Here is a 204,631-nt window from a genome sequence, read left to right on the forward strand (position 1 = left end):
CGCGAATCCGTCGTCCCCGACCGGATCCGTGTAGGTGACCGCGACCGTCTGGCCGTTCGCGGCCGCCGTGGCCAGCGTAAGCGTCACCGTCCTGGCAACAGCGTCGACTGCGACCTGGGTGATTCCAACACTGGTGCCATTGATCGTCGCCGAAAACATCGATGCCGGGGGCGGGTTGATCGCGTCGAGGCCGTTCGTATCGGTGAACGACAGGACCACCGTACTGCCGGAGGCAGTGCCCGAAACGTAGACCGGCGCAATCGTGTCGATGACCAGATTCTTGTTCGCCCCCAGCGAGCCTGCTGTGCCTGGAGAAGGAAGGGTCAGCACGGCGCTGTTGCCGGCTCCGTCCTTGATCGTTCCGCCGTTGAGCGTGAGCGCACCTGTGCCTGTATAATCCAGGTCTGATGCGGTATCACCCGCCTGCACCGTGTAAGAGAAGGTGAGCGTGTCGCCGCCGGCCCCCGAGACGTAGTTGATCGTGCGAGGAGCAGGAGTGGTGGCGAGGACGAGTTGCGGCGTCCCCGTAACCAATACCGGCTCGCTGAATTGAATTTGAATCGGGATCGTCGTCCCCGCTTCGTATTGGCCATCGAGCGTGGTCGAGGTGATATTCAGGACGGTCGGCGGTGTGGTATCCGCCGGGTTGGGGACCGTGACGGTGATGGTCTGCGTCGCGTAACTATTGACGTCCTTGATGGCGCCTCCGGGGCTTACGAGATCATTCACCTTCACCTGGACCGTGTAAGTCCCTGGACTCGGTGTGGAAGTAAATGAAAGGGCTCCGGTGGAAGGATTGATGGTAAAGGAACCCGCGTTGGCGCCGCCTGAGATGGAGTATCCGAGCGGATCGTTATCCGCATCCGTCGCGGTGACCGTGGTGACGAGCGTTCCGGAAGGAACGATCACCTGGGCAGTGGGGCCTCCGCCGTTGCTGGTGATTTGCGGGAATGAATTCGAGAAACTGAGGAAGGGGGAGAAGGCGCCTTGATTGATAAAGGTCACGCTGGACTTCACTCCACCGTTGTATCCGTTCAAGTCGCTGTTCAGGGAATTCGACTGGGTCGAACTCGCGAGGATATAGCGCAGGGGAGTGTTCTTGGTAACCGACAACCCCTTGGCCGCGAGGGCCTCTTTGAGGCTATCCGTGGCCGATGAGGAGTTGTTGAACGGAATCTTGAAGCTGAGGAAGTGATCGTTGATGTTGAGCGGCAACGGCGAGGTTCCAAGGGCCGCATCATTGAGGTTTACATCCGTGACCGTAGGGTCATTGACCGGCGTCACCGGGCTAAAGTCGACGAATGTGGGATTGGTGGCGAAACTCACCACGGGCAGTTCGCCGGTGATCGTGGTGGTGCTGGGCGACACGTTCAGGCCCGATCCGGGACTCCAAACGGAGATTCGCTGCTCCCCCGTGGTCCGTTTCGTGATGCTGATGAAGAAGTCAATCTTGCCGTCGCCATTCACATCGACCCCGAGGAAAATATAGCCCGAAGTAAATACCGAACTGCTGGAACTTTTCGATCCGCCGACGCGGACACGGAAGTACAGGAAGTCGTCCGTATCCGAGCCCGTGCCGTTGTCGTCATAGTAAGTGTAGAGGACCGGATGACCTGCATTTCCGACGAGATCCAGGTCGGCCGCATTCGCCTGCGTGTCATTGACAAAGTCCGAGGAAGGACCGTACAGGACCGTCTTCCACACGGAGGTAGGGGCGGTCAGCGACATGCTGACGGTGAACGGATTCGAAGTGGCGCTGGTGAGGCCGGCGCTGGAAGCCACCAAGGTTTTGTTGGCCCCTGAAGTCGAAGGCTTCAACGCGTTGAACGTCGCGAGGCCCCCGACGGCGGCAACGGACAGTGTGCTTCCGACAAAGGAAGTATTCGAGCTACTGATCGTCACCGTGCTCGTATTGCTGGTCACCAGATTTCCGAATTGATCCTGGACCTGCACCGTGACGGCCGGGCTGATGGCGCTTCCCACGCCCGTGCTGCCCGGCTGCGTTCCAAAGGCCAGCTTTTGCGGAGCACCGGCGGTTTCCGTGAGAGCGCCAAAGGTGGCAGGCGCCCCGTTTTTGAACGTGGCGGTTCCCGAGACCGTGATGTTGCCGGGATTGGTGGCCGGGAAGGCCGTGTTCGTGGGCCGAACGCGCAGATTCGAAAGGGCAATCTGGGAGATCGATTGGGTGGCACCGCCGGCTGCATCGAGGGCGGTGACATTCAGCGTGACCGCGGTGGAGGTAATCGTGGTCGTGCCCAGAGTGAGCAGCGACTGAGTGCCGCCGTCGAGTCGGTTTACGGCCACCGTAGGAGTCGTGCTGGCGTCAAACTCCCACCCGAGGGGAGCGCTGAGGATGATCGTGCCGATGGCTGAAATGTCCCGGTTCGCGGCCTCCTGGAAGACTGGGCCGGCCAGGGTCGTGTAGACACCGGTGCCGCCAGAACCGGCGGTGTCACAGGAGATCGAGGCAGACGCGAGAGTGGAGACGGTGACGTTGGCGTGCGCCGTGGCCGCAACGACTCCCACGATGCCCAGCACGAGAAGCGTTTGTTTGAGGAGGGAGCCGAGTCTCCGCAGATGGGTCTTGAATTCAGTCATAATCCTGAGCCGTATGAAAATTGGTTCGCTGGAGGGTCCTTATTTTTCTCCGACGCGATAGAAGCGGTGGACGTATTGCGGGGCGGCCGGATCATCGACTTGAATCTGGCCACTTTGGAGGGAGAGAGGCTGGTTGAAAGGCGTCCAGCTTTGCAGATCGGTCGAGACCTGTGCCTGATAGCGCCCGAGATTTGGCGCGGTAATCGGATCGCCGAACTCATCCTGAAGAAGAGCCGCATGGAGCCGCCCGGCAGCATTTGCGGACGGGCCGCCCTGAGGTGGCCGCGAACGACGACCACGGTATTCTGGCTGGTCGTGCTTCCATTCGAGCTCGTGACACGCACGGTGTAGATACCGGCGGTGGACCGGGTCACCTTGTTCAAGATCAAGGTCGAGCCCGTCGCTCCAACGATGTCCTGGCCATTGAGTTGCCACTGGTAAGTGAGCCCGCTGCCCGTGGCACCGACGGAGAGCGTGGTCGAGGAGCCGGCGAGAGAAGTTTGTCCGTGCGGCTGGGTCGTGATCAGCGGGCCGGTGCCATGGAGAGCGAGACTATGATACCCGCCGGCGGCGATCGCGCGAATATCGGAGCCGGTCACGTTCAACTGATTGCTGGAGTTGTCTCCCCAGCCCTGCACGGTCCCATCCGATTTCAGGGCGAGGCTGTGCTGTTCGCCCGCAGCGATGGCGACGACATTGGTCAGCCCGGTTGGGATGGTCGTTTGGCCGGCATCGTTCAAGCCCCACGCAGCGACCGTTCCGTCGGATTTCAAGGCCAGCGTATGATTGGCCCCGACCGAGATGGCCACCACGTTTGCCAGTCCGGTGGGCACGTCGGTTTGCCCCTGATCATCCAGGCCCCACGCGACTACGGTGCCGTCCGACTTCAGTGCCACGCTGAAATCCCGTCCCGCTCCGATGGCGACGACATCCCGAAGATCGGAGGGAGGAGTGGCTCTGCCGTTCCCCGCGTAACCCCACGCGACGACGGAGCCATCCCGCTGCAGCGCCAGGCTATGATAACTGCCAGCCGCGACCGAAACAACGGATTGCAAGTTGGCTGGTATATCGAGGAGACCGTTCGCGGCATAACCCCATCCGGAAATCGTGCCGTCTGCTTTTACGGCGAGGCTGTGATAACTTCCCGCAGAGATCGCAAGGGCGCTGGCGAGATCGGACGGCGGTGTCGAACGCCCTTCACCCGAATTCCCCCAGCCCACGACCGTGCCGTCGGAGTTCAGCGCAAGGTTGAATTCCCTTCCCGCGCTCAATCGGACGCCGGAAGCAAGGGTCGCAGGCGGAGTCGCCTGGTTAAAATTGTTCAGCCCTACGCCGGTAACCGTGCCTCCCATGGAATTTGCCGCGAAGAGCAGGACTCCTCCGCCGATTGCCAGAGCGACAAAAGCGCGGCTGATCATGCGGTGCGCGGATTCTCCTGGATTAATCGGACGCCGTTCGCGCCGCGTGGGCAAAAGGCGGGCACCGCCCGAGAGGGCTCTTATCTCGAGAAGCGGAAACTGATCACTCTGCGTCTGAGTCATGGGTGTAGGCAAGGGCGCTGCACGACGTCACGGGCGGGATGAATCCTCGCGGCGTATTGGACCTGCAGTCTGGGTGGGGTTTGAGATGGTTCCGCCTTGTAACCGTTTACGAATCCTCTTGCAGCGCTACCGCGCCGGTTCGAAATTTCGGGCAATTCGAAAGGCAACTAATCAGTGAATGGTGAACTTGAAATGGGTATAATTACGAAGTATTCTCACTGAAGGCCGCGAATCAAGCATAATTCGAACCTGAAATTGAGATTTTCGGATGTTCCTCACCCACCTGGGAAGAGGCAGTTCCTGAGACCCGCCGTTTTTTTGGGGTGCATCATGGCGCCACTTCGGTTTATTCGCTGCCCTCCAAAGCGATTTTTGCATCCCCCTTTTTCCAAATGTTTACGAGTATGATTCGGGCTGTCGTGTGGTTTTCCCTGGGCGCGCTCCTTGCGGGCATGTGTTTTTTTTATGGAAGACACGGGGCCGAACCGGAGAGCCATCCGCTCACGGTTGAGATTTTGAGAACCGCCTTGAAACGCGAGCCAGTCCGGGTTTCGACTGCAGCGGTGGGAACGAGCGAACGCGGCATCCCCGCAGACGAAGGTGCGGAAAAGGTCCTCCAGATCACGCTGGCCACGCCACCCGCACCGATGGTTTTCCTCTCCGTCCAGGTCGAATATGCGGTGGATGTCGATTCTGCTCCGGGACTGAGCGTCACGACGGATTCCCAGCGCAAAGTGGTCACGGTGAGCCTACCGCCTCCGCGGGTGGTGAATGTTTCCGAGCAGCCTGAATCCCTCACGCTGACCTTTGCGCCAAGCACCGAAGCCGAAATCAATCCGATCAAAAACCAAGCGTTGTCGCTGCTCCAACAACGGGCGGTGAGTGTCCGCTGCCTCGACGCCGCGAAGGCACTCTACGCGGCGCGGATCGACGCAATCGCCGGCGCATTCGGATACACGGCACAGGTGGTCTGGGGAACGGTCGGATCTGGCAGCGAGCGCCGTGGGCCGCTCTGAAAAACGCTCCTCCGTCGCGATTCATTTTGCGATGCGCCCCTTGGAGAACAAGACGCATTGCCGTGCGGTTCCAATGTCCGGTCTCGTACCCCACCGTCCACATCTTCCCGCCAGTGCCTTTTCGCCGGAGCGCGCGTCCCTGCCGCGATCAGTCTTTCAGCACCGCTCCGGCTCGGATCGTTTCGATTTCTGCATTCCTAAAACCGAAAATCTCAGCACCGAGATCATAATTGAGGTGGTGACGGCGACCAATCTCCCCGGCTCTTTTGACTACCTCGTCCCGCGACACGGTCTGCTTGAACGGTAAAGCGACGAACAGTTTGGAGCCGGGTTGTGGCACATCGAAAACGTAGACGTCGTCAAAAGCAGCCCGGTAGGTGGTCAACATGTGCCCGTAGAGAGGATTGGAAGATCGCCCCCAAATATTTGCGACCACGATTCCACAAGAATTCAGCGCGCCGCGAACCCTGTTTAAGAACTCCAGAGTGGCCAAATGTCGCGGTATCGACTCGGCATCAAAGCAGTCCAATATAATGACGTCGTAGCCTGCGCAGACGGAGTCAATGAAGTCTCTGCCGTCTTCCACATACACACGCATCCTCGGGTCCTCCACAAACCCACAATACGCTTTGGCCACATCGACGACATCCTGATCGAGTTCGACGACATCAATCGTGGTCTCCGGGAAATGGCGGTGAAAGAATCGGGGAAGCGACCCTCCACCCAGGCCAACGATCAAAACGCGCAGCGGGTTCTGAACAAAAGCGAGAGCCGCTGGCAGAACCCGGGCGTAAGCCAGCTCGAGATGTCCAGGATCTGTCGCCTTTACCACGCTCTGGGAAACTCCACCTGCGCCAAAGCGAAGAGTGCGTAGGCCAGACTCATTCTCGGTCAGAAGAATGGGCTGAAATGCGGGAATGCCGGGCTACCAATACTTTTTCACCATGGATCACGTCACGGCAGTATCGGGCGGGCGATGACTGGTTGCGAGGCCCAAAACCGCTTCGCTCAAAATCGCCCGCCAGCGCGTTTTTCTCGGCCAGGTGCGGTCACAACACGACGAAAACCGGGTGATTTTTCGCTCCTCTCGACATCGGTGACGTGGGTGGATGTCGGTGAACGCTCGAGCACTGAAAAATGGGCGTTTTTCGGATGTCGAGGATCGCGAATGTCGGCGCGGTTCGGCTCGCAGGCAGGCTTTTAACCTCCATAAACAGAGCTGCATTTCGCGGCGTCATTTATGACTTTTTTTTTGAAAGCGCGTATCCGGGATACGCGCCTTTCAGGCGCAACCCCTTGGAATCAAGGGGTTTGGAGCGGGTGAAGAGACTCGAACTCTCGACATCTTCCTTGGCAAGGAAGTGCTCTACCAACTGAGCTACACCCGCGGTGGAGGACGCGGAAGATAGGAAAGTCTGCGGGGGATGCAAGGGTTTTTTCGCATTTCCTTGCAGAATGGTTTTTGGGCACCCGTTTTTCGGTGGAAAATGGGCACGATTCAACGGCGAATGCACTACTCCAGACCGGTTGGACGCCCCGCAGACAGGGCGGGGTGGACTTTTTCAGGATCATCATCAATCTTGGCGCCCTGCGGTCGCCTTCCCATTCCCTGTTCCGCGGAGCAGCGGGCCCGGCTCCGCGCCTTTCAATTTTATGTCTCAACCTATTTGGATCCTCGGAGCCAGCGGCTACGTCGGCGGCGCTTATCAGCGCCTGCTGGAGTCGCAGGGCGTTCCGTTTCGTGCCCTGCCCCGCACCGACCTCGACTACTATAACGTCGACACGCTCACGGCTGCGCTGAAGGAGGCGAAGCCCGCTTTTCTCGTGAATTGCGCGGGTTACACCGGCAAGCCGAACGTCGATGCCTGCGAACTGCACAAGACCGAGTGTCTGCTGGGCAATGCCATCCTGCCGGGCGTGTTGCGCCAGGCCTGCGAAGCGACTGGCACGCCGTGGGGCCATGTATCCTCAGGTTGCATTTTCACCGGGCGCCGCCCGGATGGCGGCGGTTTGCGCGAGACCGATGCCCCGAACTTCAGCTTCCGCACGAACAACTGCTCCTTCTACAGCGGCAGCAAGGCGCTCGGCGAAGAAGTGCTCGCTGGGGCGGACAATTGCTTCATCTGGCGCCTGCGCATTCCGTTCAACGAAGTCGATTCGCCGCGCAATTACCTCACCAAGCTGATGCGCTACGACCGCCTGCTGGAAGCGGAAAATTCACTCTCGCAGCTCGAAGAATTCGTCCGTGCCACCTGGGAGTGCTGGGAAAAGCGCGTGCCTTTCGGCATCTACAACGTGACCAACCCTGGCGCGGTGACCACGCGGGAAGTCGTCGACCTCATCAAGAAGAGCGGCGTGTCGAACAAAGACTTCCAGTTCTTCAGCAGCGAGTCGGACTTTATGCAAAAAGCCGCGAAAACCCCGCGGTCGAATTGCGTGCTCGATAGCTCGAAGCTCCTGACTTGCAGCATCGTGATGAGCGAAGTGCACGACGCCATCGCCAAGGCGCTCAAGAACTGGAAGGCGGCCTGATCATTATGCGTTTGCTCGTTACCGGCGGCGCCGGCTTCATCGGTTCCAATTTCGTGCTTCAGCAATTGCTGGAGCGCCAGGACGTCGAACGCCTGGTCAATCTCGACAAGCTCACTTACGCGGGGAATCCGGCCAATCTCACGCCGGTGGAGAAAGACACACGGCATGTCTTCGTGCAGGGCGATATCGGGGATAGCGATCTCATCGCGAAGCTGCTCGCGGAGCATGCGATCGATGCGGTGCTGAATTTCGCCGCCGAGTCGCATGTGGATCGCTCGATTGATGGGCCTGAGGCTTTCGTGCAGACGAATGTCGTGGGTACGTTGCGCCTGCTCCAGACGACGCGCGCGTACTGGACCAAGCTTGCGCCGGAGAAGAAGAACGCGTTTCGTTTTCTCCACGTCTCGACGGATGAAGTCTACGGCTCGCTGCGTCCGCAGGATCCGGCTTTCACCGAAGAAACGCCTTTTGCGCCGAACAGCCCCTACGCCGCGAGCAAGGCAGGCAGCGACCATCTCGTGCGCGCGTTTCATCACACCTACGGTCTGCCGGTGCTGACCACCAATTGCTCGAACAACTACGGTCCGCTGCAATTTCCGGAAAAGCTCATCCCGCTGATGATCCAGAATGCACTCGAAGGCCGCGCGCTGCCGATCTACGGCGATGGCATGAATGTGCGCGACTGGCTCTATGTGCGCGATCATTGCACGGCGATTCGCCTCGTGCTCGACCGCGGCCGGGTGGGCGAGACCTACAATGTCGGCGGCTTGAATGAGCAGCCGAATCTTGCGGTGGTAGACACGCTCTGCGCGCTGCTCGATGAGTTGCATCCGCGGACCGATGGGAAGTCTTACACCACGCTGAAGACCTTCGTCGCCGACCGCCCCGGCCATGATCGCCGCTATGCTATCGATTGTGCGAAGATCACGCGCGAGCTCGGCTGGCAACCCGCGGAATCCTTTACCACCGGCCTGCGCAAAACGGTCGAATGGTACCTGGCCAATCGCGAATGGTGCGCGAACATCTCCAGCGGGAAATACCGCCAGGAGCGACTCGGAGTTCTCTCATGAAACGCAAAGGCATCATTCTCGCCGGCGGCTCCGGTACGCGGCTTTATCCCGTCACCCGTGCGGTGAGCAAGCAGCTCATGCCGGTCTACGACAAGCCGATGATCTACTATCCTCTGTCGGTGCTCATGATGGCCGACATCCAGGAGATCCTGATCATCTCCACACCGCACGATCTGCCGCAGTTTCGCCGGCTCTTCGGCGATGGAAAGCAATTCGGCCTCGAGATTTCCTACGCCGAACAGCCCAAGCCCGAAGGTCTCGCCCAGGCGTTCCTCATCGGCGCGGAATTCCTCGGCGACAGTCCCGCGTGCCTCGTCCTCGGCGACAATCTTTTCTACGGCCACGATTTTCAAAAGACCGTCCGCACGGCCTCGCAGCGCATGGATGGCGCAACGATCTTCGGCTATTACGTTTCGAATCCCGAAGCGTATGGCGTGGTGGAATTCGACGCCGCGGGCAAGGCCATCTCGCTCGAGGAAAAGCCGAAGATGCCGAAGTCGAAATACGCCGTGCCGGGGCTTTATTTCTACGATTCACAAGTCGTGGAACTGGCTCGTGGGCTCAAGCCCTCCGCGCGTGGCGAGTTGGAGATCACCGATCTCAACCGCGTGTATCTCGAGCGCCAGCAACTCCACGTCGAAACGCTCGGCCGCGGCCTGGCGTGGCTCGACACCGGCACGCACGATTCACTGCTCGAAGCCGCCGATTTCGTCCGCGCGATCCAAAACCGCCAGGGGCTGAAGATTGCCTGTATCGAGGAGATTTCGCTGCTCAAGGGCTGGATCACGAAGGATCAGCTGCGCACGCTGATTGAGGATCTGGGCAAGACGTCTTACGCGGATTATTTGCGGGCGCTGCTGGGAAGCTGATACGGCGTCCACGCCGCGCCATGAGGCCGCTGCTCCGTCAGCGCTCACTTCAAGTCACTGAATAGCAAAGGCGAGATTGGCAGAGAGCGCGGGGCGCAGATGCGCGAAGCGCTCCAAAAGCAATGTCATCCTGAGCGGAGCCGGGGAAGCATGGGGCGGAGTCGAAAGCCGAGTCTGCGAGACGCCTATGGGGACTGTGGGCAAACCTCCATCGTCCCCGGGTTTTCCGTGCGGAGCTGCTTGCGAGATTCGGGCACCCACGCTTCCCAATTATGGCGCAACGAGCGATAACGGGCGCGTGAATGCCCGCCAAGCCGTATGGCTCCGCTCGAAAACCCGCGAAAGTCAGAGGTCCTTCGACTCCGCCCATGCTTCCCCGCTCCGCTCAGGATGACTGTTTTTGGAGCGCTTCGCTCGTCACCGCACCGCGCTCGCGGAAAGCTAGCGCCGCCCTGCCGCTACTCTTGCGGCAATCGCTCGGCCAATGCACCAGCCACTTGCGTGAGCAGATCGGTCTCCGCTTGCGGCCAGTCGTAGGCGCTCGCTTTGGCAATCCCAATCACCCCACGCAATTTCCCCTGCGCGAGCATTGGGACGGCGAGCGAACCTTCCATCCCCGTGGCCTTCGCCCCCGGTTTCGCCTGGCCGGAATTATCGGTCTGCAGATTACAAATCGTCACTGCCTCCAAGCGTTGCGCGGCGAGGCCGGCGATGCCTTTGCCGATCGGCACGGTCTCGACGATTTGCACCACGGGCGGCGGGATGTTTTTGTGCGCGGCAATTTTCAGCACGCCATCGCGCAGCAGGTGAATAGTGCCAGCCTGGCAGTCAAAATGAATGAGCGCAGCGCCGAGCACGGTGGAGAGATCGCCCGTGGCGACGGCGGACTGGAGATCGGAAGGAAGGGGCATGGGAGAACATCCAACATCCAACGCCCAACATCCAACATCCAATTTTCGCTGCCACGGCGCCGCTACAGCACTCGCTCACTTCCCCGCACGATTCGGATACGGCGGCTTCGGCGGCGAGGGCGGGGTGGCGGCCATTTCTTTTTGCACCTCTTCGATGGCGCGTTCGAGTTGCGGGTCGTGGCCTTGGGCGAGTTCGGCGGGGTCGTCGAGCACGGGGATGTCGGGGTCGACGCCGTGACCTTCGATGATCCATTTGCCGGACGTGTCGTAGATGCTGAACGTCGGCACAGTGACGTGGCCGCCGTCGATCAAGCTCGGCGCGCCGGTCATGCCGATGAGGCCGCCCCAGGTGCGTGTACCGATGATCGGCCCGAGTTTGTTTTCGCGGAAGAGCCACGGGAAACAGTCGCCGCCTGAGCCGCTCCAGCCATTGGTCAGCATGACCTTCGGCCCGACCTGCGCGATGTACGGCGTCTGCCAATCGCGCCCGTCGCGCACGCCCCAATAGTTCGTCACCCGGCGACCGAGCAGCTCGATGAAACGGTCGGGAATTTGTCCGCCGGAATTCCAGCGTTCGTCGACGATGAGTCCCTTCTTGGCGACCTGCGCGCGGAATTGCTGGTAGAGCTCGCTCTGCCCGTCGGCGCCGGTGTTCTTCACATAAATATAGCCGATCGTGCCGCCGCTCGCCGCATCGACGCGCCGGCGGTTCGCCTCAACCCACGCTTTGTGGCGCAGCGCCGTTTCGCTGCCGAGCGTTTGCACGAGCACGTTGCGGCTGCCTTCCATGTTCGGCTTGTCGTTCACCGTGAGCATCACGGCCTTGTCGCCGAGCCCCTGGAAGGCGGCCCACGGATCCTGTTTCGTATCGAGCGGGCGACCGTCCACGGCGAGGAGCCAGTCGCCTTCGTGGACATTCACGCCGGGCTGCATCAACGGCGAACGCACATTGTCCCACGGCGCAGCGATGATGATGTGCGCGATGCGATATGCACCCTGCTCGAGCGCATAATCGCAACCGAGATAACCCACACTGCGCGTCGGGCCGTCGTCGAAGTCACCGCCGCCGCGATAGGTGTGCGAGCAATTCAGCTCGCCGAGCAATTCGCCGAGCAGATGGTTCACATCGCTGCGGGTTACGGCGCCTTCGAGTATCCTCCCGTAACGCGTGCGCATCTTCTGCCAATCCACGCCGTGCATGTGCGGGTCGTAGAAAAAGTCGCGCTCAATCCGCCAGGCGTCGTTGAAGATCTGGCGCCATTCCGCGGGCGGATCGATCTGTTCCTCGATGCTGCCCACGGCGAGCGGTTTGTCGATCCGCTGGCCTTCCAGCACATTGATGATGCCCCACTGATCCCCTTTCTTGACCAGCAGCTTCTTGCCATCGGCCGAAAGATCGGCGCCGCCGCAATCGTCGAGAATCATCTTCTCATCGCGCTTCTCGAGATCCCAGAAAGAGAGCGGCGCGTTGCCCTTGCGCGAGCCGACGCGCGGCGGCCAGCGGAAAATCACCTTGCCCGGCACGGCCATGAGATTGTCGAAATGTCCACCGCCCGCCGGCAGCACCACGCCGCGCGCTTCGATGTTATCGAAGTCGATGACCAGTGGTTTCGGCTTGAGCGGAAACTGGCGCGCGAGCCGCATCCCCTGGCGCCCGTCGCCGGCAGGCGCGTTCTCCGTCGACGGCTTCTGTTCCTCGATCGCGGTGTCGCTGGCCGGTTTTTCCGGTTTGTCTTTCTTCGGCTCGCTCTGCTTTGGTTGCGCCTCGTCCTTCTTATCCTTCGCAGGCTCGGGCTTTTTCTCCTCGGTCTTTTCCGGCACGGGCGGCTCGCGGCGCACCGGTTCTTCATCGTCGCGCGGGCCGAGCGGCGAGGGCACGTCCTTGCGCAATGGGAGAGCGACGAGGCTCTCGCCGTTGGTGTAGATCCACGTGTTATCCGACTCGCTGTAGATCGGCTCAAAGACGCGTTTCGAGCGGTAATAGAGATACCGGCCATCCGGATCGAAGACCGGCATGTCGTCGTCGTAGAAACCGCTCGTCGCCGCCAGCTCGCGCTTTTCATGCGTGTCGTAGACGACGATCGCCGATTGCCGATTCTCGCGATCCGCCGCGTAAGTGAACCAGCGGCTGTCCGAAGACCAGCTCACGCGGAAGCGCGCGAGATCGCCCTCGTAGGCCCAAAGCTGACGGCCCACTTCCGTCACCTGCTTCGTCTCCATGTCGTAGAGATGAATACGCATCGCCTGGTCGACGAAGACGATCTTCTTCGCATCGGGCGACCATTGCGGCTGGTAGCGGAAACCTCGCCCGAGATGCGTGAGCGTTTCCTCACCGCCGGCCTTGTCGGAAGGACGAATCGTCAGCTCATACTCGCCCGTCTTGTCGCTGAAATACGCGATCCAGCGGCCATCCGGCGACCAAGCGGGGTTGCGCTCGGCGACGCCGCTCGTGGACGTGATGTCGCGCACGATGCCGTGCTCCGCCGGCACGCTGAAGATATCGCCGCGGGCCTCGAAAAGCGCGCGCTTACCCGTCGGCGAGATCGCCGCGTTGCGCACGTAGCCGGCGACGTTTTGCACGCGCGGCCGCAGCGTGGCGCGATCCGTGGCGACCTTGATTTTCACTTCGTGCATCTGCTCCGTGCCGAGGTCGAGCACGTAGAGGCGGCCATCGTTTTCGAAGACGAGATCATCCGGCCCGACGCTCGGAAAATGCACATCGGACTCCGTGAAATGCGTGACCTCGCGCGTCTCCTTGGTGCGCGTGTTGTAAGCCCAGATGTTATCGCGCTCATGCTCGTCGCGATCGGAGATGAAATAGAGCGTCTCGCCGTGCCACATCGGCTGCGAATCATTTGCCTCGTTATGCGTCACGTTCTCCGCCGTCTTCTTTTCCAGGTCGAAGAGCCAGATATCCGGTGCCATGCCGCCGCGATAGCGCTTCCACGTCGCGAAATCGGTGGAGATGGGCGTGAACGCCAGCGTGTGGCCATCCGGCGAGATCGCGCCAAATTCGCCATAAGCCACCGGCAATTTCTCCGGCAACCCGCCCTGCGCGGGCACCTTGAAAAGCTGCCCCACACGATCGGTGAACGCCATCATGTGCGATTCGTAGAGCAGCGATTGCCCATCCGGATACCAGCCGAGCAGCCGCTCGCTGCCGCCGTGGTGCGTGATGCGCTGCGGCTCCCCGCCACCCACCGGCATCACGTAAATATCCACGTTGCCGTCGTAATTGCCCGTGAAGGCGAGCTTCGCGCCATCCGGCGAAAAGCGGGGAAATTGCTGCACCCCACGCGGTGTGCTCAGCCGCAGCGCAGTGCCGCCCGCCTTCGGCGCAATCCAGATGTTGCCGCCGTAGACGAAGGCGATTTCGGATTTCGACACCGCGGGCATTTGCAACATGCGCGCGTCGATTTGCGCGGGGGCTAATTCCTCATCGGCGTGAACGGCGGCCACGGCCAGGGCCGCGAAACCAAGGTAAAGCGGGAGTTTCATGGGGCGGGAACAAAAAGCCAGCATGCCGGGAGGGGCATGCTTTGGCGAGGCAGGAAACATCCATTCTTAATCTTACTCTTAATCATAATCTTACTCTCTCCGGGAGAGGCGGCACGGAATGGGATTGAGATTAAGATTAGGATTACGATTAAGATTGAGAAAAACACGCCCATCGTGAGTTCACCCGCCTCTTCCGATCCTTCTCCCGATCAACCGAAACGTGGCCGCGTCCTCCTCGCCCGCTTGCTCTTCCTCGTGTTCCTCGTCGTCGGATCGGGCATCCTGTATATCGCCACGATCCGCCCGCTGCAGAACGTGCTCGTCGCGCGCAGTTGGCTGGAAACGCCGTGCGTCATCAATTCCAGCCGCGTGGTCAAAGTCGGCGGTGCGAAGCACGGCACGCAAAGCTACCGCGCGGAAATTTTCTACGCTTACACGATCGGCAATACGCATTACACCACGAGCAACTATCAATTCGACAGCGGCGGCAGCGACGGCAAAGAAGCCAAACAACAGATCGTCGATCAATATCCGCCCGGGCGCCAGACGGTGTGCTACATCAACCCCACCAATCCGGGCCAGGCCGTTCTCAACCGCAAACCGAACGGTGAAATGTTCTATGGCCTCATCGGCCTGCTCTTCGCTCTCTTTGGCCTGGTCGGCTTCGTCTCTTCGTTCCGGCTGAAGAGCGTGCCGCCCGCGGTGTAGGGGGGAAACGCAGAGACGCGGAGGGAAGGCAATGGGGCAATCGGACAGTGGCATAACGTTTCGCGCCGATCGTCCGATTGTCTCCCTGTCTGATTGTCCGATTGTCTTCTTTCTCCTCTGCGTCTCTGCAGTGCTAACCATGAAAATGTCCGCACGACGCGTAGAATTTTTGGCCCGCGAATCACGCAAATAACACGAATGAGGGCAGATCATTCGCGTCATTCGGGTGATTCGCGGGTCACTTTCCCTTCCCTGTCTTTTCGCATGTTCGTGGCTCCCCTTTTGGTTGCGGCTCCGCCGCGCTGTGCCTCTGCGTTTTACCTTCTTCCCCTACGCCAGGATGACAGCGAAGCGCATTGCCAAACCCGCCCACTTTCGGCAAAGGAAACATCCGCCGTGAGCTCGCCCTACCGCTTTTCCAATGCCACCCGCAAGCCGAGCGCCGTCGGCACCGGCTGCCTCCGCCTTTTCTTCGGCATCTTTTTCCTCGCCGGCGCGGTCATGGTCTGGTCCCTCACGATTTTGCCGCTCCTCCGGGTCGCTGCCGCTTCGCGCTGGGAAGAAACGCCCTGCACCATCGATTCCAGCCGCGTCATCGAGCAGCAGGGCGGCAGCCATAACAGCACAAGCTACACCGTCGAAGTCACCTATCATTATGACTTCCACGGCCAGCGCTACTCCTCGCGCCGCTACGAATTCACCGCCGGCTCGAACCTCGGTTACAATGGCGCACATCGCATCGTGGACCAGTATCCGCCGGAGCGGCAGACCGCGTGTTACGTGAACCCCAGCCACCCGACGGAGGCCGTCATTCACCGCGGGACCACCGGCGAAATGCTCATGGGCCTCATCGGCCTGATCTTTGCCGCCATCGGCGCCGGCGGCATCGTCTTCGCCGGGCGCCTCACCGGGCCGCCGCGGGCCTCGCGCAAAAACGCCATGCCGACCTTCACGCCGGCCACCGGCGAGCTCATCGAGCTCAAGCCGCAGATGACCCCCATGGGCAAGTTCATTACCATGCTCATCCTCGGCCTCGTCTGGAATGGCTTCATGAGCATCTTCGTCTATTTCGTCTTCCTCGGACCAAATCACTCCAGCGCCCCGCTGTTTGCCAAGATCATCGTCGGCCTCTTTTCGTTGATCGGCGTGCTCATCATCCTCGGCGTCATCGGCAGTTTCCTCGCCTTGTTCAATCCGCGCATCGTCCTCCGCGCCCGCACCGATGCCGTGCCGCTCGGCGGCGATTTCCATTTTGAATGGAATACGCGCGGCCGCGTCGACAAGCTGCACAAATTGAGCATCGTCCTCGTCGGCCGCGAAGACGCGACCCACCAGGCCGGCAAAAGCTCGCAGACCTTCACCCAGGTCTTCGCCGAGATTCCCGTGGTGGAAACGCTCGACCAGCAAATCACCGGCGAGGGTCAGGCCCATGTCTCCATTCCCGCCGGCCTCATGCACTCGTTTCATGGCAGCAGCAATCGCATCTCGTGGCGCCTGCAAGTGAAGGGCGAAATTCCGAAATGGCCCGACATCGACCAGGAGCACACCATCCAGGTGTTACCGCAAGGGGCCACGACCTGAACCCAAACGACATGTCTCTCGTCATCCAAATCCACGAAAACCAGACCGCGTTTTCCCCGCGCGACCGCGTCACCGGCGAAGTCTCGTGGCAAGTCGAGACGCCGCCCCGGAGCGTCGAACTGCGCCTCGTGTGGGGTACCAGCGGCCGTGGCAACCGTGACTTCTGCATCGTCGAGACCATTCCCTTTTCCAATCCGCAGTCGACCGAGACACGCTCGTTCAGCTTCACCCTACCCGAGGGCCCATACAGCTTCACCGGCAAATTGATCACGCTCACCTGGGGGCTGGAGCTCGCCATCGAGCCGGGGGGGCAATTCATCGGCCAGGAGATCACCGTTGCGCCCGGTGGCCGGGAGGTGGTGCTCCCACAAATCGCAAAAAAGTAACTCCGTTTTCGAATCAGCTCCTGGAGGGAAGCGCGCTGCCGCTTCGGTATGAGCGCGTCGCCCCAATGCTCATGTTTTCAGACGATCGAGGGACGTGGCCACGGACCCCGGGAGGAGCGACTTCCTAAAAGCCGTGCTCCAGGCAGCGGTGCTCATGGAAGAGGGCGCTTCGCGCCGAGGGTTTTCGGTCGGCGACTGGGAAGTCGCCGCTCCCAGTGGGGCGTCCCGCTTCGCCTAACACCATGCACACATGCGATCCACGGGCGGACCACCTCAGCTAAAAGATTGACAGCACGCCTAACACTCGCGATCACAACCCCGGAGGTTCCCCATCTATGAAATGTGCCCTGTCTGGTTTCCTTTGGAAGTCGCTCGCCGTCATCGGCGTGAGCTATGGCCTTGTCGCCGCGGCCGTCGCCCAACAGACCGCACCCGATGATCCGATCCAAAAGCGTTTCTATTCATCGCTCGCCACGGCCGCGCAGAACGCGACCACGGAGCATACGCGAAAGATCGGCGGCGGTGGCGGCGGACGCTTTTTCGAAGTTCTGCCCGAGGGCGGGCTGCTCGTCGGCTTCGTGGTCTGGACTGGCGAGTGGGCCGGGCATCATATCATTCGCGGCGTGCGGCCGATTTTTCAAACATCTCATGGCCGCATCACCGGCCAGCGTCACGGCGTCGAAAATGGCGCCCCGATTCGCGTCGAAGCAAAGGAAGGCTATGCCGTGGCCGCCATCGAAGCGCGCGGCGGCGATCGCCTCGACGGATTTGAAGTCCTCTATTGGAAGATCCATCCGGCGGACATCAACCTCGACGCCGAAGGTTCTTACAAGAGCGAGTGGATCGGTGGCGGCGGCGGACACAAGGGCCGCCATCCGCTGACTTCCAATGGCAACCCAGTTATCGGCATCGCCGGCGCGAGCGGCGAGGATATGGATCGGTTGGGGCTCATTTATTACGACCGGCATTAGGCGAAAAGCGGGAATGGAAATGGCCACGAAAAGGCCCACGAGGCACAAAAGGAGAATGTTCCTCGGGCAAGTGGGTGGCGCTCGTCGCCTCCCTGCGGGTGAAACTGCCGTATCCTGTCCTTCTATTTCAGTTCCCCGCCGTTTTCCGCTTCTTCGCCGGGCTCGCCGGCGGCGTGGGGGTCGTCCCCCCGGGTTTGATCTTCTCCAGAAACGTCGTCACCACATCCGCGCCGGCGGTGTTCTTCTCCTTGATCAATTCGCGCCGCAGATTTCCCGCCGCGGTCGCGTAGAAGACGTAGACATTCTTCAAGTTATCCGCCCGGGCGAGGGCGTAATCGGCCTGGAGCACGGCCAAAGGATCGGCCTGCTTTTCCACCGCGCGCGCATCGACGATCTCGATATTTTGATCCGCCGCGCGCAATTGCCTGGCGAACGTGCGCGCGTTTTCCGCACCCTCGAGATTCGCCGCCCCCTGCAACCTCTTCGCCAATTCGTCCGCTCGCAACGCGTATGATTCATTCAATTTGCCGAGCACATCACTGCGCGCCTTGTGGTATTCCGCGAGCAGTGTTTCCAGCTTGGGCGCCTGCGCGGCCTGCAGCGGTACCGCGAAGCACAACAGGATCGCGAGGCAGAAAAGGAATCGGGAGATCTTCATGCGAGGAATCGAATTTTGGTGATGCTCCCAAAAAGCAAAAGGCATGCAAGCGATGTTCCCAAACCGGATGCCGGGCAACAGAAGGGCGGCGAAGATTGCCGTTCGACGAGCAAAGCCTGATGCCATCGACGCCGGAGACGGCGCCGCTACAGGCAGTTGCACCCCCCATCTACCCGGTCCATGGTCCCCCCTTCAGAGCAGGGTCGAAGTTTATTTAGAATAATTCTTGATAAGCTTAACGGGCAGTGCGAAGGGAAAGGTGCCCAATGAAACTGCGTGATAACCACAGCGGAGACGCTTCGCCGACTCCCGATGACCATATCCATGGCCGGGGTCTGCGAATGACCGACCAGCGGCGGGCGGTCTACGACGCGCTCATGGGGCAACGCGATCATCCCACCGCGGTGGAAGTGTTCATGCGGGTGAAGACGAAGATGCCGAACATCTCGCTGGCCACCGTTTACAACTGCCTGGAAACGCTGACCGATTGCGGGATCATCAAGGCGGTCAACCACGACCGCGAGCCTTCGCGCTATTGCCCAAATCTCGCCGAGCACGCCCACCTTTTCTGCCAGGGCTGCGGCAGCGTGATGGACATTCCGCTGCGCTCGAATCGCCGCCCGCAGGACATCTGGGATCTGCCGGAAGATGTTTCCGTCGTGCAACATGAAGTTTCCTTCCGCGGCCTGTGCCCGAAGTGCGCCACCGCGGACGCCGCAGATACGCCCCCTGACACGCAAAAGGCCCCCCGGACCCGAAGCAAATAAATGGCCTTTTTAATATCCAAATGAGTTCACTGAAAATCCAAGACCTGCACGTTCGCATCGGCGAAAAGGAAATCATTCGCGGCCTGACGCTCGAAATTCCCAAAGGCGAGGTGCACGCCATCATGGGGCCGAACGGCTCCGGCAAGAGCACCCTGAGCAAAGCGATCGGTGGGCACCCGGATTACACGATCACCAGCGGCGACGTGCTACTCGATGGCGTAAGCATCCTCGGGATGGAACCCGATGAGCGGGCACGCCAGGGCCTGTTCCTGGCCTTTCAATACCCGATGGAAATTCCCGGCGTGTCGAACGCCAACTTCCTGCGCGCGGCGCTGAATTCCCGCCAGTCGGAAGGCGAAGAAATCGAGGCCGTGGATTTTTACGAGCATCTCTACGAGGAGATGGACAAGCTGGAGATGCGCCGCGAGTTCACCTCGCGCGCGGTCAATGAAGGCTTCTCCGGCGGCGAAAAGAAGCGCAATGAAATCCTGCAGATGGCGATGTTGAAGCCGAAGTACGCGATCCTCGACGAGACGGATTCCGGCCTCGATATCGATGCGCTGAAGATTGTCAGCGCGGGCGTGAATGCCCAGCGCGGCCCGAACATCGGCTGCCTCGTCATTACGCACTACCAACGCCTGCTCGACTACATCGTGCCGGATGTGGTGCACGTGATGGTCGATGGGCGCATCGTTCGCAACGGCCCGAAAGAACTCGCCCTGGAACTCGAGGAAAAGGGCTACGATTTTATCAAGGACGCACTCGCGGAACCCGTTTCCGCCTAACCCTCGAAAAGAGGAGATACCATGCCTACTGAAGAACTTAACCAATTCGACATCGACCGCACGCGCGGCGATTTCCGGTACGACGTCCAGTACCAATACGATGCCGGCACCGGCCTCACGCACCAGACGATCGACTACATCGTGGACGCGAAGGGCGAGCCGGACTGGATCCGCGATTGGCGCCACAAGGCGCTGGACGTTTTTCTCTCGAAGCCGATGCCCACGCACTGGGCCTCCAAGGACCTCGAGAACATTGTTTTCGACAACATCCGCTATTATCTCGCGGGCGGACAGAAGCCGTCCCGTTCCTGGGAAGATGTGCCGGAGGATATGAAGCGCACATTCGAACGGCTCGGCATTCCGGAGCAGGAACGGAAGTTCCTTGCCGGTGTCGAGGCGCAGTTCGACTCGGAAGCGGTCTATTCGAACATCAAGAAGGCGGTGGGCGAGCAGGGCGTGATTTTCGTCGGCTCGACCGACGGCTTGAAGAATCACCCGGAGATTTTCCGCAAGTGGTTCGGCAAGGTCATCCCGACGGGTGACAACAAATTCAGCGCGCTGAACAGCGCGGTCTTCAGCGGTGGCTCGTTCATCTACGTGCCGCCGGGCGTGAAGGTGAAGCACCCGTTGCAGGCATATTTCCGCATCAATGCGGAGAACTTCGGGCAATTTGAGCGCACGCTCATCATCGCCGACGAAGGCTCCGAGGTGATGTACATGGAAGGCTGCACGGCGCCGAAATTTGAGACGGCGACACTGCACTCCGCGGTCGTGGAGCTCGTGGCGCTGAAGGGCGCGAAGATCCAATACGTGACGGTGCAGAACTGGTCGCCGAACGTCTTCAATCTCGTGACCAAGCGCGCTATCGCGCACGAGGAAGCGGAAGTGAAGTGGATCGATTGCAACATCGGCTCCCGCCTGACGATGAAGTATCCGGGCGTGGTCCTGAAGGGTCGCAAGGCCCGCGGCGAAGTGATCAGCATCGCGCTGGCCAACGACGGCCAGCACCAGGACACCGGCGCGAAGATGATTCACGCGGCGGATGAGACGACGTCGAACATCGTGTCGAAGTCGATCAGCATCGGCAAGGGACGCGCGACGTATCGCGGCCTGGTCCACGTGCCGAAGCATCTCAAGGGCTGCAAGAACAACACGGAGTGCGATGCGCTGCTCATCAATTCGACGGCGCGCACCGACACCTATCCGGCCATCACCGTGCGCGGCACGGGCAATGCCTGCCAGCACGAGGCGAGTGTCTCGCAGATTTCCGCGGAGCAGATTTTCTACATGCAACAGCGCGGTCTCACCGAAGCGCAGGCCATGAGCCTGAGCGTGAACGGTTTCGTCAACGATCTCGTGCGCCAATTCCCCATGGAATACAGCGTGGAGCTGAAACGCCTCATCGATCTCGAAATGGAAGGCTCGGTCGGTTGATCCGATCAACGACTGACATTCACTGAATTCATGAGCACCGTTTTGCTGGAAGAAGAAATGACCGATACGCCCGCCGCGCCCGCCCGACTCCTGAGCGCCGGCCCCGCCGCCCCCGGGCAGGAAGCCGCCTGGGAACAATTCACGAAAATCCCGCTGCCTACGCGCACCGATGAACGCTGGCGTTTCGCCAACGTCAAGGACCTGGATCTCAGCCCGTATCTGCAACCGCAGCCGGTCGATGAGACCACGCGCGAGGAGTTGCTCGCGCGCAGCCGTGGTCTGGAAAAGGCCGCCGGCCGGATGGTTTTCGCCAATGATCAACTGCTCTCGCGCGAGGTCCTGTCGGAGTCGCTGACGCGACTCGGCGTGGTCTGGCTGCCGCTGGAGCAGGCGCTGGTCGAGTATCCGGATTTGCTGCAGCAGTATTTCATGCGCGAGGAGGCAATTCTCGGCGGGCAGAAGTTTGCCGCGCTGCACGCCTCGCAGGTGCGCACAGGCATGCTGCTCTTTGTCCCGCGGGGCATTGAGATCGATCTGCCGGTCGAGGCGTTTCACTGGCTGCACGGCGCGAATAGCTCGTGCTTCCCGCACACGCTCATCATCGCCGAGGAACGCGCGAAGGTGACGGTGGTGGATTATTACGAGAGCGCCGACACGAATGCCCCGGGGCTCGCTTGCGCGGTGAACGATCTCTGGCTCGGCGCCGGGGCGCAGGTCACTTACGTCTGCGCGCAGAATTGGAGCAGGGAAGCGCTGGCCTTTCAGATCAATGCGACCGTGGTGGGTCGCGATGCACAGGCGCGTTCGCTCTTCGCGCAGCTCGGTGGACGCCATGTGCGCAGCGAGAGCGTAAGTCATCTCCGCGGGCCAGGCGGCCGCAGCGACATGCTCGCGCTGACCGTGGCAGATAATGCGCAGGAAGTCGACGCGCGCACCTTCCAGATTCACGAGGCTCCGAATACCTCGAGCGACTTGCTTTATAAGAATTCGCTCGATGACGCGGCGCGGACGATTTTCTCCGGGCTCATTCGAGTCGATCCCGGCGCGCAGATGACGGATGCCTACCAGAAGGTGCGCAATCTTCTGCTGAGCGATGATGCCGAGGCGAACAGTGCGCCTGGGTTGGAGATCGAAGCGGACAATGTGCGCTGCACCCACGGTGCGACCAGCGGGCAGATCGAGCAGGAAGAACTTTTCTATCTCATGTCGCGCGGCATCTCGAAGCGCGCGGCGCAGAAGCTCATCGTGAATGGCTTCCTCCAGGAGGTCATCGAGCGGCTCGACCAGCCGGAGATCGGCGCCCGACTCGCGGAGATGGTGCAGGCGAAGTTCGCCGCGCATCGTTGATCCGAACGGACTCGATCGAGCGCTGTCCAACGAGTAGCTGTCCCCTATGGCTCCCCCACTCCTCCGTCGCATCGCCTTCAGTCTCCTCTTCTGTGCCGTGACCGCACTGGCGGCGGCCGACGACGATCCGTTCTGGCGCGCGCCGCTCATCGAGAAACTCACCGGGGAGCTGAAAGAGATCGACCATAAGCTCACGGAGAAGCCGGATACGGTGGCGTATCTGTCGCGGCGCGGGGATTTGTATTTGTTCCTGGGCGCTTATCCGGAGTCGATCAAGGACTTCGAGCGGATGATCGCGCTCGATCCCAATCAGGACGCGCCGCATTGGCGCCTGGGCATCGCCTATTATTTCAACGGGCAATTCGAGAAGTCGGAGCGGCAGTTCGTGAAATATCACGGCTACGATCCGAAGGATCGCGAGAATGGGATTTGGAAGTTTCTCGCGCAGGAGAAGGTCGACGGCCTCAAGGTGGCGCGGGAGGAGATGCTCACCTACCCGGAGACCGATCGCGAGCCGTTCATCCCGCTCTACGAAATGTACGCCGGGAAACGCAGCCCGGAGGATGTGCTGGCCTATATCGCGGACAAGAAGTTCGCCGATGACAAACACGCGCAGTTCTTCGGTTACTATTACGTGGGGCTGTATGAGCTCATGCTCGATCATCGCGAACATGCGCTGCAATTGCTGCGCAAGGCGGTGGACGTACTGCCCGCGGATCCCGAAACAGTCTACATGTGGAATGTCGCCCGACTGCACTGGGAGCGGCTGCTCAAGGAAGAGAAGAAGCGGCAGTAGCGGCGCGTGACGGTTATCGCCCCAAAAACAGGATTGGGGATGGCCACAAAAAAGCACAAGCGGCACAAAAAGAAAGTTCCGTGGGCAAGCGCGCTATGCATCGTCATCCTTCGGATGGAACCGCAGTAATTTGGAGGAGCATCTCTTTGTGCCTTTTGCGCCTTTTTGTGGCCATCCCCTCCGTTATTCAGGGGTGCTACACGAAGCGCACGTCCTTGCTGAGCATCTTCTCGCCGTCGAATTCGAACCAGGCGATGAAGTGGGCGCCGGCGAGGACTTGCGGTAGCCAGTATTGGTCGTCCTCCCACATATCGTCGTAGGGGACGCCGTCGATATCGAACCACATCGGCGTAGCCTCGGGTGTCTCGATCGGCTCGCCGGTGAAGGCGCGCGCGATGAAGACGGTGCATTGCAGGCTGTAACCATCGGTAAATTGGAAATGCAGGAGGCCGCGCTCCTCGAGTTGCGAGGGCGTCACACCGATCTCCTCCTGGGCCTCGCGAATGGCCGATTGCAGCGGCGTCTCGCCCGGCTCGAGCTTGCCTCCCGGGCCGTTGATCTTGCCCGCGCCGAGCCCGCGCTTCTTGCGAATGAGCAGCACGCGCCGCTCCTGCACGATGAAGCACAGGTTGGCTCGTTCACGCGGCTGCCAGTTGGGCCACGGAGATTGGGAAATGGCGGAAGTCGGATTTTCGATTTCCGATGTTGGAGTTTTCGGCGTTGATTACGCCAGATGAATTCCACCACCGCTCTTCGCATCGCTGCCATCATGGGATTTCTCGCCGTCGCCCTCGGAGCCTTCGGCGCACACGGCCTGCAACGCGTCTTCCTCGAAAACGGGCAGAAGCCCATCTGGGAAACGGCCGCGCATTACCATCTCGTGCATGCGGTCGTGCTGTTGGTCCTCGCGCTCCGCGGCGGGATCTCGCGACTGACCTTCCAGCTCTTCACCGCCGGCATCATCATCTTCAGCGGGAGCCTCTACTTGCTGGCCGTGACGAACGTGAAATGGCTGGGCGCGATCACGCCGATCGGCGGTCTCTGCCTGCTCGGCGGCTGGCTGACGCTGGCCTTCGTGCGGCCTAACGCTGCGACGTGAACTTCGCGGCTTCCGTTCCGCGCCCTGACTTGCGGGCGGCGTCCAGCGCGGCGTGCGCTTCCTTCTGGTAGTTCTCGTCGTCCGCGTCCTGCGCCCGAATACCGAGGGTATTCTGCCACTCCTGCAGGGCTAAATCGGTCCGGCCCATTTGTGTGTAGACGTGGGCCAATTCCGCGTGATGGATGAGCCGCTGCGGGGCAATCTCGAGCGCCTTCTTGAAACACCGCACCGCCTCTTCGTTGCTGGCCTTCGGCATGCCGCCATAGACAATGGAGGCAAGCGCCCGGAGCACGCCGTTGATATTGGCCACCCCGGCTTCCCAACGCCCGAGCACGTGCCAGGCAAAGTCATCCTTCGGATCGAGCTCGAGGGATTTCACGGTCTCGTCGCGAATGATCTTCGAATACTCGAGCTTGGTCTTGTTTCCGACAAAATCGGTCATGTGCCCGTAGCTGATCGCGAGGTTGAGATGGGCCTTGGCATTCTTGCCGTCGGCTTGCACCGCGCGGTTGCCATAATCCAGCGCCAGCTCGGCCATGCGCTTCGCGTTGTCTTCGACTTTGGTCTGCTCGATCAGGTCGCCGTATTGCTTCGAAATACGCAGCAGCACGCCGACATTTTGCGGCTCAATGGCTTCCGCCGCTCGCAGGCTGCCCAGCGCCGCGCGCGCCTTCCCTTGCTTTTCCGCGAGGTCGCCCTGCTGGACGAGGGAAGTCACCCGTGGGTCCTCGGCGAGGACCTGCATCGCGAACAAAACTGGGAGCAGGATGAGTGCTTTCACGACAATAAGAATTCATAGCAGCTTTTGTGAGCGCTGCCCGGGTTCTTTTGTGAATTTTTCAGTCGCCCGTTGTCAGGCGGTCGTCAGGAGACCGGCACGCAACTGCAGAACAGATTGCGATCGCCCCAGACGTTGTCGATGCGGCCAACGGACGGCCAGAACTTGTGTTCCCGCAGCCAGGGCGCCGGATAGGCCGCCTGCTCGCGGGTGTAAGGGTGCGCCCACTCCCCGACGATCACCGAATGTGCGGTATGCGGGGCGTTCTTTAACACATTGTCCTTGGCGTCGGCGACGCCGCTCTCGACGGCAGTCATCTCGCCGTGGATGGCAATCATCGCGTCGCAGAAGCGGTCCAGTTCGTCCTTCGATTCGCTCTCGGTCGGCTCGACCATCAGCGTGCCGGGCACCGGCCAGCTCAACGTCGGCGCGTGGAAGCCGTAGTCCATGAGGCGCTTGGCCACGTCCTCGGCGGTGGTCTTGTGGAAGCCGCGCAGGTCGAGAATGCACTCGTGCGCGACCAGCCCGTTCGCGCCCTTGAAGAGCACCGGGAAATAGGCATCGAGCTGGCGGGCAATGTAGTTGGCATTGAGGATGGCGATCCTCGTGGCTTCGGTCAGACCTTCGCCGCCCATCATGCGGATATACATCCAGGAAATGGTCAGGATGCTCGCGCTGCCATAGGGCGCGGCGGTAATCGCCCCAGTCTTCGTATCCGGGCCTTTGCGTTCCGGCGTCGGCAGGAACGGCACGAGATGCGCCGCCACGCCGATCGGCCCCACACCGGGACCGCCACCGCCGTGCGGGATGCAGAAGGTCTTGTGCAAATTGAGATGGCAGACGTCCGCGCCGATGCGACCCGGCGAGGTAAACCCGACCTGCGCATTCATATTGGCGCCGTCCATATAGACCTGGCCGCCGTGCGCGTGAATGAGTTCACAAATCTCGACCACCGTCTCCTCGAAGACACCATGCGTGCTCGGATAGGTGATCATGAGCGCGGCCAATTGGTCTTTGTGCTCGGTGGCCTTGGCTTTGAGATCGGCGAGGTCGATATCGCCGTCATCGAGACAACGGACGCCGACGACTTTCATGCCGGCCATCACGGCACTGGCCGGATTCGTCCCGTGCGCACTCGCTGGGATGAGGCAGATATCCCGATGCCCTTCTCCCCGGGATTGGTGATACTTGCGAATGGCCAGCAGCCCCGCGTATTCGCCCTGCGAACCGGCGTTCGGCTCCAGCAGGACACCGGCGAAACCGGTGATCTCCGCAAGCCAGTTTTCGAGCTGACGGAACAGCTCCAAGTAGCCTGCCGTCTGGTTCGCCGGGGCGAAGGGATGCAGCGCGCCGAATTCCGGCCACGTGACCGGCAGCATTTCGCTGGTCGCATTCAGCTTCATCGTACACGAGCCGAGCGGGATCATCGACGTCGTCAGCGAAAGATCCTTCGCCTCGAGCCGGCGGATGTAGCGCAGCATCTCGTGCTCGGTGTGATGCGTGTTGAAGACCGGGTGCGTGAGGAAAGAGGACTTGCGCAGGAGAAACTCGCGGAGATCGAGCTCTTCCGTCTCCCAGCTTTGGCTGAAGCTCAATGGTTCGACCTGTGAATCTTTGAAGACCGCGATCAATTCAGCCAACGCGTCTTCGTCGATCGTCTCGTCGAAAGCGACGAGGATCAGGAACGGGGCATCGTGCAAGGCATAGGAGCGGAGGTTAATCCCGCGCTGTTCCGCCCGCTGGAGAATCGCCGCACGCTGGGCTTCCGATTCGCACTCCACACCGACGGTGTCGAAGAACTCCCCATGCAGCACGGTGAAGCCGTGGGCCGTCACCGCGGCGCCAAACCAGTTCGCCGCGACGTGCACGCGCCTGGCGATCTGCTTCAGCCCTTCCGGGCCGTGATAAACCGCGTACATCGAAGCCATCACCGCGAGGAGCACCTGCGCCGTGCAAATGTTGCTCGTCGCCTTGTCGCGGCGAATGTGCTGTTCGCGCGTTTGCAGCGAAAGGCGATACGCGGGGTGGCCGTGAGTGTCCTTGCTCACGCCGATCAGACGACCAGGAAGCAGGCGCTTGTGGGCATCGCGCGTGGCGATGTAAGCGGCGTGAGGTCCGCCGAAACCGAGCGGCACGCCGAAGCGTTGGGTCGAGCCCACGGCGATATCGGCGCCCATTTCGCCCGGCGGTTTCAGCAGCGTGAGGGAAAGGATGTCCGCGGCGACGATGGCCAGCGCTCCAGCGGCGTGCGCCTTTTCGATGATGGGCGTGCAATCGTAAACGCCGCCCGTCGTCGCAGGGTATTGCAGCAGAACGGCGAAGACCTTTTCCGTAAAATCAGACTTCGACTCGTCCCCCACAATCACCTTGATCCCCAGCGGTTCCGCGCGCGTCTGCACCAGCGCGATCGTCTGCGGATGGCACTGTTCGCTCACGAAAATGGTCTGCGCATCCGCGCTCTTGCTCAGCGCATATGCCATGTGCATCGCTTCCGCCGCCGCGGTGGCTTCATCGAGCAGCGAAGCGTTCGCGATGTCCATCGCGGTGAGGTCGACCACCATCTGCTGGAAGTTGACCAGCGCTTCCATGCGGCCCTGCGAAATCTCCGCCTGATACGGCGTGTAAGCGGTGTACCAGCCGGGATTCTCGAGAATGTTTCGCTGGATCACTGGCGGGACAATCGTCCCGCTATAACCCTGGCCGATGTAGTTCTTGCAGATGCGATTCTTCTTCGCCAAGGCGCGCAACTCCGCCAGCGCCTCGTGCTCACCTTCGCCCGCGGGCAGGTTCAGCGGTGCCTTCAGCCGAATCTGCGCGGGCACGGCCGCGTCCATCAAGGCATCGAGGCTCGCCAGCCCGAGCGTTTCCAGCAACGCCTCGACCTCCGCCTCGCTCGAGCCGAGATGCCGGCGCGGGAAGGTATCGCAGGGCGCGAGCGGGGAATCTCCACGCGGTGCGGTCATAGGCAAGGTCGAAAGGGTATCGTGCATCGCCGGAGGCTAGAAAGCGCGGACGTCGAATCAAGGGGAAATGCCGTCATAAGTTAAACTCCGTACGCACACGCTCGAAGTAGCAGTGGAAATAGCTTCCGGGCGCGAGCAATCAGACGCTCTTGAGCTGCATCACCCGCATCCATTCGCGGCCTTCACGGCCGGGATAGGTACGCTGGGGCAGCCATTCCCGGACGAGGGTGAAGTGCGGCGAAAAGAGGCGGTCGAGCTCGGCCACGGAAACCTCGAAGGGCGGACCTTCGTCTGGCGAATCGTTGCCCGGGTCGAGATAGAAGATCGCGAGATAACGTCCACCCGGTTTCAAGGCCGCCGCGACCGATGCCACGTAGGCCGGCCGCTGCGACGGATGGATCGCGCAAAAGCAGGTGTGCTCGAAGACCCAGTCGAAGGCGCCCCGCATCTCCGCGGGCAAATTGAAGAAGTCCCCGAGCGCGTAGCGTTCGTGGCCGACCTTGGGCAGGCGGTCCGCACCTTCCACGGCAAGCGGCGCGATATCCAGGCCGACCACTTCATCGGCGGTCGCCGCCAGCGCCCGCACGTCGTGACCAAAGCCGCAGCCCGGCACGAGCACTCGGCCTTGCACCGGTTCCGTGGCGAGAAAATCGACCAGGCCCGGGCTCGGCGAACCTTTGTCCCAAGGCGTGTCCTGCTTCTCGTATTGTTCGTTCCAATTCGTCGACATCGGTGAACGTATTCTAACGGCGGAGCCAGGTGGTGGTTTCGGCGACGCTCCATTGAAACTTCCGGCCGTGCTCGCGGATGAGGAACGGTTGATCGCTCGATTTGATCAATTCGAAATCCGGCTCGAGCAGCGACTGCAGCGCCTTGCGGGTGGTCCGCCGTTCACCCTCGTGCTCGAAGCCGCCCAGCCAGTTTTCCCGCGGCGTGAACTCCGGCAGCCAGGTGTACGGCGAGGCGATCACAAGTTGTCCTCCGCGATTGATCATCGAAGGCAACCGCGCAAAAAGGCGGCGCGGCTCTTGCAACCGGTCGATGAGATTGGCCATGAGCACCGCATTGAAAGCGCCGAGGTCCTCGCGCAGGCCCAGCGCATCGCCGCGCTCGAAATGCACGCGGTGGCACTCGATCCCCGCGGGCACCCGTGCCACCAGCGGCGTGGCCAGATCGCCTTCATCGCGCCGCAGGTACGGCAGCTCGCGCTTGTCGCGAAGCTCATTCGCGGCCGTGACAAAGCGCTGCGAGTAATCGATGCCAACTACCTCGTGGCAATGCCGCGCGAGCTCAAAGGTCGAGCGCCCCACGGCGCATCCCAGGTCGAGCGCACGAGCGATTGCGGGCAGGCGCTTCAGGTCGAAGCATTCCGTCACGCAACGCACCGGATAATGCAGCGCCGCTGCCGGGCCAAAGGGCCACGGGAGAATCTCATGATCCTCGCCGTAGTGAAACAGGAGGTACTCCGCGAGGAGCTGGTCGGTTTCGTAGATATTCATGGTTACCAAACAAATGAATCGGTCGTGTGGAACATCAGCGGAGATGCCGCTCATTTACGCCGCCGGACTATTCAGTCCAGCCATCGACAGCCTCCAGGGCCCATCCTCTCCCCCATTGTAATCAGCTCAAGCACGTCAGAATCGTCCCGGTGCCGTGCCTTCATTTCCGTGCAAATCTGCGGATCCAAATACGAGAAAAACAGCCACGCAGCCCCTCGATAGCCGACTAAAGTCGACGGATCTCGACTTCGCGCTTTTTTAATGGCTTCGAATTTAACCAGGATATCCTCGGCGCTTTTCTTAATGATTTCAGGGTCCCGGCCAATGACCGTCAGTGTGAAAGGTGCTGTGACTTTGACGCCCTCAAGATTAGTCACCATTTCGAAGTGAAGTGCTCCCGGCACCGAAGGGCGATACCACTGATCGAGAATGAGATAACGTGTCACGGTTTGATGCGGTGGCACGGCTTTTGGAAAAGAAAAATCCCCTCCTCCTCGGTGAACCAAATTCGGTAATTCGGTCGCTCCCGGAGTACCCGGCTTGAGGATAAAAACGACTTCCCTATCGTTGAAACCCAAGTCGATGTTGCGGGCTTTGTCCGACGTATTCGTAAAAGAACAATCCAGCACGATAGGTTCACCGACCGTGTAGCTTTCCTGCTCCGGGATCACTCGAAGACTTACGTCCTCGCCACGGGCCGATGCCATGGAAAGCCAAGCGAGCGCAGCGAAAAGGATGGAAAGAAAATTCATGCTGTAGCGTCCTCGGGGAACCACCGAACCGAAGGTTTTAGCGATGCGGGGCGGGTGGCTCCTCAAGCCGCACCCTCGATCCGAAGTCGACGAATCCGGATCGAGGGTCAGTGGCTGAAATCCTGCTGACTACGCCAGCAGACCTCGCATGTAGGCGGCCGGCACGTAATTCTCGATCAACACCACGGTCTCGCCATCGCGGTGCATGCGCACTTGCGGGACGTTGATCTCCGGCGTCTTGGTCGGCGAGAAGAGGATGTCGTCGTGGGTGGCATTCTTCTTGTTCGCGAAACGGTCGGGCGTGAGCTTGCCCCCGAGATGGTCGCTGCGGCCCGTGGCCACATGCATCGTCCCGAGGATCTTCTCGTCCTGAATGTCGCGCCCGGAAACCGGCAACTCCTGCGTGCCGAAGCCGAGTTCGCCGAGTTCACCCGTCACCGGATCACTCGTGAGCTTCTCGTTGTGGGCATCGACGGTCGCCTGGCTGCCGCGGAGCAGTGCCGCCTGCTTGATTCGCCCGCCTTCCACCGTCATGAGGCCGATCGTCCCGTCTTCGTACTTGTGCGGGAACTGGCCGGTCGCCCCCGCCGGCACATAGTAGATTTCGCCCGCCGGGAGATTTGCGATATCCGGGCCGCCGCGGCAGAGACCGTGGCTCTTTTGCGCCTCCTGCTGGCCGAGGTCGAGATGCAGGGTGAAGCGCTTCTGGTCGAAAACGTAGTCGATCTCCACCCAATCCGCCTTGGTCATGCCGAGCCGGAGCTTTTCCGCCTGCTTGCTGACCTCATTATAGTCGACCGCCAGACCGGAGCTGAGGATGATTTGGTTCATGCCGTGCATGGTCGCACCGCGAAAGCCGTACTTCTTGGCGAAGGCGGTGAGCGGCGCCGTGGCCGAATACGTCGAGACGCAAAGGATAAGGTCGTACTTCTGATAGACGTCCTCAATCAGGTCGATTTCCCGGCCATCGGTCGCATAACCCTTCGTGGGCAGGTCGAGATTGCTGCCACCGGTGATCTCATAGGCAAACATTTCGCCGCCTTTGAGACCGAGGTCATACATCGTGCCGTTGCGCAGGCCCTGGTAGACGACATCATGCGCGTGCCGCTGGATGGAAAGGTCCGGATTCTGCAGAAAGCGGAAACCTTCGACGTCCTGCGGATGTTCCAGGTCGATGAGCACGCACACGCGCTCACCCGCCTTGGGTTCAAACACCGTCCGCAAAAGCCGGGTCAGGCTGAACGGCGGGAATTGGCGGGAACGATCTACAGGAGTCTGTTCGATGGTAGCATTCATTGTGTGGTATTTCGTTTGGGCTTTTCGGCGCGCGTGTGGTGATTCCACGTCACGCCGCCAAACACGGTTGCACCATGCCGGGGATTTTGCAGCAAGGAATTTTATACTCATCGGTAAAGACGAGGTGTCACACAAGTGATATCGGTAAAGCGGCATCGCTCAATGGACTTGGCGAAACCGACATTCCAGTCCAACGCAAGGGGGGCCAGCAATTAATGCAAGTCTTTGGCGTTAGGCTGCCTGGGCGATCGTCGCAGATCGGGAAAATTTCCAACCTGGACGGGCTCGGACTCGCTTTGGCTGGGCTGGACAGGACTACGGCCTACTCTGGAGAGCCCCCCCGCTGGGCACTACCCCACGCGATGCCTGCCCGGGTGGACCGGTGCATCCTTGGCGCGGATCGAAGTGGCCACTTTATCCTTCCCCGCCTCGATCTTCGCGACCATCCCCGGCCGAAGATCCCGCGCCGCCACCTTGGCACCATTCAGCGTCACCTTCGTGTTGTCGGTGATCTTATAGGCGATGTGTTCATCCCCAACCCCGGCCTCGACGCTAATGCCCACAGCGTTCACTTCGAGGATCTTCATTTCCGGGGTGGTATCCTGGGGCGGCTGGTTCCCTTTCTTTCCGGCCATGGCGGGCATGACCAGGACGACGGCAAGGAGGGTGAGGATGGCGACGAGTGCTTTCATGGATGGGAAGGATTTCAGCGGAATGAAACCACGGAACGTGGGTAAAGTTACGCGCAAAGCCATTCTCACCTTGCGCAGACCGTAAACACGCGCGATGCCCCTGTGATGCTCTGGCAAACCCGCACCCTCACCTTCGATCTCGCCCACCGGGGACTCATCATGGGCGTGTTGAATGTGACCCACGATTCCTTTTCGGACGGCGGCCAGTTTTTCGACACCGCAGGAGCGGTGGCCCACGCCCGGCAATTGGCCGCGGAAGGCGCCGAGATCATCGACGTCGGCGGCGAATCGACCCGGCCCGGAGCCGAGCCGGTTCCCGAGGCGGAGGAGTTGCGGCGCGTCCTGCCGGTCATCGAACGCCTGGCCGGGACCGGCGACTTCGTCCTTTCCATCGATACGATGAAACCGGCCGTGGCGCAGGCCGCGGTCGAGGCCGGCGCCGGGATTGTCAATGACATCACCGGCTTGCGCGACCCGGCCATGCGCGAGGTGGTGCAAACGACTGGCGCAGGCGCCATTGCGATGCACATGCAGGGCACCCCGCGCGATATGCAGCAAGCGCCCCACTACGACGACGTTGTGGCGGAAATCACGAATTTTTTTCGACAAACTTTTTCGGCGTGCCTAGCGTGCGGCATCGACCCCATGCGTCTTGCTTTCGACCCCGGCATCGGCTTTGGAAAAACGGTGGAGCACAACCTGGCTCTGCTGCGGAATCTCGATGCCATGAGGGTCGGCGGGCGACCGATGGTTTTGGGCGTCTCGCGCAAATCTTTTCTCGGCAAGGTCGTGGGCAGCAGTGAATGGGCGGACCGTGCGTGGCCGACCGTCGCGCTCACCAGCTATGGTCGCGCACGCGGGGCAAATGTCTTTCGCGTCCACGATGCCCGGCCGAACTCCGAAGCGCTCCGCATGACGGAGGCCATCCTCGAACCGGAGGTCGTGACGTGAACGTCGTCGAGCTCGTCCACAACCATTGGCGCGATGCTGTGGAGATCGTCCTGCTCTCCGTGGCGATCTATTACACGTGGCGTTCCTTCCGGGGGACGCCCGGCGGCAACGTGCTCATCGGGCTGGTCGTCCTGTTCCTCGCGTTGAACATGCTCTCCCGCGCGCTCGACCTCATCGTCATCCGGACCATCGTCGAGAGCCTGTCCAACGTCGTCATCATCGCCCTGGTCATTCTCTTTCAGCCCGAACTGCGGCGCGGGCTGGCCGCGCTCGGCGGGCATCGCCTTTTCGGCGCCAGCAACCAGAGCCGGGCCACGCTCGACCTGGTGCGCGAGATCACCTTCGATCTCGCCAATCGCCAACTCGGCGCCCTCATCGCCATCGAGCGCGGACAGAACATCGAGGCCTTCGCCGAGAGCGGCGTGAAGACCGATTGCGCACTCTCCACCGAGCTGGCCGTGAGCATTTTCTTCCCGAAGACGCCCTTGCACGATGGCGGTATCATCATCCGCAACGACCGCATCATTTCCGCGGCCTGCATTTTTCCCATTACCCAGCGGGCCGATCTCGACCGCGCCCTGGGGTTGCGGCACCGCGCGGCACTGGGTCTCACCGAGGAAAGCGATGCCATCGTCATCGTCGTCTCGGAAGAAACAGGCATCGTTTCGATTTGTCATCGCGGCCTGATCGAAAGAAGCTTCGACCCGGAAAGTTTCGACCATCGCCTCGCCGAACTTTTCGCCCTGAAAGATGAAAGTGATTCTAAACAACTGGCTGGCAAAACTCCTGTCCCTGGTTCTCGCCGTCATTCTGTGGCTGGTCATTCATCGGAGAGTGGCACCGACCGCCTTGCCTTCTAGTTTTCAGTTTGAGTTAAGCAAGCCCACCGATGGGAAAAACAAAGTCGATTTCAGCATTAATGGCAGCCCCAAAAAATAAACCCACTCCGAAGGTCGAAAACGGTAACGGCGGACGCAAGATCTTCGGTACGGACGGTGTCCGCGGCACGGCCAACATCGAGCCCGTCACGGCCGAGACCGCGCTCAAGCTCGGCCGCGCCGCCGCGCATGTCTTCGCCCAGATGAGCGTGCTCGCCGGGCGTTCCGGCGGCCGCACCACCATCGTCATCGGCAAGGACACGCGCCTCTCCGGTTACATGCTGGAAAATGCGCTGGCCGCGGGCGTGATGTCGCTCGGGGCGGATGTGCTGCTCATCGGGCCGCTGCCCACGCCGGGCGTGGCCTACATCACGCGCTCCCTGCGCGCGGACGCCGGCATCGTGCTCAGCGCCTCACACAATCCTTACGAGGACAACGGCATCAAGTTCTTCCGTCCCGATGGTTACAAGCTGGATGACGAGATCGAGCAACGCATCGAGCACCTCGTTTTCAGCGGCGAGATCGAATCGATCCGGCCCACCGCCGGCAAGATCGGCCGCGCCACACGTATCGACGACGCGCTCGGACGCTACGTCGAGTTTGCCAAGCAGAGCTTTCCACGCGGCCGCACGCTCGATGGCATGCGCGTCGCCGTGGATGTGGCCAATGGCGCGGCTTACAAATCCACGCCGTGCATCCTGCGTGAATTGGGCGCCGATATCATCGTCGCCCACAACACGCCGAATGGCCGCAACATCAACCGCGAATGTGGCAGTACGCACCCGGAGGAGATCCAGCGCATCGTGAAGGAGACCAGGGCCCAGGTGGGCATCAGCCACGATGGCGATGCCGACCGCGTGCTGCTCTGCGACGAGCATGGCGAAGTGGTGGATGGCGACGAGATCATGGCCATTGCCGCGCTCGATTTCCTGAAGCGCGGCTGCCTCGCGCAGAATACCCTGGTGGCCACGGTAATGAGTAATTTCGGCCTCGATGAGACGCTGCAAAAGCATTCCGGCCGTGTGCTCCGCACCAAGGTCGGCGACCGTTACGTGATCGAGGCGATGATGAAGGAAGAGCTCAATGTCGGCGGCGAGCAAAGCGGCCACATGATCTTCCGCGACTTTTCCACCACCGGCGACGGCATTGTCAGCGCGCTGCAGATCTTGCGTATCATGGCCGAAACCGGAAAGCCCCTCAGCGAACTGAAGGCCTGCCTGGCGAAATACCCGCAAGCCCAGCGCAACCTGAAGGTGCGCGAAAAGAAACCGCTCGAGAGCCTGCCCACCGTGACGAAGCTCGTGGAGGAAACGGAAAAGGAACTCGCCGGCGCCGGCCGTGTGCTGCTCCGCTATTCCGGCACTGAACCGAAGATCCGCCTGCTCATCGAAGGCCGCGACGGCGACCGCATCAACCTGCAAGCCGACCGGATTGCGGGAGAGATCCAGGAGCTGATCGGGGTGTAAGGAAGAAGTTCTTAGTGCTTAGTAAGTAGTCCTCCGCGTCTGGTGCTTTGCTTCGCCGCATATTCTAAGAACTAAGCACTAACCACTAAGCACTTTCCGCAGCGTGAACCTTTTCCTCACTGGCACCGATACCAACGTTGGCAAGAGCTACATCGCCTCGTTGCTCGTCCGCGCGTTGCGCTCGGAGGGACACGATTGCGTGGGGCTCAAGCCCATTTGCTGTGGCGATCGCGATGATGCCACGCTGCTGCACGCCGCGGCGGAGGGGGCCATCGAGTTGAACGACGTGAACCCGGTGTGGCTGCGGACGCCGGCGGCGCCTTACACGGCGAGCCTCATCGAAAACCGCGCCATCGATCTCGCGCTCATTCGCGAGTCGTTTCAGCGCGCGCGGGCGGCTCATGAATCCGTCATCGTCGAAGGTGCCGGCGGTTGGCTCGTGCCCATCGAACGCGACTATTACATTGCCGATCTCGCGGTGGAATGCGGGCTGCCCGTGGCCATCGTCGTGGCCAATCGTCTCGGCGCGCTCAATCACGCCCTGCTCACCGTCGCCGCGGTCCGCGCGCGTGGACTCGAATGCGCCGGACTCATCCTCAATCACCCCTCCCCGGACGAAGACATCGCCACGACGACCAATCGCGGCGTGCTGGAGGAATTTGCCGGCGTGCCGATCCTCTTCGACGTGGCCTACGGCCAGCGCGGCATCAAGCTGAACCATCACTGAGTTTCCGGTTTCACTTTCAAAAGTTTATGTTTGGGTTTCTCAAGAAATTCAAAGCCCAGCGGGAGGCGGCGAACGCGAGAGCGCAGGAATTCAAGGAAGTCGTTTCCGCGCTCCAAGCCGGTCACGGCAACCCTCTCGAAGGAGCACTGGTGCTGCATTTGACCCAGGACACACAGGAGACATTCGTGCAATTTGTTCTCTTCCTCGGAAATTCGGATGTGTGGATGCTCAATAAGACCAGCGAGCGTTTGGGCGATCCGGCGATGACGCAAGCCTCCGACGGTAATCCTTATGTCGCAGTCTTCACCTCGCAGGAGCGCGCCTCCGCCGCACTGAGCGAATGGAAGCTGGCGAGTCGCCCCTCTCTCATCTCGGCTTCGGAACTGGTCTTCGGGCTCGCCCCGCAGATGGGCATCGTGATCAACGCCCACCATCCACATCTCCAGTGGAGCTTTCCTCCCGCGCGCATCGCCGACGTGCGCACGCTCTTTGAACGCAGTTATAGTTACGAAGTCGGCGGTATCTATTCGGTGTGGGGACGAGGGGGGTATCAGGCGATCAAGCTACTGAACATCGAGGAAGGCGGCGTGCACGTGCGCATGTATGCCAACACCTGGCCGGAGCGCCCGGCGAGCATTGATACTGCCGCGCTGATGCTGGCTGGAGCGGATGATCCGGCTTTCTCCATCGGACACATGCCCGTCGTCCGCAGCCATTTTCTCTCGATGGGCCCCCGGTTGGTGATGATCGAGCGCGTGAAGGATGACGAACTCGAAGGCTACCGTATGTGGCAGGAAGCCAAGGGCGGTTATTTCGGAACGCCCACGAGCTGAAGTTCTTCCTGCTTCAAGAGCCACCCGCAGGAAAACTTGCCTCCCGAAATGAGAACGGATTGCGCCCCTTTTTGAACCTGTATCTTCCAACCCGAGCCCGCTAGTAACGGAACAGTGAACGCCATTTGGCACTACGAAGAGAATGGAGAATCCAAAGGCCCGCTGAGCCGGGAGGAAATCCGTGACTTGGTACAAACTGGCGTCGTCACGCCGCAGACACGGGTGTGGACCCGCAGCCTGAAAAGGTGGGCGCCGGCACGGGAGACCACGTTGGACAATCTTTTCAAAACGTCCGCGCCCGCAGCGCAGACGCCTCCACTGCCGCCGGCGATGGGCCAACTCGTTCCTCCGCCGGTTCCCATCGCGGACACCCCCGAAGTCAGCACGGCTGAAACACGCTCCGCTCCGCCGGAAGGCTTTCGCTCTCCACAGCTGCTCGGCCATTGCGTCACGGCTTTGATCGTCATCCTAACGCTCCTGGCCGCGGTAAAGATCTGGTTCGAGGCTCAGCAGATCGAGCTGCTCGACCGCCTTCAACACGCCCCGGAAATCAAGGACCAAGTTCTCCTCAGCGAGAGCTGGCACCTTTTCCTCTCCGTCAGCTGGCCTGGCCACCTACGCCGTGACGATCGTTTTCTTTTGCTGCTGGATCTACCGGCTCGCCCCACAATGTGCGTGCCTTGGGGGCTCGCAGACTCTCGTTCTCGCCGGGTCTGGCCGTAGGCTTCTATTTCATCCCGATCCTCTCGCTCTGGAAACCGTACCAGGCGATGAAGGAAATCTGGAAGGCGAGCGCCAACCCGCAAGGCAGGCGCTCCAACCGGACCAGCCCGCTGGTCGGTTGGTGGTGGACGTTTTGGATTTTGACCAGCGCGTTCAACTACTTTGTCGCGCGTTTCACGCTGCATTTCGGCGCTCACCCCTCCGTGTTCCTTCGCCAGGTCGATATCATCTCCGATGTCTCCCGTCTCCCGCTGAACGTCGTCGCCATTCTGCTGGTGCAGCAGCTCTCCGCGCTGCAATGGAAGACCGCGACGCAACGGAGCCAGGCTCCCTCAAACCTGTAAAAAGCGCTACAGCCCCGCCAGTTGCTCGCGGAGACTCTCCACGCCGGGGACACGCGCCAGCACTTCGCGCAGCGAAGAGAGAGCGGCGGGGATGTGCTCGAGGAAATGCGGGCGCTCTTTCACGTGGCCGAGGAAGCCGTAGGCGCCGAGGGCCTGCATGAGGCGCTGCATGGCGCAGAGGTCGTAGATGGCGGTGAAATCCGGGCGCACCGGTTCGCCGAGGTCAGCGAGTTCTTCGAGATAGTGATTCAGCAACTCCTGGCGCTCGCTCTCGGGCAATTGCACGTACGGATCGTAGAGCAGCGACGCGAGATCGTACTGCGGCAGGCCGGGGCGCATGCCTTGGAAATCGATGAAGCACGCCGTGCCGTTCTTGATGACGATATTTTGCGATTGAAAATCGCGGTGCACGAAGCAGCGCGGGAGCGCGGCGAGTTGCTCAGCGATTTCGCCGAGACGCGCACGGTCGCATTTTTCCTCGATGACATCGGTGCTGAGACCGAAGTGACGGCCGAGGCAGTTTTCGAAAAAGTAATTCTGCTCCCAGCGATAGAGCTCGGCATTGAACTCGGCCTGGAGTTGCGGCGACTCAACAGGCGTGGCGAGATGCGCGCGGGTGTGCAGGATCAGAATCTGATCGAGCGTGTTGTGATAGAGCTCGCGGCGCACCGGCCACGGCTCGTTGCGATAGCTCCACAGGTCGCGATCGCCGAGGTCTTCCATCCAGATGAGGCCTTCTTCGTCGTCGTGAAAATAAATCTCCGGGACGCGCACCCCAACGCCGGCGAGGAAACGCGCGATGGCCACGTAATGCCGGTTCTCTTCCCGCTGGCGACCATATTTGGCGAGGATCATCGAGTGATCGTCGTCATTAAACGCCATGCGGTAGAATTTCCGGTCCGAGCCGCCTTTTTCCAGCGGATGGACGATGATCTCCTGCCGCGCGAAACGCGGAAAGCGGATGACGGTTTTTTCGATGAGTTGAGAAACAGGAGCCATCGGTTTGGTGGTGGGTGGTGTTTCGGTAAGGCGGGCCGGCTCTTAATCTTAATCGTAATCTTACTCTTAATCCCCTCTGACTCCGCTGAGATTAAGATTACGATTAAGAGTAAGAACGCCGATCATTTTCGGGACGCTTCTTAGAAGTCAACATGGGAGTGGATACCCTCCACGCGCTGGCTATCGGTGATAATACAATGATTGAGGAGAGTACCAGAAGCGATTTCCGCGCCTTCCCATACCAAAGAATCATTTACACTGGCGTGGTCGCCCCACGCGGGCGCCAGCGCCGATGGCCGTGGCGCCGCTGATCGTGGCGGTTGGCGCGATTTGCGCAGTGGGGTGAATCCAGGGAGTCGGCTCCTGAGTGGCCAGCGCCGTGTGCACGGCAAGGTAGTTCTCGCGGTTGCCGAGATCCCACCAGTGGCCTTCATCGATGACGATGCCGCCGAGCTTCGCGCCCGCGCGGATCATGTCGCAAAAAATCGGGACGACACTGATCTTCGTCGCCGCGGGAATGCGCGCGATGAATTCGGCATTCACGAGGTAAATGCCGGAGAAAAGAAAACGGGGACCGGCGGCGGCATCGACGCGCCCACCGATATCGGTGACGCGGCCGGTCGCGGCATCGAAGGCGACTTGCAGCGGTCCACCGGAAGAACGCAGCACCATGGTGACTTCATTGCCGGAATCGACGTGCGTGCGGATCGCACCGGCCAGCGGCAGGTCGCTGAGAATGTCGCCGTTGTAGACGACGAATGTGCCCGCACCGAGGAGGTCGCGCACATTCCAAATCCCGCCGGCCGTCTCGAGCACCTCGGGTTGCTCATCGCGAAAAGCGAGCGGCACTCCGCGGTAAGTCCCCTCCGGGAAAAAGCGCGCATACGCCTCGGAACGCCAGTGCGTATTGACGACGAGGCGCTCAACGCCGGCGTCGATGAGGTGATCGAATGCGTAGGTGATCAGCGGCCGATTGGCGACCGGGATGAGCGGCTTCGGGCGGCGCGCGGTGAGCGACTTGAGTCGCGTGCCCAGGCCGGCGCCAAGAACGAAAGCGGTTCGGATCACGAGTGGTAGGTTCTTCGGGTCCTTAATCTTAATCTTACTCTTAATCTTAATCTCAACCGCCTCAGAGAGGATTAAGAGTAAGATTAAGATTACGATTAAGACGAAGAGCGTTCTTAAAGAACGCCCTTCTAAAAATCCACCCGCCGTCCCCAAGGCCGCAATACGGCGGGGACGACGGGTGGAAGTTGGTTGGGAAAATCCGCGGTCAAAACCGCGTAGAGACTACTTCTTCTCCTTCTTGGTTTCCGGCGCTTCGATCGGAGGCTGCGCGACCTGCGTCGGCGGTTCCTGCGGCGGCGGGTTCACGTTCACGACCTGGAAGTTCTGGCAGGTCTGAGCGAGGAGCTGGGCGAGACGCACGACGCCCGAGGGAGTCATGGTGATGCGGGTGTGGATCGGCAGAACGGACACACCGGGACGATCAGCAACGATGCCCGAGGTGAAATCGAGATAGACTTCCTCGGCGCCGACACTGACCAAAACGTGGTTCGCGTAGCTCGCCTTGAGGTCATCGTAACGAACCTGAAGGACTTGTTGATTGGAGGGTTGGTTGGACATAGGGGTGCTTTGCTAGCCTCGCTTGTCACCCATTGCAACTGCTGAAAACTGGTTTTCGCACTTTTTTATCATCGGTGAAATTACGGCTGCGATTTACCGAGCAACCGCCGTCGCGCTTCGTCCGTTTCCAAGTCCGCGATAGCCACCACTTTGTCGCGCGACTTTTCGCCAGCTACGATTTCGACGGCGCGCGCGGGCACCGTTAATACCTCAGCAAGAAAATCGCGTAACGCTTCGTTCGCCTTCCCGTCCATCGCCGGGGCCTGCACCTTCACCTTGACGGCGTCACCGTGCACGCCTACGACTTCGCTGCGTCGGGCGTTCGGCACGATCCGCAACCGAAGGATCGCTTTCCCGATCAAGCTTTCGGCTTGATGTAAATGCCAATCAGCGGACGCGGGGAAGGACGCGGCGAAACGAAATCACTGACGAAGCCCTGCGCGGTGCGCAGCTCGACATGACCCGCGCCCCGGCCACCGTAAACGATGACCGAACCGAGCGGCGCTTTCCACGGATCCGTTTCCTTCAGCCTCTGGAAACCGAAGCTGTTGGTCAGTTCGCCACCCGCTTCCTTGGCATAGGTCGTGACCGGACGGGTCGAAATGATGTGCGCCGCGACGAGGGCGTCCTTTACGTAGTGCCAGCAGCGGCTGGTGGAATGCTTCTTCGCCCGGGCGGCGGCGATCTCGGCCGCGTGGATCATCCGCTGATCATAACGGAACCGGCCGGACTGGGGCCCGAACTGGTGCACCTGGTCGGGGTCCAGCTTCTGGGCCGTCTTGGGGTTGTACAGAGAATCGCTGGCCGCTGCGTGCCCGCAAATCGGGGTAAGCATGGCCAAGAGACACAGAATAAGGCAGATGCGAATTTTCTGGTTCATTACGATATAAAAGCGCGGACGTTAACGCGGCTGACAGGATCGTCAACCGCCTTTTCCCGTACCTTCAAAATATTATCAAAGCAGGAATCCGGCCCAACCCCGGGATTTATTTTGCGTCCGGGCCGCGGAATACCGTTAAGCTGCCCCGTGCACGCTGCCACTCCCCTCTCTGAAATGGATTGGATTCCCGTCCCCCGGCGGCGGCAGCTGGAGCGTGTCGGTATTACTACGATCGATGGGCTGCTCACCCATTTTCCGAAGCGGTATGAGGACCGGACCCGCTTCGATCATTTCCCCACCGGCGATAGCGAGGAACCGGTCTGCGTCTGCGGGATCGTAAAGAAGACCAGCCTGCGGCGGATTCGGGGCTGGCAGAAGATGTTCGATGTCATCCTCGAAGAGGAAGAGGCGCACGCGCTGAGCCAGCCGATTACCTGCCGGTGGTTTAACGCCCACTGGGTGGAAAAAATGATCGTCACCGGCCAGCGGCTGGTCGTCTACGGCAAGCCGAAGCGCAGCGGATCGAGCGTGGTCCTTGCGCACCCCGAATTCGAAATCGTGGAAAACGACGCGGAGGTGTCGCTGCATCTCAATCGGCTCACGCCGATCCATCGGGCGACCGAAGGGCTGTCGCCGCGCGTCATGCGCCGGCTGATCTGGGACGTGTTGGAGCACATGGAAAAGACGCCGGTCGAGTCGTTGATCCCCGATTCGCTCGATGCCACCCCACGCGGCTGGGCGCTGCGGCAGGTGCATTTTCCCGACAACCAGGAGACGCTGGCCAAGGCCCGCCGGCATCTCGTGCTCACGGAATTTTTCGGCATGCAACTCTGTGTCGCTGCCAAGCGCGCCGAACAGACGAGCCAGCCCGGCGCGTCCCATTTCGTGGCGGATACACTGATGCAGCGCCTGCACGCTGCGTTGCCCTTTCCGCTCACCGGCGCCCAGCAGCGGGCCATCGGCGAAATCCGCGCCGACCTCGCCGCCCTGCGCCCGATGAACCGTCTCCTGCATGGCGACGTCGGTTCCGGCAAAACGCTGGTCGCGCTCAGCGCGATGCTCCTCGCCGTGGAAGCCGGCTACCAGGCCGCGCTCATGGCCCCCACGCAGATTCTCGCCGAGCAGCATTACCTTAATTTCCTGCGCCTCTGCGAACCCCTCGGCTTGCGCGTCTCCCTCCGCACCGGCGCCCGCCGCGAAGACAGCTCTGCCCTCCCGCTCTTTGAAAACGCGGTGCAGCGAGTTCCGGGGAACGATGGGATCGACCCGCTGCCCGATTCCGAGCCCCACATCCTCGTTGGGACGCATGCGCTCCTTTACGAAGGCGCCGGTTTCACCCGGCTCGGGCTGGCGGTGATCGACGAGCAACACAAATTCGGCGTCCTCCAGCGGGCGCGGTTGCGTAATCAAGGAGTGGCTCCGGATGTCCTCGTGATGACCGCGACGCCCATTCCGCGGACGCTGACCATGACTCTTTACGGTGATCTCGATGTGAGCACGCTCGATGAACTGCCGGCCCACCGCGGCAAGATCGTCACCGGCGTGCGCGACGCGGCGAAGTTGCCGGACGCGGTGAAATTCCTGCGCGAACATCTCGAGGCCGGGCGGCAGGCCTACGTCGTCTACCCGCTCATCGATGAATCCGAAAAACTCGAAGCCAAAGCCGCGGCCACCGAGTTTGCCAAGTGGCAGGAATTCCTCGCCCCAATGCCCTGCGCGCTCCTCCACGGCCGTATCGCGCCGGAGGAAAAGGACGCGATCATGGAAAAATTCCGCGGCGGCGAAACCAAGGCCCTCATTGCCACGACCGTCATTGAGGTGGGCATCGACGTCCCGAACGCGAACATCATGCTCATCGAGAATGCCGAGCGCTTCGGCCTCGCGCAGCTCCACCAGCTTCGTGGACGCATCGGCCGCGGCCAGCACAAGAGCTACTGCATCCTCCTCCGCTCGCCGAAGGCCGAGGCCGAGACCGCGGAAAAATTGCGCATCCTCGAAGCGACTTCGGATGGCTTCGAAATCGCCGAAGCGGATCTGAAATTGCGCGGCCCCGGCGACATCCTCGGCACCGCGCAGAGCGGCCTGCCGCCGCTCAAGCTCGGCGATCCGTTGGCCGACCACGAGCTCATGCGTCTCGCCCGCAACGCCGCGTTCCTTCTCTTCGAACGCGACCCGCAACTCGAGCGCCCGGAAAATCAACGCTTCCGCCGCGTGCTTGCCGAGACCCGCAAACTCATGCTTTCACAAGTCAGCTAGCCCATTCATGCGCCGTTCCCTTTTCATCTTCATCATCGCCGCCCTGATCGCCTTCGGCGTGTATCGCTGGTTTCAGCTCGGCAATCGCCTGCACAGCCACAGCCAAAGCGAGCCCTTCACTCCGGCGGCCGGCCCACGCGTCGATCCGAAGGACTTGCAGGTCCTCGCCGCGCTCGATTCCGAATACACCCGGCTCGTGCAGGCCGTCGTCCCCTCGGTGGTCAGCATCACCACCACGCGGAATGCGCCCAATATCAACCCGTCGATGGCCCTGCTGCTGCAGCGCCTGGGCCGCGGCAATCTCACCCAGCCGACGCACTCGCTCGGTTCAGGCGTCATCGTTTCGAGCGAAGGTCACATCCTCACCAATCACCACGTCATCGCCAACATGGACGAAATCCTGGTGCAGCTCACCGATGGCCGCACGGTGCCCGCGCAGGTCATCGGCTCGGATCAAGGGCTCGACATCGCCGTGTTGAAAATCAACGCGGACAAACTCGAACCGCTCCCCTTCGGAGACAGCGACTCGGTGAGTCCCGGGCAACTGGTCTTCGCCGTCGGCAATCCCTTCGGCCTCCAGGAGACGGTCACGCAAGGCATCGTCAGCGCCAAAGGCCGCGCGGTGAAAGACAGCGTCGTGGAATTGCTGCAGACCGATGCCGCCGTCAACCCGGGCAACTCCGGTGGCCCGCTCCTCAACGTCAAAGGCGAGATCATCGGCATCAACAGTTCCATTTTTTCCTCGAGCGATGGCACCTGGCTGGGCATCAGCTTTGCCATTCCCTCCAACCTCGCGCGACATGCCTTGGAGAGCGTGTTGAAGAAGGGCCGCATCGTGCGTGGCTATCTTGGTATCTCGATGGTCGACAATACTCCGGAAATCGCCAAGCGGCTTGGCCTCTCCGATGCGCAGGGCGTGGTCATCGCGGAAGTCGTGCCCAATTCTCCCGCCGCCAAGGCCGGCCTGAAACCCTACGATCTCATCCGCGGATTCAACGGACACTCCATCCTCAATCTCTATTCCCTGCGCAGCCACATCGCCGAAGTCGAAGTGGATTCAAAAGTGGAACTGCGCATCCTGCGCGGAACCCAGGAGATGACCATCACCGCCAATATCGAAGAGGCGCCGATGGGCCTGAGCCGAGGGCCGATTCCGATTCAGCGCTGACGATTTCCCTCACGCGAGCAGATCGCTCACCACATTTCCAAACACATCCGTCAGCCGGAAATCCCGGCCTTCGTGGCGCCAGGTGAGTCGTTCGTGATTGAGCCCAAACTGATGCAGCAGTGTGGCATTCAGATCATGCACATGCACCGGTTGTTCGACGGCGCGGAAGCCAAGCTCATCCGTCGCGCCGTGAGTGTAGCCACCTTTGATCCCTCCACCCGCCAGCCACATCGAGTAGCCATACGGATTATGGTCGCGTCCGTTTTTCCCTTCGGTCGTTGGCGTGCGGCCAAATTCGCCCGTCCAAACGACCAGCGTATCCTCGAGCAGCCCGCGCGCACTCAAGTCCTGCAAGAGCGCGGCGCATCCTCGATCCACTTCGTGCAAGCGCTTCGTTTGGCCTTGGTGATTGTTGCCGTGGGTATCCCAGTCTTCGTTATCGCCGCCGTGATAGATCTGCACGCAGCGGACGCCACGCTCGACGAGGCGGCGCGCGATGAGACATTGCTCGCCAAAACCATCGCCATAGAGCGCGCGCGTCGCCGCGCTCTCGCGCGCCAGGTCCACCGCCTCAGGCGCCGCGCTCTGCATGCGGAAGGCGAGCTCGTAGCTGGCGATGCGGGCATCGAGTTCATTGTCCGCCCGCTCCGCCGCATGGGCACGGTTCATTTCCTGCACATAGTTCAACACCGCACGCTGCCCTTCTCCGCCCAGTGCTGCGGGTGGCGCGACATAGGGAATCGGCGCCGGGCCTGTTCCGATGGGCGTTCCTTGATACACCGCCGGCAAAAATCCGCTGCCCCACACGCCCGGCCCCGGCTTGAGCGGACGTGTATGCATGACCACGAACGCCGGTAAATTGTCCGCCATGCTGCCCAGCCCGTAGCTGAGCCACGCGCCGAGCGAAGCGCGCCCGGGCAACGATGAACCGGTATTCAGCATCCAGATCGCCGGCGTGTGATTGAAGACATCGTGGTGCATGCTGCGCACCACGCACAGGTCATCCGCGCATTGCTGCAAGAGCGGTAGCGAATCGCAAATCTCCAGACCGCTCTTTCCGCAGCGGCTGAAAGTCTGCTGGCTGCCCATGAGCTTCTGCTTCGATACATCGGTGAATTGCAGCTTCAGGCTGTGGTATTCGGATGGCGGCGCCTGCCCGTCGAATTTCGTCAGCGCGGGTTTGGGATCGAAAATATCCACGTGGCTCGGGCCGCCGTGCATGAAGAGATAGATCACTGCTTTCGCCTTCGGCGCGAAATGCGGCGGACGTGGCGCCAGCGGATTGGCGGGCGCCGCCGACGGAGCGGCTTGCAACCGGCCATCGCGCACGAGCAGAGAGGTCAGGGCCAGCGCGCCCAGGCCGCCACCGGCGTGGCGCAGCCAATCTCGACGGGAAAGGAGTGAGGATTTCGTTTCAGTCGACATAAAGGAATTCATTGGCATTGAGCAAAGCGAGGCACCACTCCACCCAGGCGGCGCCGCGCGCCGCGGGAGGCAGATGATCGCTGCCGAAATCAGCGGGCTCCAGGCCCTCGGAAGGTGGTGTCTTTTCCCAATGGGCTTCCCGGGCGGCGAGGAAATCGAAGGCCCGACGGCGCTCGTTCGCGGCCATGGGCCGGCCAAAGACGAGCAACCAGGCGCGATCCGCAGCCCAGCTCGCATTCCCATCACACTCCGTCCACAAACGGCCGGCGAGCGCGCGAGCCCGGGCAAAAGTGTCGTCGCCATTCAAGAGCGTGAGCGCCTGCGACGCGACGACGGTGCTTTCGCGCCCGGCACAACTGCCGATGGTATCCGGCTCATTGAACACCTCGAAAAAGGGCAGTTTGATGGAGCGGCGCACTACGAGATAGAGGCTGCGCCGGTGCAATTCCCAAGGATCCTTCACCGCGTCCCAATGCGTCTGCCGCAGCGCCGCGAGCGCCCACGGCTCGACCGGGGGAACGACGGGTGGACCGAAGGATTTCAGAATTCAGCTCTCCCGAAATGGCGGAGCATGGCGTCACGCAATTGCTCAGCCTGTAAGCGCCGGCGCGGAAAGCCGGCCAGCAAGCGATGCGTCGGATCAGCGGCCTGCGCGGCGTGCGAGGCCAGGCTCGACTGGCGATAGGTTGCGGAATCGAGGATCAGCCGTTGTAAATGGCCGAGATTCCACCCGCTGGAAATGAGGTCGCTGGCCAGCCAATCGAGCAGTTCGGGATGGCTCGGTTCCTCTCCCTGCCGGCCAAAATCATTCGCCGTGCGGACCAATCCCTGACCGAAGTCCCACTGCCAGATACGATTCACCAACACGCGCGCGGTGAGCGGATTTTGCGGCGCCGTCAGCCATCGGGCGAGCGCCGCCCGCCGCGGCGCTTCCGCAGGCAAGGCTCCGCCGCCCGGCAGGATCGTGAGCAATCTCGGCGCCGCTTCCCGCAGGGGCATATCCACTTCACCGCGCCGCAGCACCTGCACGTCTCCGGCCGGCGTGCATGGCACGAGACTTACGAAAGCCGGCAGGGTATTCTCATCGCCCTTGTTTTTCGCAACGCCCAGTCGCTCCAGCTTCAGCTCCGCTTCCGCGAAGATCGCCTGCAGGCCGTAATAATCGTCCTGGGTGATTGGGTCGAATTTGTGATCGTGACACCGCGTGCAGCCCATGGTGAGGCCGAGGAACGCCGCGCCCGTGGTGTCCGCGAGATCGGTCAACCATTCGTTCTCGCGCTCCTTGGAGCGCTGGATGCCACCCTCGTAACGCATCGGCCCGACCGTCAAGAAGCGCAGCCCATCCGCCGCATCTTCGTTGCCCGGCCACAATTCATCCCCGGCAATCTGCTCCTGGATGAACCGATCCATCGGCTTGTTTGCAGCGAAGGAGCGCACCAGCCAATCCCGATACCGCCAGGCATGGGTGAAGAGATAATCCAGTTCGTAGCCGGCGCTGTCCGCATAACGGGTCACGTCCATCCAGTGGCGCGCCCAGTGCTCCCCGTATTGGGTGGAACTCAGCAGGCGATCGAGCAAGGCGGCATACGTTGCCTCGTCGTGCTTCGCGATGAACGCAGTCAATTCCTCCGGCGTCGGGGGCAGACCGGTGATGCCGAAACTCACACGCCGCAGCAGCATCTCCGGCGGGGCGGGAGCGGCGGGGGTGAGGTGCTCCTGTTCGAGACGCGCGAGAATGAAGTAGTCGATGGCGTTGCGCGGCCACGTCTTGTCCTTCACCACCGGCAGCGGCGGCCGCACGATCGGCGCGAAGGCCCAGTGCTGTTCGTATTTTGCACCTTCGGCGATCCATTGACGGAACAACTGCTTTTGCGCAGCGGTGAGCTGCTTGTGCGCATTCGGCGGCGGCATCACCTCGTCCTTGTCGGCCGATTCGACGCGCGCAACGAGCGCGCTCTGGTCCGGCTGGCCGGGAACGATCGCGGTGTCGCCCGACTCCGCAGGTTTCAGCGCGGCATCGCGCACATCCAAGCGCAGCTTCGCCTTACGCTTGTTGGCGTCCGGGCCGTGGCAGGCGAAACAGTTGTCCGACAGCATCGGGCGAATGTCGCGATTGAACTTCACCTCGCCACCCACGGCCATGGCGCCCGAAACCAACCACAGCCACATCCATCTCCAAACGAACAATGGAATTCTGGCGAAGTGAGTTCTAGGGCGGAAAGAAAGCATGCAATGAAGCGCGTTTAGCTTCTACTCTTCTGCCATTTGCCTTAAGTTTCGGCCATGCTCGAAACAATCCTAGACATGCCCGAAACGAACATTGTTGGTTCACACACCCGGCAATGGGCGATCACCGGCACGGATTGCCCAGCCCTGGCCGCGCACTATATTCGCTCGGTCGGCATGTCTGAGGTGGGCAAGGGTTATCGCATCATTCGTCACCGGCCGGGCTTCAGCCATGTGAACGTCTGTCTCGAAGGCGCCGGGCGCTCCTGGAACAACGATCATTGGATGCGTTTCCCTGCCGGCACCGCGGGCATCTTTCCTCTCGCCGTGCCGCATGGCGGGATGTGGGCCAACGAGCCCTGGCGCATGTGCTGGGTGACCTATGTCGAGCCGCCGCAGAAGCATCCGCTCATCGCGGGCTCGCGCATCGAGTTTGTGCACGTCGACCCGCGGCCGCTCGAGTGGGCGCTGCTCGGGCTGTATCACGAATTCAACCGTGCCAACGAGCCGCAGGCGATTGCGCATCATGCGGCGCTCCTCCATCTGGCCGTGCAACGCGCCGTTCAGGCGGAGCCGAACACGAGCCGGCTGGCGCGCCTCTGGGAGAACGTCGACGCGAATCCCGCGCATCCCTGGACCGCCGCCGAGCTGGCCAGCACTGCGCATATGAGCGAGGTGCACCTGCGCCGGCTCACCATGGCGGAACTCGGCCGCACCCCGCTGCAACAAGTCGCGTGGCTGCGGGTGCGCCGCGCGGCATTTCTGCTCGAATCCCATGCCCACACTGTCGAAGCCGCGGCCTGGGATGTCGGTTACCGCAGCACCTCGGCATTCACGACGGCCTTCAAGCGCTGGCTCGGCCGTCCGCCCCGCGGACGATAACGGAGGGACCCGCTCCGGCACATCCGACTGGCACCGCCGCTCCCACGGCTACGATCACCTAAAAATCAAACTGATCGATGTTGTCTTTATTAAAGATGAACGGCTTTCCGAGGACGATGCTATCCCCCTCGATCTTCAACGTCCCGAGACGGCCGGCGTTGTATTCCTTCGCCCCGGGTTTGAGTTGGCCATTCGCCAGGTCCGCCGCGGCGTGGATGGTGAGATAGCCGAGGTCCTTCGTCTTCCACAGCACTACACTCTGCGTTACGCCTTCGTGGACGTATTTCCGATTCTCGCTCGGCAAGCCAAGGCCGATCACTTTCACCGCGCCGGTCTTGCCCGCCTGCTTCACCGCTTCCGCCGCACCGGGCACCGCCGGCGAGCAAATGGCCATGATCAGTTTCAGATTTGGATAGGCGCTCATCAGGTTCGTCGCCTCGGCCTGCGCCTTGTCCTTCAAGTCATCGCACGGCTTGGTATCGACCAGCTTCATCTTCGGATATTTCTCCGCCAGCCGCGCTTCGATGTGCTTGCGCCATTCATTCATATTCGCCGCGGTGAGCGACGCGGTGATGATGGCAAACTCGCCCTCGCTGTCGGTGAGTCGCGCGGCTTCATCCATCAAGGTCTCCGCGATCCCTTCCGGTGTCGCTTGGTTGACGAAGAAATCGCGCGCATCCGGATTCGCATCGGAATCATAAGTGACAACCTTGATCCCCTTCGACCGCGCTTTTTTCAACGCGGTCGAAATGCCTTCCTTGTTCTCGCAGGCTGCCGCGATGACATCGACGCCGAGCGTCGTCCAATTCTCGATGATCTCATTTTGCTTCGCCGGATCGGGATCGGTCGGTCCATCAAAAAGCAGGTCCACATTGAGTTCCTTCGCCGCTTCGTCCGCGCCCGCTTTGCAGGAAATGAAATAGGCGTTGCCCTTGCTCTTCGGCATGAGCGCGATGGTCAGCTTCTTGCCACCTGATGCGTTGCTGGAGCCGCTTTCCGGAGATTTATTGCAGGCCGAAAGAATCGCGAGCGAAGCGCAAAGGGCGAGGGAAAGGAAACGTTTCATGAGGGAGGAGCGGAAGAATGGCGCGGCGCGCGCAGCTTGGCCAGCAGCTTTGGCAGAGCGCCCGCACCGAGGGCCGCTAGCAGCAGCACACCGGTGAGCATGCCGGCCATCTCGCGTGGTTGCCGGGCGTGGACGAGCCCATTGTCGAGAACAGCAATCGCCGCGACACCGAAGAGCGTGCCGTGCACCGTGCCGATACCGCCGAAAATACTCGTGCCACCGAGCACCACCGCGGTAATGGCAAAGAGTTCGTAGCCCGTGCCGGCATCGGCCTTCGCCTGTCCCAGCCGCGCGGTGTAGATAATCGCCGCGAGGGCCGAGACCACGCCGGCGAGAATATACGCCTGGGCGATGCGCCGCTCGACGGGCAAGCCCGCGTAGCGCGCGCCTTCCGGCGAAAAACCAATCGCGCGGAGCGAACGCCCAAAGGTCGTGCGATGCACGAGCAGCCAGATGGCGATGGTCACTACGAGGAAGAACCAGACCTGGGTCGGCAGCCCGGCAAAGTGCTGCTGGCCGAGCGCGAGGAATGAGTCGGGGAAATTGGTGAAGGTATCGACGCCACGCGTGATCGCTTCCGCCAACCCGCGGAAGAGCGAATAGGTGCCCAGCGTGACGATCAAGGCAGGGAGGCGCAGCCGGGCGATGAGCACGGCATTCAAGCCACCGGCCAGCGCGCCGATAAGCAACGTGCACACCGCCGCCACCGGGAGCGACATCCCCACATCGCGCCACAGTTTGCCGAAAAGAATCGCGCACAACCCCAGCAACGAACCGACCGAGAGATCAATTCCGCCGGTGAGGATGATCGGCGTCATGACCAAGGCGAGCAGGCCGATCTCCGCGGAGTGCCGCATGATCTCGAAGGTATTATCCAGCGTACCAAAGCGACGCCCGACGGAGTTGAAATAAAACCATTCCGCAACCAGCACGAGCAACAGGATGGTCTCGTGACGAAAGAGGAATTCGCCGATCGCGTGGCGACGCTGGTTGGTATTGCCGGAAGCAGCCATTTCAGTTCGTCGCTCGACGGTTGCGCAATCCATCAAAGATCACCGCGAGGAGGATGATCGCGCCCTGGATGGCTTTTTCCCAATAGGCTTCCACGTGCAGGTAGGTGAGCGCGGGATTGATGCAGGCCAGCAACAGCACGCCGACAAAGACGCCCCACAAATTGCCACGCCCGCCAGACACGGCCACGCCACCGACGACCGCTGCAGCGATGGCTTTCAACTCCAGCCCGGTGCCGGATTTCGGATCGACCTGCGGCGACTGGACGACATTCAGTAGGGCCGCGAGACCAGCCAGCGCGCCCATGAAAACGAACACGGCGAGTGTGATCCACCGCGGCCGCAGGCCGGCGAGTCGTGCCGCTTCCGCATTCGAACCGACGGCGTAAAGGAAACGACCACCAGCCAGATGGCGCGAGGCCCAGGCCAGCACCGCGAGGATGATCAGCGCGCCGGCAATCAGCGCCCATTGCCCTCCGCGTTGACTGAGCCCGAACCATTGCCAGGCATCCGGCAGATTGATGAACGCGCCCTGTTGTTTCCAGCGCAGCCCTTCGCGCAAAATGACCATGGTTGCCAGAGTCACGACGATACTGGGCAACCGCAGGCCGGCGACGAGCGCCCCATTCATCGCCCCTAGCACGGCCCCGAGGACTACGACCGCACCGAACACTGCGATCAGCGGCCAACCGGAGCCAGCGAGCAACCCCGCGCAAACACCGCACAGCGCGAAGATGGAGCCGATGGAGATATCGATCTCTCGCGCGACCATGACCAGGGCCACGCCGCACGCGACGATGAGCGTCGGCGCCTCTCGCGCCAGTCGCGAAAGCAACGGCTGCGGGTCATAAAATGCCGGCGCAGCCACAGCCATGACCAGCAACAGAAGGGCCAACACAATAGCGACGGAAAGCTCTCGGGAGTATTTCTGCATCACGCCGCCTCCTTTTTCTGGCCGAGCGCGGCGGCCATCACGTCGTGCGCATCCACCCCGTGCGGGAATTCCGCCACGATCGTCCCGCCGCGCATGACGAGAACGCGGTCGCTCATCCCGAGCACTTCGGGCAGGTCGCTGGAAATCATCAGCACTGCCAGGCCCTCCGCGGCGAGATGGCGGATGATCTTGTAAATCTCGCTCTTCGCCCCGACGTCGACACCCTGGGTCGGCTCGTCGAGGATCAGCACTTTCGGCTTCGTGGCCAGCCAGCGGGCCAGGGCGATCTTCTGCTGGTTGCCACCGCTCAGACTGCCGCCGGGCGCCTGCGGCCCTGCGGTTTTCACTCCGAGATCGCGAATGAAATCGAGCGTCAACTGCCGCTCCGCCGTGGAACGCAACCACGTGCCGGGAAAAATCTGCGCATGAATGGCCATCGTCGTATTCGCGGCGATGGGCATCTCGAGGATCACGCCATGCCGGCGGCGATCCTCGGGCACATAAGCAATGCCGTGCGCGATCGCCGATCGCGGGTCGGTAATCTGCACGGCTTGCCCACCAAGCTGGATTTCACCGGTATCCGCGGGCGTCAGCCCGAAAAGAATCCGCGCCAATTCCGTGCGCCCCGCGCCGACCAGGCCCGCCATGCCGACGATCTCCCCGGCGCGCAATTCGAGATCGATGCCGTGGACGCCACTCTGCGAGCAGCCCACCTTCTTCAGCGTGAGTCGGCTCGCCCCGGGCGCGCTTTGCGCGGGCGGATAGATCGCGGTGACTTCGCGGCCGACCATCATTTTGATCAATGCTGATTCGTTGATCTCATCCACCGGGTTCGTGCCCACGGATTCACCGTCCCGCAGCACCGTCACGCGATCGGCCAGCGCGAAGATTTCCTCGAGCCGATGCGAAATATAAATCACCCCCACGCCATGCGCGCGCAGGTCGCGCACGACGGCGAAAAGGAGGTGCTGCTCCTTCTGCGTCAGCGACGCCGTCGGTTCGTCCATGATGACCACGTGGGCGCCAGCGCCGAGCGCGCAGGCGATTTCCACGAGTTGCTGCTCAGGCATGGAAAGCGTCCGCACCTCGGCCGCGGGATCGATCTCCGCCCCAATGCGGTGGAGCAACTCCCGCGCACGCGTCCGCCGCGCCGCCCAGCCGACAGTGTGCAGCGGCGAGGTCTTTTCCAAACGCAGCGCGATATTTTCCGCCACACTCAAATCGGGAAAGAGGGCCGGCTGCTGATAAATGCAGGCGATGCCGAGCGCTCGCGCCCTGGCCGGCGTGAGATGCGAAACCGATTGTCCGCCGATCTGAATTTCCCCGTCGTCCAACGCGTAGGCACCAGTGATGACTTTGATCAGCGTCGATTTCCCCGCGCCATTTTCCCCGAGCAGCGCGTGGACTTCCCCCTCCTCCAAGGCAAAGGAAACCCCACGCAACGCCCGGACCGCACCAAAGGATTTGGTGACATTGCGGAGCTCGAGGAGGGTGGCCATGGGGGAGTTTTTGCATCGGCGATTAATCGAAAACGCCGCGATCGGAAAACTGAAAATTCCCGCGCACACATTCTTTTTGCTTAGCTTGGGTTCGCTTCCGAGTATTACAAACGTGCCCAATTCGCCCGACCGCCTATGCGCGTGACGCTCTTCATTCCCTGTTTTATCGATTCGCTCTACCCGAAGGTGGCGATGTCGATCGTGCAAATTCTCGAACGCCTCGACCACGAGGTCGATTACCCGGAGGGACAGACCTGCTGCGGCCAGCCGCCCTTCAATTCCGGCTATTGGGATGAAGCGCGCGAAGTCGCCGCCCGGCAACTCGAAGTCTTCCGTGATGCGGAGGTCGTCGTCTCTGCGTCTGGTTCGTGCGGAGCGATGTTCAAGAAATTCTACCTCGAACTTTTCCACGGCCGTCCGGAGGAGGAAGCGGCCCGGCGGCTTTCGGCGAAGACCTACGAGTTCTCCGAATTTCTGGTCAACAAGCTCGGCGTGCGCGATGTGGGCGCGCGCTTTGAAGGAAAAAGTGACTTTCCACGACGGCTGCCACGGCCTGCGCGAACTCGGCACGAAAGAGGCGCCGCGCGAATTGCTCCGCGCGGTGAAGGGGCTGGAGCTGGTGGAGATGGGCGAAGCGGAATCGTGCTGCGGCTTTGGCGGCATGTTCGCGGTGAAGTATCCCCAGATTTCCACCGCCATGGCGGAAGTGAAGTGCAACTCGATCGTCGAAACCGGCGTGGACTATGTGGTGAGCAACGACTCGAGCTGCCTCATGCAAATCCAGGGTTATCTCAGCCGGCACAGTCCGCGCGTCGTAAAAAGCCTGCACCTCGCCGAAGTCCTCGCCCAGCAATGATCAATCTCCAGGAACCCCAGGAACAATTTCAGCACGACGCCGATCGGACAACGGCGGACGAGCCGCGCCGGGCGGCGGTGCGCAAGGCGCTCGGCAATTACCAGATCGCCCGCGGCAAGACGGAGAATGCCTTTGCGAGCTGGCAACACGCGCGCGACGCGGCGGCGACGATCAAGTACGAGGGCGTCAATCATCTCGACCAGTACCTGCGCGAGTTTGAGGAAAAATTCACCGCGCGCGGCGGGAAGGTTTTCTGGGCGAGCAACAGCGCGCAGGCGCGGGAATACATTTTGAATCTCGCCCGCGAGCGCGGGGTGAAATCGATCGTCAAATCGAAGGCGATGACCAGCGAGGAGATTCACCTCAACGACGCGCTGGAGAAGGATGGCTATCACGTCATCGAGAGCGATCTCGGTGAATTCATCCAGCAGCTCAAGCACGAGCCGCCTTACCATTTCGTCTTCCCGTGCATGCACTTGAAGCGCGACGAGATCAGCGCGCTTTTCGAGCGCGAGCTCGGCTCGGCGAAGACGGATTCGCCGGAGGAACTGACGATGATCGCGCGCCGGGTGTTGCGGCAGCATTACATCAATGCCGACATGGGCATTTCCGGCGGCAATTTCATCGTCGCGGAAACGGGGATGATCTCGATTACGGAAAACGAAGGCAACGCCCGGCTGACCACGGCCCTGCCGAAGATTCACGTCGCGCTGATTGGCATCGAGAAGATCGTGCCGCGGCTGGCCGATCTCTCGCTTTTCCTCCCGATGCTGGCCACCGCCGGCACGGGCCAGCAGCTCACTTGCTACAACTCGATGTACGGCGGTCCGCGCCTGCCCGGCGAGGTCGATGGGCCGGAGGAATTTCACGTCGTGTTGCTCGACAATCATCGCACGCGTTTGCTGGCCGATGCCGAGCAGCGCGATGCGCTTCACTGCATTCGCTGCGGCGCGTGCCTGAATGTCTGCCCGATCTTTAAGAACATTGGTGGGCATGCCTATGGCACGACGTATCAAGGACCCATCGGCAGCGTCATCACGCCGCACTATCGCGGATTGCAGGATTGGAAGCATCTCAGCGGAGCATCGTCGCTCTGCGGCGCTTGCACCGAGGCCTGCCCGGTGAAGATCGATATTCACCATCACCTCCTGCAAAACCGCCGCAACGCCGTGGCGGAGAAGAAGGTCTGGTGGGAGAAGCTGATTTGGTTCGGCTTCCGGCATCTCATGAAACGACCTTGGGCTTACAAGCTGGCCATTCGCCTCGCGCCGGTCGGGCAACTCTTTCATCCGTTTGTCTACGGCACGGAGCTCGATCCGGTGCAGTCGTGGACGAAGACGCGCGATTTTCCCGAGGCGGCGACGCAGTCGTTTCACGATTGGTGGCGCGAGAGAAAGGGGGCGCGGAAATGAATCCTTTGTCGCCCAATGGGGATCGCGAGGCCGTGCTCGGCCGTATTTCCGAAGCGCTCCGGGAAGAAGCGCCACGTCATCACGAGACGCCCACCAAGCCGGCGCCCAGCGGCCTCACCGCGCCGTTCCGCGAATGGCTGCCGCCGGTCGGCAAGACACGCAAGGAACAGATCGCGCTTTTTGCGAAACAATCGGAGGGGCTGAAAACGGAATTTCACGAATGCGCTTCGCCGGAAGCGGCGGCCAAATACCTCGCCGACCTGGCAAAGAAAGGTCATTGGAAGACGCTGGCGCTGCACAAGGGTGCGCTGACCGACGCGGTCGCGGGGTGGTTGCCGGAGACGCTCACCCTGCTGCGCATCGATGACGGCTATCAGAAAGAAGTGCTCGAGACCTGTGACGCCGGCTTCACGGAATGCGAGTCGTTGGTCGCGCAAACGGGATCCGTTTGCATCACCGGACGCAGCTCCGGCGGGCGCGCATTGAGCGTGTTGCCGCCGCATCACGTGGTCATCGCGCACAAGACGCAGATCGTGACCGATCTCGCCGCGGCATATGAATCGCTCGCGGAAAAATACCGGGACAATTACCCGAGCTTTATCTCCTTCATCACCGGCCCGAGCCGGACGGGAGATATCGAGCGCATCCTCGTCCTCGGCGCCCATGGGCCGAAGAAGTTGACGGTGTTGCTGGTGCCGTAGGCGTTTAAATATTCGCCTCCCGCTGCACGCTGCGGAGGTGGATCGTCTTGTTCTCCAAATCGTGCACGGCGCGGATGTAGCGGACGGTACGGCTGCGGGCGCGCATGAGGATCGAATTGGTGATCGCTTTCTTGCCGATCAGGCGCACGCCGGGGAGCAGCGAGCTGTCGCTGATGCCGGTGGCGCAGAAGATGGCGCTCTTGCCGTTGACGAGGTCGTCGACGGTGTAGACGCGCGTGAGATCTTCCTCGCTCATTTCCTTGAGCACGCTGGCGCGTTCTTCGGCGTCGCGCGGCCACATGCGCAGGAGCATTTCGCCGCCAAGGGCCTTGAGCGCGGCAGCGGTGAGGATGCCTTCCGGCGAGCCGCCGATGCCCCAGTAAAGATCCACGCCCGAATCGACGAGCGACGGCGAGACCGCCGCGGTGATGTCGCCATCGGTAATCAAGCGCAGAGCGGCGCCGCACTGGCGCACTTGCTTGATGACATCGGCGTGACGCGGGCGATTGAGTGTCATGACCACGAGCTCCGGCACGCGTTTGCCGAGCGCCTTGGCGATGCGCTTGAGCGTGATGTCCATGGGATCGTCGATCTGCAACGGTTCCATGCCGCCGGCGATGGCCTTCACGACCTCCGGCCCATAGGCCATCTTGGTCGAATAAAAGGTCGGCAGGTTTTTCATCGCGTGCCCTTCGCCTTGCGTGCGCTCGCTGGCCGCCATCACGGAAATGGCGTTGGGCAGGCCGTTGGCGGTGTTGCTCGTGCCGTCGACGGGATCGAGCGCGATGTCGAATCGCGGCGAGCCGACCCGCCAGGTGCCGAGCTGTTCACCGAGGAAAATGCCGGGCGCGTTGTCCTTGATGCCCTCGCCGATGACGACTTCGCCCGCGATGTCCACGAGATCGAAGACGCCGTAGATCGCGTCGCACGCCGCGGCATCGGCGGCCTCTTTCTCGCCGCGACCCAGCCAGTGGATCACGTTGAGCGCCGCATTTTCGGTCGCGCGCACGAACTCAAATTCGATCGTCCGCTCGGGGTCGGACAAAGATAGGGAAGACATGACCTGATTACGAACCGGCAATTTTCCGTTGGTCAAGGAAGGGCGTGAAAAACTTCGTGGGAGGGCGGGATTTCCGGGAGCCCTTAATCTTAATCTTAATCCTGTCCGCGCATCGGGGGATTAAGATTACGATTAAGATTAAGAAAAACCCTCCGGCCTTGAGAGCCTCTCAACCCGGCAATTGAGCGAAACGGGTGTGCGCCGCTTCCCAGGCGTCATCGGGCCGTGGCTCGTAGCGGATGGTGGCAAAGGATTCGCGGATCACCGCCCGGCCCGCAGCCAGATCGGGCAGGCTGTCCAGGGCCAGGAGTTGGGAGAGCACATTGCCCAACGCGGTGGCTTCGACCGGCCCGGCGACGACGGTCCGGCCGGTGGCATCGGCGGCGAGTTGATTTAGCAGTTCATTTTTCGATCCGCCGCCCACGATGTGCAACACGCGCACCTTGCGGCCGGTGAGGCGTTCCATCTCTTCCAGCTTCGCCGCGTAGAGGAGGGCGAGGCTATCGAAGATGCAGCGCGCGAATTCTCCGGGCGTCTGCGGCTCGGGCTGGCCGGTCTCGCGGCAAAAGGCGCGGATTTCCGCCGGCATATCCGTGGGGCTGTGGAAGCGCGGATCGTTCGGTTGGATGAGCGAGCGCAGCGGTCGCGCCGCGGCGGCGAGCGGGGTGAGGCTGGCGTAATCGTGATCGTGCCCCTCGCGCGCCCAGATGCGCCGGCACTCCTGCAACAGCCACAGGCCGATGATGTTTTTCAAAAACCGAATGGTGCCGCCGTAGCCGACTTCGTTCGTGAAATTCGCCGCCCGCGCCGCGTCGTTCATCAAGGGCGCGGGCAATTCCACGCCGATGAGCGACCAGGTGCCGGAGCTGAGATACGCCCAGTCATCACCCTGCGCCGGCACCGCGGCGACCGCGGCCGCGGTGTCGTGCGTGCAACCCGCCACCACCGGGATCGGGCTAAGACCGGTCTCTGCTCTCACATCAGGCAGCAGCGGCCCCAGCACGGTGCCGGGCGGGACGATCTCCGGGAAAAGTTGGCGCGGAAAACCGAAATGGGAGATCAGCTTATCCGACCACTTGTGGGTGCGTGGGTCGAAGAGCTGGGTCGTGCTCGCATTCGTCGCTTCGGCGACGGCGCGTCCGCACAGGAGATAGTGAATCCAATCGGCGACCAGCAGCAGGCGCTCGGCGGTGTTGAGCAGCATGACGTCCTCGGCCTGGTCCGCGAGCAGGGCGTAGAGTGTATTGATCGGCATGAACTGGATGCCGGTCTCGCCAAAGACGAGGCGCTCGAAATCCGGATTGCGGGCCGCGCGAAAGGCCGCCTCGCGCCGGGCACTGCGATAATGATAGGGGATGCGCAGCAGCGGTTCCTGGCCGCGAATGAAGGCGTAGTCGATGGCCCAGGAATCGACGCCGATGCTGGCGATGGGATGCCCGCGCTGCGCCGCCATGCGCAGGCCTTGAAGGATCTCACGGTAGATACCCAGCAGATTCCAGCGTAGCGAGTCGTGGACGCGCACTGGCCCATTGGGAAAGCGATGGATTTCCTCCAGCTTCAGCCGCTGGCCATCGAAAGTGCCGAGCATGACGCGCCCGCTTTCCGCGCCAAGATCACAAGCGATGTGGTAGCTGGGGAGACTTGCCATCCCGCCGGGCATAGATGCGAGCTGGGGCATACGTAAAGCCGCAAATCGCTCGCGGCGCCGTTTCGGTTTGCCAAGAAACACGATTCGGGTTTGCGTCCGCCTCATCCACCCATGAGCTTATCCGCCTATTCTCTCGCGCTGGAGGCCTACGCCGAACACGGCGTCGATACCGAGGCCGCGCTGCAAGTTCTCGCCCGCACGCCCATCTCGCTGCACTGCTGGCAGGGCGATGACGTGCGCGGGTTTGAATCCGGAGCCGGGGAACCGGGCGGCGGGCTGGCCGTCACGGGAGCTTATCCCGGCCGGGCGCGCACGCCGGAGGAATTGCGGGCTGATCTCGATCAGGCGCTCGCGCTCTTGCCCGGGCGCCATCGTCTGAATCTCCACGCCAGCTATGCGGAGCTCGGCGGCGCGAAAGTCGACCGTGATGCTTACACGCCCGCGCATTTCCAAGGGTGGATCGATTGGGCCAAAGCACGGGGATTGGGGCTGGATTTCAATCCCACCTATTTCGGTCATCCCCTGGCCCAAAGCGGGCTCACGCTCACCCATCCCGATGATGCGGTGCGCCAATTCTGGATCGCCCACGGCATCGCCTGCCGGCGGATCGGCGCGGAAATGGGCCGGCAACTCGGCTCGGCAGCCGTCACCAATGTCTGGATTCCCGATGGCTCGAAAGATCTCACCGTCGACCGCCGTAGTCCTCGCGAGCGTCTGGCGCATTCGCTGGATGCGATCTTCGCCGAAGCGATTGATCCCGCTTTGGCCATCGATGCCGTGGAGTCGAAGCTCTTCGGTCTCGGCAGCGAAGCTTTCGTCGCCGGTTCACACGAATTTTACCTCGGCTACGCCATCACGCGCCGAAAGCACGTCTGCCTCGACGCCGGCCATTTTCATCCCACCGAAAGCATCGCCGACAAGATTTCCAGCGTCCTGCAATTCGTGCCCGGCCTGCTTCTGCACGTCAGCCGGGGGGTCCGCTGGGATAGCGACCACGTCGTCCTATTGGACGACCCCACCCGCGCCATTTTCGAGGAACTCGTCCGTGGCGATTTTCTCGGACGCACCCGCGTCGGCCTCGATTTCTTCGACGCCAGCATCAACCGCGTGGCGGCCTGGGTCATCGGCGCCCGCGCCGCGCTGAAAGCGCTCCTGGCCGCCCTGCTCGAACCGATCGCCCAACTCCGCGACTACGAAAAGGCGGGCGACTTCACCAGCCGCCTCGCCTTATTGGAAGAAGCCAGGACGCTGCCTCTCGCCGCCGTCTGGGACGAACATTGTCGACGGCAAAATGTGCCGCCCGGGCTCGGCTGGCTGACGGAGGTACAACGTTACGAACGTGAGACAAGAGCTCATCGCATTTGAGATGAGAAATCCTCAGAAAACGCGACCACGACTGGAAGGTTAACGATATTGCGGAATTGAGAATTCAACGCTTTTACCACCCCTCTTTTCAGAGGAACCTGTTTAAATCATTGTGTATCTCGAAAATGCCTTGCGCCTGAGGAAACAGAGAGAAAAATACGCGTTTTTGCGGTGCTGTTCGGATTTTATCATTTCTCGGTTGGTAAATATAATTTCAATAGAAATCATAGGTTAGGCACGCCCGCTGCTAGGTGTTATCACCATGATCTCACTCACCAGCTTGCCTGCTGACGCCGAACCCGAGACTGATGAAGAACTCAACGGCGCGGTGGCGGCAAATCCCTCGTGCTACTCCGTCACCATCTTCACCCAGCGCTGGAAGGAAGTCCGCGATTTCTATGTGGATATCCTCAATGCCCGCGTGCTCAGCGAGCGCACCGATCGCTACTGCGAGATGGATCTCGGCGGCATCCCGCTCACGGTCCGTCGCTGCGAGCATGGTGAGATGGTCAGCTACTTCCATCTCTATGTCTCGATGAAGAATCGCGACGCTGTGCTCGGCGAACTTCGCCGCCGCGGCATCATCGTTACCACCGTCGGTCCTTACACGAACTTCCGCGACCCCGAAGGCCGCGTCATCAAGCTCTCCGAGGAAAAGACGATCGTCTCCTGACGATCACGCTGCGGAGCGACTGAGGCGCTCCCGCAGTGAAACGGTGCGATTTGTTTCTACCGCGTGATGCGTTCGGCGCCAGCATAGGCGTTCATCGAGCGGCCACGCAAAAAACCCACGAGAGTCTGCCCGCTCTCGCGGGCAAATTCCACCGCCAGGCTGGACGGCGCCGAGATCGCCGCCACGATGGGAATCCCGCCAGCGTGGGCTTTCTGCATCATTTCAAACGACGCGCGCCCACTCAAAAGCGCGATGTGGCCGTGCAGCGGCGCGATTTTTTCCAGCAACGCCCAGCCGAGCAATTTGTCCAGGGCATTGTGGCGTCCCACATCCTCGCGTGCGGCGAGTAATTTTCCCGCGGCATCGAAAATCGCGCAGGCGTGCAGGCCGCCCGTGCTCTTGAAAGTATCCTGCTTGCGCGCGAGTCGCTGGGGCAACGCCAGGAGCACGCTCGCCTTCACCCGCGCCTCGTCGTGCAAGGGCTTGCGCCGTTTCAAAACCGCATCCACCGAGGCTTTGCTGCAAATCCCACAGCTCGAGGAGGTAAAGACATGGCGGGTCAGCTTCTCAAAATCGAAAGAGTCCGGATGCGTCAATGCGACATCCACGGCGTTGCCCGTGCCCGTTGCACCCTGCTCGATGCAACTGGTGATATCGAAAATGTCCTTCGCCGTCTTGATTACGCCTTCGCTGAGCAGGAAACCGGCGGCGAGTTCCCGGTCGTGCCCGGGCGTCCGCATCACCACCGCAAGAGGGCGTCCCTCGACACGGATTTCGAGCGGCTCCTCGGCCGCGAGGACATCGTCCACTTCGCCGCGGGAACGGCCTTCGTCGTAGCGCACCATCCGAATCTCTCTTGCCTCCGCACTCAGGTTTGAATGTCCGGGTGCTTTCATCGCAAAATTCCGAGTCGCACGCACGCGTTGTCAATGGCCCTCACCCGGCTGGCGCCAGGATGCGTCCGGGCATGAACCGACCGGCGGTGCGAGACAACGTGGGAGGACATGGGGTCAACAATGAAGCGTGGGGCAGGCAGCGCGTCGAGCCAAGCCGCGCGCCGCAATCAGGCAATTGCAGAGGTCTGCCTCGCCGTTCGTCAGGCGCGGAGCGACCTTGGGTTGCGCTCTTCCGCCGTCTCGCTAACATCCTTTGTCGTGAAATCGTTCCTCTCCCTTCTTTTCCTTGTGGCCTGCACGGCCAGCGTGCTCGCCGTCGATGCCAAGCCTATGAAAGACCAACCCGCTTCCGACAAATCCGCCGCCACCGAGCGCATCACCTTCGGCGGAGGTTGCTTCTGGTGCATGGAAGCTGTGTTCCAGCGGCTCAAGGGCGTGAAAGCCGTGGCCTCGGGCTTCGCGGGCGGCGACGTGCCGAATCCCTCTTACAAGCGAGTCTGCGAAGGCGACACCGGCCACGCCGAGGTGGTGCAGATCGAGTTCGACCCGAAGGAAGTTTCGTTCGAGACGTTGCTCCACGTCTTCTGGGCCGCGCATGACCCTACGACCCTGAACCGCCAGGGCCACGATGTGGGCACGCAATATCGCTCGATCATTCTCTACGAAAACGACCAGCAAAAGGCCGAAGCCGAGAAGTCCAAGGCCGAAGCGCAGAAGGATTTCAAGGACCCGATCGTCACGCAGATCGTGCCGTTGAAGGCCTTCTACAAGGCCGAGGATTACCATCAGGATTATTTCAACACGACCGGCGATCGGAACCCGTACTGCACCGTGGTCATCCGCCCGAAGCTGCAGAAGCTGCTCTCGAAAGGCCTGATCCGCGAAGAGCCTTACATCAAGTAGGGCTCGCAGCAAATAATGTCGGCAGTCGGCGATTGGGCTCCGTAAGATCGCCCTCCGACCCATGCGCCCAGTTTCCTTCGTCCTGCTGCTCGCCAGCCTCGCGTCCGCTCACGCTCTCACGCTCGACCTCAAGCCCGGCACCGACATTCCCAATCTCACCGCGGCGCGCGACGCCGCCCGCCAGGCGCATGCCAAAGACGCGAAGGAACCCATCACCGTCCGCATCGCCGATGGCACCTACTCGCTCACCGAGCCTGTCCTCTTCGAACCGCAGGACAGCGGCGTCACCTACGAAGCCGCTCCCGGCGCGAAACCGGTCTTCACTGGTGGCAAAAAAATCACCGGATGGAAAGCTGGCGAGGATGGCCTGTGGACGGCCCACGTCGAACCTGGCACCACCTTCGAAGCGCTCTGGATCAATGGCCGCCGCGCCACCCGCGCGCGCACGCCGAAGGAGGATTACATGCAGGCCACCGGCCAGCCGCTGGAAGCGCTGCCGGGCATCAAGCTCGCCGGTCCGCCGCAACAGACCATGCTTCAGGTCGCGCCGAAGGATGCGGAAATCCTGCGCGGCTTGAGCCCGGAGGAATTGCACGATGTCAATGTCGTCGTCCTCCACTCCTGGAGCGAAACGCGCCATCGTATCGCCAGCGTGCGCGTCGAGGACGGCACTCTGCAGTTCACCGGCGGCAGCCGCAATTTCTTCTCTCTCGAGCCGTTTCACCGTCTCTATTTCGAAAACCTGCGCGCCGCGGTGACCGATCCCGGCGATTGGTTCCTCGCGCGCAACGGCACGCTCTACTACAAGCCGCGCGCCGATGAGAAGCCCGAGACCGTCGACGCCTGGGCTCCCGTCGCATCGCAATGGCTGCTCTTCAAAGGCGACCCGGCGAAAGACGACGCGCTCGTCCACGACCTCCATTTCCGTGGGCTCAAGTTCGAGCATCAGGCCTACACGCTGCCCGAGACCGGCGCCGGCTATCATCAGGCCGAGGAACCGCTCGGCGCGGCCATCGAGGCCGATGGCTTGCGCAACGTGAGCTTCGAGCAATGCGAGTTCACCCACACGATGACCCACACGCTGTGGTTTCATCGTGGCTGCCGCGACATCACCCTGCGCCAATGCTGGCTGCACGATCTCGGCGGCGGCGGCGTGAAAGTGGGCGAACCGCACGTCACCGACGAGCGCAATCACACCAGTTTCGTCACCATCGATAACTGCATCATCCACACCGGCGGCCGCTATTTCCTCAGCTCCGTCGGCGTGCTCCTCTTTCACGCCAGCGATTGCACGATTCGGCACTGCGACATCGCGGATTTCTTTTACTCCGGCGTGAGCATCGGCTGGACGTGGGGCTACAAGCCCACGCCTTGCGCGCGCAACGTCGTCGAGAATTGCCACATTCATCATCTCGGCTGGGCGGTGCTCAGCGACATGGGCGCCGTCTATACGCTCGGCCCGCAACCCGGCACGATCATTCGCGGCTGCCATTTCCACGACATCGGCTGCGGCAGCTACGGCGGCTGGGGGATGTACAACGACGAAGGTTCCACCGGCATCGTTTGGGAAAACAACCTCGTCCATCACACGCAGGACGCGGGGTATCATCAGCACTACGGGCGGGGGAATATCATCCGCAATAACATCATCGCCTATTGCGCGGAGGAGCACGTGCGCCGCAGCCGGCCCGAGGAATTTCTCGCCTTCGCCTTCGAGCACAACATCGTCCTCATGGGCGAGGGACGACTCTTCGCCCACGTCGACAAAAACTGGGACGACGGCCGCGTCTTCCTCGCGGACAACGTCTATTGGAAGCCCGGCGGTCCCATTCCCGATTTCGCCGGCAAGTCGTGGGCGGACTGGCAATTCATGGGACGCGACACCGGCTCACTCGTGGCCGACCCGTTGTTCGTCGCGCCGGAGAAAGGCGACTGGACAATGAAACCGGAATCGCCCCGCGAAAAAAGATCGCTTTCCCTTCCCTTTCGACTGGAAAACAAGCCGGGGTCACTGGCGATAGCGCATGGCGCCAACTCGCCGCCGAGGAATTTCCGCCGATGAAATTCGGCCTGAAACCGAAGACGCCGCCGCTGGTCTTGCACGACGGATTCGAGAACACGCCGGTCGGTGCCCCGCCCGCCCGTGCCCGCATGACCATGAAGAAAGCGGGCGCGATCCAGGTCGTCGCCACCCAACCGAGCAAGGGGCAGCGTTGTCTCCAACTGACCGACGGGCCGGACATCGAGCCCGCTTACCAGCCGCACTTCTACTACAACCCCGGCCACGACCACGGCCTCACCCGCACGGCCTTCGATGTCCGCATGGAGCCCGACTACCTGCTCACCTTCGAATGGCGCGACGATGCCCAGCCCTACCACACCGGCCCGATGCTCAACTTCAGCAAGGGCGCCGCGCACGCCAATGGCAAGACGCTGACCACCTTTCCCGCCAACATCTGGGTCCACGTGGAAATCACGGCTAAACTCGGTCCCGACAGCGACTCCACCTGGGATTGCACGCTGACGATGCCCGGCAAAGAGCCGCAGCATTTCGACGGCCTGAAATTCGAGAAAGCCGACATGAAGATCTTGAAGTGGCTCGGTTTCTCCTCTCCCGGTCGCGCCGCGGCAAAGTGCTGGATCGACGAGATCGAGATCGAAAACAAGCCGGTCAAATGAAAGGCAGAACATCCAACATCCAACACCCAACGCCCAATTGCCCCCATGGCACCGCGGGCGTCTCGCAAAGCCTCGGCTTCCAATGGCGCAAGCGTGTTGGCGTTCGCGCTATCTTGATTGGATGTTGGGTGTTGGATGTTGGGTGTTGGATGTTTATTCCTTCTCCCCGTGGCTAACGTCCTCGCCATCATCACCGGCGAACGCGGCCAACGCGAAATCGTCCGCCCACTCGAAGCCGTCGACGTCACTTGTGCCGTGCTCGACTGGGAGGCCCTGCGCACCAGCGGCAACGCCCACGTCCGCTTCCTTCCCGAGGTCTGGAAGCTCGTCCGCACCCATCCCGACGCCGTTGTCTTCACCGACATGAGCTCAGTCTTCCTCGGCCTCATTCTCCTCGTGGCCAAGATGCACGGCGCACGCGTCTTCCTGCGCCTGCGCGGCGACCCCTTTGCCGAAACACGCGACCAACTCCGCTTCCATTGGGAGCAACGCGAATGGCCTCAACTCCTGCGTTCTGTGGTGTCGTGGCTGCTCGATCGCCCGCTCTTCGCCGCGGTGGATCACTTCGTGCCAGTCTCCGATTGGATCGTCCGGCGCCTGCAGATCCGCGATCGCGCTTCCATCGTCCGCATCCCGGTGGCCATCGAACATTTTCCGCCGCGTGCTCATCACCCGGCCTCACCGCTGCGTTTGCTCTCAGTGACGAATTTCAATTACCCACAGAAAGTCGCCGCGCTCGGGCGCTTTCTCGATCGTTACGGCGATTTCCTCGTCGCCAATGGGATGACCATCACCATCGCCGGTGCGGGCATTGCGTGGGAGACCTTTCGCGCGCGCCACGCTGGGCACGCCCAATTTCCCGGCTTCGTCCGCGACGTCGCCGGCCTCTATGCCGAACACGATGTGTTCGTGCACTTTTCCGACCTCGACGCTTTTCCCTACGTCGTCCTCGAAGCCCAAGCCGCCGGCCTGCCCGTGATCGTCAACCCCTCCTGCGGCATGCTGGAACAGGTGGAGGAAAATCGAAACGGCTTCCTCCTCGAACTCGAAGATCGCCCCGCCGTCGAATCCCTCCTTCTCCGCCTCCGCGATTCCGTCGACCTCCGCACCCAACTCGGCGCCCAAGCCCGCCATAGCGTCCGCGAACGCTACGCGCTTACGGTCATCGGTGAGCAGTTGCGCCGCGTGTTGACCTCCTGAGATAGACGGCTCCTGGCCGCCTGCTTTTCTCTTGCCTTACCATGGCGGCATCCATAGGAACGGGCGTCTCAGCGCCGCTGACGAACGCCCCTTTCATGATCGATACGAATTTCCAGGAATCCCTCGTGGATGTGAGATGGTGAAGGCGCTCCAGCAGTTCAAACGAAAGGTCCTGGAAGGGCTCATCTGGCGTCTGCAAAAGGGCGATTGGGCCGGCGAAGACGAGCCGCGGAAACTGAGCGCGACCCAGGAATTATTTTGCCAGTGGAACGCCGAGCAGCTCGGCATCACCCTCGAGGAAAGCCGTAATCGCTACCTTGCCTCGTGGCATTCCATCCGCCATGGACACGGCGGCAACGAATTCCGCGAATTCTGCGATCTCTCCTATCGCCTCTATCGCGTCTTTCACGATGACCGGCTGCAGGAGTCGTTCGCCTCCTACGAGTTTCACGGGCCGATGCATCTGCTGCGAATGCTCTCCTATTACGAGCCGCCCTGGCCCGACGAACATCCGGTCGTGCAGAATCTCGCCTCGTCCTCCACGGTGCGCATCCTCGATTTCGGCTGTGGCCTGGCGCACGTCTCGCGCAGCCTCGCCCTCAAACTGCGGGAGCAGAAGAAAGAGGTGCACCTGACGCTCGTGGACATCCCCACCGTTCGCAAGACGTTCCTCGTCTGGCTCTGCGAGAAGACCGGCCTTCCCGTCACTTTCCTGAATTGCACGCCGATCGCGCCCATTCCGCCACTCACGCCTTGCGAAGTGTGTGTGGCCACCGAGGTGTTTGAGCATTTGCACGAGCCGCTGCCTTACCTGCAGGCCATGCATGCGGTGCTTCAGCCCGGGGGATTCCTGCGGACGAATGTCGCCGATCACCCCGCGGAATATGGCCACGTGAGCACGAACCTCGAGCCTCTCCGCCGCCAACTCCGCGAGTGGGGCTACGAGGAGCTTCAGCCCAACCGCGTTTTCCGCAAACCCCGCGCCTGAGGGCGCTCTACACCAATGCGCCCGCCGCTTTCGTGAGTCGGCGAACGAGCTTCCGCGCATTTTCTCCGAGCAAAAAGAGCGCGGCGATGCGCACCCACGGCAGCATCCCTCCCAGCCCCGGATAAAGCTCCAGCGCGCGCCGGAACAACTCGAGCGCCTTCCATCGGGCCACCGGCAACGTGCGATAAGCCAGTTCCGCATGTTGCATCCCTACGACCCGCCGATACTCCGCCGGTACCACCTCCGCACCGAAATTCCCCGGACGAAATTTCAACGCCAGCAATTTCTCGAGCACCTCGAGAAAAGCATTCACCGACGCCGCATTGAAATCCCGCCGATAACTCGACAGCACCCGCGCTGCCCTCTCCTCGATGTCATTCAATTCGGCATTCGTCTCCCCGCCCAACAACGCGCGCAAATTCTCCCGACGGATCGCGCCGGTCGCTTCCTCAAACCTCACCTCATCCGCCGCTGACATCGACTGCGTCACCGACGAAGAATGCTCGCGATAAAGTAACAGCGGCTCCGGCAGATTCGCCGTCTCCCGCGACCGCGCAATGCGCGACCACAGCGCGTAATCCTCGGAATGAAACGACGGCGCATACCCGCCGAACACCTGGCGCACCACCTCGCGGCGAAACATCACTGAGCTGTGAATGAACGCGTTGTCGAAGCACAGATACCAGCGGATGTCCTCCGCGCCGTGCGGACGGAGCAACCGATACATCCGCCGCCCCTGCCCATCCGTCTGCGTCGCCTCGGTGCCGACGAGTACGCAACCCGCATGCGTTCGCAAATAATCTACCTGCTTCTGCAGCCGCTCCGGAAGACTGACGTCATCATGATCCTGCCGCGCCACGAACTCGCCGCGTGCCATCTCCAATCCACGGTTCAACGCCGGAACGAGCCCGATGTTTTGCGGATTCGTCACGACGCGTAATCGCGGATCCTGCACCGCGCTCAGGATCTCCGGCGTGCTGTCCGTCGAGCCATCATCGATGACCAGCAATTCGAAGTCGCGAAACGTCTGCGCGAAGATGCTTTCCAGCGCGGCCGGCAGGTGTGCGCTGCCGTTGCGCACCGGCAGAAGGACTGTGACCAGAGGACTGGCAGCCGTCATCGACATTACGCCGCGGCGAGCATCTCAAACACCCGCCGATGTTGGGCCAGCCAATTCTCTTTCGAGAAACGCGTCACCGCCCGGACTCGCGCGGAGGCGCGATAGGACGGCCATAGGGTCATGATCATTTGCACCGCATCAGCCATGGCAGTCGCCGCCGGCCAGTAATTCTTTTCCCAGCTCTGCGGCACCTCGAGCAGCGTCCCTCCATCGTCCCCAACCAATTCAGGCATGCCACCGCTCGCCGAGCCGATGACCGGGACACCGCACGCCATCGCCTCGATCGGCACCGTCGGACAAGGATCCTGGTATTTCGGATGCAAAAGAATGTGCGCCGACCGATAAATCGCCGGGGCCTCTTCCTGCTTGTAGGCCGGAATGCGTTGCACGAGTTCCGCGATGCCGAGATCGCGTAGCGCTTGCGTCACTTCCGCTTCCGCGCCTGGCCACAAGAGCCGCCCAGCGAGATGCAAGCGCACCGGAAACTTGCGGCGCTGCAATTCCGCCACGGTCTCGAGAACCGACAGCACGCGATAGCTTTCGTGATGCGAGCCCGCGGCCAGCAACTGGCAGACCTTCGTGTCCGGCGCTTCCCCCTCCGGACGGAAGTGCGCCATATCCACGCAATTGAACGCGATCTCCGCTGGCGTGATCACCTTGCCGAGGAAACGCCCGGCGCAAGCCTCGCAAAAGGCGCTCTGGTTGAAGATGTAATCCGCCCGCTCACGCAGCGCTCGCATCGGCCCGTTGATTTCCTCACCGCGGTCTCCATACCAGGCAGGATAGGCCACGCCATTTTGATTCCAGACGAATTTCACGCCCTGCGCCTTCGCCCAATCCACCAACTCGATGGCGAACTTCGGCGGCGCGCTGCTCACGAGATAGAGCAGATTGAAATCGGCTCGGATCTCAGGAAATTCCTCGGCGAGATGCAGCAGCTTCACGCGTCCACCGTGCACGAGCCCGGCGCTATCCGGCGCCAGGGCATCGCCATAATTCACCATCGGTTTTCCTCTCTGCGGCGAGAGCGTGAGACGGCTCAGTTGTTGCCGAAATCGTCTCCGCTCCGGGAATTCGAGCAAGCGCCAGAATTTCGAACGCACGCGAGCCGGCAAAATGGTGTCGAGCAGCGATGACATGGTCAGCGTTTTCTCAGGAATTCATCGTAGGCCGCGGTGAGGTGGCCGATGTCGAGCGCCTGCGCTCCGCGCTCCGCCAGGTCCCACGCCAGCACACCTGCCGTCGGACCGGCGGCGATGAGGAAGAGCACATCCGGACGGGAACAATGCGCCGCGGTCCGCTCGAGCACGGACGCGTACTCGCGAAAAGCATTTTTCGCCGGGCAGAATTCGAAATTCACTCTGCCTGCGGTGCGAAACATCGGGTGCTCCGCGGTCGCCGTCGTGTGGTGCACGACCACGATCTCCCGCCCCGCCCAAACCGTCTGCCACGCTGCAAAATATTCGGCCGATTCCAGCCCGACGATGCTCGCCGGACGCGAGACGAAGGCGGAGTGATATTCCGCGCCGCGCCGCACCAGGTGCGAAAACATTCGCCGATAACGCTGCCAGCTTCCTTTGCGATCCTCGGTCTTGATCTGCAGCGCGTCGAAATTGGGAATGCCGATCAGGAAATTCGGTCGCGGCTCGCGCAGGATGCGGCGCAAGCGGCAGGCGAGCTCCGGAGCCTGTTCCTGAAAGGAGATCGCGCCGCCGATCATGATTTCCAGTTCACCATCGCCGTAACGCGCGATGGAAGCGCAGCGCTCGCGAATGGCGCGCAATGTTTCCGTCTCGCCGGCCACATCCAGCGGCGCACCGGGAATGCGCAGCGCGGCGAGGGCGCGCGTGCGGTAATTTCGGAACCGGTCCAATGGCGTGGTCCGCATGAGGTGGTCGTAACGGGAAGTCAGCCCGTTCTGTTAACAGAATGGAGGCGTCGTTCGAGAATTTCCTCTGCGACCGGTGGCCCGCTCGCATTGCTCAGCCACACGGTCGGCGAAGCATTCGATATTGCCGGATTGCTCCACCGTCTCCCGCCCGGCGCGACCGAGGCGCTTGATCATTCGACCGTCCACGATCAACCCTTGAACCCGCGCCGCCAATTCCGCGCTATCGCCCGGCTGGACAAAGAGCACGTTGCGATCCTGGACCATCTGCTCCCGCGACCACAGGCCCTCGGTTTCGGTCAGCACCACCGGCGCTCCGCAGGCCATCGCTTGCAGGGTGACGCTTTGGCCGGACGGCTGATTGCTCGCTTGCAACGGTACCACCACCGCACGCGCGCGTTGGTAGAGTTCACGGACCCGCTCGTCCGCGAGTTCGGTCCCATGCCAGGAGCCGCGATGGTGAACGACATTGGGCGGCAGGGCATCCGGCAAAGGCAGCTTGGTGATGATGTGCACGGGGGCATCGATCTGCGCCGCCGCTTTCACCAGCGTGGCGAAATCACGCCGGCCATCATTCCCGATCGAAAAGACGATATCGCGCTTCACCGCCGGTTCGGGCCGCCAGAATTGCGTGTCCACACCAAAGAGATTCACCGAGATGCGGCTCTCCGGCAGATGGAAGAAGTCCCGCATCGGCAGCAATTCCGCCTCACCAAAGAGCAACGTGTGCATGCGGCTCAAGAGCGCCGCGGAAATCTCGCGCCGCAGATAGCCATGCTTGAAGTTCAGGACACCGCACTGAATGCCAATGATCGGACGGCGGATGACATCCAGGCGGGCCAGCGCCGCCAGCGCGAAGGCGATGTTCCCGCCCGTCGCCACCAGACAATCCGCGGCATTGAGCTGCGCGGCCAGGCTGTGCACCTGCGTGACCACGCTCGGGTCCATTTTCACCGGGCGCGCTCCGCGCGGCCACAGGCGACCGATCGCACGGTCGCCCAGCGTGGCCGGGCGGTCGAGATCGATCTCAAAATGCCGCACGTCAAATCCACGGCGCATCATTTCGATCGCACCGTAAAAGAATTCGGTCGGCGCCGCTCCCCGCTCCACATCGGGGAGACGAGCCAGCCGTCCTTTCATATAAAGAAAGGCGACCTTTACTGGCGGGCTAGTTAGCTCCACAAACCTCCCGGACAAATTTCGCGTGCGCCGCGGCAACGACCGGCGTGCTGTAGTGCTTTTCCACCACGGCCCGCGACGCAGTCTCTTCCATTGCAAAATCAAATTGCCCGGAGAGCACGCTCTCGAACGCCGCGGACCAATCGTCGTCGTCCTCACAGAGGCGCAACCCCAAACCGCCAGAGCGCTCCGAAACATCACGATAACTCGGCAGCGGACTTCCGAGAGCCACGCGACCACAGGCCATCGGCAGCGTGATTTTCCATTCAGTGTGACCCCAATTGTAGGAGTTATCGAGAAAGCGCGGGGAGATGAAAACACCGCCGACTGCGGTGTAAAACTGCATGAGGCTTCGCACCGAACGAAACGGAACCACTTCGTGTTCGACGGCCTTCAGCAGATCCTGAAAACGGCTCTTCCACGGATCGAACCAACGGTCGAGAGCCGCGAGTTCGTTGGTCACCATGATCACCCGGATGTGCGATGCGTATTTCCGCAGTGTCGCTTCGATCCGCAACAACTCGAATAACTTCACCGATTCCCCGCTCCAGAGCAGGTTGAGTTTGCCGTCGCGCTTCCAGGGCGAGTAGCCCGCCAGCCGCGTGTCGACGTCGTCGGAAATCCATTGCACACACGAGTGATGCTGGCCGCAGATTTTCGCGAGGTGGCTGGAGTCGGCGATCAGGGCATGGGAAAGCGCTGCCATGCGTTGCGCATTCGCCGTCTGCTCCGCGGTGGGCGCCATGCCGCGATAATAAAAAGTCCCTTCCGCAAGCGTGAAGTAGTCGACATTCACATCGAAAAAGATGCGCGTCCCTCGGGCCCGCAGCGATTCGGCGAGCCGCAGCGATTCGGCGTTCATCGACTTGAGGAAGATGACCGCGTCGTAACTTTTCCACGGCCGGTAGAGACTATAACGCACCGGCGCCGCCGCATCCGCATGCAAGGCCTCCGCAATCCACCCGAAGCGCATCTCGCCGACGGCCGAATGACTCGGGCATCCCCGCACCCATTGCCACACCCGCGGCCATCGCGGGAGCAGGCCGTCGATCACGAAACCCACCTCCAACATCCGCCTGCTCACGCGCCCGTTCCTTTCGGAAAGAATGTGCTGACGTCCACGGTCACGAGCGGACCGCGCGCATATTTTTCCATTTTCCAATCCGACACATTGGGTTTGCCCAGGAGACGGTTCAGGGCCTTGCGCAGCAACGTGGTTACACCCTTGCGGCGATTTTCGGAAACGTTGGGACGCGCCAATCCTGATCCCTGGTCCAGAGAGCTTCGCGGCACGAAGCAGGTGTGCAGACAACGATAGTGCGAGGCGTCCCAGGAGAATTGCTTGTGCAAATCCAGGCGGCGTGAAGCGTCGTGGCCCGGTTTGAATTTGATCGTGCCATTCGCCATCACATGCGTCACGGCGCCGTCCCAACTTTCAATCAAATGGAAATTGAAAAGCTTGGTCATGCTGCGGCACGGCGGCGCCAGGTAGCCGGTCGCTGTTGCGGCCAGGGAATCGACCGCCGTGCAGTTCCAGGACATTCCCGAAGACGATCCACCAGTCATCGTAGTCGCCGCGGAGCAACTCTTCCCGCAAACGAGGCAGCCCAACGGGATCGTAAACCTCGTCTCCATCAACGGCAAAAATCCAGGTCTTCGAACCGGCAAAACCACTGATCAGGAAATGCGATTCGCGAGTGTCCGTAATGCGGTGCAGCTCGATCTTGTTCGGAAATTCGGCGGCCAGTTTCGAGACGATCTCGAAGGTTTCATCCGTCGAATAGTTGTCCGCGATGATCAGGCGATCGCAGAAGTCGATGACATTGCGTACCGCGCGCTCGACGAAGATGTCTTCATTGCGCACGAGAGTAATGCCGATGATTTTTGCGTCTGCCATTACGAAGCCGCGCTCCTCTCCGCCAGCATGCGCTGCAAGATCTCCGCGTAGCTCAAGACCATCCGATCTCCGGAGGGAATCCGCTCCAGCACTTGCTCATGAAGCGCGGCATAACGATCGCGCGCAGACATCAGCGCCTCCGCAACATTCGCCCGAAAGCCGACGCCGTAACGCAGGCCGGCCTCGACCACTCCGCCGCCATCCTCGTGATACACCAGCGGCAGACCGCATTGCGCGCCCTCGACATGGTGCATGCCGCAGGGCTCCCAACGCGTTCCGGTAAGATACAAATGACATTGCCGCAATTGCTCCGCGAGAGCGTGGCCGGCGAGCGGCGGAAACGTGCGCGCGCTCTTCCACTGAATGTGTTTCGGCCAGCGGCCAATGATCCACAACTCGAAGCCCAGCAGTTTCCCTTCCGTGATCAGGCGGTCGACCTCTTCGTAAACGTCGAACCCCTTGAGCGGGTTATCCGACCAATGATGGGTGACGATGCGGAGCGGTTCACCCGCCTTCCAGGGACGCTGGCCGATGGGATGAAAGACGCCCGAGTCGGCGCCGTTGTAAATCACCGCATGCGGACGCTGCACATCAAACCACCGCTGCGCGTGGTAATCGCGCAACCATTCGGCAATGAAGATGGTAAAGTCGACGTGCTCGCTCGCCTTCGCCAGCAAGGGATCCATGAAGCTCGTGCCCTTGCGCTGGTCGCATTCGTTCACCCGATGGACCACCCGCACATGCGGATATTTTTTCCGATGCTCGATGATCTCCGGCATCCCGAAAGCCTTGAGTTGCAGATCATCCCGTGGATCGATGAGAAAGATCGCATCGACCTCGGGACTGAGGCGATAGGTCACGCGCCATCCGCGCGCGCGCAGAAACGTCCGCAGTTGCGTGACGAACGTGCTGCTCCCGCCCCACGGACCGGAGGTGGATCGCATGTTGATCGCCAGCGTTGCCACGGGCTTGGTCGGAATGAGCTTTTTTAAAATGCCGAGGTCCATGAGGTTCAGTGCAGTTGCGATGCGATCCGCCAGCCGCTTTCATCCCGCCTTCGCAGACAGAGCTTGCACGGATGCATCAGCCCCAACTTTCCAGCCACTGGGCGCAGGAAATCCGGGCAAAGCCGCGCTGCGGCCGAGCGCAAAGAGCTCTTCACGTAACCCGGCGTGGCGCCCCCGGCGCCGCGCAGAATGTCCATCGCCTCGCGCTGATATTCATTCTTGAGCTGATTGGTTTTTTGATCCCCATGCTGGCGAAAGCCGGCCAGCGGAGTATCGACCGCGTACAATTCGGCGTGCTGGAAAAAGCGCATCCACAGCTCGAAATCCGCGGCGATTTTCCAACTGGTGTCGAGCCGGCTCCCCGCACGTTCCCACAGCGAGCGCCGCCAGAAAGTCGATTCCTGCTGCAGCCAACCCGGCGCGTACCACGCCCCCGTCGGCAGATTCTCGCCGGCCATATATGCCGTGCGGCTAAAGCCAGTCCGCCGCGAGCACCGGACGGCGCGGCCCTGGACGTCCCAACGCAGCGGAAAGAGCGTGGTCAGCCACTCGATCTCGGGGAACGTCTCGAAGATTTCCGCGACGATGGAAAGCGTCCACGGCGTATGTTTGTCATCGGAATTCAGCCACCCCATCACTTCACCCGTGGACCGCGCGAAGCCTTTGTTGATGGCATGGTACTGCCCCTCGTCCCGTTCGCTACACCAGTAAGCCAGGCGATCCCCGTGAGTCTCGAGAATCTCCACGGCTGTGATCCGTGAGCCGCCATCGATGACGATATACTCGAGCCTTGGGAAAGTCTTGCCCAATGACCGATGCGATCGTCTCACCGAGGAAGCGCCCCCTGGTGAACGAAGGTGTGACTAATGAAATGAAGCTCATTTCAGGTGGACGAAAACATCCCCGTGGCGCGCCGGAAAGTCTCTCGCGAAACTCCCGTGGGCAGTTGCCACAGGCCGGGCGTGAGCAACGCGCTCACTTGCGTCGCGTAGGGCACATGCCAGCGGCGCAACATCTGGTTCACGCGCTGGCGTCGCTCGAAGTCCGGGTACTTCGCCTCTGCGTATTCGTAGCTGCGAATCTGCGCTTCCGATCCGTGGCGCCGCACCACGCGCAGGATTTCTTCGCGCCGCGTCTTGCCGCCGGAGCCGGATTTATGCGCCGCGTGCCGACGATAGGCGGAAAGAATCCCCTCGTGCATGAGGAAGTCACAATGCCGCCGAGCGCGAATGTACCAGTCCCAGTCGAAACCGAAGTGCAGCTCCTCATCGAGCGGCCCATTCACCTCCCAGAGAGTCTTGGTCCAAAAGGAGCTGGGTTGGTAGATGCAATCCGTCTCCCGCAGCGTCTCCACGGAATGTGCGCGGGCGCGCAGGATGCGGGCCGAACCATCGGCCTCGCGAAAGTAGACGCAGCTCCCGAAAAGCAGCGCCGCCCGGCCCACCGAGCCCGCGAGGAGACGGCCGATCGTCCGCAACGTGCCGGGCAGGAAAAAATCGTCGCTATTGAGCCAGCAGAGAATGTCGCCCGTGGCGCGGGCGAAACCGCGGTTGATAGCGTCCGACTGCCCTTTGTCCCGAGCCGATTCCCAGTGCGCAATCTGGCTTTCGTAGCGTTGGATGATCTCCACGCTGCCATCATCACTGCCGCCATCCATGATGATGTACTCGAGATTGGGATAACATTGGCCGAGGACACTCAGAATGGTGGTTTCAAGAAACGGCGCCTGTCGATACGAAGGCGTGACGACCGATATTCTGGGCCAGACCTCACCGTTGTTAACCTCTGAAGGAACCGTGCAGGACATGAAGGAGAGAGACGGAATGGGCCTCGAAGGCGAAACGGTCAAAAACGGAAATAGATAAATTCGCTCTTCGCGAACCGCAATTCGACATTGCGGATCAAGAAAAGCGAAAGGCAAAAGAGCAGCGCCATCCCGATCGCTTCGGGCGTGCCCAATTTCCGGGTCTCGATCCAACGCTTTGTCGTGGGGGCGACGTTCACAAACAACAGCAACCCCAACAAACCCGCCAGATGTTCCAACTGCAGGCCGGTCTTGAAATGATACAGCCGGAAATTGGAAAGATCCGTCATCTTGTGAAACAGATTTCCGGCTTCTTCGAGGCTGCTCGCTCGAAAAATGACCCATCCCAAAAGCACCGCCAGGAAGGTCAAGGAACGCCCACTCCACACGGGCAGCCGCCACGATGTCTTATGCCAAAGATGACAAATGGTCAGAAGCAATCCGTGAAAGGCCCCCCAGACCAAAAATGTCCACCCGGCACCATGCCAGAGGCCACCGATCGCCATCGTGACAAAGAGATTGAGATAGCGCCGGCCGGAGCCAAGCCGATTTCCTCCCAAGGGAATATAAAGATAGTCGCGGAGAAACCGGGAGAGTGTCATGTGCCACCGGCGCCAGAAATCCACGATGCTTTCCGCCCGGTAAGGTGCGTTGAAATTGTCCGGCAGACGGACATTGAACAAAAGGCTCAACCCGATCGCCATGTCACTATAGCCCGAAAAATCGAAATAGAGCTGCATGGAATAAGCCAGGGCGCCGGCCCACGCCTCCACCATGCTCGCTAACTCCGGCTTTCCAAAAACGGTGTTGGCCAGCGGCGCGCAGGCGTCCGCAATGACCACTTTCTTCAAAAGGCCGATACTTAACCAGGCGAGCGCAACGCTGACGTTGCCGAATTGCCAGCGCTTGGCGTCAGGCCGGGCGAATTGCGGCATGATCTCGCTGTGGTGCACGATTGGCCCGGGCGATCAGGTGTGGGAAAAACGACACGAACAGCGCATAGCGAGGAAAGCTCATCTCCGCAGCCAGGCCCCGGTAGGCATCCACGATGAAGGCTATCTGGGTAAACGTGTAGAAAGAGATGGCCAGCGGCAGAATCACCTGGGGAATGGACAGGCTGGCATGGAGAGCATGGTCGGCCGTACGAATGGCAAAGCCGGCGTACTTATAGTAACCGAGCACCGCCAGGTTACCCGCCACGCCAGCCGCCAGCAGCCAAAGTCTGGGTCGCGCCTGCAAGCTCCGACCGACGAGATAATTTACGGTGGTACTGGCGCATAGTAACCAGACATAGCCAAACATCCTTTGTGGCGCCCCATGACCGTCGAAGGGTGCGTAGGCCCAGTAACCGTAAAAGACCAGAGACATCGCGACGAGCGAGATGTTGGCCGCTTGCGAACCCCAAAAGCGCGCAATGCCGAAGTAGAGCAAAAGCGCCACCGGCAGAAAGCCGAAAAGGAATATGAAACTGTTAAAAAGCACTTTATTGAGCTACCACGCGCCGGAGTTCTTCATCCACATGCACCCCATCGTGGAAAGTATCACGCTGGACCACAATCCCCAGATTCGGGTCGACGACGCAGACCGCCAGATCTCCATCGGCCGTTGAATCCAGGATGGATTCTCTTTCCACCATGAGCCGCCGAGTGTCCGGATGATCCTCGGAAGCCGGCCAGGCGGCCGCCAGGTATTCCAAAGGCGCCGTTCGCGGCAATCGGACGCGGGTGCTCCGTCTCACTTTGACGAACCCCGTCCCGCTGGCGATTCTTTTGATGCCGGAAAACGAACCTGTGCCAAGAATTGCTGCTCGCATCGGCGCCTCATCGTTCAAAAACTTGGAAAAAGAAGCGGGAAGCTCCGAGGAAGAATTGGGCACCTTGGCGCCCCCGCAAATGGAAAGGAGAAAGATGTGCTGCGGGTACATTTTGACCCAATCGGCGAGGGTCGAAGTGTGTCGATTCTCCACCACGCTCTGCAACCCTTGAACTTGCAACATCGGGCCGATGCCCGAGTCATCGTAGTAAAATAAGGTTCCTTTCTGGACCATTTCCCGCACCTGCGCCGGAGTCATGCAGAGAGAATGCTGTAGCGGTGCCATCGAGAGGTAACGGCAAGCGGTAAACTCGAGTGAATCGTCTTTTGGCCCCGCTTTGCTGTAGGGGTCGCATAAAAGAAAAATTCCCGGTTTGCCAGGGGGACGCCCCTGGTTAAAATGCGCCTGGAGTTCCTGCGCCAGTATCTCGGTATGCAATCGCCGGCCCACCTTATTGGTATGAAAACTCGTATCGAGAAACAATGCGCGAGGCATCTGCACCACATCCGGATCTCCTAAAACCGTGAGATGATGAGCCTGATAAAAACTCCGAATCCTCTCGAAAACAGGGGCCGCGGCTTTCGGTCCCTTGGGCCCGCGCACCACCGGGGGGAATAAGCCGACCACTTGAATGTCCCGATGAGCGGCCCAGGAAAAGAAATCCTCGAGTAGTTGTGCAGAGGTCGAGCTGAGGCCGGGCGTGGATTCCAAGTAGATCTCTGCGATCGGCGCAGTGGGATGAACCTCTCCCCTAAAATCACCGCGAGGCCCAAGCTGAACGAAGGAATACTCTGTCCACACCGCAGGTTCACTCCTTTCCAAACCACCCGAAAAGCGGAGGTTCCAAAGCTTCCAAGAGCGTACGTAATCCGAGGAAGGGATGCCATAAAGTTGCTGGCGCAGCGTAGTGAGAGGCAGATGAAAAAGTCGCCCCGGCTCGTATGTCCAACAGTAAGGCCTCTCGATATCGGTCAAAAGCGGTCCTGACGCGTATAATCCATATTCGATATTGAGGAGGACAGTGTCTCCCGGTCGGGCCGCCTGCCGGGCGTCATCGAGGAGAAAGCGCAACCCGAGCCCCGCGTGCGAAGCCAGATTCACGACCGGCCGCCGGAGTCTTTTCTCGAGCAGTTCCGCATCCACCCCAAACAACCCGCTGGAGCCGCCGGCGATCAAGATCCTTTCCTTGGAGCGAACCATCTCCGCCATCTGGAATTTTCTGGTTCGAATCTCTTTGATCCAACGAAGTCCGCCGTCATTAAACCAATTAATCAGAAAACAAGTCGCCAGCGGGTAAAGGATCAGGACCGCCATAACCACCGTGAAACACCAAACGACGACAAACCGCCGGCCTTCATTCGGGTGCGAAGTCTCAGCCTTGCCGGCTCTCGATAGGGGCTCGGAGAACGCCATCGTTATGCTCACTTATCGCGAATCTATCTCGTTAGGCACGAGGGCGGAGCGATAGTAGACAGCCCTGGGACCGATATCGCGAACTTGGAATTTCACGAAACCATAACGCTCCGGCTCCTGTTCCAGTTGAAGGAAAAAAGGCGCCTGTTCCGCCCAAGTACGCGAGGCGCGAAACCCTCGGTCCAGGATCAATATGTCAAATCTCCCAGCGGCAATGTCATTCGATTTGATACCATCCCAAGCGCTGACCCCCTCCGCTTCGCCACGAAAACCGTAAACAACGAGGGGCTCCGCCCAGAGCGCAGCGATCATCGGATGCGGCCGCACCAGGGGCGCGATGTCGCGCATGGCCCGCACAACGAGATTTTGTTTCTTGATAGACAGAAAGTTAGGCCAGCAGAACAGGACGAACGCCGCCGCGATGACTGCAAAATCGAACCGAGGCGAAGACACTCTCCTCATGATCGCATCGCAACACAGGGCGAGGAATAGATACAAGATGGGAACGATGGAGATCCAATAGCGAGGAGATCCAACGAGCATCACAATCGCGACTGAGGACGCCGAACATAGGAGGAGTAGAATGACAACCTTTCTCGCCAAATCATAGCCGGAAGCGGGTGCCTCGCCTCCGCGATCCGCTTCTTTTCCGAGTCCGATTTCGCGACGCAGCAGTCGCGCAACAGCAAACCATCCGCCGAACAGCAAAACGCCATAAAGCAGCAACGAATGTGGCCGGGCGATCAAGGCCGCCGTCGATCCGCTGCGCGTGCTGAGCAACTCTTCCGGAATCCGCCGAAGATTCCTTAAGGTATTCAGCTTGAAGTAGCGCATCATCTCATGGGGGTTGTTTCGGATCGCATCCACCATGCTCTTGGGATTCCCAAATGTGCGATCCAGTACGCCCTGATATTCCGTCATTGGATCGAAAACCTGCTCGGGATGCTCGGTTTTCGAAAAACTCGCGTAACATTGTCCCAGGCCCAAAAGCAGATAATTGTCGGCCTTCATCGCGAAAGGCCGTATTTTCGGCAGGAAAAGGGGAACGGCGCCTAACAAGATGAGGCCAGCTGCCAGGGTGCCGACGATCTTGACTTTTTTGTTGAACCGTTCGTCGTTCGCAAACCAATTCCATGCCGCCTCGGCCAGGAGAAATAGCAGGATCAACAAGAAGGGCGCGATCCATTCCGGACGCAATGTCATCGCCAGGACGCTGAAGAGCGTAAAGCCGAGGAATCCGGCCACTCGTCTCTTGGAGAATAAAAAATAGATTCCCAGGAGCATGACGGAGAATGAGAATCCATTGACGTTCGTAAACTGGACAATCGGCGCGCACAGGCGGGAGGCAATCCAGACGAAACAGGCAAAGAGAATCGCTTCGATCCTCAGAAAATCCGAAAAACGAGAAAGGACCAGGTAAAGGGAAACTGCCGTCAACAAGGAGACCAGAAAGCGCATGACGATGCTGGCCACCATCGGGTCCGGAGCAACAAAGGCCAGAATGAGGGTGTAGAGATCGTTGTAAGTATTTGGCGTTAGCGACAGGGGACTCGTGTGCGCCAGGGCGAGCTTGATTGGAATCGTATCCTCGCCGAAACCCACTTCGGCGTTCCAGATGCCGAGTGAAAAGAAGCAATGGCCGATGATGAGCAAAAGCAATGGATAGCGGCGAATCCATCGCAATGACTTGGTCGAAAATGAATCGTCCAGACTCATGTTACTGAATATCAGTGAGCATATATCGGCAAATCTCCAAGGTCGCATAGTCGACGCCCCTGGGCAGAGAAAGAAGCGGTGAAGTCATCGAACGAGCCCACCAGGAAGCGAACGGAACGCGTGCCCGTTGCAATGCTTTGGTCAATCGAAGGCACCTTTGGACTTGCTCCCAATGCGCGTGAGTGAAGTCGTAGGCACGCACTTGGGCCGGTGTGGAGTGCCGGCGGGCAACCTCGAGAATTTCGCGGCGGCGCCGCTCGCCGCCCGATCCGGACTTATGCCCGGCGTGCAAGCGATAGGCGGACAGGATGTTTTCGCTGCGCGTGAATTCGATTACCCTGGCCGCACGGAGAAACCATTCCCAGTCGAAGGCAAACGACAAGGCGGCGTCGAGCGGGCCGCAGGTTTGCCAAAGCGCTTTCGTCCAAAAGGTGCTGGCTTGCAGGATATAGTCCTGCAACCCGAGAAATTCGGCGTCGAACGGATGCGGCCGCGCGACCTTGGTATGGTTGCTATTCTCGCGAAAAAAGAGCGTCCCGCCGTAAACCAGCGCGGGTTTTTGCACCTCGGGCGCCAGCAATTCGCCGATGCGGCGCAGCGTGCCGGGCAGATAGAAATCATCGCTGTTCAGCCAGCACAGGATATCTCCCGTGGCGCGCGCAAACCCCGCGTTGATGGCCTCCGCCTGGCCGCCATCCTTTTGCGAGACCCAATAGGTGAGATGTTTCTCGTAACGCCGGATCACGTCTACGCTGCCGTCGTTACTGCCCCCATCCATGATGATATACTCGAGGTTCGGGTAGAACTGCCCGAGTACACTTTGGATCGTGGTCTCCAGAAAAGCCGCCTGGTTGTACGACGGGGTGACAACCGTGATTTTGGGCAAGATTCCGCTCATGAAGAAAGGTCAGCGACGGATTCCGCAGCGCAGCAGGCCTGCGCACCAGGCGCCGCGCAACTGCGTTTTGCGCGACCAAAACTCGAGTTCGTCCGCGGAGATCGCACGCCCATGCTCCCGGATCTGAAGTTCATGAATTTCCTCCCGCCCCGTGGACTTCTGTGCCTGCGTCTTCTGCGCACCGTGCACGCGGAAGCAGCCGAGAAAATAAGGCAGCCGGCAAATCGTCGCGCCGGCCCGGTGGAAGCGCAGGAGCAAATCCCAATCGAGCGCGAAATGAAATCGCGGGTTCACGCCGCCCGCTTTTTCCCAGAGCGACTTTCGCCAAAAGAGCGTTTCCTGGGGCACATAGTCGATCCGGCGTAACGTTTCGGCATCGTGCGGCGGCAAAATCCAGCGTCCGATCTCCCGTCCCAGTTCATCCACGAGGACGCGATGTCCGTAAATGACATCCACTTCCGGATGCGTCGCAAAGAATTCACCGACAAACTGCAAGGTGCCTGGCATTAGCAAATCGTCGGCGTTGAGCCACGCCATGATATCCCCAGCGACCTTGACGAAGCCTTTGACGATGGCGTCGGCCTGCCCCCCGTCCGGCTGGGAAACGCAGCTCGATAATTGCGGGGCATATTTCTCCAGCACCGCGGCGGTGCCGTCCCGCGACCCGCCGTCCTGCACCGCCACGGTCAGGCGCGGGTAGCCCTGGGAAAAAATGGACTCCAGTGTGCAATCCAGGAAATCCGCCTGCTGATAAGACGGGACGACGATGGCCAGGCTCGGCAGACCCTCCGGGGCGAGCGCCGAGGGTGGAAATACTTCGCGCTTCAACTCCCTCGGCGGGTATTGGGCAAGGCGTCCCAGCCGCAGAATGCCGACGCGCTGCAAAGTGCGCCACAAAGGGTGAAGGAGCGCATCCCGAATCCGAATGACCAGTGGCAGAGACATCGAGAGAACCAGACCGCTCAGACACTGTGCGCAATGGCGAGGAATGTCTTTCCAAATTCGCGCAGATTCCGCGCGGCGTCGTCGCGCGCCTGGCGCTGGCTTTCCGAGTCGAGCGGCCATGCCCATTCCCGGTCGGCCTGCCGGAGCACCTTCGCCAGGCTTTTCGCCGAGGTCCGTTCGAATGTGACGCTCGCCGGCGGGTTCTGTTCGAGGTGGACGGGAAAGTCGGACAAAATCATCGGCCGACCCAAAGCACGGGCGTCCTCCACGACCGTGCTCCAGCCTTCGAAAAGCGAAGGCTGAATCACCGCGACCGCACCGCGCATGAGCTGAATCTGATCCGCCCGCGGCACCAGGCCCAGCAGCGCGACCTGCCCGGCAATGCCCAATTCATGCGCACGCTGGAGAACGACATTCACGTAGGCTTGATCGCGAAAGTCCAGCGGGGATCCCGTGAAGACTACGAATGGCCTCACGCCCTCGCTGGCGAGCAGTTGTAGCGCTTCAAAAACCAACAGGTGGTTCTTGTGCCGCCACCATTGGTTGCTGACGAGAAAGAACCGCTCCGGAAGATGATACTTCGTTCGCGCAGCCTGCGGATCTCCTTCGTACCAGGCCGGCGACGGGCTCGTACAAAAACGCAGGACCTTGATCGCCGCTCGTGATTCCGGATAGAACCGGCGGAAATCGGCAGCGGCAGATTCGCTGCTGAAGACCAGAGCCCGGGCATCGCGCGCCAAAATGGAAATGCCCTCCTCGCGGCGCGCCAGTTCTTCCGGGCGGAACAGCTCCGGCAAATACTTGTGCTGAAAATCGGGAATCCAGCCGATCCACCGCGCAGTGAGGCCGGCATCGGTCAGCGGCAGCCTTACCCGGATATTGTAGTTGTTATCGTAGGTAATGGGGTAGAGAAGACCGATTCCCCACTCGCGGATCTGCCGTTTGAAATGGGCGTTATCCACCGGCCGGTGCAGCCCCAACCGCATGGCGACACGTTGCGTCAACGAGTCCGCGGGCCGCGTCTCCTCGAGAAAAAGAATTCCGTCCACGTGCGGCCGGAGGGCGTTCAGCAATTCCTCCTGCTGCGGCGAGCGCGCGATGAGAAACAACTCAAAGCTCTTTCTCTCTGACGCCGGCAGCGTCGCCACGGCCTGCACGAGATTTTTGACATATTCGCTGCCGCCGATCCAGGCGTCGCCGCCTTGCATGATCAATCCAATGCGCATGGGAAATCTATCGGGCCGCGAGTTCTGCTGCACACCACGCAGCCACGCCGCTCACACCTTGTTCGAAGGAGATTTCCGGGGCAAACCCCAGCGCGCGGATTTTCGTCAAATCGGCACACCATTTCAGGGGATTGCCCGGTGTGACCTGGCCGTCGAAACCCGGCACGGCGGAAGATTGCAACGCGTGCGCCACGATCGCGGCCAGTTCCCGCATCGACACTTCGCGTCCGCTCGCCAGGTTGTAAGTCTCCCCCCGGCCTGCCGCATCGGCCGTAGCCAGAAGACAAAGTCCGCGCGCCACGTCCTGCGCGTGGATGAAGTCCCGCGTTTCCTCGCCGGTCCCGCGCAACGACAAGCTGCCGGTGTTCAGCAAACGTTCGCAAACATCCCATACCACCTGGCGCCGCAAGCCGGGCCCGTAGGCGGAGAAAATCCGCGCGCTCACGGTGGGCAACCCGTACACGCGCGCAAACTCTTCGCAGAGAATCTCCGCCTGGCGTTTGTGGTAACCGTAGGGCGAGATTGGCTGCACGGCATGCGACTCGGTCACAGGGAGCGTGACCGGGTCGCCATAAACCGCCGCACTCGAGAGGAGCACGAAACGGCAGGTCGGCGCGTGCCGGCGCAGAGCGTCGAGCATCTCGAAAGTCAGGACCGTGTTCGCTTGAAAATCCGCCGCTGGTTCCGAGAGCGAAAGCGGCACCGAGGCCCTTCCCGCGCAATGCACGCAGGCACGCGGCGCCGCGCGTTTCAACAACTCCGGCAGCCGCCCATCCGGCAGACTCATCCGCTCGAAGCGCATGCCCCGTCCCGCCGGCGCATTTTCCGGCGGAACATCGTCCACCGCGACGACTTCCCAGCCTTCGCGCAAAAATTGACGGACAATGTACCGGCCCAGGAAGCCCGCCGCCCCGGTGACGAGGATGGTATTGCTCATACGGGTTTGCTGCAGAGAAAGCTAAAGATGCGGCCTGGGGTGCGGTCCTGCCGTGTGACCATGGCAAGTTGCGCAGCACGAAAGGCCGGCGACCACGCGAGCAGCCTTCCGAGCCCGCGCCAGCGTCGCGCAGCGATTCGCCGCACCGTCTCCTGGCGGACCTGTTCGGTTCCCGGGAAAAAATTCAAGATCGACTCCAGCGGTCCCCATAACGCGCGCTGCACCAGCCCGGCGCCATGCAACGCTCCGAGATAGCGCTCGAGCGGATGGGCATTTTCACCACCATAGTGCGACTGGAGCGGATGCGCGCGCAGGAAACCGGCGAGTTGCTCCGCATCATCGGCCACATGCTCGCGGGTCGCGAGCAACAGACCGCCCGGCGCCAGCACGCGGGCCATCTGCGCCACCCCGGCGTCCAGGTCCTGGAGATGATGCAAAACCTGGCGCGCATGAATCGCCGCAAAGGCGCCATCGGGAAAGGGCAGCCTTTCACCCACTTCGCGTACTACGCGGATGGCCAACCCGCTCTCCGCTGCGAGGCGCTCGATCGCTTCCGCGCCCACTTCCGCGCTCGGGTCCGGCTCGAGCGCAGTCACGTTCCAACCATCGCGCGCGAGAGCGTAGCTGACGATGCCATTGCCCGCGCCAAGATCGAGGATCGCACGCCCGCCGCCCGGCCCGAGCAGCCGCCGGATCTCCGCGAACTCCTCACTCGCTGCATAGCGCTCCGCGGCGGTGCGGACCGGCAGATCGAAATAATTGTGGCGAATGGCGGCCTCGTTGCCGGGCTGGGCCCGGTACCAACGGACCGCTTCTTCCCACGTCATGGAGGCCGTGCTCACAAACGTTTGGCCGTAATGAAATAGCCCGCACCGGCATCGTCCTCCGCCGTCCATGCAAAATTTCCCAGGCGTCGCCACCACAGCCATTTCTTCAACCGCCCCATCCGCCGGAATTTGGTTACCAGCTCGCTCGGGCGCTGGCGCAGCGCGAGCCCGGAAAATTCACAGTCAAGCAGCGCGAGTTCCTGTGCGCTCCCGCGCACGAAATAACCGCGCACGCTTTCCACCGAAAACCCTGCATTCCGCAGCCGCTCCGCCCACTCCTCACGGGTCAGCGCATGGAAAAACGGCTGCCACTCGCGATAGCCCGTCCGCGACGCTTCGTCGCCCGGCCACCATTCGAAATAGCGGTGATTGAGCACATTGAACGCAAACGTGCCGCCCGGTTTCGTGACGCGGGCGATCTCGCGCAGCGCCGCATCGACATCGGGAATGTGTTCCAGCGCGCTGTTGTTGAAGACCAGGTCGAAAGTCGCGTCCGCATAAGGCAGCCCCTTGGCCGCATCACATTCTTCCACGCTCTCATGACGCCCGCGCTTGCGGCATTGCTCCACTGCCCGTCCATCGATGTCGCAGCCCGCCGTGAATCGCCCCTGCGGCCAGGCGAGGCTGGCAAAAATGCCGTCGCCACAGCAGTGGTCCAGCGTCTTTCCGTCGAGCGGCAGCAGGGCGGCAAATTCCAGCTCCGGCACACGACACATGGCGATGCTCGGCGCCCCGGCATAGAGGCGTTTGAGAGAGGGCCAGAAGCGACTGGCCTGGAGTTTAAGGGGATTGCTCATGAGTGTCCGCAGATGAACCATTTTCCGGTCGAGATCTGGTCAGACCAGCGTGAGTCGATGTCGTAAACCACACCGAAATGCTCGCGACATTTTTTCAACCACCATTCGACCGAGTTATTGTAATAGCTTTGATGCGGCGTGATCCAGCCTTCATCCCGCCCACTGCGCGTCACCGGCACCATGTGCGCGGAAAATTGGCGCGTCAGTCGCGCGGCTTCCTTGAGAAAATCCGAGATCCCCTGCTCGGTGAAATGTTCGAGTGACCCGATCGAGTACGAATAGTCGAACATGCCGTCCGGATAGCCGGTCTGGGTGGCATCGCACACCCGGAGACGATCCGTCGGCAAACCACGCTGAATGGCTTTGCTGATCAGAAAATCGGAAATGTCGCACCCGTGCAGTTCCAAAGCGGGAAAGCGCTGACCGAGCGTCTGCATCGTCTTGCCGGTGCCACAGGCAATGTCGAGCACACGACCGCGCGTGGTCGCCAGGAGAAATTGAATTTCGTCCCAGGCATTGCCCTCTCCCCACGTTTCCAGAGCCTCCGCCATCGCGGGAGTCCAGTAGATATCCGTATCGGGCTTCGCTTCGGTGGAAGGAGGCACGGCGTTCCTCGGGGGCGGTTCAGCCGCCTGGGACAGCCCGCGCCATTTTTGAAAGAATTTGGCAATCATAGTTTATTTCATCCGCGTAAAGGTTCGGAATGACTTCTTCCAGCGCGTGAGAAAACTCGGCGGTGAAGGCTTGGCCGCGGAGCCCTGGAGCGCGCGGCGGACGGCTTCTCTAGCCGCCGCGGATTCCTGAAGCGGCGAGCGCATGACCCGAATGTCACCCCCCATTTTCATTCCCAAAGCGCTGATCCAGACTTTTACAGTTCGCGCCCACTGCCGTCGAAGCCGGTATTTTCCACGAGCGTTTGCCTGGGAAACAGAGCCAGCCCTCCGCGCAACAGGACGCTGGCGTACCACCGTACGGCCCAGGTTCGCAAAGTCCCCACTGCATTGGCGCGCAGTTGCCCTGCATAGTCGTATCCCTCTTCGAAATTGAATGTTCTGACCAAGCCGCGCTCCTCGAGTCCCGCCAGAAGTTTCCGTGCATCCGGTTCGAATTGCGTAAAGGCTCGGCGCCAGGTGGCCCAGCCCCAGCAACTGGTGAGCTGGAGAAAAAACGTTTCTGGAAGTTCCACGCTTACCGGGAACATGTAACCGGAGACGTGCATCACGTCCGCGTCGTTTTCGTAGCAGCGCAACGCCTCGTTCATGTAACACAGGAAGCCCGGCGCAAGCAGCAGGTCATCCTCCAGCACGATCACCGAACCATGACGGGTGAGGACGTCCTGCACGCCTTGCACGATCGAATCCGCGAGGCCGCGATTGGTTTCCGATTCCACGATCGTCACACGCCCGCACCACTGTTTTTCGCGAATGACCTTGCGCACCTGGTTCACTCGTTCGCGTTCCTCCCCACCCGCTTGCGGTTTCGCTCCGTCGCAATGAATGTACAGCGGCGTTTCACCGGCCCCGGCGTTGGCCGCCAGGCTTTCCAGCGTGGCCCGGACGTGGTCGGGCCGATTGTAGGCAAATAGGACGACGGGCGCGAACATCACGAAACGGACGGTGCAGCCTTTTCCTTCACTCTCCGGTACCAAAGCTCGAGCACCAATGCTTTGAAGGAAAGCGGCGTGGCCAGGCCGCGCGGAAACGGACCTTTGGCCAGCGCGGTCGCGCCTTCCGGACTCAGGATCTCCGCCTGCACCAGGTAGCCGTCGCGGAGCCACGATCCGTACTGCGCAAACAACGCCCGATGCCAGTCTCCCACCGGCGGGGTAAAGCCACGTTTGGGCCGGTCAAGGATTTCCTTCGGCAGCAAATCGCCGAGCGCTTCCGTGAACCACGCTTTGGACGGCGCGTAAAAATCGGTCCTCGTTTTGCGCAGGCCGATGACCGTCTCAACCAGCCGGTAGTCGAGCAGTGGAAGCCGCAGTTCGATGGAAGATGCCATGCTCAACCGGTCGCCCTGCGTGATGCCGTTTTCGCGCAGGTAGGTATCGAAGATCAACCGCGTCACGCCGATGCCTTCCTGCCCGGGCACCTGCGGTGCATCGAATATGCGGCTCGCCCCGAAGCGGCGCGCTCCATCCCGCATCCGGCGCCCGTACACGCCCCGCACCGTCTTGCACGCGGTGCGGTAGTCGTGGGTCAAATCGTAAAAGCGCGTGCGCCGTCCACGCGGTGCCAGACGGCGCAACATGGCCAGAGGCCCTTTGCTCGAGAAGCGCTCGGCGGCAGCCACCGCTGCATCTTTCACCCACGGGTAACCCCAGAAAAGTTCATCGCCGCCCTGCCCCTGCAAGACCACCGGCACGCGGTGTTCGCGGGCCAGCTTCATCACGGAAAAATAGCCGAAGCCCGAAATGTCCGCGATCGGGTCATCGCGCCACCACACCAGCTCGGGAAAGAGGCGCGTCATCTCCCCCGTCTCGAGTTCGATGTCGTGAAAAGGCACGCCGAGCCGGTCGGCAAACGCTTTCGCATCGGCGCGCTCATCGCTCGGCGGACGCCCCGGATAGCCGATGCTGAACGCGTGCAGCACTCCGGGATAGTGCCGGGCCGCCAAGGCGGCGATCGCCGCGGAATCCAGGCCACCACTGAGAGCGACACCGACCGGCACATCCGAGCGGATCGTGAGCCGCGCGGCGGTGTCCAGTTCCTGCCGGATGATTTCCGCCGGGTTGCCCTCGATCGGCGGCGCATCTTCCATTCGCCAGTAAATCTTCTCGGTCACTTGCCATGGCGCGGTGTCGATCACCAGTAAATGCCCCGCATCCAGCTTCCGCACCCCTTTCAGCGGCGTGTGCGGCTCGGGCACATATTGGTAGTGAAAATACAGGTCGACGGCGTCTTCATCGAGCTCATGCCCCGGAACTCCTGACGCCAGCAGCGTTTTCAGTTCGGAGGCAAATACCACCCGCCCCTCGCTCTCGTGCAGATAGAGCGGCTTCTCGCCCAGGCGATCGCGCACGAGCAGGAGTCGACGCCGTTTTTCATCCCAAAGCGCAAAGGCATACATGCCGCGCAGGTGCTGCACGCAATCCACTCCGTACTCCTCGTAGAGATGGACGATCGTTTCGCAATCGCTGTGGGTTGCAAAAGTGTGGCCCCGCTTTTCCAGTTGCTCGCGCAACTCGAGGAAGTTGTAGACCTCGCCATTCGCCACCAGCGCAACACTCCGGTCTTCGTTGAACAGCGGCTGCCCACCACCCACGAGGTCGATGATACTCAACCGCCGCATCGCGATCACCACATTGGTGTTGCGATATTCGCCCTCCCCATCCGGCCCGCGATGAAACATCGCCCCCTTCATGGCCGCAATGCGCCCTCCCCACTCGTCACCGAGTGGTTCCCGCGCGACGACTCCGGCTATTCCGCACATGGGCGAGAACGATTCGGCTTCCGGGCATCCATAATCAGCGAGGTGTAATGCAACGGCCCGATACGAAAGGCTTCCTGGGTATCAAACGGCAACGAACGGCGGATCATCCCGTCGGCGGGATCCCACGCGGAATGATGAAACTGTTCGCTCGCGTCGAAGTATTCCAGTGGTGTCACCTGAAAACCCGCCTCCTCAAGCAAGCTTCGCAAGCTTTCCACGGTAAAAAGCATCTTGTGCCCATCCTTCGGCGGCGAAACTTCGGCGACGTAGGCCGAATCGCGGCGATGTCCATCCGGCACTGCGATCCGCAGCAGCCCGCCCGGCTTGAGATAGCGAAAGCATTCGCGAAAACTCTTCCGGCACTCCGCTTCGTCGAGATGCTCGTAGATATGCTCAGCGAGCAGACGATCGATGCTATCTGTCCGGAAAAGACGCTTCCATGACTGCGGAAGCGTCACATCCAAGGATTCGAGATCCGTCGACACCCAGCCGGAAAATTCCGTCGAGCCGGCGCCAATCACCACCTGGAGCGGAGTGCTCTGGTGGCACCGCGCGCGAAACGCGCGAAAAGCAAGATGCTTGCGCAGACGGGCGCGCAAATCGAGCCGTGCCACGGTTCGCCAAAGATTTTCAATCGAGCGCCACATTCTTTTCAGCCGCAGGGGAAAGATTCATGATTTGCAAAAGCGACGCCCGCTGTTTCTCCGAGCCAAAATGATCGCGCGCGCGCTGCCATGCGGCCTGGCTCATGCGTCGGCGTAGATCACAGTCAAAGGCGAGTTGCGCGATTCTTTCGCCCATCGCCCGGCTATCGCCTTCACGCACCAAATAGCCCGTTTCCCCTTCGGCAACTGCCTCCGGAATTCCGGCATGCAGGGTGGAAACAACCGGCAATCCGGCAGCCATCGCCTCGAGAATCGCCACCGGCAACCCCTCCGTCGCTCCCGCAGGATCGACCATGCTATGCTGCAGAAAGAGGTCGGCGCGGCCCATGTGCTTGAGCACCTCACTGTGATGTTTTGCACCATGCAACGTGACGCGTTGCTCCAAGCCAAAAGCCCGCACAAATTGTTGCATCGCCGGGAACAGATCGCCCCGGCCGATGAAATCGAAATGGAGCCCGGGGTGTTGTTCCGCTGCGCGACGAAAGGCGTCCAGCGTGAGAATGGGGGCTTTCTGCGCCGTCACCCCCACCGCGATGCACCGGACGACTTGGGAATTCTCCTCCCGTCGGGGAAATTCCGCTGGCACGTCCACTCCGTAGGGCACCACATGAATCTTGTCTTCGCCGATCCCCACGGCATGGAGCGCTTGTTTGCTCAAACGGCTCATCGTGATGACACCGGCGCATTCGTTGAGCCGGGGGTAGCGCGACCGCCAATTGCTGTCCTGGAGATAAGCCGACACATCGTAGCCGTGGGCGTGCGCGAAAAGCCGGATGTCGAGTTCGCGCGCCAATCGCAGCCAGCAAAGCGCGTGGTCAAGATACTCTACCAGCATCGTGTGCACTCGATGTTCTTTGAGGAACTCCGCGACTGACGCCGACTGGAGCGACGTTTTGATCCAGCCGAGCTTCGACCCAAGGCCATGAAGCCATCGCTGGGGGCGGCCAGTCGCGAGTTGATCGAGCACGAGCGTCGGACAATTGACCGACCAATTTCCGGCGAAGGGCTGCTTGGTCGTTTGCGTGACCACGACTACCCCCTCGGGCAGGAGACGCTCGATGTGCCTGCGGATGAACGTTTCCGAAAATGTCCCGATCTGCGGCGTGAAAATGGCCAGTGGCCGGGTCATGCGAGCTTCACCGCGGTGCCCGCGAGGCCCGTCAGCATGGCGCCCTCGTGAAACTTTTTCGGCGGACGATCAATCGCGCGCAACAGCGCGAAAATCGGCAGGGCAAGCCGGCTCAATATCCAGCGCAGCGGCGCCGGCATCGGCCGAGCCAAAACCCATTGCCCCAGAACCTGCGCCAGGCTCGCATCCCATCCACCCAGCGCGCGCAGCTCGACATCCGAAAAACCCGCCGCCTGAATGTGGCGTCGCAACGCGAAGGGCGTGTAGCGATACTCGTCGTGCGGCACGCAATGGAGCGGCCACAAAAACGGCACGGTGAAGAAAATGACCCCCCCCGGCTTGAGCACCCGGTACGCTTCGCGGAGGACCGCTTCAGGATCCGGGCAATGCTCAAGCAGTTCCGTCGCGATCGCACAATCCACCGTGCCGGGTTCCAGGGGAATGGTCTGCCCATTCCACTCGATGTCCGGCTTCTGGTACAAATTGTCGGGCAAATCGAGACCGATGTACCGCTCCGCTTTGCTGGGCGCCGCCAGCAGCAGCCCGCGATACGGCATGTATCCGCAACCGATATCCAGCACCGTGCCACGGAAGCGGGGCAGCGTCGCTTTCAGTTGCCGAACGATCGCCGTGCGCGCGAGGAAATTGTAGAGATTGGAAGCGCTCAAAGGCGGTTCCAGGAAATGGGTGCGGATGTCCAACGGCGGCGGATTCATGAAGCGGTATACACGCCCTCCCCGAGGCGCGCCCGGACATAGGCCAGGCGTTTCTCCCGATCCGGCACCAAGGGAGCCGGCTTGCGCTGCAGAAGACGCGCGAGCAAGCCCGGAGGCCGCGGCTGTCGCACGCCTTTCCAGCCGGTCCTGACACCGGTGACGGCATGCGCATAGTCGCCCTCGTGCCAGACTCCCACCTCACGATAGAGCAGCAATTCCGACGCCGTGTCGCGCGCCAGCACTTGCAGGACATCGACGTCCACATCCTCATCGATCGGCTGGATGCATTCCGGCTCGTTGGCGCGCAGGTGGGCGAGGTGCCGAGGCGTAGGAAAGGCCAGCACGATGCGGCCTTCTGGACTGCGCAGTTCGCGCAGGATGGCATGCAAGGCGGGCCGTTCCGCCTGCGCGATGTGCTCGTAGACGTCCATGAGCACGATCAAATCAAATGGGCCATGCACTGTCCCCGGCTTGAGCTCTCCTTCCACGAAGCTCAGCTTCTCATCGCCAAACAAACGGCGGGCGGTTTCGATCGAACGCGCGCTGATGTCCAGGCCGACCACTTCGCTCTCCGGCCAGCGACGGCGCATGCGCCAGCAGATGTCTCCCACGCCACACCCGATCTCCAGGATGCGTTTCGGACGATTGGGCGCCCAGGCAGCAATGGTCTCCCAGGCGATTTCGACGCGCAGATTGCCTTCCACAAATCCGCGCAGCTTGTCGATCGTGTGCGCGTCGTAGTAGTCCTTTACGGAACTGGTGCTGACAGCCATGGAATCTATTGGGTTCGATTGTGCTGCTTGCCTTTCACCCACCAGGCCTCGGTGTGGCCGCATCGCTCGAGCAGCGGCTTCAGGTTCCGCCGTCCGATGAAATCGTAAAACGCTTCGCGGCAGCCTTCCCAATGACCGAAGTCGTCGAGCACGATGACGCCCCCTTCGACCACGCGATCGTAGAATGTCTCGAGCGTGAGCATGACGCTGTCGTACCAATCGCAATCCACGTGCAGGAAGGCCACCTTCTCCGGGAGCTCCTCGACGAAGGTCTTGTCAAACCAGCCTTTCCGAATGATGCAGTCCGCCTCGGGAAAACCGGCGACGACAACCGCGGCGCGCACCTGTTCGACCGCACCGACGCACTTGCCATGATACGCCGCAGCGTCCGGCCCATCGATCGGCCGTGTTTCCGGCATGCCTTCAAAGGAATCGTAGAGCCACGCCTTCCGCCCGGAATCGGCGAATGCCAGGCAGATCGCCGCGGCCGAGCCACCGTTGCAAACGCCGCACTCGACAAAATCACCAGGCACGCCCCGCCGTTGCACGTCTTTCGCCATGTCGTGCAGATTCTGCAAAACGGCGCGAGCCGACATGGAGAAAGTGAGGACTTGCTCGAACTTGGGGTCCTTGGGTGGCTGAGGCGCCGGAGGCGGTGCCAGGAGCTTGCGAATTTTGGTCAGCATGAGGTCGTCCTTTCTGCAGCACTCCACGTGGCTTCCTCGAGATAGGCACAGGCGCCGGGTTGCCAGTCGATTTCGCGCGACTGACCGTACAAGACCACTTCAAACGCGCAAACACGCTCGACCATCTGCAAACGGCGGCTGCCAGCCACGAAGTGCAAAGTCAGCGTGTATTTTCCCATGTAGAGACGGAGCTTCGGCACCTTGCACACCAGCTCGACCGTCCCCGTCTCCTGGCACAACGGCAGGCCGGAATCGAACACCCACAGGTGCATGACCGGCTGCTCATAGGCATTCATCACCTGGAACGAGATCGCAGCGTCCCGCATCGCACGCGGCACATGTACCTTGAAACGCACTTCCATCGTTTTCCCGGTGCTCTGGATGTAGGCCGGCTCGGAAGTGACCACTTCTGCGCGCACGATGCGCGGCTCCTCGCCATCGGGCGGCGAAACGTAGACGTGTTCTTCCACCGCCCCTTCGCGCAAGTACTGGCCGATCGCCTGATCCGTCGGCCCATCGAAGGTGACTCGACCGTCGTTCATGAGCAGGCATCGATGCGTCAAGGTGGAGACCGCCTGCATGTTGTGACTCACGAAGATCACCGTCCGCCCTTCGTTGTCGGCGACCTGCTCCATCTTGCCCATGCACCGTTTCTGGAAAGCCGCGTCACCCACGGCAAGCACTTCATCGACGATCAGGATTTCCGGCCTGAGGTGCGCTGCGACAGCAAACGCCAGGCGCACGTACATGCCGCTCGAGTATCGTTTCACCGGGGTATCGATGAATTTTTCGATCTCGGAAAATGCCACGATTTCATCAAACCGGGAGCGAACCTCCGCCTTTGTCATGCCCAGGATGGTCCCATTGAGAAAGACGTTTTCCCGGCCGGTCAGTTCCGGGTGAAAACCCGTGCCAACTTCAAGCAAGCTCGCCACGCGCCCTTTCAATTTCACAGCCCCGGATGTGGGTGCGGTGATTTCGGAGAGCACCTTGAGCAGCGTCGATTTCCCGGCGCCATTCCGGCCGATGATGCCGATCACCTCGCCGGAAGTGATATCGAAGTTGACATCCCGCAGCGCCCAGAAAGTGTCATCGCCCTCCACGCGCGCGCCATTGTGCGAGACGGGGCGGTTCGGATCCTCCTTGCCGCGCAAGCGCGCCCATCCGCTCTGCAGATCCTGGTAAAGCATCCGTCGGTTGATGACACCCAGACGGTAGCGCTTGCTGATGTTTTCGGCTCGAATGACGACTGACATTAGACCGTGTCGGCGAAGGTTTTTTCCACGTGATTGAAGGTGACGATTCCCGCGAACAGAATCGCGAAACACATGGCGGCCCCGATGCCAAGTTGCCAGACCTCCACGACTCCCGCGCCCAGGAAGGCAAATCGAAACGCCTCGATGATCGGCACCATGGGATTGAGCACGAAAAGCCAGCGCCACTCGTGCGCGATATTCGACAGCGGATACACCACCGCACTGCCGTACATCCACAACTGCACGCCAAAACTGACGGCGACCGAAAGGTCACGATAACGCGTCGTCAACGCCGACACGAGGCATCCCGCGCCGAGCCCCAGCGCCGCCATGAGCACGATGAGCACCGGTAGTACGATGATGCGAAAATTGGGCGCCACCGGAGCGCCCTTGGCCATGAAGAAGCAAAGAAAGCCCAGGAACAGAGTGAACTGAATGGTGAACGTGAGCAGGTTGGTGATGACGACGGAGACCGGCACCACCAGGCGGGGAAAATAGACTTTGCCAAACAGCGCGGCGTTGTTGGCAAAGGTGTTCGAGGTCTTGTTCAGGCAATCGGCGAAGTATTGCCACATCACCAACCCGCCCAGATAAAACAGCGGCGCGGGAATCGCGTCCGTCGATATTTTCGCGATCCGACCGAAGACGATCGTGAAGATGATCGTCGTGAAAATCGGCTGCAGCAGGAACCAGATCGGACCGAGCACCGTTTGCTTGTAAGTCGCAATGAAGTCCCGGCGCACGAGGAGCCCTATGAGATCACGGTAATCCCAAAGTTCCTTCCAACGGATCTCCAGCCATCCTCGCTGGGGAGTGAGGACTTTGGACCATTCGGTGCGATCGTTTGATATTTCGGTAGCGGGCATTGGGCTATCTTGCGCTGCGGTTGGCGGGAAACGCGGGGCGGAATTTGATCAAGCTGCCGCCCTTGGTCGTTCGCCGGGATTTTCGTTCCCAGTGAGACCTTCCGAGCGCCTTTCTTGCGACAGGCTTTTCATGTAATTTACCAAGGCCGCCCTCGGCCTCAGACCAGCACGGCGGCTTCCTTGAAGACCGAGGTCAGACACAAGTCGACTTCCGTGGCTCCGCCTAAAACTTCGAGGAGCACCTTCACCCGCTCCCGCGCGGGCAGCAGTTGCTTCACCACGCCATTTTGTCCGCGAAAAGGTCCCTCCACGATTTCCACGTCGTCCCCTTCGTCGATGTTGAACGACACGGTCTTCAGCTCCGCGTCTTCCATATACGCGCGCAAATCGTCGAGCGTCCCGGCCGGCACTTCCGGCACATGATCGCCGAAGCGCACGATGCCGCTCACCCCCTGGCAGGAACGGACCAGCGCGTGCGACTGCACCCATTCAAAACGGGCAAAAAGGTAATTCGGAAACAGCGCCTCGGTAAACCACACCAAACCACGCCGCGTGGAACGCTGGATCCGCACCCGCGGACAAAAGACCTGGATCTCCTCGCACTGCCGCAACCGGGCAGCGGCGATGTGCTCGTGCTTGGGCTGCGCCCGCAGACAATACCATTTCGCCTCCGGAATCTCCGCAGGAAGGAGGGTGGGAATGGAAGATTCCGGTCGCATCAGGAGACGAGGAATTTCAAAATCCAGGGCACCATGGCCTGCCCTTTTTCGTGCCAGTGACGCAGGCGGACCAGCCGATTTTCCGCGGTGTCGCGCTCGCCGGGCGTGAATTGTTGGATGAGATGCTCCATGCGCTTGATCCTCTCCAGCCCGCTATCGAGATGCGGTTGCAACTCGCCCTTGATGAAATTGGAAGCGAACCGGCTCAGATCGAACTCGGCCACATAGTGATCCCGCCGGTCCCCGGCCACATACACCGTCTTCACCGCACCAAAGGATCGCAGCAGCTTCAGCCCCTGGCTCGCCGAGCCCTTGCTCATGTTCAGTCGGTCCATGAGGGTCTCCATCGGCAGCGGCGTCGGCGAAACGAAAAGCAGCCCGTAAAGCTCGCCCACCGACTTCGGCATCCCGAGCAGCTTGATCAGGCCGATAAAGAGGTCGATGGCCTCGATCTCCAACTCGGAAAGCGTCGGCGCGGCTCCGGAAGCCGGAGCAGCAGGCGCATGCGAGTCGAGTTCGGTTTGGGCGCGCATTGGGGCGGGATTAGACGGTCATTTCAGACAAACTGTCCAGAAAAAAATGAACAAACCGGACGATTTGAGCAGGTCTTTCAGGGCATTTTCTCTGTAAACATCCGCAGTAACACGCAACACGAAGTGAATAACGCTACTCATTTGTAGCGTCTTATTCTACTTATCAATAAATTTGTCATGCGCGGCTGGAGTTCCATGTTCCAGCCGATCAGCGATTAGGAGATGGCGACGCCCGGAAAGCATCGCCCCTTCCATCGCTTACTGCGCGGCGTCCACCTTCAATCGGCCTTCATCGACATCGATGAATTCAAACATCGTCTGCACCGTCCCCGGCGGCAGACCGATCTCCGCCAGGCGCTCATTGAGCCGCTGCGTCCCCGCGTCGCGCCAGCCGCGCTTGAGCATGAAGGCATTCCACACCTCGATCTCTGTCTCGCTCGGCCTCCGCCCATGGGCAAACGCCCACTCCAGCAATTCCGCATCGGATTTCCTGCCCTTCAGCGTCTCCGCCTCCAGCGCCGCGTAATCGAGCTGCAGAAATTCGCAGCACCGACCGTCGAAAGCCCCTTTCACCGCCCCGCGCATCGGCTGCCAGCCCTCCGGTAATTTTCCCGCCGCCGCGAGCCGGATTTTGTCCAGCATCCGCCCGAAATAAACGAGACCATTGACCTGCTCAGCCGGGCTCCGCAGCCCGGGAATAATCGTAGGGTAAGGTAGAGGCATGACGGAAGAAAACACGTTCTGCCTTTCCCGACAACCCACCTGCGCGTCACAAGTCGAGCCACTGGCAGACAGCGCCATTGTGGGGCGACGATCCTGGCCGCCGATCAACTCTAAACAGAGGCAAGGGTGTTTCGGCTCAATTTGACGCGTTCGTGGCGTGAGGAAGCAAGCGATAGCCAAGTAGAGTGGAAGCGGCATCCTGTTGCTTCACGTTGAACGATTAGCGGCTGGAAGTTGCTGTCGGACTTAGGTTTATACTTGACTTTATTGATAAAAGATACATAAACGTATCATGGCGACGCGTTTTGTGAATATCGATCGAGAGACCCCGATGTTGCTGCCGCCGGACATGAAGGATTGGGTGGCCAAGGATGACTTGGTGAGATTCATCGTGGACGCGGTGGAGACGTGTGATGTGCGGCTGGCGCGGGTCAATGCACGTGGGTCGGGCGATCGGCAATACCCGCCCTCGATGATGTTGAGCCTATTGATCTATTGTTATGGACAGGGGCTGTTTTCGTCCCGGGCCATCGAGCGAGCGACCTACAGCCATGTGAGCGTGCGTTACCTGTGTGCCAACGAGCATCCCGATCACGATACGATTGCCACCTTTCGACGGGAGAACGCGAGCTTGCTGGAGAGTTGTTTTGTGGCGGTGCTGCAACTGGCTCGGGAACTCAAAGCGTTTCATCGGCTGGGCACGGTCAGCGTGGATGGGACCAAACTGGGGGCGCGAGCCTCGCGGCGTTCGAACCGGCGGCGGAACGAATTGGAACAAGAACTGGCCGAGTTACAGACCCAGATCCAAGAGTTGCTGCAGCAAGCCGAAGCAGCCGATCGAGAGGAAACCAGAGCGCCGGGTGAAGCTCTGGCCAAAGAACTGCAAGACAAAGAGCAGCGCCAGGCGTTGTTGCGCGAGGCCAAGGCGCAATTGCAAGCGCGGCAGGAAGCCTGCAGGCGGCAGCGTCAGGAGCAAGCCAGAGGAGAAGATCCCGAAGATCCCAGCGCGCCGAGTTGCCGGGTGCGGGGAGCGACGAGCGCGGAGAAGACCGCGCAGACCATGGAGGAACCACCAGCCAAAAAGGATGCGCAACGCTGTATCAACTTGGTGGAACCCGAGAGCCGGCTGATGCGCGATGCCCACGGAGTCTACCTGCAAGGCTACAACGCCCAACTGGTCGTGGAGGCTGGGGCCGAGAGCCGCAGCCAATTGATCGTCGGGGTGCATCTGAGCCAGGATGGCAACGACCGGCGGGCCTTGGGAGAGACCCTGGCCAAAGTGCCCGAAGCGCTGCGCGCAGAGATCACCCACGTGGTGGCCGACACGGGCTACGACAACACCGATCTGATCTACGCGGTGGAAAAGAAATGGGCAGTGACAGTGCTCTGTCCCCCGCAGAGCGCGACCGCTCCAGAGCCCCCCACAACCTACCGGCTCAAGAAAGTGCAACAGCGGCGACGGCAAAGTGCCCAAGAGATGAGAGAGCGCCTCGAGCAACCGGAGAACCAGCGACTCTATGCCCGGCGGGCCGCGGCCAGTGAACCCGTCTTCGGTGTCCTGAAAAACGTCCTTGGGTTCCGGCGGTTCCGGCTCTTTGGGTTGGCCAAAGCGAAGATCGAACTGCTGCTGCTGGCCACCGCCTACAATCTGCGCCGCCTCGCTCAACAAGCGGCTTTGGCCCCGAGTTGAGGGACTCCCGTAAGGAAATGGCCCTCTTCGGCAGCCTTCCTACTCTGTGGCTACGCAGCCCAAACGCGATCAGTCTCCCACATCTTCAAGAAAACGCGCCGTAACCTAAAAACGGCGACCCGCCACTCGCTCCATACCGACTGACTCCAAAGTCCGACAGCAACTGGATGCCGCTGCCACTCTGATTTTCCGTGCGTCCGATTAAATTGGAATGTTCTACCTTAGCCGCTGAAAAACGTCCCGGACCGCGCTGGCCGGCAGCGCGTAGTTATAGATGCGGAAGTCCGCGATCCGTCCCTTGAACAAAGGATCGGGGAATTGGCTTTTGCCGATGTAACATTGCGTCTGCGTGAAGAACGGATGGAGAGTGATGGGTGCGCTACTCACCGCCTCGCCATCCACATAGAGCGTGCCAGTGTCGCCGCTCAAGGTGACGGCGACGTGCGCCCAGCGGCGCGGCTTCAGCGCCGGTGCCTCGAGACGGCCGGTGCCTTCATTGCCACGACTGGTGGTGATTTCGAATCGCATGACGTCACCGGCTTTCGGGGTCAGCATCATATACTTTGTCACGTCGCCGCCGAAGTCGAAGATGCGCTCGTTGTTCTTCTCTCCGTCCCAATAAACCCAGGCCGCGATGGTGATGTCTTGATCGTTAGCCACGCCGACGGGCAGCGTGAGATAATCGTGAACGCCATCCAGTACGATGGCTTTTCCATTCCCCATGCCCAGCGTGTAGCTTGGGTGACCACTGGCGACGGCGTCCTGGTGACCGACGCCATCCTTGGTATTTCCGTCGAAATGATATTGCGTCACGAGCTTGTTCGCGACTTCCAACTCGGCACTCGTTTTGCCCTTCCACCCGCTGGAGCCATTGCTCGCCACCACATAGTAGTAAGTCGTTCCGGCGGTCACATTCGGGTCGATGAAGCTGGTATCTTTTTCCCCAACCGTGCCGATGGTTGTGTAAGGTCCGCCGCGCTGGGTTGCGCGCTGGATCTGGTATCCGTCGGCATGCGCCGATCCCCACCACGAGAGCGTGATCTCGTTCTCGCCCCAAAATCCGCGCAACCCGCTGGGCGGTGCATCTTCCTTCAGCGGATCGAGCGTGTAAGTCAGCGTACCGAAGCCGAGCCAGTCATAACCTGACGGATGACCGGCCGGATTCGGTCCCGGTTCGGGACGCACTCTCTCGGCGGCCTCCTTCACATAGGGCGCGGCAATGCCTTTGCGGTTGGCATAGTGGTTGTAAACCAACTCCCACATCGGGCCGAGGACAGACCCTTTCGCCACGGTCGCCTCCGTGTATTTCAAATCAGCCGTGCGATGCGGGACATAGGAAACTTCATATCCCAGATTGTATTTGGCCACATACTCCCAGCCGCGCAGCAGTCGATTGTTATCGTAGCCGAAAAGGTCGACTCCCTGGTTCCAGGCGATCTGGCAGAACTTCGCCATGAACTCCCATCCCGTGATATTGTGCGGTTGGTCGCGCCCCATCTCCTCCGTTTGTCCGAGGCCGTCCGCGAAGACATAACCCACGGCTCGCTCGACGCAGCCATTGCTCACTCCTTCGTAAAAGTAGTCGAGCGCTTCGTTGAAGGTTTCTTCGTCGTCAAGGAATACCCCAATGGCCAGCATCGATGCCATGTTACAAGTATCCCAGTTGAGCCGGTAATGCGTCCCGGGCGTGCCGTTGTGCTTTTGCAGAAAAACGCGATTCGCCTGCAGGAATAACTTCATCATTTCCTGGCAGGCGGCGAAATCGGCCGGCTTCCAGCCCGGATAGTCGCGCATCATTTCCGCCCCGCAGGCAAATTCGTAACCGACGATCCCAGCGCCGAGCGCATAGTTGCTATTCCCCGTCGGTGGCTTCTTCATCGTAGCCGACCACCGATTCAGCAACTCCACCGCTTTGTTAGCATAAGCCTTTTCGCCCGTGATTCGGTAACGCAGCGCGCATTGGTAAAGCGTCGCGGCGTCTTTCTGCGAGGGCGTGTAGTTATTCTGCCCGTTGATACCGCGAACGATTTGCGGCACTGGCCGAATGGGCGCCCCCAAACCGTGCGGACTCTTTTCGAGCAATTGCCAATCCTCAAACCACGGCTGCTGGTGGGCCTTCACCTTCGCGGCCATGCGCTCGAAATCCTCCTTGGTGTGCAGGGCGCCGGGATGGACAAAGCGGCCGGACTTGCGCACGGGATGCTGCGCGATCGCCGCCGTCGGTCCCTTGGAAATCGGCGCGGGCATGCTGGCCGTCGCGGTCGCCACCGGCGCCGCCGACTCGGGACGATTCATCTCCACCGTCGCGAAATCGAGCAGGTTGGTCGCGTCGATGGGAACGCGCGCGCCGCCACCATTGTAAACCACGCCTGCAGTGCGCGGAGTCAGTTCCACGAGTTGCACCTCGGTGCCCACGGGAACTTTCACGGAACCGTAAACTTTCCCCTGCACCACTGCCGGAAATTCGGTGGTCTTCAGCAGCGTGACCTCCTCCGGCCAGCGGTCTTTGTTGCGGAGCAACCAGGCGAGCGGATCGGGCGCAAGCTTCTGCGCATCCACGAGGGGCGCGGCTGCCGCCTCGGGCGCCGGTGTCGCCATTACGGGTGCGGGAGCTGCCTCAGGCGGAGCGATGACTGGTAACGGCGTCCCATCTGGATGGATGACATGGACCGGTTGATCGCGCCAAACCCACTTGCGAACCAGCGGCATCCACTCCGCACGAAAGCCGTAACCGCATCCCGCCGCGGCGATCAGCAGCACGAACCAGAATATTCCCTTCCCGCCCGAGCGGCCGTCACCCCCGGTCACTGGCGGCGACGTCGCCCTCCGTGGTTGCACCACCGGTCGCACGGCAGCCGTGCGGGAATGCACCGTCGCCGCGGTCGACTGGCCCACCGATACCGGATTCAACTCCGGAAGCAAAAGCGCCCGCGCGCAAAGAGGACAGCTCATGACGTCCCCGGCCAAGGCTTCATCCGCTTCGATCGTTCCCTGGCAATGAGGACAGTCGATCGTCATGGCTGGAGGCACAGTTGATCATCTCCATTCCTCCGGCGGAGGAATGGACCGTCCACCCAGAGCCGGGTGGTGAATGGCTTTGAAACAAAAAGGGAGGGGATCACGAATCCCCACCGTCGAGGAGTCACCAAAACCGTCGAGTCGCATCTCTGGGTGACAAACCTGCTGCGGCGCACGGTCCGCCGGGGCCACCACCCCAGGGCACGGATGGCCTAAAACTCTTCGCGTCTTTGCTTTCTTTTTCGCCGGCTTTTTTATAACAATCCTCCAACCCCACCACCCCTCCTAACACCATGAAAAACCTCACCTTCCGGTTCCTCGTTCTTCTCTGCGCCTTCCTGGTCGTCGGCGCTCCACTCGGCTTCTCCGCGGCAGAAGACCGGCAAGCGCACATGGAAGCGGCGCTGAAAGCTCTGCAGGAAGCCAAAAAGTCGGACACCCCCGCGGCATCGTTGAAGACCGCCAAAGAGGAGTTGCACAAGGCCCGGCATAACAAAGCCGGCGAGCGCCTCGAATCGATCCAGATGGTCGATGAAGCCCTCACCGAAGCTCAAGCCGGTCATCACGAAAAGATGATCCAAAAAATCGACGCCGCGATTGCCGATATCCACAACGGCATGGCCCACGCCCCCGGCCGTCGATAGGTCGGCGGTCCCGGGATTACGGAATTTAGCCGGTGGCGAAGGCCACCGGAACCCGCCTCCACCACGATTCGCCCTGGAAGGGCGGCGGAAAGAGCATGGCGCAGAGGAGAATCAGAACCCACCTCTCGGCGCACCGCCTTCGACGATGACCAGTTTCTGAATGTAAACCGGCACGTCATTGGGCGCGTGGGCGAACGAACGGAAGATGCCTACAAAGGCCAGACTCGCTTCCGGCGGCACCGGACATCCCGCCATCACGATCCATTTCCAATTGTCCCGCGCAAAGAGACTCGAGCCGGTCACCTCATCGCTGGAGTTGGTAGTGAATTTCACCTGGATGTCCTGATCCGCCGCATCCGGCACATAACACAGCACCGCGATGCTCACTGTCTTCCCCCGCACCCGCGCCAGCGCGGCGCCGGTGATACTGATCTGCAGCCCGTCGTTTTGCGTCACCCCGCCCAGCGCCAGTGACCACGGTGCGCCGCGGAAGGTGTGTTCGGTATCCTTGCGCACGGTGGCGCCGTGGATGATTCGCCAATGCGTCGGCAGGTCCGCCGTCCAGTCGCGCAGATCGCCATTGGCGACCAGCGGTTGGTCCACCGGCAAGTTCGCCCAACAAGCCACCGGCACGCTTTCTTCCTGCGCTGCGGTCGACTCCCACGCGTGCGTGAGCTGTTGATAGATCAGTTCATAACCCGCCGCGCTGGGGTGGACATTGTCCTGATACAAATCGGCACGCTTCTTCTGCTCGAGAAATGGCGAATAGCCATCGACCAGCGTCAAAGCCGGCATGATAGCCGCGACGGCCAGCCACCAATCGCGGACGCGTTCGTAGCCATCGTTGTCCCTCCACGGGTTTTGAATGATGGCCGCCTGGGGAGTTCGCGGAAACTCCATCGCCACCCGCCCGATGGGCGCCAGAAAAGAGCCGCGTCCGTACGGAAAATCCTTCGGCGCGAGGGCGGCCTGATGGTTGTGCCCGTGGTTCCATAGGACGAGATCGGGCGCCTCATGATTCAGCGGCGCGAGCATGTTAGCCCAGCGAGAACCGTCGATCATCCGCTGGGCGAAAGCTCCCGGCAGCACGGCATTGAGCACCGTGAAAGTCGCCTTCGTCGTCCCCTCGGAAATGACAATGGGCTGTGCGCCATAGTTCTTCGGACCAGTCGGCGCACTCGTCACCCATTCCGCCCAGTACCATTCCAGGGTGCGATGAGACGGATACTGCGTTGCCAGCCAGCGAATGAAACGCCGGGTTGCGGAATCCTCCCGATATCCCGTGCTATCCGAGATGAGCAGCAGCGTCGCCGACTGTCCCGCGGCCAGCCTTTTCTTGAGGACGGAAAAGGCGTTGACCGGCGGCAGACCGGAGCCGCCGTGAGCGGGAGTCGATTGCGCAAAAAGACGGGAAGCCGTGCCGCAAGCGGCCAGACTGTAAGTGAGAAAAGTGCGTCGAGGGATCACGGTGGGAAAGGAGACCGAAAGCGGTGTAACGGTTCATTCTCTGCCGTGCTATCTCCAAATCGTCGGTAGACACATAAGTCGCAAGCCACCGCATATCGCCTTCCAGGCTAACCTCCACGCAGCTCTTTACGGACCACGAGCTTCAGGCCGCTCCACACCTCCGTAACCGCACAAACCTTGATATCGACCCACCCGAGGGGGAGCGCGAGTTCGCGAATGACTCCGTCGCTCACGGACGTCGGAACTCCCGACGCCTTTTTGGGCCACGAGATCCAGAGGCTGGCCTCGGGGTTCAATTTGTGGCGCAGGATCCCGAGTCGCTTCGCGAGTTCCTCTTTCCGCGTGACGAACACTTGCACGACATCGACCGTGGCATCCGCTTTCTTCACGAAGGTGACGCCGGCCGGCAGCGGCTCGAGAAGAGAAACATAATCTTCCGGCGCTGCGATCAACAGGACGCGATGCGACTCTTTGAGCCCCAGCTTTTTCACCAGCGGGGTATTCGAGTAACCAGGACTACGATTCTCCATGGGCGAGAGAATGGGAAAGATCGGGACCGATTTCGGGATTGCGCTTCCGATAGAGAACATGCGGGCTGAGCGGAGATTCCTTCGGCAAGGATGGATGGAGAAAGTCATCGCTCTCGTTTCGAGTGAACCCGAGCCGTTCCATCAAACGCCGTGAGCGGGTATTGAGGACCGCGGTGAAGGACACTAACTCCGGTAGTTTCAAGTGGTCGAAGGCGAAAGACTCCGCCTTCAAGGCCGCGGCGTAGGCGATCCCTCGCCCCCAATACTCGCGCCGCAATCTCCAGCCAATTTCCACACAGGGCGTAAAGTGAGCCGCAAACCGGGGCTGACTCAGACCGGTGAACCCGGCGAAAGCGCCCTCCACCTCGACCGCCCACAGTCCCCAGCCCCGCTGCGCAAAGCTCGTGCAAATCGACTTCAGGAACTCCGCCGATTCGGCCGGAGAGAGAAGCTTCGGAAAGAATTCCATGACCTCTGCGTTCGCGTTCATCTCGGCAAAAGGTTTCAGGTCGTCGTCTCTCCACTCACGCAGTACGATTGAGCCGGCGATTTTCATTTAGGGGCGATCTTCAATTTCGGCGAGAGCGGCGAGGAGGCGATCGAGGAACGGACGCTCTTGTTCCAGGAAGGTGCGGAAGGCGTCGGCGCCGCATTTCCGAACCGCGCGTTTGGCCAGCGGCGTGGAGAGGCGGTCTCTCGTCGGACTTTCATAGGTTGGGTGGTTCGCGCGCAGAAAGTGCGTCGTTGATCTCAGAGAGTGTACCGAAAGTCGGACAAAAGGAATTTTGACCACGGATTTCTCGGACTTCACGGATTAAAGAATCTGCGGCGGCCTCCAATCCGTGAAATCCGCAATCCGTGGTCCTTCCTCCGCTCACATTGAATTTCGGTACATCCTCTCAGTCCAGATGCACAATCCCGCGTTGGATCGCAATGGTCGCAGCATGGGTGCGATCTTTGGCGTTGAGCTTCTGCAGAAGGTGCGTCACATGGATTTTTACGGCCGATTCCGTAATCTCCAGGCAGCATCCGATCTCCTTGTTGCTGCTCCCTTTCACGATCTCGAAGAGGACGGACTTTTCGCGCGGGGTCAATTCCTCCCGTCGCATTCGCGCGGCCAGGATCGCCGAGATCTCCGGCGGAAAGTAGGGCGAACCGGCGTGGACCGTCCGAATCGCGGTGACGATTTCGGTGCGGCGCGCGTTCTTCAGCAAATACGACTCTGCCCCCGCCTGGACCGCGCGGAAGACGTCTTCCTCGCCGTTGAAGGCCGACAGAATGAGGATGCGCGCCGTTGCGTCCGCGGCGCGCAGGGCCTGTGTGACCTCGATGCCCGTCATATCGGGAAGGCGGCAATCCAGAAGCGCCACGTCCGGCCGATGATGCTGGTAAAAGGAAATCGCCTCCTTTCCGGTATCTGCCTCCGCGACGATCTCAAAGTCGGGCTCGAGCTTGAGCGAAGTCGCCAGGCCCATCCGAACCATAAAGTGGTCGTCGGCCAGCATGAGGCGGATGGGGCGTTGGATCATGCGCATTGCGCCTCCGGAGAGGGCAGAGGTTTTGCGGTTGCTTCCACGGTTTGCCGCCAGGGAATCCAGACGGATATCGTCGTGCCCGCGCCGGGTTCGCTTTCCAGGACGAGCTGGCCGCCGATTTTCTTGGCGCGTTCGAACATTCCTCTTAGTCCAAAGTGGGCGACCGGCAGTGCGCCTGGCGAGGGCACGCGAAATCCGGCTCCGTTGTCGTGGATCGTCACCATCAGGCCTTGAGCCCTAAAAAGGACTGCGATCTCGATCTGCGTAGGGGACCCGTGCTGCAAGGCGTTTGCGGACGCCTCCTGCACGATTCTCAGCAGATGATTTTCGGCCCCGCCTCCGAGGCGCCGCACTTCCCCCTCCAGCGTCACTCGTAGCAGGGTTCCCCGTCTCTCCGTGAGCGGCTGCACCACTTCGTGAATCGCTGCGACCAATCCATCCCGCGCCAGCGTCGGCGAACGCAGATCCCAGATGGCCAGCCGCGTCTGATCCATGCTGTGGGCAGCCATTTCGCGGGCGGTTTCCAGGAGTTGCTGAGTATCTCCCTCCTCCGTCTTGAGCCGCACCGCCACCGCATCGAGCTGGATGGTGATGCTCGCCAGATGCTGGGCCAGACTGTCGTGCAATTCCCGCGCAATGCGCGTGCGCTCCTCCGAGACGGCCGCCCTTTCCAATTGCGAGCGGATGGTTTCCATCTGTTCGCGAACGCGTTTCCGCAGCAGATACACCCAGCCGAGCGCCGCCGCGCTGACCAATGCCGCCAGCCCGAGCGCAATCCCGATGCGCCGAACCGTCCACCAGGGCGCGGCTTTCAGCACGGTGAGATCCCCACTCGTCCGCAGCTGGATTTGATAACCAACTCCCTGCTCTCCGAAACGTCCTGCCATGGGAGGATTCCGCAGGAGGATGCCCGTGATGCCTACTCTCGTCCCGGGCTCCAGCACCCGGACCGGCGCGCGGTCATTTCCCCTCGGTAACATCACCTGGACAAAACCAAATCCGGTCCGGACCAGCCAGGCAGCCTCGGAAAGGCCGCGAAAGGTCTCCACGATCTGTCCTTGCGTGACGATGAGATGCCCGTGGAAATCCTCCTTGAGGATATTGCGATCCGGGATGTGCAATCCGTCCACCGCCGGACCATGCGATAAAACGCGAAAGATCGCATCTTGCAGGACCCGATAGCCATTGGCTCTCTCGACTACCCCCACCGTATCCACCCAGTCGCCCAAAGCCGGCGCACCCGGTTGGGCCGATTGCACGAAGACCGTGCCGTGCACGTGATCCCCGGCGTACAAATTCAGAAAAAAGCCGTGTCCCTCGCGCGCAAGAGTGACCCGGCCCTGGACCCGGGTCGGTTCGCGGCGCGGAAGCGAGTCCCGGGAGAAGAGCCCCTCAAAGTGGGTCACCGGACATGATTCAAAGCGCTCGGCAAAGGCCGCCGGATCAATGCGGATCTCACGAATGGACGGAACGTCGAGAGTGGTGCGAACCGCCCCGGTGCCGGGCGCCAGCGCGGTGCCGAGGACGCCTCTCGCCTCCACGGGAAAACCGATGAGATGCCGTGGCAGTCCCTCCAGCGAGGTGTAGCCGGGAATGAAGGCGCGCAGCCGGGCATCGCCCGAAACGAGTTCCACCGCGGCCCGATCCCCATCCAGGGTCACCGACTCCACCCGGGCTTGGGTGGAAACCCATTGGGCATCGAAGGTCGCATCCCGCAGATCCTCCAATGCGACCGGCTTGGGGGTCGGCAGCGCGCCGTGACCGAGGAGGCGAATTCCCGCCCGGGACGCGGGATCCGTGACGATGATCCGCCCCACATCTCCCGCAGCCGTCTTGCCGCTGACTTCCACTACATCTCCCGGCCGCACCTTCGCGTACCATAGCGACACGTAAATGCCCGCCGTCTCGTCCTGAATGAAGCTGAGATATCGAGTGGGGTCGTGATAGGTGATGACCCCGCGGATGGTCGCCGGATGAGCCCGATCCGCTTCTGCCGCATCCATCTCACGAATCGTGCAGATCTCGGCGCGTGGAGGCGCTTCTCCCAAGCTCAACCGTGGAAGCGCGGTGGAAAAAACTCCAACGAGCGCGGCGAAGCATACGGGGGAAAGACGCACGGCCAGCAGCTTCGACGATGCCTCACGGACAAACAAGCCGGGACTACCCTAGACTTAAGTACAGGTTCGGGCCTGCACCAATGCCAGCGTGACGACCCCTAAGGCACAGCCGCACGATCCGAGCTACCGGCTCCCGTGGTCTCGCTTCGTCCATGCGCCGCATGCACCCCGCGACTCCCTCGATGCCGGGTAACTCCATAACCCTCCGATAAACATGACTCGTCCCGAACATACGATATCTCGACTGAAATCTCCCTGCCTTCGCCGCTCCGGCGCGTTGCTGTTCACTCTTGCCGCCGGACTTTTCCTCCACGCGGATGCGCTAAATGCGGCCGCGCCCACCATGGGGATCAATCTGACCAACGACCGCCTCTTTGCGGATGCCATGCGCGGAGCGCGTCCCAATTGGGACAGCCCCACCCATTACGGGGACGGCACTGGAGTCGTGGGCCTCGATGGCTGGCCGGCCGCCGATGCCTCCATCATGCTCTGGGAAGGAGTCGGCAACAACGACGGCAATTACTTCATTCAGTTCAATGGAAAGGCCAAGCTTGGCGCCAGCTTCGGCTATGCTTCTTTCTCGAATCAGATGTGGGATCCGGCCAGCAATACGACCACGGCGTGGATGACCGTCACCTCCAACGGCGTGCAAAACTTTTCGCTCGTCTTCACCAATACCCAGCGGACGGCCTCCAGCGCGGTCGGCACCGGCGTCACCAATGTCAAAGTCATGCGCCCGCTAACCGAAGGTTCCACCACTGCGCTCGCTGCGACCGAGATGTTTACCGACCAGGCGGAAAACTTGGTGAGCAAATTCAAGCTCATCCGGTTCATGGATCTGACCGGGACGAATGGGAACACGCAAACTGCCTGGACCGATCGGATGCTGCCCTCGACGCGGAAGCAGAGCCCGCTCGCCTGGGAGCACGTCGTCCGGCTTTGCAACGATACCAACTGCGACGCCTATATCAATATCCCCGAGAGGGCGTCGGACGACTACATCACCAAGCTGGCCCAGCTCTTCAAGTATGGGAGCGACGGCGTCAATCCCTACACCTCCCCGCAGGCCAACCCCGTCTATCCCCCGCTGGCCAGCGGTCGCAAAATCTATATCGAAAATAGCAACGAGGTTTGGAACGGAAGATTCGGACAGTTCAACGACAACCTCAACGCGGTGAAGGCGGATATCGCGGCGAACAACGCGGAATACGCCATCCTGAATTTCGACAACCTGCCCATGACCGGCCCGGACGCGAGTGGAAACTATCTCAACCAATACCCGCTCTGCTGGCGCCGGATCGCCAAACGCCTGGCCGATATCAGCAACCTCTGGCGCGGAGTTTGGGGCGATGGCGCCATGATGACCACCATCCGGCCGATCTTCGAGTTCCAGTACGCCAACGCGCAGAACACCGCCGTGGACGGCATGGATATCATGGACCGTTATTACGACAACGGTGATAACATCGCCCATGTGGCCGTCCCGCGGCCGGTCTCTTACTATTTCTGGGGCGCCGGTGGGGCCACTTACTTTGGTGCCGGAGATAACAACGCGACCACCATCGACGGGATCTTCGCCTCGGGAGTTCCCTACAGCAGCTTCGCCACTACCATCGCCGGGGAGACCATCTGGCCGAAAGCCTACGGTCTGCAGGCCATCGCTTACGAGGGCGGCTGGTCCGTGCAGCAGTCTGGTGGCAACGGCTACTCGAATCCGGCGGGCTCTCCCGCCTGCGAATCCAAGTACGATCCGCGCGCCAAACAGGCCGAAATCGACGCGCAGAACATCTTCAACCAGTGCGGCGGAGACGTGAATGTCTTCTACGCCTCCTCGGGAGTTCGCACATGGATCTGGGGCATGACCGATAACATCTTCACCCTGGCCTCGCCGCTCTACGACGCCATCGACGCGCTCAACGCCAGCACCCAGGCCGCGCCCACCGTCGGCGCGGCGGTGCCGGCCACGGGAATTTCCTCCGGCAATACCACCGGCCAATTCACCGGCCGCCGGAACTTCTTCATCCGCGCGACCGCTGACGGTTTGTATAATGTGACCGCGAACATCGCGGGCCCGACGACCGTGAAGGTCTACGTCGACGGACGGTGCATGGGCACCCGCAGCCTGACGAGCACCGGCACCATCGCCCCGGTGGCCTGCGGTCTCACCGCGGGGTTGCATACCGTCTCCTTCCGCAATGTCTCCACCTACACCTCGGCGTTCACTTCGTTCGCGGTCAATTCCGGCGCGGCCGGTCTCACCATCCAATACGAAGCGGAGGATCTGGTGATTCCCTCCGAGACCAGCCCCGCCTGGCGGATCTTTTCCGACCCGGCGGCCAGCGCCGGCTATGCCACCGTCCTCGACGCCACTGCGCCCGGCGATTTCATGACCCTGCTGGTGCCCAATGTCGCTGCGACCGTCTATCGCATTAAACTCGGCATCAAAGAATTCAGCAGCCGCGGAATTTCCCAGATGTCCATCGGCCGCGCGGATAACTTCGCGGGAACGGCCGCGAATGTCGGCGCGCCCTTCGATGAATATCTCAACGGGATTTCCTTCACCGAAATCGACCTGGGCACATGGTCGCCGGGAACCACCAGCGACAAATGGTTCCAATTCAAGATCACCGGGAAAGATGCGGCCAGCGCCGGCTATTCCGCCGCGTTTGATTACATCAAACTGATCCCGCAGTAAGCCTATCCAGTCGATCGCTCGACGACAGCCAGGGCAATGCCCAGTGCATTGCCCTGGCTTTGCGTTTTTTGTGCAGATGTTCGTCGATCGAATTCGCGACCGCTTCCGGAACAATTACCTGATGCCGCGATTATCTTTCCGGGACGATTCCTTAATGACGACGATCGTCAGAACTTCACGTCTCGATCCATCGCCCCGCGCTTAATGTTGTTCGAAAATCTCCACGTTGGGCGGCGGGTGATAGAGGGTGCCGCCAACGGCGTAGTGCGTTTGGCGTTCGCGGCTGCGCTGGTCGAACTGCGTGGCCCGCGCCGTCTGCCCATCCTTCACCGTGATGCGCGTGAAGTAATACTTGAAATGGCTCACATATAATCGCTGGCTGATCCCCTGGTCGTCCGTGGACACATAAGTTGTAATCCACGGCATGTCACCCTTCAGGTAATACTCTCCGGCAGGTATTCCGCGGAAGGAGAAGTTACCGTCGCCATCCGTGTTCACGGCCCATTCGTATTGGCTCAGACGCTTGTCCGCGGCCCGGAGATTTTCCCCATTGATAAAGCGCCGTTGGACATTCTCCGTGGTGTAGGCATTCACCGGCACGAGAAGGATCTGCTGGAAATGCGGGTAAATCGTTCCGTGATTCTGCGTGTCCACCGAGACCTGCCCCGTGACGACTCCCGTCCCCTTGCGCGTCATGCCGCCGAAGTCCGCCGGATTGAAGGCCGTTTGCCGCCCCACCACGCAGCCGCTCCACATCCAGACCGTAGCACCAAGCAACAGAGAACAGATCGCCACCCGAGAGAGACGAGGCAGATTCATAATTAAAGAATGTTTCCGCCCTTGGACGCCGAACCCGCCGCGGTTGTTCATCGCGGAAGGGTTGCTCTGAGATGGGTGATTAAGATAAAGCGCGGAGGCAAAACTCCGGGGAGCGCACTTGTCCCGAGTGCTGGCGAAGGCGTCCCCGCCTTCGCGGACTTTTCAGGGCATTGCGCGGAGGCTACCCGCCCCTTGGGTTCCAGAGACGGAAAAAGTTCGTTTCGGCGAGACGCCTCTTCGGCTTCGCTCAGGGCAGGCGAAACCAGCACTCGAGACCGAAGAGGCGGAGGGGAATAGCGGAGGCTGGTTGATGGGCGAGCGTGCGCTCCCCGAAAGTTCTGCCGCCATACGCTCACTGACATCCATCATCTCACGACTGACGGAGCAGCCTGGTACGCCGTGCGCGAACCCGATCACCGTGAGCAAACAGGTCACCCAACCGTACCACGGAGTCACCCGATACCCCTGTTACGAAAGCCTCAATTTATTTCACGGTCTCTCAAACCCAGGCGTCTCCGCATCGATCATGGCTCATAATAGCGATTCCCGGCGAAGTAGCATTCTTCGGTGTGAATCGCCACGGTCTGTTGCACTCCGGTATCATCCGGAAACGTAGCGTAGAGGATGATCTGCAAGCGCAGCGTATCGCGGTAGCCGTGCCCCTGCGTCCAGATCCCTTCATATTGATGCGTCAACGAAAGATCGAGCGTTTGGGTGCTGAACGTATAGACCGGTTCCCCCGGACGGGCGATTTGCTTCGGGGTGAAATTCTGAACCGTGGCTTGCCGGTCGCCCAGTTTTTGAGTCACGGGATCGAAATCCCATTCGAATAGCCCGGTAACAGTGCAGTTCTCCGATTGAAAGAGCGTCGGCGATGCGGCGAAAATGACAGTCCTCGAGTTGTTCATAGCGCTCTCTCTTCTAACGTCTGCCCCCTTTTGCGGGCGAGAGTATTCAGCGGAGGCCTCCTTTGCCTACCCGCCATGTTAGAGTAAGGGCATAGGAGTCAGGCATCATGCCCTCGGTCAGCCGGCCTTGGCCGGCAAAGGATACGCGAGCGCTGGGAATGGCACGTGGCTCCGGCCACTTTCGGCCGCGGCTTGCGCGAGCAGCGTTGCCTGGGAGACATGCAACGATTCCGCGGTCGTGCGCAGCGGGGCTTTGCCTTCGGTAAGCAAGGCGATGAAGTCCTTGAAGGGATGCGGCGATTCCGCCCGCAACCCCTTGGCGTCGAGATGACGCTCCGCCGCGCCGGAGGGCCGGAGCGTAAATCCCCCTTGATCGCCGAACACGGCGTCGCCCTTGGTGCCCACCACGTTGCATTTCCAACCGCCCGGATGGCCGGCCGGCGAGAAGTAATCGACGTGGCCAAAAATCGGCGCCCCGCCCTGGAGTTGGAACATCGCGTCACCGGTGGTCTCAAACTCCGGTTGTTGCGGAAACCCGACCTTGGCGCGCGCGCCCGAGAGCACTTCGACATACGGCCGGCGGGTGATCCACTGGACGAAGTCCACCCCGTGGCCCATGAGATCGTTGATGATGCCGCCGTGCATGCCCGGCACGAAATACCATTTCGGCCGCCGTTCGTAGCTCAGCGAATGCGGGCCGGCAAAGCTGCAGCCGACGATCTCGCCGATCTCCCCCTGCTGCAGCAACTCCGCGCCCTTTGCCCAAAAATGCCGAAGGCTGAAATCCACGTGCACCTCGAGATGCTTCGCGGCGGCGACCTTGGCGATCCGCTCCAGCTCCTCCCCGTGCGTGCATAGCGGCTTGTCGGAAAAGACGTGCTTGCCGGCCTCCAGCGCGGCGATCGCCGCCTCGCCGCGACGCCCGTATTCCTCGGCCACCACGACCACGTCGAGCGGCTCCGCTTCGAGCATCTGGTGGTAATTGGCGTACTTCACCGGAATCCCGGAAATCCGTTCGCCCTCCTTGCGGTTCTGCTCATCGTCATCCGCGATGGCGGCGATGGTCACCCGAGGATCGGCGGCCGCCAGTTTCATGACCGCGTAGACATGGCCATGCTTGAGCCCGGAAAAGCCGATGCGCAGGCGCGTTTCCGGAGCGGCCGCGCCAAGGCAGGCGCCAGCCAGGGTGAGCGAGGAGCCGACGAGGAATTCGCGCCGGTGAAGGGAGGTGTGGGGAGTCATGGGGGAAGTGGAATGGTCACTCAATCGGTGGCGGGCTCCAAGCCCGGATTCGGTGTTGTGATCCAGCATTACCAACTCGTCTATGCAACCCGGGCTGGTTTCTCGACGGCAACGAAAGACCGGCTACCGTTCGGAGGATGCGATTACGCAGCGGAAGCTGGTGCTGTCATATATCGAAATAGGTTGTGTGCTGTAGCGACGGGACGACAGCAGATCCCCCCTTTCGCTGGTGTGCCAGCTGGCGCCGCGCAACACCCGGGCCGAACGACGTTCGTCGGCAAAATCTCCACACCATTCGACGACATTGCCGCCCAGATCAAAGAGGCCGAAGCGGTTCGCCAGGAAGGAGCCGACTGGCGCTGTCTCCACGAAATTATCCCGGTAACCCACCAGCGGATTCTTGATCCAGGCATATTTGCCGGCCGCTTTGACCGGTTGCAGCTCTTCACCGGCGAAATTGCCGGCCCTTGCCGGCGGGGGCCATTGGGTGCCCCACGGAAACGCATCGGTAAGCTTACGATCCTTTTCCATGGGCAGCTTAGCCGCATCCTCCCGCTCCCCGATGCCCACTGCGCAACTCCATTCATGGTCACTGGGCAGGCGATAACACCAGCCCGTCGTGAGGCGGTGTGCCGCCAGTTCCCGGAGAGTCAGCCACTGGCAGAAAAGCGTTGCGTTAGTCCAGCTCACATTCACCGCCGGATGAGTCGGTCCTTGCTGGAAATCGGGCTTCATCCACGGAGTCTTAATCTCTTGGTGGTAGGCCTCGTAGTCCTCCACGCGCGTATCCCACACGCTGAATAACACGAGCTGCCCATCGCTCGGCCCGCCTTGAATCGGCACGGGGACGAATTTCATACCCAAGGAGTTAACAAATGGCTTTTCCTTCGTCACAGGACCCAGCAGCCAGGCAGAACTAGCGGGCGGGCGATCTTTATGCGGTTCCCTTTTGTGCAAAATCAGCATTGCCCCCATGGCCAGCACGACGGCCGCCATCACAACTAACAAGACTGATTTCCTCGGCGGCGATGGTGTGGCCTGCATAAGCGTCAATTTCCTCTCGGCCCAAAGAAAGCCGGAGGGGCAATTTTGGTCAACATTTCGAGAACAGGGGCAGCCGGTATTTGTGCGACCCGGAATTGGACGGCGGCCCTCCATCTCTTCCTCGTTCGGGACCTGATGTAGCTCCGCGTCATTCCACATTCCACCCGCGCCGCGCCCGCCAAAAATGGTCGCGTTCCCGCCGTCGTTTTGCCTACCCTGCGCCTCCAATGACCCTCGTCGGGCAAACACTGGGAGAATTCGAAATCCTTGAAGCCCTTGGCCACGGGGGCATGGGTGCCGTCTACAAGGCCAGGCAACTCTCCTTGAAGCGCCTGGTCGCTTTGAAAACTTTGCAGCCCGCCATGGCCAACGATGCGGCTTATATCGCCCGCTTTCAGCAGGAGGCGATCGCCGCAGCCAGCCTCAGCCATCCAATCTCGTCCAGGTTTACTCGGCCGGTCAAAGCGAGGGTCTCTACTGGTTTTCCATGGAATATGTGGAAGGAGAATCGGCCCGGGCCAGGCTGCAAAGCGCCGGCCGCATCGAGCCGCAGGAAGCCATCACCATCGCCATCTGCGTGGCCACCGCGCTGCAATACGGCTCGCGCAAGGCTTCCCTAATCCACCGCGACATCAAACCGGACAACATCTTCCTGGCCCGCTCCGGTGAGGTGAAGCTCGGCGATCTCGGGCTGGCCAAAAGCGCCGCGGACAATCAGGGACTCACCTCCACCGGGCATTCGCTGGGCACGCTCTACTACATCAGCCCCGAACAGGCGCGCGACTCGAAGACCGTGGATTTCCGGGCGGATATCTACAGCCTCGGGTGCACCCTCTTCGAAATGGTCTCCGGGAGGCCGCCCTTCACTGGGTCCAACGCGGCCGCGATCCTGCTCAAGCATCTCACCGAGCCGGTGCCGAGTTTGCAAGCGGCGTGGTCGCAATGTCCGCCCGGCCTCTCCGATCTCGTCGGGAAAATGATGCAGAAAGATCCCGGCGATCGGCCGCAGGATTACGCCACGCTGATCAGTGAATTGCGACACGCGTATGCCATGCCGGCTGAGCCCGCGCCCGCACCCCCGCCGGTGCGAACCGCACGGGCGGAAGCCGGGCCCGCAGCCGGGCCAGCCGCGTCACCGCCAGTCCAGCCCGGATCGAATGAGGTCGGAAGGGCCACCTACGTGATCGACCTCGACCTGGAAGCGTCGGCCGCGCCCGCGCCCGCGTCGGCGCGAGCCGCGCAACCGCCAATCCAGCCCGGACCGACACCCGATTGCGAGACGCTGCCGGAAACCCGCAGCGAACCGCCACCCGTCACCACCACCGAGGTCGACCAAGACACACTGCCCGTGCAGCCCAGACCACCGACTGCTGCCGCACCGGCATCTGCCCCGCAGTCCCAGCCGGTCGACGTCAGTGATTTGCGACTCGTCACTCCCATCGAGCTCCACCGCGAAACGTCCCCGTCGGCCAGCTCTCTCTTCATCCCCCCAGCGACCCCGGCGCGCCAATCACCCGACGCGGCCCCAACGCGAAAATCCCTTCCCTGGGGCAAAATCATCCTCGTTCTCCTTTTCCTGGCCACCGGCTGGTTCTACCTGACTCACCGCAGCCCAACGCCCTCCGCCTTCGACACCGAAGACTCCGCAGATTCTCCGAACCCGAACAGTGTCTGGCGGGACTGGGTGCTGGAAAGTCACCGCAATGGCTATTTCCTCTACAATCGGGAATTTGCGGATCACACCGTCGGCAATCACACCGAAGTGGTCTTCCAGAAACGCGCCTCCGCCAATTCCCAGGATACCTTCCGCAACGGGAAAATCCGCGTGCGCTGCGTCATCCCGCCCCCAAAACTCCCGGCCCAATACGTGCAATTTTACGTGCGCATGGCCCCGGATGCCAAAGGGGTGCTCCGGCGTTACGAAGCCTATATCACGCACGATGCTGTCGTCTTCGCGCTGAACGATTCGGCGCAGGGCGTCCACGAAATCACCCATTGGCCCGTGCCCGCGACCCCGGACCGGCCGCTCGACATCGTCATGGAAATCGAGGCGAGAAACAATACCTTCACCGTCTCCCTCAACCGCATGGTGGTTGGCACCGTTCGGGATGACACCATCCCCGGTGCGGGAACCTTCGGCCTCGACGGCCCTGCCGAGACGCGCCTCTCCACCCTGGCCTTTCTCAATCTCGATCCCCCCGCTCTGCCCATCCCTTTCCCAGTGACGAAGTAACCGGAGCGGTGAAAGCGGGGTCGACAGTTGCCGGTTAACAGGAGGAATGTCGGTCCATGTCAGGTATCAAGAGTCACCCCGAATATCGGGTGCTCTATGGCCAGCCAATGCTCGCCGCCGGCAAAGGAAGTGGCAGGCTGTCCCGGAGGGACAAAGGAATTTAGCCGGGGGTAGAGCGAGCTTGCGAGCGACACCCCCGGAACACGTTTCCAACACGAAAGCGCCCCGGAGGTGGCGCCGGAATTCTTCGCCAGCAGAAGATTCCTCCGCCCCTTCAGGGCGGGCCCGTGGAGGGACGCAATTCCGGTGGCTGCGCCTGTTCGCCTGAAGCTCACAGGCTTGCACACCGGCTAAATTCCGTTGTCCCTCCGGGACAGCTTGCCGCTTCGACCAGCCCAACTGAATCGATGCCAACTGAGATGCGCGTAAAGATCAGGGTCAGCGTCCCCAGCACGGTCGGGTAGGCGGTGATCGGCACGGTGTCCTGCTCGCGGGTGTCGATGAGGATCGTCGGGGCGAATTCCGCGCTCATTTTTCGCAGGGATCGAGAGTTGATTTTGGGGTCCATCCCCAAAGCCCGGGCAGACCCCGGTGAAGACCCCGAGGAGACAGGCGGTCCGTCCGACCGGCCCTATATAAATATAGGGGCGGTCAGACGAACCTCTCCACTGTCTTTGCGCCCGTTCACGGGGGGGCGTGAAGACCGTGAAGACGGCCGTGAAGACCTCTCTTGGTGCCACGTCGAATAGGCTCTGTTCGTGCAGAGAGATGTGAACTTCTCTCGTTTTTAAAGTGTTCTCATTTTGCCTTCGTCGGCGCTGCGAGAGTCGGTTCCGTCGATTTCACCCCGTCCGCCGCGGAGGCCAGATCCTTCCGCTGCCAGCACCGGACGTAGTCGATAACGAACTCATCCGGAAGCTGCGCGTCATCCAGGTCGTTGTTATCCCATCCACCCATCACGTGGGTGAACATCAGGTCCGATGGCACATCGGAAATGCGCGGCGATTCCCAGCGCGCCACCACCGAGCCATTGCAGTAAATCACGGCCTTCCCCGGAGTCCATAGAAGGCCGGCCGTGATGAACCCATCCTGGTCCGCGCCGGTATAAATCGTCGAAGAGCCGGTCTGTTTGTGCTCCTTCTCGTAACCGTCCCAATGGAAAGCGATGTTGAAGCGGTGCACGCCCCAGCGCGAAAGGAACTCCATCACATCGAACTCCATGGCGCCTTGTCCGGTGCTGGCCCGCAGCCCTTGCGCGCCGGAATCGAGGCCACGGTCCGGCATGAGCCACATGGCCGGCCATAATCCGGGCGCTTTCGGCAGTTTCATCCGCGCCTCGAAATACCCATACCGTTGCACCCACTTTCCGTAGGTATCCAGGAAGCCGGTGGCATAATCCGTCTCTGCCCCATTGGGATCGTCGTTGTGCCGGCCACGCTTCTTCGCATAGCGCAGCTTCGCCAGGCCGTTTTCCACGATCACGTTTTCTTTGCTGAAATGGCTCGTCTTGTCCCAGTAGTTCGCCGTGTAGACGTTCCACTTGGTCAGGTCGATGTCGTGGCCATTGAATTCCTCGTCGAAAGTTTGTGTCCATTCGCCCTCCACCGGCGGGCGCTTGCCGAGCCAGTCGGGAACAGTCACCACCGGCGCTTCGGCCACGATCGATTCCACTTCAAACGATTGCGCCCCCGCAGCGGCATCGCCCGCCAGGGTCACGGCGGTCACCGCGTCGCTGATGAATTGCGTCCCAGAGCCCTTCGTTCCATTCCACTCCGTCTTCGCCGAATTTTGGATGCCAGTCCACGGCGTGGAAGGGATGAAAGACACCACGACCTCGCCGGAAGCACCGGGCGCGAGCGGCCCTGGCGTGGCCGCCTTTTCCGTGGAACCGGGCTCACTCTCCACCCACACCGTCAGGGCTCCCGGAGTGGCGCCGGTATTCTTCACCTTCACCCGCACTTGGGTCGCGTCGCGCAGGTCCCATTTCCCTCGCGCCGGTTTGATCCGCACCGACTGATCCTTGCCCGAAAAGCCGATCTTCCCGGTGCTGCCATCTTCGGCCACCGCTGATTCAGCCCCGTTTTGGGCGATCATCTGGGCTGCGGTCACTTTTACCGGAGGGCCGAAAAGAACGCCGTTTTCCGGCTTCACCCGGATGGATGCCGGGTCAACGGGCGGCTGTTCGCCAGCGGGTCCGGCAGCCAACAGGCTCTCGAGACGGAACGATTGCACCTCGGTGGATTTGGTCGCGAAGATGAGCACTTGCGTCACCGCCGCCGGCTGGAGCTTGTAGGCCGGCTTGTGCCCGTAGGCGTAGCCGAAGATGGTCTTCACCGTGATTGTTTCGCCAGGCTTCAGGTAGGCGATTTCCGTGTCGTTCCCACTCGCGTTATCGACGCGCAGATTGAGCGCCAGCGGCTTTTCCCCCAGATTCACCAAGCGCGCTTCGATGTGGCCCCACTGGGACAGATCGATGACGCCACCGGACGGCGGCTTGATGCTCACGCCCGGATACTCTTCCCGTCCCGGCTGGATCGTCACCACCACGCCGTTTTCCGTTCCTCGCGCTGTCGTCACCTGCCCCGAGCTCGGCCTCAGCTGTGACTCCACTCCCGCCTTCATCTCGAGCAAAGCCTTTGGCGCTTCATCCGCCAGAACCGCGGCGGCAAAAATCGAGAACAGGCACGTGAAAACCGCTGCGCCGCTGCAATAGGACTTCGAGTGGATCGACATTGGGTAAGGCTACACGCAAGGCCGGAATAGCAAGCCCTCAGAAGCCGTGCTGCTCTTTGTCTTTCTTTCTAAATCGCATGAGCTAACCTGCAGTATCTCCTCTCGGCTTATGTCCTTCTGGTCCAACCTGAGAAACCTCTCTAAATCGAAATCGGATTGCGTGATCGGCGGCGTGTGTGGCGGACTTGGCGCCCACACCCCCATCCCCGCCTGGATGTGGGCGGGGCCGCCTTTCCTCGTCGCCCTGCTCGTCTTCGGCACCGGTGGACTGGTTTACATCATCCTCTGGATCGCCTTGCCGGAAGAAAAGCCGCAGCCGCCCCCCCGCCGGAAGCGGGAAAGTGGATGGTTGAGACTGGAGCGAAGCGACGGGTCCGCGGTGCCGTGGGGACAATTGATAGTTGATAGTCCGCCGCGCAGCCGCAGGAGCATCCGTTCCGCGGAGTTGTGCGAAGATTTGCTGCCAGCGCAGGCCGTTTTGGTATTTTCCTCTCGCTCCCGTGGGGGCTTTGGGAACGCCATTGCCGGGCAATTCCATTGCGTGGAAGGCGGCCGGATTCTCAGCTCTCGATCGCGAACGATCCTCCCCCATCCGCGAAACAGAGTTTCCCCGCTAAATGAGCATTCCCAAAGCCTCACTTTGGGAACGAGAGAATGAGAGAATTCCAACGGCTTGACGCGGGACGGGGTCTCCGAGAGGTTGTTCCCAGGATGAAGACCCTTCTCGCCGCCATTGCCCTCGTCCTGTGTCTGTGCTTTTCGGCCAAGGCCGAGACCAGTCCCAGGAATCACGATCTCTCGTATCACCATTACTCCCACGGTAACTACCACTACTATTCCACCCGCCACTACTGGCACGGACACTGGTACGGCCCGGGATACTACGGACCCACTGTTTTTGTCGGCTCGTCTTACTACTGGAGCGGCTACGGACCGGGCGTCACTGTCGTCGCCCCGGGGCCGATCTACTATCCGCCGGGCGGAGTTTGGCGGCACGGCCACTATTGGTATCACGGCCATTACTGGCACGGGACCTACCACCATCATTGATACCGCTCCCGATATCCGTCGCGCGGCGGGTCAACGCCTGCTAGTTGAGGGTTGAGGGTTGAGAGTTGAGAGTCCACCGTGCGACCCCTTTTTTGTCCGCTCCGCGGAGTTGCGCGAGGGTTTGGCGCCAGCGCTGGCTATCTTGGTATTGACTTTCGCCCCGCTGAGGGCTGAACGAGCAACGTTCAGTCCTGCCTCAACCCGCGAAACGGAGTTTCCCCACAAAATGGGCATTCCCAAAGCCCCACTTTGGGAACGAGAGGAGAAGGAGGGGCGGAGAAAGTTCGTCTCGGCGAGACGCCGAGACCAGCACTCGCGAGTGCGCTCCCCGGAAAGCTCCGCGCCACCCATCTCCCCGTCGGGAGATCACTTAACGGGGTATTTCTTCCGATCCTTGGCCAGTTGGCGGAGCTCTTCCAATAAATTCCCCTTTTCGGAATTCCAGAAATTGATGAACACCCAGTGCCCGTTCACCGATTTCACCTCGGGGATGACTTGCGGCTTTTTGTCCTTTTTTCCGTCCAGGAAGTGATAGACCTCCACCCGGTAGGCGCCGTTTTTTTCCGTGACATTCCCGACCACGGAGCGGTCCACCGTCTCCTGGCTGTTGAGAAAGGGGTCAAAGTCGAGGCCCACGAGCTCGCCCGGGTTTTTCGCGGCCGCCGCGCTATCCTCCTTCAGCGCCTTCGTCAGCTCCGGGCTGAAATCCGCAGCTCTCTTTTTCAACGCCACATCGCTCGATGCCTCGTGCCGGTCATGTTTGCTCAAGGGCACATACCAATTGTAAAAATCCTGGACGAACTTGGCGGGCGAATCCGCGGCCTGAAGCGGAGCCGCACCCGCGCTCCAGGCAAAGAGCGCCAGTGCCGCAAGGAGGAGGATTTTCAAAGAGTTCATAGTGATAAGAGGACCGTGGGAAGGATGACAGGCGCGCGCGTGTTTTACAACGATCATCGAAGAGCTTGCGTTCCGGACTGATCTCAAACAACCCACCCCGGTCCACGAAACGGAGTTTCCCCACAAAGCGGGCATTCCCAAAGCCTCACTTTGGGAACGAGAGAAAAGGGAGACTGGAGTTCAGTCTCCCTTTTCGTTCGATGAGGTCGCGTTAGTGAACCACGCCAGTGAGTTGGAAGTCAACGAGCTGGATCTCCTTGAACCCATACACATTGTCATAGAAGTAGATCCTAATTTCCGTCGGCTGCGTGATGTTGCTATACGCCGACGTGATCGGCACATAGTAAGTGAAGGTGGTCGGGCTTCCCAGGCCGGTTGGATATCGTGTCGAGGAGTCATAGACCGCCGAGCTCACGGCAGGCTGGGCAGGCAATCCACCCACACCCACAAACAAGGCCGTCTGGCGGGCCGACTGGCTGTTATTCAGCGGGTTCAGCGTCCATTGAATGGCCGCCCCCCGCAGATCGAGCGAGTGTCCGGTGGGCGGCGTGACCGTCACGGTCAGATACTGTTTTTGGGTAACGGCGTCCGACAGTAATTCCGGCGTCGCGCTATTCGGTGTCCCCGTCGAGGGATACGGATTCATGAGCGAGACGCGGTAGGCATTTGGATAATTCGCATCCGAAACGCGCGCATAAATGCCGGAATTGCTATGGATGAATGTCCAACCCGTATACCCCAGCCCCGACGCCAGCGTGCTCGTCCACGTCCAGGGAGTTGGAGTGGTGAGAGGCGTCGCCACATTGTTGCCAGCACCCGCAAAGCTGGATTGCACAATCAACGTGTCGCTTCCCTTCGGACGGACCGCGATCTGAAAGGTATCCGAAGCCGATGCCCCCGAATTATCGGTCACCGAAACCGTGATCGTGTTGTTTCCCACCGGCAAAGAGGGGGAGATGGCATTGGCGGTCGTCGATTGGACCACTCCGTTGATGATCCATTGCGTCGAAACAATCGTGCCGTCGTAGTCCACCGATCCCGCCGTCGACAGGGGCACCACGACCGATCCCGCGCCGGTCGTATCCACCACCGCCTCCGGAACGTTGACGATCGCCCCGCCCGAGGTGCTCGTCACATCGAGCAGCGGCGGAATGTTCGAATCCGAATTCGGGAAGTTCGTTTGATACGTGACCAACGCATCGTACTTCGGATGGGTGGGCTGGTTGACATATTCGATGACGCCCCAGGAACCGTACTTACTCCATCCGCCGATATGGTCGAAGTTACAAAATTCCGCCACTCCGGCAGCCTGGAGTTCTCCCAGATACTCCGTATAGAGCGCTCCCATGGAAGGATCGCGATTGGCTGCCTCCAGGTCTCCGGTTAACGCGGTGTTGTTCACGTTGGCATAAGTAGCCACCAAACCCTGTCCACCCTCATAACAGTTGAGATTGACCCCGTGGGTATTTGCGATGGTTTTGAGACCGTTGATGGTGGTGAGGATATTGCCTTCCACATCGGCCCTCGCGTCGGCGATAATCTGGGGAGTGGTGGCCGTATTGACGGTGCCATCCGTGCTGACGTAGGTCGGCACGAGGGAATTCGCCACCGAGCCCCCAAAATAGGGAGCGACCGCCAGAGCGTCGGGATATTGAGTCCGCGCTTCCGGGGCGAGAATGCCGGCGTTAAACGCCGACAGCCGGTTCGTGGCATTGCCCGTGGAAAACTGGCTGCCCATCACGCGCACCAAACGCTTGGTGGCGTCGGCGCCCCATTCGTCATAGAACCACTGCCAGACATTGGCCGATTGATACGACGCATAGTAATCCCCGTATTTACCGGCAGGAAACCCAAGTGCCTGGCCGTGGCTCTGACACCAGTTATATTGCGCGCTAAACCCGCTATTCCAGGTTTCGTTCGAATACTCGATATAGACCTTCAGGTTGGAATTGAGTCCCGGCCAGACCAGGCTGGAGAGAGGATCGACTCCCGGCCGGTAGGGCGTGCCGTCCGCTTTCGAGCCGTTGTGCAGGACGAGAGCCAGATTTTGCACATAATCCTGCGTCGCTTGATGCGGGACATTCACCCAGATGTTTTCATTCAACAGATTGGCGATCGCGATTTGATATTCCAACGCCACGCCGGTCACCTGGCTTTGCGTGTAAGAAGTAGGCAACGTCCGGTCCGCCCAGTTCACGATGGGACTCCCGTTTGTCGCCCCCCAATCCATCATCCGCAAAGTGGCGAAATTATGGAGAGTCGCATAGAAATCAGGATTGAAAGGCGCCGTGATCCGATTGACGGTGTCCCCCCCGAATCCCGGAGTGAATGCCGAGGGGCTGAGAAACTCAATGTTTCGCAGATAATCTCCGGTCGAATTAGGATCGGAAGCATACAGCGCAAAATAGATATTCGATCCCGCCGAGGTCGCAGGATTGACAGTAATGGCAGGGCTGTCCCAGTAGCGCGTCACCCCGTCGGTGTCCAGGGGGAGGGAGGTGATGGCCGTTCCGGCAGGGTTATTACTGCCCGGCACCGTTGGCCCAAAATAGGTCGTGAAAGCATTCGTCCCATCGGAATTGATGGCGTGAATGGAAAACGAGCCCGTTCCGCGGAATCTCAGCCGGTAGCGTCCCGATTCATAGGCGATAACAATGCTGTGAACGTATTGCTGGCTGGATATCGCGTTGGAGCTATACGCGGGACGTGGATCCGTTTGTGTTCCCGAGTAAGGCCCCGGAATCAGCGTTTGCGTGAAGGGCAACTTGGTCGGCCAGCCGTTGCTGTCGAGAGTCAGCCCGTAGCCGTTCAGCGCGGTGGCCCAAGGGCCGGAGTAAATGGTGTTCGAATTGGCCGTCAACCACGTACTCGTATATTTGAACACGTCGAGAAAGGGATGAGACGTGGTATAGTAGGAGACGCCTCCCAGATTCATGCTCAGTTTCATGACGGGCGTGCAATAAAGGCCGGTCGCGCTGAAAGTATCGAAGGCATACAAGCCCGTGTAATTGCGCGAGCCGCGCCCAATCCATCCTACCGCCTGCACATCGCCGAAGGTCTGCGCCGCGTAGACCAGCCCGCTCTGGGGGATATCAAAATTCGTGCCCGTCAGCGTGATGGGCGCCCAGCGAAAACCGGCGGTACTGTTGTTATTGAAATTGGTCAGGGTAAAGGTTCCCGTGGCCGCCGCTTTGGCTTCCGAAACGTAATAGGTCGAACCGTTCAGAATGATGAACCGCGTTTCCTCGGCATCGCCTCCCGTGATATGGCTGTCATCCGTGATATGCACCGAAAGCGTGCTGCTCGAGTCGAACGTGTCGCTGTACGAAGGTTGGTTGCCGGGGAAGTCACCTCGCTTCCACAGGTAGACCATATTGACGTTATTAATGTTGGTGCTGGACCCTGCATTGCTCATGACAAAAACCTTGGGCGCATTTGGCCATCCCGGAGGATTGTTGTTATGGATGCGGGCATAGGGTGCACTGCCGAGAGTGCCGACGCTGACCACATTAATGCCTCCAAAAATCTGGGCGGTGGTGGCCGTGGCGGGAACCAAAGGGGTAGTCAGGCTCGGATCAAAGTTCCACCGCCCGGTATTCGTCCCATTACTGTAGGAAATGGGCAGAGTTAGATAGGCTCCGCCATTGATCGTCGCGTTCGCCGCGTTAAAGTCGACGAACGTTGCCGGGGTTGCCGCCATAAGTGAAGCTACGGCCAGAAGCGACATGGCGAGTAGGGTAGCGAATTTGAGCATGGTTTTGATTCCTTTGGGGGTTAGAGGAGTTCCACTGATTGGTTCAACAGACGGAATCCGCCGCGGGAAGACTGGGGGGCGGCAGCGTCCGGCATTATCTTTATTTAGCCCGAGCGCCTTATATCCCACGGAAAATTTTTTGAGACCCACGGCTTGAATCACAAGGCGTTAAACGAGCGTTAGCGACGAGGGTCGACGGCCCGCGTAATGAAGTTGCCCCAAGGATGTAACCTCCACCATCTCCCACATCCAATGGCGCTACCACACGTGCGCCGGCGCCGTCGAGTGTTAGATGGTTGAGTCTTGGTTACTCGCCCTGACACATTCGCCGTCGCTTCGCCCCGCCTTTTGGGCTGCCTGCGGCAAGCTATCTCCGCTTCGCTACAGTTCCTCGCTTACCCGAGGCGTCACTTCGGGGCATATCGCCCACCGAGGGAGGCGGAGGGGAATCGCGGAAGACTGGCGGATGGGCGAGCAAGACCCCCGCCGGTCCATTGCCTTCACCCGCGGCTGTTGGTCTGGATGCAAGTTCTACGGCCTTCGCCCAGTTTGTGGGGACTCGTCTCCTGGGAGTAACTTTCGAAGCTCATTATCGCTCCGCGTGAAATGTGAAGAGTCGACCCCGAACAGACGCTTCACGGAATGTCGCCCAATGAGGAGGCGGACGGGAATCGCGGAAGGTTGGCGGACGGGCGAGTGAAGCCCCGCCGCTGTGTTGCCTTCATCTTCGACTGTTGGTCCGGATTCAAGCTCGTCGGTCTTCGCCCAATCTTGTGGGACTCGTCTGCTGGGAGTAACTTTGCGAAGCTCATTATCGCTCCGCGTGAAGTGTGAAGAGTCGCCCCCGAACGCGCCCTCCGCACACCTCCTTTTCGCTTGCAAGGCGCCCTTTCGTCCCCTCAAATCGGCCGTGCAAATCCCCACGGAGAACATACGCTGATAGCTTCACTTCCTCCAGCTGGTCTAATTAACTAATAGGCGACTTCCGCGCGCATTTCCATGAAGAACGACCCACATAGGCAATTCTGCCGACGACAACATCGACTAGTGGCACATTATCTTGCCTTGCAGGCGTGGCTCCGAGGTCTTGAATGCATCGTGCTCAGCCGAGCCGACCTGATGCGCTTTTTCGGTCTCACACGATTCAAGAGTGCACGAATCAAATGGCTTCAGAGTGACATGAAGCCTTGGTTTCCACATCAAGAAGCCTACTACAAGACTTCTTCGCCATCATCGATTCATTCTCTGTTTCTCTCGCGTGTGCCCATCGACCCGCACTTACCAAGGGGTTCTATGTCAACTGCTGACCGTATTCGTCGCATGGCTTCCAACTCTCCACGCACCGAACCCTTCATTGCATTTAGCGCTATGGCTGCGGCCCCGAACGAAGAAGAGATACTCCGTGAGCTTACATTCCTGACTACCGGACTCGCTACGCCGACGATTTATGAACCGGACGAAACCGCCTAACCAAGCATCGCGGCGAGCGGGACGGGTTACGCGCTGCTGCGTTCGGCGCGCCCATGAGTCCGTCGCTGAGGTTGGGGGTCGTAGGCCATTCCTCGCACTTTTCACAAAATCTCTTTTCAGGGAATTGGCCCCGAATACACGGACTTAACCTATCTCTCAACGCTTTTTCCGGTTGCGGGGAACCGACAATAAAACGGGGGAATTGCTCGGTTTAATGACATCATCCGGCTTGATAGAATCAACTCGCTTGCTGCCTCCCTTTTCGCCGACAACCTCAATTTCTCCAGCCTGCATTAGTCGAACCAATGCCTGACGAACCATTTCATCGCTAGCCATTGTGCGGTTGCAGTATGTCTCGATGAATGCGCGGTAAGAAATTCCGCTGGCGTATCCGCGAGAATGTCTTCACCGATCTCGTCAGCCTTGGCGTCTAGTATCGCCCGAATTTGACCGGCTTGAATTGACCGCTCGCTGTAAATTCGCTGTTTGGCATTACCAACTTGGCGTTCACCCCAGCTCAAGACGCCCTTTTTGACTCCGTCTTCGACATCCACTGCAGAGTAAACGATGTCGTCGCTTGCCTCCGCCAAGAATGTTATCGGATTGCGAGATCCAGCTGTGCCAGTTTTAGACCGAATGTTTTTAATCAGATCATCCTCGGAAGTAAAATAGCCGAGTTTCGAACGATCGTGCTGATTTTTCGGTTTCCCAATTTCAAGTGAGTTTGCCGTGTATTTACACGCAGCTGATAGCGTGGCGTACGTTAGATTAAGACCGCTTCGGTCGGAAAGAATTTGCAGCTTCGCGAGTAAGCGTATTGTCTGAGCATTGCCTTCGAATTTGAGGAAATCCTTTTTGAGACGTTCGCTTTTTTTAGGAAATTTCTTAAACACCTTTGGGTGCTCTTCGAACCAGTCCTGAATTGCTTTTTCACCTGCATGTCCAAAAGGAGGGTTGCCGATGTCATGAATAAGGCCAACCGTGGCGGCGATCATTTCAATTTCGTACGCCTGCTGAGAATCGACGATTTTCCCTTCGAAAAGCTTTGCCGCAACTGCATGCGCTAGGTCGCGTGCGACTGAGGAGACCTCCATTGAGTGTGTGAGGCGCGTACGTACTGCGTCAATAGGTTCTAGAGGAAAAACCTGCGCCTTATCTTGCAATCGCCGCACCGGTGTCGAAAACACTGCACGGCCGTGGTCGCGTACGATCTCCGAACGCCTTTCTTCGGTTTGACGGTGTGTTTCGCGAGTTCGTTCTTGGCAGAGCAGCGTTTTCCAATCCATAAGCGAGCTTGTTCTTGGCTGATCGACGATTCAAGTTTGGAAGTGCATTTACTGCTTTTCAGACGAATTTTGGCGATGTACCGCCATGGTGCATCTGCGACCGGCGTTTAAAAGTAAGAATTGGGCCGGAAATTTCATCGCCTAAAAAGAAACTGCTTCGAATTCAGCAGAGCGCAGGCGATGTCTTCCGCGGCTTTGCGGCGATCCTGGTCGGAGCCGCTACCTAGGAGGCTGGTGCAGCGTTCGGATTCAATCTGAGTCGGAGCCGCTCGCCCATTGACCGGCAGCCACTTGTCCCGTATGCCGCCACCTCGGCGGGTGATGCCCTCCGCAACTACTGACGGAAGATGAATTCCTTCGAATTCAGCAGGGCCCAGGCGATGTCTTCGGCGGCTTTGCGACGGTCTTTGTCGGAGCCGCTGCTCAGGAGGCCGGTGCAGCGGGAGGATTCGGCTTCGGTGGGAGCCCGCGTGATGATGGTCCAGAAGAGTTGGTCGACGATTTTGGTGTCGTCTTTTTCCGCTGCCAAGAGCTGGCCGAGGCGGTTGTCGGGGCGGGTGATGAGCTGGTGCAGGAGCGGGCCGCTGATGAGTTGGAAGACTTGCGGCATGGCGGTTTCGTTGCTCCGCTCGCAATCGCTGGCGATGAGGCGCGGAGGTTTGCCGAAGCTGGCTTCGAATTTGTCGATGCTGGTGGTGAGCGGCTTGTAGTGTTTGCGGCCTTCGGCCATTTGGGCGACGCGGGTGATGCCGGGGCGGACGTTTTCTTTTTCCAGCGGGAGGGGGGTGGCGAGGACGGCGCTGCAGGAGTCGAGGAGTTGCTCGGCGCTGAGGCGGCGGACGATGCTGTGGCTGTTGTTGTCCTGGTCGTCGGCGTTGGTGGCGTTGGGGACGTCGCTGAGCTGGTAGACGCGCGAGACGGTGATGGTGCGGATGAGCCAGTGGAGGTCGTAACCGTGTTTCACGAAGTCCTGGGCGAGGGCCTCGAGGAGCTCGGGATGGGCGGGCGGGTTACTCTCGCGGAAGTCATCGACGGGGTCGACGAGGCCGCGGCCGAGGAGGTTGAACCAGACGCGGTTGACCTGCATGCGGGCGAACATGGGGCTGTGCGGGAGCCAATCGGCGAGGGCGAGGAGTTCGTCGTGGTCGTCGCTGATTTTGGGCGGCTCGGCGACGCCGAGAAAGCGGGGCTCGGCGGGCTGGTTGGTGCGGGCGTTGAGGAAGTAGGCCTTGGGCTTGATGAGGATGGTCTGGTCGCCCTTGAATTCGTTTTTGTCGCTCTTGTCGGTGCCCTTGATGCCGGAGAGCTGGTAGTCGATGCGGGCGAAGAGGCGGGCCCAGTTGTAATAGTCGTCCTGGGTCCAGCGCTCGAAGGGGTGGTTGTGGCACTGGGCGCACTTGAGCTGGGTGCCGAGGAAGACGCGGGCGGTGCTGTCGGCGCGGGTCTCGGGATCGCGATTGGCGCGCCACCAGTTGGCCGGCGGGTCGTTCAGGGTGCTGCCGCGGGCGGCGATGATCTCGCGGGCGAATTGGTCGAGGGGCTTATTTTTCGCGATGCTGTCGCGGATCCAATCGTGGAAGACGCGCATGCCGTCGTAGTCGAGCTGGCGCTGTTCGATCTTGAGGAGGTCGGCCCATTTCAAGGCCCAGAAGTCGGCGAACTCGGGGCGCTGGAGGAGGGTGTCAATGAGCCGGGCGCGTTTGCTTTTTCGTCGAGTCGGCGAGGAAGGCCTGGGCGTCAGCGGCGGGCGGGACGAAGCCGAGGAGGTCAAGGTAGGCGCGGCGGACGAACAGGGCGTCGCTGCACAGGCCGGAGGGGTTCATGCGCAGGAGGCGCAGTTTCTGGAAGATCTGTTCGTCAATGTAGTTGTTCGTGGGCGGGTTGCTCCAGACGAAGTTCGGCCGCGCGGGGATGAAGGCGATGGGGACGGCGTACCTGTTTGCTGAGGTAGCGGACGAGGATGGTGATCTCGCCGGTTTTTTCGGCGGTGACGTCTCCTTCGGCGGTGATTTTGGCGACCTGGTTATTCTGGTCGTAGACGGCGAAGCGGGTGACGTCGCGGGTGGTGCCGTCGGCGAAATGCGCGGTGACCTGGAGGCGGACGTCTTTGGCCGGCGCGATGATGACGTGGCCGGGGAGCCGGACGTCGAGCTGGGTGACTTTGGGGGCGTGGATGCCGGAGTCGGGGGCGCCGGCCTGGAGCCATTTCAGGAGGATGTTGTATTCCGGCGAGCCGACGGGGAAGCGCTGGCCGCCCTCGTGGGAGAGCATGGCCGTAGGCTTGAGGAGGATGAGGCTGTTTTCGGGGGCGAGAAGGTTGACGCGGCGGCCGGATTGGTCGCGGGTCAGGGCCTGCCAGTCGAGATCGGGGTCCTGGCCGCGAAGGGAGAGCTTGAAGCCGCCTTTGCCGGTGGCGTTGCCGTGGCAGCCGCCGGCGTTGCAGCCGGCCTTGGAGATGACCGCCATGACGTCACGCCGGAAGAGCGGGGTGTCGGGGGAGGCGGTGGCTGAAGGGGAGTCCGTGGCTTGCACCGCAGCCGAGGATGTCGCCGTATCGCAGAGCAACGCGCCGGCCGCGAGGGCGGTGCAGCGGAGGATGCGGGCGAGGGGCGGGCGGGGCATGTTCGGGCGGGCGGGGTGTGCCTATAAGAGAACCACGTAGGCGCGGGGAAAAATAGGGAGATTTTTCCGGGGGCGAGGGGCGGAACACCCAACACCCAACACCCAACACCCAACACCCAACATCCAACATCCAACGCCCAATCGGCCCCCATGGCGCGGCGAGCTTCTCTTGCGTGCTCGGTCCCAAGCTGCACTTTGAACCGCACTTATGAGGGCAGTTGCATTGCCCGGCGTTTTTCGGGCGGTGTCGATTTCCTCCGCCCGCAGACACCCCCTCCATGCGAAGTAAAACTTCGCTCCTAAGGACGTTACCAAGTGCAACTTGGTAACGAGCGCGGGGGAGGTCGCCAGGCGACGGCCGGGCACCTTTCCGTGGACCAAGGTCCACGGCGACAGGCAAATACTGCTCCGCGATCAGAAGAATCGCGGGCGTATATCGCAAGTGAATGTCGGTTGGCCTACGCCTTGTTCCAGGCGACGAGGCCTTGGGCGGCGGGCTGGATTTCGTCGAGGAGCTCGTCGCCGAGGTTGGTCATCAGCGGCAGGGCGGGGCCGGTTTCGGCGATGCCGGCCAGGGAGACGGCGTGGTGCAGGACGGGAATCGGGCCGTGGCTGTTGCGCAGGGTCTCGAGGGTGTTGAAGCGCTCGCGGATGGCGTCGGCCTTGGCGAAGTCGCCGGCACGCATGGCATTGAGCATTTCCTGGGAACGGCGCGGGGCCACGCAGACGCAGCCGCTGGTGAAGGCCTGCACGCCGAACTTTTGCCAATGAACGATGGCGGGCTGTTCACCGATGCCACTGACGATGAGGCTTGGGTCGACGGTCTTGACGAGGCCGGCGAGGAGGTCATCCTGGGCGGGGTCCGGGCGGACGACGGCGTATTTGATCCAGGAGATGGCGCCGGCGGCGACGAGGGATTTCACGACGTCGAGGGTCACGTAGCCCTGGTCCTTGATGTAGAGGACGATCGGCTTGCCGTATTTCTCGACGAGCTTCATGACGCCGGCTTGCACGCCACGCGGGGAGCTCACGGCGACGGTGGGCAGCAGCATGGCGGTGGGGAATTTCTTCTTCGCGAGGATGGCCGCCTGGTCCATGGCGGTGCCGAAGTAGGGCCCGAAGGCGGGGACGATGAGCGTGTCCGGACCGGCGGCGGCTTCGAGCTGGTCGAGCACGAGTTCGTATTCGCTCAGGGCGATGTTGTAGAAGTTCGCATTGCCGCCGTAGAGGAGCGTCGTTACGCCACCGGCCTCGATGTGTTTGATGAGTTTGGCGTTCTCCGCGGCATTCGGTTTCAGTTGCGCGTCGCGGCAGAGCGGCGGCACGGAAATGACGGAGGTATGGAGGTCGGCTGGGGAAATGGACGTCTTCATCGGATTTGGCAGGGCACCGTTCCACCCTTTCCGGGGGCTTCCGGCAAGCGGGAAGTCTGGCATAAAGCTAACATTGCGCTGGCACCGTGGGTGCTTCTCTGGAACGGATGCAACCCTGCTGTTGCCGTCACCCAGCGTTAGGACTAGGATCGGAGGCTTATCCGCCCCCAGAAATGGTCATTGCATGAGCGAACCCCTCGGTCATCCTTCTGTCCCGCCACAAACGCTGGCGGCGCTCGGTGGTGCGCAGTCGGGCACCGAGGTGAAAGCGCGTTCCTCGACCAAGGGGCCGGCGGGACGTCGCTCGCTGGTCTTCAAGCTCACGCTGCTCGTGGGGCTGACGCTCGCCGTGCTGGTCGCGACCATCGTGGTGGCGAATGGGCTTTTCTGGCAGAGCGTGCTGCGCAAGACGGTGGACAACCATCTCAGTGCCATGGCCGTGAGCCGGCGCGACACGCTGCGGGCCCAGATGGCGCAGTTGCAACAGCGGGTGGAGCTCAACACGGACCGCGGTGAGCTGCGCGGCTATTTGAGCAGCCTGAGCAACGGGACGGATACGAATGCCAGTAAAAACCGCGACACGGCGCAGCAAACGCTCAGCCTCATGGTGAAGAGCAAACCGGTCATCGGGGTTATGGTCGCCGATACCACCGGGCACGTGGTGCTCACCACCAACGCGTCGATGATGGGCCGTGACGTCAGTACCTATGCATCGTACCAGGCGGGATTGGACAACCCCTACTTCGGCGTCCCGCAATTGGGCAAGGACGGCCACAACGTGGCCATGATTTCGGCGCCCATCCGCGCGCGGGAAGACCCCCACCACATCCATGGCGTGCTCCTGGTGACGAACGACATCACGGCCTTGGAAGACGCCTTTCGGGACCGGACCGGCCTTGGCGAAACGGGCGAAGCCATCCTCGGCATGTCCGACGGAAAGCAGATCCGTTACCTCATTCCGCCGCGCAACAGCCCTCCGGCGACCGGGACGTCTGCGGATTCCGTGCCCGCGCTCAAGGCGGCCACGGAAAACCGGGAATCTTTGGTGAAAGGCGTCGACCAACGAGGCATCGCGGTGATCGCCGCGGGTTGTCCCCTGGGCTATAGCAACTGGGGTCTAGTCATCAAGATGGACACCAAGGAGGCCTACCTGCCGATCCTGCACGTGGTGCAGCTGGAGGTGCTGTCCGGCGCGGTCGTCATCGGACTGGGGTTGATCGCCGCTTATTTCCTGGCCCGCAGCTTCACCCACCCGGTACGACAGCTCACGCGGGCGGCATCGCGGGTTACCGAAGGCGATTACGAGACCATGGTGCCGGTGAAGTCGGCGGATGAATTTGGGACGCTCTCGACGAATTTCAACGAGATGACCACGGCGATCCGCGCCCGCCGGATGGAGCGCGACCGGGCGGAGGAAGCGCTGCGCCACGCGGACCGGCGCAAGGATGAATTCCTCGCCATGCTGGGGCATGAACTGCGCAATCCGCTCTCGGCCATCGCGAATGCGGTGCGCCTCTGGAATGTGGCGGGCGACGACCACAGCGCGGTAGAGCTGGCCCATGGGGTGATCGAACGCCAGACGGATAACCTGAGCCGCCTGGTGGACGATCTGCTCGACGTGGCGCGCATCACCGAAGGAAAGATCGAGCTCCGCAAGCGCCCGGTCGATGTGAATGAATCGATCCATCGGGTGGTGGAAGCATTGCGGCCGGCGATCGACCAGCAGCGGCACGAGTTGCAGCTCCTTCTCGAGAACGACGCGAAGATCTGGGTCGACGCAGATCCGACCCGCGTCGAGCAGATCATCAGCAATCTTCTCACCAACGCCATCAAGTACACCCGCAAGGGCGGCGAGATTAGGATCGAGGCGCGCCGGGAAGGCCACGAGGCGGTCATCAGCGTGAACGACACGGGTATCGGCATCGCGCCGAGGATGCTGCCGCAGATTTTCGACCTTTTCACCCAGGGCGACCACTCGCTGGATCGCCCCACGGGTGGGCTGGGCATCGGGCTCAGCCTATGCCGGCGGCTGGTGGAGCTGCATGGTGGCACGATCACTGCATTCAGCGAGGGGGTCGGACGAGGCTCCACATTTACCGTCCACCTGCCTACGATCTCCGCTCCCGAGTCGACCATGCTTCCCGAAACCACTGCCCAACCTGTTCCTCCCGGCCGTCAACGACGCATCATGCTGGTGGATGATAACCAGGATACCGTGCATTCGCTGGCCCGGCTGCTCACCCTGCGCGGGCATGTGGTGGCGACGGCGTTTGATGGCGTAGCGGCCCTGAAGCTGGCTCAGGAGTTCCAGCCGGATTTTCTGTTGCTCGACCTCGGACTACCGGGACTCGACGGCTACGAACTGGCCCGGCGTTTGCGCGCCCAAGGCTTCATTCGCACGCCGATTGTCGCGATCTCCGGTTACGCGCAGGAAGGCGACCGCATCCGCTCGCGGGAGGCGGGGTTCAATTACCATTTCGCCAAGCCGGTGGATTTCGAGGCGCTGGCGGAGTTGATCGTGGAGGATCCGATCACGGGGGAGTAAACGGCGGTCTTAATCTTAATCTTAATCGTAATCTTACTCTCTCCCCCTTCGGCTAAAAACCGGAGGGATTAAGATTACGATTAAGAAGCGGAAGAAGCCCCTCAATGAATCGCCGGCTCCGGCGTCGGTTTGCCGTTGGAATGCAGGAAGCGGAAGTCGCAGCCTTCATTAGCCTGCGTCACCTCATTGAGGAACAACGCGCCGTAACCGCGCTCGTAATGCCGCGGGGCGGGCTTCCACTCCGCGCGGCGGCGGGCGAGTTCGTCATCGGCCACTTCGAGCGTGAGCGTGCGGGCGGCCACATCGAGCGCGATCATGTCGCCATCGCGCACCAGCGCCAGCGGACCGCCGATCGCGGCTTCGGGCGCGACGTGCAAGACACACGCGCCGTAGCTCGTACCGCTCATGCGTGCGTCCGAGATGCGCAGCAAGTCGCGCACGCCGGTTTCGAGCAGACGTTTCGGCAACGGCAGCATCCCCCACTCCGGCATGCCAGGCGCGCCGATCGGACCGGCGCCTTGCAGGACCATCACGCTATCCGCGGTGATCGGCAGCGAGGGATCGTCGAGGCGCTTGGCGAGATCGGGATAGTTTTTGAAGACCACCGCCGGGCCGCGATGCTTGAGAAAACGCTGCTCCATGGCGCTGTGCTTGATGACCGCGCCATCGGGACAAAGATTGCCGCGCAACACCGCCGTGCCGCCTTCCGCGGAAAGCGGGTTCTCGCGCGAGCGGATGACTTCGCCATTCCAGATCTTCGCGTCGGCCACATTCTCGCGGAGCGTTTTGCCATTCACGGTGATGCAATCGCCATCGAGCAGGTCGAGCAATTGCGCCAGCGTCGAGGGCAGGCCACCAGCGAAATAGAAATCCTCCATCAGGAATCGTCCCGCCGGCCGGAGATCGGCCAGGCGCGGGGTTTTGCGGGAGATGGTGTCGAAATCTTCCAGCGGCAATTTGACGTTGGCGCGTCCGGCCATGGCGACGAGATGCACGATGGCATTCGTCGAACCACCGACCGCCATGTCGGCGACGATCGCATTGTGAAACGCCGATTTCCCGAGGAAGCGCGAAGGGTTCAGGTCAGTCCAGGCATTCTCCACTGCCTGCCGGCCGCTTTCCGCGGCCATGCGCCAGTGGCGGGCATCGCTAGCCGGGATGGAGGACGCGCCGGGCAGCGTGAGGCCGAGCGTTTCGGTGATCGCCGTCATCGTGCTCGCCGTGCCCATCGTCATGCAGTGGCCGTGCGAACGCGCGATGCCATCCTCGATCTCGCACCAGTCTTCCTGGGTGATCTTTCCGGCGCGCAATTCCGCCCAATACTTCCACGCATCCGTGCCCGAGCCGAGCGTCTGGTCGCGCCATTGTCCGCGCAACATCGGCCCACCGGGCACAAAAAGAAACGGCAGCTCCGCGGAGAGCGCGCCCATGATCAGCGCCGGCGTGGTCTTGTCGCACGCGCCGAGCAACACCGCGGCATCGATCGGATGACTCCGCAGCACCTCCTCCGTCTCCATCGCGAGCAGGTTGCGATAGAGCATCGTGGTCGGTTTCATGAAATTCTCCGCCAGCGAGAGCACCGGGATCTCCAGCGGCATGCCGCCCGCCTGGAGCACGCCCTTCTTCACATTCTCCGCGAGCACTTTGAAATGCAGATGGCACGGATTGATGTCGCTCCACGTGTTGAGGATCGCGACCACCGGCTTGCCCACCCAGTCCTCGGGGCCGAGTCCCATCTGGCGCAAGCGCGAGCGCTGGCCAAAGGTGCGCAAATCATTGGGGCCAAACCAGCGGAAGCTGCGGAGTTGTTCGGGAGTGCGGCGGGGTGTCATGAGAAAGCGTCCAGCACTATGTCCTGCCGAAAAGTTTTGCAAAGAGTTCCCTGCATTTCGCGAGCCCCTCCCCGGTGAGCACCACCGACTTCGCTTTCCCGACTGGATCGTAAATCATGCCGTTGTAGGGATCTCCACGACGCAATTTTCGCGCAACGCCCTTCCGCCTGCGGGGTTGCGCCGGTCCAACCTCCTGCGGCAGGTTGAGCCGCAGCCAAACTCATTCCCTCATGAATCGCCGTCATTTCCTCCAGCTCACGCTCGTCGCCGCCATTCGCGCCTCCGTCCATGCCGCGGACCAACGCCCGCCCCGGATCATCCTGCGCAATTCCTGGCAGACGGTGAACATCGGCGACATCGGCCACACGCCGGGCATCCTGCATCTGCTCGAGCAATATATCCCCGAGGCGGAGGTGCGCCTCTGGCCGACGAATATCGGTGATGGTGTGGAGGAAATGCTGCGCCAGCGCTTTCCGAAGCTAGTGATCATCAAGACACCGGAGGAAATCAAAACGGCCTTTACCGAGTGCGACTTTTTCCTGCACGGCTCCGGCTCGGGTTTCGTCGCGCAGAAGCACGTCGCCCAATGGCACCAGGAAACGGGCAAACCGTACGGCATCTACGGCATCAGCCTCACCAGTGCGACGCCGGGCAATGAGACCCGGGAACTCATCGACGGCGCCCGTTTCATTTTCTTCCGCGATGGCCATTCGCTCGAATGGGCGAAGCAGGCCGGCCTCAAGTGTCCGGTCATGGAATTCGGCCCGGATGGCGCCTTCGCCGTGGACCTGCGCAACGATGAAGCGGCGAAGAAATTCCTGAGCGCCAATGGGCTCGAGGAAGGCAAATTCCTCTGCGTCATCCCGCGCTACCGCTACACGCCGTATTGGAAGATTCACCACAAGCCGATGAAGCCGGAGGAGGAGGTGAAGGCCAAACGCAACGAAGAGATGAAGGAGCACGATCACGCTCCGTTGCGCGCCGCGATCGCTGCCGTCATTCGCCAGACGGATTTGAAGATCCTCGTCTGTCCCGAGGACGAGAGCCAGATGGAGATCGGCAAGGAGATGCTCGTCGATCCGTTGCCCGAGGACGTGAAATCCCGCGTGGTGTGGCGCCCGAATTACTGGCTGACCGATGAAGCCGTGAGCACCTACGTGCGTTCCGCCGGGCTCTTCGGATTGGAAATGCACAGCCCCATCATGTGCATCGGCAACGGTGTGCCGGCCATCGTCTGCCGTTTCGTCGACCAAACTTACAAGGGGCTCATGTGGCGCGACATCGGTCTCAACGACTGGCTCTTCGACATGGATGTGCCGGAGGACGTCGCCCGCCTCGTCCCGACAGTCCTGGCGATGGCCAAGGATCCCGCGGCCGCGAAAGCGAAAGCTGCGAAGGCGTTGGAGTTCGTCCATCAGCGCCAGCGCGAGACGATGGCCGTGGTGAAGAAGTCGCTCGCGTAGATCGTGACGCGAGCGGAAGTGATCAGTAATCAGTAAGGAAGTAGCGCAATGGCACTGATCACTGATTACTGACACCCCTCCGTTGTCGCTTTCCCCCGCGGCCTCGATGTAGGTTTCCCCTTCCTATGAAATCTGCACACTCCCGGTTGGCGGTTTTGTTTTCGTTGGCCAGTATCCTGGCCACGATGAGTCACGCGGAATATCCGCCCACGGAAAAGAAACCGGTCACCGACGAGTATCACGGCGTGAAGGTCATCGACGATTACCGCTGGCTGGAAGACGCGGGAACTCCGGCGGTGAACGCATGGACCGACGCGCAGAATCACTTCACGCGCGCCTATCTCGATGCGCTGCCGGATCGCGCGGGAATTCAGGACCAATTGACCGCGTGGTTCGCCAAGGACTCGCCGAGTTACGGTTGGCTGACAGCACGCCCGAACCGGATTTTCGCGCTCAAGTTTCAACCGCCAAAACAACAGCGGTTGCTGGTCGTGCTCGCTTCGGTGAACGATACCGCCACGGAGAAAGTCGTCCTCGATCTCAACGCACTCGAACCCAAGGGGCACGTGGCGATGGATTGGTACGTCCCCTCGCCGGATGGCAAGTTGGTCGCGGTGAGCCTCTCGGAGAAATGGCAGCGAGGACGGGACGCTGCAATATTTACGACACGGAGACGGGCCAGGCGTTGCCCGATCGGATCGCGCACGTGCAATACCCGACGGCCGGCGGCAGCGCCGCGTGGGCGACGGATAGCAAATCGATCTACTACACGCGCTTTCCTCGCGAAGGCGAGAAGCCCGAGGTGGATCTCGACTTCTACCAGCAGATCTATGTGCACCACTTGGGCACACCGGATACAGCCGATACCTATTCCCTCGGCCGCGAGTTTCCGCGCATCGCGGAGATCGAGCTGGGCACTTCGCGCAGCGGCCGCTGGCTGCTGGCCTCGGTAGCCAATGGCGACGGTGGCGAATTCGCCCATTACGTGCGCGATCTGCGCGGCGGAGATGCTGCCAGGTGGCGGCAGGTGACACATTTCGAGGATGGGATCAAGCAGGTGGAAATCGGCTGCGACGACGGCACGCTCTATTTGCGTTCGGTAAAAGACGCGCCGCGCGGCAAAGTGCTGCGCCTGCCATTGAACGACACCGCGAAGCTCAAGGACGTGAAGGAGGCGACCGTGGTCGTTCCCGAAAGCGAAGCGGTCATCGAAAGCATCACCCCCACCGCTTCATGGCTCTATGTGTCAGACCTCGTGGGTGGCCCCTCGCGGCTGCGGCGTTTCGATCTCGAGGGGAAGGACGTCCGCGAATTGCCGATTCCGCCCAACTCCGGTGCGGGCAATCTGGTTCCGTTGGAAGATCGTCCGGAGGACAATCGTGTGCTCTTTCGCGAGACGAGTTACGTCGCGCCAGATGCCTGGTATCTTTACACCCCGTCGGAACACAGCTTGCAGAAAACCGCGCTGGCCCGGACTTCGCCGGTGGATTTCAGCGACATCGAAGTCGTGCGCGAATTCGCCACTTCCAAGGACGGCACAAAAGTGCCGGTCAACATCCTGCGCCGCAAAGGCACCCCGCTCGATGGCAACAATCCCACACTGCTCACGGCGTATGGTGGCTACGGCATCAGCCTTCGACCGGAGTTCAATTTCACGGATCGCATCTGGTTCGATCGCGGCGGTATCATGGCCATCGCCAATATCCGCGGCGGTGGTGAATACGGCGAAGCGTGGCACTTCGGCGGCAACCTCACGCACAAGCAGAATTGCTTCGATGACTTCGCCGCCTGCGCGCAATATCTCATCGATCACGGCTACACGAACCCGTCGCGTCTCGCCACGGAGGGTGGCAGCAATGGCGGCTTGCTGATGGGCGCGTTTCTCACGCAGCACCCCGAGCTCGCCCGGGCGGTCGTCTCCCACGTGGGCATCTGCGACATGCTGCGCGTGGAACTCGATCCCAACGGCGCCTTCAATGTCACCGAGTTTGGCACGATCAAAGACCCCGAGCAGTTCAAGGCCCTCTACGCCTACTCGCCTTACCATCACGTCATCGATCGCACGAAGTATCCCGCAGCCTTCTTCCTCGCCGGCGCTACGGATGGCCGCGTGAACCCCGCCAACTCACGCAAGATGACCGCCCGTCTCCAGGCGGCCACGAGCTCCGGCCGGCCCATTTTGCTCCGGCTGAGCGGTAACTCCGGTCACGGCATGGGCACCGCGCTCAGCGAGCGCATCGCGCAGGAAGCCGATGTCTTCGCTTTTCTCTTCGACCAACTCGGCGTCAAAAAGTAGGCCGGTTGGATATTCCCATCCGGCATCCCGGCGCGGCGTCTGGCGTGGGGATCGTCAGATTACATGCAGCAGCCACAGAATCAGCAGGATCAATAAGATGGTGCCCAAACCTCCGCTCGGACCGTATCCCCAACGACGGCTATGAGGCCAGGTGGGCAGGGCTCCGATGAGCAGCAGAATCACGATGATGAGAAGAATTGTTATCACATCCTCGGAATCGCATTAAAACATGCTCGCACGGGCATGCCTCGGACCGAAATCGCACCGGCGTCAGCGGCGATCGACCGGAAGCCCCCCGTGTGATCAGACCATCGGCCAGAGCAACGAGACGATCATCGTCAGCACGAGGCCGGCGACACCTTGGAGGGCCATCATCGGGGAAACGGTGCGCAGGGTCTGGTCTTCGCGCAGGCCGCTCAGACGCGAGATGATCCAGAAGCCACCGTCGTTCATCCACGAGAAAGGTTTCGAGCCGCAGCCGATGGCGAGAGCGAAATAGACCGGGTTCACATGCGCATGGCCGCTCTCGATGAACGCCTTGGCAATCGGCGCCGCGGTCAACATCGCCACGGTGGCCGAACCTTGGGCGGTACGCACCAGCGTGGTGATGAGAAAGAGTGCGGGAAGGGCGAAGGCTTGCATGCCGCTCAGCGTCGAGCCCAGTTGCTCCGAAATACCGGTGTGCCGCAACGCTCCACCAAACGCTCCGCCGGCGCAGATGATGAGCAATACCGTAGCGCCGGTGGTGAGCGCGTGGCCCACCGCTTTATTGGTCGCGGCGCGATCCCGTTTCCAGACCAGCAGCCCCAGCGCGATGAGCGCGCCGATCAAGAGCGCCATTTCCTTTTCGCCCAAGACTCGCACGACCGCCGCAAACACGCCGGGCGCGGGATCCGGTGAATTGATCGAGGCGGAAAGGGCGATGAGGAAAATGGGCAGCGTCACCGGGATCAGTGAAAGCCAGAGCGGCGGCAACGTGTGATGCATGGCGTTCTCCACGATGGCCGCGTCCTCGGCGGGGACTTCGAGGGTGTGGTGGCGATTCGACCACAGGGCGAAGGCGACGCCGAAAAGGGCCGCGCCGAAACCGATGAGACAACCCATCGCCATCATCCGGCCGATCGGCACGCCGAGCGCGACGGCGACGAACATCGGGCCCATGCACGGCGGGACCAGGGAGTGCGTGATCGTGCCCCCAGCGACCGTGCACATGACCATCAGGAGGTAATTGCGCTTGGTCTGCCGGGCCACAGCCTTGGTCAGCGGCGAGAGAAGATAAAAGGTCGTCTCAAAAAAGACCGGGATGGTGAGAAAGAACGACGTGATGAAAAATGCCCAGTGCGCCCGCGCCGCTCCCATGGTGCGGAGCAGCGCCGAGGCAATCGATTCCGCCGCGCCGGAGAGCAACATGGCCTCGCCGAGAATCGAGGCCATGATGAGCAGCAACCCGAGATTGGTGCAGGTGCGGCCAAACTCCTCGGCCACGCGCGCGGCGGCGGGCTTGGTCGGGAAAGCGGCTGCGGCCTTTGCGGAATAGTCGCCCTTCTTCAATTGTTTGGCCGCGTAGCTTTGCAGCGCCGATTCCGGCGTGAGCAGCGCCACGGCAAAAGCCGCGAGCACCAGGGCGAGGAACGCATGCATGCGCAGCGTGAGGATGCCGCCGACGACAATGGCAATGCCGATGAGCAACAGGATCAGCGGGCTCATACGGGGAAAAGAAACTCGGGGGCAAACACGCTGCACAAGCAAGCGGAAGGCGTGGAGCTTGGGAAGGGGGAAGTGGGGGAACGTCCAACACCCAACACCCAACATCCAATGACGCAAGCGTATGCGTTGCCGCTGCGGACTATTGGACGTTGAGCCGAGGCTTTGCGAGACGCCCATGGTGCCGTAGGCGCAATGTTCGATGTTGGGCGTTGGATGTTCTGCCTTTTCTTTTTCCACAACAACAAGCGGTCGAAATGGTTATACGCAGGCACCGCAATGAAATCGTCCCCTGCTCTTTTCTTCGCCACATTTGCCGCATTCGTCTTTGGCGTGAGTGCCACGGCGCACGCCGCAAGCAAGCCGAACATCATCATTCTCTACGCCGACGATCTTGGCTACGGCGATGTCGGCTGCTACGGCGCGACCGCGGTGCACACGCCGAATATCGATCGCCTCGCGAAAGAAGGTCTCCGCTTCACCGATGGCCACGCGGCCGCGGCCACGTGCACGCCTTCGCGTTATGCGATCCTGACCGGGGAATATGCCTGGCGCAAACCGGGGACCAACATTCTGCCCGGCGACGCTGCGCTGATCATCGATCCTCAGCGCACGACGCTCCCCTCGATGCTGAAGGGCGCCGGTTACGCGACGTGCGCCATCGGCAAGTGGCACCTTGGCCTGGGCACGAAGGACACACCGGTGAATTGGAATGGCGACATCAAACCCGGCCCGCATGAGATCGGGTTCGATTACTCCTTCATTCTCCCCGCCACCGGCGACCGCGTCCCCTGCGTCTACGTCGAGAATGGCCGCGTCTTGAATCTCGATCCGAAAGACCCAATCGAAGTCAGCTACCAACACAAGGTCGGCAACGAACCCACGGGAAAGGAAAACCCGGATTTGCTCAAGATGCAGTATAGCCATGGACACGATGCCACCATCGTGAATGGCGTTTCGCGCATCGGCTGGATGAGCGGGGGCAAGGCGGCAATCTGGAACGACCAGGAGATGTCCGACACGCTGGCGAAGAAAGCGGTCACGTTTATCGAGCAGCACAAGGATCAGCCTTTCTTCATTTACTTCGCCACGCACGACATCCACGTGCCGCGCTTGCCGCATCCGCGCTTCGCCGGCAAGACGCCGCTCGGGCCGCGCGGCGATGTGATCGATGAAGTGGATGACGCTTTCGGCCAGGTGGTCGCCGCGCTCGATCGGCTCAAAATCGCCGACAACACGATCGTGATTGTCTCGAGCGACAACGGACCGGTGGTCGACGATGGTTACAAGGATGACGCCGTCCAGAAGCTCGATGGACACAAGCCGGCCGGTCCGTTCCGTGGCGGCAAATACACTTCCTGGGAAGGTGGCACGCGCGAACCGTTTATCGTCCGCTGGCCCGGACACGTGAAGCCGGGCGTGTCGGATGCGCTCGTTTGCCAGGTCGATTTTCTGGCCTCCTTCGCGGCGCTCACCGGACAAACGCTTCCCGAAGATGCGGCACCAGATAGCATGAACGTGTTACCCGCGTTGCTCGGCGAATCCAAGACCGGCCGCGAAACCTTGATCGAACAAGGCGGGCCGCTGTCCATCCGGCAGGGCTTGTGGAAACTCATCGTCGCGCAGAAGGCGCCGCCGAAAAAGCCCATGGCGCTGGAAGATCACGATCGCCCGGTACGCGACACCGGCGCGGGCGGTGGCCTGCAGCTTTTCAATCTCGCTGAGGACATCGGCGAAAAGAAGAACCTCGCCGAGCAACAGCCCGACAAGGTCAAGGAATTGCAGGCCCTGCTGGAGAAGATGCGCGCGGCGGGGCGGACGCGGTAGAAAAGACTTCTACTCCGTGTCGCCTTTGAAGCGGAACGGCTGGCCGCCGAGGAGCGCGGTGCTGAGGACGGACGGGCACCAGTATTTTTCCACGTGCTGGATCATGAGTTGCGTGCCGGCGAAATGGCTCACGTGCGGTGCTTGCGCGGGATTGTACATCGTGTCCGTGAGGTCGCGGATGAGGACCACATGCTTGCCCTCGCCCACCAACTGACGGATGGCGAAGGGCCGCCCGAGCACACACATATTGAGGTGCACACCGCAGACCAGCACGTTTTGAATGCCGCGCTGTTGCATGAGATTGTAAGCCTCCGCGCTGTCGGTAATCGCGTCTCCCTCCGCAATCTCGATCGCTGCGTTCTCCCGCGTCCACGGATATGGGTCGCCCTTCTTCCACGTGCGCGCGCAATCGCATCCGCCATCGGTGTCATCGATCGGCAATGGCGCCTCGAGCGTCGGATCGACGTAGCACCATTTCTTGAGTGGCACGGGCGGGGTGGCCGGCGGCGCGGCCTGGGCCAGCTTGCGTCCCGGATAGTCCTTGTAAAAGTCCATCGTGTTGCTCGGGCAGTGAATGATGAGCACGCCCTTCGCGCGCGCCGCCCTGGCAAACTCATTCACATGCGGCGCCAGCTCGCCCACGCGCTCCTCGGCGTTCGGACAGGTGTGCTTGTCCCACATGTCGCAGATGACCAGCGCCGTCTGGTGCGGATCCCATTCGAGGGTCTTGTTTACTTCGCGGAATACCCCGCTGTCCTGCGCCGTCTCCACGCGCTCACGCGCAGGAAGGCGAAGGGGCGCTGCGTCCTCCGCGAGGACAGAGGTGACGCCACAGGCTGCGGCAACTAACAGGGAAAGAGTGCGGGGAAACATGGGTGTTAGTTTTGACCCGCAGGGACGTTTTGGAAAGGCAGAAGAAAGGAGGGAGGAAAACATCCAACATCCAACGCCCAACATCCAATGGAAGAAGCCCGATGCGCAGCGCGCACTGCCAGCGTCACCGCCATCAGGCCATTGGATGTTGGGTGTTGGGCGTTGGGTGTTGGATGTTCTGCCTTTCTTCTCCCCCCTGCCGCTCCGCAAAGATCCGATGCAGCGTGTGCCCCAAATCTTCCACCGTATTCGGTTTCAAAATGAGATCGCGAATACCCAGGCTGCGCGCGCTCTCGGTATCCTGCGGACGGATGTAGCCGGTCGCGAGAATGACTGGGACCTTCGGCCGGACTTTCAAGATTCGCGCCGCCAAATCGCGCCCGCTCAGGCGCGGCATGGAGAGATCGGTGATGACCACATCGAATCGATCCGGCTCCGCGAGAAAGGCTTTCAATGCCGCCTCCGCCTCGGTAAAGCCGGTCACCTCATAACCCAGCCGTCCCAGCACTTGTGCGGTGAGATAAACGAGCGGCTCTTCATCATCCACATAGAGCAGACGCTCTCCATGTCCGCGTGGAGGCGGTGTCGCCGGGACCGTGACCTCCGGGATCGCGCCCTCGGCCGCGGGGAAGTAGAGGTGAAACGCCGTGCCTTTGCCGGGCTCGCTGTAAACGGTGATCGCGCCGTCGTGCGCCTTCATGATGCCGTGCACCACGGAGAGACCGAGCCCGGTACCTTCGCCCTGGCTCTTGGTCGTAAAAAACGGATCGAAAACGCGCGCGACGGTGGCGCGATCCATGCCGCAACCGCTGTCGCTCACCGTGAGACGCACATAGCGGCCCACGCGCAATTCGGGTGACGTGCGGGCGAGATCGGTATCCACATCGATCATCGCCTGGCGCAATTCCAGCACGCCGCGCCCGCTCATGGCATGCCCGGCATTGGCGCCGAGATTCATGATGACCTGGTGCACCTGCGTCGCATCCGCGCGAACGACCGGGGCATCGGGCACAAAGGTGGACCGAATCTCGATCGTGGTCGGCAGGCTGGCGCGCAACAACTGGAGTGCCTCCTCCACGATGGGCTGCAGGTGCATGAGCTTGCGCTCCTGCGGTTGCTGCCGGCTGAAAGTGAGAATGCGCCGCACGAGGTCGACCGCCCGCAGGCCGGCCTTGCTGACTTCCGCGAGATGCTCCCGCACGGGACTGTCCGCAGGCAGATCCTCCAAGGCCAGCTTGGTGTTTCCGGTGATCGCGGTGAGCAGATTATTGAAGTCGTGCGCGATGCCGCCAGCGAGTTGCCCGATGGCCTCCATCTTGTGCGACTGCAGCAATTGCGTTTCGATCTTCTTGCGTTCGGTCAGGTCGAGGAGCGAGCCGAGGATCGCCGGGCGGCCCTCGTATTCGGAGCGTGAACCGTGCACCTCGATGTGCACCACGCTCCCATCCTTGCGGACCATACGCAGGCCGTAGCGAACAAAATCAACTTCGCCTTCCATCCGCCGGCGGATATTTTCCGCCACCAAGGCGCGGTCCTCTTCGAAAACGAAATCCAGGACCTTCCCCGCGGTTAGCTCCTCGGCGGTGTAGCCCATGATCTGGGCGAAGGTCGGGTTCGCGTAAACATAGCGGTCATCCTGGATGATGTAGATGCCGACCAGCGATTGCTCGACCAACCCGCGATACTTGGCTTCGGCGGTCTCTCGCGCGGCTTCCGCTTTGTGCCGCTCGGTAATGTCCTGAACGACGGCCAGGGTGCGCAGCGGGCGGCCGACATCATCGCGAATAAGCGAAGCGCAAATACTCACCCATACCGCGGTGCCGTCCTTGCGCTGGTAGCGCTTCTGCCGATTGATCTCCGTAATCTCCCCACGAACCATGCGCTGGTGCGCCTCGGAATCGTTCGTGCGATCGTCCGGATGCGTGAGCTGGTGGAACGTCATGCCGAGCAACTCTTCTTCCGTGTAACCGGTGATCTCACAGAATTTCGGGTTCACCCGCAGGTAGCGGCCGGTGACTGGGTCGGCCTGGACCTGTCCCACCGCCGAGGAAAAAAAGCTCGCTCGAAAATCCGCCTCGCGAGCCCGCAGGTTCTCCTCGGCGAGCCGTCGCTCGGTGATGTCCATCGCGAGCCCGATGAAACCGGTGATGTTTCCATTCGCGTCGCGCAGCGGCACCTTGTCCGTCTGCAACCAGCGCACGCCACCGGACGTCGCCAGCGGCTCGATGCAGCCCAGCTTCGGCTCTCCGGTTTCGGCGATTTGATCCTCATCACGCGCGTAAATCTCGTAGTATGGCGAGCCGATCTCCTCGTCGCTCTTGCCGATCACTTCTTCCTCCGCTTTGCCCAGCGTCCGCAACAGGGTCGCATTCGCCCGCATGATGCGGTGCTGGCGGTCCTTGTAGAAAATCATCGCCGGCACGCCATCCAGGATCATCTGCATTTCCGCAGCGATTCGATTCCGCTCCCCCTCCGCCCTCCGGCGCTGCGCACCGTGCTCCATTTGTTGCAGCGCAAACGAAATATCGCTCGCCATCTCCTCGAGCAGTTTCACCTCCTCCTCATCGAAGAAACCGACCTCGTCGGAATACAACACGAAACATCCTATGACGTCCTTCTCGCTGTGAATGGGGAACGCGGCCGCGGAGCAGAAGTCGCGTTTCATCGCCTCCTCGACCAGCGGCAGCATGCGCGGATCGTGGCGCATATCGTTGGAGACCACGCTCCGCTTTTCGCGAATCGCCGTGCCCGGAGTCAGGCGTCCTTCGGGTTCATCGCGAACGGAAAACTTCACCCGCTCGAAAAGTCCCGCATCGATCCCGGCATGGGCCATCGGCCGCACCAACTGCGTCTTGCGGTCCACCTCACCGATCCAGGCCATGCGGAATTTCCCGAGGGTCACCGCGATCTCACAAATCCGCTCGAAGAGCGGCAAGCGCTCGCTGATGTGCACGATGCTTTGATTGCACTGGCTGAGCAGAGCGTAGAGCCGCTCGCGGTGCGCGATCCTCTCCTGGGCCACCTGCAAGGCGCGGGCGGTGAGCCAAAGCAACACTGTTACGGCGAGCCAGAGCGCCAGCGCGGCGAGAATCACGACCAGGCCTGAGGTCGCCGGGCTGCCGGAGGCGATTCCGGCCCAGGCCGGCGAATGCGAAGCCCACGCTACCAGGACGCCGATCGCGGTCAGGGCGAAGAGCACACTCGATCCCAACGCGAGCTTTTGGAGCCGCGTTGCCGAGAAGATGCCCGTCCGAATGGCCATGGAGTTACGAGCGCACCGCCGAAATTCGGCGCTGGTCACAGTTTGGCCACGCGCGGCCCGTTTTCATCAATCAGCCTCTCGACTCAGTTCGTGCTTCACCAGCTTCCAGTCGAACTGGAACTGCGGTGTCACTTTCGCTGAAATTCCGGAAATCGACTGGCTTGACGATGTAGGAATTGATCCCAAGCCGGCGGCACTCCGCGTGGTCGCTTTCGAATTTCGAAGCGGTCAGTATGACCACGGGGATATCGCGCGTTCGCTCGTCCTGGCGGATGCGGCGCAGCACTTCCAGACCGTCGAGCTTCGGCAGCTTGAGGTCGAGGAGGATGACTCCGGGGAAGGCTTTACCCGCGCGATCGGCATACGCGCCGCGCGCATAGATAAAGTCGAGGGCCGCGATGCCGTCGTTCACGATGTGCACGGGGTTCACGATGCGCGCGCGCTTGAAAGCACGTTGCGTCAATTCGATGTCGTTCGGCTCGTCTTCGACGAGCAGAATTTCCAGCTGGTCGGGCGCAGTTCCGTTGGAGGCTTGTTCGAAAAGCCGCCAAACGGAAAGGCCAAGAGCATGCGCAAGTTTTTCAATGCTGATGAGCGAGACATTCCGCATGCCTCGTTCCACGTCGGATACGTAGGTGCGGTGCAGCCCCGCACGATCGGCAAGCTCCTCTTGCGACATGCCCAGTTCGGACCGCTTGCTCTTGATGGTGGTACCGAAAAGCGATTTGAGGTCGGCGTCTGTCATGGAGTTGGTCTCATTTGGGGACAGAATAGTAACCCCTCAATCCACAGACGATGAGCGACATTCATAATAAAATGTTGTCCTGATTAGTTCTACTCTTAGAAGGCGCAAGACCGGCTTGTCTCAGTTTCGAAGCGCATTAGTGGCAGCACGTATCCCCCAAAGTCTTTATCAGCAAGGGTTCACGCAGCTTATCACACTCGCTATTCGTTGGCGAGGCCCAAGAAGCGCCTGTCGACATCAGGCGGATCGGTGACGAAAAGGCAGTTTTTCAGCCGCTGCCGCCAAATTCAGTGATTTCGTCACTCAGCTTTCACCGACGTGCCATTCGGCTGTCACGGGCCCACCCTAGAAAAAGCATGTTCGTAATTTTACTGCCATATTTGCCACAAAACGTGCTTATCTCACATTTGCCCTCTGCGCCTATTTTTTAACCATTTCGCTACACGCTGCACTTTTTATTACGGAGATCGATCCTTCGGGGAGCAGCGCCAGTTACGGGGCAGATTGGTTCGAGCCGACCAACACCGGAACGACCTCGCTCGACATCACTGGCTGGAAAATGGACGACAACTCGAACTCGTTCTCGCTCGGCGTGCCGCTGCGCAATGTCACGAGCATTGGCGTCGCCGCCGTCTTTTCAAGTGAGCTGACTTTTCCCTCGGGTCGAAACCATTGCGCCGCGGGGTGGTCTTTCCCCTGCGGCGCATCTTTTGGCGGGAGGGGAAAGGGAGGAAGGCGCTCTTAATCTTAATCTTAATCGTAATCTTACTCTCAGCCGGGGGATTAAGATTAAGATTAAGAACAGGCCCCCACCCCCCCGAAGACAGCGACTTTACCTTTCGCGGGAGTCCGCTACCTTCCGCCCTCCACGCCAGCGCCCTGTCCTGCCATGTCCTTGATGACCTCAGCCCAAATCCGTCAGTCGTTCCTCGATTTCTTCCGCGAGAAGCAGCACACCATCGTGCCGAGCTCCTCGCTCATGCCCGACTCCCCGAACCTGCTTTTCACCAATGCAGGCATGAACCAGTTCGTGCCGATTTTCCTCGGGGAGCGCAAAGCGGATGTCAGCTCCTGGGCGGATGCGGTCAATTGGTTCGGCGAAAAGAATCGCGACGGCACGCTGAACAAGACTTCCGACACGCGCGCGGCGGACACGCAGAAGTGCATCCGCGCGGGCGGCAAGCACAACGACCTCGATGATGTCGGCCTCGACACGTATCACCACACGTTCTTCGAGATGCTCGGCAACTGGAGCTTCGGTGATTACTTCAAAAAGGAAGCCATCGAGTGGGCGTGGGAGCTCGTCGTCGGCCGCTGGAAATTTCCGCCGCAACGTCTCTACGCCACGATCTACAACCCCGACAAATCGATCGGCGATCCCGCCGATCGCGACGAGGAAGCGTGGAACTTGTGGGCGGAGAAATTCCGCGCCGTGGGTCTCGACCCCGCCGTGCACATCGTCAACGGTAATAAGAAAGACAATTTCTGGATGATGGGCGAGACCGGCCCATGCGGCCCGTGCAGCGAATTGCACGTCGACCTCACCCCCGCCGGCGACACCAAGGGCGCGCTGGTCAATAAAGGTACCGCCGAGTGCATCGAGATCTGGAATCTCGTGTTCATTCAGTTCAATGCGAACCCCGATGGCACCTTCTCACCGCTGCCCGCGAAGCACGTGGACACCGGCATGGGCTTCGAGCGCGTGAGCTCGATCATCCAGGGCACGAAAGACTTCACCGACTTCGCCAATGCGAAGATTTCCAATTACGAGACGGACATCTTCCGCCCGATTTTCGACGAGATCGAGAAGCAGTGTGGCAAGCGTTACACCAGCACGCTTCCGCAGCCGAACGCGCAAGGGCAGATCATCCCCGAAAGCGAACAGGAGAAAGTGGACGTCGCCTTCCGCGTGATCGCCGACCACATCCGCACGTTGAGCTTCGCGATTGCCGATGGCATTCAACCCGGCAACACCGATCGTAATTACGTCCTGCGCCGCATCCTGCGCCGCGCGGTCCGCTACGGTCGCACGCTTGGTTTCACCGAGCCCTTCTTCTACAAGCTCGTCGGCGTCCTCGCCCGCACCATGGGCGACGTCTTCCCCGAAATCCGCGCGAAGCAGAAGCACGTAGAGGAAGTGCTGAAACGGGAGGAAGAGTCGTTCAATCGTACTTTGGACAAGGGCATCGAGCTGTTCACCAGTTTTGTTGCTTCGGAGAAGCAGCAACAGTTGAGTGGGACCTCGGCTTTCAAACTCTACGACACTTATGGGTTCCCACTGGATCTTACCGAGCTAATGGCTCGCGAGCGTGGACTGACGGTGGATATCGCCGGGTTTGAAGTGGAGATGGAAAAGCAACGGAAGCGCGCACGCGAGGCTCAGGTCCGCGACGTCATCGAGCTTTCCGAAATCGAAACCAAGACCCCGACGCATTTCATCGGTTACGATCACAATCACACCGGCGCGGATGTGCAGGAAGTGTTGTCCGTAAAAGGCAAGACGGTCGTCATCGCGAACAATTCCGTGTGCTATGCGGAGATGGGCGGGCAGGTCGGCGATAGCGGCGAGATGACCGGCCATGGCGGCAACTCCTGGCGTATCGCGAACACGCAGAAGAGCGGCAACACCTGGCTCCACTTCCTCGAGGAAGCGGACGGGCCGGCGGTGGGCGATCATGTCACCATCCAGCTCGACGGCGCGCGGCGCGGGGCGATCCAACGGCATCATACGGTCACGCATTTGCTGCACTGGGCGTTGCACGAAGTGGTGAGCAAGGAAGCGACGCAGAAAGGTTCCTTCGTGGGGCCGGACAAGCTGACCTTCGACTTCAACAGCGCGGCGCTCACGCCCGTGCAGGTCCGCGATATCGAGCGACTCGTCAACGAGCGCATCGTCGAGAACGGCAGCGTCTCGTGGATCGAGATGCCGTATGCCGAGGTGCGCGGCCGCGGCGACATCATGCAATTCTTCGGCGACAAGTACGGCGAGACCGTGCGCGTCGTGCAAATCGGTGGCCAGGCGACGAAGCTCGATGGCTACTCGATGGAACTCTGCGCCGGCACCCACACGCGGGCCACGGGCGAGATCGGGCTCTTCCGCATCAATGCCGAGAGCGCCATCGCCGCCGGCGTGCGCCGCATCGAAGCGGCCGCTGGCCTGAATGCCTACGACCTCGCCAACGCTGATACCCAACGTCTCCACGCGCTCGCGACCAAGGTCGGCTCGCCGCTGCCCGAGCTCGAGAAGCGCATCGAAGGCCTGCTCGCCCAGCAGAAGGAACTCGAGAAAGCGCTCAAAGCCGCGCAACAGCGCGAAGCCGCGGGCCGCGCCAAGGATCTGCTCGCCAACGCGGCGACGATCAATGGCACTCCCGCGATCATCGCCAATCTCGGTGCGGCCGATGGCGACACGTTGCAAACCGTGGCCGACGCGCTGAAGTCGAATGGCTTCAAGGGCGTGACCGTCCTCGGCGGCACGGCCAATGGCGCTGTCGCGCTCGTCGCGGCGGTTTCGCCGGACTTCACCGCCAAGGTGCAGGCCGGGAAGATCATCCAGACCATTGCCCCGCTCGTCGGTGGCAAAGGCGGTGGCAAACCCGAAGGCGCCCGCGGCGGCGGCAAGGATCCGTCGAAGCTCGAAGAAGCGCTCGCCCAGGCGAAGGCGCTCCTCGGATAATCGCGTTTACTCGATCTTGAAAAGGATCGTCGCCGTCTTGCCGTCGGCGATCACGCTCAGCATGTAGTTGCCGGGCGCGAGCTTCTGCTTGTCCATCGTGCCGGCCAGCGAGCCCTTGCTCGTGCCTTGCAAGATGATCACCGCCGGCGAAGCACCGGGCGCGGCCTGACCTTTGTCATCGACCTTGTTGACGTTGATGATGATCGGATTGCCTTGGGCGCTGATCTCGATCGCCGCGTCGTTCTTCACCGCATTGGCGATCTTCGCGAACGGCTCGCTCTTGTTGTAAACCGCGGCCTGGCCACCAAGACTCACGGGAAAGGGCAGCGCACTGTAGTCCTGCGCGTGGCTGATGCCGAGGCCGAGGAACAACACGGAGAGGAGAGCGTGAAGGAATGTTTTCATATGTTTATAAGTGAGTGGCCGGAATGCTGGGGCATTCCGCGTGCAGGGCAAGCCGGGAAATCGCCCTGTCCATCGAATGAGGGAGACAATGAGACGCCCTGCAAAATGAATGTCTCATTGTTCGATTGTCCCATAGTCTCATTGTCTCTTCCTCCCATCTCTCGACGATGAATCCAGAAGCCACCCTGCGCCGCTACCGCCTCGTGCTCGGCCTCTTCATCCTCGGCTTGGTGCTGAGCGGTGTCACCGCTTTCCCTCTGCTGCACGAACTGGAATTGCTCGGTCGAATTCTCGGCATTCCCGCGGATGCCGGACCGTCTTCGCTCTCCGGCCTGCAGTTCTGGATCGCTACGGTCCGTGATGGCCTGCGCGCCACCTACGCCAGTTATCCCTGGCTTGCCTATGGCACGGATTGGCTGGCCTTCGGGCACATCACCATCGCGCTCTTCTTCATCGGGCCCTGGCGCGAACCGGTGGCCAACGCCTGGGTGCTCAAGGTGGGCCTCGTCGCTTGCGCCGGGATCCTGCCGCTCGCCCTCATCTGCGGACCGCTCCGCGGCATCCCCATTTATTGGCGGCTGATCGATTGCAGCTTCGGCATTTTCGGCTGCCTGCCGTTGCTCTATTGCCTGCGTCTGACCGCGACCTTGCGCAGTCTTGACTCCGCCAACCGGGCGTGAGCGAATCTCGCCCCGTATGACGTTCCGGTTCTTTCGATGGATGGCGCTGCCGTGTCTACTGCTGCACAGCGCGTCGGCGGAAACGGTGCCTCTTGCGCAGGCCCCGAGCGGCGTGCAGAAGACGATCAAGGAACGGCTGGGCAACGCCCAAATCGAAGATGTCGATCGCGATCTGGACAGCGGCAAGGTGATCTTCACCATCACGTTCGGCATCAATGGACAGAGCCGCGAGATGACGCTGGGCGAAGACGGCCACATCGTGAGCGCGCAGGTCTTTCTCAAGGATCTGTCGCTCGCGCTGCAGATGGCCATTCAGCGCGTGGCGGCAGCGGATGCGATCGAGCGGATCGAAAAAGTGCTCGAGGAAAATCCCGAATACTACTCGATCGATTGGAAGGCCAGGGATGGCCAGGCGCATTCGTTCGACGTGTGGGAGAGCGGCAAGATCAAGAGCATGCAGGTGACCCTGGATGAAGTGCCGGCGGCGGTGCGCGCGGGCCTGCAAAAACAAGCCGGCAGCGACGCGGTGAAGACAATCGCGAAATCGTTTGAGGAAGCGGATGTCCAATACGTTGCGACCCTCGATCACGGCGGCCACGAGCGCGACCTGACGGTGTCCGAAGCCGGCGAACTGTTGCGGATGGATATCGCCCTCGCGGACGCGCCAGCCACCGTGCAGCAGACCGTGACGAGCACCGCAAGCCAGGGCGCGATCACGAGCATCGAGAAAGTCGTCGATGATGGCCACCTGCAATACGAAGTGGAGTGGAAGACGAAGGAGGGCGCGGCGCGGTCGTTCACCGTGCTGGAAAGCGGCAAGCTCCTGAGCATGCGCGTGAGCCTTGAAGAAACACCGCCCGCCGTGCGCGCGGCCATCGCCAAGGAAATCGGCGGCGACAAATTGAAGGAGGTCGCCAAGTCCTTTGACGATGGGGTCGCTTACGACGTGACGGTCAATCGCAACGGACGCGATCGCGATTTCAGCCTCCGGGAAAATGGACAGATCTCGCGAGTGGAAGTCTCCCTGGCCGAGATCCCACCGATCGTGCAGAAGGGCATCCAGCATGTCATCGGCACCGGCAGCATCACGTCGATCGATCGCACGGTGGAAGACGACCGCACGCAATACAACATCGACTGGAAAGCCAGCGACGGCACGGCGCACGCCTTCAGCCTGCTGGAGAATGGCAGCATGAAGAGCGTGCGTGTCGCCCTCGAGGAAACGCCGCCGGCGGTGAATGCCGCCATCGTGCCGGAAGTCGGCAGCGGGAAGCTGAAGGAGATCGCCAGATCCTTTGACGACAACGCGGTGACCTACGACGTGACCTTCGTCCGCGACGGTAGGGAGCGCGATTTCACCGTGACGGAAGCGGGCAAACTGGAGCGACGGCAGCTCTTTCTCGAAGAGCTCGCGGCCGCGGCGCAGGGCACGATCAAGCGGGTCACGGCCAAAGGCATGATCCTGCGCATCGACCAGATGTTTAACCAGAAAAAGGGCGGCTTCCACATGGAAGTCGAGAGCCTGGTGGACGGGAAACAGTACGACTTCAACGTGGGCCAGAATGGGCTGTTCCTCGGCGTGGAGAAACCGTGACCGTGAGCGTTTCCACAAGCCAACTCGTCAGCGGGCTGCTTTATTCCTTTTCTCCCCATGGGCGGACTCGTCGATAACAGTCGCAACGGCCGCAGCCGCAAACCGGAGACATGGCTCGACTCGTGCCCGGACTTTTCGCGGCCGATTTGTGGTGAGTTGCAGGAGTTGTTCGTGCGCTGGGAGCCGGACCTCACGGAGTCGGTCAAGTGGGCTGCGCTGTGCTTCCATGGGCGCAAGATGGTGTGCGCACTGGGCGCGTTTCAGAAGCACGTGAGCATCGTTTTCTTTCGCGGCACGGAACTGCCCGATCCGGCGCAGCTGTTCAATCAAGGCGAGGGCAATACCAACCTGCGGACCATTCAGATCAAAACGCTCAAGGCGTTCGCGGGGCTGGATCGCGCCGCGCTGAAGCGTCTGCTCCATGCCGCTGTGGAGCTCGATGCGCAGGTGGATATTCCACCACTGCCACCGCGCAAACGTGCGCCGTGGCCGGTGCCGTCCTTCTTCACGAAAGCGCTGAAGGAGCACAAAAAGGCGGCGGCATTTTTTGCGTCGCTGGCGCCGACTTATCAGCGGGAATATATCGTCTGGGTGAGCACGGCGAAGCGCGAGGAAACGCGCGAGCAGCGTCTCACCCAAACGCTCGCCGCTCTCGCTGCCGGACGGAAATGGGCGGAGCGGAAGAAGGTGTAAGCGGCGCGCGTTCTACTTATCGCGAGACCGTCGGATACCGCACGTCCTTCGCCAACGGCTTCGAGGTCGTTCCTCCGGGCAGGGTCATCTTGTAAAGCGACGCAGTCTTTTCCCCGACCGCCTGGCTGAGCAAGAGCACGGTCGAGTTATCCGCCCAGCATCCATCCCAACCAAACAACTTCTTCGGCGTGATTCGCGTGCCTTTCTTTGCGGCGAGATCGAGCGTCCACAACGCCGGCAGCGGGCCATCCCAATCCTTGCGATGCGCTTCCTCGCCCATGTCGATGCCGAGGAGCAGCTTCTGTCCATCGGGCGAGACATCGATGCGGCCGTCGCCGCTCATGTCACCATTCGGGATGCACTTCTTGATGTCCCACTGTTCCAGCGTCGCGCCGTCGAGGCCGATGCGGTAGATGTTCTTCATGTCCTGCGCGAAGAGCGATTTGCCGTCGGGAGACCAACACGGCGAATAGAGCGTGCCCTCGGCGTCCTTGGATTTCCGGATGTATTTGAAGCCGGTGCCGTCGGCATTGATCAGGCCGAAGTGCCAATTGTGGCCGTCATAGAGCGTGAAGGCGATGTGCGTGCCGTCCGGCGACCATCGCGGATAGTAGGCATTGTCGCCCGGCACATCCTTGAACACCGTCTGCTTACCGCTCGCCAATTCCACCACGGCGATGTGCCGCGCCCATGCCGTCTTGCCGGTCTGCTCCTCGGTATTGAAAGCGACTCGTGTCCCATCGGGCGAGATGTCGGGGAAAAGGCCGGTCCCAATTTTCTTCGCGCCGCTGCCGTCGATGCTGGCCACCCAGACCCGTCGGTCCTTTTCATAGGCGAGCTTTCGCGGGGAATCTTCCGCGGCGACCGTGAGGACGCCGCACAACAGGATGGCCAGAATGCGGAGGGGGGGCATGGCGTCGAAAATTAGCCGAGCCATGCCGGGAATGAAGTCAAAAGGCGGCGCCGGGGCTGTCGATGGTCGCGGACCTAATCTTTACCCATATCTCAGTTGGCGTCGATCGAGTTGAGTTGGCGAAGCAGCAGACTGTCCCGGAGGGACAACGGAATTTAGCCGGTGTGCAAGCCTGTGAGCTTCAGGCGAACAGGCGCAGCCACCGGATATCCGACCCTCCACGGGCCCGCCCCGGAGGGGCGGAGGAATCTCCCGCGAGCGAAGGTTTCCCGCGCCACCTCCGGGGCGCATCCGTGTGGGGGACGTGTTCCGGGGGTGTCGCTCGCAAGCTCGCTGTACCCCCGGCTAAATTCCTTTGTCCCTCCGGGACAGCCTGCCTCTTCACCGCGACGACTCGGTCGTCGTTCGACAAGAGGTGCGTAAAGGTCGGTCGCAGACCACCGCTCTAGCGCGCCGCGGAGTCAGCGCGAGACGCTCGGGTTTTCGGCGCCCTTCACCAAGAGTTCGCGTTTCTTGCCGTCGAGCGAGAGCCGGTAAATGGACCGTTGCCGCGACTTTGGCGGCTGCACGTTGCACAGGATTTCGCTCTCGCTGACCCATGCGGGGTTCCAGCCGTAGAAGCCCTTCGGCGTGATGCGCGTCGGCTTCATCGTGGAGAGATCGAGCGTCCACACCGCGGGCGGCGGGCCGTCCCAGTCCTTGCGGGCGGTATTCTCATCCATGTCCGCATCGACCAGCAAGGTGTGCCCGTCGGCGCCAACGGAGAACTGCTGGCCGCTGTTGAACGAAGCATTCGGCACAAGCTTTTCCACCGGGCGCTGATCCTTCACCGTGCCGTCGAGCGCGAAGTGATAGAGCGTCTCGAGATCCTGCGCGTAGAAGCTTTCGCCATCCGGCGTCCAGGCCATGGAGTTCAGCGCTGCGGTGCCGACTTTGGCCTTCGGCTCGAAATAGTGGAAGTGCGCGCCATCGGCGTCGATGAACGCGAGCCGCCACTCTTGCTTGACCATCGTGCTGAAGATGAGCCGGGAGCTATCTGGCGACCACACCGGGCCGTAGCTGTTGTCGCCGGGGATGTTGGGCAGCACGGTGGTTTTGCCGGTGGCGACATCGGCGATGGCAATGTGCCGCTCGGGCGTTTTCGCGGTTTCGGTATTGAAGGCGACGTGGGTGCCGTCGGGCGAAATCCGCGGCCAGGCTCCGGTGCCGATCTTCCTGGCGCCGGAGCCATCGAGGTTCGCGACATAGATCCCGTCGCCTCGCGAAAAGGCGAGCTTGCGAGGGGCATCTCCAGCGTGAACGGCCAGGGTGGTGCACAGGAAAATAGCGAGATGACGGAAGAGGTGCATTGCGAGGATACGTAACGGAACGTCCTCTTCTTACAAAACCTTTGTTTAACGCAGAGGACGCAGAGGGATTGGAGAGGGCCGCAGAGGGAAGATCTTCTCTCCTCTGCGGCCCTCTGCGTTCTCGGCGTCCTCTGCGTTTAAATGGGTGGGGCCTTTGGTTGCGGCTTTGCCGCGCTGTGGCCTCTGCGTTTAAAAAGGCCTACCTAATCCCAAAGCTCGTGGTGGACAGAATAGGAACCACGGATTTCGCGGATGACACGGATTTGGAAGAAGCGAAGGCACGAATTGCTTCAATCCGTGATCCTGCAATCCGCGGTCAAAAACCTAGGCGATTTAGAGTGGGCGGCGACGGAGCGCCGTCCGCCGATTAAATCTTCTCCAGCTTGCCGGTACTGTCGCCGAGCTTATCCGCCTTCACGCCCATGCGATCGAGGAGCGAGAGGTAGAGGTTGGTCATCGGCGTTTCTTTTTCGAACTGCACGTGACGGCCCGGCTTGAGGGTCCCGCCGCCTCCGCCGCAGAGGAGCACGGGCAGGTCGTGATGCTGGTGCGCATTGCCGTCGGCGATGGCGCTGCCGACCACGATCATCGAATTGTCGAGCACCGTGCCGTAGCCCTCTTTCATCCCCTGCAGCTTGCCGAGGAAATAGGCCACCTGTTCGATGTGGAATTTGTTGATCTGCGCAATCTTTCCCATCTTCTCGGGGTTGTTGCCGTGATGCGAGAGATCGTGATGGCCTTCATTCACACCGATGAACGGATACGGCCGGTTGCTGCCCTCATGCTGCACCATCATCGTCATGATGCGCGTCGAATCCGTCTGCATGGCCAACGCCATGAGATCGTACATGATCTTCACGTGATCGGGAAATTCGGTTGGAATGCCTTCCGGCTTTTCCATCGCCGGCTTCGGCTTGCTGGCCTGTTGCGCCTGGAAGCGCGCCTGCTGCTGGATTGCGACCTCGGTCTCGCGCAAACCGGTGAGATACTCATCGAGCTTGTGACGATCGGTCGTGCCGAGGTTTTTCTGGAAGGCCTTCGCATCCTCCGCGACGACGTCGAGGATCGAGCTGCGGCAACTCTCGCGCAAGGCACGGCCGGCAATGAGATCGGGATCCTGGTCTTCGGTGGAGAAGAGCCGTTCGAAAATCAACCGCGGGTCACCGATCGGCGGCATGGGCTGGTTCTCATTGCGCCAGGAGAGATTGTTTTGATAGGCGCAGGCATAACCCGAGTCACACGCCCCAGCCTGCCGGAGCGATTTCTCGCAGCTCATTTCGATCGAAGGCAGCCGGGTGTTCTTGCCGATCTGCATCGCTGCCACCTGATCGGCAGAAACGCCGACCGCAATATCCGCGCCCGCCGTCTTCCGCGGATGCACGCCGGTGAGAAAGCACGAGTTCGCGCGCGCGTGATCGCCGGCCCCATCGCCCAGGGCCCGCGCCTGCACATGCGCGAGACCGCTGAGCACCGAGACCTGCTTTTGCACCGGCGCGAGCGGGGCCAGCGTGGAGGAAAGCTCAAACCGATCGCCAACCCCCTTCGGCGTCCAACTCCCCATGTCCATGCCGTTCGGCAGATACATGAAGACCAGCCGGCGCAGGCCGCCATTGGGTGCGGCGGCGGCCTTCATCACACTCGGCAGCATGCACTCGAGAAACGGCAGGGCCAAGGTAACCCCGAGGCCGCGGAGAAAGGTGCGCCGGGGCAGATAGATGGATCGGTTCGTGATGTGCATATCAGGGGTGGGTTGCTGATTTCGTGGCCGCGATCGGGGCCAGCGTAGAACTGGTCGCGCCGGAGGGCAATGCCGCAGTCCCCGGCGCGGACACCGGCTGGGCAGCAGTCTTTTTGGCTTCGTTAAATTTGCGGTGGTCGCCTTCGCCCCGGCGCATCTGGAAGGGCACGCTGTCGACCACTTCCATGATGAGGTTGGAGAAGTTCGGGTTCTTTTCCAGCGAGGCGGAAATCTTCTCGATGGTCACGCGGTCGTAATATTCGAGGCCGCGGCCGAGCGCGTAGGTGAGCATCTTTTCCGAGATGCAGCGGAGGAAATCCGGGCGCTTGGTGGTGAGCAGGATTTTCTGCAGCTCCTCGGGGCCGGCAAATTTCTCCCCGCTCACGAGCTGACCGGTGGGATCGATCGCCGCGCCGTCATCCTGCGTCCGGCGCATCCCGACGCCATCAAACTGCTCGAGGCCGAACCCGATCGGATCCATGCGGGCATGACAGCTCGCGCAAACTGGATCCGTGCGATGCTGCTCCATCTTCTGGCGCAGCGTGCCGTGCAATTCGGCGCGCGCCTTGTCGTCGAGATCGGGCACCTGCGGCGGCGGTGGTGGCGGCGGCGTGCCGAGAATATTTTCCAGCACGTACTTGCCGCGCTTCACCGGCGAGGTGCGCGTGGGGTTCGAGGTAATGGTGAGATAGCTGCCCTGGCCGAGAATGCCCCCGACGCGATCCGGCGGCAGCGGCACTTTCACGAAGGCCTCGCCTTCGACCCCCTGAATGCCGTAGTGCCGCGCGAGACGCTCATTCACGAAGGTGTAATTCGCGCCGATGAAATCGAGCACCGAACGGTCTTCGTGCATGATGGTCTCGAAGAGCATTTCCGTCTCGCGCTCCATGGCCGTGGCGAGCGCCTGGTCCCACGCGGGGAAAGTCTTCGCATCGGGCTGCACGAGCTTGAGGTTGCGGATCTGCAGCCATTGGCCACCGAAGTTTTCCACCAGCGCCGACGACTTCGGATCGGCCAGCATGCGCTTCACCTCCGCGGCGAGATTCTTGCGCAGCGTACCGTGCTCGGCCTCGGAGAAGAGTTCGTCGTCCGGCATCGTGCTCCACAGGAAATAGGAGAGCCGCGAAGCGAGCGCGTATTCGGTGATCTGCGTGGCGACCTGCGGATTGTCGGGCTGCGGTTGCAATTCGCCGCGGAAGAGGAAGTGCGGTGAGACGAGGATGGCGGTCAGCGCGGTCTGTACGCTCTGCTCGAAATTCCCGCCCTTGATGCCGGCCTGTTTGTAGATCCACATGAAGCGGTCGATCTCCGTATTGGAGAGCGGCCGGCGGAAGGCGTGCGTGCCGAAATTCTGGATGATCGCGCGGGCCGCGAGTTCGAGCTTCGGCTGACCGCCGCCGGCCTTGAAGATGCGATACTGCGACTCCGGCGCTTTCACCGGCTGCGGCGGCGAGAGGAGGAGAATCTGCCGCACGGTAAAGGTGCGCTTGTCTTCCTTTTCCCCTTTGTCCGCGCCTTTCTTGGCGGTGGTCGTGCTGGCGGTCTTCATCTCGCCGCCGGCCATGGGGTTGGCCACGTGCATCATCAGGGTGTGCTCGCCCGGCTTGGCGATTTGCAACACGCCCTTGATCTGTTCCTTGAAATCCTTGCGGCCCGAAAGCTCGATCGTGCGCAGCAATTGCCCATCCAGCTTCCACTCCAGCTTCGGCGCTTCGCCGCCGACCTTCTGCGATTCGACAACGAGCTTCACGTCGTATTGCCCGGCCGCCGGCAGGTCGAGTTTCACCGTCGCTTCGGTTTCATCGATCTTGCGCGAGATGGATGTGGTGCCGGTCTTCGGTCCGCCTTCGATCTTGAAGAGATCGACGTAGATTTTCTCCGGACGCGGCTTGTGATCGTTGAGGATCGCCATGCTCATGACCTTTTCCGCGGCGCTGAGATAACGCTCGAAAAGCACGGGTGGCAGGGTGAGCACGTCACCGATGTCATCGAAGCCGTAGCCCGAATCGTCGGCCGGAAAATCGTCCGCCGGCTCGAAATCGACGCCAATCAAATCGCGGATGGTGTTGTTGTATTCCGCGCGGTTGAGGCGACGGATGGTGACCCGGCCCGGATCGGGGCGATCGGGATCGACGGCAAACACCACGACGTCGATCCACTTCATGACCTTCTCACGCTCGTCGAGCGTGGGCTGCTTGTCCTCATCATCGGGCGGCATCTCCCGGGTGCGCAAATTCTCCAATACGTGCCCCCAGGTCTTCTGGTCCTGCAACGTGGCGACATTATCCAGCGCCAGTCCGCCCTTCTTCTTTCCGTTGGCGTGGCACTTGTAGCAGTAGTTCTGGAGCAGCGGCTTGACGTCCTTCGAGTAGTCCAGCGGCCCGGCCACGACCGGCGTGGGCGTTGCCGCGGCTGCCGCGGGTGCAGGTATCGCGCCAGTGGCCGGAGTCGTCTTGGGCACGGAGACCTGCGGTTCCTTGGAAGAAGGGGAGGGCGTCGTGGGCGCCGGCGTGGCGGGTTCGGGCGAAGAGGAAGGCGCGGCCGGTTTCGAGCAACCCATCCAGGCAAGCAACATGCCCGCCGCACCAAGGTGCAGCAGCGGAGACAGAGGGGAACGGCGGAGCTTCACAGAACCGCCAGTCTACATCGTATTTTTACCGCCGTCGAGTGGATGCTCAGGCGTTCCGAAAGGGCGTCATTTTTTGACCGGCCGTCTGGTCACACCAACGCTGCCAGGCGGTCTCCATGAGCGTGGCGAAATTGCCCGCAAAGCGCGGGCCGTCGCACAAGGGAGAAGCGGCCACCCGGGCACGCAAGCCGGCGCGCACCTGCGAGAGGTGGTCGAGATCGCTGGCCAGCGCCACGGCCAGGTCCACATACGCATCGAAATCCGCAGCCACCCATTCCGGCAGGCCTGCCGCGGTGAGGTGGGCCAGTCCGTGCCGGCCGGCAAACGTTTCCCCAGCGCAGGACACGACCGGCAGGCCCATCCAAAGCGCTTCGCAGGTGGTGAGGCCGCCGTTGTACGGAAAGGTGTCGAGCGCGATGTCGGCGTCTCCATAGCTGGCGAGGAATTCCGCCTGCGGCGAGGGGCCGCGGAATTCGATGCGCGCAGGATCGACTGATTCCTGGGCGAAGAGTTGGTGGATATCCGCCTGGAGCCGAGCGCCTTCGAATCCCTTGTTCTTGATAATCAATCGGGAGGTGGGGAGACGGCGGAGAATGCGCGACCAGAGGGCGATGGTCGGGCCCGAGGTCTTGGAGACAATGTTGAAGCTGGCAAAGGTGATGAACCCATTGGCGGCCGCGGGCAGTGGGCCGACCGGCGGGGCTTCGGCCGGCGGATCGAAGCAAATGTAATCGTCCGGCAAGCGCAGGACCTTCTCGGAATACCAAGGCCCGGCCTCTTCCGGGATCTGCCGCGGATCGGCGAGAATGTAGTCGATCGCGGAAAGGCCGGTGGTGCCGACATAATCCAGCCAGGTGATCTGCACCGGCGCGGGTTTGCGGGCCAAGACCAGCAGGCGATTTCCCGGGGTGTGGCCGGCGAGATCGAAAAGGATATCGATGCGATCCCCACGGACGCGGCTGGCCAGTGCTTCGTCGGAGAGAAGGCGAACGTCGTTCCATTCGGCGACCGCCGCGCGCAGGCGTTCGGTCATCGCGTCGGTACGCGTCGTATCCGTGTAGCAGACGACCTGAAAGCGAGCGCGATCGAGGTTCTCGAAAAGCCGCACGATGAAACGCCCGACGGGATGAGAGTGGAAGTGCGGCGAGATGAATCCCAGACGCAGCACGCGGCCGGGGTCGCGCGAATCGGCGTGCGGCTGCCAGGCGGATCGCAACCCCCGCGCGTAACGCTCCTCGTAGATCAAATGCATGGCGTGCAGTTGTCGCAGCGTGATGCCGGGCCGGTATTGGAGAGCCGCCAGATAGTTGTCGGCCAGGCCCGGGAAGTGGTTCGGCAAATCGGCGGCCAGCTGGTAGAGCGCGATGGCGTCCTCCAGTTTTCCCAATCCCTGCAGCGCCACAGCGAGATTGGTGTAGGCCTCGGGCATGCTGGGATCGAGACGGATCGCTTGCTCGCAAACGGCTGCGGCCTCTTCGAGACTCCCGTGGGCGGTGAGCGCCGCACCGAGGTTGTTGAGGGGCTGGGCCAATTGCGGGCCGAGCTCCACCGCGCGCCGATAGCAGGCGATCGCTTCCGCGAGCCGGCCTTGATCCTGCAAGACGTTGCCAAGGTTGTTATGAAAGCTGGGCGCCGTGGGATGAACCGCGATGGCCCGCTGCTGCCATTCAATGGCGCTGTCCAAGGCGCCTCGCTGATGCGCAACGAGCCCGAGCATATTGAGGAGATCGGGATTGTTTGGCTCCCAGGTCAGCAATTGGCGGTAGAGCGTTTCCGCTTCAGCCAATTTCCCCGAACGCTGGTACTGTCCGGCGAGATCAAAAGTTTGCTGAAGGGTAAGGACCGCCATGGAAAAGCCTGCATCCAGCAAACCACCCAGAGCGTGGCGCGCCTAGACCGAAGTTTTCCCGCCGTCGAGCGCCTTCCCCACCGCGGCCAGCAAATCCTCGGCGCGATACGGCTTGCGCAGAAAGTCCACGCCCGCCGGCAACACGAAATCGCCGCGGAAAACCTCGGCGCTGTAACCGCTGGTGTAGATCACTTTCAGCGAGGGCTTTTTGGCCAGGAGTTGCTGCGCCAGTTCGTGACCCGACACACCGCCCGGCATGACCATGTCGGTGATCAGCACATCGGTCTCGAGTCCGCACTGTTCCCACAGCTCCAATGCGGTCTGGCCATTGACCGCTTCGTAAATGCGGTAGCCGTTCTGCTTGAGCACATGCACCACGACGTTGCGGACGGTAGAGTCGTCTTCCACGATGAGGATCGTCTCATTGCCGCGCCGTTTCTTCACCGCAGGCTCGGGAGCGGCCGCTTGCTTCCCGTTGGTGGAGGCATGACGCGGGAGGAAGAGCGAGAACGTGGAACCGTGCCCGACCATGCTCTCCACGGTGAGCCAGCCGCCGTGCTGCTGGGCGATGCCAAACGCCGTGGCCAGGCCCAGGCCCGTCCCCTTCCCCACTTCCTTCGTGGTGAAGAACGGCTCGAAAATATGCGGCAGGCAATCCGCCGCAATGCCCTGGCCGTTATCGGACACATCGACCTGGACGAACTCTTCGCCATCCACGCGCGCAGCCAGTTTGCCCGGCAGATCCTGCGGCGGCACGACACGGGTGCGCAGGGTAAGCTGGCCACCATGCGGCATGGCGTCGCGAGCATTGACCGCGAGATTGAGCAGCACCTGTTCGATCATCCCCGAGTCCGCATGCACCGGCGTCGGCGAAGGCGTGAGCTCGGTTTGTAGCGTGATGTCCTCGCCGATCAAGCGGCCAAACATGCGCGAGGCTTCGGTGACGATGGTATTCATCTCCAGGTCGCGCGGCTGCATCGGCTGCCGCCGGCTGAAGGCGAGGAGCTGGCTGGTGAGCGCCGCTGCCCGCTCGGTAGCAGTGACGATATCCTGCAAAATGGCGTGCACTTCCTCCGGCGGCAACTCGGCCATCAAGGCCAGCGACGCATTGCCCTGGATGACCATGAGCAGGTTGTTGAAGTCGTGCGCGACCCCGCCGGCGAGCTGGCCGATGGCGTCCATCTTCTGCGACTGCCGGTACTGCTCCTCGAGCTTGCGCTGCTCGGTGATGTCATAGCTGAAAACGGTCACGCCGGTGATCTCGCGTCCGTTCGAGATCGGGCTGAATGACTCGGCGAGAATGTGTGGGACGTTCCGGAACGTGCGGTTTACTTCCCAGAGAAAGCGCTCGCCGGCCAGCGCGCGATCGTAGAGCGGTTTGCGCTCGGCCAATTCCTCCGCGGACAGAATCTCCGAGAGGGCCATGCCGACTTCCGGCGGGCGGCCCAGGCTCTCCTCCACCAGGCGGTGGAAGTGCGAGTTGAAGATGATGTAGCGCAGATCCCGGTCCACCGACCAAATGGACGCCGAGGTATTCTCGATGAGCGCGGTGAGGTTCGCCTCGCTGAGCCGCACGTCCCGCGTGCTCCGCTCCACCTTGCGGCGAAGCTGCACATTCCAGAGCAGCACGATGCCACCGATCAGCAGGGCCAGCGCGAGCACGCACCCAAGAGACCACAGCAACCCGGTATCGATCCCCGGATCGGGCTCGAAGAGGAAGCCCTTGAGGCTTTGCTTGTGCCGGATAAAACCCGTCTCCTGGAAGATCTGCTCCATCCGCTCCCAGCGCCCCGGGTTCATGTGCCCCATGTCCACGAGTTCAGGGAGAATGAGCGGCCGCATTTCCTTCGCCTCGCTCTCCAGGTTCTCCCGGCGCAAGCCGCGCCGCTTCACCTCCGGCATCTTGAGAATGAGATCGATCATCTCCTGCGGGTGCTCCATCGCGTACTCCCAGCCCCGCCGCGTGGCGCGGACGAAGGCAGCAACTTGGGCGCGGTCTTTCTTCACCATCGTCTCGGTGGTGAAGAGGGTGTCGCCGTAGAAATCCACGCCGTAGTCGGTCACGCGAATCATCGCCGGCTCGACGCCCACCTGGCGCATTTGCATCGGCTCGACCGTGCTGTAGGCGGTGACGGCATCCACGCGTTTCTCGATCAAGTCGCGCAGGTCCCAGGTTTGCGGCACCAGCTTCACTCTTTGGAGCGGGATGCCCTCGTGCTTCAGCATCGCCAGGAACTGCACCGACGCCTCTGGTGAGGCCATCATCAACGTGCGCCCCGGAAGATCCGAGGGCTTGCGGATGCCACTATCGGCGCGCGTCAGGACCACGTAGGGCGAATGCTGGAAGATCGCCGCACAAGCCACCAGTGGCTCGCCGTGCAAGCGGGCCAGCAGCACGCTTTCATTGCTCACGCCGAAGTCGGCCCGCCCCTCCAGCACTTCCTGGATTGCCGGACGCTTCGGGGAGCCTTCGCGGATGATCACGTGCAATCCCTCGGCAGCATAGAAGCCTTTCACATCCGCCGCATAGAAGCCGGCGAACTGAAACTGATGATACCATTTGAGCTGCAGGACGATGCGCTCCTCGGCGCGCGCCACCGTCGTCGATAGCCATACGGCCAGGACCACCAGCCAAAGGACCGCCATCGTCTGCCGGGAGGCCGAGAGACGGCGGAACATCGACTGGGGGTGAGCGGCCAGGATCATGCGTTCGGGGCACATTAAGCCGATGACCCTATTTAGCAGAAGCTATTCTTGTCGTAAATTTACTTACTATTTTCTCTGTATTTCAAACCGAAATACCGGAGGAAATGGCAAGTAACGTCCGAAAACAAACGTTTCCGCTTGTCGACACCTGTCGAAGTTTATCCCTTGAGGGGTCTCACGCCTGCAACCCAAGCGGGCACAAATGCGAGACCTTTTAATGGAATTTCCTACAAGCCGGTGCCGGCCTTCAGCGTCTGGCGGCCTTCGTAGATGACGTCCTTGTAGGTCCCGCCACTCGGAATCATCGGCAGCACGTGCTCGGTGTAGGGCACCATCACGTCCAGCACATAGGGTTCCTTCGCGTCGAGCATGCGCTGCATGGCGGCGGCGAGATCCTTCTTGTGCATCACGCGCTCGCACTTCACGGCGAAGCCTTCGCACATCTTCACATAGTCCGGATAGATGCCCGTCGGATCCTCGAGGCTGCCCTCGTAAACTTTCTTCGGGTTGCCGAGGAAGGTGTGACCGCGATTCGACTTATAGAAGCGGTCTTCCCACTGCATGACCATGCCCAGCCATTGGTTGTTCAGGATCATCACCTTGGCGTTCACGCCTTCGACGTGCGCCAGGGCCAGCTCCTGCACGTTCATGAGGAACGAGCCGTCGCCGTCGATGTCGATCACTTCCTTGTCGGGGAAGGCCACCTTCGCGCCGAGCGCCGCCGGGTAGCCAAAGCCCATCGAGCCGAGGCCCGCGCTGGTCAGCAGCGTGCGCGGCTTGGTGTAATCGTAGAACTGCGCCGCCCACATCTGGTGCTGGCCCACGCCGGTGGTGATGATCGCGTCGCCCTTGGTCAACTCGCAGAGCAGCTTGATCGCGTACTGCGGCTGGATGACGTCTTCGGTGTCGTTGAAGGTGAACGGGAACGCTTCCCGCCACGCGTTGATCTTCACATACCAATCCGGGAACGCCTTGAAGCCGGATTGCACACGCTTCGCGCCCGATTCCTCGAGCAACTGGTTCAAGCGGCCGAGCGCGTATTTCACGTCGCTCAGGATGGGCAGCTTTACCACCTTGTTCTTGTTGATCTCCGAGTTGTCGATGTCGATGTGAACGATCGTGCCGTGCTTGGCAAACTCGCTGATCTTGCCGGTCACCCGGTCGTCAAAACGCACGCCGATGGCCAACAGCAGGTCGGCTTCGTTCACCGCGTTGTTCGCATACACGGTGCCGTGCATGCCCAGCCACTTCAGCGAAAGCTCGTGCGTTTCCGGGAAGCAGCCGATGCCCATGAGCGTGGTCGCCACCGGGATACCCGTGCGCTCCACGAACTCGAGCAATTCGCCCGACGCTTCACCCGAGATGATGCCGCCGCCGCAGTAGATCATCGGGCACTTGGCCTGTTTGATGAGGCCGACCACTTCATTCAGCGCCACGTCGTCCGCGTGCTTGATCGGGTCATAGCCGCGCAGGTTGATTTCCGCCGGGAAGACCGGCTGGGTGGTGGCGAGCTGGATGTTCTTCGGGATATCGATGAGCACCGGACCCGGACGGCCGGTCTGGGCGATGTAGAAAGCTTCCTTCACGATCCGCGGGATGTCGTTCACATCCATCACCAGATAGTTGTGCTTCACGATCTGGGCGGTCACGCTGAACACGTCCGTCTCCTGGAAGGCACCCTTGCCGATCATCGCCTGCGGCACCTGGCCGGTGATCGCCACCAGCGGGGTCGAGTCGAGATAAGCGTCGGCGATGCCGGTCACGAGGTTCGTCGCGCCCGGGCCGCTGGTCGCCATCACCACGCCGGCCTTGCCGGTGGCGCGGGCATAACCTTCGGCCGCGAAAACGCCGCCTTGCTCATGCCGCGGCAGGTAAGTGCGGATCTTGTCCTCGCGCTTGGTCAGCGCCTGGTGCATGTGCATCGAAGCGCCGCCCGGATAGGCAAAAATCGTATCTACGCCCTCGCGAATGAGGCACTCGACGAGAATCTCCGCACCGCTCATGGTGACGCCGCGCTCGGCTTGCGGAGCGGGTTTCGTTGAGGATTCAGAGGTCGTAGTTGGAGTGCTCATGACTGGATAAAAGGGCCGCGAAGCTAGCCGCATTCGCCCGGTACGGCAAGCGGGATTCACTGCTCCGGCCAGGGCGGCCCCAAGAGGGCGTTTGTCGACCGGGATGTGCGTGGAACGGTCCTGCTTGACCGGCCAGCGTTCGCCTTCGCCACGGCTCAGCGGGAAAGTCAGAATCGTTCGGGATGCCTTCTCACCCCACCGCGAAGTCCACGATGTGCTGGTAGAATTTGGCCAAATCCGGCTCCGGACCAGGCCCGAGATTGCAGTTCTCTCCCTCCTCCGTCACGGTGCGGAAAGTCGTGCCGCCAGCGGGGGATTGGCCGAGGGTGAAGTAATTGCGATCGCCACTCGTCCGGTCATGGATCACGGCGGCAAAATAGGGCGCCAGCCTCGGTCGCTGTTTGCTGGCGATCAGCGCCTGGAATTCTTCCTCGCTGAGAATCGGGTAGGGCGGCGGCGGCGGGAATTGCACGAAATAACCGTCGCAATTCGGCCCGAAAGGCGCCGTCGTCGTCTTAAAGGCGGCTTTCTGCTCGATCGTCGTGCGGACGTTTTCCTTTGAGCACCCGAAGTCGCAGAGCATCCAACCCATGGGCCAGGAGTCATGCCAGGACTTGAGAAATTCCTCGAACGAGCGGTAGACCAGGTCGGGGAGAACGATGTAGGCGAATCCGTAACTGATGCGGGCCAAATCCTGGGCGGTGGCCAGCGGCAGACCGGAATCCTTTTTCTCCAGCGAATCCTGAAGCGTTTGCAGAAGAGAATCGGGTAATTTGGGTTCGGGCATAGGGTCAGGAAATCGGCGAGGTGAAAGCAGGCGCGGGCAAGTCGCGGGCGACACCGGGCGCTAGGACGAGGCCTCGTCCGGTTTCGTGTACTTGGTCGTCGATTTGAGGATCTTCGCTTTGCCGTCTTTGCCAAAGCCCAGGATCACGGTGCGGTTTGCCTGGATCGTGCTGCCGTTGCCGTCCTGGATCGTTTCGATCTCGACCTCGAGCGAGCCATCCTTGCGCCAGCGCTTCGCGCTCTGCGAACTCAGTTCGACGACGTGCGGGTACTCCTTGCCGGCCATCACTTTCTCGGGAATTTCCGCCGTGAGCTCGGGTAGTTTCACCTCCCGGAACGTGGCGCCCTCACGCACAAAAACCATGACTTCGCTCCCCCGCTTCCAGAATGTCCCGATGAGCGCAAACCGTTCCGAGTCCGGTTTCCACAGCACCTCCATGTGGAACCGTGCGCTGGGACCCAAGTCAGGGTCGGCTTTGGCGACCTGCTTGAGGACTTTGCCCGACTTTCGGTCGATGAGCACATAGGTCTCGGGCGTATCGTCCGACTCTCCTTTGTGGCGAAAGGCAAATCGCCCGTTCGGCGAAGGCGCTTCGATCTTTTTCTTCCCGGCCCCGGTATCCTCCTCAGCCGAGCCGGAAAGCGGGTGGCAAAACGCGACGAGAAGAAACAACGCAGCAAGATATCTTTGGAGGTGCATCAGGTGTTGGCGGTCGGGTTTTCGCTTTTTGCCGTGCCGCGCCGCAGAAGCGTTTCCGAAAGGAAGCGGACATCCGTTATCGGCGGGCGAGGGCGGCGGAGGTTTTGGGGAAATGAAGACGGAGATATTCCTTGGGCTCGAAGGGCCAAAGGCTCGCGCCGTCCCGGAGAAATTCGCGGAGATCTTTGCGCGAGGTGGGGGATTGCGTGGAGGCGAAGGCAGCCATGCGGTCGTCACCGGCGAGGTGCAGCACGATGTTCGCCATAAACTCATGCGCTTCCCCGGCGGCCCCGTCTCCACGATAGCGGAAGAAGGTGTGCAGTGCCTTGGGGTCACCCTTGGCGGCGAGGCGGGCGGTGGGGTAATAGGCAAAGCCTTTCCACTTGTCCTGGTTGACCTCGTCGGTCGGGCCGCCGTCCTTGAGGTCCGATGGCTCGAAATGGAAACGGATGCGGGAATGATCCATCCACCCGGTCTTGCCATTGCGAAGTTTGACCTTGAGCCAGGCCGGCGGGGTGGTCCGCTCCGTCCCGGCGGAAAACTCGAAGACTTCGCCCGCATTGACCAGCGCCATCACGGCGGAGGTCGCGCTCTGGGCCGCACGGAGATAGGTAAAACCGTCCGAATCGTCGATCACACCCCGTTCGGCGTGGAGGGCGGCGCCCGGTAGTAACAGCAGCAGCAGGCCGGCGAGGAGAGAGAGCAAGAGTCTCCTGCGGACGGAGTGATTCGCCGCAATCCGCGGTAAATTCGGTCCCGAGGGCCTCCTCGGAAATAGAAATGAGAAATCCGCCGAAGACCATCGCCACGCTCGGCATTTCATGCGGTTGAGCCTCTTTTTCCAGGCGATTTAAGTCAATCCTCAACTCATCGCGTCTAGGGGGTGTCCACCCGATGATAGAGAGCCAGGTACTCCTTGCGCGGGTGTCACCGGCCTGATCTTTATACACAAGTCTCCGCAATAGAGAGATGCCGCTACGGATGGCGCTGGGAGCGGCGACTTCCTAGTCGCCGATCGAAAAACCCTCGGCGCGGAGCGCCCTCACTGCAGGGCACCGCTCCGCGGCGCAGGGTCTTTTCTAGGAAGTCGCCCCTCCCAGTGCTCTCGTGCTCATCGCCCCTTCCAGGAAAAGATGTGTATAAAGATCAGGCCGCCGACTGCCGCGACAACGGCCTTGACCGAATGGGACGGTCGGTCCTTCTTCCCGTTCGCGGGAGAGGCGCCGAGCCCTCACGCATCATCAATCAATGAATCCGATCGATTTCCTTTCTTTTAAAGGACGCACGCGCCGAAAACACTTCGCGTTCGCCCTGCTCATCGTCATCGCGCTCCTTTTCGCCATCAACACCGCCTGGCAGATGACCCACATCAAGGCGATCATCCTCTCGCGTTACCTGGTGACCGCAGCGCTCATTCCCTCGTGCGTGCGGCGCATTCATGACATCGGCCTCAGCGGCTGGTTCGCCATCGCCGCGTTCATCATGCCGCTGTTTTTCATTCCGCTGCTGGTCCTTCCCGGCTTCCCGGAGGCGAATAAATATGGGGCCAGTCCGAAGCCAGGATTGCCGGATGACGGGTTGGGCGATTCCGACGGCGATGCGATTAACCGCCGAGACACGATCCAGAGAATCGAGTGACTGCGAGGTTGAACGCCTGAGACCATCGCGTATCGTCAAGGCGTCCTATGGATATCTGGAATGCCTTTCACGGGGATGCAGAAGTGCGCGAGCTGGCCGAAGCGTGGATTGCCCAGCCGCGGCCGGACTATACGAAAACGGACGAGCAGCTTTACCGATGGCTTCGCGAGGAACCCGACAGGGGCCTGGCGACGATCTGCGCCATCGCTCAACTCGCGGACGTTCCTGAAACAGTGGGCCTTCTGGCCGCCGGGCCGCTGGAGGATTTCCTCTGCCTTCACGAGGAGAAGGTTTTCGATACCGTCCACCGGCTGGCGGATGAACATGAGCTGTTCCGCGTGTTGCTCCGCGGCGTTTGGCCACTGACCATGTCCAAGGTCTTTTATCAAAAAATCCGGGCCCTCAGCGTCGAACGATTATGAACGTAAATACGTCAACGCCCCAACCGGCAAGCGACAACGCGTTGCGAGATGCCGGCACGTGGGCCGTGTGGCGGCAGGATGATTCTGGGAGCCGGTTTTTGATCGAAGCGAATCTCACCGAAGCCCGGGCGCGATCCGTAGTCGCGGAATTTGAAGCGCGCGGACACAAGCAGACCTATTGGTGCCACGATGAGAAGGTCAGTCAGTAAGAGACTGTGAAATAAATAGCCGCTTCCCCTCGCGTGTCATTCTGAGCGAAGTGCCCGGGGGCGAAGGCGGCGGGGCACGCAGTCGAAGAATCCGGCCGCTTTACCGGAGATCATCGCTGGTTGTTCGGCCGGGTTCTTCGACTGCGTTCCGGTCGTTACACTCCCTCCACTCCGCTCAGAATGACCGCGAGAATGGAAACTTGATCGGGTCGCTGACCATCACTCCTCCAGGTCCGCCTCACTGCTTCATGATTACTCGCGCACGATTTCCCGTTGGGGATTTCTCCGTTCGCATGTAGGAATCTGCAGCCTTCGCTTTGGAGACATCCGAAACTCGCAATTCGCCATCCGCCAGCACTACCCCGGCGGCGTCCTCGCCGTGGGAACCGCTGCGCCAGCCGCTCTACCGCTGGGTGTGGCTGGCCAGCATCGTGTCGAATATCGGTTCGACGATGAATGACACCGCGGCGGTGTGGACGATGACCACGATGACGCCGTCGCCGGTGATGATTTCGCTGATGCAGACGATGTCGAGCCTGCCGCTCTTCCTGCTCGCCCTGCCCGCCGGGGCGCTGGCGGATGTGGTGGATCGGCGGCAGCAAATCCTCCTGGCGCAGGCGGGCGCGCTGCTCACCGCGGTGGGTATGGCGTTGCTCGCCTGGATGGGCCGGCTCAATGCGGGGCTGCTGCTGCTCGCGACTTTCCAGCTCGGCATGGCGGCCGCCTTCACCACGCCGGCGTGGCGGGCGATGATTCCCGACCTCGTGGGACGCGCGAAGCTCGCACCCTCCTTTGCCCTCGACGCGGTAGGTTACAATATCGCCCGCTGTTTCGGGCCGATCCTCGGCGGCTTGCTGGTGGCGGCGCTGGGGCCGGTGCCGGTATTTTCGCTGAATGCGATTTCGTTCATCGCGGTGATCGCGGTGATGAGCCATCGCGGCTACTCCGGCCAGCCGCGCAGCGCGCAAAAGGAACAGATGCTTGGCGCGATCACCGCGGCGCTGCGCTACGCACGGCATTCACCGCCGATGCAGGCTGTGCTCGCCCGCGCGGGAGTACATGTCTTCGCGGCGGTCGCTCCCATTGCCCTGCTGCCGCTGCTCATTCGCGAACGGCATTGGGCGGCCTCCGATTTCGGCCTGCTGATGGGCTGCTACGGCACGGGGGCGATCGTCGCCGCGCTGGTCCTGCTGCCGAGTCTGCGGTTGCGGCATTCCTACGACCGCGTGCTCGGGGGCGCGAGCGTGGTGGCAGCGGTCTCGATCGGGCTGCTCGGCATCGCCGCGAATCGTTGGCTGATGGGCCTGGACCTGTTGTTCGTGGGTGGCGGCTGGATGACCGCGCTGAATACTTTCAGCGTGGCGTCGCAAAGCGCGTTTCCCAATTGGGTCCGCGCGCGCAGCTCGGCGATTTATCTCGTGGTGGTGCAAGGCGGTTTCGCCCTCGGCGCGCTTTGCTGGGGCCGCGTCACCGGCTGGACGGCCTCTTCCACCGCCCTGTGGTGCGCCGGCGGCTGGCTGCTGGTCTGCGCGGCGTTCGATCGCTGGCTGCCGATCAGCCACGTGGAAAAGCTGGACCTGAGCCCGTCGAATCACTGGCCGCAGATTCACAATCTCGCTGTCGAACCCGCACCGGACGATGGCCCGGTGCTGATCACCGTCGATTACCAAATCGACCCCGCGCAGGCCCGCGAGTTTCGCGCTGCGATGCGCGCCCTCCGCCGCACGCGCCTGCGCGATGGCGCCTTCCGCAGCTCGCTCTTCCACGATCTCGATCACCCCGCGCACTTCCGTGAAACCTTCCTCGTCGGCTCCTGGGCCGAACACCTGCGCCAGCACGAACGCGCCACGGTGGAAGACAAACGGATCGAGGAAGCCGTCACGGCTTTTCACCGCGGTGATGAGCCACCGCGCGTGCGGCATTTCCTGATGACGAATCTGCGGGATCGAACCGGAGAATAGCGAACGATCAGCGTCTCACGCCGAGGCGCTGAGCGTTTTCAAATCCGCGCGCTTCGTTTCGTAGCTCTCGCTGAAGGCCAGCACGTGCTCGTCCGGCTCGATGCCCTGCACGCGGCACCAGTCGCGATACACCTCTGGCCACCAGTTGCGATGTTGCGTGAGGCCTTCGTCCTTCCACTGCCGCCAGCCGATGAGCACCTTCGACCACGCGCGATCGCCCCAGTCCACGGCTTCCTTCGGGTTCTCGAATTGCGACACGTACCAGTCGCGCCCGACGCGGGCGTGCAGCACTTCATCCGCCCAATCGTAATCCTGGAAGAGCGCCGAGAGTGCATGGTGCGCCGCTTGCGCGGTTTCCCATTCGAAGCGCTTGCCGGTCTTCGGCATGAGCCCTTGCTCGATGAAATAGAGCACGCCGTGCCGCTCCTTCGCGGAAAGCTGCGTGTTTAGCCCGAGCGACCAGGTGAAATTCACCATCACCTTCGTCCAATCCACGCCGAGCGAGACGAAGCCCACTTCGCCCATCATGGCGTGCCGCGCTTCGTCCCAAAGCTGGCGGGTCATGTCGCGATAGTAGCCCCACGGCTTGCCCTTGGTCTCGCTGAGGATCGAGGCCATCATCTCCGGCACATCGATCTCGCGGATGCGCTTGTAGAACATCATCAGCACCTTTGGCTCCGGCGGCATCGCGGGATCGTAGAGGAACGCCTCCGCGTTCACGCCCATGTTGTAGGGATCGGGGAAACGCGCGTCCCGCTGCGGCACGGGGTCGTAGACGAAAGGCTTGCCGGAATACTTGCGCGGGAAGGCCGCGCTGGTGCGCTCGCTCGTGCCATCGAGTCCGCCGGCGGCGGCCAGCGCGTCATCGAGCACCTCGAGCCAGGCCTGGATCTCCGTCTTGCGCGCGCCGATTTCCGCCTCGAAGGCATCAACGGCCTGCGCGCCGTAATCGTCCATCTCCTCGACTTCGAGCAGAGCAAATTTCACCAGCCGCACGCTCGGGGCATCGGCCAGCGGATTCGTCGTGGTGCGATGCTTTTCCAGCGCTGCACCGAGGACGGGCAATGCGTGGGCATAGAGGCCGAGCAACAATTCCTCGGTCGTGGGCGCGGCGAGGATTTCGTTGAAGTAAGCCTCCAGCGCCGGGTCGGGCACGATGTCGAGGCCGAGCGGCGGTTCGCGCATTTCGCCCACCCGCTGACGCAACGCCGCCACGTGCTCCGCGCAGTAGTGGGCGTGCAGCGAGAAGGCCATCTTCAGCTCATACACCGGCTCGGCGGTGAGCCGCGCGAGGAAGATCTCGTGCAGCCGCCTGAATGCGTAGTGGAAGCGTTTGAGCCGCCGCACGCATTCCTCGACGGAAAGGCCTGGTTGTTGCGCGGCATCGAAACTGGCCAGACCGGCGAGCGCCGGCAGGCCGCGGAAAGACTGGTACATGCTCATGGCAGTAAGGGGGTAAGCCGGAAAAGCATCCGCCCAGCGCGACGGCGAGGCAATGACTGATTTATTCCAGATAATGTCGAGCCAGTTTCCACCCGGCGATGACGCCGATGGCCGACCCGAGCGAACTGACCAAAAACGCCGCCATGATGCCGTGCGGCTCTCCCAGCTCCCAGCCGATGTAGCCACCGACATTGAGGCCGACGAAGATGAGGAGTTTCATGGTAGGACCGGAACAAAGCAGCATCTGCGCCCCTCTGAAACCGAAAATCCCGCCCCCCTCGATCTTCACTTTCCCCGCGCCTCGCTTGCGTTGCGCGGCAGTCCGGGCTTTCCTACCAACTCGCGCGTGACACGTTCTCGCTGCGCCACCTCAATTTCCGCCGCCGCATGTCCGCCCTGACCAAAGACCAAATCGCCGATCTTCTCGAGAGCATCGCCCAAATGCTCGAGCTGAAGGGCGAAAACGTTTTCAAGATTCGCGCCTACACGAACGCCGCCCGCGCGATTGAGACCTATAGCGGCGACCTCGCCAAGGCTGCTGGGGAGAACCGCCTCGCCGAGATCAGCGGGGTGGGGAAGGCCATCGCGGACAAGCTCACCGAGCTGATCGTTACGGGGCACCTCATGTATTACGAAAACCTGAAGGCGGAATTCCCGCCGGGGATTTTCGAGATGTTCGATCTGCAGGGCATCGGGCCGAAGAAGATCAAGGCGCTGTGGGAAAAGCTGAATGTCACCACCATCGCCGAGCTGGAAAAGGCGTGCAAAGACGGCCGCGTGGCCGCCCTCTCGGGTTTCGGCAAGAAGACTTCCGATAACATTCTCGCCGCCATCCAGTCGCGGGCCAAGCATGCCGGCCGCTTCCGCCTCGGCGAGATTGCCAAGGATGCCGAGCGCATGCTCGAGGAATTGCGCGGGCTGCCCGATGTGCTGCAGGCCTGCGTGGCCGGCAGTTATCGGCGGAACAAGGAAGTCGTCGGCGATCTCGATTTCATTGTCGCGACGAATTCGCCCGCGGAAGTCTCCGAATTTTTCGTCAAGCACGAGATGGTCGAGAGCGTCATCGCCAATGGCGCAACGAAATCGAGCGTGCGTCTCAAGTCGGGCATCCAGGCCGATCTTCGCGTGATCAAAAACACGGAGTTCCCGTTTGCGCTGAATTACTTCACCGGCTCGAAGGAGCATAACATCATCATGCGCCAGCGGGCGCTGGCTCGTGGGTGGACGCTCAATGAATACCGTCTCGGCCCGCTGGAAAATTCCAAGAGCGAGCCGCCCCCACCCATTCACGAGGAGCGCGATCTCTACCGGGCGCTCGGCCTGGATTACGTCGAGCCGGAGTTGCGTGAGGATCGCGGCGAATTCGCCGCCGCGGAGAAACACACGCTGCCCGACTTGATCGAGAAGGAAAACCTCCGCGGCACTTTCCACAATCACACCACGGCCAGCGATGGCCGCAACACATTGGCCGAGATGGTCGAAGCGGCGCAGGAACTCGGCCTGCAATATCTCGGCATCGCCGATCACTCGAAAGCTTCCTTCCAGGCGCACGGCCTCGACGCCGATCGCCTCCTCGCGCAGGTCGCTGAGATCCGCGAGTTGAACAAGACCTTCGGCGGCGACTTCAAGATTTTCGCCGGCAGCGAGGTGGACATCACCAAGGAAGGCGCGCTCGATTTCCCGGATGAAGTGCTCGCGCAACTCGATTACTGCGTGGTTAGCGTGCACAACGTCTTCAACCTCACCGAGGCGGAGATGACGAAGCGCATCATCAAGGCGATCGAGAATCCCTACGTGACCATGCTCGGCCACCTCACCGGGCGGCTGCTGCTCTCGCGCGAAGCCTATCAGGTCGATCACGCGGCGGTCATCGAAGCGGCGGCGGCGACGGGCACGATCATCGAGCTCAACGCCAACCCGCGTCGGCTCGACATGGATTGGCGCTGGTGGCCGTTGGCCAAGGAGAAGGGCGTGAAGTGTGCGATCAACCCGGATGCGCATTCCACCTCCCATCTGCAGTACCTGCACTTCGGCATTGGTATCGCACGCAAGGGTTGGCTGACCCGCGCCGATGTCGTGAACACCCTGCCTCTCGGCAAAATCGAGGCCGTCCTTCAAGCCAAGCGGAACGCGAAAAAGTGATCTGGCTCGTCGTCGCGCTCATCGTCATCGTGAGCTATCTGCTCGGCACCATCCCGAGCGGGCTCATCATCTCCAAATCGCAGGGCATCGATATCCGCGAGCATGGCAGCAAGAACATCGGCGCCACCAATGTCTGGCGGACGATGGGGAAGAAGTGGGGAGCGTTCGCGTTTTTCTGCGATACCTTCAAGGGCTGGCTGGCCGTTTACATCGGCGTGAAGCTGGCCGCCCATTTCGGGGTGACGATTCCGCTCCCGCACGAGCACACCGAGATCAAGCATCTCCCGCCCGACTACGCTGGCATCGCCGCGGCGCTCGGTTGCATCATGGGACATAACTTTCCGGTGTGGCTGCGCTTCAAGGGCGGCAAGGGCGTGGCTACTTCGTTGGGCGTGATCATCGGGATGATGCCGCTGGTCAGCCTGATCATCTTCGCCATCTGGGGCCTGGTGCTGAAGGTCTCGCGTTATGTGTCGCTGGCCTCGCTGGTCGCGGCCCTGGCCCTGCCCATCACCGTCATCGCGCTGATGTTCTTTGGCCCCTCGGAAGGCTGGGCGGCAGTGCATGGCTGGGGAAATTTTTACTTCGGTGTGGCTGCCGCGCTGATGGTCTTCAAGCGTCACACGGCGAATATCAAACGGCTGCTGAACGGCACCGAGCTGCGTTTCGGCACGCCCAAACCGCAGGTCACAGCCGAACCAGCCGCGGAGGAATCGTCCCCCTCCAAACCTCCGCAGTCATGAGTTTTCGCCATGTCGGTATCATCGGTGCGGGCAGTTGGGGCACGGCGCTGGCCGCGGTCCTCGATGCCAACCGCCTGCCCACGCTCATCTGGGGGCACGATGCCGAGCACATCGCCCGCGTCACGGCCACGCACGAGAATTCGACTTACCTCCCGGGCTATCGACTGCCGGATTCCTTTCACTTCACCACAGCGCTCGACGATCTCGCCGAGTGCGACCTCGTGCTGCTCGTCACGCCATCGAAGGCCGTGCGCGAAGTGGCCGCACGCCTTTCCACCACCGCTCTCTCGCCAGAGGCGGTGCTGCTCTCCTGCACCAAGGGGGTGGAGCGCGGCAGCGGCCTGCGGATGAGCGAGATCATCGCGGAATGCTTTCCGCACAATCCGGTGGCGGTGCTCTCCGGGCCGAGTCATGCCGAGGAAGTCGTGCAAAAAATGCCGACCGCGATTGTCCTCGGCTGCGCGCGGGAAGACATCCGCACGCGGCTGCAACAGACCTTCGCCACGTCTTTCTTCCGGCCCTACACCAGCGAGGATGTCGCGGGGATCGAACTCGGTGGCGCGCTGAAGAACATCTTCGCCCTCGCCGCCGGCGTCAGTGATGGCCTCGGTCTCGGCGATAATTCCAAGGCCGCCCTCATCACCCGTTCGCTCGCCGAACTCATCCGTCTTGGCGTGGCGCTCGGTGGCAAACGCGAGACCTTCCAGGGCCTGAGCGGCATCGGCGATCTCATGGTCACCTGTTTCTCGCGGCACAGCCGCAATCGCGCCGTCGGCGAACGCCTCGGCAAAGGCGAGCGGCTGGCCGACATCGTCGCCTCGATGAACATGATCGCGGAAGGGGTGCCGACGACTTACAGCGCCTTCGAATGCGCCCGCCGCTTCGGCATCGAAACACCGATCATCGACCAGATGCGCGCCCTGCTCGACGGCACCAGCGCCCCGCGCGAAGTGGCGCTCAATCTCATCACCCGCGAACCGAAGGCAGAGTAGGGTGGCCCACTTCTTTACTCCCGCCCGAGGACAAAGATCAGGCCACGCGCGAGGCGGTCGGGGAGATTGTCGCCGTGGTGGCCGGGCGGCTGGTAGAAGCGGCAGGAGGAGGAACGATTGCGCAATTCCATGAAGATCTTCTTCGCGCCGATGTTGGCGCCGAATTCATCCTGCTCCGCGCCGTCGAGATAGATGCGTTGCGTCGCCGTGAAGGCATCGTCATTGCGGCGCACGATCATCAGCGGATCGAGGTCGAGCCACTTTTTCCAGACGTCGTTTTGCCATTGGCCTTTGTCGTCGTAGAGCCACTCGAATTTGCCCGGCTTGTCGGCGATCGGGACATAATTCGCGCACAGTCCCATGACCAGCCGCGCGATACCATCCTTCGGCAGACGGAATTCCTTCGCCGGTCCCATCGCCGCGTCGAGCGCGGCCCGCGTCACGGCTTTCACACTCGGTTGGTCGACGAGCGGCCGATGGGTGATGTCGAAATTGCTGTCGGGTGAGAGCGCGACCACGGAGTTGAATTTCTCGTGCTGCCGAATGGCCAGGATCAGCGCGCCGTAACCGCCGCTGGAATGGCCGGCGATGACCGGGCTCGCCCCGAAGCTGGGCGAGGTGTATTTCGCCGTGAGGGTGGGAAGAATCTCCTCGGTGATGTAATCGGCGTACTGACCGGTGGCCGTGGAATTCAGGTATTGGCTGCCGCCATAACGTGAGCGCGCATCCACCACCGCGATCCGCACCGGATTGCTGGGCGCGAGCTGATCCACGACCTTGCCGAACCAGGCCTTGCCGCCATCGGGAATCACGTCTTCGCAGGAGGAGCCCCAGCCCGGCAGATAGATCACCAACGGCAGCGGCGCGTCGTCCTTTGCATTGTCCGGTTTGAAGACCGCGAGATGGCGCGCGGGCGGATCGCCGAGCGGATTGTCCTTCAGCGTCTTGCCGGGGATATCCAGCACATCGAGCTGCGCGGCGGAGAGCACACCGGCGGCGACGAAGAGCGTGGCGACAGGGAAGAGATTACGGGCTAAAATCGGAAGGCGCATGGGATGAGAAGAATTCCAGGGAAGCGCCGGAGTTTCCGCCATGGCCGCGCCGCCTGTCAGGCATTTTTAAAAGCCCGTCGAAACGGAAGCTCAAATTCCTGAGCGTGGCCCATGGAAATGTGCGTGCATTTCCAATGGCCCGAGGCACGATCTCGCGCGCAGGAGGAATCTCTTTATGGCTACCGGTATCGATAACATCGAACACGTCGTCGTGGTGATGATGGAAAATCGCTCGTTCGACAATTTGCTGGGCTGGCTTTACGGCCCCGGGAATCTACCCAAACACAACATTCCCGAGCAAAATCCGACGACGTTCGACGGGCTGCTCCCGAATACCTTTTCCAACGCCATGGGTGACGGGACACCGCCCGTCTTTGCCGGCCGGCCGCCCAAGTCCTGGCCATCGAACTCGAACGCGAGCTGCGTGCCGACACCAGATCCGCACGAGGAGTTCGACCACATCGCGACGCAGATTTTCGGCACGGCGAATCCCGCGGAGGGACAGTCCGCCAACATGAGCGGCTTCCTCAAGGACTACGCGAGCACCAATGCCGGTCAGGCTTCCGCGGGGCAGATCATGGAGTCGTTCGGTCCGCAGGAAGCGAATGTCATCAACGATCTCGCCCGCAACTTCGCGGTGTGCGACGGGTGGTTTGCCTCCTGTCCGTGCCAGACGTGGCCCAATCGCGGATTCGTCCACACCGGTTCGTCGGACGGCCATATCAATAACGACAACTACGAGCTCTACGACATCCCGACCGTCTTCAATGTCCTCGAAGAGCAAAACATCACCTGGAATGTTTTCGCGGATACCACCCCACCGATCCCTGCGCTGACGCTCGGCCAATTTTTGCCGCGGCTTCTTCCTTACTCCGCGCACTTCCGGGGTTTCTCCAGCTTTCCCAGCCTCTGCGCCGCACCGGCCAATGCCAACCCTGCGTCGAAATTGCCGGCCTATTCTTTCATCGAGCCACGCTTCGTCACCCAGCTCGGTCTCTTCAAGCTCGACTACCCGAGCGATTATCATCCGCCGCACAACGTCTGCCGCGGTGATACCTTCCTCGCCCAGGTTTACGATGCAGTGCGGCTCAGTCCGTATCGCGACAAGATCCTGCTGGTCATCACCTTCGACGAACATGGCGGATGCTACGATCACGTGGTGCCGCCGACGGGCGCGGCACCGCCGCTGCCCTATAGCACGTCACGCGATGGCACCTTCGGCTTTGACCGATTTGGCGTGCGCGTGCCGGCCATCGTCGTCTCTTCCTATGTGCGCCCAGGCACCGTTTTCCGGGCACCGGGGAATACGCCTTACGATCACACATCGATTCTCGCGACGTTGCGCGACTGGAAGGGGCTCGGCCAGTCCTTCCTGCCCAGCCCGCGCATCAAGGCTGCGCCCACGCTGCAGCCAGTGCTAACGCAGGATGATACCGCGAAGATTGTTGTTTGGCCGGAGATCACCGCGCAGTGCAGCATCACGGGCGACGATGAATCGCTGGCCACCCCGCTGAATGACGTGCAGCGCAGCCTCATCGCCAGCGCGATCCGGACTAACAATCCGCAAGCTTCGGAACAGGCCACCGCAGCCGTCGCCAAGCATCTAACCAACTATCAGCATCAGTTGAAGTTCCTGCATCCGGACGCACCGTAGAGATTGTACCGAAACTAATTCGGGATGAAGAGTGACCACGGATTACGCGGATTTCACGGATTACAGAAATCTGCATCGCTCGTCTCATCCGTGAAATCCGCGTAATCCGTGGTCAAAAACTCCTTTTGTCCGACTTTCGGAATTCGTTTTCGAATCAGAGCTGGAGGAAAGCGCGCCGTCGCTTCCGTGTGAGTGGAAAATTGATGCTCTAAATCGGCGGTGGTGGCGGGAAGCCGGGCGGCGGGCCGAAGCGGCCGGGACCACCGGGACCGCCAGGCCCACCAGGGCCGCCTCCGGGTGGGCGCTCGCGGAAGCTGAAGTCCGGCGTGCCGTGGAATTTCCGGGAGATGAACGGGAACTCGGCGGTGGTCACGTAATAGTAAGTGCCTTCCGGAAATTCGGGAGTCGCACCGAAGCGGCCGTTGCATTCATCGAGATCGCCGGAGCCGGCGGCATACTCGTAGTCGGGCGTGTATTTGCCGTCATACGCTCCGCCGGGCCCGCTTTCACCGCCTGGGCGATTGCCGGTTTTCAAGCGAAAGGACGATTTCATTTTCACCAGCGGACTCGTCGCCTCTTTCGCGTCCTGATGGGCGAGCGGTCCGTAGATCGGAAAGCCATCCGCCGCCCAACCGATGAGCACCATGCTGTTCTCGCCACGCAGTTGTTTGATGAGCCCGATCGGAATGCCGTGATAGTGATAGGCGCCGCTCGGTTGCACGTGCGCGTTGCTCCAGTCCATGCCGAGCTGACCGCGACCCTTGTAGATCGCTTCTTCGTTCCAGATCGACCGGAAGTCGCGGTGCCAGAATTCCGCGGTCGCCGGATCGAACTTCACGCCATTGACCGCGATGCCGAAGACCATATGCCCCGCATTGACCGGAGCCGGCGCTTCCTGCGGATGCGTGGGCACTTCGTAGTGATAACTCTGCGGACGAATGACATTCGGATTGCCCGGATTGGGAAAACGTCCGGTCTCATGATTCGGGATATCGTTCGACTCGATGATGCGCTTGTCACCTTCCACGCGAATGCTCACGCGGCTCTCCGGCAAACCATAAGCAGCTGGTTCGAAAAACGCCGGTGGGTTGTCGCCCGCATCCTCGGAGTGGGCCAAAGCGACGATTGACGTGGCCGCGAATACCGCAGTGCCAGCCACGAACAGAAAAATGGGGGAATGGGAGGAAGGCATAATTTCGAAATGCGTCGATTCACAAAATGAACGCCGCCCCTTTCCTTCAGTAACGCCGAAAATTGTTAAGCAATGGTAAAAGTCCGCGCGGGGCGTTTACGTTGTGGCTGACGGTCAGTTATCTGCCAATCGTACGTCCACGACCATCACGGCTTTCACGGGAGCGTCTACCCAATAAGTGATCGCGTAGTCGCCGACGATCTTCACTTGCCGCACGCGCAGTGACGTGTCCTTGTCCAAAAAATCGCCCGGCGTGTCCGGTTTCTCCCGCAGACTGCGAATGAAATTCATGATGCGCTGGCGCTGCGCACCGCTCTTCGGAACGCTCTCCAAAACCGTGAGGTGCATGAATACCTCGTAGCCGCCCATTCAAGTCACTTTTCGTCGAGCCGCTTTTCAAATTCCTCTGGCGTCAGCCAATGCGCCGGATTTTTGTCGTCCAGAACCGCACTCACATGAGCCTGATAATTTGGATCTGTGTGATGGCGCAGGTGAAAGAGATAAGCCGACACCTCGTTCTGCTCCGCAGAGGAAAGTCCGGCGAGACTCTTCTTAATTTCTTCCACGCTCATGCCCCGATCTTCGTGCCAGAGAGGCAACGGTGCAAGCACCCGTTTGCGGGCAGCTGCTAATGACGATTTAATCTCCGTTCATCGCCTCATCCTCATACTTCCGGCTGTAGCGCACGAAGGCGAAGAAGGCGGTGGCGACGGCGATCCAGAGGCCGGGGAAGCCGTCGAGGAATCCGCGGCGGATGACATAGGCGCGGAAGAAACGCCACCACGGGCGGAACAAGGTCGCGGCGAGCGACCAGCGGGCGCCTTCGCTCTTTTGCTTTTCGAGAAAGGCGTCGGCGAACGTGTTGATCTTGCTCACGTAGTGCCGCATGTCGCGGAAGGAATAGTGATGGAGGTCGCCGTTCAAAGTCGTGACCGGGCCCTCGATCTCCACTTTGTCGTGCGCGGCGTTGCCCCCGCAGCGACCTTTGTCGCGGCGAAAGAGGCGCAGCTTGCGATCAGGATACCAGTCGCCGTGGGTGATCCAGCGGCCCATGAACCAGACTTTGCGGGCCATCTTCGCGCCCACGTAGCGCTCGGCGTCGCTCTTTTCGAAAAAGGCAATGATGGCGGCTTTCAGCTCGGGGGAAAGTTCCTCGTCACAATCGAGCAGGAGCACCCATGGCTGGGTGCAAAGCGAGACGGCGACGTTTTTCTGGTCGCGCTGGCCGAGGTAATCCTGGTGCTGCACGCGGGCGCCGAATTCCCGGGCGACATCCAAAGTTTTGTCGGTGGAACCGGAATCCACGACGACGATTTCCTTCGCGAGGTCCGCGGCGCTTTGCAGGCAACGGCGCAGGTTGGCTTCCTCATTGAGAGAGATGATCGCGATGGAAAGATTCAGCGGCAGACCGGGCATGGATGGCCGAGGGTGGCGTGCGCCAGACGGGCCGCCAAGCTCGTTTCTGGGAGTGGACTTCACCGCTGAGGCACTTCGCTCAGAGTGACATGCGAAATAAAACAGCGGAAAGAATGTTTGGCCCGCAAATCACGCAAATGACTCGAATGAAGGAGCACCAATTCGTGTCATTCGCGTGATTCGCGGGCGTTCTTTTCCGAGTCACTCAGGAATGCTTCGGCACGGGCTTCTCGCTGAGCTTGCCGCGGCCTTGCTCGAGGATCTTCCGCTCCGAGCGGGTGAGGCTCTTTATGCCGTGCTGCGCGATCTTCTCGAGGATCGGGTCGATCTCCGCGGTGATGAACTGCTCGGGGGTCATGCGGGCCAGCCGGGCGGCACGCTGGCGGCGATCGAAGATGTAGCGCTGGATGGCCAGCGGATTACCGTAGCCGAGCTGCTTCACGTAGGCCCAGCCGAAGATCGCGCCCGCGATCATCCCCGCCGGGCCGATCTCCGTGGCCGTATCCGTCACCCAGCAAATACTACTGACGCCGAGCAGCGCCCAGGTGAGGTACTTCGCCCGGATTCGCACGGGCATGACGAAGAGCAGGTGGCAGGTCACCTCGAGCTCCGGCAGGATGGTGGTATAGGCGACGATCACCGCGGACACACCGGCCGACACACCCATGAGCGGTTTCGCGCTCATGAACGTCCAGTGCGCCAGGCCGCCGAGGAGATTGCCCACGACGTAGATGATCGAAAAGTGACGTGCGCCGACGATCGGCTCCAACTCGCGGCCCGCGAGGAAGAGCAACAGCAGATTGACCGCCATCTGCACCGGATCGGCATGCAGCAGGCCGAAGCTCAGGAATTTCCACCACTGCCCGCTTTTGATCACCCCATCGTCGAGCGCCAGCCATTGGCGGAGGATCTCGTGGGTCGGCTGGCCACTGAGCAGCGTCTCGGTGATGAATTGCGCGCCGAAAGCCCCCGCACCGAGCGCCACGACGAGCATCGTGGCCGATGCGCGTCCCGGTTGCCACCGTCGCACAAACGGCTGCATTTGTCGGCGGGAGGGGCGCATACGTGAAAGAAATTAAGCGACGCGCCGTCGCTTGTAAAATTGGAAAGCGTCCGGTCTTGTCATTTTAATTATCGCGCCCAACCGGCACCACGACCTTAAGTTTTCGTGACGAAATGCGGAAGGTCACCGGCAGGGCGCCGACGACCTCGCCATCGACCTCCACGGGTACGTCTTCGTCGCTGCGCACGGACGCCTTTTTCGTCTGGAAATACTCCACATCGGGCAGGCCGGTGTGTTTGCCGATGAAGACATTCGTCACGTAACGGGCGATGTCGAGGTAGGCGAGGTTCTTGAAGATGAGGACGTCGAGCTTGCCGTCGTCGATCCGGGCTTCCTTGAAGAAGGCGAGCGGGCCGCCGTAGTAGCGGCCATTCCCGATGAGCACGAAGGATCCCTCGCGCACCTGATCGTCCGCCTCCACATAGAGACGGGGCGGTTTTTGGGCGGCGATCTGGGCCGCGGAAATGAGGTAACTCAGTGGGCCGAAGTTCTTTTTGAAATTCCAGCTGGTGGCCTGCACGACCTGGGCATCGAGTCCAACCCCGGCGAGCTGGACGAAATATTGTTGGTTGGCCCGCAGCAGGTCGACCCGGCGGGTCCGGCCGGCCTGAATGATGGCCCAGGCCTCATCGAGGTCGCCCGGCAGGCCGAGTTCGGCCGCGAAGACGTTCATGGTGCCGACCGGCAGGATGCCGAGAGAAACGTCCGAGCCGACGATCCCGTTGACCACCTCATTCACCGTGCCGTCGCCGCCGGCCGCCACAATGGTGGCAAAGCCCTCTTTCACAGCAGCTTCCGCCACGGCCCGGGCATCGCCGGGAGCCGCGGTCGCACGCATGGTGCAATTGGGCAACTTCTCGATGCGGCGCCAAGCCGCCTTGGCTCGCTCGCTGCGAGCCGCTGGATTGAAAATAACAAGGGTCTCCTGCATGCTGCACGGGCGATTCCGCCTTTTCTTTCAAGGCTCGGGGACTACGTTGTGCGGCGTGAAAAAAGTTTCCAAGGCTATTCTCATCGGGCTCACCATATTGGTGGCCTTGGGGGTCGCCCTCGTCGTTGGCTTGAACCTCTACATCCAGTCGCCCGGCTCGCAAGCGCGGATCCAGGAGGAATTGAGCAAAGCCCTGCGTCTGCCCCTGAAGCTGACGAATGTCAGCGTGTCGCCGTTCGGCGACCTGCGCATCACCGGCATCACCATCCCGAATGGGGGCGCGAATTTCCTCGAAGCCACTTCCTTCAATGCCCACTACCGGCTGCTCCCGATTCTGCAGGGCAAGCTGGAGATCACCGAGATGAGCGTGGAGAACCCGAAGATCATCTGGGCACAGACCGCGGACAAAAAGTGGAAACTGCCCGCGCCGGAACAGGCGAAAGAGGTCTCCGCCGAGGACGCGAACCAGAAGCTGGCGAAGGAGGAGAAAAAGGGGGAATCCGCCAATGGACAGCCCGGGGAAAAGAAGCCGGCGGAGGAGGTCGAAAAAGTGGCCGCGGAGAAGAAGAGCAAGTTTGTCGTGGCCGTCGATCGCTTCGAGGTGAAGGGCGGCCAGGCCGAGTTGTTCGACAACGAAAACAAGCACCTCGCGGTGTTGAGCGACGTGAACATGGTCTACACGTCCCTCACTCCCGACCACATCGAGGGCACAGCGACCATCGGCAAACTGGTCTATGCGGACGGCGCGACGTTCGAAAATGTGAGCACGCCGTTCAGCTTTGCCGGGGGCGCATTCGACCTCTCGCAAATCGACGCCACTTTTGCCGGCGGCAAGGTGCAGGGCAAATACCACACCCACAACGAAGGGGAGCATTCGCCTTTCAAAATTGCGGTGAACTTTTTGCAGGTGAACCTGGACCAACTGGGACGGCAATGGGGAACGGATCCCGGGCAGATGCTCGGGACCCTGAGCGGGCAGGCCGAAATCCACGGCGACTATCAGCGCAAGAACCGTTACGATGGCGTCGGCCGCGTGGACATTCGCGACGCGCAGTTTCACCAGCTCGATCTTTTCCAGAACATCGGGCAGATCATCGGCCTGAAGGAGCTCTCCGACCTGCGGGTGCGCGATGGACACTCAGATCTGCGGCTGAGCGGCGAGAAGGTGTATGTGGACACACTCGCTCTCAATACCGCCGACCTGCAACTCACCGCGCACGGCATGGTGCGGCTCGACAAGCGGCTCAACCTCGACGCGCAACTTTCGGTCGAGGAAGCCGTGGCGCAGCATCTCCCGGCGATGATTCACGACAGCTTCACGCCCATCGAAGGCGGCCGGCGGGCGATCGATTTCGTCATCAACGGCACGACCGATAAACCGAAGACGAACCTGCTCAACAAGCTCATCGGGCAGAAGATCGACAACCAATTCGGCAATGTGCTGAACAGCATCTTCGGCGACAAGAAGCAGGAAGACGACAAGGCCCGGAAAGAGGACAAGGACAAGGAGAAGAAAAAGAAGAAGGACAAGGAAGCGCCCGGCACACCCGCCCCGACGGCGGCGCCCGAGCCGGCCAGCCCCGCTCCCGCTCCCGCGGCTCCCCAGCCGGCTCCGGTGACTCCGCAACCTCAACCGACCACGCCGAATCCGTGAGGGTCATCGCTGGTAGTGCGGGTGGGCTTTCGTTGTATCTGCCCAAGAGCGAATTGCGACCGACCATGGATGTGGTCAAAGGCGCGATTTATTCCAGTCTCAGCGATTTTATCATCGGGGCGCGGGTCCTCGATCTCTTCGCCGGCAGCGGCGCGCTGGGGATCGAGGCGCTGAGCCGCGGAGCGGCTGCGGCCACGTTTGTGGAAAGCGATCGCCGGGCGGTGGCGGCGATCGAGAAGAACCTGGAAAGGACGAAGCTGACGGGCGACGTGCAGCCGGTCGATGTGTTCCGTTTTCTCGACCGTCTTGTCGGGGCGGGATCGTTCGATTTGATCCTCGCCGATCCGCCTTACGCCAAGGTGCCGGGCGAGCGCGATTTCACGCCGGAACTGCTCGGTTCGGAGCCGTTGCGCAAGGCGCTGAAACCCAATGGCATTTTCATTCTCGAACATATGCCGGGGGCGAAATTGCCGCTGCGCGACGTCTGGGAGTGCTTTCGTCAGAAGCGTTACGGTGCTACCGAGGTGGCCTTTCTCCGGCCGGTGAGTTGATCGCATGGCTGCGCCTTTTCCCGATGACGCGCGCCGCTCGTTGCGTCTCTACAATTTCTTCTTCCCGTTCGTCTTCGTCGTCCTGCTGCCGGGCTACCTGCTGCGCATGATGCGCCGGGGCGGCTATCGTGAAAATTTCGGCCATCGTTTCGGGCGCTACAGCGACGCGGATCGGCAACGCTTCGCCAAAGGCGCGTGGCTGTGGCTGCACTCGATCAGCGTCGGCGAAACGTTGCTCGCGTTGAAGCTCGCGCGGCAGATGCGCGCGGTGGATCCGAATACGAACATCGCGCTGTCGGTCACGACCTCGACCGGGTTCGCGGTCGCGCGCGAGGCGGCCGGCGATTGGCTGGAGGTCATCTACAATCCGCTCGATCTGCTTTCCTTCGTGCGGGCCGCGCTCGGTGTCGTCCGGCCGAAGCGGCTGATCTTCATCGAAGCCGTGTGGCCGAATCTGCTCGCCGAGGCCAAACGGCGCGGGCTTCCCGTGGCGTTTGTGCCCCGGCTCTCGCCGCGCTCGGAGCGGCGGTTTCGGCGCTTTCGCGGAATCGCGGGGCCGATGTTCCGGCTGGTCGATGTGCTCGCCGTGCAGGATCAGGAAGATGTCACGCGTTGGGAATCGCTGGGCGTGGATCGCGCCCGCATTCAGGTCACGGGGAATACGAAGTTCGATTACGCCGGAGGCGGCGGTGAACGCGTGGCGGAGTTTCGCGGCTTGCTGCGCCAGCTCGGGGTCGCGGAGAACGCCCCCATCCTGCTCGCCGGCAGCACGTTTCCCGGCGAAGAACTCATTCTGGCGAAGGTGTATCGCGAGCTGCGCGGACGATTTCCGAATCTCTTCCTCATCCTCGTCCCGCGCCATGTCGAGCGCACGCCGGAGGTGCTGGCGGATTTGCGTCCGCTCGATCTGCGCGTTGAGCTGCGGAGTGAACCTGCAAAGGCGCCTGCGGATGTCCTCGTGGTCAATACCACCGGCGAGCTGCGTGATTGGTATCACCTCGCCACGGTGGTGTTCATCGGCAAAAGCCTGACCGCCCACGGCGGGCAAAATCCCGTGGAACCCGTGATGGCCGGCAAGCCGGTGGTCTATGGTCCGAACATGGAAAACTTCGCCGCCATCGTCACGCGCTGGCGCGAGGAACAAGCGGCCGTCCAAGTCCGCGATGCCACGGAACTTCAGGAGCAAATCGCCGAGCTGCTCACCGATGCACCGCGCCGCGATGCGCTCGCCAGGCGCGCCCGGGAAATCGTCGCCGCCCATCTCGGCGCCACGGAACGCACCGTGGCCGCCGTGCTGTCGACGCCGGCGCGTTTTCCCTCGGTGTCATCCTGAGACCTAAAAGCCGCTGCGCGGGATTGTTCGCTGGGACAAGAACCAGCCGCGGAGGCTGGGGGAGTCCCCTTGGATATGGCGTGCGGCAACGGCTTTCCTGGGAGGGGGGCGACTTTCCAGTCGCCCTGCGTCGCGGAGCGACGCCCCAAAGAATGGGCGCTCCGCGCGTTTGCTCGGTCGGCGACAGGAAAGTCGCCGCTCCCAAGGGAGCGAGTTCCAGTTCGAAACAGGTTCTTTGGAAGCGGAGCGCGCAGTCGAAAGCCGAGCTTGCGAGGCGCTTATGGGACTGCGGGGCAAATCCCGCCGCTTTACGAGCGATTCTCGCTGGTTGTTCGACGGGGTTCTTCGACTGCGTTCCAGTCGTTACACTCCTTCCACTTCGCTCAGAATGACATCGAGGAGAGAGCTGCGCTCTGATAATGCCACTTGTGGCAAAAGTTAGGTCGCAGACCGCCCCTGAAGCCCCACGTCCTTTTCGCACGCACTCCGGCCCCATCGCGTTGAACACGCGCGCCGCTGGGTTGTCATACTTGGCAGTCGACAAGTGCGGCCTTGCCCTATTGTAAGACGCAGGGTTTTGCCTGCACCGCGTTTGTCGGCATATTTGTATCATTCACCATGAGTCTCTATCTCCTTCTCTTTCTCGGTACGCTGGCGATTTCGCTCTTCGCCCAATTCCGGGTGAAAAGCCTTTACCGTCGCTATAGCCAGGTCAGCTCCTCTTCCCACGCCACCGGCGCGGAAGTGGCCCAGGCGATCCTCCAGCGCGCCGGCATCGGCGACGTGGAAATCGTCGCGGCGGAAGGCCTGCTCGGCGACCATTACGATCCCTCGAGCAAACGTCTCGTGCTCTCCACGGAGAACTACCAGAGCGATTCCCTGGCGGCGATCGGGGTCGCGGCCCACGAGTGCGGCCACGCCCTGCAACATCAGCAGGGCTACGGCCCGCTGCACCTCCGCATGGCCGCGGTCGGCGCGGTGCAATTCGCCAACCAGATCGTCATGTTCCTGCCGTTCCTGTTCATGTTCACGAGAATCATTTCCGTCCACACCGGCCTCACGCTGATGGCGGTGGGCTGGGGTGTGATCATGCTCTTCAATCTCGTCACGCTGCCGGTCGAGTTCGATGCCTCGAATCGGGCCAAACAGGTGCTCGCCGAGATGGGCTACACTCGTGGCGAGGAGGAAGCGGCCGGGGTGCGCAAAGTCCTCGATGCCGCCGGCTGGACTTACGTCGCCGCGTTAATCAGCTCGCTGGCCTACATGTTGTACTACCTGCTCCCGCTGCTCACCGGCGGTCGCAGCCGCGATTGATGGGTCGATTGATCCGTGACCGAAATTGGCGTGCATAGCGGCTTCCCCGGCGAGATGCTCCGAAGCATGGCTGAGTTCGAAATCCGTCGCATCACTGCTGAGGAGACCATTCCGCTGCGCCACCCGATTTTGCGTGCCGGGTTGCCGCGTGAGACGTCCATTTTTCCGGGAGACGAAGCGGAGACCTCGCGGCATTTCGGGGCGTTCCGCGATGGCCAGCTCGTGGGCGTAGCGACGATCCATTTCGTACCCCTGCTCGATCGGCCGGATTTCGATCCTGCGTATCAATTGCGCGGGATGGCGACGGCGCCGGAAGTGCGCGGATCCGGTGCGGGACGCGCATTGGTCGAGGCGTGTGTCGAAGCGGCCCGGGCCGCGGGCGCGCAATGGATTTGGTGCAACGCGCGGACCCCGGCAGCGGGTTTTTATGCGCGATACGGTTTCCAAACCACCGGCGGGATTTTCGAAATCCCCACCGCCGGCCCGCATGTGCGCATGCTGCGGGCGTTGTAGAGTGATTTACGCTTTCGCACTCGCCTGCACGGTGAGCGCGAGGCGTGAGGCTTTGAGGCAGGTCGCGGAGGTGAAGCCGGTCGCCGGGATTTGTCCGCGCACTTCCTGGAGGAAGTCTTCGAGATACCCACGCGTGCGGTTTTCGCCGACGGGAATCAATTCGGGCTCGGTGCTGCTGTCTTTGATGACCGTGATTTCCTTGGCGAAGAGATGCGTCTCGGCGAGGCCGCGCGTCCCGTGGACGAGCAGATGCCAGTAGTGCGGGAGCTTGTAGCCGAGGGTGTCCGGCGCGAGATAGGAGAAGTCGCACAGGATGCCGGCGCCGTTGTCGAGCGTGGCCATGAATTGCGCGCTATCCTCGAAGTGCGGGAACTCGCGGGCCTTGGCGTTCCAACTGCGCACGGCGCGAAACTCGCCCCACTGATGACCGGTCATCCACGGCACGAAATCGAACGCATGGACGCCGATATCATTGATCGTGCCGCCATGCTTGCCCTCTTCGAAGTACCAGCCCGGCCGTGTGCCGAGGAGCAGCGGATGCTGGCCATCGATGTGTATGCTGGCCACTTCACCGATCTCCCCGCTGAGAATGATGTCCCGCAATTTCCGCAGCGCGGCGATGTCGCGGCTATCGAGCTGCAGACCGACGAGCAACTTGCGCTCGGCGGCGACGCGCTCGATCTCCTCCTGTTCGGCGAGCGAAGTGCAAAGCGGCTTGTCGCTGAGCACGTGACGCCCGGCGCGCAACGCGGCGAGGGCGAGGCTGCCCCGCTTGCCGTAATAGTCGCCGATGGCAATGACGTCGCAGTCGACCTCGCGGAGCATCGTGGCGAAATCAGTGTGCGTGATCTTCACCCGGCCCTTCTCGGCGAGAGCGTCGCGCGTGGCGGCGTCTTCCTCGCAGCAGGCGACGACTTCGGTGTCACTGCGCTCTTCCACCCCGGTGAGCAGGTCGAGGATGTGAACGTGGCGGAAACCGGCAAAAGCGAAACGTGTTTTCATTCTTCAAGATGGGTGGCGGAAGCGGGGTCGATATGCAGCACGGCGTTGGCATGCCGGCGCAGGATGGAAGCCGGGCACTCGCGGGTGATGGGCCCCAGGAGGGTGTCGTGCACGGCGTTGGCCTTGCGCGTGCCGGGCACGCAGCAGGAAATGTGTCGCGCGCCGACGAGCGCGGGAATGGTCAGCGTGATGGCGTGCGCGGGCACCGCCTCGATTTCCGGGAAACAGCCATCGTGCACCTGCTGGCGCCGGCATTTCTCATCGAGCTCGACAATTTTCACGAGCTGCGGGTCGTTGAAATCCGCGACCGGCGGATCGTTGAACGCGAGGTGGCCATTTTCGCCGATCCCCATGCAGACGAAATCGATCGGCCTTTCCGCGAGCAGCTTGCCGTAACGGGGCGCACTCGTGCACCGGATCCTTTTCGCCCTGGATGAGATGCACCGCCCTGGGCCGGGCGATGTGATCGAGCAAATGCGCGCGCAGGAAATGGCGGATGCTCTGCGGATGCGTGGCGCGCAGGCCAACGTATTCATCCATGTGGAAAATGGTCACTTGATTCCACGCCACGGACTGCCGCACCAGCGCGGCGAGAAATTCATCCTGCGAAAGCGCGCAGGCAAAAATGACCCGTGCCTCCCCGCGTAAATCACACGCCTCGCGGATCGTCTCCGCTGCGACCACGGCGGCGGCCTCGCCGAGCGCCTCGCGGCTCGCGTGGGTGCGCACCTCGAGCGCATCGTATGTGATCGTTTTCATGGGGGACTTATCCTAAATGACGAGGGGCGGTCACTTTCCCGGGATTTCAATTTCCGGCAAGGAGATTCCGAAGTGCGCGGCAACGCCGGTCGAGAACAGGGCGCGCGCTTCGGCCTCGGGAATACCGATCCATTTCGCTGCGTTCGCCACGCCCTGCGCGGGAGCCAGGCAGGAACCGGCAAGATTGGCGCTGCCCGGAGCGCGCACGAAACCATCGCGCGATTCCACTTCCAGCCGCCCAATGCGATAACGCCCGGGCGCCGCGCCGGCCGCGGCCATGGCATCGGTCGTGAACAACACTTTGCCGGGCGGTTTGGCGCGGAAGAAATTGCGCACCGTGAAAGGCGGCAGATGCGCACCATCGGGAATGAGACAGGCGGTCAATTCGTCGCGGGCGAGGAGGCGCTGGATGACGTTGTTGTGCCGCGGAAGCGTCACCGGGGTGCCGTTGCCGAGATGGGTGATCATCGTCGCCCCGGCACGAATGGCTTCGTCGATCTGTGCTTCGCTGGCATTGGTGTGACCGAGGGAAAGGACCACCTTTTGCGCCACCAACGCGGCGATGAATTCCGGGCTGCCCGGCCATTCGGGCGCGACCGTCAGCAGGCGGATATTACCGCCCGCCGCCTCCTGTAGTCGCTGGAACGCCGCCCGATCCGGCGCCCGCATGCATTCGCCGGGATGCGCCCCCCGGTAACCCTCTTCCGGACTCAGGAACGGCCCTTCCAAATGATAGCCGCAGACCGTCTCCGCCAGCACCGGATCGGCCGCCCGGTATTTCTCAATCTGGGCGAACTTCCGGGCCAGCGCGTCCATTTCATCGGTAATGAGGGTGAGCAGGATGCGGTGCGTCTGCCCGGCGCGCAGGGCGTCGACGCCCCGCCGGAGGTCGGCTTGGGAGAGGTCGGGGTTCTGGAAATCGACACCGGCGTAGCCGTTGATCTGCAGGTCGAAAAGCGAGGGAGCGAGGGGCATGGGGGCGTGGTCAGGAGGAAGTAATCAGTAATCAGTGATCAGTGCTCTCGAATCGGGACACGTTCCGAAGGAAATACTGATCACTGATCACTGAATACTGAATACTCTCCCCATAGCCACTCTTTGAACCCTGCAAAAAATCTTGGGGTCCGCCCGTTTGCGGGGTTAGTAGTGGAAACCTCCCGCCATGAATACTTCCCTCCGCCTCATTTGCGCTTCTGTTTTCGTCTTTGCCACGGCTCATGCCGCAGATTGGCCGCAATGGCGCGGACCGAACCGGGACGCCATCGTCAAGGATCCGAATCACAAGCTGGACAAGCTGCCCGACGACCCGAAGGTGCTTTGGAAAATTGACGCCGGCCCCGGCCAGTCGTCGCCCGTCACCTCCGGCGGCAAGGTTCTCCTGCTCGATGCCAAAGGAGCCGACGAAACGGCGCATTGCTTCGACGCCGCGACCGGCAAAGAGCTCTGGGCAACCCCCGTCGGCCCCGTCGTGGAATTTTCGCCCGCGTACGGCGGCGGCCCGCGCTGCACACCGATCATCGACGGCGACCGCGCCTATCTGCAATCGAGCGGTGGTGAATTCGCCTGCCTGTCCATGGCCAATGGCAAAAAGATCTGGGGCGTGAGCTTCGGCAAGGATTACGGCGCCACCTTCCTCGGCAACAAGAGCGGCGACCCAGCCGCGAAAGAGACCGCCTCGCGCCGCCATGGCAACGACGGCTCCGCGGTCATCGACGGCAATCGCGTTTTCGTCCCCGTGGGCAGCACTAATGGCGCGACGCTGGTCTGCTACGACAAGATGACCGGCAAGGAGTTGTGGAAAGCCGGCAACGACAACACCGCTTATTCCTCCGTGCAGGTCGGCACGCTGGGCGGCGTCCGGCAGGTCGTCCACTTCACCGCCGATGCGCTCATGGGAGTCGACGCCGCGACCGGCAAAGATCTACTGGCGCATCCCGCTCAAGACCGGCGCCAAACGCCACGCCTGCACTCCGGTCATCGGCCCGGACAGCGTGGTCGTCGCCTCCACGAGCATCGGCACACAGCGGTTCAATATCTCAAAGAAGGGCGCCGATATCTCCGCGGACAAGGCTTGGGAAAACAAGTCGTGCAAGACGATCCTCGGCACCCCGACGCTGATCGGCAATTACCTCTTCACCCTCGGCCCGAGCGATCATACCGATCTCGAGTGCCTCGACTTCGCCACCGGCAACCAGCTTTGGTCGCAACCTGGCTTCGGCGACTACGCCTCGCTGACCACGGTGAACGACAAGATCCTCGCCCTCAACTCGACCGGCGAACTCATCCTCATCAAGATCAACCCGGCGAAATACGAGGAACTCGGCCGCGTGCAGCTCTGCGCGAAGACCTGGGCCAGCCCGGCGTATGCGGATGGGAAGATCTACGTCAAAGACGAAGGCCACCTCACGGCTTACGCGCTGGCACCGTAATCCGTGTTCAGTTTTAAGTTTAAAGTTTTAAGAGCTCCTTCATCGGGCGCTCTCGCGATGCAGACACTTAAAACTTAAGACTTAACACTTAAATCTTTCCTAACTGCCCCGATTTCATGCCCTTCCTCGATACCTCCAAAACCCGTTCTCCGCGTTACGACGTCGTCATCATCGGCAGCGGTGCCGCCGGCGGCATGGCCGCCTATGTGCTCGCCAAGGCGGGGGTGAAAGTCCTCATGCTCGAGGCCGGTCGCAAGTACGATCCCGCGACCGAAACGCCGATGTTCGAGACGAACGCCGACGCGCCTTTGCGCGGGGTGGATACGCCGGACAAACCGAACGGTTTCTTTGACGCCACGATCGGTGGCTGGACGGTGAAGGGCGAGCCCTACGTGGTGGAAAACCAGAAGGAAAAAACGTGGGTCGAAGGCGCTTTCCAAAATCGCAACAAGACCGACCAGGGCTTCATGTGGTGGCGGGCGCGCATGCTCGGCGGCCGCACGAACCACTGGGGCCGTGTCTCGCTGCGCTTGGGGCCGCTGGATTTCAAGCCGAAGAGCTTCGACGGCCTCGGCTTCGATTGGCCGATCAGCTACGAGGACGTGGCGCCGTATTACGACCAGGTCGACCAGCTCATCGGCGTCTTCGGCTCGAAGGAAGGGCTGGAGAATAATCCGGATAGCGATTTCTTCCAGCCGCCGCCCAAACCGCGCGCTTACGAGCATCTCATCATGCGCGGCGGCAAGAAGCTCGGCATCCCGGTAGTCGCGTCGCGTCTGGCCATTCTGACCAAGCCGATCAACGGCCGCGCCGCGTGCTTCTATGCGACCTCGTGCGGACGCGGTTGCGCCATTCGCGCGAATTTCCAGAGCACCACGGTGCTCATTCCGCCGGCGCTGGAGACGGGGAATCTCGACATCCTCACCGGCGCGATGGCCCGCGAGGTCACCCTCGATGCCCAGGGCCGCGCCACCGGCGTGCATTTCATCGACACGGCCACGGGCAAGGAAGAGCACGTCGCCGCGCGCGCCGTCATTCTCGGGGCGAGTGCTTGCGAGAGCGCGCGCCTGCTCATGAACAGCAAGTCGGCGAAATTCCCGCAGGGCCTCGGCAATTCCACCGGCCATCTCGGCCGCTGGCTCACCGATTCCACGGGCAGCGATCTCGGCGGGCAAATCCCCGCGTTGGAAAACATGCCGCTGCACAACGAGGACGGCACTTCCAACATGCACACCTATGGACCGTGGGTGAAGCATCACGAGGCCAAGGCCGGCAAACTCGGTTTCCCGCGCGGCTACTATCTCGCGTGGGGCGGCGGACGCACCATGCCCGGCATGGGCGCGGCCACGAGCAGCCTGCTCGGCAATGTCTACGGCAAGAAGCTCAAGGAAGAGGCGCGCCGCTACTATGGGTCGTTCGTCAGCATCAGTTGCCGCGGCGAGATGATCCCCAACGAGCAGAGCTACATGGAGCTCGACCCGGAGAAGAAGGACCAGTGGGGCATCCCCGTCGCACGCTTCCATTTCAAGTGGAGCGATTACGAGTTGAAACAGGTCGCTTATGCGCAGCAAAACTTCGCCGACCTCATCGAAGCCGCGGGCGGCAAGGTCACGCGTCCGCCGGAGAAAGATGGCAGTAAGGCCATCACCGCCGGGGGCAGCGTGAAACACGAGATCGGCGTCACCCGCATGAGCGCCGAGCCCAAGGACGGCGTGACGAATAGCTTCGGCCAGCTCTGGGATTGCCAGAACGTCGTCGTCGCCGACGGCGGCGTCTTCGTGAGCGGTCCTTACAAGAACCCGACCCTCACCATCCTCGCCCTCGCCTGGCGCGCTTGCGATCGCCTGATCGACGGGATGAAGAAGGGCGAGATCGCGGCTCCGGTATAGTCAGAGGCTGCATTTTTTGGGTGGCGAAATAAATAAGTCACCCTCCTCGCGGGTCATTCTGAGCGGAGTGCTCCGGTGGTGAGGCGGCGGAGCACGGAGTCGAAGAACCCCGTCGCTTTACCAGAGATCATCGCTGGTTATTCGTCCGGGTTTGCCCCGCAGTCCCATGGGCGTCTCGCTGGTTGTTCGACGGGGTTCTTCGACTGCGTTCCGGTCGTTACACTCCCTCCACTCCGCTCAAGAATGACCGCGCGGAGGGAAATTCATTTTGACCGAGATCCCGCCGACCGGAATCTGCCGGTCGGCAGACGCGTCCCCCATCCTACCTACCACCGGCAGCGGCTCCGCACGGCCTGGATACTCGCCGCCAGGCACTGCTGGCGGGCCTCACGTTCCTGCTGCTCGGCGAGGCGTCGTTGCTCTCGCAATTCCAACGCCTCGGCCAGGGTCACCCCGAGCATGCTGGCCACAGCCTCCAGAGATGGTGATATCGTTTTCATCCAGTTTCGGGAAAAAGAATGGAAGCGGCATGATGCCGCTTCCAATCGGAGGATCAGCGGCAGGGATGCCGCTGCCACTTTGGTTAGCAGGCCGCCGTGAAACCCCATTCTTCGCCGCCGATGGCGACGATGTTCGCGCGCAGTTTGCGGACCGCCAGTTCCAGGCGGGTCTTGATCGTGCCCAGCGGGATGCCGGTCTTGGCGGCGATCTCGCGCTGGCTCATGCCGCGATAAAAGGCGAGTTGCACGGCTTCCTTCTGCGCCTCGGGGAGGGTCTCGAGCATCTGGCTCATGAACTTCGCGCGGTCGGTGGACATCACTTGTTCTTCCACGCTGACCACGTCGGGCGCCTGGCTGTTGTCCTCGACATGGATGCGGAGGCGTTCCTCGGCGCGGTCGTAGGCCTGGCGGCGGCGCACGCGGTCAATCGCGCGGCGGCGGGCCATGGTTACCAGCCAGCCGAGCACCTTGCCCTTGGTCTCGTCGTAAGCCTTGCAGCGGTTCCAGAGCTCGATCATCGCCTCCTGCATCAGGTCATCGACATCCGCGTCGTTGTGGATGACGCGGGCGATGACAGTGCGGAGGATGGCCTGGTGGCGATGGAAAAGCATGCTCAACGCCGCTTCATCTCCCTCGCGCAAACGGGCCATTAGTTGTTCGTCGGTCGCCTCAGTCTGGATGTCGATCGAGGTCGTCGTCGAAGTGGTCAGCCGGGTATCGAATTCGTAAAGCATAGTGTGGAGTTTGGTTGAGATCCCCTTTTGCTACCCGCGTGCCAAATCCAGTTTACTCTGTAGACGCGTGCCGACGCTGTGTCCGAGTGTCAATAACACTGACAAAAGTGTAATTTTAAACGACACTGTCCTACATCGTGACACGTAATTGGTTACGTGCTCGGGGTTGTAGCGGGTTAAATGGGGCGGCGGAGCTCCGGGGAGCGCATCCGTCCTCGGGTGCTGGTGGCGGCGTCTCCGAAGGATTACCCACATCTTTTCCCGGTGTTGGGACGTCGGAGGGATGGCGCCACTGGATCGGGTCGCCCTGAGGGGATTTGCACCCGTCAGGGCTCCCACACCACCGGACGTGCGGTTTTCCGCATCCGGCGGTTTCACCGTGGCGTTTTAACGCGCCAGCAGGACTGATGGCATGAGGTATCCGTAACGACGCAGACTTGCCACGCTGATGGCCGCTTGCAGGGCGGGGCTGCCCGCCATGCACCAAGCGCCTCGACTACTGCGGGCGCTGACCCAGTGGTGGCGGGAGATGCCCAGGCGTTGGAACGCCTGGAGTCGTCCCTGGGTGCAGTGCCACCGCTGCCAGTAGTATTTGCGGATGTGGCGGCGTATCCAGCCATCCACCCGCTTCACCCAGCGCACTTCTTGTGCGAGAGCAAAGTGGCTGCACCAGCCACGCACGTACTGGTTCCATTCATCACGCATTTCCTGGTTGCCGCGATGTCGCTGGGGCCGCCAAAAGGCACGCACCTTCTCTTGCAAGTGGGTCAGGCTCTTTTGGGCGATTTCAATCACCCCTTGGGCGTTGATGCTGAACCCCAGCAACCGGCGTCCTGTGGTCGGTCCCGTTCCGCTCTTGGTCTGGTTGACCTTCAAGCGCAGCTTCTTTTCGATCCAGCCGATGAGGCTGGAGAGGACCCGTTGCGCGGCGGCGGCACTGCTCACATAGATGTTGCAGTCGTCCGCATAGCGCACATAGGCCAGGCCGCGCCCTTCCAGTTCCCAATCCAATGGGTCGAGGTAGATGTTCGCCAGCAGGGGCGAGAGCGGCCCGCCTTGCGGCGTGCCTTCCTCGTTGTCCTGCACCACTCCGTTGACCATCACCCCGGCCTTCAGATACCGACCGATCAGGGTTCTGACTCTCACGTCGCTGACCGTCTCCCGCAGCCGGTGCATCAAAAGGTTGTGGTTGACCCGGTCGAAGAACTTTTCGATGTCCAGGTCGATCACGTAGCTTTTGCCCTCCTTCACGCAGGCTTGCGCCTGCCGCACCGCGTCGTGCGTGCTGCGTCCGGGTCGAAACCCATAGCTGCGCGCACTAAAGCGCGGCTCGTAGATCGGCGTGAGCACTTGCAAAAGCAGTTGCTGCACGAAGCGATCCATCACCGTGGGGATGCCCAGATCGCGTTCTCCGCCTCCAGGCTTGGGGATCTTCGTCCGTTTGACCGGACTCGGAGTATACCGACCCGCCAGCAGTTTGGCCCGAATGGCCTCCCCGTGGCGTTGCAGGTGTTCCACGAGCTCGCTGCAGCGCATCCCGTCAATGCCGGGCGCACCGCCGTTGCTCACCACTGCTTTCCATGCCGTGTGCCAATTTTCCGGGCTCACGGCTTCCTCCATCAGTTGCTCGATCATGGCTTTCTGTCGCCGGCGCTCAACCAGCTCGACTCGACCCCGCCCGACGCCGCCCGCCCCGGCTCCACCGGTTCTGCCGCGCCGTGCCCGTCCGCAGTAGTGGCCGCAGTTGCCACGCCGCGCGTTCCAGAGGTCTCTCGCCTCGCTGGTTGGCTCCTGGTTGAGCCATGTTCGTTGGTGCTTCCGCCCTTCGCTCCTCCCGACTTTCGC

At 61.4% G+C, this 204,631-nt stretch carries 177 protein-coding genes, 1 tRNA gene and 5 pseudogenes (1 of these 183 running past the window's edge); 67 read left to right on the forward strand and 116 right to left on the reverse strand.

Features of this window, described 5'->3' with window-relative positions; genetic code table 11:
* Together CFE428DRAFT_RS33665 and CFE428DRAFT_RS33670 are read right to left on the reverse strand one after the other, a co-directional pair.
* A protein-coding gene (locus CFE428DRAFT_RS33665) for a beta strand repeat-containing protein (RefSeq protein WP_006980326.1) crosses the window boundary here: on the reverse strand, positions 1-2,598 show its 5' portion. Its footprint begins 2,997 nt before the window's first position; 2,598 of the gene's 5,595 nt are visible here — the first part of the coding sequence; it begins with the start codon at positions 2,596-2,598; the stop codon falls past the left edge of the window.
* A complete protein-coding gene (locus CFE428DRAFT_RS33670; RefSeq protein ID WP_006980327.1) occupies positions 2,595-4,016 on the reverse strand; it encodes an Immunoglobulin I-set domain protein in 1,422 nt (473 codons plus the stop codon). Before CFE428DRAFT_RS33670 ends, CFE428DRAFT_RS33665 begins: the two co-directional genes overlap by 4 nt.
* Before the next feature lie 650 nt (positions 4,017-4,666).
* Here CFE428DRAFT_RS33670 and CFE428DRAFT_RS14555 point away from each other — a divergent pair.
* On the forward strand, positions 4,667-5,155 hold the full coding sequence (locus tag CFE428DRAFT_RS14555) for a hypothetical protein (RefSeq protein WP_131989577.1): 489 nt from the start codon (positions 4,667-4,669) through the stop codon (positions 5,153-5,155).
* Between the two features lie 148 nt (positions 5,156-5,303).
* Here CFE428DRAFT_RS14555 and CFE428DRAFT_RS14560 read toward each other — a convergent pair whose 3' ends face one another.
* Positions 5,304-5,987, reverse strand: coding sequence for a spermidine synthase (locus tag CFE428DRAFT_RS14560; protein WP_049975644.1), 684 nt, complete (start codon positions 5,985-5,987; stop codon positions 5,304-5,306).
* Positions 5,988-6,467: 480 nt separating this feature from the next.
* Positions 6,468-6,543 (reverse strand) — tRNA-Gly (locus CFE428DRAFT_RS14565).
* A gap of 265 nt (positions 6,544-6,808) precedes the next feature.
* On the opposite strand from CFE428DRAFT_RS14565, the gene CFE428DRAFT_RS14570 reads away from it, so the two are divergent.
* The 3 genes from CFE428DRAFT_RS14570 to rfbA are packed head-to-tail and all read left to right on the forward strand — an operon-like array spanning position 6,809 to position 9,626.
* On the forward strand, positions 6,809-7,687 hold the full coding sequence (locus CFE428DRAFT_RS14570; RefSeq protein WP_006980331.1) for a sugar nucleotide-binding protein: 879 nt from the start codon (positions 6,809-6,811) through the stop codon (positions 7,685-7,687).
* A 5-nt stretch (positions 7,688-7,692) separates the two neighbouring features.
* On the forward strand, positions 7,693-8,757 hold the full coding sequence (rfbB, locus tag CFE428DRAFT_RS14575) for a dTDP-glucose 4,6-dehydratase (protein ID WP_006980332.1): 1,065 nt from the start codon (positions 7,693-7,695) through the stop codon (positions 8,755-8,757).
* Entirely contained in the window at positions 8,754-9,626 is an 873-nt protein-coding gene (rfbA, locus tag CFE428DRAFT_RS14580; protein ID WP_006980333.1) for a glucose-1-phosphate thymidylyltransferase RfbA, read from the forward strand. Before rfbB ends, rfbA begins: the two co-directional genes overlap by 4 nt.
* A 458-nt stretch (positions 9,627-10,084) precedes the next feature.
* Here the strand turns inward: rfbA and CFE428DRAFT_RS14585 are convergent, their stop codons facing one another.
* Together CFE428DRAFT_RS14585 and CFE428DRAFT_RS14590 are read right to left on the reverse strand one after the other, a co-directional pair.
* Positions 10,085-10,537, reverse strand: coding sequence for a GAF domain-containing protein (locus CFE428DRAFT_RS14585; RefSeq protein WP_006980334.1), 453 nt, complete (start codon positions 10,535-10,537; stop codon positions 10,085-10,087).
* Positions 10,538-10,612: 75 nt separating this feature from the next.
* On the reverse strand, positions 10,613-14,035 hold the full coding sequence (locus tag CFE428DRAFT_RS14590) for a S41 family peptidase (RefSeq protein WP_006980335.1): 3,423 nt from the start codon (positions 14,033-14,035) through the stop codon (positions 10,613-10,615).
* A 174-nt stretch (positions 14,036-14,209) separates the two neighbouring features.
* On the opposite strand from CFE428DRAFT_RS14590, the gene CFE428DRAFT_RS14595 reads away from it, so the two are divergent.
* From CFE428DRAFT_RS14595 to CFE428DRAFT_RS14610, 4 genes are all read left to right on the forward strand, one after another.
* The gene (locus tag CFE428DRAFT_RS14595) at positions 14,210-14,743 is read left to right on the forward strand and encodes a DUF3592 domain-containing protein (protein WP_042725022.1); all 534 of its coding nucleotides are present in this window, start codon (positions 14,210-14,212) and stop codon (positions 14,741-14,743) included.
* 396 nt (positions 14,744-15,139) lie between these two features.
* Positions 15,140-16,324 carry a DUF3592 domain-containing protein gene (locus tag CFE428DRAFT_RS14600; protein ID WP_042725023.1) on the forward strand — a complete coding sequence of 395 codons (1,185 nt, stop codon included), beginning with the start codon at positions 15,140-15,142 and terminating at the stop codon, positions 16,322-16,324.
* An 11-nt stretch (positions 16,325-16,335) separates the two neighbouring features.
* Complete coding sequence (locus CFE428DRAFT_RS14605; RefSeq protein ID WP_006980338.1) at positions 16,336-16,710, forward strand: hypothetical protein; 375 nt, start codon at positions 16,336-16,338, stop codon at positions 16,708-16,710.
* Positions 16,711-17,045: 335 nt separating this feature from the next.
* On the forward strand, positions 17,046-17,681 hold the full coding sequence (locus CFE428DRAFT_RS14610; RefSeq protein ID WP_006980339.1) for a hypothetical protein: 636 nt from the start codon (positions 17,046-17,048) through the stop codon (positions 17,679-17,681).
* Between the two features lie 127 nt (positions 17,682-17,808).
* On the opposite strand, the gene CFE428DRAFT_RS14615 is transcribed toward CFE428DRAFT_RS14610, so the two are convergent.
* The gene (locus CFE428DRAFT_RS14615) at positions 17,809-18,339 is read right to left on the reverse strand and encodes a hypothetical protein (RefSeq protein WP_006980340.1); all 531 of its coding nucleotides are present in this window, start codon (positions 18,337-18,339) and stop codon (positions 17,809-17,811) included.
* Positions 18,340-18,605: 266 nt separating this feature from the next.
* On the opposite strand from CFE428DRAFT_RS14615, the gene CFE428DRAFT_RS14620 reads away from it, so the two are divergent.
* Genes CFE428DRAFT_RS14620 through CFE428DRAFT_RS14640 form a run of 5 tightly spaced genes read left to right on the forward strand, consistent with a single transcriptional unit; the run spans position 18,606 to position 23,468 of the window.
* Positions 18,606-19,106, forward strand: a complete 501-nt coding sequence (locus CFE428DRAFT_RS14620; protein ID WP_006980341.1) for a Fur family transcriptional regulator — start codon at positions 18,606-18,608, stop codon at positions 19,104-19,106.
* Between the two features lie 20 nt (positions 19,107-19,126).
* Positions 19,127-19,891: a Fe-S cluster assembly ATPase SufC gene (gene sufC / locus CFE428DRAFT_RS14625; RefSeq protein ID WP_006980342.1), complete on the forward strand. Its 765-nt coding sequence runs from the start codon at positions 19,127-19,129 to the stop codon at positions 19,889-19,891.
* A 21-nt stretch (positions 19,892-19,912) separates the two neighbouring features.
* Positions 19,913-21,325, forward strand: coding sequence for a Fe-S cluster assembly protein SufB (gene sufB, locus CFE428DRAFT_RS14630; protein ID WP_006980343.1), 1,413 nt, complete (start codon positions 19,913-19,915; stop codon positions 21,323-21,325).
* Positions 21,326-21,355: 30 nt separating this feature from the next.
* Entirely contained in the window at positions 21,356-22,672 is a 1,317-nt protein-coding gene (gene sufD, locus CFE428DRAFT_RS14635; protein WP_006980344.1) for a Fe-S cluster assembly protein SufD, read from the forward strand.
* A 46-nt stretch (positions 22,673-22,718) separates the two neighbouring features.
* Complete coding sequence (locus CFE428DRAFT_RS14640) at positions 22,719-23,468, forward strand: tetratricopeptide repeat protein (RefSeq protein ID WP_006980345.1); 750 nt, start codon at positions 22,719-22,721, stop codon at positions 23,466-23,468.
* Between the two features lie 196 nt (positions 23,469-23,664).
* On the opposite strand, the gene CFE428DRAFT_RS14645 is transcribed toward CFE428DRAFT_RS14640, so the two are convergent.
* The gene (locus tag CFE428DRAFT_RS14645) at positions 23,665-24,165 is read right to left on the reverse strand and encodes an NUDIX domain-containing protein (RefSeq protein WP_042725026.1); all 501 of its coding nucleotides are present in this window, start codon (positions 24,163-24,165) and stop codon (positions 23,665-23,667) included.
* A 36-nt stretch (positions 24,166-24,201) separates the two neighbouring features.
* Here CFE428DRAFT_RS14645 and CFE428DRAFT_RS14650 point away from each other — a divergent pair, with 36 nt between their 5' ends.
* On the forward strand, positions 24,202-24,567 hold the full coding sequence (locus CFE428DRAFT_RS14650; protein ID WP_006980347.1) for a DUF423 domain-containing protein: 366 nt from the start codon (positions 24,202-24,204) through the stop codon (positions 24,565-24,567).
* On the opposite strand, the gene CFE428DRAFT_RS14655 is transcribed toward CFE428DRAFT_RS14650, so the two are convergent.
* The 7 genes from CFE428DRAFT_RS14655 to CFE428DRAFT_RS14685 all read right to left on the reverse strand — a co-directional run bounded on the left by CFE428DRAFT_RS14655 (position 24,551) and on the right by CFE428DRAFT_RS14685 (position 32,547).
* A complete protein-coding gene (locus CFE428DRAFT_RS14655) occupies positions 24,551-25,348 on the reverse strand; it encodes a tetratricopeptide repeat protein (protein WP_042725027.1) in 798 nt (265 codons plus the stop codon). The two genes, CFE428DRAFT_RS14650 and CFE428DRAFT_RS14655, sit on opposite strands and share 17 nt — an antisense overlap.
* Positions 25,349-25,431: 83 nt before the next feature.
* Positions 25,432-28,308 carry an aminomethyl-transferring glycine dehydrogenase gene (gcvP, locus tag CFE428DRAFT_RS14660; protein ID WP_131989574.1) on the reverse strand — a complete coding sequence of 959 codons (2,877 nt, stop codon included), beginning with the start codon at positions 28,306-28,308 and terminating at the stop codon, positions 25,432-25,434.
* Positions 28,309-28,447: 139 nt separating this feature from the next.
* Positions 28,448-29,038, reverse strand: a complete 591-nt coding sequence (locus CFE428DRAFT_RS14665; protein ID WP_006980350.1) for a methyltransferase domain-containing protein — start codon at positions 29,036-29,038, stop codon at positions 28,448-28,450.
* Between the two features lie 13 nt (positions 29,039-29,051).
* Entirely contained in the window at positions 29,052-29,807 is a 756-nt protein-coding gene (locus CFE428DRAFT_RS14670; RefSeq protein WP_006980351.1) for a putative 4-mercaptohistidine N1-methyltransferase, read from the reverse strand.
* A gap of 71 nt (positions 29,808-29,878) precedes the next feature.
* Positions 29,879-30,559 carry a hypothetical protein gene (locus tag CFE428DRAFT_RS14675; RefSeq protein WP_006980352.1) on the reverse strand — a complete coding sequence of 227 codons (681 nt, stop codon included), beginning with the start codon at positions 30,557-30,559 and terminating at the stop codon, positions 29,879-29,881.
* Positions 30,560-30,688: 129 nt separating this feature from the next.
* Positions 30,689-31,855 carry a M29 family metallopeptidase gene (locus CFE428DRAFT_RS14680; protein WP_006980353.1) on the reverse strand — a complete coding sequence of 389 codons (1,167 nt, stop codon included), beginning with the start codon at positions 31,853-31,855 and terminating at the stop codon, positions 30,689-30,691.
* Positions 31,856-32,205: 350 nt separating this feature from the next.
* Positions 32,206-32,547, reverse strand: coding sequence for a hypothetical protein (locus CFE428DRAFT_RS14685; protein ID WP_006980354.1), 342 nt, complete (start codon positions 32,545-32,547; stop codon positions 32,206-32,208).
* 105 nt (positions 32,548-32,652) lie between these two features.
* Here CFE428DRAFT_RS14685 and folP point away from each other — a divergent pair, with 105 nt between their 5' ends.
* The 7 genes from folP to CFE428DRAFT_RS14720 all read left to right on the forward strand — a co-directional run bounded on the left by folP (position 32,653) and on the right by CFE428DRAFT_RS14720 (position 38,469).
* Positions 32,653-33,498, forward strand: coding sequence for a dihydropteroate synthase (gene folP / locus CFE428DRAFT_RS14690; RefSeq protein WP_006980355.1), 846 nt, complete (start codon positions 32,653-32,655; stop codon positions 33,496-33,498).
* The gene (cdaA, locus tag CFE428DRAFT_RS14695) at positions 33,495-34,358 is read left to right on the forward strand and encodes a diadenylate cyclase CdaA (protein ID WP_006980356.1); all 864 of its coding nucleotides are present in this window, start codon (positions 33,495-33,497) and stop codon (positions 34,356-34,358) included. The genes folP and cdaA overlap by 4 nt, the downstream gene beginning before the upstream one ends.
* A gap of 59 nt (positions 34,359-34,417) precedes the next feature.
* Positions 34,418-35,842, forward strand: coding sequence for a phosphoglucosamine mutase (gene glmM / locus CFE428DRAFT_RS14700; protein ID WP_006980357.1), 1,425 nt, complete (start codon positions 34,418-34,420; stop codon positions 35,840-35,842).
* A 103-nt stretch (positions 35,843-35,945) separates the two neighbouring features.
* Positions 35,946-36,569 (forward strand): dethiobiotin synthase, encoded by a 624-nt coding sequence (gene bioD, locus CFE428DRAFT_RS14705; protein ID WP_006980358.1) that lies wholly within the window; start codon positions 35,946-35,948, stop codon positions 36,567-36,569.
* Positions 36,570-36,595: 26 nt separating this feature from the next.
* Positions 36,596-37,402 carry an SseB family protein gene (locus tag CFE428DRAFT_RS35700; protein ID WP_006980359.1) on the forward strand — a complete coding sequence of 269 codons (807 nt, stop codon included), beginning with the start codon at positions 36,596-36,598 and terminating at the stop codon, positions 37,400-37,402.
* Positions 37,403-37,516: 114 nt separating this feature from the next.
* Entirely contained in the window at positions 37,517-38,125 is a 609-nt protein-coding gene (locus CFE428DRAFT_RS14715) for a DUF4339 domain-containing protein (protein ID WP_006980360.1), read from the forward strand.
* Positions 38,083-38,469, forward strand: coding sequence for a DUF4328 domain-containing protein (locus CFE428DRAFT_RS14720; RefSeq protein WP_157447519.1), 387 nt, complete (start codon positions 38,083-38,085; stop codon positions 38,467-38,469). Before CFE428DRAFT_RS14715 ends, CFE428DRAFT_RS14720 begins: the two co-directional genes overlap by 43 nt.
* A gap of 6 nt (positions 38,470-38,475) precedes the next feature.
* Here CFE428DRAFT_RS14720 and CFE428DRAFT_RS14725 read toward each other — a convergent pair whose 3' ends face one another.
* The 5 genes from CFE428DRAFT_RS14725 to CFE428DRAFT_RS14745 all read right to left on the reverse strand — a co-directional run bounded on the left by CFE428DRAFT_RS14725 (position 38,476) and on the right by CFE428DRAFT_RS14745 (position 41,929).
* Positions 38,476-39,468: an aminoglycoside phosphotransferase family protein gene (locus CFE428DRAFT_RS14725; RefSeq protein WP_006980362.1), complete on the reverse strand. Its 993-nt coding sequence runs from the start codon at positions 39,466-39,468 to the stop codon at positions 38,476-38,478.
* 249 nt (positions 39,469-39,717) lie between these two features.
* A complete protein-coding gene (locus CFE428DRAFT_RS14730; protein WP_042725029.1) occupies positions 39,718-40,536 on the reverse strand; it encodes a nucleotidyltransferase family protein in 819 nt (272 codons plus the stop codon).
* 222 nt (positions 40,537-40,758) lie between these two features.
* Positions 40,759-41,094, reverse strand: a complete 336-nt coding sequence (locus CFE428DRAFT_RS14735; protein WP_006980364.1) for a DUF3467 domain-containing protein — start codon at positions 41,092-41,094, stop codon at positions 40,759-40,761.
* A gap of 80 nt (positions 41,095-41,174) precedes the next feature.
* Positions 41,175-41,456 carry a DUF167 domain-containing protein gene (locus tag CFE428DRAFT_RS14740; RefSeq protein WP_006980365.1) on the reverse strand — a complete coding sequence of 94 codons (282 nt, stop codon included), beginning with the start codon at positions 41,454-41,456 and terminating at the stop codon, positions 41,175-41,177.
* Positions 41,453-41,929 carry a hypothetical protein gene (locus CFE428DRAFT_RS14745; RefSeq protein WP_157447520.1) on the reverse strand — a complete coding sequence of 159 codons (477 nt, stop codon included), beginning with the start codon at positions 41,927-41,929 and terminating at the stop codon, positions 41,453-41,455. The genes CFE428DRAFT_RS14740 and CFE428DRAFT_RS14745 overlap by 4 nt, the downstream gene beginning before the upstream one ends.
* Positions 41,930-42,121: 192 nt before the next feature.
* On the opposite strand from CFE428DRAFT_RS14745, the gene recG reads away from it, so the two are divergent.
* Both recG and CFE428DRAFT_RS14755 read left to right on the forward strand, forming a co-directional pair.
* Positions 42,122-44,230 (forward strand): ATP-dependent DNA helicase RecG, encoded by a 2,109-nt coding sequence (gene recG, locus CFE428DRAFT_RS14750; RefSeq protein ID WP_272941115.1) that lies wholly within the window; start codon positions 42,122-42,124, stop codon positions 44,228-44,230.
* 7 nt (positions 44,231-44,237) lie between these two features.
* Positions 44,238-45,398: a S1C family serine protease gene (locus CFE428DRAFT_RS14755; RefSeq protein WP_006980368.1), complete on the forward strand. Its 1,161-nt coding sequence runs from the start codon at positions 44,238-44,240 to the stop codon at positions 45,396-45,398.
* Between the two features lie 9 nt (positions 45,399-45,407).
* On the opposite strand, the gene CFE428DRAFT_RS14760 is transcribed toward CFE428DRAFT_RS14755, so the two are convergent.
* The 3 genes from CFE428DRAFT_RS14760 to CFE428DRAFT_RS14770 are packed head-to-tail and all read right to left on the reverse strand — an operon-like array spanning position 45,408 to position 48,992.
* A complete protein-coding gene (locus CFE428DRAFT_RS14760) occupies positions 45,408-46,823 on the reverse strand; it encodes a DUF1501 domain-containing protein (RefSeq protein WP_006980369.1) in 1,416 nt (471 codons plus the stop codon).
* Positions 46,813-47,370 carry a DUF1553 domain-containing protein gene (locus CFE428DRAFT_RS40500; RefSeq protein ID WP_083805159.1) on the reverse strand — a complete coding sequence of 186 codons (558 nt, stop codon included), beginning with the start codon at positions 47,368-47,370 and terminating at the stop codon, positions 46,813-46,815. Before CFE428DRAFT_RS40500 ends, CFE428DRAFT_RS14760 begins: the two co-directional genes overlap by 11 nt.
* Positions 47,364-48,992, reverse strand: a complete 1,629-nt coding sequence (locus tag CFE428DRAFT_RS14770; RefSeq protein ID WP_006980371.1) for a PSD1 and planctomycete cytochrome C domain-containing protein — start codon at positions 48,990-48,992, stop codon at positions 47,364-47,366. The genes CFE428DRAFT_RS40500 and CFE428DRAFT_RS14770 overlap by 7 nt, the downstream gene beginning before the upstream one ends.
* Positions 48,993-49,127: 135 nt before the next feature.
* Between CFE428DRAFT_RS14770 and CFE428DRAFT_RS14775 the strand changes: the two genes are divergently transcribed.
* Entirely contained in the window at positions 49,128-49,931 is an 804-nt protein-coding gene (locus tag CFE428DRAFT_RS14775) for an AraC family transcriptional regulator (RefSeq protein ID WP_162145270.1), read from the forward strand.
* A gap of 58 nt (positions 49,932-49,989) precedes the next feature.
* Here the strand turns inward: CFE428DRAFT_RS14775 and CFE428DRAFT_RS36635 are convergent, their stop codons facing one another.
* Genes CFE428DRAFT_RS36635 through CFE428DRAFT_RS14790 form a run of 4 tightly spaced genes read right to left on the reverse strand, consistent with a single transcriptional unit; the run spans position 49,990 to position 54,440 of the window.
* A complete protein-coding gene (locus CFE428DRAFT_RS36635; RefSeq protein WP_006980373.1) occupies positions 49,990-50,997 on the reverse strand; it encodes an autoinducer 2 ABC transporter substrate-binding protein in 1,008 nt (335 codons plus the stop codon).
* Positions 50,994-52,010, reverse strand: a complete 1,017-nt coding sequence (locus tag CFE428DRAFT_RS36640) for an ABC transporter permease (RefSeq protein WP_006980374.1) — start codon at positions 52,008-52,010, stop codon at positions 50,994-50,996. The genes CFE428DRAFT_RS36635 and CFE428DRAFT_RS36640 overlap by 4 nt, the downstream gene beginning before the upstream one ends.
* A 1-nt stretch (position 52,011) precedes the next feature.
* Positions 52,012-52,941 (reverse strand): ABC transporter permease, encoded by a 930-nt coding sequence (locus CFE428DRAFT_RS14785; protein WP_006980375.1) that lies wholly within the window; start codon positions 52,939-52,941, stop codon positions 52,012-52,014.
* Entirely contained in the window at positions 52,941-54,440 is a 1,500-nt protein-coding gene (locus CFE428DRAFT_RS14790) for a sugar ABC transporter ATP-binding protein (protein ID WP_006980376.1), read from the reverse strand. Before CFE428DRAFT_RS14790 ends, CFE428DRAFT_RS14785 begins: the two co-directional genes overlap by 1 nt.
* Before the next feature lie 192 nt (positions 54,441-54,632).
* On the opposite strand from CFE428DRAFT_RS14790, the pseudogene CFE428DRAFT_RS41100 reads away from it, so the two are divergent.
* The 4 genes and pseudogenes from CFE428DRAFT_RS41100 to CFE428DRAFT_RS33685 all read left to right on the forward strand — a co-directional run.
* Positions 54,633-54,767: pseudogene (locus CFE428DRAFT_RS41100) on the forward strand (heterodisulfide reductase-related iron-sulfur binding cluster); the annotation flags it as partial.
* Positions 54,768-54,939: 172 nt separating this feature from the next.
* A complete protein-coding gene (locus CFE428DRAFT_RS39815; RefSeq protein WP_006980377.1) occupies positions 54,940-55,296 on the forward strand; it encodes a heterodisulfide reductase-related iron-sulfur binding cluster in 357 nt (118 codons plus the stop codon).
* Positions 55,293-56,708: a LutB/LldF family L-lactate oxidation iron-sulfur protein gene (locus CFE428DRAFT_RS14800; RefSeq protein ID WP_006980378.1), complete on the forward strand. Its 1,416-nt coding sequence runs from the start codon at positions 55,293-55,295 to the stop codon at positions 56,706-56,708. The genes CFE428DRAFT_RS39815 and CFE428DRAFT_RS14800 overlap by 4 nt, the downstream gene beginning before the upstream one ends.
* On the forward strand, positions 56,705-57,409 hold the full coding sequence (locus CFE428DRAFT_RS33685) for a LutC/YkgG family protein (RefSeq protein WP_006980379.1): 705 nt from the start codon (positions 56,705-56,707) through the stop codon (positions 57,407-57,409). Before CFE428DRAFT_RS14800 ends, CFE428DRAFT_RS33685 begins: the two co-directional genes overlap by 4 nt.
* Positions 57,410-57,413: 4 nt before the next feature.
* On the opposite strand, the gene glpX is transcribed toward CFE428DRAFT_RS33685, so the two are convergent.
* Both glpX and CFE428DRAFT_RS14815 read right to left on the reverse strand, forming a co-directional pair.
* A complete protein-coding gene (glpX, locus tag CFE428DRAFT_RS14810) occupies positions 57,414-58,469 on the reverse strand; it encodes a class II fructose-bisphosphatase (RefSeq protein WP_006980380.1) in 1,056 nt (351 codons plus the stop codon).
* 169 nt (positions 58,470-58,638) lie between these two features.
* Positions 58,639-60,117: a rhamnulokinase gene (locus CFE428DRAFT_RS14815; RefSeq protein WP_042725067.1), complete on the reverse strand. Its 1,479-nt coding sequence runs from the start codon at positions 60,115-60,117 to the stop codon at positions 58,639-58,641.
* Positions 60,118-60,228: 111 nt separating this feature from the next.
* Here CFE428DRAFT_RS14815 and CFE428DRAFT_RS14820 point away from each other — a divergent pair, with 111 nt between their 5' ends.
* Both CFE428DRAFT_RS14820 and CFE428DRAFT_RS14825 read left to right on the forward strand, forming a co-directional pair.
* A complete protein-coding gene (locus CFE428DRAFT_RS14820; protein ID WP_006980382.1) occupies positions 60,229-61,482 on the forward strand; it encodes an L-rhamnose isomerase in 1,254 nt (417 codons plus the stop codon).
* A gap of 262 nt (positions 61,483-61,744) precedes the next feature.
* Complete coding sequence (locus CFE428DRAFT_RS14825; protein WP_006980383.1) at positions 61,745-62,155, forward strand: VOC family protein; 411 nt, start codon at positions 61,745-61,747, stop codon at positions 62,153-62,155.
* 56 nt (positions 62,156-62,211) lie between these two features.
* On the opposite strand, the gene fdhD is transcribed toward CFE428DRAFT_RS14825, so the two are convergent.
* A complete protein-coding gene (gene fdhD / locus CFE428DRAFT_RS14830) occupies positions 62,212-63,051 on the reverse strand; it encodes a formate dehydrogenase accessory sulfurtransferase FdhD (RefSeq protein ID WP_193352243.1) in 840 nt (279 codons plus the stop codon).
* 330 nt (positions 63,052-63,381) lie between these two features.
* On the opposite strand from fdhD, the gene msrA reads away from it, so the two are divergent.
* The 5 genes from msrA (at position 63,382) to CFE428DRAFT_RS14850 (ending at position 68,821) form a co-directional block, all read left to right on the forward strand.
* On the forward strand, positions 63,382-63,954 hold the full coding sequence (gene msrA, locus CFE428DRAFT_RS14835) for a peptide-methionine (S)-S-oxide reductase MsrA (protein ID WP_042725068.1): 573 nt from the start codon (positions 63,382-63,384) through the stop codon (positions 63,952-63,954).
* 61 nt (positions 63,955-64,015) lie between these two features.
* Positions 64,016-66,016 carry a right-handed parallel beta-helix repeat-containing protein gene (locus CFE428DRAFT_RS14840; protein ID WP_006980386.1) on the forward strand — a complete coding sequence of 667 codons (2,001 nt, stop codon included), beginning with the start codon at positions 64,016-64,018 and terminating at the stop codon, positions 66,014-66,016.
* A complete protein-coding gene (locus tag CFE428DRAFT_RS33690) occupies positions 66,013-66,633 on the forward strand; it encodes a hypothetical protein (protein WP_006980387.1) in 621 nt (206 codons plus the stop codon). The genes CFE428DRAFT_RS14840 and CFE428DRAFT_RS33690 overlap by 4 nt, the downstream gene beginning before the upstream one ends.
* 168 nt (positions 66,634-66,801) lie before the next feature.
* Positions 66,802-67,833 (forward strand): glycosyltransferase family 4 protein, encoded by a 1,032-nt coding sequence (locus CFE428DRAFT_RS14845; protein WP_042725031.1) that lies wholly within the window; start codon positions 66,802-66,804, stop codon positions 67,831-67,833.
* A 136-nt stretch (positions 67,834-67,969) separates the two neighbouring features.
* Entirely contained in the window at positions 67,970-68,821 is an 852-nt protein-coding gene (locus CFE428DRAFT_RS14850; RefSeq protein ID WP_006980390.1) for a class I SAM-dependent methyltransferase, read from the forward strand.
* Positions 68,822-68,828: 7 nt separating this feature from the next.
* On the opposite strand, the gene CFE428DRAFT_RS33695 is transcribed toward CFE428DRAFT_RS14850, so the two are convergent.
* The 33 genes from CFE428DRAFT_RS33695 to CFE428DRAFT_RS15010 all read right to left on the reverse strand — a co-directional run bounded on the left by CFE428DRAFT_RS33695 (position 68,829) and on the right by CFE428DRAFT_RS15010 (position 99,786).
* Entirely contained in the window at positions 68,829-69,947 is a 1,119-nt protein-coding gene (locus tag CFE428DRAFT_RS33695) for a glycosyltransferase family 2 protein (protein WP_006980391.1), read from the reverse strand.
* Entirely contained in the window at positions 69,947-71,080 is a 1,134-nt protein-coding gene (locus tag CFE428DRAFT_RS14860) for a glycosyltransferase family 4 protein (RefSeq protein ID WP_006980392.1), read from the reverse strand. The genes CFE428DRAFT_RS33695 and CFE428DRAFT_RS14860 overlap by 1 nt, the downstream gene beginning before the upstream one ends.
* Positions 71,081-71,082: 2 nt before the next feature.
* A complete protein-coding gene (locus CFE428DRAFT_RS14865; protein ID WP_006980393.1) occupies positions 71,083-71,829 on the reverse strand; it encodes a GT-D fold domain-containing glycosyltransferase in 747 nt (248 codons plus the stop codon).
* A gap of 33 nt (positions 71,830-71,862) precedes the next feature.
* Entirely contained in the window at positions 71,863-72,969 is a 1,107-nt protein-coding gene (locus CFE428DRAFT_RS14870) for a glycosyltransferase family 4 protein (protein ID WP_006980394.1), read from the reverse strand.
* Positions 72,970-72,997: 28 nt separating this feature from the next.
* A complete protein-coding gene (locus tag CFE428DRAFT_RS37355; protein WP_157447521.1) occupies positions 72,998-74,092 on the reverse strand; it encodes a hypothetical protein in 1,095 nt (364 codons plus the stop codon).
* The gene (locus CFE428DRAFT_RS14880) at positions 74,089-74,451 is read right to left on the reverse strand and encodes a hypothetical protein (RefSeq protein ID WP_042725032.1); all 363 of its coding nucleotides are present in this window, start codon (positions 74,449-74,451) and stop codon (positions 74,089-74,091) included. Before CFE428DRAFT_RS14880 ends, CFE428DRAFT_RS37355 begins: the two co-directional genes overlap by 4 nt.
* Positions 74,444-74,905, reverse strand: coding sequence for a glycosyltransferase (locus CFE428DRAFT_RS14885; RefSeq protein ID WP_006980397.1), 462 nt, complete (start codon positions 74,903-74,905; stop codon positions 74,444-74,446). The genes CFE428DRAFT_RS14880 and CFE428DRAFT_RS14885 overlap by 8 nt, the downstream gene beginning before the upstream one ends.
* Entirely contained in the window at positions 74,905-75,912 is a 1,008-nt protein-coding gene (locus tag CFE428DRAFT_RS14890) for a glycosyltransferase family protein (protein ID WP_006980398.1), read from the reverse strand. Before CFE428DRAFT_RS14890 ends, CFE428DRAFT_RS14885 begins: the two co-directional genes overlap by 1 nt.
* A gap of 5 nt (positions 75,913-75,917) precedes the next feature.
* The gene (locus tag CFE428DRAFT_RS14895) at positions 75,918-76,742 is read right to left on the reverse strand and encodes a glycosyltransferase family 2 protein (protein WP_083805162.1); all 825 of its coding nucleotides are present in this window, start codon (positions 76,740-76,742) and stop codon (positions 75,918-75,920) included.
* A gap of 53 nt (positions 76,743-76,795) precedes the next feature.
* Positions 76,796-77,719: a glycosyltransferase family 2 protein gene (locus CFE428DRAFT_RS33700; protein ID WP_006980400.1), complete on the reverse strand. Its 924-nt coding sequence runs from the start codon at positions 77,717-77,719 to the stop codon at positions 76,796-76,798.
* Between the two features lie 38 nt (positions 77,720-77,757).
* On the reverse strand, positions 77,758-78,651 hold the full coding sequence (locus tag CFE428DRAFT_RS36645; protein WP_006980401.1) for an MBOAT family O-acyltransferase: 894 nt from the start codon (positions 78,649-78,651) through the stop codon (positions 77,758-77,760).
* Positions 78,629-79,198 (reverse strand): MBOAT family O-acyltransferase, encoded by a 570-nt coding sequence (locus CFE428DRAFT_RS36650; protein WP_006980402.1) that lies wholly within the window; start codon positions 79,196-79,198, stop codon positions 78,629-78,631. Before CFE428DRAFT_RS36650 ends, CFE428DRAFT_RS36645 begins: the two co-directional genes overlap by 23 nt.
* Position 79,199: 1 nt before the next feature.
* Entirely contained in the window at positions 79,200-80,942 is a 1,743-nt protein-coding gene (locus tag CFE428DRAFT_RS14910) for a hypothetical protein (RefSeq protein ID WP_006980403.1), read from the reverse strand.
* Between the two features lie 12 nt (positions 80,943-80,954).
* Positions 80,955-82,658, reverse strand: a complete 1,704-nt coding sequence (locus CFE428DRAFT_RS14915) for a hypothetical protein (protein WP_006980404.1) — start codon at positions 82,656-82,658, stop codon at positions 80,955-80,957.
* A gap of 1 nt (position 82,659) precedes the next feature.
* Positions 82,660-83,556 (reverse strand): glycosyltransferase family 2 protein, encoded by an 897-nt coding sequence (locus CFE428DRAFT_RS33715; protein ID WP_006980405.1) that lies wholly within the window; start codon positions 83,554-83,556, stop codon positions 82,660-82,662.
* 9 nt (positions 83,557-83,565) lie between these two features.
* Positions 83,566-84,453 carry a glycosyltransferase family 2 protein gene (locus tag CFE428DRAFT_RS14925; protein ID WP_202797433.1) on the reverse strand — a complete coding sequence of 296 codons (888 nt, stop codon included), beginning with the start codon at positions 84,451-84,453 and terminating at the stop codon, positions 83,566-83,568.
* A gap of 65 nt (positions 84,454-84,518) precedes the next feature.
* Positions 84,519-85,727, reverse strand: a complete 1,209-nt coding sequence (locus CFE428DRAFT_RS14930; protein ID WP_006980407.1) for a glycosyltransferase family 4 protein — start codon at positions 85,725-85,727, stop codon at positions 84,519-84,521.
* A 7-nt stretch (positions 85,728-85,734) separates the two neighbouring features.
* On the reverse strand, positions 85,735-86,664 hold the full coding sequence (locus CFE428DRAFT_RS14935) for an NAD-dependent epimerase/dehydratase family protein (protein ID WP_006980408.1): 930 nt from the start codon (positions 86,662-86,664) through the stop codon (positions 85,735-85,737).
* Complete coding sequence (locus CFE428DRAFT_RS14940) at positions 86,661-87,506, reverse strand: class I SAM-dependent methyltransferase (RefSeq protein WP_202797434.1); 846 nt, start codon at positions 87,504-87,506, stop codon at positions 86,661-86,663. Before CFE428DRAFT_RS14940 ends, CFE428DRAFT_RS14935 begins: the two co-directional genes overlap by 4 nt.
* Entirely contained in the window at positions 87,503-88,288 is a 786-nt protein-coding gene (locus CFE428DRAFT_RS33720) for a class I SAM-dependent methyltransferase (RefSeq protein WP_006980410.1), read from the reverse strand. The genes CFE428DRAFT_RS14940 and CFE428DRAFT_RS33720 overlap by 4 nt, the downstream gene beginning before the upstream one ends.
* The gene (locus tag CFE428DRAFT_RS14950) at positions 88,285-88,893 is read right to left on the reverse strand and encodes a class I SAM-dependent methyltransferase (protein WP_202797435.1); all 609 of its coding nucleotides are present in this window, start codon (positions 88,891-88,893) and stop codon (positions 88,285-88,287) included. Before CFE428DRAFT_RS14950 ends, CFE428DRAFT_RS33720 begins: the two co-directional genes overlap by 4 nt.
* A gap of 263 nt (positions 88,894-89,156) precedes the next feature.
* Positions 89,157-89,894, reverse strand: a complete 738-nt coding sequence (locus CFE428DRAFT_RS14955; RefSeq protein WP_157447522.1) for a glycosyltransferase — start codon at positions 89,892-89,894, stop codon at positions 89,157-89,159.
* A complete protein-coding gene (gene asnB, locus CFE428DRAFT_RS14960; protein ID WP_006980413.1) occupies positions 89,891-91,720 on the reverse strand; it encodes an asparagine synthase (glutamine-hydrolyzing) in 1,830 nt (609 codons plus the stop codon). Before asnB ends, CFE428DRAFT_RS14955 begins: the two co-directional genes overlap by 4 nt.
* Positions 91,708-92,334 carry a class I SAM-dependent methyltransferase gene (locus CFE428DRAFT_RS14965; RefSeq protein WP_202797436.1) on the reverse strand — a complete coding sequence of 209 codons (627 nt, stop codon included), beginning with the start codon at positions 92,332-92,334 and terminating at the stop codon, positions 91,708-91,710. The genes asnB and CFE428DRAFT_RS14965 overlap by 13 nt, the downstream gene beginning before the upstream one ends.
* Before the next feature lie 16 nt (positions 92,335-92,350).
* Positions 92,351-93,514, reverse strand: a complete 1,164-nt coding sequence (locus tag CFE428DRAFT_RS14970) for a glycosyltransferase (RefSeq protein WP_006980415.1) — start codon at positions 93,512-93,514, stop codon at positions 92,351-92,353.
* The gene (locus CFE428DRAFT_RS14975; protein WP_006980416.1) at positions 93,511-94,230 is read right to left on the reverse strand and encodes a class I SAM-dependent methyltransferase; all 720 of its coding nucleotides are present in this window, start codon (positions 94,228-94,230) and stop codon (positions 93,511-93,513) included. The genes CFE428DRAFT_RS14970 and CFE428DRAFT_RS14975 overlap by 4 nt, the downstream gene beginning before the upstream one ends.
* Positions 94,227-95,003 carry a class I SAM-dependent methyltransferase gene (locus CFE428DRAFT_RS14980; protein ID WP_006980417.1) on the reverse strand — a complete coding sequence of 259 codons (777 nt, stop codon included), beginning with the start codon at positions 95,001-95,003 and terminating at the stop codon, positions 94,227-94,229. Before CFE428DRAFT_RS14980 ends, CFE428DRAFT_RS14975 begins: the two co-directional genes overlap by 4 nt.
* Positions 95,004-95,008: 5 nt before the next feature.
* Positions 95,009-95,689 (reverse strand): TylF/MycF/NovP-related O-methyltransferase, encoded by a 681-nt coding sequence (locus CFE428DRAFT_RS14985; protein ID WP_006980418.1) that lies wholly within the window; start codon positions 95,687-95,689, stop codon positions 95,009-95,011.
* The gene (locus CFE428DRAFT_RS14990) at positions 95,683-96,945 is read right to left on the reverse strand and encodes an ABC transporter ATP-binding protein (RefSeq protein WP_006980419.1); all 1,263 of its coding nucleotides are present in this window, start codon (positions 96,943-96,945) and stop codon (positions 95,683-95,685) included. Before CFE428DRAFT_RS14990 ends, CFE428DRAFT_RS14985 begins: the two co-directional genes overlap by 7 nt.
* Positions 96,945-97,811, reverse strand: a complete 867-nt coding sequence (locus tag CFE428DRAFT_RS14995; RefSeq protein ID WP_006980420.1) for an ABC transporter permease — start codon at positions 97,809-97,811, stop codon at positions 96,945-96,947. Before CFE428DRAFT_RS14995 ends, CFE428DRAFT_RS14990 begins: the two co-directional genes overlap by 1 nt.
* 158 nt (positions 97,812-97,969) lie before the next feature.
* Positions 97,970-98,530 (reverse strand): transcription termination/antitermination protein NusG, encoded by a 561-nt coding sequence (nusG, locus tag CFE428DRAFT_RS15000; protein ID WP_006980421.1) that lies wholly within the window; start codon positions 98,528-98,530, stop codon positions 97,970-97,972.
* Positions 98,530-99,063 carry a GbsR/MarR family transcriptional regulator gene (locus CFE428DRAFT_RS15005; protein WP_006980422.1) on the reverse strand — a complete coding sequence of 178 codons (534 nt, stop codon included), beginning with the start codon at positions 99,061-99,063 and terminating at the stop codon, positions 98,530-98,532. The genes nusG and CFE428DRAFT_RS15005 overlap by 1 nt, the downstream gene beginning before the upstream one ends.
* 258 nt (positions 99,064-99,321) lie before the next feature.
* Entirely contained in the window at positions 99,322-99,786 is a 465-nt protein-coding gene (locus CFE428DRAFT_RS15010; protein WP_042725034.1) for a DUF5069 domain-containing protein, read from the reverse strand.
* Positions 99,787-100,078: 292 nt separating this feature from the next.
* Here CFE428DRAFT_RS15010 and CFE428DRAFT_RS15015 point away from each other — a divergent pair, with 292 nt between their 5' ends.
* Entirely contained in the window at positions 100,079-101,476 is a 1,398-nt protein-coding gene (locus CFE428DRAFT_RS15015; protein WP_006980424.1) for a transposase, read from the forward strand.
* A gap of 216 nt (positions 101,477-101,692) precedes the next feature.
* Here the strand turns inward: CFE428DRAFT_RS15015 and CFE428DRAFT_RS15020 are convergent, their stop codons facing one another.
* Entirely contained in the window at positions 101,693-104,494 is a 2,802-nt protein-coding gene (locus CFE428DRAFT_RS15020) for a LamG-like jellyroll fold domain-containing protein (RefSeq protein WP_006980425.1), read from the reverse strand.
* 293 nt (positions 104,495-104,787) lie between these two features.
* On the opposite strand from CFE428DRAFT_RS15020, the gene CFE428DRAFT_RS15025 reads away from it, so the two are divergent.
* Positions 104,788-105,138 (forward strand): hypothetical protein, encoded by a 351-nt coding sequence (locus CFE428DRAFT_RS15025; RefSeq protein ID WP_006980426.1) that lies wholly within the window; start codon positions 104,788-104,790, stop codon positions 105,136-105,138.
* A gap of 111 nt (positions 105,139-105,249) precedes the next feature.
* Here CFE428DRAFT_RS15025 and CFE428DRAFT_RS15030 read toward each other — a convergent pair whose 3' ends face one another.
* The 5 genes from CFE428DRAFT_RS15030 to CFE428DRAFT_RS15055 form a co-directional block, all read right to left on the reverse strand.
* A complete protein-coding gene (locus CFE428DRAFT_RS15030) occupies positions 105,250-106,605 on the reverse strand; it encodes an SGNH/GDSL hydrolase family protein (RefSeq protein WP_006980427.1) in 1,356 nt (451 codons plus the stop codon).
* 107 nt (positions 106,606-106,712) lie between these two features.
* Complete coding sequence (locus tag CFE428DRAFT_RS15035) at positions 106,713-107,135, reverse strand: DUF3052 family protein (RefSeq protein ID WP_006980428.1); 423 nt, start codon at positions 107,133-107,135, stop codon at positions 106,713-106,715.
* Positions 107,122-107,691, reverse strand: coding sequence for a GNAT family N-acetyltransferase (locus CFE428DRAFT_RS15040; RefSeq protein WP_006980429.1), 570 nt, complete (start codon positions 107,689-107,691; stop codon positions 107,122-107,124). Before CFE428DRAFT_RS15040 ends, CFE428DRAFT_RS15035 begins: the two co-directional genes overlap by 14 nt.
* A 343-nt stretch (positions 107,692-108,034) precedes the next feature.
* On the reverse strand, positions 108,035-108,664 hold the full coding sequence (locus CFE428DRAFT_RS15050) for a response regulator (protein ID WP_006980430.1): 630 nt from the start codon (positions 108,662-108,664) through the stop codon (positions 108,035-108,037).
* Positions 108,661-110,823 carry a histidine kinase gene (locus CFE428DRAFT_RS15055; protein WP_157447523.1) on the reverse strand — a complete coding sequence of 721 codons (2,163 nt, stop codon included), beginning with the start codon at positions 110,821-110,823 and terminating at the stop codon, positions 108,661-108,663. Before CFE428DRAFT_RS15055 ends, CFE428DRAFT_RS15050 begins: the two co-directional genes overlap by 4 nt.
* A 241-nt stretch (positions 110,824-111,064) precedes the next feature.
* On the opposite strand from CFE428DRAFT_RS15055, the gene CFE428DRAFT_RS15060 reads away from it, so the two are divergent.
* Entirely contained in the window at positions 111,065-113,482 is a 2,418-nt protein-coding gene (locus CFE428DRAFT_RS15060; protein WP_042725036.1) for a hypothetical protein, read from the forward strand.
* A gap of 201 nt (positions 113,483-113,683) precedes the next feature.
* Here the strand turns inward: CFE428DRAFT_RS15060 and CFE428DRAFT_RS15065 are convergent, their stop codons facing one another.
* The 4 genes from CFE428DRAFT_RS15065 to CFE428DRAFT_RS35705 all read right to left on the reverse strand — a co-directional run bounded on the left by CFE428DRAFT_RS15065 (position 113,684) and on the right by CFE428DRAFT_RS35705 (position 117,447).
* Positions 113,684-114,301: a hypothetical protein gene (locus CFE428DRAFT_RS15065; RefSeq protein WP_131989558.1), complete on the reverse strand. Its 618-nt coding sequence runs from the start codon at positions 114,299-114,301 to the stop codon at positions 113,684-113,686.
* 524 nt (positions 114,302-114,825) lie between these two features.
* A complete protein-coding gene (locus CFE428DRAFT_RS15070) occupies positions 114,826-115,209 on the reverse strand; it encodes a hypothetical protein (protein ID WP_006980434.1) in 384 nt (127 codons plus the stop codon).
* Between the two features lie 117 nt (positions 115,210-115,326).
* Entirely contained in the window at positions 115,327-116,451 is a 1,125-nt protein-coding gene (locus CFE428DRAFT_RS15075) for a Gfo/Idh/MocA family protein (protein WP_042725038.1), read from the reverse strand.
* 123 nt (positions 116,452-116,574) lie between these two features.
* The gene (locus tag CFE428DRAFT_RS35705) at positions 116,575-117,447 is read right to left on the reverse strand and encodes a formylglycine-generating enzyme family protein (RefSeq protein WP_006980436.1); all 873 of its coding nucleotides are present in this window, start codon (positions 117,445-117,447) and stop codon (positions 116,575-116,577) included.
* 487 nt (positions 117,448-117,934) lie between these two features.
* Here CFE428DRAFT_RS35705 and CFE428DRAFT_RS33730 point away from each other — a divergent pair.
* Positions 117,935-119,728 (forward strand): annotated as a pseudogene (locus tag CFE428DRAFT_RS33730) (serine/threonine protein kinase); the annotation flags it as partial.
* Positions 119,729-120,059: 331 nt separating this feature from the next.
* Here the strand turns inward: CFE428DRAFT_RS33730 and CFE428DRAFT_RS15090 are convergent.
* Entirely contained in the window at positions 120,060-120,296 is a 237-nt protein-coding gene (locus tag CFE428DRAFT_RS15090) for a hypothetical protein (protein WP_157447525.1), read from the reverse strand.
* A gap of 230 nt (positions 120,297-120,526) precedes the next feature.
* Positions 120,527-122,461 carry a glycoside hydrolase family 16 protein gene (locus CFE428DRAFT_RS15095; protein ID WP_006980439.1) on the reverse strand — a complete coding sequence of 645 codons (1,935 nt, stop codon included), beginning with the start codon at positions 122,459-122,461 and terminating at the stop codon, positions 120,527-120,529.
* Positions 122,462-122,570: 109 nt separating this feature from the next.
* Here CFE428DRAFT_RS15095 and CFE428DRAFT_RS41105 point away from each other — a divergent pair, with 109 nt between their 5' ends.
* Positions 122,571-123,119 (forward strand): PspC domain-containing protein, encoded by a 549-nt coding sequence (locus tag CFE428DRAFT_RS41105; RefSeq protein ID WP_006980440.1) that lies wholly within the window; start codon positions 122,571-122,573, stop codon positions 123,117-123,119.
* A 53-nt stretch (positions 123,120-123,172) separates the two neighbouring features.
* Positions 123,173-123,511 (forward strand): hypothetical protein, encoded by a 339-nt coding sequence (locus CFE428DRAFT_RS33735; RefSeq protein WP_006980441.1) that lies wholly within the window; start codon positions 123,173-123,175, stop codon positions 123,509-123,511.
* A gap of 366 nt (positions 123,512-123,877) precedes the next feature.
* Here CFE428DRAFT_RS33735 and CFE428DRAFT_RS15105 read toward each other — a convergent pair whose 3' ends face one another.
* Both CFE428DRAFT_RS15105 and CFE428DRAFT_RS15110 read right to left on the reverse strand, forming a co-directional pair.
* Entirely contained in the window at positions 123,878-124,399 is a 522-nt protein-coding gene (locus CFE428DRAFT_RS15105) for a YqhG/Tai3 family protein (protein ID WP_157447527.1), read from the reverse strand.
* Positions 124,400-124,619: 220 nt separating this feature from the next.
* Positions 124,620-128,162: a hypothetical protein gene (locus CFE428DRAFT_RS15110; RefSeq protein ID WP_006980443.1), complete on the reverse strand. Its 3,543-nt coding sequence runs from the start codon at positions 128,160-128,162 to the stop codon at positions 124,620-124,622.
* 999 nt (positions 128,163-129,161) lie between these two features.
* Here CFE428DRAFT_RS15110 and CFE428DRAFT_RS37360 point away from each other — a divergent pair.
* Complete coding sequence (locus CFE428DRAFT_RS37360; protein WP_157447528.1) at positions 129,162-129,632, forward strand: hypothetical protein; 471 nt, start codon at positions 129,162-129,164, stop codon at positions 129,630-129,632.
* 293 nt (positions 129,633-129,925) lie between these two features.
* On the opposite strand, the gene dgt is transcribed toward CFE428DRAFT_RS37360, so the two are convergent.
* The 5 genes from dgt to CFE428DRAFT_RS15125 all read right to left on the reverse strand — a co-directional run bounded on the left by dgt (position 129,926) and on the right by CFE428DRAFT_RS15125 (position 134,913).
* Entirely contained in the window at positions 129,926-130,918 is a 993-nt protein-coding gene (gene dgt, locus CFE428DRAFT_RS15115) for a dGTP triphosphohydrolase (RefSeq protein ID WP_006980445.1), read from the reverse strand.
* A 334-nt stretch (positions 130,919-131,252) separates the two neighbouring features.
* Entirely contained in the window at positions 131,253-132,560 is a 1,308-nt protein-coding gene (locus CFE428DRAFT_RS33740; protein ID WP_006980446.1) for a DUF1553 domain-containing protein, read from the reverse strand.
* A 40-nt stretch (positions 132,561-132,600) separates the two neighbouring features.
* Entirely contained in the window at positions 132,601-132,741 is a 141-nt protein-coding gene (locus CFE428DRAFT_RS39820) for a hypothetical protein (RefSeq protein ID WP_006980447.1), read from the reverse strand.
* A 34-nt stretch (positions 132,742-132,775) separates the two neighbouring features.
* Complete coding sequence (locus tag CFE428DRAFT_RS33745; protein ID WP_006980448.1) at positions 132,776-133,540, reverse strand: Ig-like domain-containing protein; 765 nt, start codon at positions 133,538-133,540, stop codon at positions 132,776-132,778.
* A gap of 458 nt (positions 133,541-133,998) precedes the next feature.
* Positions 133,999-134,913, reverse strand: a complete 915-nt coding sequence (locus CFE428DRAFT_RS15125) for a dihydrodipicolinate synthase family protein (RefSeq protein WP_006980449.1) — start codon at positions 134,911-134,913, stop codon at positions 133,999-134,001.
* A 184-nt stretch (positions 134,914-135,097) separates the two neighbouring features.
* Here CFE428DRAFT_RS15125 and CFE428DRAFT_RS33750 point away from each other — a divergent pair, with 184 nt between their 5' ends.
* Positions 135,098-137,458 (forward strand): ATP-binding response regulator, encoded by a 2,361-nt coding sequence (locus CFE428DRAFT_RS33750; RefSeq protein ID WP_006980450.1) that lies wholly within the window; start codon positions 135,098-135,100, stop codon positions 137,456-137,458.
* 101 nt (positions 137,459-137,559) lie between these two features.
* Here CFE428DRAFT_RS33750 and araD read toward each other — a convergent pair whose 3' ends face one another.
* Together araD and CFE428DRAFT_RS41110 are read right to left on the reverse strand one after the other, a co-directional pair.
* Positions 137,560-139,290: an L-arabinonate dehydratase gene (gene araD, locus CFE428DRAFT_RS15135; protein WP_006980451.1), complete on the reverse strand. Its 1,731-nt coding sequence runs from the start codon at positions 139,288-139,290 to the stop codon at positions 137,560-137,562.
* Positions 139,291-139,306: 16 nt separating this feature from the next.
* Positions 139,307-139,408 carry a DUF6429 family protein gene (locus tag CFE428DRAFT_RS41110; protein WP_420196885.1) on the reverse strand — a complete coding sequence of 34 codons (102 nt, stop codon included), beginning with the start codon at positions 139,406-139,408 and terminating at the stop codon, positions 139,307-139,309.
* Between the two features lie 112 nt (positions 139,409-139,520).
* Between CFE428DRAFT_RS41110 and CFE428DRAFT_RS15140 the strand changes: the two genes are divergently transcribed.
* From CFE428DRAFT_RS15140 to CFE428DRAFT_RS15145, 3 genes and pseudogenes are all read left to right on the forward strand, one after another.
* Complete coding sequence (locus CFE428DRAFT_RS15140) at positions 139,521-140,753, forward strand: polysaccharide pyruvyl transferase family protein (protein ID WP_006980452.1); 1,233 nt, start codon at positions 139,521-139,523, stop codon at positions 140,751-140,753.
* Between the two features lie 185 nt (positions 140,754-140,938).
* A pseudogene (locus tag CFE428DRAFT_RS41115) lies at positions 140,939-141,325 on the forward strand (prolyl oligopeptidase family serine peptidase); the annotation flags it as partial.
* A gap of 59 nt (positions 141,326-141,384) precedes the next feature.
* Positions 141,385-143,049, forward strand: a complete 1,665-nt coding sequence (locus tag CFE428DRAFT_RS15145; protein WP_006980453.1) for a prolyl oligopeptidase family serine peptidase — start codon at positions 141,385-141,387, stop codon at positions 143,047-143,049.
* A gap of 54 nt (positions 143,050-143,103) precedes the next feature.
* Here CFE428DRAFT_RS15145 and CFE428DRAFT_RS35720 read toward each other — a convergent pair whose 3' ends face one another.
* Together CFE428DRAFT_RS35720 and CFE428DRAFT_RS15150 are read right to left on the reverse strand one after the other, a co-directional pair.
* Positions 143,104-143,256, reverse strand: coding sequence for a DUF3309 family protein (locus tag CFE428DRAFT_RS35720; RefSeq protein WP_083805169.1), 153 nt, complete (start codon positions 143,254-143,256; stop codon positions 143,104-143,106).
* 96 nt (positions 143,257-143,352) lie between these two features.
* Positions 143,353-144,756: a GntP family permease gene (locus tag CFE428DRAFT_RS15150; protein WP_006980454.1), complete on the reverse strand. Its 1,404-nt coding sequence runs from the start codon at positions 144,754-144,756 to the stop codon at positions 143,353-143,355.
* A 276-nt stretch (positions 144,757-145,032) separates the two neighbouring features.
* On the opposite strand from CFE428DRAFT_RS15150, the gene CFE428DRAFT_RS15155 reads away from it, so the two are divergent.
* Complete coding sequence (locus tag CFE428DRAFT_RS15155; protein ID WP_042725082.1) at positions 145,033-146,580, forward strand: sulfatase family protein; 1,548 nt, start codon at positions 145,033-145,035, stop codon at positions 146,578-146,580.
* Between the two features lie 9 nt (positions 146,581-146,589).
* Here the strand turns inward: CFE428DRAFT_RS15155 and CFE428DRAFT_RS15160 are convergent, their stop codons facing one another.
* The 4 genes from CFE428DRAFT_RS15160 to CFE428DRAFT_RS40505 all read right to left on the reverse strand — a co-directional run bounded on the left by CFE428DRAFT_RS15160 (position 146,590) and on the right by CFE428DRAFT_RS40505 (position 152,078).
* On the reverse strand, positions 146,590-147,453 hold the full coding sequence (locus CFE428DRAFT_RS15160) for a cysteine hydrolase family protein (protein WP_006980456.1): 864 nt from the start codon (positions 147,451-147,453) through the stop codon (positions 146,590-146,592).
* 133 nt (positions 147,454-147,586) lie between these two features.
* On the reverse strand, positions 147,587-150,715 hold the full coding sequence (locus CFE428DRAFT_RS33755) for a PAS domain S-box protein (RefSeq protein WP_006980457.1): 3,129 nt from the start codon (positions 150,713-150,715) through the stop codon (positions 147,587-147,589).
* 70 nt (positions 150,716-150,785) lie between these two features.
* The gene (locus tag CFE428DRAFT_RS15170) at positions 150,786-151,460 is read right to left on the reverse strand and encodes a response regulator (RefSeq protein ID WP_006980458.1); all 675 of its coding nucleotides are present in this window, start codon (positions 151,458-151,460) and stop codon (positions 150,786-150,788) included.
* Positions 151,461-151,952: 492 nt separating this feature from the next.
* A complete protein-coding gene (locus CFE428DRAFT_RS40505) occupies positions 151,953-152,078 on the reverse strand; it encodes a hypothetical protein (RefSeq protein ID WP_006980459.1) in 126 nt (41 codons plus the stop codon).
* Between the two features lie 280 nt (positions 152,079-152,358).
* Between CFE428DRAFT_RS40505 and alaS the strand changes: the two genes are divergently transcribed.
* On the forward strand, positions 152,359-155,136 hold the full coding sequence (alaS, locus tag CFE428DRAFT_RS15180; RefSeq protein WP_006980460.1) for an alanine--tRNA ligase: 2,778 nt from the start codon (positions 152,359-152,361) through the stop codon (positions 155,134-155,136).
* 6 nt (positions 155,137-155,142) lie between these two features.
* Here the strand turns inward: alaS and CFE428DRAFT_RS15185 are convergent, their stop codons facing one another.
* Positions 155,143-155,541: a hypothetical protein gene (locus CFE428DRAFT_RS15185; protein WP_006980461.1), complete on the reverse strand. Its 399-nt coding sequence runs from the start codon at positions 155,539-155,541 to the stop codon at positions 155,143-155,145.
* 167 nt (positions 155,542-155,708) lie between these two features.
* Between CFE428DRAFT_RS15185 and CFE428DRAFT_RS15190 the strand changes: the two genes are divergently transcribed.
* The 3 genes from CFE428DRAFT_RS15190 to CFE428DRAFT_RS15200 are packed head-to-tail and all read left to right on the forward strand — an operon-like array spanning position 155,709 to position 158,508.
* Positions 155,709-156,221, forward strand: a complete 513-nt coding sequence (locus tag CFE428DRAFT_RS15190) for a hypothetical protein (protein ID WP_006980462.1) — start codon at positions 155,709-155,711, stop codon at positions 156,219-156,221.
* Positions 156,222-156,237: 16 nt separating this feature from the next.
* Positions 156,238-157,815: a PepSY-like domain-containing protein gene (locus CFE428DRAFT_RS15195; protein ID WP_042725041.1), complete on the forward strand. Its 1,578-nt coding sequence runs from the start codon at positions 156,238-156,240 to the stop codon at positions 157,813-157,815.
* Positions 157,816-157,872: 57 nt separating this feature from the next.
* Positions 157,873-158,508 carry a YdeI/OmpD-associated family protein gene (locus CFE428DRAFT_RS15200; protein ID WP_006980464.1) on the forward strand — a complete coding sequence of 212 codons (636 nt, stop codon included), beginning with the start codon at positions 157,873-157,875 and terminating at the stop codon, positions 158,506-158,508.
* Between the two features lie 16 nt (positions 158,509-158,524).
* Here the strand turns inward: CFE428DRAFT_RS15200 and CFE428DRAFT_RS15205 are convergent, their stop codons facing one another.
* The 10 genes from CFE428DRAFT_RS15205 to CFE428DRAFT_RS15250 form a co-directional block, all read right to left on the reverse strand.
* Complete coding sequence (locus CFE428DRAFT_RS15205; RefSeq protein ID WP_157447529.1) at positions 158,525-159,421, reverse strand: TolB-like translocation protein; 897 nt, start codon at positions 159,419-159,421, stop codon at positions 158,525-158,527.
* Between the two features lie 461 nt (positions 159,422-159,882).
* On the reverse strand, positions 159,883-160,770 hold the full coding sequence (locus CFE428DRAFT_RS15210) for a TolB family protein (RefSeq protein ID WP_006980466.1): 888 nt from the start codon (positions 160,768-160,770) through the stop codon (positions 159,883-159,885).
* A gap of 367 nt (positions 160,771-161,137) precedes the next feature.
* The gene (locus CFE428DRAFT_RS15215) at positions 161,138-162,508 is read right to left on the reverse strand and encodes a DUF1552 domain-containing protein (protein WP_006980467.1); all 1,371 of its coding nucleotides are present in this window, start codon (positions 162,506-162,508) and stop codon (positions 161,138-161,140) included.
* A 1-nt stretch (position 162,509) separates the two neighbouring features.
* Positions 162,510-165,137, reverse strand: a complete 2,628-nt coding sequence (locus tag CFE428DRAFT_RS15220) for a DUF1592 domain-containing protein (protein WP_131989549.1) — start codon at positions 165,135-165,137, stop codon at positions 162,510-162,512.
* 46 nt (positions 165,138-165,183) lie between these two features.
* Positions 165,184-166,986, reverse strand: coding sequence for an O-linked N-acetylglucosamine transferase, SPINDLY family protein (locus CFE428DRAFT_RS15225; protein ID WP_006980469.1), 1,803 nt, complete (start codon positions 166,984-166,986; stop codon positions 165,184-165,186).
* 42 nt (positions 166,987-167,028) lie between these two features.
* A complete protein-coding gene (locus CFE428DRAFT_RS33760; RefSeq protein WP_049975650.1) occupies positions 167,029-169,665 on the reverse strand; it encodes an ABC transporter substrate-binding protein in 2,637 nt (878 codons plus the stop codon).
* A gap of 254 nt (positions 169,666-169,919) precedes the next feature.
* The gene (ilvB, locus tag CFE428DRAFT_RS15235) at positions 169,920-171,764 is read right to left on the reverse strand and encodes a biosynthetic-type acetolactate synthase large subunit (RefSeq protein ID WP_042725042.1); all 1,845 of its coding nucleotides are present in this window, start codon (positions 171,762-171,764) and stop codon (positions 169,920-169,922) included.
* 190 nt (positions 171,765-171,954) lie between these two features.
* Positions 171,955-172,551, reverse strand: coding sequence for a hypothetical protein (locus tag CFE428DRAFT_RS15240; RefSeq protein WP_006980472.1), 597 nt, complete (start codon positions 172,549-172,551; stop codon positions 171,955-171,957).
* A 60-nt stretch (positions 172,552-172,611) separates the two neighbouring features.
* Positions 172,612-173,250, reverse strand: a complete 639-nt coding sequence (locus tag CFE428DRAFT_RS15245; protein ID WP_006980473.1) for a PepSY domain-containing protein — start codon at positions 173,248-173,250, stop codon at positions 172,612-172,614.
* Positions 173,251-173,326: 76 nt separating this feature from the next.
* Entirely contained in the window at positions 173,327-173,956 is a 630-nt protein-coding gene (locus CFE428DRAFT_RS15250; RefSeq protein WP_006980474.1) for an SH3 domain-containing protein, read from the reverse strand.
* A 542-nt stretch (positions 173,957-174,498) separates the two neighbouring features.
* Between CFE428DRAFT_RS15250 and CFE428DRAFT_RS33765 the strand changes: the two genes are divergently transcribed.
* The 4 genes from CFE428DRAFT_RS33765 (at position 174,499) to CFE428DRAFT_RS15275 (ending at position 177,480) form a co-directional block, all read left to right on the forward strand.
* Positions 174,499-174,888, forward strand: coding sequence for a DUF805 domain-containing protein (locus CFE428DRAFT_RS33765; protein ID WP_006980475.1), 390 nt, complete (start codon positions 174,499-174,501; stop codon positions 174,886-174,888).
* A gap of 83 nt (positions 174,889-174,971) precedes the next feature.
* Positions 174,972-175,310 (forward strand): DUF6869 domain-containing protein, encoded by a 339-nt coding sequence (locus CFE428DRAFT_RS15265; RefSeq protein WP_157447530.1) that lies wholly within the window; start codon positions 174,972-174,974, stop codon positions 175,308-175,310.
* Positions 175,307-175,519, forward strand: a complete 213-nt coding sequence (locus CFE428DRAFT_RS15270; RefSeq protein WP_006980477.1) for a hypothetical protein — start codon at positions 175,307-175,309, stop codon at positions 175,517-175,519. The genes CFE428DRAFT_RS15265 and CFE428DRAFT_RS15270 overlap by 4 nt, the downstream gene beginning before the upstream one ends.
* Positions 175,520-175,836: 317 nt before the next feature.
* On the forward strand, positions 175,837-177,480 hold the full coding sequence (locus CFE428DRAFT_RS15275) for an MFS transporter (RefSeq protein ID WP_006980478.1): 1,644 nt from the start codon (positions 175,837-175,839) through the stop codon (positions 177,478-177,480).
* Between the two features lie 15 nt (positions 177,481-177,495).
* Here the strand turns inward: CFE428DRAFT_RS15275 and CFE428DRAFT_RS15280 are convergent, their stop codons facing one another.
* Both CFE428DRAFT_RS15280 and CFE428DRAFT_RS15285 read right to left on the reverse strand, forming a co-directional pair.
* Entirely contained in the window at positions 177,496-178,923 is a 1,428-nt protein-coding gene (locus CFE428DRAFT_RS15280; RefSeq protein ID WP_006980479.1) for a hypothetical protein, read from the reverse strand.
* Between the two features lie 61 nt (positions 178,924-178,984).
* Entirely contained in the window at positions 178,985-179,143 is a 159-nt protein-coding gene (locus CFE428DRAFT_RS15285) for a hypothetical protein (protein ID WP_157447531.1), read from the reverse strand.
* A gap of 167 nt (positions 179,144-179,310) precedes the next feature.
* Between CFE428DRAFT_RS15285 and polX the strand changes: the two genes are divergently transcribed.
* Genes polX through CFE428DRAFT_RS15300 form a run of 3 tightly spaced genes read left to right on the forward strand, consistent with a single transcriptional unit; the run spans position 179,311 to position 182,800 of the window.
* Positions 179,311-181,065, forward strand: coding sequence for a DNA polymerase/3'-5' exonuclease PolX (polX, locus tag CFE428DRAFT_RS15290; RefSeq protein WP_006980481.1), 1,755 nt, complete (start codon positions 179,311-179,313; stop codon positions 181,063-181,065).
* A complete protein-coding gene (plsY, locus tag CFE428DRAFT_RS15295; RefSeq protein WP_006980482.1) occupies positions 181,062-181,808 on the forward strand; it encodes a glycerol-3-phosphate 1-O-acyltransferase PlsY in 747 nt (248 codons plus the stop codon). Before polX ends, plsY begins: the two co-directional genes overlap by 4 nt.
* Entirely contained in the window at positions 181,805-182,800 is a 996-nt protein-coding gene (locus tag CFE428DRAFT_RS15300) for an NAD(P)H-dependent glycerol-3-phosphate dehydrogenase (protein WP_006980483.1), read from the forward strand. Before plsY ends, CFE428DRAFT_RS15300 begins: the two co-directional genes overlap by 4 nt.
* 14 nt (positions 182,801-182,814) lie before the next feature.
* Here the strand turns inward: CFE428DRAFT_RS15300 and CFE428DRAFT_RS15305 are convergent, their stop codons facing one another.
* The gene (locus tag CFE428DRAFT_RS15305) at positions 182,815-183,852 is read right to left on the reverse strand and encodes an alpha/beta hydrolase (protein ID WP_006980484.1); all 1,038 of its coding nucleotides are present in this window, start codon (positions 183,850-183,852) and stop codon (positions 182,815-182,817) included.
* A gap of 175 nt (positions 183,853-184,027) precedes the next feature.
* Between CFE428DRAFT_RS15305 and CFE428DRAFT_RS15310 the strand changes: the two genes are divergently transcribed.
* Positions 184,028-185,506 carry an alkaline phosphatase family protein gene (locus CFE428DRAFT_RS15310; RefSeq protein WP_006980485.1) on the forward strand — a complete coding sequence of 493 codons (1,479 nt, stop codon included), beginning with the start codon at positions 184,028-184,030 and terminating at the stop codon, positions 185,504-185,506.
* A gap of 208 nt (positions 185,507-185,714) precedes the next feature.
* On the opposite strand, the gene CFE428DRAFT_RS15315 is transcribed toward CFE428DRAFT_RS15310, so the two are convergent.
* The 6 genes from CFE428DRAFT_RS15315 to CFE428DRAFT_RS15340 all read right to left on the reverse strand — a co-directional run bounded on the left by CFE428DRAFT_RS15315 (position 185,715) and on the right by CFE428DRAFT_RS15340 (position 190,108).
* Positions 185,715-186,698 (reverse strand): YHYH protein, encoded by a 984-nt coding sequence (locus CFE428DRAFT_RS15315; protein WP_006980486.1) that lies wholly within the window; start codon positions 186,696-186,698, stop codon positions 185,715-185,717.
* 114 nt (positions 186,699-186,812) lie between these two features.
* On the reverse strand, positions 186,813-187,046 hold the full coding sequence (locus CFE428DRAFT_RS15320) for a hypothetical protein (RefSeq protein WP_131989547.1): 234 nt from the start codon (positions 187,044-187,046) through the stop codon (positions 186,813-186,815).
* 26 nt (positions 187,047-187,072) lie between these two features.
* Entirely contained in the window at positions 187,073-187,270 is a 198-nt protein-coding gene (locus CFE428DRAFT_RS15325) for a hypothetical protein (RefSeq protein ID WP_006980488.1), read from the reverse strand.
* A gap of 67 nt (positions 187,271-187,337) precedes the next feature.
* The gene (locus CFE428DRAFT_RS15330) at positions 187,338-188,114 is read right to left on the reverse strand and encodes a glycosyltransferase family 2 protein (RefSeq protein ID WP_006980489.1); all 777 of its coding nucleotides are present in this window, start codon (positions 188,112-188,114) and stop codon (positions 187,338-187,340) included.
* A 205-nt stretch (positions 188,115-188,319) separates the two neighbouring features.
* Complete coding sequence (locus CFE428DRAFT_RS15335; RefSeq protein ID WP_083805171.1) at positions 188,320-189,177, reverse strand: rhomboid family intramembrane serine protease; 858 nt, start codon at positions 189,175-189,177, stop codon at positions 188,320-188,322.
* A 64-nt stretch (positions 189,178-189,241) separates the two neighbouring features.
* Positions 189,242-190,108 carry a diacylglycerol/lipid kinase family protein gene (locus CFE428DRAFT_RS15340; protein ID WP_042725047.1) on the reverse strand — a complete coding sequence of 289 codons (867 nt, stop codon included), beginning with the start codon at positions 190,106-190,108 and terminating at the stop codon, positions 189,242-189,244.
* A 55-nt stretch (positions 190,109-190,163) separates the two neighbouring features.
* On the opposite strand from CFE428DRAFT_RS15340, the gene CFE428DRAFT_RS33770 reads away from it, so the two are divergent.
* From CFE428DRAFT_RS33770 to CFE428DRAFT_RS15365, 5 genes are all read left to right on the forward strand, one after another.
* Positions 190,164-191,762 (forward strand): AsmA family protein, encoded by a 1,599-nt coding sequence (locus CFE428DRAFT_RS33770; protein WP_049975651.1) that lies wholly within the window; start codon positions 190,164-190,166, stop codon positions 191,760-191,762.
* Complete coding sequence (gene rsmD, locus CFE428DRAFT_RS15350; protein WP_042725048.1) at positions 191,759-192,313, forward strand: 16S rRNA (guanine(966)-N(2))-methyltransferase RsmD; 555 nt, start codon at positions 191,759-191,761, stop codon at positions 192,311-192,313. The genes CFE428DRAFT_RS33770 and rsmD overlap by 4 nt, the downstream gene beginning before the upstream one ends.
* 4 nt (positions 192,314-192,317) lie before the next feature.
* Complete coding sequence (locus CFE428DRAFT_RS15355) at positions 192,318-193,646, forward strand: 3-deoxy-D-manno-octulosonic acid transferase (protein ID WP_006980494.1); 1,329 nt, start codon at positions 192,318-192,320, stop codon at positions 193,644-193,646.
* Between the two features lie 618 nt (positions 193,647-194,264).
* On the forward strand, positions 194,265-194,960 hold the full coding sequence (locus CFE428DRAFT_RS15360; protein ID WP_006980496.1) for a zinc metallopeptidase: 696 nt from the start codon (positions 194,265-194,267) through the stop codon (positions 194,958-194,960).
* Positions 194,961-195,026: 66 nt separating this feature from the next.
* Complete coding sequence (locus tag CFE428DRAFT_RS15365; RefSeq protein ID WP_042725097.1) at positions 195,027-195,473, forward strand: GNAT family N-acetyltransferase; 447 nt, start codon at positions 195,027-195,029, stop codon at positions 195,471-195,473.
* 6 nt (positions 195,474-195,479) lie between these two features.
* Here CFE428DRAFT_RS15365 and CFE428DRAFT_RS15370 read toward each other — a convergent pair whose 3' ends face one another.
* From CFE428DRAFT_RS15370 to CFE428DRAFT_RS15380, 3 genes and pseudogenes are all read right to left on the reverse strand, one after another.
* Complete coding sequence (locus CFE428DRAFT_RS15370) at positions 195,480-196,475, reverse strand: Gfo/Idh/MocA family protein (RefSeq protein ID WP_006980498.1); 996 nt, start codon at positions 196,473-196,475, stop codon at positions 195,480-195,482.
* Positions 196,472-197,234, reverse strand: a pseudogene (locus CFE428DRAFT_RS15375) (glucosamine-6-phosphate deaminase). Before CFE428DRAFT_RS15375 ends, CFE428DRAFT_RS15370 begins: the two are co-directional and overlap by 4 nt.
* A 30-nt stretch (positions 197,235-197,264) precedes the next feature.
* Complete coding sequence (locus CFE428DRAFT_RS15380; RefSeq protein ID WP_006980501.1) at positions 197,265-198,209, reverse strand: N-acetylglucosamine-6-phosphate deacetylase; 945 nt, start codon at positions 198,207-198,209, stop codon at positions 197,265-197,267.
* Positions 198,210-198,396: 187 nt separating this feature from the next.
* Between CFE428DRAFT_RS15380 and CFE428DRAFT_RS41120 the strand changes: the two are divergent.
* From CFE428DRAFT_RS41120 to CFE428DRAFT_RS15395, 3 genes and pseudogenes are all read left to right on the forward strand, one after another.
* Positions 198,397-199,095 (forward strand): annotated as a pseudogene (locus tag CFE428DRAFT_RS41120) (outer membrane protein assembly factor BamB family protein); the annotation flags it as partial.
* A 22-nt stretch (positions 199,096-199,117) separates the two neighbouring features.
* Positions 199,118-199,663, forward strand: coding sequence for a PQQ-binding-like beta-propeller repeat protein (locus CFE428DRAFT_RS37380; RefSeq protein ID WP_006980503.1), 546 nt, complete (start codon positions 199,118-199,120; stop codon positions 199,661-199,663).
* A gap of 116 nt (positions 199,664-199,779) precedes the next feature.
* On the forward strand, positions 199,780-201,552 hold the full coding sequence (locus CFE428DRAFT_RS15395) for a GMC oxidoreductase (protein ID WP_006980504.1): 1,773 nt from the start codon (positions 199,780-199,782) through the stop codon (positions 201,550-201,552).
* Positions 201,553-201,878: 326 nt separating this feature from the next.
* On the opposite strand, the gene CFE428DRAFT_RS37385 is transcribed toward CFE428DRAFT_RS15395, so the two are convergent.
* From CFE428DRAFT_RS37385 to ltrA, 3 genes are all read right to left on the reverse strand, one after another.
* Complete coding sequence (locus CFE428DRAFT_RS37385) at positions 201,879-202,052, reverse strand: hypothetical protein (protein WP_157447532.1); 174 nt, start codon at positions 202,050-202,052, stop codon at positions 201,879-201,881.
* Positions 202,053-202,135: 83 nt separating this feature from the next.
* Entirely contained in the window at positions 202,136-202,786 is a 651-nt protein-coding gene (locus CFE428DRAFT_RS15400) for an RNA polymerase sigma factor (protein ID WP_006980506.1), read from the reverse strand.
* Positions 202,787-203,173: 387 nt separating this feature from the next.
* On the reverse strand, positions 203,174-204,421 hold the full coding sequence (gene ltrA / locus CFE428DRAFT_RS15405; RefSeq protein WP_006980507.1) for a group II intron reverse transcriptase/maturase: 1,248 nt from the start codon (positions 204,419-204,421) through the stop codon (positions 203,174-203,176).
* Positions 204,422-204,631 lie beyond the last annotated feature (210 nt).

Source organism: Chthoniobacter flavus Ellin428, from assembly GCF_000173075.1.
In the GTDB taxonomy this organism is placed as follows: Bacteria; Verrucomicrobiota; Verrucomicrobiia; order Chthoniobacterales; family Chthoniobacteraceae; genus Chthoniobacter; species Chthoniobacter flavus.

What these genes read in the sequence shown, in the direction of transcription:
- CFE428DRAFT_RS14725 (WP_006980362.1), bottom strand. Translation starts at nt 39,468, where the DNA reads ATGGCTCCTGTTTCTCAACTCATCGAAAAAACCGTCATCCGCTTTCCG.
- CFE428DRAFT_RS40505 (WP_006980459.1), bottom strand. Translation starts at nt 152,078, where the DNA reads ATGCTCGTGACATTGCGCAGCGGCACGCCGAGCGAGAACGAGTTCGAG.
- CFE428DRAFT_RS14760 (WP_006980369.1), bottom strand. Translation starts at nt 46,823, where the DNA reads ATGTCGACTGAAACGAAATCCTCACTCCTTTCCCGTCGAGATTGGCTG.
- CFE428DRAFT_RS15185 (WP_006980461.1), bottom strand. Translation starts at nt 155,541, where the DNA reads ATGAAAACATTCCTTCACGCTCTCCTCTCCGTGTTGTTCCTCGGCCTC.
- CFE428DRAFT_RS14770 (WP_006980371.1), bottom strand. Translation starts at nt 48,992, where the DNA reads ATGTGGCTGTGGTTGGTTTCGGGCGCCATGGCCGTGGGTGGCGAGGTG.
- CFE428DRAFT_RS35700 (WP_006980359.1), top strand. Translation starts at nt 36,596, where the DNA reads ATGTTTGGGTTTCTCAAGAAATTCAAAGCCCAGCGGGAGGCGGCGAAC.
- CFE428DRAFT_RS15245 (WP_006980473.1), bottom strand. Translation starts at nt 173,250, where the DNA reads ATGCACCTCCAAAGATATCTTGCTGCGTTGTTTCTTCTCGTCGCGTTT.
- fdhD (WP_193352243.1), bottom strand. Translation starts at nt 63,051, where the DNA reads ATGAAAGCACCCGGACATTCAAACCTGAGTGCGGAGGCAAGAGAGATT.
- CFE428DRAFT_RS33685 (WP_006980379.1), top strand. Translation starts at nt 56,705, where the DNA reads ATGAATCCTTTGTCGCCCAATGGGGATCGCGAGGCCGTGCTCGGCCGT.
- CFE428DRAFT_RS15240 (WP_006980472.1), bottom strand. Translation starts at nt 172,551, where the DNA reads ATGCCCGAACCCAAATTACCCGATTCTCTTCTGCAAACGCTTCAGGAT.
- CFE428DRAFT_RS15005 (WP_006980422.1), bottom strand. Translation starts at nt 99,063, where the DNA reads ATGCGCGCCCAAACCGAACTCGACTCGCATGCGCCTGCTGCTCCGGCT.
- CFE428DRAFT_RS14800 (WP_006980378.1), top strand. Translation starts at nt 55,293, where the DNA reads ATGATCAATCTCCAGGAACCCCAGGAACAATTTCAGCACGACGCCGAT.
- nusG (WP_006980421.1), bottom strand. Translation starts at nt 98,530, where the DNA reads ATGCGACCGGAATCTTCCATTCCCACCCTCCTTCCTGCGGAGATTCCG.
- rfbB (WP_006980332.1), top strand. Translation starts at nt 7,693, where the DNA reads ATGCGTTTGCTCGTTACCGGCGGCGCCGGCTTCATCGGTTCCAATTTC.
- CFE428DRAFT_RS14815 (WP_042725067.1), bottom strand. Translation starts at nt 60,117, where the DNA reads ATGGCAAGTCTCCCCAGCTACCACATCGCTTGTGATCTTGGCGCGGAA.
- CFE428DRAFT_RS15090 (WP_157447525.1), bottom strand. Translation starts at nt 120,296, where the DNA reads ATGGACCCCAAAATCAACTCTCGATCCCTGCGAAAAATGAGCGCGGAA.
- CFE428DRAFT_RS15035 (WP_006980428.1), bottom strand. Translation starts at nt 107,135, where the DNA reads ATGGAGAATCGTAGTCCTGGTTACTCGAATACCCCGCTGGTGAAAAAG.
- CFE428DRAFT_RS33670 (WP_006980327.1), bottom strand. Translation starts at nt 4,016, where the DNA reads ATGATCAGCCGCGCTTTTGTCGCTCTGGCAATCGGCGGAGGAGTCCTG.
- CFE428DRAFT_RS14865 (WP_006980393.1), bottom strand. Translation starts at nt 71,829, where the DNA reads ATGCGGACCACGCCATTGGACCGGTTCCGAAATTACCGCACGCGCGCC.
- glpX (WP_006980380.1), bottom strand. Translation starts at nt 58,469, where the DNA reads ATGTCTTCCCTATCTTTGTCCGACCCCGAGCGGACGATCGAATTTGAG.
- CFE428DRAFT_RS15205 (WP_157447529.1), bottom strand. Translation starts at nt 159,421, where the DNA reads ATGCCCCCCCTCCGCATTCTGGCCATCCTGTTGTGCGGCGTCCTCACG.
- CFE428DRAFT_RS33700 (WP_006980400.1), bottom strand. Translation starts at nt 77,719, where the DNA reads ATGTCCTGCACGGTTCCTTCAGAGGTTAACAACGGTGAGGTCTGGCCC.
- CFE428DRAFT_RS14605 (WP_006980338.1), top strand. Translation starts at nt 16,336, where the DNA reads ATGTCTCTCGTCATCCAAATCCACGAAAACCAGACCGCGTTTTCCCCG.
- CFE428DRAFT_RS14840 (WP_006980386.1), top strand. Translation starts at nt 64,016, where the DNA reads ATGCGCCCAGTTTCCTTCGTCCTGCTGCTCGCCAGCCTCGCGTCCGCT.
- CFE428DRAFT_RS39815 (WP_006980377.1), top strand. Translation starts at nt 54,940, where the DNA reads ATGTGGGCGCGCGCTTTGAAGGAAAAAGTGACTTTCCACGACGGCTGC.
- CFE428DRAFT_RS15315 (WP_006980486.1), bottom strand. Translation starts at nt 186,698, where the DNA reads ATGCCTTCCTCCCATTCCCCCATTTTTCTGTTCGTGGCTGGCACTGCG.
- CFE428DRAFT_RS15365 (WP_042725097.1), top strand. Translation starts at nt 195,027, where the DNA reads ATGGCTGAGTTCGAAATCCGTCGCATCACTGCTGAGGAGACCATTCCG.
- CFE428DRAFT_RS33720 (WP_006980410.1), bottom strand. Translation starts at nt 88,288, where the DNA reads ATGAGCAATCCCCTTAAACTCCAGGCCAGTCGCTTCTGGCCCTCTCTC.
- CFE428DRAFT_RS15380 (WP_006980501.1), bottom strand. Translation starts at nt 198,209, where the DNA reads ATGCCCCTCGCTCCCTCGCTTTTCGACCTGCAGATCAACGGCTACGCC.
- CFE428DRAFT_RS15340 (WP_042725047.1), bottom strand. Translation starts at nt 190,108, where the DNA reads ATGCAGGAGACCCTTGTTATTTTCAATCCAGCGGCTCGCAGCGAGCGA.
- CFE428DRAFT_RS15095 (WP_006980439.1), bottom strand. Translation starts at nt 122,461, where the DNA reads ATGTCGATCCACTCGAAGTCCTATTGCAGCGGCGCAGCGGTTTTCACG.
- CFE428DRAFT_RS15215 (WP_006980467.1), bottom strand. Translation starts at nt 162,508, where the DNA reads ATGCACATCACGAACCGATCCATCTATCTGCCCCGGCGCACCTTTCTC.
- CFE428DRAFT_RS14620 (WP_006980341.1), top strand. Translation starts at nt 18,606, where the DNA reads ATGAAACTGCGTGATAACCACAGCGGAGACGCTTCGCCGACTCCCGAT.
- CFE428DRAFT_RS36640 (WP_006980374.1), bottom strand. Translation starts at nt 52,010, where the DNA reads ATGGCTGCTTCCGGCAATACCAACCAGCGTCGCCACGCGATCGGCGAA.
- CFE428DRAFT_RS14670 (WP_006980351.1), bottom strand. Translation starts at nt 29,807, where the DNA reads ATGAATATCTACGAAACCGACCAGCTCCTCGCGGAGTACCTCCTGTTT.
- CFE428DRAFT_RS14735 (WP_006980364.1), bottom strand. Translation starts at nt 41,094, where the DNA reads ATGTCCAACCAACCCTCCAATCAACAAGTCCTTCAGGTTCGTTACGAT.
- CFE428DRAFT_RS15145 (WP_006980453.1), top strand. Translation starts at nt 141,385, where the DNA reads ATGGCAGCGAGGACGGGACGCTGCAATATTTACGACACGGAGACGGGC.
- gcvP (WP_131989574.1), bottom strand. Translation starts at nt 28,308, where the DNA reads ATGACCGCACCGCGTGGAGATTCCCCGCTCGCGCCCTGCGATACCTTC.
- asnB (WP_006980413.1), bottom strand. Translation starts at nt 91,720, where the DNA reads ATGTGCGGAATAGCCGGAGTCGTCGCGCGGGAACCACTCGGTGACGAG.
- CFE428DRAFT_RS33755 (WP_006980457.1), bottom strand. Translation starts at nt 150,715, where the DNA reads ATGGCCATTCGGACGGGCATCTTCTCGGCAACGCGGCTCCAAAAGCTC.
- CFE428DRAFT_RS15150 (WP_006980454.1), bottom strand. Translation starts at nt 144,756, where the DNA reads ATGAGCCCGCTGATCCTGTTGCTCATCGGCATTGCCATTGTCGTCGGC.
- CFE428DRAFT_RS14590 (WP_006980335.1), bottom strand. Translation starts at nt 14,035, where the DNA reads ATGAAACTCCCGCTTTACCTTGGTTTCGCGGCCCTGGCCGTGGCCGCC.
- alaS (WP_006980460.1), top strand. Translation starts at nt 152,359, where the DNA reads ATGACCTCAGCCCAAATCCGTCAGTCGTTCCTCGATTTCTTCCGCGAG.
- CFE428DRAFT_RS14775 (WP_162145270.1), top strand. Translation starts at nt 49,128, where the DNA reads ATGCCCGAAACGAACATTGTTGGTTCACACACCCGGCAATGGGCGATC.
- araD (WP_006980451.1), bottom strand. Translation starts at nt 139,290, where the DNA reads ATGACACCCCGCCGCACTCCCGAACAACTCCGCAGCTTCCGCTGGTTT.
- CFE428DRAFT_RS15310 (WP_006980485.1), top strand. Translation starts at nt 184,028, where the DNA reads ATGGCTACCGGTATCGATAACATCGAACACGTCGTCGTGGTGATGATG.
- CFE428DRAFT_RS14790 (WP_006980376.1), bottom strand. Translation starts at nt 54,440, where the DNA reads ATGGCCACCCTCCTCGAGCTCCGCAATGTCACCAAATCCTTTGGTGCG.
- CFE428DRAFT_RS15075 (WP_042725038.1), bottom strand. Translation starts at nt 116,451, where the DNA reads ATGACTCCCCACACCTCCCTTCACCGGCGCGAATTCCTCGTCGGCTCC.
- CFE428DRAFT_RS15280 (WP_006980479.1), bottom strand. Translation starts at nt 178,923, where the DNA reads ATGAGCATGTACCAGTCTTTCCGCGGCCTGCCGGCGCTCGCCGGTCTG.
- CFE428DRAFT_RS41105 (WP_006980440.1), top strand. Translation starts at nt 122,571, where the DNA reads ATGTCCTTCTGGTCCAACCTGAGAAACCTCTCTAAATCGAAATCGGAT.
- CFE428DRAFT_RS15140 (WP_006980452.1), top strand. Translation starts at nt 139,521, where the DNA reads ATGAATCGCCGTCATTTCCTCCAGCTCACGCTCGTCGCCGCCATTCGC.
- CFE428DRAFT_RS14685 (WP_006980354.1), bottom strand. Translation starts at nt 32,547, where the DNA reads ATGAAAGCACTCGTCGCCATCCTCACCCTCCTTGCCGTCGTCCTGGTC.
- CFE428DRAFT_RS14675 (WP_006980352.1), bottom strand. Translation starts at nt 30,559, where the DNA reads ATGAATTTTCTTTCCATCCTTTTCGCTGCGCTCGCTTGGCTTTCCATG.
- CFE428DRAFT_RS14860 (WP_006980392.1), bottom strand. Translation starts at nt 71,080, where the DNA reads ATGTCATCGCTGCTCGACACCATTTTGCCGGCTCGCGTGCGTTCGAAA.
- sufC (WP_006980342.1), top strand. Translation starts at nt 19,127, where the DNA reads ATGAGTTCACTGAAAATCCAAGACCTGCACGTTCGCATCGGCGAAAAG.
- CFE428DRAFT_RS37385 (WP_157447532.1), bottom strand. Translation starts at nt 202,052, where the DNA reads ATGAAAACGATATCACCATCTCTGGAGGCTGTGGCCAGCATGCTCGGG.
- CFE428DRAFT_RS14820 (WP_006980382.1), top strand. Translation starts at nt 60,229, where the DNA reads ATGAGCTTATCCGCCTATTCTCTCGCGCTGGAGGCCTACGCCGAACAC.
- folP (WP_006980355.1), top strand. Translation starts at nt 32,653, where the DNA reads ATGCTCTGGCAAACCCGCACCCTCACCTTCGATCTCGCCCACCGGGGA.
- CFE428DRAFT_RS33690 (WP_006980387.1), top strand. Translation starts at nt 66,013, where the DNA reads ATGAAATTCGGCCTGAAACCGAAGACGCCGCCGCTGGTCTTGCACGAC.
- CFE428DRAFT_RS15305 (WP_006980484.1), bottom strand. Translation starts at nt 183,852, where the DNA reads ATGCGCCTTCCGATTTTAGCCCGTAATCTCTTCCCTGTCGCCACGCTC.
- CFE428DRAFT_RS14615 (WP_006980340.1), bottom strand. Translation starts at nt 18,339, where the DNA reads ATGAAGATCTCCCGATTCCTTTTCTGCCTCGCGATCCTGTTGTGCTTC.
- CFE428DRAFT_RS15335 (WP_083805171.1), bottom strand. Translation starts at nt 189,177, where the DNA reads ATGCGCCCCTCCCGCCGACAAATGCAGCCGTTTGTGCGACGGTGGCAA.
- CFE428DRAFT_RS14825 (WP_006980383.1), top strand. Translation starts at nt 61,745, where the DNA reads ATGATCTCACTCACCAGCTTGCCTGCTGACGCCGAACCCGAGACTGAT.
- CFE428DRAFT_RS14585 (WP_006980334.1), bottom strand. Translation starts at nt 10,537, where the DNA reads ATGCCCCTTCCTTCCGATCTCCAGTCCGCCGTCGCCACGGGCGATCTC.
- CFE428DRAFT_RS15125 (WP_006980449.1), bottom strand. Translation starts at nt 134,913, where the DNA reads ATGAAGACGTCCATTTCCCCAGCCGACCTCCATACCTCCGTCATTTCC.
- CFE428DRAFT_RS14935 (WP_006980408.1), bottom strand. Translation starts at nt 86,664, where the DNA reads ATGAGCAATACCATCCTCGTCACCGGGGCGGCGGGCTTCCTGGGCCGG.
- CFE428DRAFT_RS15360 (WP_006980496.1), top strand. Translation starts at nt 194,265, where the DNA reads ATGAGTCTCTATCTCCTTCTCTTTCTCGGTACGCTGGCGATTTCGCTC.
- CFE428DRAFT_RS15155 (WP_042725082.1), top strand. Translation starts at nt 145,033, where the DNA reads ATGAAATCGTCCCCTGCTCTTTTCTTCGCCACATTTGCCGCATTCGTC.
- CFE428DRAFT_RS14650 (WP_006980347.1), top strand. Translation starts at nt 24,202, where the DNA reads ATGAATTCCACCACCGCTCTTCGCATCGCTGCCATCATGGGATTTCTC.
- CFE428DRAFT_RS15190 (WP_006980462.1), top strand. Translation starts at nt 155,709, where the DNA reads ATGAATCCAGAAGCCACCCTGCGCCGCTACCGCCTCGTGCTCGGCCTC.
- CFE428DRAFT_RS36645 (WP_006980401.1), bottom strand. Translation starts at nt 78,651, where the DNA reads ATGCCGCAATTCGCCCGGCCTGACGCCAAGCGCTGGCAATTCGGCAAC.
- CFE428DRAFT_RS14680 (WP_006980353.1), bottom strand. Translation starts at nt 31,855, where the DNA reads ATGAATGCTACCATCGAACAGACTCCTGTAGATCGTTCCCGCCAATTC.
- CFE428DRAFT_RS33760 (WP_049975650.1), bottom strand. Translation starts at nt 169,665, where the DNA reads ATGTTCCGCCGTCTCTCGGCCTCCCGGCAGACGATGGCGGTCCTTTGG.
- CFE428DRAFT_RS15355 (WP_006980494.1), top strand. Translation starts at nt 192,318, where the DNA reads ATGGCTGCGCCTTTTCCCGATGACGCGCGCCGCTCGTTGCGTCTCTAC.
- CFE428DRAFT_RS14640 (WP_006980345.1), top strand. Translation starts at nt 22,719, where the DNA reads ATGGCTCCCCCACTCCTCCGTCGCATCGCCTTCAGTCTCCTCTTCTGT.
- CFE428DRAFT_RS15070 (WP_006980434.1), bottom strand. Translation starts at nt 115,209, where the DNA reads ATGAACAACTCGAGGACTGTCATTTTCGCCGCATCGCCGACGCTCTTT.
- CFE428DRAFT_RS15110 (WP_006980443.1), bottom strand. Translation starts at nt 128,162, where the DNA reads ATGCTCAAATTCGCTACCCTACTCGCCATGTCGCTTCTGGCCGTAGCT.
- CFE428DRAFT_RS15300 (WP_006980483.1), top strand. Translation starts at nt 181,805, where the DNA reads ATGAGTTTTCGCCATGTCGGTATCATCGGTGCGGGCAGTTGGGGCACG.
- rfbA (WP_006980333.1), top strand. Translation starts at nt 8,754, where the DNA reads ATGAAACGCAAAGGCATCATTCTCGCCGGCGGCTCCGGTACGCGGCTT.
- CFE428DRAFT_RS14745 (WP_157447520.1), bottom strand. Translation starts at nt 41,929, where the DNA reads ATGCTTACCCCGATTTGCGGGCACGCAGCGGCCAGCGATTCTCTGTAC.
- CFE428DRAFT_RS14890 (WP_006980398.1), bottom strand. Translation starts at nt 75,912, where the DNA reads ATGGACCTCGGCATTTTAAAAAAGCTCATTCCGACCAAGCCCGTGGCA.
- CFE428DRAFT_RS14975 (WP_006980416.1), bottom strand. Translation starts at nt 94,230, where the DNA reads ATGAATCCGCCGCCGTTGGACATCCGCACCCATTTCCTGGAACCGCCT.
- CFE428DRAFT_RS15370 (WP_006980498.1), bottom strand. Translation starts at nt 196,475, where the DNA reads ATGAAAACACGTTTCGCTTTTGCCGGTTTCCGCCACGTTCACATCCTC.
- CFE428DRAFT_RS15200 (WP_006980464.1), top strand. Translation starts at nt 157,873, where the DNA reads ATGGGCGGACTCGTCGATAACAGTCGCAACGGCCGCAGCCGCAAACCG.
- CFE428DRAFT_RS15010 (WP_042725034.1), bottom strand. Translation starts at nt 99,786, where the DNA reads ATGCCTCTACCTTACCCTACGATTATTCCCGGGCTGCGGAGCCCGGCT.
- CFE428DRAFT_RS15160 (WP_006980456.1), bottom strand. Translation starts at nt 147,453, where the DNA reads ATGTTTCCCCGCACTCTTTCCCTGTTAGTTGCCGCAGCCTGTGGCGTC.
- sufB (WP_006980343.1), top strand. Translation starts at nt 19,913, where the DNA reads ATGCCTACTGAAGAACTTAACCAATTCGACATCGACCGCACGCGCGGC.
- CFE428DRAFT_RS14570 (WP_006980331.1), top strand. Translation starts at nt 6,809, where the DNA reads ATGTCTCAACCTATTTGGATCCTCGGAGCCAGCGGCTACGTCGGCGGC.
- CFE428DRAFT_RS15050 (WP_006980430.1), bottom strand. Translation starts at nt 108,664, where the DNA reads ATGATCCAACGCCCCATCCGCCTCATGCTGGCCGACGACCACTTTATG.
- ilvB (WP_042725042.1), bottom strand. Translation starts at nt 171,764, where the DNA reads ATGAGCACTCCAACTACGACCTCTGAATCCTCAACGAAACCCGCTCCG.
- CFE428DRAFT_RS15015 (WP_006980424.1), top strand. Translation starts at nt 100,079, where the DNA reads ATGGCGACGCGTTTTGTGAATATCGATCGAGAGACCCCGATGTTGCTG.
- CFE428DRAFT_RS14980 (WP_006980417.1), bottom strand. Translation starts at nt 95,003, where the DNA reads ATGGCTGTCAGCACCAGTTCCGTAAAGGACTACTACGACGCGCACACG.
- dgt (WP_006980445.1), bottom strand. Translation starts at nt 130,918, where the DNA reads ATGGATTGGAAAACGCTGCTCTGCCAAGAACGAACTCGCGAAACACAC.
- msrA (WP_042725068.1), top strand. Translation starts at nt 63,382, where the DNA reads ATGAAAGACCAACCCGCTTCCGACAAATCCGCCGCCACCGAGCGCATC.
- CFE428DRAFT_RS14995 (WP_006980420.1), bottom strand. Translation starts at nt 97,811, where the DNA reads ATGCCCGCTACCGAAATATCAAACGATCGCACCGAATGGTCCAAAGTC.
- CFE428DRAFT_RS33715 (WP_006980405.1), bottom strand. Translation starts at nt 83,556, where the DNA reads ATGAGCGGAATCTTGCCCAAAATCACGGTTGTCACCCCGTCGTACAAC.
- CFE428DRAFT_RS33750 (WP_006980450.1), top strand. Translation starts at nt 135,098, where the DNA reads ATGAGCGAACCCCTCGGTCATCCTTCTGTCCCGCCACAAACGCTGGCG.
- CFE428DRAFT_RS14870 (WP_006980394.1), bottom strand. Translation starts at nt 72,969, where the DNA reads ATGAAAGGACGGCTGGCTCGTCTCCCCGATGTGGAGCGGGGAGCGGCG.
- CFE428DRAFT_RS14910 (WP_006980403.1), bottom strand. Translation starts at nt 80,942, where the DNA reads ATGGCGTTCTCCGAGCCCCTATCGAGAGCCGGCAAGGCTGAGACTTCG.
- CFE428DRAFT_RS15210 (WP_006980466.1), bottom strand. Translation starts at nt 160,770, where the DNA reads ATGCACCTCTTCCGTCATCTCGCTATTTTCCTGTGCACCACCCTGGCC.
- polX (WP_006980481.1), top strand. Translation starts at nt 179,311, where the DNA reads ATGTCCGCCCTGACCAAAGACCAAATCGCCGATCTTCTCGAGAGCATC.
- CFE428DRAFT_RS35705 (WP_006980436.1), bottom strand. Translation starts at nt 117,447, where the DNA reads ATGGCGGCCGTCGTGCTGGCCATGGGGGCAATGCTGATTTTGCACAAA.
- CFE428DRAFT_RS14610 (WP_006980339.1), top strand. Translation starts at nt 17,046, where the DNA reads ATGAAATGTGCCCTGTCTGGTTTCCTTTGGAAGTCGCTCGCCGTCATC.
- CFE428DRAFT_RS15320 (WP_131989547.1), bottom strand. Translation starts at nt 187,046, where the DNA reads ATGCACCTCACGGTTTTGGAGAGCGTTCCGAAGAGCGGTGCGCAGCGC.
- CFE428DRAFT_RS37360 (WP_157447528.1), top strand. Translation starts at nt 129,162, where the DNA reads ATGAAGAACGACCCACATAGGCAATTCTGCCGACGACAACATCGACTA.
- CFE428DRAFT_RS33695 (WP_006980391.1), bottom strand. Translation starts at nt 69,947, where the DNA reads ATGTCGATGACGGCTGCCAGTCCTCTGGTCACAGTCCTTCTGCCGGTG.
- CFE428DRAFT_RS14990 (WP_006980419.1), bottom strand. Translation starts at nt 96,945, where the DNA reads ATGTCAGTCGTCATTCGAGCCGAAAACATCAGCAAGCGCTACCGTCTG.
- CFE428DRAFT_RS14755 (WP_006980368.1), top strand. Translation starts at nt 44,238, where the DNA reads ATGCGCCGTTCCCTTTTCATCTTCATCATCGCCGCCCTGATCGCCTTC.
- CFE428DRAFT_RS15400 (WP_006980506.1), bottom strand. Translation starts at nt 202,786, where the DNA reads ATGCTTTACGAATTCGATACCCGGCTGACCACTTCGACGACGACCTCG.
- CFE428DRAFT_RS15325 (WP_006980488.1), bottom strand. Translation starts at nt 187,270, where the DNA reads ATGAGCGTGGAAGAAATTAAGAAGAGTCTCGCCGGACTTTCCTCTGCG.
- CFE428DRAFT_RS39820 (WP_006980447.1), bottom strand. Translation starts at nt 132,741, where the DNA reads ATGAACCCCTCCGGCCTGTGCAGCGACGCCCTGTTCGTCCGCCGCGCC.
- CFE428DRAFT_RS15040 (WP_006980429.1), bottom strand. Translation starts at nt 107,691, where the DNA reads ATGAAAATCGCCGGCTCAATCGTACTGCGTGAGTGGAGAGACGACGAC.
- CFE428DRAFT_RS41110 (WP_420196885.1), bottom strand. Translation starts at nt 139,408, where the DNA reads ATGATTTACGATCCAGTCGGGAAAGCGAAGTCGGTGGTGCTCACCGGG.
- CFE428DRAFT_RS14970 (WP_006980415.1), bottom strand. Translation starts at nt 93,514, where the DNA reads ATGACCCGGCCACTGGCCATTTTCACGCCGCAGATCGGGACATTTTCG.
- CFE428DRAFT_RS14930 (WP_006980407.1), bottom strand. Translation starts at nt 85,727, where the DNA reads ATGCGCATTGGATTGATCATGCAAGGCGGCGACGCCTGGATCGGCGGC.
- CFE428DRAFT_RS14850 (WP_006980390.1), top strand. Translation starts at nt 67,970, where the DNA reads ATGGTGAAGGCGCTCCAGCAGTTCAAACGAAAGGTCCTGGAAGGGCTC.
- CFE428DRAFT_RS15065 (WP_131989558.1), bottom strand. Translation starts at nt 114,301, where the DNA reads ATGAATCTGCCTCGTCTCTCTCGGGTGGCGATCTGTTCTCTGTTGCTT.
- CFE428DRAFT_RS14985 (WP_006980418.1), bottom strand. Translation starts at nt 95,689, where the DNA reads ATGCTGACCAAAATTCGCAAGCTCCTGGCACCGCCTCCGGCGCCTCAG.
- CFE428DRAFT_RS37380 (WP_006980503.1), top strand. Translation starts at nt 199,118, where the DNA reads ATGCGCTCATGGGAGTCGACGCCGCGACCGGCAAAGATCTACTGGCGC.
- CFE428DRAFT_RS15225 (WP_006980469.1), bottom strand. Translation starts at nt 166,986, where the DNA reads ATGGCGGTCCTTACCCTTCAGCAAACTTTTGATCTCGCCGGACAGTAC.
- CFE428DRAFT_RS15395 (WP_006980504.1), top strand. Translation starts at nt 199,780, where the DNA reads ATGCCCTTCCTCGATACCTCCAAAACCCGTTCTCCGCGTTACGACGTC.
- sufD (WP_006980344.1), top strand. Translation starts at nt 21,356, where the DNA reads ATGAGCACCGTTTTGCTGGAAGAAGAAATGACCGATACGCCCGCCGCG.
- CFE428DRAFT_RS15170 (WP_006980458.1), bottom strand. Translation starts at nt 151,460, where the DNA reads ATGACAGACGCCGACCTCAAATCGCTTTTCGGTACCACCATCAAGAGC.
- CFE428DRAFT_RS36635 (WP_006980373.1), bottom strand. Translation starts at nt 50,997, where the DNA reads ATGAAACGTTTCCTTTCCCTCGCCCTTTGCGCTTCGCTCGCGATTCTT.
- CFE428DRAFT_RS14885 (WP_006980397.1), bottom strand. Translation starts at nt 74,905, where the DNA reads ATGGCAGACGCAAAAATCATCGGCATTACTCTCGTGCGCAATGAAGAC.
- CFE428DRAFT_RS15270 (WP_006980477.1), top strand. Translation starts at nt 175,307, where the DNA reads ATGAACGTAAATACGTCAACGCCCCAACCGGCAAGCGACAACGCGTTG.
- CFE428DRAFT_RS33735 (WP_006980441.1), top strand. Translation starts at nt 123,173, where the DNA reads ATGAAGACCCTTCTCGCCGCCATTGCCCTCGTCCTGTGTCTGTGCTTT.
- CFE428DRAFT_RS15020 (WP_006980425.1), bottom strand. Translation starts at nt 104,494, where the DNA reads ATGACGATCGACTGTCCTCATTGCCAGGGAACGATCGAAGCGGATGAA.
- ltrA (WP_006980507.1), bottom strand. Translation starts at nt 204,421, where the DNA reads ATGATCGAGCAACTGATGGAGGAAGCCGTGAGCCCGGAAAATTGGCAC.
- CFE428DRAFT_RS14665 (WP_006980350.1), bottom strand. Translation starts at nt 29,038, where the DNA reads ATGTCGACGAATTGGAACGAACAATACGAGAAGCAGGACACGCCTTGG.
- CFE428DRAFT_RS33745 (WP_006980448.1), bottom strand. Translation starts at nt 133,540, where the DNA reads ATGCCCCGCCCGCCCCTCGCCCGCATCCTCCGCTGCACCGCCCTCGCG.
- CFE428DRAFT_RS14785 (WP_006980375.1), bottom strand. Translation starts at nt 52,941, where the DNA reads ATGCAGAAATACTCCCGAGAGCTTTCCGTCGCTATTGTGTTGGCCCTT.
- CFE428DRAFT_RS15330 (WP_006980489.1), bottom strand. Translation starts at nt 188,114, where the DNA reads ATGCCCGGTCTGCCGCTGAATCTTTCCATCGCGATCATCTCTCTCAAT.
- CFE428DRAFT_RS33765 (WP_006980475.1), top strand. Translation starts at nt 174,499, where the DNA reads ATGAATCCGATCGATTTCCTTTCTTTTAAAGGACGCACGCGCCGAAAA.
- glmM (WP_006980357.1), top strand. Translation starts at nt 34,418, where the DNA reads ATGGCAGCCCCAAAAAATAAACCCACTCCGAAGGTCGAAAACGGTAAC.
- CFE428DRAFT_RS14915 (WP_006980404.1), bottom strand. Translation starts at nt 82,658, where the DNA reads ATGAGTCTGGACGATTCATTTTCGACCAAGTCATTGCGATGGATTCGC.
- CFE428DRAFT_RS15025 (WP_006980426.1), top strand. Translation starts at nt 104,788, where the DNA reads ATGAAAAACCTCACCTTCCGGTTCCTCGTTCTTCTCTGCGCCTTCCTG.
- CFE428DRAFT_RS15285 (WP_157447531.1), bottom strand. Translation starts at nt 179,143, where the DNA reads ATGAAACTCCTCATCTTCGTCGGCCTCAATGTCGGTGGCTACATCGGC.
- CFE428DRAFT_RS15195 (WP_042725041.1), top strand. Translation starts at nt 156,238, where the DNA reads ATGACGTTCCGGTTCTTTCGATGGATGGCGCTGCCGTGTCTACTGCTG.